Source organism: Profundibacter sp. (assembly GCF_965277155.1).
Taxonomy (GTDB): domain Bacteria; phylum Pseudomonadota; class Alphaproteobacteria; order Rhodobacterales; family Rhodobacteraceae; genus Profundibacter.
Map to the genome: position 1 here is coordinate 240,172 of NZ_CBDIBV010000013.1, position 227,575 is coordinate 467,746.

Here is a 227,575-nt window from a genome sequence, read left to right on the forward strand (position 1 = left end):
AATCCTCGATATGGATGTTTTCGGGTTTCACGCCCAGCAGCTCGGCCTTTTTGCGGGCCGGCTCCAGCTCTTCGCCCTGCCCCAGATCGGCGGTAAAGGTCACGACCTCGCAGCCGTATTCGATTTCCAGCCACTTCAAAATGATCGAAGTATCAAGGCCACCGGAATAGGCCAGCACAACTTTTTTAGGCGCAGACATTTTTTTCTCCAACATCCATCGGGTTTTATTGGCGATTATCCCCATTTCGGCCAAAGGGCAAGCCATGTGCGGTTGACCCGCTATAATTGCGGTGGGTATCAACGGGGAAGTTTGGTTTTTGAAAAGGAATGAATAATGCAGGGCTGGAAGATATTTACTCATTCCTTGGGGATGATCTTTAACAATCTGGGCGCGGCGCTCAGGATTTCAATGGTGCTGTATCTGATCAATTCCGTTGTGGGGATCTATTTTGGCAGCAAATACGGCGATGTGCTGAATGGTATGGAATCCGGCTATTTGTTTTTGGCTCCACAGGGTTTCTGGGGGGCGTGGTTTGTAACTATGCTGATCGGGGCAATCACCAGCCTGTGGGTCGCTGTCAGCTGGCATCGCTATATTCTATTAGAGGAAAACCCCGGTGCAATGTTGCCATCCTTTAATTTTGACCGGATTCTTGCCTATTTTTTCACCTCCATTCTACTTGGCCTGATTATCGCCTTTGTTGCGTTGATCGTTGGCATGATTGCCGGTGTTATTCTTGCCGGACTCGTCGGTTTACAAGAGGGACCTGTTTTGCAGCTTTTGCTTCAGATAATGGTTATGGGGCCGGTAATCTATGTTTTCTATCGTCTAAGCCTGTCTTTGCCGGCTGCCGCTTTGGGCAAACCGGTGGGTATTGGGGAATCCCTGACGCTAACAAAACCCGCTTCGGGGGCGATTATCCAGTTGATGGTTCTTGGGCTTATTGCAGCCGGAATTTTGAAACTACCCAGTTACTTCCACCCTGACCCGTCCTCGATTCTAAACCTTGTCTATACCCATGTTGTCGGCTGGTTTATCATGATGGGCAGCGTTAGTATTCTGACCACCCTTTATGGTGTCTATGTCGAAAACCGCGAGCTGTAGGATGTCACAATTCACCGAAAATGCCCGCACCGCCACCACCGCAATGCGCACCCTGTTTGATCCGACACCGTTGCAGCGCAATGATCATCTGTCTGCCCGTTATGGTGCCGACATCTGGCTAAAGCGCGAGGATCTTTCGCCGGTGCGCTCCTACAAAATCCGCGGGGCGTTGAATGCGATGCGCAAGGTGGTCGATCATCAGGACGTTTTCGTTTGCGCCAGTGCCGGAAATCATGCGCAAGGGGTGGGTTTTGTTTGCCGCCATTTCGGGGTGAAGGGGGTGATTTTTATGCCTGTCACCACACCACAGCAAAAGGTAAACAAGACCCGCATTTTTGGCGGTGATAACATCGAAATCCGCCTGGTTGGGGATTATTTCGATGACACGCTTGCTTCGGCCCGCAGTTATTGCGACGAAGTCGGCGCGCATTTCCTGCCACCGTTCGATGATGTGGATGTGATCGAGGGGCAGGCCTCGGTCGCGGTGGAAATGTTGGAGCAACTGGGCCGCGCGCCGGATATGGTGGTGCTGCCGGTTGGGGGTGGGGGGCTGTCTTCCGGCATTAAATCCTACCTGTCCGAACAGGCGCCGGATACCAAAATCCGTTATGTTGAGCCAACTGGCGGTCCAAGCCTGACAGCCGCGATTGCCGCCGGCAAACCTGTCACGCTGAACAAGGTCGACAGCTTTGTCGACGGGGCTGCTGTGGCCCGTATTGGCGAAGAAAACTTCAAGGTATTAAAAGACATCCCCGCCGATAATATCCTGCTGGCTCCAGAAGACCGGATTTGCACAACGATGGTGGAAATGCTGAATGTTGAGGGCATTGTTCTGGAACCAGCAGGCGCGCTTTCGGTAGATGCGCTGCCTACGCTGGCCGACCAGATCAAAGGTAAAACCGTGGTTTGTGTGACCTCCGGCGGCAATTTCGATTTTGAACGCCTGCCCGAGGTCAAGGAACGTGCCCAGCGCTATTTGGGTTTGAAGAAATATTTCATCCTGCGGCTGCCGCAGCGCCCCGGTGCGCTAAAGGATTTCCTGTCAATCCTTGGCCCGCATGACAATATTGCGCGTTTCGAATACATGAAGAAATCGGCGCGGAATTTTGGCTCGGTGCTGATCGGGATCGAAACCGATGACGCCAAAAACTTCGCCCGTCTGTTTGAAGAAATGGACAAGGCCGGATTTACCTTTAGCGACATCACCAATGACGAAACCGTGGCCGAGTTTGTTATCTAAGGTCCTGACCCTAGGCAGCTTTCATACAGCCGAACTTTTTACTGAAAACCGACTTCGAGGCGGCGTAAGACTCGAATACCTCATCCAGATCAACCGTTTCGGCTTGCCCGCTTGCGGCAGCCTTTTCACCTGCCTGGCATAGGTCCGAAAACTGTAAGAACCCCAGATTTAATGCACTGCTTTTCAGAAAATGCATGTCCTCCTCCAGTCGTGACAGGTCGGGTGCTGCGATCATTCGCACCATTGTATCCTCGACCTCTTCCAGAAACATTGCGACGACTTCGCGGAAATCCTCGATCCCGACTTCGTCGCGCAATTCATTTACCCGTTCCCAACTGATCAAAGTACAACTCCTAAAACCCGGCTATGCATATTGATACGGTCGTAAGGATTAACAGCGGGTAACCCGTTGCGATTCTATATCATTCAAATTTTATGAGGGGCTGACCCAGATAACCTAAAAAGAGGTTATGATGGGAAGCATGAGAAAGAGTCGCCTGAGCCACTACAAGCAAGACCGTCTTACGGAGCATTTTGTTTCGGGATCGACAGCACGAACAGCAGCCAGTTTGTGTGGTGTAAACCGCAAGACCGCAGCGTTTTATTTTCTACGCCTGCGCGAGATAATCGCCTATGAGCTGGAGGCGGAAAGCCAAGCTATGTTCGGCGGAGAAATAGAAGTGGACGAAAGCTACTTTGGCGGCAAACGCAAAGGTAAACGCGGGCGTGGTGCGGCAGGTAAAATTCCCGTTTTTGGTATATTAAAAAGGGGTGGGAAGGTTTACACCAAGATCATCCCGGACGCCAAATCCGCCACTCTGATCCCGATCATAGAGCGCAAAGTCGTGCCGGATTCCATCGTCTATTCCGATTGTTGGCGCGGTTATAATGTGCTGGATGTGTCAGACTTCCACCACTTTCGCATCCATCAACCATTCCAAGCTCTTTGCAGACCGTCACAACCACATCAATGGCATCGAGAATTTCTGGAACCAAGCCAAGCGCCACATGCGCCGATTTAACGGTGTCCCCAAGGCCCAATTTGGGCTATATTTGAAGGAATGCGAGTGGCGTTTCAACAACAGTGACCCTTCAGCTCAGTTATTGCAGCTAAGACAATGGGTTAAGCGTTACTTGAAGTAGTTATCTGGGTCAGCCCCTTTTATGATTCACTTGGCCTTAAAAGATTACTGCCACAAAACCTGTCAAGCGAAGGGATTTTCCCGCAAAAAGGCATAGGATATGGCTGATTCGGCCACGGCAAAAGATATACAACTGTTCGAGGCAGATCTTGAACAAGACGAGGCAATCAAACGGGTTTTGGTTGTTGATGACAGCCGTGTGCAACGCCGGATTCTTTCGTCATCCCTGACGCGCTGGGGCTACGAGGTGATCGAGGCGGATTCGGGCCATGCAGCGCTGGAAATCTGCAAACGCGAGCAACTGGATTTGATCCTCAGCGACTGGATGATGCCGGGGATGAACGGGCTGGAATTCTGCATCGCTTTTCGCGAATTGGCGCAGGACAATTACGGGTATTTCATCCTTCTGACCTCGAAAAGCGAAAAGGACGAAGTGGCGCATGGGCTGGACGTGGGCGCCGATGATTTCCTGACCAAACCGGTTAACGCTAGCGAACTGCGTGCCCGCATCCGCGCCGGCGAACGATTGCAACAAACGCAGCGCGAACTGACGGAAAAGAACCGATTGGTCACCGATGCACTGGCTGAAATCCAATGCCTTTACGACATAATCGACCGCGACTTGATCGAGGCCAAGAAACTGCAACAATCGCTGGTCAAGGAACGCTATCGCGATTTCGGCGCGGCCGAGGTTTCGCTATTGCTGCGCTCCAGCGGGCATGTTGGCGGTGATCTGGTCGGGTTTTTCCCGGTCAGCGATACGCAGATCGGTCTGTATTCAATTGATGTTTCCGGCCACGGGATCACCTCGGCTTTGATGACTGCGCGGCTGGCGGGGTTTTTGTCGGGGTCAACGCCGGATCAGAACCTGGCGTTGCGGCAGGATGACAGCGGTGGATACACCGCCCGTAGTCCGGCGGCCGTTACCGAACACCTGAACCGTATTGTGTTGGAGGAAATGGAGACCGAGCATTATTTCACCCTGTTGCTGGCGCATATTGATCTGACCACAGGCGTGGTGACAGCCACACAGGCGGGGCATCCGCATCCGGCCATTCAGCGGGTGAATGGCGTGGTGGAATATTGCGGCAACGGTGGTTTGCCGGTCGGGTTGATCCCGGGGGCAAGTTTCGAGGATTTCCAGATAACCCTGAACGCAGGGGACAGGTTGCTGTTGATGTCGGACGGGATCACTGAATGTCCGGATGAAACAGGCAGGATGCTGGAGGAAGAGGGCGTAACTGATTTATTAAACCGCAACGCGAATGTGCGCGGAAACCGTTTTCTCGAGGCACTGATGTGGGATTTGACCCAATACGCAGGGGATCAGGATTTTCCCGATGATATTTCGGCGGTTCTGCTAGAATTCAACGGCAACTAACTGAACAATTGTTCTACAAAATACTGGTCGCCCTCATTCGCCAGCCGATGCGCAGCCTCGTCCGGTTTCATCCAAACCGCCATATGTCCCGCCTTACTTGGTGGTCCCAATGCCCGCACAGGCCGTGCTATATAAATATGGCACAACTTTTCTGCCCACAGATCGTATTCCGGCATATAGGTAAACCGCCTAAACACCCCCAGCTTGCGCGGTGCGGCGATCCGCCAGCCGGTTTCCTCGAACACCTCGCGGTGTAGCGCCTGAATAGCCGATTCCCCCGGATCAATCCCGCCGCCGGGCAGTTGGAATTCAGGTGTCGGTTCATCCTGATGGGTCAACAACAGGTTTCGCCCCAACGGCAAAATCGCATAAGCCCCAGGCCGCATAACATAGCGTTTTCCCGCCACAACCGGATCACCAAATCGCCGGATCATCTTATCATCCACTCCCTCAATACCCATCTGTTGTGAAACCGCCAAGGCGCGGAATCAACCATAATCGCACAAACCTGTCAGGTTGCCCTGCCGGATCAGCCGCGCTATGCCAAAACAGAACGCCAAAGGACGAATAAAATGACAAAGACCCCGCAGATCGCATGGGATGACACCATCCTGCCGTTCCAACTGGACCGCGCCAATATCCGTGGCCGCGTTGCCCGTCTGGATGGGGTGCTGGAACAGGTGCTGTCGCAACATAACTACCCGCCGCAAATCGAAGCCCTGATTGCCGAGGTCGCCCTGCTGACCGCGCTGATTGGCCCGACGATAAAACTGCGCTGGAAACTGTCGATTCAGGTGCGCGGCGATGGCCCTGCGCGTATCCTTGCCGCCGATTATTACGCGCCGGAAAAAGAGGGCGCGCCCGCCCACATGCGTGCTTATGCCAGTTTTGATGCGGATCGTCTGGACGCGGAACAACCCGCATTTTCGCAAATCGGCAAAGGCTATTTTGCAATCCTGATTGATCAGGGCGAAGGCACTGAACCCTATCAGGGCGTCACGCCGCTGGACAAAAAATCACTTTCCGACTGCGCCGAAACCTATTTCGAGCAATCCGAGCAAATCCCGACCCGCTTTGAGCTGGCCTTTGGCCGCTCGCAAACCCCTGGCGAAGATGAACGCTGGCTGGCCGGTGGCATTATGCTGCAACATATGCCCAATGCCTCGCCTTTGATGGTGGGCGCCGATTACACGCCAACGTCGGGCGAGGATGATGCCGAAAACTGGGCCCGCACCAACATCCTGCTGGACACGGTCGAGGAGCTGGAGCTGATCGGCCCCTCTGTCGCCCCCACCGACCTGTTGTTGCGCCTGTTTCACGAGGAACAACCGCGCATTTTCGATCCGCTAAAGGTGGAATTCGGATGCACTTGTTCCCACGCCAAGGTCCGGCAAAGCCTTTCGATCTATTCGGCCAAGGACATCGCGCATATGACAACGGACGATGGCGTGGTAACCGCCGATTGCCAGTTCTGCGGCAAGCATTACGAGATGAACCCCAATACATTGGGGTTCGAGGCGACCGAGCCTGCCGATGATACCGAATGAAACCCGCACAAAAATAACCGCCGCGCTGGGCAGGTTGCATCAGGGGTCAAGTGATTTTGACCTGAACCCCGACGCGCAGCTTGACCCGATGCGCACACTTCGCCCCGCTGCCGTTCTGGTCGCGTTGCAACATGTGGGCGGGGAAATGCACGTTGTGCTGACCAAGCGCGCTTCGCATCTGAAACACCATGCGGGGCAGATTTCCTTTCCCGGTGGCAAGCAGGAAGAGGCGGACGACAGCCTTGAACAAACCGCCCTGCGCGAAGCTGAGGAGGAAATCGGCCTGCCACCGCAAAAAGTCGAAATTCTGGGCGCTATGCCGACCCATGAAACGGTGACCAATTTTACTGTTACCCCCATTTTGGGCCTGATTAGAGCCACATTTATCCCAACCCCCGACCATAACGAAGTGGCCGAGGTGTTCACCGCTCCCTTATCCCACGTTACCAATCCGACACGGTTTTCTGTTCAGGGCCGCCGCTGGCGCGGACAACGTCGCGCGTATTACACTGTGCCCTATGGCCCCTATTACATCTGGGGCGCCACCGCGCGGATACTGCGGGCATTGGCCGAAGGGATGAACCCATGACACAGATCACAGCCGACTGGATTACCGACCCGCACACGCAACAGGTTTGCGAAATGCTGACGGGGGCGGGGTATGAATGCTATTTCGTTGGCGGATGCGTGCGAAATGCGCTGCTGGATGTGCCGGTGAACGACATCGACATTTCCACCAACGCGCGGCCGGACCGTTTGATTGAGCTGGCCACGGCGGCGGGCTTGAAATCGGTGCCAACAGGAATTGATCATGGCACGGTGACGGTGGTTGCCGGTGGCACCCCGTATGAGATCACCACCTACCGCCGCGATGTCGAAACCGATGGCCGCCGTGCTGTGGTGGATTTTGCCGACAGCATCACCGACGATGCCCTGCGCCGTGATTTTACGATGAACGCGCTTTATGCTGATCAGGATGGCGTGGTGGTGGACCCGCTGAATGGCCTGCCCGATCTAGTGGCGCGGCGCGTGCGGTTTATCGAGGATGCGGATCGGCGGATCAAAGAAGACTATCTACGAATCTTGCGGTTTTTCCGGTTTCATGCGTGGTATGGTGATGTACATGCAGGGCTGGATGCAGAAGGATTGGCTGCATGTGCGGCGAATTTGGCAGGGTTAGAGACACTTTCTAAAGAACGCATCGGTTCCGAAGTCAAGAAGCTACTGGCCGCAGCCGATCCGGCACCCAGTACGGCGTCGATGGGGGCAAGCGGAGTTCTGAACACCATTTTGCCGGGGGCGGATGCGAAATATCTGCCGGTTCTGGTGCATCTGGAACAGCAAACCGGCACTCCACCTGATCCAATCCGCCGATTGGCCGTGTTGGGTGGAGAGGATGTAAAAACCATGCTGCGACTGTCCAACGCCGAGGCAAAACAACTGGCACAATTGCGCAAGGGGATTGGCAGTTCACAAAACCCTGCCGTGCTGGGCTATTATTTGGGGGCCGATATGGCGCGGGACGTTATCCTGTTGCGCGCGGTCCTGATGGAAGCCCCGCTGGATGAAACCGCGTTTGAACAGGCCAAAACCGGTGCCACCGCGCAGTTCCCGATCAAGGCGGCTGATCTGATGCCGGCCTGTCAGGGTGCCGCGCTGGGCAAGAAACTAAAGGATCTGGAGCGTAAATGGGTTGCCTCGGGCTTTGCTTTAGGCAAAGAGCAGTTGCTGGGCATATCAAAGGACCAAAGCACATGAGTGTTACAATCACACGTCTGGGCCATCACGGCGACGGTATTGCCGAAGGGCCGATTTTTGCCCCCCGCACCCTGCCCGGCGAAGAGGTTGACGGCGAGATTGTCGAGGGTCGGATTGCGACACCGAAAATTGTCACCCCTTCGCCTGATCGCGTTGCAGCACCCTGTCGGCATTACAAAGCCTGCGGGGGTTGCGCGTTGCAACATGCCTCGGATGATTTTGTTGCCGAATGGAAACAGGATGTGGTGCGCACGGCATTGGCGGCACAGGATATTGCCGCTGAAATGCTGCCGGTTCACACATCCCCGCCCCGCGCCCGGCGCCGCGCGGTGTTTACCGGACGGCGCACGAAAAAGGACGCGCTGGTCGGGTTTCACGCGCGGGCGTCCGATGTGATAACTGAAATCCCCGATTGCCAGTTGTTGCACCCTGACCTGCTGGCCGCTGTTCCTGCCCTGCGGGCGCTGACGGTTTTCGGGGCCTCGCGCAAGGGCGAGGTGCGCTTTACCGTAACGCGCTCGGATGCCGGTGTGGATGTGTCCGTCGAAGGGGCAAAGCCGCTGGAAGGGCAGATGTTGATGACATTGGGCGCAATGGCGGGCGAACACGGGCTGGCGCGGTTGACGTGGAACGGCGAAATGATCGCCGAGATCAGGCCGCCCTATCAAACCTTTGGCAAGGCGCGGGTGAATCCGCCAGCCGGTGCGTTCTTGCAAGCCACGCAGGAGGGTGAAAATGCCCTGCTTTTTGCCGTGTTAGAGACTGTTTTGGGTGCAAAACACATTGCTGACCTGTTTTCGGGTTGTGGCACCTTTGCCCTGCCGATGGCCGAAAACGCCGAGGTCCGCGCAGTTGAGAGCGAAGCCGATATGCTAAAGTCACTGGATCAGGGTTGGCGGATGGCAACCGGCCTGAAACGTGTCACCACCGAGGCCCGAGATCTGTTTCGCCGCCCGTTGCTGCCGGACGAATTGAAACGCTATGACGCTGTGGTGATTGACCCGCCCCGTGCCGGTGCCGAATACCAGATGATGGAAATTGCCACCGCACAGGTGCCGGTTGTTTCGGCTGTTTCCTGCAATCCGGTTACCTTTGCCCGTGATGCAAAAATTCTGATGCAGGCGGGTTATAAAATGGGGCCAGTGACGGTGGTTGATCAATTCCGCTGGTCCACCCATGTCGAAATGGCTGCTGCTTTCACCTTAAAAAGACCTCTGCATGAGGCCATGGCTTTCGGTTGAAGCAAGATTTCGGCCGCCCACCTTGCGCCCCTGCGGGTCCGGCGGACAGACGGGTGGCGGGGTTTGGGGCTATGCGATTGCGGGGGTTTGCGGGTTGAGGGTGATCCTGTTTGCGGCCTTGAGCAGGTTTTGCGCGATGGCGGCCATGACCATCTGGGCATGCACCCTGGCGCGCCCGAAATATCTCGCCCGCTGCAGGCCGAAGAGGCGTTTCATCGTGCCGAAAGTCTGCTCGATGCGGAAGCGGCGTTTCGAAATCAGCCGGTTGAAGCGTTTCTCCGATTGCCGCAGGGGGCGGCCGCGCGCTGCCTTGCGCAGGATGCCGTCGCGGTATTTGCCGCGCAGCATCTGGCGGTTGGCCTTGCTCGCATAGGCCTTGTCGGCCAGCACCCGCTGCGCCTTTGCGCCCGCGATCATGGTGGCGAATTCGGGGCTTTCGGCGGCATTGGCGGGCGTGGTGTGCACCTTGTCGATAAAGCCCTCTTCGTCGCAGCGGGCAAAGCCCTTGTAGCCGAGCGTGCTCTTGCGGCCCTTCTTGACCCAGCGGGCATCAGGGTCGGCGCTGAAATGCAGCTGTGCCCCGTCGGGTGAGACCTCGGGCGGATCATCCGGCGTCCCTTCCCTTGCCCCGTCCTCTGCCCGGTCCTGCGGGGCGTCGATATGGGTGCGCGGGCGCGCCGCCGCCGCGATCAGGGTCGCATCAATGATCGCCGCCTCAGCCTCTTTCAGCTTCAGCCCATGCGCCTCGATCTGGCGGCAGACCTCGGCCAGCAGCTCATCGTAAACGCCACCCCGGACCAGCGCATTGCGGAACCGGCAGTGGGTCGTCTCATCCGGCACCGACGCGTGCAGATCGAGCCCGCAGAACAGCATGAAATCCAGCCGCACCTTCAAGGCCCGCTCCAGCTTCGGGTCGCTCAGCCCGTGCCACTGGCCAACCAGAAGACACTTGAACAGAACAAGCGGATCATAGCCCTGAGGCCCGATCCCCGAGCGCCCCAGACCGCGCCGCAGGATCGGCAAAAACGAGTTCCAATCCATCAGCGCGTCGATCTTCGACAGAACGTCATCCGCGCCGATCCGTGCCGCCGCTTCGTGCAGGAAAAGGTCCATCTATTCACCCCAGAGATTTCCCGGCTAGCTTACCAAAACGGCCAACCCGGGGGAATCCCGATGTTATGCAGAGGTCTTTTAAAGTGACAAGAATCGGATGAAAATTTAGGTTTGCCGCGCGGCTGACTTGCTATATTGCTATCGAAAAATTCGAGCAAAGCAGGCAAAAATGCGTATTTTCAAAATTTTATTTCTAATTACAGTCGTGGCGACTTTGGGTGCCTGTGCATCAAAGTTTAAAACATATAATGGGCCTGAAGTTACCCGTGTGTTGATTTTCAAAGAACAGCGCAAACTATATTTGATGAACGGGGATAACTACTTGCGGGCATATGATATCGAGTTAGGCTTTGTACCTAGCGGCCATAAAGTTTTCGAAGGTGACGGGCGCACCCCGGAAGGTGAATACACAATTGACCGGCGCAACCCGAACAGCGCGTTCTATTTGTCGATTGGCATTTCCTACCCCAACGCAAAGGATCGTGCGGCGGCGCGGGCTTTGGGAAAATCCCCTGGCGGAGATATTTTCATCCACGGTGGCAGACGTGCTGGGGACCCGAAACGCCCCGACTGGACCGCCGGGTGCATTTCGGTTTCAAACAAACAGATGCGCGATATCTATGCGATGGTCAAAGACGGCACGCCAATTTCGATATTTCCATAAGGTTGCCGGCGGCAATTAACCACCAGTAACCATTGTCCACCAGATCTTGCCGTTTTTATCCTGATGCCAGGCGAACCCCATGTCCTTGGCGTTCGGGTCCAGAATAACGGCGCGAGTATCGGCTTTGGCCATCCATGCGCTTAGGGTTTCCAGCTCGGTTTCGTAAGTCTCCGATATGTTTTCCCCCAGCATCATGCCTGGATAACCACTGCGTTTGACCCGATCAAGCGGCGACGAGCCATCAGACCCAAAGTGCCATGGGCGGTTTTGCACCGACATATCGCGCGAATGTGTGGCGGCAGCGGCCGTCAGTTGCGCGTTTAGACTAACAGGAGGAACACCAGCAGCATCGCGCAAGGTATTAACCGCATCCACCATGCGAAGCTCGATCTTGGATTTGCTGCCGGCAGTAATCCTGTAAACGTGCGGCAAGGGTTTTCCGTCAGGGCCAAGTTTCGGGCCGGGTGTTTCGCATGCGGAAAGGGCAAACAGGGCCGTGAAGGCCAGAATTAACAGTCGGGACATAAATATAGCCATTTGTTGTTGATTGTTCAAACCGTCTGTATAGGGAACAGCGTTGCGGATCAAACGCACTTTACAGTGATCTGGCAAGTTAACGCTTGTTTGATTTGCGACTGCGACTTTATCGCCATATATAAGCCATGAAAACGCGAATTCTTTCGAGATGGAGTAGTAAATATGAGTACGAAATCAAACAACAAGCTGAATCGCCGCCTTTTTCTGGGCACTTCAGCTGCTGCGTTGGGTGCGCTTGCCACACCCGCGTTGGCGCAATCTGGATCAACCGAGATGGAATCGGCTATTTCTGGGTCCGTTACCCGGAATATTTCCAGCTTCCGTTCGTTGCAGTGGCAACCGTATTTTACAAACCTGAAAAAGGGCGCGATTCTGGTTGATACCACGTCGCGTGCACTGCATTTCTGGTCCGAGGATCAGTCAATATATAAATTGTACCCAACTAGCGTACCTATGACCGATGACCTGACCCGCCGCGGCAGAACCAGCATTATCAAAAAGGTGGTTGGCCCTGATTGGCGCCCGACCGCATCAATGCTGAAAAGAAATCCGGAATGGCCACATTACATTCCACCCGGGCCTCAAAATCCGCTGGGCACGCATGCGATGTATCTTAGCTGGCAATATTACCGCATCCACGGCACCCACGACACGCGCAAGATCGGGCGGCGGTCGTCTAATGGCTGTATCGGGTTGTATAACGAGGATATCGCCGAACTGTTCGGACTATGTCAGGTCGGCACCCAAGTGTTGCTTATTTAACCCAAGGGGCTGACCCAGATAACCTAAAAAGAGGTTATGATGGGAAGCATGAGAAAGAGTCGCCTGAGCCACTACAAGCAAGACCGTCTTACGGAGCATTTTGTTTCGGGATCGACAGCACGAACAGCAGCCAGTTTGTGTGGTGTAAACCGCAAGACCGCAGCGTTTTATTTTCTACGCCTGCGCGAGATAATCGCCTATGAGCTGGAGGCGGAAAGCCAAGCTATGTTCGGCGGAGAAATAGAAGTGGACGAAAGCTACTTTGGCGGCAAACGCAAAGGTAAACGCGGGCGTGGTGCGGCAGGTAAAATTCCCGTTTTTGGTATATTAAAAAGGGGTGGGAAGGTTTACACCAAGATCATCCCGGACGCCAAATCCGCCACTCTGATCCCGATCATAGAGCGCAAAGTCGTGCCGGATTCCATCGTCTATTCCGATTGTTGGCGCGGTTATAATGTGCTGGATGTGTCAGACTTCCACCACTTTCGCATCAACCATTCCAAGCTCTTTGCAGACCGTCACAACCACATCAATGGCATCGAGAATTTCTGGAACCAAGCCAAGCGCCACATGCGCCGATTTAACGGTGTCCCCAAGGCCCAATTTGGGCTATATTTGAAGGAATGCGAGTGGCGTTTCAACAACAGTGACCCTTCAGCTCAGTTATTGCAGCTAAGACAATGGGTTAAGCGTTACTTGAAGTAGTTATCTGGGTCAGCCCCTAACCCAATTATCAGGTTTGGAATCAGGGTAATAACCCATGGACTTGCATTCTTGTAAATTCAGGCGTTTAGGCCCCGCACGAGTTATAATCTTGGGCGCATTCCGGTGCATATTCTGTGTGCCAGAATGCTAAGACAAGTAAAAGACCTCTGCATGAGGCCATGGCTTTCGGTTGAAGCAAGATTTCGGCCGCCCACCTTGCGCCCCTGCGGGTCCGGCGGACAGACGGGTGGCGGGGTTTGGGGCTATGCGATTGCGGGGGTTTGCGGGTTGAGGGTGATCCTGTTTGCGGCCTTGAGCAGGTTTTGCGCGATGGCGGCCATGACCATCTGGGCATGCACCCTGGCGCGCCCGAAATATCTCGCCCGCTGCAGGCCGAAGAGGCGTTTCATCGTGCCGAAAGTCTGCTCGATGCGGAAGCGGCGTTTCGAAATCAGCCGGTTGAAGCGTTTCTCCGATTGCCGCAGGGGGCGGCCGCGCGCTGCCTTGCGCAGGATGCCGTCGCGGTATTTGCCGCGCAGCATCTGGCGGTTGGCCTTGCTCGCATAGGCCTTGTCGGCCAGCACCCGCTGCGCCTTTGCGCCCGCGATCATGGTGGCGAATTCGGGGCTTTCGGCGGCATTGGCGGGCGTGGTGTGCACCTTGTCGATAAAGCCCTCTTCGTCGCAGCGGGCAAAGCCCTTGTAGCCGAGCGTGCTCTTGCGGCCCTTCTTGACCCAGCGGGCATCAGGGTCGGCGCTGAAATGCAGCTGTGCCCCGTCGGGTGAGACCTCGGGCGGATCATCCGGCGTCCCTTCCCTTGCCCCGTCCTCTGCCCGGTCCTGCGGGGCGTCGATATGGGTGCGCGGGCGCGCCGCCGCCGCGATCAGGGTCGCATCAATGATCGCCGCCTCAGCCTCTTTCAGCTTCAGCCCATGCGCCTCGATCTGGCGGCAGACCTCGGCCAGCAGCTCATCGTAAACGCCACCCCGGACCAGCGCATTGCGGAACCGGCAGTGGGTCGTCTCATCCGGCACCGACGCGTGCAGATCGAGCCCGCAGAACAGCATGAAATCCAGCCGCACCTTCAAGGCCCGCTCCAGCTTCGGGTCGCTCAGCCCGTGCCACTGGCCAACCAGAAGACACTTGAACAGAACCAGCGGATCATAGCCCTGAGGCCCGATCCCCGAGCGCCCCAGACCGCGCCGCAGGATCGGCAAAAACGAGTTCCAATCCATCAGCGCGTCGATCTTCGACAGAACGTCATCCGCGCCGATCCGTGCCGCCGCTTCGTGCAGGAAAAGGTCCATCTATTCACCCCAGAGATTTCCCGGCTAGCTTACCAAAACGGCCAACCCGGGGGAATCCCGATGTTATGCAGAGGTCTTAGTAAGGAAATACACAATGAAAAAGATCACACTTGCTGCCGCACTGGCGGTCGCCGCTACAACAGCAACTGCTGGCAACCTTCAGCCGCCAGTAATGGAAGAAACTGTTGTTGTCGAAGAAACCACCGCATCTTCGGGCGGTATCGTTGTTCCGCTGATGATCCTACTGATGGCTGCTGCTGTTGCAAGCAACTAAGTAGAGCACCGAATTCTATTGGAAAGGCGGCGGGATTTCCCACCGCCTTTTTTCATGCGCTATTCCAGCCAGCCTGCCAGGTTATCCTGCACCAGCTTGGCCAATACCGCGATGTGGGCATAATCATCATTCAGGCAGGGAATATAGGTAAACACCTCGCCGCCAGCCTCTTTGAAACTATCACCGATTTCCTCGTTGATTTCTTCCAGCGTTTCGATGCAATCAGCTGAAAAGGCTGGTGCGATTACAGCGATATTTTTCTTGCCCGCTTTGGCCAGCCGCGCCACTTCTTCTACCGTATAGGGCTGCAACCATTCCTCAGGTCCGAATTGTGACTGGAAAGTCGTGACCATTTCGGTTTGATCCCATCCCAGCCGTTCCAACAACAGTTTCGAGGTCAGCTCGCAATCCTTCAGATAAGGATCGCCTTCTTCGATATACCGTTTTGGCATACCGTGATAGGATACCACCAGCAGATCGGGCCGTTTGTCCATTTTCGCATAGGCCGTTTCCACCGATTGCGCCAAGGCGTCGATATACATCGGATCACCGCAATAGGCCGGAACCAGCCGCGCCTGTGGCTGTGGTTTCGCGGCGCTCATGGCCTGAAAAAAGGCGTCATTGGCGGTGGCGGTGGTGGCACCTGCGTGTTGCGGGTAAAGCGGGAAAAACAGAATGCGATCACAGCCTGCGTCTTGCAATGCCTGCACCTTGGATTTGGTTGACGGGTTGCCGTAGCGCATACAGAAATCCACCACCACATCATCGCCATACCGCTGTGTTAGAGCCGCTTTCAGCTTGCCAACCTGCGCTTTGGTGATGGTCATCAGCGGGCTTTCTCCGGCCTCGTGATTCCAGATGGATTGATACGCTTTTCCCGATGAAAAAGGGCGTTTGGACAGGATGATCAGTTGCAACAGTGGTTGCCATTTCCATGCCGGATAATCGATCACCCGCTTATCCGACAGAAATTCGCTTAGGTACCGGCGCATGGACCAGTAGTCATACCCGTCCGGCGTGCCAAGGTTGGCAATCAGAACGCCCACTTTGTTTGTCTTGGTCATTGCTGTTTCCTGTTCATTGGTCCCACCGGCTTAGCGGTTCTGCCGTGTTTATCAAATGCGCCCCTTTGGCGCGGAGTCCGGTAGAGGTGTTTCATCCGTATTCAACGCATCCGCCAGCCGCGCGGTGGCTGAACCGGGGCGAAGGGGTTTTGGCTGGCTTTCATCCGGTGCCCAGCCCGTCAGATAGATCATTTCAAAGGTCGCTTTGACGCGCCCCTCGTCCAGTGCGAAATTGCCTGCGTATATTTGGGCAGCCTTGGCAAATAGATCATGCGGCGCGAAAACTTTGCGGCGCTGGGCCAATGCGTTGCATTCGCCCATTTTGCGCAGATCCCGCAGCAGGGCGAACATATTGCCATAGCTGACCGTGCGCAGATCGGTATCGGCCACCGGCAGGGCAAAACCGGCCCGTTGCAATAACGCCCCCAGCTCGCGAATTTCGCCCATCGGTAACACGCGCGGCGACAGGCCACCGGTCAGCGCCACTTCGGCCTCGGCCAGCGCCACGCGCAGTTCGGTCAGGGTTTCCCCGCCAAAACAGGCCCCCAGAAACAACCCGTCGGGTTTTAACGCCCGCTGGCATTGGATCAGCTGGCCAACCGGATCATTCGCCCAATGCAGCGCCATTGCGTGAATCACCAGATCATGTGCGCCCTTTTCCAGCGCCAGAACCTCGTCATCCGGCAGAATCAGGGCATTTTCGGCAAATTCTTCCCAAATTTTCGGAAAAGGCGTGACAATTGCGATCGATGTAAACGTCCTGTTAACCTGTTCCAGTCTTTCCTTGATTTCGAACAATGCCTCTTGTTGCAGGAACATCGCGGAACCTGTGGCACGCGCCCGAAACCGCAATAATGCGGCGCGGTCGGTTAGCGGCGGGGGCTTTTGCATGTGGCATATCCTTTGGATTTGCCGCGCAATGTATGAGGACTGACAGGAAATGCAATCGGCACTTCAACTGATCTACCCGTCGCAATGTATATCCTGCCGCGATCTGGTCGAAGGGGATGATGCGCTGTGTGGTCCCTGCTGGCGGGATACACCGTTCATTGGCGGGCTGGTTTGCGATAAATGCGGCACACCGCTGCCGGGCGAAGATACGGGCAGCGAAATTCTGTGCGATGACTGTATGACAATCGCGCGGCCTTGGGCGCGGGGGCGTTCGGCGCTGTTGTATAAGGATAACGGGCGCAAACTGGTGCTGGCGTTGAAACATGGTGACCGGCTGGATCTGGCCAACCCTGCCGCAACATGGCTGGCGCAGGTGGTTGCGCCGCTTTTGCAACCCGAAATGCTGATTGCACCGGTGCCCTTGCACTGGATGCGCCTTCTGAAACGCCGCTATAACCAGTCCGCACTGCTGGCGCTGGCTTTGGCAAAACAATTGCGGCTGGCCGATTGCCCCGACCTGCTGACTCGCAAAAAACGTACACGGTCGCTGGATGGTCTGGGGCGCGATGCCCGTTTTCAAATGCTGGCCGACACCATCGGGGTTAACCCCAAACGCCGCCACCGTCTGGTTGGCCGGTCCATCCTGCTGGTGGATGATGTGATGACCTCCGGTGCCACATTGGCCGCCTGCACCGAGGCCTGTTTGGCAGCCGGCGCCAAAGATGTTTACACCGTGACACTGGCGCGCGTTGCGAAGGATGTATAAATCCCTATAGTTCGGCAAAACTATAGGAACAGGACTATGCAGACAGTAGAAATCTATACATCACCCTTTTGCGGGTTTTGCACCGCTGCCAAACGGCTGCTGAAAAGCAAAGGTGTGGAATTTACCGAATATAACGTCGGGATGAGTCCGGCCAAACGTCAGGAAATGATGTCGCGGGCCAATGGCGGCCACACGGTGCCGCAGATTTTCATTGGTGATAAACATGTTGGCGGTTGTGACGAATTGCACGCGCTGGAACGCGCAGGCAAGCTTGACGCGATGTTGGCGGGGTAAGGTATGAAAGCGGCCTTGATCCAGCTGAATTCGTCTGATCTGCCATCGGAAAATATTCCGGTGGTGGTCGAATTCATGCGGCAGGCCGCAAGCGCGGGCGCGCAGTTTTTGTTAACGCCCGAGGTGACGAACTGTGTCTCCGACAGCCGCGCACATCAACAAGAGGTGCTGAGCCTTGATGCGGATGACCCGACCCTTGCCGCGCTGCGGGCCGAGGCCGGGGCGCTGGGCGTCTGGCTGCTGATCGGATCGCTGGGGCTGAAAACCGGTGATGCGGACGGGCGGTTTGCCAACCGGTCGTTTATGATTTCGCCCAAGGGTGACATCGTGGCGCGCTATGACAAAATCCACATGTTCGATGTCGAGATCAGCAAAACCGAAACCTATCGTGAATCCGATGGCTACCGGCCCGGCGACTGTGCGGTGATTGCCAATACGGATTTCGGCGCAGTGGGGATGACCATCTGCTATGATGTTCGCTTCCCGCATCTGCACCGCACGCTGGCGCAGAACGGGGCCAAAATTCTGACTGGTCCTGCCGCTTTTTCGCCGGTGTCGGGCAAGGCCCATTGGGAAACTCTGCTGCGGGCGCGTGCGATTGAAACCGGCTGCTATGTTTTCGCACCCGCCCAATGCGGCACGCATCCCGTCACCACGGGCCGTGCCCGCAGCACCTATGGTCATTCGCTGGCTGTGTCACCATGGGGTGAGGTTCTGGCGGATGGCGGTGAAAAAGCGGGTCTAACACTGGTCGATTTTGATCTGGCCGAGGTTGACGCGGCGCGGCGCAAAATCCCGTCACTGTCTCATGACCGCGCCTTCAGGGGGCCGCAATGAGCGATACAAACGATCCCCTTGCCGTTGCCCTATTTAGCGAGATTTTCATGGCCGACCAACTGGCCCGCAACCGTCTGTCCAAAGCGTTGCCCAAGGGGATGGAGCTGTCGCATTTTTCGGTGTTGAACCATCTGGCGAATGTGAACGCTGAACGATCCCCCGCGCAACTGGCCAAGGCGTTTCACGTCACCCGTGGTGCGATGACCAACACGCTGAACAAACTGGAATGGGCCGGCCATATCCACATCCGCCCCGACTGGGACGATGCGCGGCGCAAACATGTGACCATCAGCCCTTCTGGCCGTGTGGCGCGCGAAGTGGCGCTGAATGCGATCACGCCAATCATCGCCAAGGTGGTCGAGAAAATCGGCCCGGAAAAGGTGCGCGGCGCCCTGCCGGTGTTGCGCGAATTACGCGATCAGCTGGATCGGGGGGAGTAGAAAGTTTTTGGACTGCGCCCAAGTTACACTGTATAGCATGAGGCCCCGGATTGGCTCCGGGGCAGCGTGGGTATTAGCGTTTAATACTAGCCGTCACATAGTTCACCGATAAATCCCGATCCGACAGGGACCATGACCATGCAATCGGGTTGAATACAAAACCGGTGCGGTTAACAGGCTCTAACCCAGCGGTTTTGATCAATTCGACCAGTTCGTTTGGCGTGATGAATTTGCTCCATTCATGGGTGCCTTTGGGCAACCAGCGCATGATATGTTCCGCCCCGATGATCGCCACCATATAGCTTTTGGGGTTGCGATTGATGGTGGAGCACAGCATCAACCCACCCGGTTTTAGCAATTGCCGACAGGCGGTCAGATAGGCCAGCGGGTCGGCCACATGTTCGACCACTTCCATATTCAGCACCACGTCGAATTGCTCGCCTGCTTCTGCCAGCGCTTCGGCGGTGGTGTGGCGGTAATCAATGTCCAGCCCTTGTTGTTCGGCATGGATCTGCGCCACCGGAATGTTGCCTTCGGCGGCATCGGCGCCCACAACATCGGCCCCCAGCCGCGCCATTGGTTCGGATAGCAAACCGCCACCACAGCCAATATCAAGCAGACGCAAGCCCTTGAACGGTTCCGGTCCTGTTAGATCGCGGTCAAATTGTTTGGCAATCTGCTGTGTGATATAATCCAGTCGGCAGGGGTTCATCATGTGTAGCGGCTTGAATTTCCCGTTCACATCCCACCATTCCGCGGCCATTGCCTCGAATTTGGCGACTTCTGCGGGGTCAACTGTTGTCTGCGCGGCTTGCATTCTGAACTCCATGTGATCAATTAGGGGGGTCACGAACCCTATATAGGCCTTTTATGGATAGGAACGCAGGGCAAAAAAGCGCATCCCACTATCTTTTTGCGCAAATCGCACCGTTTGATACGCGGATGCTGGACGTGGGCGATGGTCATCGCGTCTATGTCGAGCAATGCGGCAATCCCGATGGCGTGCCTGTGGTGGTGTTTCATGGCGGACCCGGCGGTGGCTGTAGCCCCGCGATGCGCCGCTATTTTGACCCTGCGGTTTACCGGATCATTCTGTTTGATCAACGCGGGTGCGGGCGGTCGACCCCGCATGCGGATGTTGAAAACAATACCACATGGCATCTGCTGGCCGATATCGAGCGGATTCGCACGACGCTGGATATTGACCGCTGGCTTGTGTTCGGCGGCAGTTGGGGTGCCACGCTGGCGCTGACCTATGCCATCACCCACCCAAGCCGCGTGGCTTATCTGGTGCTGCGCGGGGTGTTTCTGATGACGCGGCGGGAACTGGACTGGTTTTATGGCGGCGGGGCCGGTGCGTTCTGGCCCGACCTGTGGCAGGATTTTGCCCAGATGGTTCCGATTGCCGAACGCAACGATCTGATCTCGGCTTACCACAAGCGTCTGTTTGGCGAGGATCGCAATACCCGGATTGCCTTTGCCCGCGCGTGGGCTGCTTGGGAAAATGCCCTTGCATCGATCATCAGCAATGGCCCCTCTGCCCAATCCCCTGCCGAATATGCGCTGGCGTTTTCACGGCTGGAAAACCACTATTTCTATAACGGTGGCTTTCTAGGGCATGACAGCTGGATCGAACAAAACCTGCATAAAATTTCACATATTCCGGCAACGATTGTTCAGGGCCGGTTTGACATGATCTGTCCGCCGCTTTCGGCGTGGACGGTTGCGCAGGCTATGCCCAAGGCCGATCTGCAAATGATTCCAATGTCCGGCCATGCCCTGTCAGAACCCGAAATCACTGCGGCACTGGTGCACACGATGAACCTGTTGCGTCGCAAACGTGATGTTTTGGGGATGTAAGCGGGTAATATTTGCCTTGTCGTGGCGGTGTCGGATGCGATACCACGGCCCATAACTTTTTCGGAGACTAGGTAATGCGTATTGCGATGATTGGCACAGGGTATGTCGGGCTGGTGTCAGGTGTTTGTTTTTCCGACTTTGGGCATGACGTGGTTTGCGTTGACAAGGATCCCGACAAAATTGCCATGCTGGAACGCGGCGAGGTGCCGATTTACGAGCCGGGTCTGGATGATCTGATGGCGAAAAACGTCCGTGACGGGCGGCTGTCCTTTACCGGTGATCTAAAGGCGGCGGTGGCTGATGCCGATGCGGTGTTCATTGCCGTTGGCACGCCGACACGTCGTGGTGATGGCCATGCCGATCTGACCTATGTCTATGCGGCGGCCGAGGAAATTGCCGATGCGCTGACCGGCTATACTGTGGTTGTCACCAAATCGACTGTGCCGCTGGGCACCAACCGGCAGGTTAAGCGGGTGATCCGCAAGACCAATCCGGATGCGGAATTCGATGTGGCCTCGAATCCTGAATTCCTGCGTGAAGGGGCGGCGATTGACGATTTCATGCGGCCGGATCGCGTGGTTGTCGGTCTGCATAGTGATCGTGCCAAAGACGTGATGGACGATATCTATCGCCCACTTTCGTTGCGGGATTTTCCGGTGGTCTATACCGATCTGGAATCAGCCGAGATGATCAAATATGCCGCCAATGCGTTTCTGGCGACCAAGATCACCTTTATCAACGAAATCGCCGCGCTGTGCGAACGCACGGGGGCCGATGTCAAAGACGTGGCCAAAGGCATGGGTATGGACGGGCGGATCGGTGATAAATTCCTGCACGCCGGTCCGGGGTATGGCGGGTCTTGTTTCCCCAAAGATACCAGCGCGCTAGCGCGGATGGGGCAGGAACACGCAGTGCCGATGCAGATTACCGAAACGGTGATCAAGGTGAATGACGAAATCAAGCGCCGGATGATCGACAAGGTGATGAACCTGTGCGACGGCAGTGTAAACGGCAAAACCGTTGCCGTTCTGGGCGTGACGTTCAAGCCGAATACCGATGATATGCGTGATGCCCCTGCATTAACCATTGTGCCCGCGCTGGTCGGTGGCGGGGCCAAGGTGCGGGCGGTTGATCCCCAAGGCCACCGCGAGGCCGAACATCTTCTGCCCGGCGTTCACTGGGTCGAGGATGCCTATAAGGCTGCGCATAACGCCGATGTGGTGGTGATCCTGACGGAATGGAATGAATTTCGCGCGCTGGATCTGAAACGCATGGCCCGCAAGATGAACACAGCCCGAATGGCCGACCTGCGCAATGTTTACAGTCCCAAAGACGCCAAGCGCGCCGGGTTTCAGGCCTATGTTTCCATTGGCCGCAAAGACATGCGCATAGACAAAGACGGCTAAAACCCCGATTATGGGGTAAGTGATTGGTTATTAAGGGCAGTTCGTGAATATCCTTGCGGTAACATCCATGCGCAACGAAGGGCCGCATTGCCTGGAATGGATCGCCCACCATCTGGCGGCGGGGGTCGGGCATTTCCTGATCTATACCAATGATTGTGACGATGGCACCGACCTGATCATGGATGCGCTGCAAAACGCCGGATTAGTGACACATATCAGGCAAACGCCGACTGGCAAACGAACCGTGCAATGGCAGGCGCTGAAACATGCGGGGGATCATCCGCTGGTGGCGGATGCGGATTGGGTTCTGATCACGGATAGCGACGAATTTATCAACCTGCGCCCGCCTTTGGCCAGTTTGCAGGATATGATTGCCAAATTACCCGAAGGCACGGATGCGGTAGCGATGCCCTGGCGGCTGTTTGGCAATGCAGGGCAGATCGAAATGCAGGATGCCATGACGATCGAAACCTTTAGGCGTGCTGCCCCCCTTGGCAACTGGTTGCCCACCACGCATTTTTTCAAATCCCTGTTTCGTCCCGCCGCGTTTCGCCAACTGGGGGTGCATCGACCCAAACGCAACAAGGATCGCGTGCCGAACTGGGTCGAGGGGGGCGGCAACCCATTGCCGGAATGGTTTGCGAAGAAGGACGCGCGAATCAATCTGTTTGGCGTCGGGGTCAGCAATGCGATGGTGCAGTTGAACCATTATTCGCTGCGCTCGGCGGAATCCTTTCTGGTGAAACGTGCGCGCGGGTTGCCCAACCGGACGGATCGTGAAATCGGCCTGGGTTATTGGATCGAGCGGAATTTCAACACGGTTGAAGATGACAGCATCCTGCAAATGTTGCCCGCTAACAAGGCAAAGCTGCAAGAGCTGATGGAGATTGAATCAGTCTCTAACCTGCATAAAGATGCTTTTTTGGCCCATCAATCGCGGTTCCAAAAGATGGTCGAGGATCAGGATAATGTCGAACTGTTTTGGCATTTGGCGATATGTGGTGACACCAAACCGCCCGCTTTCGAATTATATCGCACGCAAATTGGCCGCTATTTGAAGGCAATACAAAACGATGGCAAATAATGGCATGTTCCAGAAACGCACCCTGAATGTGCAACGCTTCGGTGATGTTACTTTGCTGGATGCTATTGCTATGCCGGATGGTGCACGGTTGTTTTTTGCTGCCAACACGCCAATGGATAAATTCAGGGCGGGAAAAGGCACCGAGATCGTTGATATGCGCAGTGTGGGTGATGCGCCGATTTTGACTTGCACTCTGACTGGGGACGTTACGGTTTCGGTTTCCGTTGGTGAGGCGGATATCGAAGTTGTGCCGGGCGCGGTGGAGACCGACCTGTTCGAAGGGCTGAACACGGGATTTGCCATACGTAATGGTGAAACGCTGGAAACCACGCTGGATTGGCTGGAATACCACGTTGAACACCACGGTATGAATGCTGCACTGATACTGGATCGTGCCCAGCCGAGAAGTGACAAACCTTTTGCGAACAAACTGAAAAACAAAGCGTCCAAGATCAAAGGGCTGAAACGGCTTGTTTTGCTGGATTCGCCCGTGCCACTGGGCAAACCCGATTTGCCGCCCGAAGCACACCCCTTCAATGTGCCCGGCGCACCGGGCAAGGACCGGATGGAGATCCCGCCCGCCGATCCGTGGACATCACCGCTGGGCGAATTGCAACTGTTCGAACTGGCCCGCCTTCGATTTCTGAATACCGCCCGTGCCGTGATGACGATCGAGATGTATGACCTGCTGGTCAAGCGCAAAGGGCCAAATGTGTTTGATCGCGCCACAAAGGCCAGTCATGGCTGTATCCAGCTGGACGGTCACCAGATTTATCCGTGGCGTGTGCGGCCGAACCAGCCGGCGCGGTTCGGCGACCACATTTGCCGCCAGTTTGATGCCAAGGGAACACGCAAACGGTGGTGCGTGGCACCTACGGTGGCCAAGGAAAACACCGTTTGGCGCCTGATCCGTGTGGTGGGCGCGCCGCCTGCTGCGGATGAAACAGCGCCGTATTTGCGGTGTATGGCCCTGCGCCATCCAACCGAAACCGTGTCAAAAATTGTGCCCAAAACCAGCCTGATCGAGGATAAGCATCTACTGGATCTGGCACAGAATATTTTCAACTATAAACCGGTCCGAACGCCCGAGGAAAACGCCGAAAAACGCAAGAAAGGCGAAACTCGCACCTGCATTGTCACGACGATGAAAAACGAAGGCCCGTTTATTCTGGAATGGCTGGCCTATCACCGTGTGATCGGGGTGCAGGATTTTCTGGTCTATACAAACGATTGCACCGACGGCACCGATACCATGCTGCAAATGTTGCAAGGTAAGGGGCTGGTGCAGCATCGCGAAAACCCGTTCCGCGAATCCGGCCTGAAACCGCAACACGCCGCATTGCAGGCAGCCGATAACGAACCTATGGTGAAAAACGCCGATTGGCTGATCTGTATGGATGTGGACGAATTTATCGACATCAAATGTGGCAATGGCACGCTGAATGCGCTGTATGGTGCGATCGGGGATGCCAATATGATCTCGCTGACATGGCGGCTGTTTGGCAACAACAATGTGCACGAGTTCAAGGATGGTCTGATCATTGAACAATACACCCGATGTGCCGAGGAATTTATCCGCAAACCGCATCAGGCATGGGGTTTCAAGACGCTGTATCACAATGTCGGGATTTTCAAGAAGATGGGTGTGCATCGGCCCAAGGGTTTGAAGCCGCAACTGTGGGAAGACATCAATTGGGTGAACGGTTCGGGCAGGCAAATGCCCAGCGAAATGTATCGCAATGGCTGGCGCTCAACCGTGACGACCTATGGTTATGATTTGGTGCAGTTGAACCATTACGCAGTGCGAAGTGCCGAAAGCTTCCTTGTTAAACGGGACCGTGGGCGGGTGAACCATGTCGATCGGGATCAGGGGCTGGTTTACTGGTTCCGGATGAACAACAACGCGATAGAAGAACGGTCAATCCAGCGGATGATACCGGCCGTTCGGGCGGAAATGGACCGGTTGATGGCCGACCCCGATATCGCTGCTGCGCATGCCTATTCGGTAGAAAAGCACAGCGCCAAGATCAGGGAGCTGAAAGCAACTGACAGCTATGCAGCGTTTTACAAGGAACTGACCGACCCGAGGCTGGAAAAACTGTCGCGGATGCATTCCCAGTTCGGGCGCAACGTGTTTTTGCAAGGGCCTAGCGTGATACCGGATGAAATTGCCGACAAAGACCCGGACGAGGATTTCTTCTTTACTGTCAAGGATGGCGAAACGGTGCATTAACAACAGTTTGGGTAAACGATGGGGGCTTTCGTTGACAAACCTCTTGCCGCAATTGATATGTTTCTCAACGTATATAGAGCAGGTAATGTAACGCAGCTACCTATTGGCTGGATGTTTTGAAGTATCGAGGAATCGTATGGCCCTCCCGACAATTGGCACACTATGGATTGGTCCTGAACTGGGCTGGATGGAACAACTCTGCCTCAAATCATTTCTGGATCACGGGCACGAGGTGCTGCTGTATACCTATGACAAGGTCGGAAACGTGCCCAAAGGGGTGCGGATGGCCGATGCCAATGATATTCTGCCGTCGGACAATATTATTCTCCATGCCAACACTGGCAGTCCCGCCTATCACGCCGATATTTTTCGCCTGCATATGTTGCAACAGACCGATAACATCTGGGCCGATACAGATGCGTTTTACTGTCAGCCTTGGGATATTAAAAGAAAAAATTGGTGTGTTATGCTTGGATTCGGATGGAAGTTTTGTCGAACCGGACCAGGCCATTCATGCCTATAAGGATGAATTGCAAAAGGCCGGCGTAGATAAATCCGCTGTTCGTCTGGTGACCAAACGCAAGATGCTGAAAACTTATGATGTCATTGCCTAGATCGGTAATTTTGGCACCCGCTATAAGATCAAGCATATCAAACCGCCCGCAAATCCATTTTGTGGGAACTGGACCATCTAACGTTTTATAAACTGCTACGCAAACGCCATGATTTTCTGCGATATCAACGGGAATTGGCAAACCTTGCACTGGACCGTGGCCGACCCGAATTGGCGCGTCGGGTCTGCCGCTATGTGCTGGCACAACGCAATGACAGGTTCTTCCGGAAAATGCTGACTAGAATTGCGAATGATTATAGTTAAATAGTACACAACCCAACCCACCTTGAGGCGCCCTTTGAAAAGGTGATATGCTGACAGGCAGTAACCAGAGCGGACCGCAGAAAATTATGCGCACAGATATCAACATCGTTTACCATCTGGGGGCGCCTTATACGGATAATGAACAGGTGACATGGTCCTTACGCAAGGATGCAGCCCTTTTGGCAGAACAGAAAGTGTATCTGCGCCGCCCAAGATTATACCGTCCCCTTATTTCGAAAATGGTTCAGGAACTACAGGGTGAAAAACCATCGGTTGCCGACCAGGAATATCTTCTGAATTCGATAATCGGAAAAGAAAAGATCAAGCGTTTGTTCATGTCAAACAGCAACTTCCTGGGGATTCCGGCATGGATGTTTTACGGTGGCAAGTTTTACGATAATGCAGGTAAGAATACAGCAGCCATCAGAAACCTTTTCCCTGACAACCCATGTGAATTTTTTCTTGGGAGTGCTAATCCTGCTGTCTTTATTCCGAATGCATTCAGGGGGCAGAAGAAAAAGAAATACCCGCAATTCATGGAAAATATTGATTTGGCAACAGTCCGCTGGTCAGATGTAATTACCAGAATTCAGGACGCAAACCCTGATTGCCCGATCACCATTTGGTGCAATGAAGACAGCCCCGTAATCTGGCCAACCATATTACACAAGATTGCTGCAATAGACCCCAAGATAATCTTAAAGGGGGAAAATGACATTGTTAACATGATCATATCAGAAGAAGGCCAAACCCTTCTGGCGAAATATCTGGCGGATCGCCCGAACCTGACCGATGCGCAGCGTCGCCGTTTACGAATTGTTTTTCTGGAACGGTTCTACCTAAGTGATGTCGTGGAAGAGGTAATCGACCTGCCCGGCTGGACGGATGAAACCGTTGAAGCACTGACAAAAATTTACGATGACGATGTAAACCGCATCAAACAAATGGATGGTGTGACGTTTCTGTCCCCATAAGACAATCGCAAGAACAAGGCCCCTATTATGCGCACAGCCCTCGTTACCGGTTCCGACGGATTTATCGGATACTTTACCAGCAAGCGGTTGCTAGAGGCCGGATTCCGCGTGATCGGTGTTGATGCGATGACCGACTATTACGATGTTTCGCTGAAAGAACGCCGTCATGAAATGCTGTTGGAATCTCCGCAGTTCACCGCGATCAATGCGCGGGTTGAAACCCCCGATATGCTGAAAAACCTGATGCGGGATGAAGGGGTGGATGTGGTTGTCCATCTGGCGGCACAGGCCGGCGTGCGTTATTCGATCGAGGATCCGAAATCCTATGTGCAGGCCAATCTGCTGGGCGCTTACGAACTGCTGGAAGCCGCCCGCGCCTGTCCGCCACAGCATTTGCTGATGGCCTCGACATCATCGGTTTACGGCGCCAATACGCAGATGCCTTATAAAGAAACCGACAAGGTGGACACACAGATGTCCTTCTACGCCGCCACCAAAAAGGCGAACGAGGCGATGGCGCATTCCTATGCCCATCTGTACGGTATCCCGACCACCATGTTCCGGTTTTTCACCGTTTACGGCCCCTGGGGCCGCCCCGACATGGCGCCGATCAAATTCGCCAGGGCGATTTATGCGGATGACGCGATAGATGTTTACAACCACGGCAAAATGAAGCGCGACTTTACCTATGTCGAGGATCTGGTTGAAGGTATTTTGCGCCTGATTGATGCGGTGCCGGTGCGCCCGGAATCTGAAGATGTGATTGAGGAAGGCGACAGCCTTAGCCCCGTTGCGCCGTTCCGGCAGGTGAATATCGGCAATGCCGAACCCGTGCCATTGATGGATTTCATCTCAGCGATGGAAGAGGCTATCGGGCGCAAGGCGAAAAAGAATTTCATGGATATCCAGCCCGGTGACGTGCCGGCCACATGGGCCGATATCTCCCTGCTGAAACGGCTGACGGGATATGCGCCGAAAACCGATGTGCGCACAGGGGCAAAGAAGTTTGTGGAGTGGTATAAGGAGTATTATAACGTCTCTTGATGTGTGGGTGTTAATCGCCCCTTGCAGACTCGCCCGCCTTCCCCTATATGCTTGACCAACAGCGGCGCGCTGGCTTCCACCCCCAACGCCCACCGGAATTCTTAACGGGCCGCGCGCCCGTTTTTTTGTGCTTTTGCAAATGCTGCAAATGTGCCGGAAAACGGCCACCACCAAAGATATAAGAACGGACCAAATGAACGACCTGATTGCAAAAGCGGCGATTGACCGCAAACTGGCAGAAATTGTCCAGCCCGTCATCGAGGGGCTGGGATATGAGCTGGTGCGTATTCGCATGATGGGCGGCAAAACCAAATCGTTGCAGATTATGGCCGAACGTCCCGAAGGCGGGATCGAGGTGGATGATTGCGCCAAGATTTCGACAGCGGTTTCTGCTATACTGGACGTCGAAGACCCGTTCGAGGACCCCTACGCGCTGGAGGTTTCCAGCCCCGGCATCGACCGCCCCCTGACCCGTTTCAAAGACTTTGACATGTGGAACGGATACGAGGCCAAGATCGAAACAGAAGAACTGGTCGATGGTCGCCGCCGCTTTAAGGGCGTGCTGGCAGGTACCAACGACGACGAGGTTATGATCACCATCGAAGAAGGCACCATCGGGCTGAAATTCGATTGGCTGTCGGACGCCAAACTGGTTCTGACGGATGAACTGATCACCGAAATGCTGCGCCAACGCAAGGCGAGCGGCGACATTAACGAAGACGATTTCGACGAGATCGAAACCACTAACCCGGACACGGAAGAGGGCTGAAAATGGCTATTACCAGTGCAAACCAACTAGAATTGCTGCAAACCGCCGAGGCGGTCGCGCGCGAAAAGATGATCGACCCCGAGTTGGTTATCGAAGCGATGGAAGAAAGCCTGGCCCGTGCCGCCAAGTCGCGTTACGGCATGGAAATGGACATCCGCGTGTCGATCGACCGTAAAACCGGCAAGGCAACCTTCAAGCGTTTCCGCACGGTTGTGGCCGAAGAAGAGCTGGAAAACTATCAGGCCGAGTTCACCGTAGAACAAGCCAAGGAATACATGGATGATCCGCAAATCGGGGATACCTTTGAAGAAGAGGTTCCGCCGGTTGAAATGGGCCGTATCGCCGCGCAATCCGCCAAGCAGGTGATCCTGCAGAAGGTGCGCGAAGCAGAACGTGATCGCCAGTACGAAGAATTCAAGGATCGCGCCGGCACCATCATCAACGGTGTGGTCAAACGCGAGGAATACGGCAATGTCATCGTGGATGTGGGCCGTGGCGAAGGCATCCTGCGCCGCAATGAAAAAATCGGCCGCGAGAGCTATCGCCCGAATGACCGCATCCGTTGCTACATCAAGGACGTGCGCCGCGAAGTTCGCGGCCCGCAGATTTTCCTGAGCCGCACCGATCCGCAGTTCATGGCGGAATTGTTCAAGATGGAAGTGCCGGAAATTTACGATGGTATCATCGAAATCAAGGCCGTTGCACGCGACCCCGGTTCGCGCGCCAAGATCGCCGTGATTTCCTATGATGGCTCGATTGATCCCGTGGGTGCCTGCGTTGGTATGCGCGGCAGCCGGGTTCAGGCCGTTGTGAACGAACTGCAGGGCGAAAAGATCGACATCATCCCGTGGAACGAAGATGCGCCAACCTTCCTGGTGAACGCCCTGCAACCCGCCGAGGTTTCCAAGGTGGTTCTGGACGAAGAAGCCGAACGGATCGAAGTTGTGGTGCCCGACGAGCAACTGTCGCTGGCGATTGGTCGCCGTGGGCAGAACGTGCGTCTGGCCAGCCAGTTGACAGGTCTGGACATCGATATCCTGACCGAGGCCGAAGAATCCGAACGCCGCCAGAAAGAATTCGCTGAACGCACCGCGCTGTTCATGGAGTCTCTTGATGTGGACGAATTCTTTGCGCAACTGCTGGTCGCCGAGGGCTTTACCTCGCTCGAGGAAGTTGCCTATGTGGAAATCGACGAACTGCTGGTGATTGACGGTGTGGATGACGATACCGCCAAAGAATTGCAGGCCCGCGCCCGTGACAAACTGGAAGCCGCCAACAAAAAGGCAATGGAGCATGCCCGTGAACTGGGTGTTGAAGACAGTCTGGTGGCCTTCGAGGGTCTGACCCCGCAAATGCTGGAAGCGCTGGGCGAGGATGGCGTGAAAACGCTGGAAGACTTCGCAACCTGCGCTGACTGGGAACTGTCGGGTGGCTGGACAACGGTCAATGGCGAACGTGTCAAAGACGAAGGCGTGCTAGAGAAATTCGACGTATCGCTGGAAGAAGCGCAAAACATGGTGATGACCGCGCGTATCCAGTTGGGCTGGGTTGATCCGGCTGATCTGGTAAGCGACGAAGAAGAAACCGAAGACGGTGAAACAACTGCGGAGGCCGAGGTCTGATTTTTCAGGCCTCAGGGTTTGAAAAATGGCACGAGGTGGTCACAAAAAGGTTCGGGACACGTCCGAACGGCGCTGTATCGTCACTGGCGAGACACAGCCCAAGGCTGGCCTGATCCGTTTTGTGGTGGGGCCGGATAATGTGATTGTGCCGGACCTGCTGGAAAAATTGCCCGGAAGGGGCATTTGGGTCACTGCTGATCGTGCAACGCTGGAAAAGGCCGTTAAAAAGGGTCTTTTTGCGCGGGGTGCGAAACAGGCGGTGACTGTGCCGGATGATCTGGTCGATGCAGTTGAAGCGGGGTTGGTAAAGCGGGTCGTTGACCTGATTTCACTGGCCCGCAAGGCCAGCCGTGCCGTGACCGGATACGAAAAGGTCAAAGGCTGGCTGATGACGGAACGTGCAAGGGTGCTGATACAGGCCGTTGACGGTTCCGGTCGGGGCAAATCCAAGCTGCGATCGCCCGAAGGAAAGGATACTTTCATCGGTATTCTAACGGCGAACGAATTGGGTTTGGCATTTGGACGGGAAAATGTGATACATGGCGCGCTTGCGGCTGGTGGACTCACACAACGTGTTGTAGAGGAAGCAGCAAAGCTGAAAGGCTTGCGCGGAAATGTTGGTGAAAGCACCGACGAGAAGGGTTTGAGGACCACATGAGTGAGAATGACGGCAAAAAGACATTGGGCATCAGCGGTGCCCGCCCCGGGAATGTAAAGCAAAGCTTTAGCCACGGGCGCACCAAGAATGTCGTGGTGGAAACCAAACGCAAGCGCGTGGTCGTGCCCAAACCGGGCATGAGCAAGCCAACTGTGGGCGGCAAGAACAAGGTTATTAAAAGCGATCCTTCCAAGCGGCCCGCCGGTATTTCCGATGTGGAAATGGACCGCCGCTTGAAGGCGCTGAAACTGGCCAAGGCGCAAGAGGTCGAAGATGCGGCCCGTCGCAAGGCCGAAGAAGAAGCCCGCGCCGCCGAGCGCGAACGCCGCAAGGCCGAGGCCGAGACCAAGGAACGTGAAGAGCAGGAACGCGAAGCCCGCGTGAAAGCCAAAGCCGAAGAAGAAGAGCGCAAGCGCACCGAGGCTGCCGAAGCCGAGACCCGCGCCAAGGTAGCAGCGGCGCAACCGCCTGCTGCTGATCCGGCTGTTGCGGCACCCCGAGGGGGTGCAGGCAAACCGTCCGCAGCGCCACGCAAACAGGATTATGACCGTGATCGCCAGAACAAGGGCGGCAAGACCCGCAATGATGGCCGCCGGTCGGGCAAGCTGACGCTGAATCAGGCGCTGTCGGGGGGTGGTGGACGCCAACGCTCGATGGCGGCAATGAAACGCAAACAGGAACGCGCCCGCCTTAAGGCAATGGGTGGTCCGGTTGAACATGAAAAAGTGATCCGCGATGTTAAAGTGCCCGAAACCATTGTGGTTTCGGAACTTGCAAACCGGATGGCCGAACGTGTGGCCGATGTGGTCAAATCACTGATGAACATGGGCATGATGGTGACGCAAAACCAATCCATCGATGCCGATACCGCAGAACTGATCATCGAGGAATTCGGCCACAAGATCAGCCGCGTATCCGACGCTGATGTCGAGGATGTGATTAAAAAGATCGAGGACAAGCCCGAAGATCTGAAACCACGTCCACCGGTCATTACAGTAATGGGCCACGTTGACCACGGGAAAACATCCCTGCTGGACGCAATCCGCCACTCCAAAGTGGTGTCTGGCGAAGCCGGCGGTATTACCCAGCATATTGGCGCCTATCAGGTGAAAACCGATGATGGCCAACTTTTGACCTTCCTTGATACACCCGGCCACGCGGCGTTTACGTCGATGCGTGCCCGCGGGGCGCAGGTCACGGATATTGTTGTGCTGGTGGTTGCGGCGGATGACGCTGTGATGCCGCAAACGATCGAGGCGATCAACCACGCCAAAGCAGCCGGTGTACCGATGATCGTGGCGATCAATAAAATTGACCGTCCGAACGCCGACCCTGACAAAGTGCGCACCGATTTGTTGCAGCACGAAGTTATCGTCGAGAAAATGTCGGGTGACGTTCTGGATGTCGAAGTATCGGCCATCAACGGAACCGGTCTGGACAAGCTGCTTGAGGCGATCAGCCTGCAAGCCGAACTGCTGGACCTGCACGCCAACCCCGATCGTGCCGCAACAGGTGCCGTGATCGAGGCCAAGCTGGACGTGGGCCGTGGCCCAGTTGCAACGGTTCTGGTGCAGAACGGCACGTTGCATCGTGGCGACATCTTTGTTGTCGGCGAGCAATACGGGCGCGTTCGTGCGCTGATCAACGATCAGGGGGAACGTGTCGAAGAAGCCGGCCCATCGGTTCCTGTCGAGGTATTGGGCCTGAACGGCACACCGGAAGCCGGTGATGTTCTGGATGTGGTCGAAACCGAGGCTCAGGCCCGTGAAATCGCTGATTTCCGCGCCCACGCTGCCAAGGAAAAACGCGCCGCAGCCGGTGCTGCCACCACGCTGGAACAATTGATGGAAAAGGCCAAGGAAGACGAAAACGTCGCCGAAATGCCAATTCTGGTGAAGGCCGATGTGCAAGGTTCCGCCGAGGCGATCGTTCAGGCGATGGCCAAGATCGGCAACGACGAAGTGCGCGTCCGGGTTCTGCACTCGGGTGTTGGCGCGATTACCGAATCCGATATCGGCCTAGCCGAAGCATCGGGTGCACCGGTGATCGGGTTTAACGTGCGTGCAAACGCATCTGCCCGTAAGGCCGCCAACCAAAAGGGGATCGAGATCCGCTATTACTCGATCATCTATGATCTGGTGGACGATGTTAAAGCCGCTGCTTCTGGTCTGCTGAGCGCCGAAATTCGCGAGAACTTCATCGGTTACGCCAAGATTCAGGAAGTGTTCAAAGTGACCGGCGTTGGCCGTGTTGCCGGTTGTATCGTAACCGAAGGCGTTGCCCGCCGTTCGGCCGGTGTACGCCTGCTGCGCGACAATGTGGTGATCCACGAAGGCACGCTGAAAACGCTGAAACGCTTCAAGGATGAAGTGGCCGAGGTTCAGTCGGGGCAGGAATGCGGTATGGCGTTCGAGGCTTATGACGATATTCGCCCGGATGATGTGATCGAGATTTTCGAGCGCGAAGAGATCGAGCGCAAACTGGACTAGATCAACATTGCGTTAAAATGACAAAAGGGAAGGCTTTGGCCTTCCCTTTTCTATTTGGTGGATGCGGTTGTTACTATGCGGTGTTTACCGGCTTGCCTTCGTAGACCTTGTTATCGACACGTACGGCAATTTTGCCGTTCGATAAGGCGCGCACAAAGACACCCTGCACAGAAACACAGCTTCCTAAAATGATTGTTCTGACCATTTCATACACCTCCCCAGGCAAATAAACCTATTAAAACAACCCTAACACGAGGAAAAATGAAGTCACCAGTAAACTGGTTAAATTGTTCCTAAAATGGAAACGGCAAACGCATGGCTTATAGCCAATCCCGCAACACCGGAATAAGGGGCACATCGGCGGGCGGCATGGGATAATTGCGCAAGTCTTTGACATTAACCCATTTTAAGGTCTGCCCCTCTTGTGGTTGCGGGGTGCCTTCCCATTTTCGGCAGGCGAAAAGCGGCATCAGCAAATGGAAATCATCATAGCTGTGACTGGCAAAAGTCAGCGGCGCCAGACAACTGGACCATGTGTTTATGCCCAGTTCTTCATCCAATTCGCGAATCAGGGCGGCTTCGGGGGTTTCGCCGGATTCAACCTTGCCTCCCGGAAATTCCCACAGGCCAGCCATGGATTTCCCCTCGGGGCGTTGGGCCAAAAGAATACGCCCGTCGCGATCAATCAGGGCAACGGCAGAAACCAACAGAGTTTTCACGAGCGATAATCCGCATTTATTTCGATATAGCCATGGGTCAGATCGCAGGTCCAGACGGTGGCCTTGCCCGCGCCGATCCCCAGATCGACGGAAATCAGCAATTCGTCGTTTTTCATGTGTTTGGCGGCGTCTGCTTCGGAATAATCTGGTGAAACCCGGCCGTTTTCAGCCACTAACACATTGCCAAAGGAAATCGACAGGCGGTCGCGGTCGGCCTGCGCACCGGATTTGCCGACGGCCATCACCACGCGGCCCCAGTTCGGGTCTTCGCCAGCGATGGCGGTTTTGACCAGCGGGGAATTGGCAATGGCCATGCCCACACGGTGCGCATCGGCATCACTATCAGCGCCGGTGATGCGGACCTCGACAAATTTGGTTGCGCCTTCGCCATCCTTGACCACCTGATGCGATAGCTCGCGCATTACGTCGTGCAGCGCGTCAAAGAAAGGGCCGTTCATGTCGGTAATTTCATCGGCAGATGATTTTCCGGTCGCTGCTAGCAACAGGCTATCCGAGGTCGATGTATCGCTGTCCACCGTGATACAGTTGAAGGTTTTATCGGTCAGTGCTGTCAGCATATCCTGCAACAAGGGCTGGGCGATTTTGGCGTCGGTAAAGATATAAACCAGCATCGTCGCCATATCGGGGGCAATCATGCCCGACCCCTTGGCGATACCGGCAATTTTGATGTCGCCGCTTTCAGTCTGCACGACCGCACTGGCCCCTTTGGCAAAGGTATCGGTTGTCATAATTGCGGCGGCGGCATCACGGATGCGGTCAGGCGACAAGCCGGTTTTCAGGTCGGCCAGTTTGGCGGTGATCCGCTCGAACGGCAGGGGTTCGCCGATCACGCCGGTTGAGGCAGAAAACACGCGGGTTTGCGGCACATCCAGTATGTCGGCCACGGCAGCGGTGATTTTTGCAACAGCATCCAGCCCGTTTTGTCCGGTAAAAGCGTTGGCATTGCCAGAATTCACCACAATCGCACCACCCTCCGATGGATCATTGCCAATTTTGGTCTGACAATCCAGCACGGGGGCCGCGCGGGTGGCGGATTTGGTAAACACGCCCGCAATAGTGGTTCCGGGGCAAAGCCGTGCCAGCATCACATCGGTGCGCCCGTTGTAACGCACGCCTGCCTCGATCGCGGCAGATTCGACGCCCTCAATGACAGGTAGATCAGGAAAGCCACCCTTGGGGGCAAGCGGCGAAACAGAGGCATGGCTCTGCCCCTGTTTCAACTGCTTTTTCAGCTTCTTGATCTTCTTCTTCAGCTTTTTGACTTTGCCCATCAAAACCGGCCTTTAGTTGTCGATCAGCTCAGGATGGCTCAGAACCGACGCCGGAACGGTTTCTTCGTCCGCGCGTGTAATTTCAGCCCCTTTGGTGGCGTCTGCCATGATCTGTTCAACCAGCTTTTGCTGAATTTCCGCTTCAAGCTCGTCTTTTACATCTTCCAGTGCCGGGGCGTCTTTCAAGCGGGTTTCATTCAGCTTCAGAACATGCCAGCCAAATTGGGTTTTGACCGGGTCGGATATCTCGCCGGCCTTCATCGTAACGACGGCGTCTTCGAACGGCTTGACCATCATGCCCTTGCCAAACCAGCCGAGGCTACCGCCGTTGGGACCGGATGGGCCGGTGGATTTTTCTTTGGCCAGTTCGGCGAAATCGGCGCCTTCGTCCAGCTGTTTCTTGATCGCTTTGGCTTCGTCTTCGGTTTCGACCAGAATGTGCGAGGCGTTATATTCCGTTTCCGGTTCCATATTGGCATAGCGTTCATCATAGGCGGCCTGAATGGCCTCGTCTGTGATGGCTGCACGCAGTTTCTGGTCCATAACGTAACCGGCACGCTGGGCGTTCAATTCATTTTCTGCAGTCAGCTTGATGCGCAAGGGCACTTCACCTTCCAGGGATTGTGATAGTGCAACTTGTTGAATCAACTGCTCAACCAGCCCGGGGAATAAAACATCATCCGGCAGGGCCTGATATTGTTCCGGCAAGCTGCCTTTGACAGCAAGAACATGGCCAACGGTGATCTTTTCACCATTCACTGTTGCGACAACAGTGTCAGCTGTGGGTTCTTCTGCCAGGGCGGGTAGGGCCAGACCCGCAACCAGTATCGCAGAAAGCCAGAATTTATTGCGTTTTAACATCTATTTCGTCCTCAGATCGGGTTACACGGGCGCGTAACATTGACACTACCTTAACAGCTGCTTACATCGCCGAAGGGTCTTTGGCGCAGGCTGCACTTAACTTCTTGTTCGTATGTAGGACGCACAAGGGGCAGGGGCAAGGGACAGTCGCTCACGATCTTTTTAAAACAGACCAAAAGGCAGAGACAAAATGCTAGGTATCGGAACCATCGCCAAGAAAATCTTTGGCACACCGAATGACCGGAAAATCAAGGCGACGCTGCCGTTGGTTGAAAAGATCAATGCGCTTGAACCCGAGTTCCAGAAACTCTCGGATGATGAAATCAAGCAAAAGACCGAAGAACTGGCCACCCGTGCACAAAAGGGTGAAAGCCTGGATGATTTGCTGCCAGAAGCCTTTGCCAATTGCCGCGAGGCCGCGCATCGCGCGTTGGGTCTGCGGGCGTTCGACGTTCAGTTGATGGGCGGGATTTTCCTGCATCAGGGCAATATCTCGGAAATGAAAACCGGCGAGGGTAAAACCCTTGTGGCGACATTTCCGGCCTATCTGAACGCGCTGACTGGCAAGGGCGTTCATATCGTTACCGTGAACGATTACCTGGCCAAACGCGATGCCGAATGGATGAGCAAGGTTTATGGTGCCCTGGGCATGACCACCGGCGTGGTTTACCCCAACATGCCTGACGGCGAAAAGAAATCCGCCTACCTGTCCGATGTGACCTATGCCACCAACAACGAGTTGGGTTTTGATTACCTGCGCGACAACATGCGTATGGACCTGTCCGAGATGATGCAGCGTGAACATAACTTTGCCATCGTGGACGAGGTGGATTCGATCCTGATCGACGAGGCCCGCACACCGCTGATCATTTCCGGCCCGTCCGATGACCGTTCCGAGCTGTATGTCACCATCGACAAACTGATTCCCGAACTGACCGATGAGCATTACGAGCTGGATGAAAAAACCCGTAACGTGACCTACACCGAAGCAGGGAACGAATTTATCGAGCAACGATTAAAGGCCGCCGGTATCCTGCCCGAGGATCAAAGCCTGTATGACCCTGAAAGCACCACAATCGTGCATCACGTCAATCAGGGCCTGAAGGCACATGTTCTGTTCCTGAAGGACCAGCATTATATTGTCCGTGACGGCGAAGTGATGCTGATTGACGAATTTACAGGCCGGATGATGCAGGGCCGCCGTTTGTCCGATGGCCTGCATCAGGCAATCGAGGCAAAAGAGGGTGTGACGATCCAGCCGGAAAACGTGACGCTGGCATCGGTGACTTTCCAGAACTATTTTCGCCTGTATGATAAACTGGCCGGCATGACCGGCACAGCCGCAACCGAGGCCGAGGAATTTCAGGAAATTTACGGTCTGGGCGTGGTCGAAGTGCCGACCAACCGCCCCATCGCACGAATTGATGACCACGATCAGGTATATCGCACCGCAAAAGAAAAATTCGAAGGTGTGGTCAAGACCATTCAAGAGGCACACGCAAAAGGCCAGCCTATGCTGGTCGGGACCACGTCGATTGAAAAATCAGAAGAGCTGTCGAACATGCTGACAGCGGCCGGTATCACGCACAATGTTCTGAATGCGCGCCACCACGAACAAGAGGCGAAAATCGTTGCCGATGCGGGTAAATTCGGGGCGGTAACAATCGCCACAAACATGGCCGGTCGTGGGACTGACATCCAACTGGGCGGCAACGTCGATATGGTTGTGATGGAGGCATTGGAAGCCGATCCCGAGGCCAACCCTGATGAGCTGCGCGCCAAGGTCGAGGCTGAACACGCCGAGGAAAAAGCCAAGGTAATCGAGGCGGGCGGTCTGTTTGTTCTGGCCACAGAACGCCACGAAAGCCGCCGGATAGATAACCAGCTGCGCGGCCGCTCCGGCCGTCAGGGTGACCCCGGGCGCTCCAGTTTCTTCCTGTCACTGGAAGATGACCTGATGCGGATTTTCGGATCCGAGAAACTGGATGTGGTCCTGTCCAAAATGGGCATGAAAGAAGGCGAGGCACTGGTTCATCCGTGGATCAACAAATCGCTGGAACGGGCGCAAGCCAAGGTCGAAGGCCGCAACTTTGACATTCGTAAACAGTTGTTGAAATTCGATGACGTGATGAATGACCAGCGCAAGGTGATCTTTGCCCAGCGCCGCGAAATCATGGAAGCGCAGGATCTGTCGGAAATCGTAAAAGATATGCGCCATCAGGTTATCGAAGATTTGGTAGATGCCCATATTCCACCAAAAAGCTATGCAGATCAATGGGATACAGAAGGCTTGTATGCCGCTGTTATGCAGCGTCTGGGCATGGACGTACCGGTAATCGCCTGGGCAAAAGAAGAAGGTGTCGACGACGAGGCCATTATTGACCGGCTGTGTGATGCATCCGACGAAATGATGGCGCAGAAGGCGGCCCAGTTCGGGCCGGATACCATGCGGTCGATTGAAAAACAGATTCTGTTGCAGACAATTGACCAGAAATGGCGCGAACATCTGTTGACGCTGGAACATTTACGCTCGGTCATCGGGTTCCGCGGTTATGCCCAGCGTGATCCGCTCAACGAATACAAAACAGAATCCTTCCAGCTGTTCGAAAGCTTGCTGGATTCCCTGCGCGAGGATGTGACCGAGCAATTGGCGCAAATTCGTCCGCTGTCCGAGGAAGAACAGCAGGCCATGATGCAGCAGGCCATGACCGAACAGCCGGAATTGGCCCAGCTTGCACCACAAGAGGAACCGACAGGCGTTGCACTTGAAGGTTTTGACGAAAATGACGAATCGACCTGGGGGAACCCGGGCCGAAACGACAAATGCCCCTGTGGTTCTGGCAAGAAATTCAAACATTGCCACGGGCGGCTGGTTTAAAGATAGTGTTGCAGTTACTGTAAAGGGGTTTTGATACGGAGGCTGCAATGTCGGGGAAACGAATTTATCCGGCGATCGGGATAGCATTACTGGCTGTCCTGATCGCCGGATATGAATTTCTAACCCGATCCGTTCCCATACCGGATACCGTTGTATCATCACGACCTGTAGCCGTTGAACCGGTTGTGACTAAGCCCAAACCCATCCCGCACGACATTGCCCGACTTGCCTTGCCAGCCGTTGGTCAGGCGCTGGCCAGGCGTGTTGGTCAGTCTGAACAAAGCTATAAGCCCCTTAAGCCCGACAACGCGCAATACAGCCTTTTGGGGTTTTCTTGTCGTGTATCGCTTGATGTAGCGCATTTGCGGGGGGATCTGGTAACACTTGAACTTGATGCCCCCTGCCAAATGGGCGTGCCGGTAATTGTCCGACATGAAGGGGTGTCGTTTACCGCTGTGACCTCGGATATCGGACGGGTTACTGTCAAAATGCCCGTGTTTAACGGGCAGGCGGTATTTAGCGTCGAGATGCCCGATGGCTCAACGATTTCCACAGAGGCACTCGTGCAAGAGGCGAATGATTACGACCATGTTGCAGTGATGTGGTCGGGGGATACGGGTTTGCAAATACACGCCTATGAACCGTTCGGTGCACATGTTTGGAGCAATGCCCCGCAGAATATTTCGATCGCCATAAAAGGGCGCGGTGGTTATGTCACCCGATTGGGCAGCACGGATTTTCCCGTGGCAATGCGGGCTGAAGTCTATAGTTTTCCTCGTCGGCAGATACGGAAAACAGGAGTTGTGCGGTTGGATCTATCGGCGGCTATAACGCCTCAAACATGCGGCAAAAACCTGTTGGCAAAAACCCTTCAGCCCGGGGTAAATGGCGGCAATACCCTGGTTGATCTGGTATTGAATATGCCCGCCTGTGATAGCGGTGTGCGCAATCTGGTGTTGAAAAATATATTCAGGGACTTAAAGATTGCGCAAAACTGAACGCCGGGGATGGTTAATGGGACTCTTGCGTGTGGCGTTTTTCGCTACACTTTTTGCAATCGGGCTGGGTTTGCCCGCCGTGTCACAGGATGTGACGCTGACCTCGCGGGATGGGGAAATCTCGATCAGCGGCAAGCTGTTGACCTATGACGGCGAATTTTTTCGCATAGATTCTGAATTTGGCGCCCTGACACTGGATGGCAGCGGGGTTACCTGTGCGGGCATTGGATGCCCTGATTTGCAGGGTTTTGTGGCCGAGTTCACCATTGCCGGATCAAAGACGATGGGTGACGTCCTGCTGCCCGCCCTGATCGAAAGCTTTGCGGTTCAAAGCGGCATGACATTGCAGCGTATCGTTACGGATGACGCGCATTTCACATATGTTTTGTCCCTGCCCGACACAGACCGCGCGGTGGCACGGATCGGGTTCCGGCTGTCGAATACGGATGGCGGGTTTGCCGATATGCTGGCGGGTCAGGCTGATATGGTTCTGGCCACGCGCGAAGTGACCAAAGCTGAAACCAATGCCGCGAAAGCCGCAGAGCTGGGCGACATGACCCAACCGGCCCGCAGCCGGATTGTAGGGTTGGACGGGGTGGTGCCGGTTGTGGCGCCGGATAATCCGGTCAGGGCCATTTCACTGGATGATCTGGCGCGGCTGTTTGCGGGGCAGATTCCTAATTGGCAGGAAATTTGCGGGCCGGATGCGCCGGTCTATTTGTATATGATGGCTTCGGACTCGGGGCTGGCGCAACAGTTTATGCGCAAGGTGATGGGGCGCAGTAATTTGCTGCTGTCCGAAAACGTAATGCGCCACGGCACAGCGGCTGAACTGGTTGATGCCGTTGCCAAGGATCCTTTTGCCATTGGCATTTCGCGGTTTTCCGAGCTGGGCAACGCCCGCAGGGTAGCGCTGCACGGGGCCTGCGGGATGGATTTCGCCGCCACGCGCCAATCCCTGAAAACCGAGGATTATCCGCTGGCGATGCCTTTGTTCCTGTATACCCCTGCCCGTCGCCTGCCCAAAACAGCCCGCGAATTCTTGGCGTTTTTGCGCTCGCCTGCCGCACAGCGGGTGGTGCGGCGTGTGGGATTCGTCGATCAACAGGTAAGCGAAGTCGGTATTGAGCGGCAGGGGCAGCGACTGGCCAATGCGATTGCCTTGGCGGGCGAGGAAACGCCGCTGGAGGAATTGCAGCGCATGGTCACTGTGTTGCGGCCGGCAAAACGGCTGACTGTGACGTTCCGGTTTGAAACCGGATCAACCCGTCTGGACGCGCAATCGCGGGGCAATGTGATATTGCTGGCGCGTCTGCTGGAAGCAGGGTATTTCGGCGGTCGCGAGTTGATGTTTGTCGGGTTCAGCGATGGCGAAGGCGACGCGGCGGTGAACCGCAAAATTGCCAAACGCCGCGCGGCAGCAGTGCGTACGGCGGTGACCAATGTGGCGACCACGTTAAAGCCATCGGAACTGTCGCTAAGCATCGAAGGATTTGGCGAGGCCCTGCCGATGGCCTGTGATGACAGCGATTGGGGCCGCGGCATCAACCGGCGGGTCGAGGTCTGGGTGAAGTAGGTTACAAATACCCTTCGGCCCGAAACGACAATTCGCGGGATTTCCCGATGATCAGGTGATCATGCAGCGTCAGGTTTAGCGCAAGGGCGGCATCCTGTATCTGGTTGGTCATCAGGATATCGGATTCCGACGGGGTGGGGTAGAGGTGGTCCCACTTTTTTGACCAGTCAGCAGCCAGTTTAAGATGGATCAGGGTTTCATTTAGGCTGCCAAACTCATTGGTTTTGTTTTTCTGTCATAGGCTTCATCCGGGGTCAATATTCCGTGGGTGGAATGCGGGCGCTCGGTGTTGTAGTAAGCCAACCATTTCCCGATCCCGGCGCGGGTCTGCGAACCCGTTTCAAATGCGTTGAGGTAAATGCATTCGTATTTCAAGGATCGCCAAAGCCGCTCGATCATCCGGTTATCGACCCAGCGACCTTTGCCATCCATCGAGATTTTCACGTCGGCTTCTTTCAGCGCCTGCGTCCATTCAAACCCGGTGAACTGGCTGCCCTGGTCGCTGTTCATGATATCGGGCTTGCCGTATTTGGCCATAGCCTCTTTCAGGGCTTCAACGCAAAAATCTGCCTCCATGCTGTTTGACAATCTCCAGCTCAAAACCTTGCGGCTGTGCCAGTCCATGATCGCGACCAAATAGAGGAACCCGCGCTGCATCGGAATGTAGGTGATATCTACGCACCACACATGGTTTGGACGATCAATCGTCAGGTCTCGCAGCAGATACGGGTAGATCTTATGCTGCGGATGTTTCTTGCTCGTGTTGGGCGTCTGGTAGATCGGAACCAACCGCATCAGCCGCATCAAACGGCGGACCCTGTGGCGACCACACTTGTAACCTTGGCGCTGCATGTGCCGGGCCATTTGCCGTGATCCATACCACGGCGTCTGCAAGAATTGCTTGTCGATTATTGTCATGAACCGCAAATTTTCAGCACTTTCGCCTTTTGGCTGGTAATACAGGTTCGAGCGCGCCAGAGAAAGTAGCCCGCATTGTCGTCGCACACTCAGATCATGCTCACGGCTCACCATTTTTTGCCTCGCTTCCCGAGCAACTGTTGCGAGGCGTTGGCTAAAAAATCCCGTTCCACGACCAGCTGACCAATCTTGGAGTGCAGCTTCTCAATCTGGGCTTCATCAACCCGATCAGGATCACGGCCCCGTCTGGAAAATGCCGTGGCCATGTTTTCAATCGCTGCTCGTTTCCATGTGCCAATCTGGGTTGGATGCACACCATACTTCTTCGACAGCTCCGCCATCGTCATTTCCTCGCGGATTGCTTCAAGCGCAACGCGGGCTTTGAATTCGGGAGAATGGTTCTTTCGTTTCGTCATTTTGAATCGTCTTTCTCATAAGTCGATCCACCTTAACAACTGGTCCGAATTTCCGCGACCACCTCTGGTCGCCCGACGGGTGGTTATGCACCAGTATCAGGGCCGAGGCATTAACCTCCAGCGCCCGTTTCACAACTTCACGCGGATAGACAGGTACATGGTCGATGGTCCCCTTGGCCTGTTCTTCGTCCGCGATCAGCACGTTTTTGCGGTCCAGATACAACACGCGGAATTGCTCGGTCTCGCGATGGGCCATTGTGGTGCGGCAGTAATCCAGTAGGGCGTCCCAGCCGGACAACACATGCCGCTGCATCACGCGGGCACGGGCAAGGCGGTGGGCGGCGGCCTCGACAATCTTCAGTTCCAGCACAACGGCGTCGCCCACACCTTTGCTTTCGATCAGGCGTTCACGCGGGGCGGAAATCACACGGTTGAAATCGCCGAAACGATCCAGCAGGCGCCATGCCAGCGGTTTGACGTCCTGCCGCGGGATGGCACGAAACAGCACCAGTTCCAGCAGTTCGTAATCGGGTAATGCCGCTGCCCCACCGGTCAGGAACCGTTCCCGCAGACGTTTGCGGTGATCGCGGATATAGGATGGCTGCGGGCCGGATTTAGGGATGCGCACCTCGTCCGCCCCGTTAAACAGGGGTAGGGGCATTTCGGAAAAATGGGGTTGCTGTGCCATGCGGCCACGCTGGACCGATATGGTGAAAATTAGGTTAACAGGCGCGGAGGTTCCGCACCTGTTTTAGCTTTTCATGCTTTCCCAAAAGGTTTTCACCTTGGAGAAAAAACTGGAGCCTTCGGGGTTATTGTCGGCACTAGTATCTTCGAATTCGCGCATGATTTCCTTTTGCCGCGCGGTCAGGTTGACCGGCGTTTCAACTGCAAGTTCGATGTACATGTCCCCTGTGGCACTGCCACGCAGGGCGGGCATGCCTTTGGACCGAAGGCGCATCTGGCGGCCCGACTGCGAGCCTGCGGGCACTTTGACGCGGCTGCGGCCACCGTCAATCGTCGGAACCTCGATGTCGCCACCAAGGGCAGCGGTGCCGATGCTGACGGGCACGCGGCAGAACAGGTTCACGCCGTCGCGCTGGAACAGGTTATGTTCCTTAACGTCGATAAAGATATAGAGATCACCGGATGGCCCGCCACGCAGACCCGCTTCGCCCTCGCCGGCCAGACGGATACGGGTGCCGGTTTCGACCCCTGCCGGAATGTTGACCGAAAGGGACCGTTCCTTTTCGACGCGGCCTGCACCACTACAGGATTTACAAGGATTGTTGACCATCTGGCCCGCGCCCTGACAGGTGGGGCAGGTGCGTTCAACGGTAAAGAACCCCTGCTGTGCCCGCACCTTGCCCATGCCGGAACATGTGGGACAGGTTACAGGCTCGGCCCCGCTTTCGGCACCGGTACCAGCACATTCGGAGCAGGGCACCGAGGTTGGCACCGAGATCGTTTTCTGAATACCGGCAAAGGCCTCTTCCAGGGTGACGCGCAGATTATAGCGCAGGTCGGAACCGCGTGTGGCACGCGGACGCCCGCCGCCACCGCGACCGCCCCCCATGAAATCACCGAACAGATCGTCAAACACATCCGAGAAGGCCGAGGCAAAATCACCCTGTCCCGGGTGTCCACCACGGCCGCCACCCATACCCCCTTCGAAAGCACCATGACCGTAACGGTCATAAGCGGCACGTTTGTCAGGGTCTTTCAATACCTCGTGGGCCTCGTTCACTTCTTTGAACTGGGTCTCGGCATCGGGGTTGTCAGAGTTTCGGTCAGGGTGAAATTCCTTGGCCTTCTTGCGATAAGCCTTTTTGATTTCTTCAGCAGTTGCAGTTCTGCTGACGCCCAATACAACATAATAATCGCGCTTTGACATTTATGTTATCCCTTGGGAACGCCAAGGCCGACCCGACATTATATCAGGCCGGCCCATGGCGTTGGTTACCGCCTTATGCGCGTTTGTCGTCGTCCAGATCTTCAAAGTCAGCATCGACGATATCGTCGTCAACACCGGATACTTCGTCTTCCGGACTTGCTTCGGTTTCCTCGCCGGATGAGGCTTGCTCGGCGTTGTAGATTGCCTCGCCCAGCTTCATCGCAGCTTCGGTTACGTTCTGGATACCCGATTTGATCTTCTCGGCATCTTCGGTTTCCAGTTGGTCCTTAAGCGCAACGATGGCCAGTTCGATCGCTTCGATGGTGGTCGGATCCACCTTGTCGGCATGTTCTTCCATCGCTTTTTCGGTCGAGTGGATCAGGCTTTCGGCCTGATTTTTCGCCTCGATCAGCTCTTTGCGCTCTTTATCGGCCTCGGCATTTTCTTCGGCCTCTTTGACCATTGCCTCGACTTCTTCATCCGACAGACCGCCAGACGCCTGAATCGTGATCTTTTGCTCTTTGCCGGTGCCTTTGTCTTTGGCGCCAACTTCGACAATGCCGTTTGCGTTGATGTCAAAAGTAACCTCGATCTGTGGCAGACCACGCGGGGCGGGCGGGATGTCTTCCAGATTGAACTGACCCAGAAGTTTATTATCGGCTGCCATTTCACGTTCACCCTGGAATACACGCAGGGTTACAGCGTTCTGGTTGTCCTCGGCTGTCGAGAACACTTGCGACTTCTTGGTCGGGATCGTGGTGTTGCGATCGATCAGACGGGTAAACACGCCACCCAGCGTTTCGATACCCAGCGACAGCGGTGTCACGTCCAGCAGAACAACGTCTTTAACGTCGCCTTGCAGAACGCCGGCCTGAATGGCGGCACCCATTGCAACCACTTCATCCGGGTTCACACCCTTGTGCGGCTCTTTGCCAAAGAATTTGGTGACTTCTTCCACCACTTTGGGCATCCGTGTCATACCACCAACCAGAACGATTTCATCGATGTCACTGGTCGAAATACCCGCATCTTTCAGCGCTTCTTTACATGGCTTCAATGAATTCTTGATCAGATCGCCAACCAGACTTTCCAGTTTTGCGCGGGTCAGCTTCATCACCATGTGCAGCGGCTGACCACCGTTCGGGTCCATGCTGATGAACGGCTGGTTGATTTCGGTCTGTGTGGCCGAGGACAGTTCGATTTTGGCTTTTTCAGCGGCTTCTTTCAGGCGCTGTAGGGCCATCTTGTCCTTGGACAGATCAACACCGGTCTCTTTTTTGAATTCGTCCGACAGGTACTTCACAATACGCATGTCAAAGTCTTCACCACCCAGGAAGGTGTCGCCGTTGGTCGACTTAACCTCGAACAACCCGTCATCGATTTCCAGAATGGTTACGTCGAAAGTACCACCACCAAGATCATAAACCGCGATGGTTTGGCTTTCTTTCTTGTCCAGACCATAGGCCAGCGCCGCGGCAGTCGGTTCGTTGATAATGCGCAGCACTTCCAGGCCGGCGATTTTACCGGCGTCTTTGGTGGCCTGACGCTGGGCGTCGTTGAAATAGGCAGGCACCGTGATAACGGCCTGCTTCACGTCCTCACCCAAATAGCTTTCGGCGGTTTCTTTCATCTTGCCCAGAATGAACGCGGATATCTGGCTGGGGCTGTATTTTTCGCCGTTTGCCTCGATCCATGCGTCGCCATTGCCACCATCGACAATTTTGTAGGGCACGTGCTTTTTATCTTTGACCACTTCCGGGTCATCAATCCGACGACCAATCAGTCGTTTGACTGCAAAGATAGTGTTTTCAGGATTGGTTACAGCCTGACGTTTTGCAGGTTGACCAACCAGACGTTCGTTGTCTGTGAACGCAACGACAGACGGCGTGGTGCGCGCGCCTTCGGCGTTTTCAATGACCCGCGGTTGCGAGCCATCCATGATGGCGACACAAGAGTTCGTTGTCCCCAGATCGATTCCAATGACTTTAGCCATGTTTTCTGTTCCTTCTCTTAGGCGATGTTGTGGCCCGCGACCCTAGATATAGGCATCAGCGCGCCGATCCCAATTTCCATCAGGGCCAAGCCCCGACAGTGCTTCACGGGGTATATAAGGAGGGTGTAACACCCCTGCAAGACGTTGAGCGGGTTATAAAGTGCGATTACACACAAAAAGTTGATTCAATTCGGTTGGTTGGTTGGTTTTCGAATAGAATTGCACAACTTCAAGCCTTTTGCACCGACCATGGAAGACGAGGTTGCGGCTTGCAAGCGGGTGGCTGATTTTCGCTCGGCGAAATATTGCGATGATCGGGGCCCCGTGAAAAGAAATCACATTTTTGGCCAGCTTTGTGCCACCAAGTCGCCATGATCTTGTTGTCAAAAGACGCAAACACAAAGCCGGAGTACAAGTGCGTGAGTAAGAAACTGATAACAATCATAGCGTTTTTGTCCGCCACCTTTCTTTTTACATTGGACGCACAAGCCTGTTCCCGCCGGGCAGTTGCGGGATCAGATAAATTGATCATGCCCGAGCGCCGTATCAACGAATCCCTTTTGGATGCGGCGGTTCGTGTCGAAGTAAACTATTATCGCTGCCGCGCGGGTTTGCGTCCCGTGCGGTCAGATTCGGGTTTGCGCAAGCTTGCCAAGGGCCATAGCAAATGGATGGCACGGGCCAGCAATATGTCACATGTCTCTAATGTTTCCGGTCGCCGGACATTTGGCGACCGGTTAAAACGTTCCGGCATCCGCTGGAAGGCTGCGGCGGAAAACATCGGTATGGTTCATCGTTTCCAGCTGGAAACCCAACGGTTTTATGGCGAAAGTGGTAGCTGCCAGTTCACCAATTCGTCTGGACATAAAATCCAACCGCATAGCTATAAGTCACTTGCGCGCTATGTTGTTAAATTATGGATGGGTTCGCCCGGGCACAGGCATAATATTATGGATCGGCGCATGACGAAAGTTGGCACTGCAATTGCGTTAGATCGCAAAGCACAGTTTTGCGGGACATATTATATCACACAGGATTTTGCCCAATAAGTCGGGATCCTATACAATAAGATTGTAATCGCTACCGTTGATCCGGATGATTATTTCGGATTGTGCATCGCCATCAACCAATGCCCAGATGATTTGCCCTGTGGGTTTGTAAATTACAAAAGCTTCGGACACGCCGGCGGCACCTGCGCCTGCCGTGTCTGCATAGTTGACCTGAAAATCACTGGCTGATGCAGTCCCGCCACCCCAGACCAGCACATCCCCCTCGGCGGCGCTGTAATCCTGAATCCAGTCTGATCCGTGATCGGCAATACCGCGGTGATAAAAACGGTCCGCCCCGCCGCCGCCGTTCAGGCGGTCATAGCCAAAGCCGCCATTGATAAAGTCATCCCCGTCACCGCCAAATACCAGGTCGGACAAGGCCGCACCGTTAATCACATCATTGCCACCCTGCCCGATCAATTCATCTGACCCAAAGCCGCCATTGATCGTATCATTACCATTTCCACCATAAACCAGATCATTGCCATATCCGGCATCAACCGTGTCATTGCCATCACCTGCATATATGACATCGCGCAAGTCGTTTTCGGTTTCGCCACCAAAGATGAAATCATCCCCCGTGCCACCATTCAGGGTATCCGCCCCGTCACCGCCATACAGCCAGTCATCGCCATCGTTGCCGCGCAATATGTCGTTGCTATCCAGCCCGCGCAACAAATCGTCATTGCCCGCGCCTTCCAGTACATCACCATTAGGGGTTCCGGTCAGCACCATGCCCGATACCGGCTGATAGGTTCCGGTTCCGCCATTGCGGATTTCATACACCCACATTCCGGTCACACCTGTATTGCCGGTTGTTGTATCCAAAGTGGCGGGGTTTGTGCCGATCTCGAGCGTTTCGGGCAATCGCAATGAGGTGATGATTGCCCGCGCCCCTGCATCATCAAGGCTGGATCCGGCCGTCCATTCAATATTTTCGTAGCGGATAACAATATCGAAATCCCCATTGCCACGGTCAATCAACTGTAGGGAACCTCTAAAAATCCCCCAAAATCCGGCCTGACGGGGTAGAATCGTCATCAGGATGAAAATGATTCGACCGACGGGGTTTTGTCATGGGTCAGATGGGATTTTTTGATCTTTCCAGCCGATACGCGGGACTGGACAAATCTGGTGATCCGCTGGTGTTGCTCAACGACATGGTGCCGTTCGAGGATTACCGGGACGAGCTGAAGGCCATATGGCGCACGCCGCCCGAACAGCGCAAATCCAACGCTGGCCGCCCGCCTTGGGATGAGGTGCTGATATTCAAGACGATGGTTTTGCAGCAGCTCTACAACCTCTCTGACGATCAGATCGAGTATCAGATCCGCGACCGCCTGTCGTTCATGCGGTTTCTCGGCCTTGGCATTGAAGACAGCGTACCTGACGCCAAGACCATCTGGGCCTACCGTGAAAGGCTGGCCGGGGCCGGGAAGATGAAGGAGCTGTTTGACAAGTTCGATGCCTTTCTGCGCGAAAAGGGCTATCTGGCGATGGGCGGGCAGATTGTTGATGCGAGCATCGTTCCGGCGCCGCGCCAGCACAACAAAAGGGACGAGAACGAGAAAATCAAGGCGGGCGAAACGCCTGAAGAGTGGGAGGAAAAACCCCACAAGAAGCGCCAGAAGGACGTGGATGCGCGCTGGACGAAGAAGCACGGCAAGAGCTATTACGGCTACAAGAACCACATCAATGTCGACCGGCGGCACAAATTCATCCGCGCTTATGATGTCACCGATGCCGCCGTGCATGACAGCCAGGCGCTTGCCGGTCTGATTGATGCGAGCAACACCTCATCGGACCTGTGGGCCGACAGCGCCTATCGCTCGCAAAAGATCGAAAGCGAGCTGGAAGAGCGGGGGCTTCACAGCCATATCCATCACAAGGGCAGGCGCGGCAAGCCGCTTGGCGAGCGCCAGCAAAAGGCCAACCGGAGGCGCTCGAAAGTGCGGGTCCGGGTCGAGCATGTATTCGCTTTTCAGGAGCGCTCCATGGGCGGCAAGCTGATCCGCTCCATCGGCCTGAAGCGGGCGCGATTTCGCATCGGGATGATGAACCTGGTCTACAACATGAAGCGCTTCGTCCAGTTCGAATGCGGCCTGGCGGCGCCGGGATAAGGGTTCATGGGGTGAGGTGTGCCTGAAATACCCAAAACCGGCTTGAAACCGGTGAAAATGGGTTTATGATCCGAAGCAATCAGGCGGGACAGGCGAAAAACCGTCCACCCCGCCGCGAAGAAGGCGAAAACGGGAATTTACAGAGGTTCCCTTTAATCAAATATGCAGGCAATCCTTGCTAGAAGACAAAGCTGTCGGTGGTCAGGTCTGCAGCGGTCAATGTGCTGCCGTCATCTGTCATGATATCCAAAGAAAACTCACCAAACTGAATGGTCGCCCCCCCGCATGCGAGGTTATGGTCAGGTCGGACGGATCGTAAACCATGCCCCAGCGGCTGAGATCAATCCGGTCCAGACCCAGTTCAAAATCACGGATCTGGTCCTGATCCGGGCCGCTATCAATGATAAAGACATCCGCCCCGGCCCCGCCATACAACTGGTCCAATCCGCTGCCGCCAAACAGGATATCGTCCCCGCCGTTGCCATGCAGGGTGTCATTCCCGGCCCCTCCATAGATCAGATCATCCAGTGCGGTGCCGGACAGCGTGTTATTGCCGCTGTCACCATTGATCGGCGTGGCCAGGGTGTCGGTCGGAATTGTAAACTGCATGATCCCCGACACCCTGCTTCCGGCGGCAAAAACCTGCACTTCGCCATCAAACACCGCAGTTTGAATGGCGGTGATGTTTTCCAGTGTCCAGCCGTTCTGATTTTCGATGCTGTCATGTTCCAGCAACTTGCCGTCGGGCATTATTTCCAGCAGGGTCAAGCCATCATCACTGCCACCGGCAACAATAAATCCACGGCCGTTTACCGTAAAACTGTCGATTGCATCGACATTGGCAAACCGGGTGCCCAATGTATCGGTGAAGACCTCTGCATGAGGCCATGGCTTTCGGTTGAAGCAAGATTTCGGCCGCCCACCTTGCGCCCCTGCGGGTCCGGCGGACAGACGGGTGGCGGGGTTTGGGGCTATGCGATTGCGGGGGTTTGCGGGTTGAGGGTGATCCTGTTTGCGGCCTTGAGCAGGTTTTGCGCGATGGCGGCCATGACCATCTGGGCATGCACCCTGGCGCGCCCGAAATATCTCGCCCGCTGCAGGCCGAAGAGGCGTTTCATCGTGCCGAAAGTCTGCTCGATGCGGAAGCGGCGTTTCGAAATCAGCCGGTTGAAGCGTTTCTCCGATTGCCGCAGGGGGCGGCCGCGCGCTGCCTTGCGCAGGATGCCGTCGCGGTATTTGCCGCGCAGCATCTGGCGGTTGGCCTTGCTCGCATAGGCCTTGTCGGCCAGCACCCGCTGCGCCTTTGCGCCCGCGATCATGGTGGCGAATTCGGGGCTTTCGGCGGCATTGGCGGGCGTGGTGTGCACCTTGTCGATAAAGCCCTCTTCGTCGCAGCGGGCAAAGCCCTTGTAGCCGAGCGTGCTCTTGCGGCCCTTCTTGACCCAGCGGGCATCAGGGTCGGCGCTGAAATGCAGCTGTGCCCCGTCGGGTGAGACCTCGGGCGGATCATCCGGCGTCCCTTCCCTTGCCCCGTCCTCTGCCCGGTCCTCTGCCCGGTCCTGCGGGGCGTCGATATGGGTGCGCGGGCGCGCCGCCGCCGCGATCAGGGTCGCATCAATGATCGCCGCCTCAGCCTCTTTCAGCTTCAGCCCATGCGCCTCGATCTGGCGGCAGACCTCGGCCAGCAGCTCATCGTAAACGCCACCCCGGACCAGCGCATTGCGGAACCGGCAGTGGGTCGTCTCATCCGGCACCGACGCGTGCAGATCGAGCCCGCAGAACAGCATGAAATCCAGCCGCACCTTCAAGGCCCGCTCCAGCTTCGGGTCGCTCAGCCCGTGCCACTGGCCAACCAGAAGACACTTGAACAGAACCAGCGGATCATAGCCCTGAGGCCCGATCCCCGAGCGCCCCAGACCGCGCCGCAGGATCGGCAAAAACGAGTTCCAATCCATCAGCGCGTCGATCTTCGACAGAACGTCATCCGCGCCGATCCGTGCCGCCGCTTCGTGCAGGAAAAGGTCCATCTATTCACCCCAGAGATTTCCCGGCTAGCTTACCAAAACGGCCAACCCGGGGGAATCCCGATGTTATGCAGAGGTCTTCGGTGATATGGTCGGTGACATACAGAACCCCCATCGGATTGATCCGAACCACAGAAAGCGAGCTGGATAGGGTCGAGGCCACGATGATATAGCTGGTGCCGTTTGCTTCGGTTGCTGTCAGACTGTCCAGACCGGACAGCCACAGCCCTTCTTTTGCGCCAATGGCATCCACCAGATGCGCATTCCCGCTGGCGTCAATTGTAAAGGTGCTGATCCCCCCGTCCGTGGTAGAGCCAGCAACCAGATAAGCAGTACCATCAACAGTGACATTGATCAGGTCGGCAATATCTCCGACGGTGACTTTGATGTGATCGGTAACCGTGTCACGGTGCACTAATGTGCCACCTTGCACCTCGTAAATATTCAGCCCTTCCGGTCCACCTGCGCCACCGCCCGTTACGACAAAGGTTGTTGCACCAACCGAAATGCTGGTGATTTGCGGAGTCAGCACGGGGGTGCCGCCGACATAGTTGGCAGGCGCCGGATTAAACAGGCTCCCGCCTGCATCAAAGCTGTAGCGCTCCAAATGGTTGCTGCCCAGCTCGGCCACCAGCAGGTCTGTTCCGATCATGGTAAAATCAGACAGGCGAAAACTGTTGCCGCCATCATCCACCAGCCAGTCGCCAATATGGCTGGCAACAGCGCCCGCTGTCAGGTCAAATCCGATGATCCCGCCATAGGATCCCGATCCGCCATACAGCCTGTATCCTCCCCCCGTGGGCACCAGTTGAAAACTGGCAACTCCGTTCAGATAGGCCCAGGCATCGCTTTGGAAAACAGCTTTGTAGTTAAATCCGGTCATGTTCCACCCCCGCTTTGGATCAATGATCACGGTGCGGGGAAAAACAGGAAAAGACAGGGCGTAAATATGGCCGACTATGGGCCTAATCAGCAGGTTTTCCAATAGTTTTATGTAGTCGGGTAATAATCGGTTAAGGGGTGCCAAACCGATAGGAGGCAAGTGATAATTTTAGTAAAAACTGTTCAGACATTGACTGCCGGTAAACCTGAAGTGGCTGCCCGAAATTGGGGGTGCCATTCAGGGTTTGCAAAAACTGGGCCAACTGGTTTTGTGACTCTTCGGATAACCTTTCAGAAGAACACTCCAGCGCCAAGGCCTGCTCCAAAAGCCACTTGCGATAGGTTCCGTCAAAAACTGCCTTCAGACGGTTTAGTTTTCTGACAATACCTTGGCCTGCCCCAAGGTAATTGCCCTTGTGTTGGCGATAGTAAACGGTGGGGGTCGGGTCAAAATCTATATTGCCACCAACCCCAGTAACAAGCTGATAAAGCCACCAGTCATGAAAATGCGGGGTACGGGCTTGTAGATCGCGGGCAGCGGATTGGGCCAACACAAGGGCCGCAGGGTTCAGCATAATGGTATTGCCCGGGGCAATGTTTTGCACCAATGCATTGGCAAAACCGGGTCCACGGCGCGGGGGTTTTGTAATGCCTTGCGGGTTCATGTCCGCATCGGTGATGATCCGGCAAGCCGTGTACAGGGCGGGATGGTTGGCGGGGATCTGCGACAGCGCATTAACAGCGCGGGCCAGTTTGTCGAGCATCCAGACATCATCCTGATCGGCAAAGGCAACATAGCCTTGCGGGGCGAGGGCCTGTAGCGCCAACATATTTTGTGCCACGCCTTTTTGCGGGCCGGTGATTACGGTGACGGGAAACGGGGCGCTATTGATAAAACGGGCCAGAATGTGTGACGTTTCGTCGGTAGACCCGTCATCGGAAATGATCAGCTGTGATGGTTGGCAGGATTGGATCGTGATGCTGTGCAATTGCTGTTCCAGATAGGCTACACCGTTGCAGGTGGCCATCAGAACGGTGATCGGATCGCCACCCATCAGCGCATCCACGGCGGAAGCTGGCCCTGCATCAGGTAATTGTGATGCTCGATCGCGCGTTCAATGCGGGCATAGAAAAAGGTGCGCCCGTTTTCCAGAACCAGCCCCGATTGGCAAATGCGCCGCAATAAATCCATGGAATGCGACACAACGATTGCCCCGCTATGTTCCAGTCGTCGGTGCAGCATTGCTTCGCTTTTGGTGCGGAACGCGGCGTCGCCGACCGAGGTTACCTCGTCAATCAGGTAGGTATCAAACGGTACAGCCATCGACACCGCAAAAGCCAGCCGGGCACGCATACCCGAAGAATAGCTCCGAAACGGCAGATGGAAATGGTCGCCTAGTTCGGCAAAATCCTGAACAAACGCCTCCATCCCGCGGGTATCAACCCCGTAAAGGCGGGCAACAAAACGGGCGTTTTCAGCGCCGCTAAGATCGGGGTGAAAGCTGCCTTGAAACCCGACTGGCCAGGAAATGCGTCCGTCCGAGATAATTTCACCGGCATCCGGGTCGATCACCCCCGCGATCATTTGCAACAGACTGGATTTACCGGCCCCGTTACGCCCCAACAGCCCCACAGCCTCGCGCTCGGGAAAGGTAAAACTGATATCATTGGCCACCACCTTGTGCACCCCTTGGGCGACAAAGGTTTTTGACAGGTTTTGCAATGCAATCATTGACCCAGCCCCCACCTACCGCCGGTCGCGCAGATTATAGAGGACCAGCACCATAACTGCCCAACCCAACCCCAGCAAAACAGCCATCACCACCAGTATCTGCGCCCGTTTCGGGTACAGCGGTTTTTCCGCCAGTGTGGGGGTAACATAAGCCGCCAGATACCGGCTTTGGCGTTGGGCGTCGGCGCGGGCGGCCTCAAGCGTTGCCAATGCGGCGACATAGGATTTCTGGGCAAATTCCAGATCGACATTCAGCCGCTCGAATTCGCCAACAAGGGCGGAATAGTCCCGCCGGCCATCCCCCCCGCCGAATTTGGCGCGCTCGCTATCGATCCGCTCGCGGATCACCTGTACCCGCAGTTCCGCCTGTTGAATCCGCACGTCTACCGTTTCGGCATTCCGCCCGCTTGGCCGTGCCAGATTGCGCGATGTGCTGCGCAGCATATCCAGCGCAATCAATTCATCTGCCAGCTTTTGCTGAAGCTGCCCCAACACCCCCATTTCACCCTGCAAATCGGCCAGCGGATCAACGATGTGGGTCTGGCTGCGAAATGCCTTCAGGGCCGACCGTGCCTTTTCCAGCCGTTCTTTGGCCAGATCGAATTCCTCGCGTGCATAACGCGTGGTGTCATCCTGTGCGATTGACGATAAACGGTTGATCATCCCGCTGCTTTCCTCCAGCACTGCCGCTGCAATATCGCGCGCTTCCTCGGGGGTAAAGGCATGTGCCTGAAGCGTGATCAACCGCGTTCCCGGATCATAGGAAACCTGCATCATGCGCCACCAGTATTTGGTCAGATCCTCGATCGTGCCATCCGGATCAAACCTGAAAACAATGTCGTTTTCCGGTCGGGACCAGATTTCGCGCAGGTTCAGGCGCTGATCAACCTTTGCCACCAACGCCTGTGACAGCAGAAATTCATACAGAATATCCGTGTCCGAAGAGCTGGTCGAAGACAGAGCCGACAGGCCGGGAATCCCCCCCAGAAGGTCCAGCCCCGACCCGGCCTTTTCAGTGCGCACAGCAAAGCCGACAGTGGAGGTATATTGATCGGCAGCGCGGGTATACAGGTACCACGCGGCCATGATCAGCGGCACTATGACCAACAGGATGAAACTGGCGTGTATCCAGCGGTGGTGGCGTTGAACGCGCGCCTGTGGCACCGGCGGGAGCAATCGATGTGCTGGCGCCATCTGGTTTTGGGAGGGCGCAGGAACGGCCTGAGCTGGTGTAACCGGAAGCCTGACAGGACTGTTCATAAAAACAGGACTGTTCATAAAAGGAATCCCTTTTGCGGTAATTGCTTCTTCACTTCTTTGGCCTAAGCCCAATTCCTGAAGAAACAGCTAACCAGCGGGGGTATGATTTGCACCGGATTGCATCTTTTCGCGCCACGGGCGCCCTGATCCTGCGTGAAATGGCAACCACCTTCGGGCGCACGCCGGGGGGGTATTTCTGGGCCGTGCTTGAACCCGTGGCGGCAGTGGCTTTGTTGACCTTTGTCTTTACCTTCGTGTTCGATCAGCCGCCGCTGGGCAAAAGTTTCGCGCTGTTTTATGCCAGCGGTTACCTGCCATTCATGCTCTATAGTGATCTGGCGCAGAAAATCGGCGTGGCCCTTCGTTTTTCGCGGCCCCTGCTGGCCTATCCGGCGGTGACGTGGTGGGATGCGTTGTTGGCACGGTTCATCCTGAATACGCTGACACATCTGCTAGTGTTTGCGCTGGTGATCGGCGGGATACTGGCGATGTCGGGCCAACCGGTTTCGCTGTCATTCCTGCCCCTGTTTGCGGGTCTGGTTCTGGCGGCTCTGCTGGGATTTGGCATCGGGGCGATGAATGCGTTTTTGTTTGAAATGTTCCCGCTGTGGGAAAGGCTTTGGTCAATCCTGAATCGCCCTTTGTTTATCCTGTCCGGCGTGTTGTTCCTACCCGAGGCTGTGCCCTCGCCATTCAGCGACTGGTTGTGGTTCAATCCGCTTGTGCATGTGATTGGACTGGTACGGGCGGGCATCTATTCGACATATCCGGCCGGGTTTTCCGAACCGTTGTATCCGTTGCTTGTCACCCTGCTGGCGCTGGTACCTGCGTTGATATTTCTGGGCCGACATGCGCGGCGATTGATTAGCGAGGGGTGATTTTAGCCGTTGCTTAACTGTCGGGGTCTAGGGTGCTGGGGAATCGGATTGAATGTCGAAGGAGGGGGCATGTCAGGTGCAAAGGTGATGCTGCGGCGTCTGCAAAAGGCTGTGCGCTTATTGGTGTTACGGCCGTCGGAATGGGCGTATCTGTGGCAGGCCAAATCAAGCGGCATGTTTGATGCAGCCTTTTATCGCGGGGCTAATCCGGCGTTACACCCGTTTTACCGGCTGTTCCCCCTGCACCACTTTATCTTGCAAGGCGAGGTTGCGGGGATGCAGCCAAATCCCGAGTTTTCACCCGAGTCCTATCTGCGCCTGAACCCCGATGTCGCCGAAAGCGGAATGCGTCCTTTTCGCCATTACCTGAGTCGCGGCCGCAAAGAGGGGCGGCCAACCCGCGCTGCGGCGGTTGACCGGTTTCCCGATTGCCCCGAACAGGTGTTGCGGTTTGACCCCGATCGCAAACGGGCCCCTTTGGCGGTGGTTGTGCATGTCTATTACCCCGACCTTTGGGCAGAGTTTGCCGCGCGGCTCAAGGCGCTCGAGATCGAGTATGATCTGTATGTTACGCTGACATGGCGTGGGGCGGAAACGGATGGTTTGGCTGCCGAAATCCGATCCGCTTTTCCCAAGGTAACCGTTGTGCCAGCGGCCAACAAGGGGCGGGATATTCTACCGTTTGTCACGCTTCTGAATGCGGGGGCATTTGATGGCTACAGGGCGGTTTGCAAAATTCATACCAAGAAATCCCCACACCGAAAAGACGGGGACAAATGGCGCCATCATCTGATTGACGGGTTTCTGCCGCCTGACGGGCTGGCCGCAAAACTGGACGGGTTTTTGGCCGACGCGGATGCGGGATTCTGGGTGGCGGACGGGCAGCATTTCAAGGGGGCGCAATGGTGGGGGTCGAACAGGGATAAAACCACCATGTTACTGCGGCGGTTGGAACTGGAGGGGGCGGATGATTTGTCGTTTCCGGCGGGGTCTATGTATTGGGTCAAGCCGCTGATGTTGGGCATGATCCGCGCGTTGCGGCTGGATTCATCAGTGTTCGAGGCGGAAACAGGTCAGGTAGATGGCACCCTTGCCCATGCATTCGAACGCGCGATTGGCGGGTTGGCGCAGGCGGCAGGTATGGCGGTTCGACAAAGCAGTGAAATCGACAGTCAGGCCGTGGCGCGACCACTTGCCAAACCGAATTACACCAGCGCATTTTACCTGCCGCAGTTTCATCCGATTGCGGAAAACGATGCGTGGTGGGGTGCGGGGTATACCGAATGGCGGGCGGCCCTTGGGGCGCGGTCGATGTACCCCGGGCATTTGCAACCGATGCTGCCGGCGGATCTGGGATATTATGACCTGCGTGCGCCCGAGGTGATGGGGCAGCAGGCCGAATTGGCGGCGCAAGCGGGGATTGATGCGTTTTGCGTCTATCACTACTGGTTTGATGGCAAACGGGTGCTGGAAACACCACTGGACAACTTGCTTAAACGGTCCGATGTGACGTTCCCTTTTTATCTATGCTGGGCGAATGAAAGCTGGCGTCGGAACTGGGACGGGTTGACGGGCGAGGTGTTGCTGGACCAAAGCTACCGCGACGGGTTCGAAGAAGGGCTGGTGCAATCCACCCTGCCCTATATGCGGGATGAACGCTATCAGCGGCCAGATGGAACGCGTCCCCGTTTTGTGATCTATCGGCCCGAAGATATGCCTGATCCGGTCCGAAACATTAAGCGGATGCGCAAGGCATGGCGGCAGGCAGGCATTGGCGAGGTTGAGCTGGGTGCAGTTTCCTTTCATGTGAAAGGCAAAAGCGAGGTTGCCGAAGATCTGTTTGATTTCTGGGTCGAGATGCCACCGCACGGGTTGGTTAAAGGCGAGGATTTCCTGTATGGCGGGCCGCTTGGCAACCGGATGGGCGGGGCCACACCGGCAGACGGGTTTGGCGGTCTGATTTACGATTACAACGCTGTGGCGCGACGGTCGGTCAAACCGGCGTATCGGCGGCAGTTACCGGACAACACCATCACAGGGATCATGCCCGGTTGGGACAACACCGCAAGGCGCGGACAAAAGGCGCATATTGCATACGGTGCCAATCCGGCCAGCTTTCGTCAATGGTTGCGAGGGGTGCAGGAACACCGGCTGATTGGGTCGTATCGGGGTGAATTGTTCATCAATGCGTGGAATGAATGGGCCGAGAAGGCGGTGCTGGAACCGAGCGAGACATTTGGCAGACTATATCTGGATGCATTGAAGGAAGCTCTGCGCGATGGCTAGACTGGTTTTACATATCGGAACCCATAAAACAGCAACGACAACCATTCAGGACACATTTCACGCCAACCGTGATTTGCTGGCGCAACACGGTGTGATCTATCCGGCGCTGGGCAAACACAGCGGGCACCACGGATTGCTAACCGACTGGATTGCGCTGCCGTTGGCCTATGATCTGCCGGATGGTGGGATCGGAACCTTGCAGGCGCTGGCGGCAGAGTATGTGGACAGCGATGTCACCCTGCTGTTGTCGAGCGAGGAATTTTCCCGCGGTGGCGGGGCGGGTGGTCAGGTGGATATGGCGGCACTGGCCGGGGTTTTTGACGGATTTGAAAGCGTCAGCCTGATTTGTTTTCTGCGGGAACAATGGCAGTTTTTGCAATCCGTCTATCTGGAAGTCGCCCGAAGTCGTGTTCCGCCCCGCCCGCCTGTTTTGATTGAACAGGCGTTTCAAACGGGAATGGTGGACGGTTTATGGTGCGATTATCTTGCCTTGTATGATCATTTGAAAAGCGGGTTTCACCCCAAGGATATCCACTTTGTCGATTTCAACACTGCCCGCGCCGCGCCCGAAGGGGTGCTGGGGGTAATGTTGTCGTTTCTGGACCTGCCATTCGGGGTCGAGGCTTTGTCTATGGTCAACAACGGGGTTTCGAACATCTCGCCCCGCGCATTGCCGACTTGGGCCGGTTTGGTGATCGCAGGTGGAAACCCTGCCGACAACAACTTGTTTTCAGCTGTGCAGGAGGCCTTTGATCTGGAGTTTGGGACAGCGGTGGAAAGCTGTCTGTTCACGCGATCCGAGATTGAGGATTTGGCCAATCATTTTCAGACAGTGAATTCCACACTTGTCAAACGCCACATGCAATATCAGCCCGGTTTTGAAATGTCCGTAACAGCCCGGCATGACACACTGCTGTATCGCGAGGATGTCACAACCCCGTTCTGGGTACGCGCTGCGCGCCGGATTTATTTATCTGGTAAAGTGGGGGCTGGATAAGCCGGGTATGTTTCAACAACCGGTACCGCGTAGCACTGTGCCGATTGTGCGCCAAAGAATGTGCAAGTCCAGCCACAGGTTTTGCCGCGTGGCATATGCCACATCCAGCTGCACCCGCTGCGCATATCGTAGGCGGTTGCGCCCCGATACCTGCCATAGCCCGGTCAGACCGGGGCGGCATTTCAAATAGGTGGGCGCATGGCCGCGGTATTTCTCTACCAGCTCTGCCATTGTTATGGGTCGAGGGCCAACCAGACTCATCTGGCCGCAGAGAATATTCCAAAGCTGGGGCACCTCGTCCAGACTGGATTTACGCAGGAAGGCACCCAGAGAAAACACACGCGGGTCATGGCGCAGTTTTTGTGTCATGCGCCATTCGCGGGCTGCATTCGGATTTTTCTGCAAGTGCTGCTGCAATCTGGCATCGGCCTGCGGCACCATTGTGCGAAACTTCCAAATGCGAAAATGTCGACCACCCTGTCCGACCCGCTGTTGGGAATAAAACACCGGCCTGCCTTGCGCCATCAGCAATCCTGCAATGACAAGCACCAGTGGCACCGAAACAGGGAGTGTTAGCAGGATCAACACGATATCCATCACCCGCTTTGTGCCCACGGGTGACGGGTGGGCCGCCACCGGTAAATCAACAGAGGTCCGAATAGCAGCGACTGGCATAGGCATCCCTTTCTTTCTTGTGCCATCCTTGGCGCAAAAAAGTTAAGGAGAAGTTTCCGAAGATATCCGCCTTAGTATTCAACCCCGATCTGGGCTTTGACGCCCGAGCGGAAGGGGTGCTTGATCAATTCCATTTCCGTTACCAGATCGGCAATCTCGATCAACGCGTCCTTGGCGTTGCGACCGGTCAGAACCACATGGGTCATTTCGGGTTTTTCGTTGCTCAGGAAATCGACAACATCCTGAATATCAAGATAATCGTAACGTAGTGCGATGTTGATTTCGTCCAGCAGCACCATCTTGTTGGCCGGATCACGGATCAATTCCTTGGCCTTTTCCCATGCGGTCTGCGCCATTTCGGTGTCGCGGGATTTGTCCTGCGTTTCCCAGGTGAACCCTTCGCCCATCGTGTGGAATTCGCAAATGTCGTTAAACTTGGCCAGAATTAGATCGCGCTCGCCGGTGGACATGCCGCCCTTGATGAACTGCACAACGGCACATTGCATGTCATGGGCGATACAACGGAAAATCATCCCGAAGGCGGCCGAGGATTTACCCTTGCCCTTGCCGGTATGCACGATGACCAACCCCTTTTGATCGGTCTTGGTCGCCATGATCTTGTCGCGCGCGGCCTTCTTCTTGGCCATTTTCATTGCGTGGCGGTCGGTGTCTTGGGTCATCTGGCGCACTCCTGTTTCCTGACCCCCAAGGTGCGGTTTTGCGGGACCGGATGCAAGGGCGGTTTCGACTATTTGCAGTCCAGTTTCGCCATCATCAACGCTGGATCGCCCTTCATCGAGTTCGGGATGACCTTGCAGCCGCTGGCGATCTCGATTGCTTTGGCGGCTTTGGGGAAGGTATCGCCGATTTTTGGCAGGCGTTCGAAATTGGTGCGGATGGCTTCGGCATATCCATCACGGATACGGATTTTGAATGTGCTGCCGTCTACCGTGACTTTCTGGACCTCGACTCGCGCGAAGCGTGGATGGGGGCTGTCACAGCCGGTTAATAGAATCACTGCCGGGATTGTTAACCAATAGAGACGCTTCATCGGGATCCTCGCTGTTTTGCAGCCAGATTCATCCCTAATGGTTAACGTGAGGTAAATTATTAATGCATAGCGCGAGAGAATCGCGGAAATTTGGCCACATGATCAAATAAACAAGGCATTTAGCACAGTTGAACGGTATGAAAGTCAGAATTAACCAGGTTGAAAAATCCTTTAGAAATCAACCTATAGGCTAGTTCTCTGAAAAATAGACTTAATCGCATCATATTTCTGACAAATTCTTAAGACAGTTGATGGTCTTGGCAATGGATTGTTGCCGGATCAAATTCAATGAGCAACCCGGGTGGGGCAACAAATGGTTTCTACGGTTAAACAGATTGACCAGATTATCGAGCAAGGTGGTGAAGACGACTTTGTTGATGAGCTGAAGCCTGGAACAGAGCTTCTTCATGGCCAGTATGTCATCGAGGAATTCCTGAACAGTGGTGGTTTTGGTATCACCTATCTTGCAAAGGATTCCCTGGATCGCCGGGTTGTGATCAAGGAATGTTTCCCCAATACCCTGTGTCGTCGCAGCTATGCGCGGGTCGGTGCGCGGTCCCGTGCACATCAGGCCGAATTCAAGTCGGTCATCGATCTGTTCGTGCAAGAAGCCAAAAGTCTGGCGAAACTGAAGCATCCGAATATTGTCGGTGTGCATCAGGTATTCGAAGACAATGATACCGCCTATATGGCGCTGGACTATATCGAAGGTTTCGATCTTCTGGAGACACTGGAAGATGGTGGTGAGAGATTGCCCCCGGCCGAAATCAACAAGATCCTGCGCAAGATCCTTGGAGCGGTTGATTATCTGCACGGACGCAACATCCTGCACCGCGATATTTCACCCGACAATATCCTGATAGACAAAAAAACAAGCGAACCGCTGTTGATTGATTTTGGCGCCGCTCGTGAAGAGGTGTCCAAAGCCAGCCGCGTGTTGTCTGCTTTGCGCGTGGTCAAAGACGGCTATTCCCCGCAGGAATTCTATGTAAACGGCAGCAAACAGGGCCCGTCGAGCGACCTGTATGCGCTGGCGGCTAGTTTTTATCACCTGATCACCGGCGAAATGCCGACGGATTCCCAAACGCGCCTTGCTGCTTTGGCGTCCGATGAGGACGATCCATATTTGCCACTGGCCGGTCGCATCGAGGGCTATGACGAGGCCTTCCTGGCTGCGATAGACAAAGCGTTGAAAGTACTGCCAAAGGATCGCATCCAGACCGCCAAGGAATGGATGGAAATGATTAGCGGCGGTGTTAGCGAGCTTCCTACAGCAAGCAAATCGGCGGCTGTTAGTGCTAAAACCAAAGAAGATGAGCCAACAAAATCCGGCTCGAAGATGCTGATGATGACGACAGCAATCCTGTTGGTTACGGCAGGCGGCGGATATGCCGTTTGGAAGGGCATGGCCCCTGCACCAGCTGAGATAGTTTCCAGTGCCACAGAAGAATCGACTGCCGCCCAAACAAGCGGCAACGAAGTGGAGTCAGCTGTTGATGCGGTTGTGTCTCGAAAGTGGTGGAAATTGATTTCAGGCACCTCCGAGCGGGTTGAGTTATGCGCCGGTCAGGCGGCTTGGTCAAGGGTTGCGTCGGCGACGGGCTGAGCGAGCGTTTCCCAGCCATCGACCTTTCGCATGACGATCTGCCCCGAGGCCATCAGAGCCCAAAGCAGCATCGGCACGGTCTCGGCGCATGGCAGCACGGTCTGGGTCTTGATGCGGCGGCGGAATTCCTCGTTCAGGCGTTCGATCGCATTTGTCGTTCTGGCCGATTTCCACTGGCCTTGTGGCAGACGCGTGAAGGTGAAAAGCTTATCTCCTGCTTCTTCCAAGCTGTCAGCGACGGCCTTGCATTTCAGCCGCCATTTTCGCAGAAATGCCTTGCGGCGGGTGGCGATTTCCTCGGGTGTTTTGGCGTAGATCATGTCGCGGTAATCTTCTGTCAACTCATCATGCATACGCTTGGGTGCCTTGGCCAGAAGGTTGCGGTGCTTGTGCACCGTGCACCTCTGGATCGGCAGATCTTCACCCCAGAGGGCAATGAGAGCGACCTCAAGTCCCGGTGCCCCGTCCACGATGACAAATTCGGGCCGTTTCAACCCGCGCGCATCCAGATCGTTGATGAACTGACGCCAGGCGGAGGTGCTTTCGCCGCCCATGTTCATCAGTGATAACAAGACCTTCTGCCCATCCCGGCGCACGCCAATCGCGGCCAGAACCGAGATATTGGTGGCCTTCCTGTCAATCCGCGTTTTGATCACGGTGCCGTCCAGGATCAGCCGCACGATGTCTTCATCCGCAAGGCTGCGGGCGCACCACGCCTGCCAGTCCACCTTCACCTTGCGCCAGGCGCGGCTCACCACATCCTTGCTGACCGCCCCCTGAAACAGGCCGAACAGGGCGCGTTTTACCCGCCGTGTGTTGGTGCCCGAAAGGTAGACAGCAGCGATCAGCGCCTCGGCCTTCTTCGTCAGCCGCTGGTAGCGGGGCAATGCCTTCGAGCGCCATTCTCTGGCCTTGCCGGCCTCGCCTGTGATCCGCGCACGCGGCACGCGCACCGTTTCGGTTCCAAATGTTCCGACCAGTTGCCGCTCGCGATGCCCGTGGCGGTATCCGGCCTTTGCCCCGCCGCTGCGGCCATACCGGCAACGGCCCAGAAACTGCTCCAGCTCCTCTTCGAAAACCGCCTCGATCGTCGCGCGGATGTTCTGGCGCAGCCGGTCTTCAATCGGGTCATAGCCTGCTTCATTGGCCAGTAGCGCGGATGTCGATGTTGCTGTATTCTTTGTCATGGCGTGATCTCCTTGGCGGTTCCAGCCGCCGGTTGGGTGGCTTCGATGCACCCGGAGATTACGCCGTCCTCGAATTTCCACCAAACTCGCGACACTACCATTCAGCTGGTGAGGCACATTGGATTTAACTGATTCCACCCACTATTGCCTTGACTTTTGTCAAGGACATTTCCTGAAAATTCACTCACATTCCCGTTACCCTCAACGACTCCGCAAAGGAGGACGCAATGCGTGAAGTCATGACCAAAAGCATGGCCCGGAACATATTTTATGGCGGGTCCCTGTTTTTCCTAGTTATCTTTTTGCTGCTTACCTATCAAAGCCGCAGATATATTGTTACCGAATCAACCAACGCCGAGACGCTGACGGCCAGCGTTGCGGCAGGCAAACGAGTGTGGGAGCGTAAAGCCTGCATTGATTGCCACACAATTCTGGGTGAAGGTGCCTATTTCGCCCCAGAACTGGGCAATGTAATGACCCGCTGGGGTGTTCAGGATGATCCTGAGGATGCCTTTGATACCCTCAAGGGCTGGATGGAATCCCAACCCTCGGGCGTCGAAGGTCGCCGCCAGATGCCACAATTCAACCTGACCGATGAAGAAATCCGCAACCTGAGCGATTTCCTGCTGTGGACCAACACCATCGACACGCAGGGCTGGCCGCCCACGGACGCAGGTTGAGGAAAGGATGAACCGATGAAATATCAAACTCAAAAAATCGCTCAGGTCTATTTCCTCGTCGCGACGGCGCTGTTTCTGGTGCAGGTCTCGATGGGGTTATTGGCAGGGTGGATCTATGTTTCGCCAAATACACTGTCGGAACTGATGCCGTTCAATATTATCCGCATGCTGCATACCAATTCACTGGTGGTGTGGCTGTTGACCGGATTTTTCGGCGCTGCCTACTTTATCATTCCGGAAGAAAGCGAAAACGAAATCTACTCGCCAAAACTGGCCTATTTGCAGCTGTTTATTCTGGTTGTCGGAACAACCGGCGTTGTGCTGACTTACACCTTCAACCTGTTTGAAGGAAACTGGCTGCTGGGCAAAGAGGGGCGCGAATTCCTTGAACAGCCGATCTGGGTCAAAGCCGGCATCGTCGTTGCGGCGCTGATCTTCTTGTTCAACGTCACCATGACAGTTCTAAAGGGCAAAAAGACCGCGATCAGCAACATCCTGTTGCTGGGCCTTTGGGCGCTGGCACTGTTGTTCCTGTTCGCTTTCTACAACCCTGAAAACCTGGCGCTGGATAAAGAATACTGGTGGTATGTGATCCACCTGTGGGTTGAAGGCGTTTGGGAACTGATCATGGCCTCGATTCTGGCCTTCCTGATGCTGAAGCTGACCGGTGTTGACCGCGAAGTGGTTGAAAAGTGGCTGTATATCATCGTCGCCACCGCGCTGTTCTCGGGCCTGCTGGGCACAGGGCATCACTACTACTGGATCGGCACACCCGGTTACTGGCAATGGATCGGCTCGATCTTCTCGTCACTGGAAATCATCCCGTTCTTTGCGATGATGAGCTTTGCTTTCATCATGGTCTGGAAAGGCCGTCGTGACCACCCGAACAAAGCCGCTTTGCTTTGGTCGCTGGGTTGTGCGGTGCTGGCGTTCTTTGGCGCCGGTGTCTGGGGCTTCCTGCACACGTTGCACGGGGTAAACTACTATACCCACGGCACACAGATCACAGCCGCCCATGGCCACCTTGCCTTCTTTGGCGCTTATGTATCGCTGAACCTTGCGATGTTCACTTATGCTATGCCGATCCTGCTGAAGCGCGATCCGTATAATCAGGTGATTAACATGGCGTCGTTCTGGCTGATGTCGGGCGGTATGGTGTTCATGACGTTCTCGCTGACCTTCGCGGGTACTGTGCAGGCGCACATGCAACGGGTCATTGGTGACTACTACATGGACGTTCAGGATACGCTGGCCGTATTCTACTGGATGCGTTTCGGTGCCGGTGTCGCCGTGGTTCTGGGCGTGATGCTGTATCTTTATGCGGTGCTTGTGCCGCGCAAGGAGATCATCAGCAGTGGTGCCGACGCCACTCCGGCGGAGTAGGCGTCGATGGATGGCACAAAAAACCTGAAGGGGGCGGCAGATGCCCCCTTCTACCAGCCCCAAGCGGACGAGTGCGAGATTTTCCGCGCCGCCCATGCCAACAGCCTGCCCCTTTTGCTGAAAGGGCCGACCGGCTGTGGCAAAACCCGTTTCGTGGCCCATATGGCCGCTGAACTGAACCGGCCGCTTTATACCGTGGCCTGTCACGATGATCTTTCCGCCGCCGATCTGATTGGCCGCTACCTGCTAAAGGGTGGCGAAACCGTCTGGGTCGATGGCCCGCTGACCCGCGCCGTGCGCGAAGGCGCGATTTGTTACCTCGACGAAGTGGTCGAGGCCCGCAAGGACGTAACCGTGGTGTTGCACCCGCTGACCGACGATCGACGCATCCTGCCGATTGACCGCACCAGCGAGGAAATCGAGGCAGCGCCCGGCTTTATGCTGGTGGCGTCCTACAACCCCGGTTACCAGAATATCCTGAAAACCCTGAAACCCTCGACCCGCCAGCGGTTCTTGTCAGTGGAATTCGATTTCCCCGCGCCCGATCTGGAAGCCGAAGTGGTGATGCGCGAAAGCGGTCTGGACAAGGACCGCGTGAAAGGGCTGGTGCGACTGGCCGGCAAGCTGCGCGCGCTAAAGGGGCAGGATCTGGAAGAAGGCGTTTCAACCCGCCTGATCGTTTACGCCGCCACGCTGATCCATCAAGGGATGCCTTTGGAACGCGCTGTTCTGGCCGCAATGATCGAACCGTTAACTGATGAAGAGGATGTGAAACGTGGGCTCCTTGACCTTGTAACTGCCGTCTTCGGGTGAGGCATGGCATGACCAAGGTCGAACTGGATCCGTGGGAACCCGAAGAGACTGTCGGGAAACTATGGCATTCCTTCGCCAGCCGTTTGGATGCACCAATTCAGCATCAAGGGGCCACGGTCAACCTCTCCGAGGTTGACGGGCGGCTGGCAATCTTTTTTCGCGGGCTGGGGGGCGATCCTTCGGTCGAAATCCGGCCTGTTGCGATTGAGGTCAGTCGCCACCGCCTGTCGTTCCGCCGCCGTCTGGGCACGGACGTTGAACGTATCGCCCACGCCACATTTGATGGCGAGGCATTACGCCTGCCCGACAGCATCGCCCATTTCCCCAGCCGCGAGGCCAATGCTGCATTGTATCTGTGGCTGACCGCCTGCGCTGCCCACGCACCGGAACGGCGTGATGACCCCGATCCGTTGCGCAATGATCTGTTGGCCATCGCCGCCGCCCGTGAAATGACACAGGCAACACTGGAACAGGCCCCCGGCCTGCACCCGCTATATTCCGCATTGTGCCAGTTTGCCCTGCGCGGCCGCAACCGCCCTAACCTGCCCGCCCGCGAGGCCGAGGTCGAAACACTGATCCGCCATCTTCTGGGCGAGGAAAACACGCCCACCCTGCTGCCTGCGCTGGACGATCCCTCAACCGTCACCGCCCCGCGCGGTTATCGCCCGTTCCACCCCGTGCCGCTGTGGCCCGCCCTGCGCGCTGTCGAATTCAGCGCCCCAAGCGAGGCCGAAACCCGCGCCACCGATGGCCGCCCGCCTGAAGAGGGCAGCGAGGTTGTGAAAAAGGCCAAGCGGCACAAGGCCGATCAGGCCGAGCGCAAAGACAGCCTGACCCTGTTCAATTTCGAAACCATCCTGTCATGGGCCGAATTCCTGAACCTGAACCGCAAGGTTGAAGACGACGAATACGACAACGCCAAAAAGGCCGCGGATGATCAGGATGAAATCGGGCTGGGGCAAATCTCCAAAGCCCCTGCAACCCGCCTGAAACTGCACCTTGATCTGGCGCCCGAGGACGTGGACCGCGAACGGCTGTCCGGCGTGTTCACCTATCCCGAATGGGAAACGCGCAGCAAATCCTACCTGCCCGACCACACCCGCGTTCTGGCCAGCCGCGCGAAAATTACCGAGGAAATCCCTTCCTTTCGCGCCGACCCGCAGGCCATGCGCCGTATCCGCGCCGTGAAACGCCAGTTCGAGGCGTTGCAACCGGGCCGGATATACCTGCACGGCCAGCCGGACGGCGAGGAACTGGATATGGACGCCGCCGTGCGTTCCTATTCCGACCTGCACGCCTATGGCGAAGGCACCGATCGCATCTGGTGCCAGTCCCGCCCGCAGAGGCGGGACCTCGCAGTCTCGATCCTGCTGGATATTTCCCGCTCCACCGAGAGTGCCGTTACCGGCCGCGCGGTGATTGATATCGAACGCGAGGCTTTGGCCGCGCTGGCATGGGGGCTGGACGCTTGCGGCGACGATTTCGCCATCCACGCCTTTTCATCCTTGAAACGCGATCGGGTTTATATGCTGTCCTGCAAAGAATTCGGCGAGCCGATGAACGGGGATGTCGAAGCGCGGATCGGCAGCTTGAAACCCGGGTTTTACACCCGCATGGGCGCCGCCATCCGCCATACTTCGGCCGATCTGGCGAAACAGGCGAAAAAGAAACGACTGTTGCTGGTTATCACTGACGGTAAGCCTAATGATCTGGACCATTACGAGGGCCGCCACGGGATCGAAGACACCGCCATGGCCATCCGCGAAGCCCGTCGCGCGGGCCATTCGGTTTACGGCATCACAGTCGAGGCCCGCGACAAAGCATGGTTCAACCGGATGTTCGGGCAAGGGGGATATGCGACCATTGCGCACCCTGACAAGCTGACGCTTGCCTTGCCGGAAATTTACCGCCATCTGGTGGGCGCATGAGCGATATTGAACAACACAGCGTCTTGGACGAACTACCCGGTGATCTGATGATCTGGGTGCTGATTGTCAGCGAGCTGCTGGTATTCGGCGCGGGGCTGGCGGCATTCATGGCTGTGCGGATCACTGACCCCGCAATGTTTGCCGAAGCGCAGGATCACCTGAACCGCGCCGCCGCCGGGGCCAACACCGCCATACTGGTTACCAGCGGCTTTCTGGCCGCCAAAGCCCTGCGCCTGCGCGAAGCGGCGCAACGGGCAAAGGCGCGGCTAATGCTGGTGATCGCCGCCGTTTTGGGCGTGGCATTCCTGTGGATCAAAGTGCTGGAATATCGCGCCGATGCCGCTGCCGGTATCAACATCGACACCAACGCCTTTTTCACCTTCTACTACCTGCTAACCGGTTTTCACGCCGCGCATGTGGTGGCAGGTATCCTGATCCTGCTGCTGGTCGCATGGCGTGATGCCCCCCGCAATATCGAGGTCGGGGCAGCATTCTGGCATATGGTCGATCTGGTCTGGGTGCTGCTGTTCCCCGTCATTTATCTGCTAAGGTGACGGGTATGCTGAAGGATAAACTATTCCGCGCATGGATTGCTTTGCTGGTGCTAAGTGCCACCAGCACCGCTGTTGCCATTTTCATTGATCGCGGAAAAACCGCAACGGGTGCTGGCTGGGTTCCAGCCGTGGCCGGTGCGGTGATCCTGTTGCTGGCGCTGATCAAAGGGCGGATCATCCTGTCGCGCTATCTGGGGCTGGAGACCACAAGGTTCTGGCGGCGCGGGTTCAACACCGCGTTAACACTATATGCGCTGGTGTTGCTGGGACTTTATTTAGCACCCATGCTTTAAACCGATTTGCGCAACCGCAATTCTTCGTCGCCCGTGGCAAAGGCATGCAGCCCTTCAACATCGGAAATCGCGGCGTGGTTCTGGCGCACCGTTACCCCCTGTTTGCGCAATTTGGCAAAGGCGCGCGACAGGCTTTCGGGCTTCATCCCCAGTCGCCCGGCTATCAGGGATTTATCATATGGCAGGGTGACCGTGCAGGCCCCTTCGCTAACAGGGCACAGCCCAACCAGAAATTCGGCAACGCGTTGTGCGCCGGAAAAGGCCTTGATCTGTTCCAGTTGCAGCACGATCGAATGTAGGTGTTGAAACGTCGAGGCCAGCATCGAAATGGCAATCTCGGGGTCGCTTTCGATCAGGCCGGTCAAAACCGACGTTGGCATGCTGATAACATGGCTGTCTGTCACGGCTTCTGCGGCCACCGGATATACCTCGTGACGCAGGGCCAGTGCCTCGCCAAAACTATGGCCCGCCGTAAAAACCCCGACAATGGCTTCGGCCCCGTTTGGCGCAATCCGGTACAGTTTCACCCAGCCTTCAATCACGATATAAATGTTGTCCGCCGGATCCCCCTGAAGGAAAATCGTTTCCCCCTGTTTGAAACATTGATCCGTGGTGTTCGACAGAATCATACTGACCGAGGTTTCCGGCAAGCTGGACAGGAACAGGGATTCCCGGGCTATCGCTTCTGTTTTCTTATCCATCTGGCCATCTGGCTCCGGCTGAAGCTGCGCGTTTCACCCTCCCCTGTATAATAACCGAGTCGTCGGGGCTTCACTAGTCTGAAAACGCACACTTCAGGGTCGGGTTACGCCCCGTAACGCGCCATGAACATCTCAACCGCACCATTTAAAACCCGTTCAATTTCCGCTTTGTCAAAACTGCTTTCCATGCCGCACAACAAGCGGGGAAAGAACGAAGCCTTGCACAATTCGGCAAACTGGTCGGCGGCCAGATCAAGATCATTGATTTTCAACTGGCCCTTGTCAATGGCCTCATGGAAATATCCGACCAGTCGTTCGCGCACCAGTTGTGGGCCGGATTCGTAAAAATGCTTGCCTAATTCAGGGAAGCGGCCGGATTCAGCGGTGCATATGCGGAACATGCTTAGACCGAAATCAGATATGAAAAATTCGATCATCCGCAAGCCTGCTTCGCGAAGAACCTGGTCTGGTGTTGAATCGCTTGTTACCACCTCAAGTGCTGTGTCGGCCTGCCGGTGGCATTCACATTTGGCAACCTCGGCAAACAACAGACGTTTGTCGGGAAAATAGCTATATAGCGTGGCTTTGGATACGCCTGCTGTTTTAGCAATGTCGTCGACACTGGCCCCTTCAAATCCGTCTTTCATGAAAACCACGCGCGCCCCTTCCAGAACCTGGTCGAATTTCCGACCCCTTCTGATTTTATGTGCTGTGGCTGTCATTCGGCTCTCCGTGGCTAGGAAGCAACTATAAACTGAACTGATCGGTTTACGCAAGAAAAGAACACTTTCTGCTTGCCTCGGACAACCCGCATGATATTTTGGAATAATTCTAAATTAAGGAGTGCCCATATGATCCCCGGTGTCAGCAACCGCCGCCGTTTTTCCGATCTGAATGAACAGGAAATTCTGGCACTCGCCATATCCTCGGAAGAAGATGACGCACAAATCTATCGCGGTTATGCCGAACGCCTGCGGGATGAATATCCGGCATCCGCCAAAGTATTCGATGGCATGGCTGCCGAAGAAGATGAACATCGTCGCCGTTTGATCGAACTACACAAGGAACGATTTGGTGATGTGATCCCCCTGATCCGGCGTGAACATGTTGCGGGGTTCTATGCCCGCCGCCCGATCTGGCTGGTTGAAAATCTGGGATTGGAGAGGATCCGCGAAGAAGCCGCCAAAATGGAGAATGACGCCGAAGCATTCTACACCAAAGCCGCCCGCGAAACCAAAGATGCGGCAACGCGTAAACTGCTGGGTGACCTCGCCGCCGAAGAGGCTGGCCATAATGCCAAAGCGTCCGCCTTGGAAGCCGAATTTCTGGACGCAGATTCCAAAGAATTCGAGGATCGCACAGCCCACCGCCAATTTGTGCTGACTTGGGTGCAACCCGGTTTGGCGGGCTTGATGGATGGGTCGGTTTCCACCCTAGCACCAATCTTTGCCACAGCCTTTGCCACGCATAACACATGGACGACTTTTCTGGTCGGCACAGCGGCGTCAATCGGCGCGGGTATTTCGATGGGCTTTACCGAGGCCGCGTCGGATGATGGTGAATTGTCGGGCCGCGGCTCGCCTTTCAAACGCGGCATTGCCTCGGGTGTGATGACCGCGCTGGGGGGCCTGGGTCATGCGTTACCTTATCTGATCACTGATTTCTGGACTGCAACCAGTATCGCCTTTGTAGTTGTGTTCTTTGAATTGTGGGCGATTGCATGGATACAAAACCGCTATATGGATACGCCGTTCATGCGGGCCGCATTTCAGGTGGTTCTGGGCGGGGCACTGGTGTTTGCCACAGGTGTATTGATTGGTGGCGGTTAGAATTATGACAGCCATTTACATTGACGCTGATGCTTGTCCGGTCAAAGACGAGGCCGAGCGTGTCGCAACACGGCGCGGTCTGAAAATGTATATCGTTTGCAACGGGGGGCTGCGCCCTTCGGCCAACCCGCTGGTGGAGATGATCTTCGTGCCGGACGGGCCGGATGTGGCCGATATGTGGATTGCCGAACACGCCGGTCGCGGGGATGTGGTGGTGACGGGTGATATTCCGCTGGCCTCGAAATGCCTTGAGGGTGGCGCCCGTGTGATCCGCCATAATGGCGAGGTGTTCACGCCTGCCAACATCGGCAACATTCTGGCCACCCGCGATTTGATGAGCGACCTTCGCGCGGCTGACCCGTTTCGTCAGGGTGGCGGCAAACCCTTTACAAAGGCCGACCGGTCGCGTTTCCTTTCCTCGCTGGATACCGAATTGCAAAAAGCGATGAAAGAATGTGCGGATGGGGCAAGTTAAGGCTGTAATCTACGACATTGGTCAGGTGCTGATCGAATGGAACCCCGAACGGTTTTACGATGGGACCATCGGATTAGACCGCCGCAAGGCACTGTTTGCGGCGGTTGATCTATACGGGGTAAACGCTCAGGTTGATCGCGGCGCCCCGTTTCGTGATTCCTTTTATGCGCTGGCCGAAAAGCACCCCGAATACGGCGCTGAAATCCGTATGTGGCATGACCGCTGGCTGGATATGGCCAGCCCCGAAATCCCGTGGTCTGTGCGCCTGTTACGCAGCATTCGGGCCAAGGGGGTTCCGGTATTCGCCCTGTCGAATTTCGGCATTGAACCGTTTGAAACCGCAATGCTGCACTATCCGTTTTTTAACGAATTCGATCAGAAATATGTGTCTGGCTATCTGCGCATGATGAAGCCAGATAACGACATTTATGCAGCATTAGAGACCGGTTGCCGCCTGCCCCCCGAAACCCTGCTGTTCACCGATGATCGGCCTGAAAACATCGAAACAGCCACTAAACGCGGCTGGCGCGTGCATCTGTTTGAAGGGCCGGATGGCTGGGCGCGGGCGTTGGTCGATCACGGGGTATTAACAAGACAAGAGGCAGAGTTATGACATTTGACATCATTGGATTTGACGAGGGTCAGGCGCTGCTGGACTGGAACGATCTGGGCGCGGCTTTGACCAAAGCACACACTCTGCCCAAAGCCGAAATAGCCGACACACTACTCTATCGCGGTAAGGATACGCTGCTTTCACGGGCCGCGTGGATTGACGGGTTGGGACTGGCGACCAAGGCCGCAACAATCTTTCCCGACAATCCAGCACAAGGAAAACCTGTGGTCAACGGCGCTGTAAACCTGTTTTCCGACGATACCGGTGAATTAGAGGCACTGGTGGATTTCCATCTTGTTACCAAATGGAAAACCGCTGGAGACAGCCTGCTTGCCGCCAAACATCTGGCCCGCCCCGACAGCCGCAACATCCTGATTATCGGGGCTGGCACCGTAGGCCGCTCCTTGCGTGAAGCCTATGGTGCGGGTTTCTCCGATGTCAGTTTTACCGTCTGGAACCGCACGCCGGAAGGGGCGCAAAAAATGGCCGCGGAATATCCTGATACCCGCGCGGTGGATGACCTTGAGGCAGCAGTCAGGGTGGCGGATATTGTCACTTCGGCCACGATGGCAACCGAGCCGCTGATTATGGGCGACTGGTTGCAGGCAGGTCAGCACATCGACCTGATCGGCGCCTACCGCCCCGATATGCGCGAGGTGGATGATGTAGCCATGCAACGGACGCGGTTGTTTGTGGACAGTCGCGATACAACGATAAACCATATCGGCGAGTTGATGATGCCGATAGCCAGCGGGGCAATATCACCCGAAGATGTGATTGCCGATTTCTATGACTTGGCAACAGGGATATTTGCGCGCAATGATGATAGCGAGATAACATTGTTCAAGAACGGCGGCGGGGCGCATCTGGACCTGATGGTCAGCCGCTATATTCTGGATGCCTGGAGGGGCCAGTGATTACAGACAAACAGATTGCCGATTTTCAGATCACAAGGCAGCGTCTTCGCGACGACTGGTTTCCGGTAATTTGGGGGCAATCATGATATTGTGGTGGATACTGTTAGCTATCTTGGCGATTTACTTTGTGCCCTTGGCGATTGCACGCCATCGCAGACACCCGATGAACAAAGCAGCACGAGCCGAGGCACCGGGCAAGTTTGCCAATTTGCCCAGCGGCAGAACCTACTATGAATGGCATGGCCCGCTGAATGGCCCGATCGCCGTGTGCATCCACGGGCTGACAACCCCCAGCTATGTCTGGCGCGCTGTGGAAAGCGGGTTGAAGATGATGGACTACCGTGTGCTGACCTATGACCTGTACGGACGCGGCTATTCCGGGCGCGCGCTAGGGCGTCAGAATGCAAAATTCTTTGTGACCCAGTTGGAAGAGCTGTTGGAAGATCAGGGCATTGATGGCGGCATCATGTTGCTGGGGTATTCGATGGGTGGTGCGATTGCGACCTGTTATACAGCCAAACACCCCGACATGCTGGAACGGCTGATCCTGATTGCACCGGCGGGATTGGGGATCAAGTCAAACAAGCTTCAGGATTTCATCATTAAAACCCCGATAATTGGCGACTGGATTATGCGGGTGTTCGGCGATCACATGATCCGCAAGGCGGTTAAAGCGGAATCTTCCATCCCTTCGGAAATCCCCGATATTTACGATCGCCAGATTGCCGAAACCTATGTAAGGGGTTTCTTGCCAGCGGTGCTGTCCAGCATGCGCAATATCCTGTCAAAACCGCTGGATGAAGAACACCGCAGGATTGCAAAAACCGGCCTGCCCATTGCCGCCATCTGGGGCGAAGAGGACAAGGTTATTCCGATAAGCGGCCTTGGAAAACTGACAAAGCTAAACCGCAATGTGCGTCAAACGATGGTCAAGGGGGCATCCCATTCTTTGGCTTACACACACCCCAAAGATGTGATCAAAGCGATTCAGGAATTCCTGCGCGAAGTTTAGTTTATGTCCGAAACCCTGCAACAGATATACGCCCGACTGGTGGCCGAAGGAAAGCTGACAGCAGATTCGGCACAACAGGCCGTGTTGCCTGTATTGCAGGATATCTGCGACCATCTGGAAGCTGCCAAAACCCGAAAACGCGGCATATTGGGCGGGCTGTTCCACAAACCTGAAGAGGTGCCGCAGGGCCTGTATATATGGGGCGGTGTCGGGCGTGGAAAATCCATGCTGATGGATTTATTTGTCGATAATCTGGCCATCACAGAAAAGCGGCGCGTGCATTTCCATGCATTCATGCAAGAGATCCACGAGGGCATGAATGCAGCCCGAAAACGCGGGGTGGATGATGCGATTGCACCCGTAGCCGAAGGGATCTCTCAGCAGGTACGTTTGCTGGCTTTTGACGAAATGCAGGTCAGCGACATTGCCGATGCGATGATCGTCAGCCGTTTGTTCGAGGCGCTGTTTGATGCAGGGGTGGTGGTGGTCACCACGTCAAACCGCCCGCCCGATGATCTGTACAAAGACGGGTTGAACCGGCAATTATTCCTACCCTTCATCGAGCTGATCAAACAGCAAATGGTGGTGCATGAACTGGCCAGCCCTGTTGATTACAGGCAGGACCGTCTGGGTGGTGTGCGCAGCTATTTCGTGCTGCACGGCCCCAAGGCGCGTGCAGCACTGGATACGGTGTGGAAAGAATTGACAGACGGGGCAAAGGGCGATCCAATGACCCTACGGGTCAAGGGGCGCGATGTGGTGTTACCACGGTTTCACAACGGAGTGGCGCGGGCACGGTTTTTCGATCTGTGCGGTGTGCCCCTTGGGGCGGCGGATTATCTGGCGATTTGTGACGTGGCACGGGTTTTGTTGCTGGATGATATCCCGTTGCTGTCGCGCAGCAATTTCAACGAGGCCAAGCGGTTCGTCACCCTGATAGATACGTTATACGAGGCCCATGTGCGGCTGATCTGCACCGCGGCGGCTTTGCCCGAGATGCTGTATGTCGAAGGGGACGGCGCATTCGAATTTGAACGTACAGCCAGCCGCCTGCGCGAAATGATGGGGGCCGAATGGGCCGAGGATTAAGCGTGGTCTAACGAATATGGAGGCCCTGCGGGCCGCTCTTTTGATTTGCGCCCATGCGGGCGCGATGCCTCCGGCGGAGGTATTTGACGCAAGAAGAAGGGGCTTGTAAAAAAAATGCCCTAAGAATAGTTCTAAGGTAGTGTTGCGAGTTTGGTGGAAATTCGAGGACGGCGTAATCTCCGGGTGCATCGAAGCCACCCAACCGGCGGCTGGAACCGCCAAGGAGATCACGCCATGACAAAGAATACAGCAACATCGACATCCGCGCTACTGGCCAATGAAGCAGGCTATGACCCGATTGAAGACCGGCTGCGCCAGAACATCCGCGCGACGATCGAGGCGGTTTTCGAAGAGGAGCTGGAGCAGTTTCTGGGCCGTTGCCGGTATGGCCGCAGCGGCGGGGCAAAGGCCGGATACCGCCACGGGCATCGCGAGCGGCAACTGGTCGGAACATTTGGAACCGAAACGGTGCGCGTGCCGCGTGCGCGGATCACAGGCGAGGCCGGCAAGGCCAGAGAATGGCGCTCGAAGGCATTGCCCCGCTACCAGCGGCTGACGAAGAAGGCCGAGGCGCTGATCGCTGCTGTCTACCTTTCGGGCACCAACACACGGCGGGTAAAACGCGCCCTGTTCGGCCTGTTTCAGGGGGCGGTCAGCAAGGATGTGGTGAGCCGCGCCTGGCGCAAGGTGAAGGTGGACTGGCAGGCGTGGTGCGCCCGCAGCCTTGCGGATGAAGACATCGTGCGGCTGATCCTGGACGGCACCGTGATCAAAACGCGGATTGACAGGAAGGCCACCAATATCTCGGTTCTGGCCGCGATTGGCGTGCGCCGGGATGGGCAGAAGGTCTTGTTATCACTGATGAACATGGGCGGCGAAAGCACCTCCGCCTGGCGTCAGTTCATCAACGATCTGGATGCGCGCGGGTTGAAACGGCCCGAATTTGTCATCGTGGACGGGGCACCGGGACTTGAGGTCGCTCTCATTGCCCTCTGGGGTGAAGATCTGCCGATCCAGAGGTGCACGGTGCACAAGCACCGCAACCTTCTGGCCAAGGCACCCAAGCGTATGCATGATGAGTTGACAGAAGATTACCGCGACATGATCTACGCCAAAACACCCGAGGAAATCGCCACCCGCCGCAAGGCATTTCTGCGAAAATGGCGGCTGAAATGCAAGGCCGTCGCTGACAGCTTGGAAGAAGCAGGAGATAAGCTTTTCACCTTCACGCGTCTGCCACAAGGCCAGTGGAAATCGGCCAGAACGACAAATGCGATCGAACGCCTGAACGAGGAATTCCGCCGCCGCATCAAGACCCAGACCGTGCTGCCATGCGCCGAGACCGTGCCGATGCTGCTTTGGGCTCTGATGGCCTCGGGGCAGATCGTCATGCGAAAGGTCGATGGCTGGGAAACGCTCGCTCAGCCCGTCGCCGACGCAACCCTTGACCAAGCCGCCTGACCGGCGCATAACTCAACCCGCTCGGAGGTGCCTGAAATCAATTTCCACCACTTTCGAGACACAACCTTTCAATATCAAGTCAAAACGCTATAGCACCACGGGAATTGACAAACTCTTGCCCCTGCCCATATCATTCGTGCGCTAACAATAAAAACCCATAGCGCCAACAGGGGGCCATTCGTGACCTATTTCGCGCCCGAGACCTTGGACGATGCGCTTGCGCATCTGGACGCCACCGCCGTGTCGATTGTGGCGGGCGGGACAGATTTTTTTCCGGCTATGGGAACTGCCCCTCAGGCGATACTGGATGTCAGCCGGATCAATGGGCTGCGTGGGATTGTGCAGGATCGTGCGGGTTGGCGCATTGGTGCAGCGACAACATGGATCGATGTTATCAATGCTGATCTGCCCGCCGTTTTTGACGGGTTGAAACAGGCCGCTTATCAGATCGGATCGCAGCAAATCCAAAACGCGGGCACGATAGCGGGCAATCTGGTCAATGCTTCGCCCGCCGCCGACGGGGTGCCGCCGCTGTTGACGCTGGAAGCACGGGTAGAACTTGCCTCGGTTAAGGGCACGCGGGTTTTGCCATTGTCCGAATTCATCACGGGTGTGCGCCAGACCGCTTTGCAGGTCTGGGAAATGGTGACGGCCATTCTTATCCCGCCGCAACCGGATCATGCGCGGGCCGCGTTCAGCAAACTGGGCAGCCGGAAATATCTGGTGATTTCAACGGTAATGGTTGCGGCCGTGATTGGCTCTGATGCGCAGGGGCAGATCAACCATGCCCGCGTGGCGGTCGGGGCCTGCTCGCCCGTGGCGCAACGCCTGACTGCGCTGGAAACGGACCTGATCAGCACCGCCCCCGAAAGCATACAAATCGCCGCCGCCCATCTAACCCCACTTGCCCCCATCTCTGACATGCGCGGCAGCGGTGAATACCGGCTGGATGCCGTTGCCGAACTGATCCGCCGCACCATTGCGGGGGCCTGCGCATGACCGATTTCACCCTGAATGGCAAACCTGTCTCCACCACCCCCGCCATCGGCGAACGCCTGTCCGAAACCCTGCGCGAAAGCCTTGGCGCGCGGGATGTGAAAATCGGCTGCAACGCGGGCGATTGTGGCGCTTGCACAGTATTGTTGGACGGCACCCCCATCTGTGCCTGCCTGACCCCAACCCAACAGGCCGAAGGGCGGCAGGTGCATACCCTGAGTGGCCTGCAAGACGATGAAATCGCCGCCCGCTTGCGCGAAAGTTTTCAGGATTATGGCGCGGCCCAATGCGGCATCTGCACCCCCGGCATGATGGTTGCCGCCGCGGCCCTGCTGCGTGAAAACCCCGACCCGACAGCGGAACAGGTGCAGGATGCCCTTGGCGGTGTACTGTGTCGCTGCACTGGCTATCGAAAGATAATCGAAGCCGTTCTGGCCGTTGCCAATCCTGCACCTGCGCTGGACGATCCTGTCGGCCACACAGGCGCCGCCATCCGCCGCCTTGACGGTCAGGCCAAGGTCGAAGGACGCGAGGCGTTTGGGGATGACATCGCCCCCGCCGGCACATTCGAAATCCTGATCATCCGCTCGCCCCATGCCCGCGCGGAATTTGTGCTGGGTGATCTGGACGGGTTCGTCGCGGTCAATGACGGGGTGGAAACGGTTCTGACTGCCGCCGACATCCCCGGCAAAAACTGCTTTGGCGTGATCCCTGATTTTGCCGATCAACCCGTGTTCGCCGTGAATGAAACCCGTTTTCGTGGCGAAGCCGTGGCCGCCATCATCGCCACCCCCGATTTCATCCGCCAATTCGACCCCGCCGATTTTCCGGTGACATGGGAACAACTGATTGATGCCCAAACCATGGATCAGGCGCTGGATGCCTCCGCCCCACAACTGCACAAAGGCCGCAAGGGCAACATCATGTGCGGCGGCTTTGTGAAATGCGGTGATCCACAGGCCGCGCTGGACAATGCCGACATCACCGTTCAGGCCGATTTCACCACCAGCTTTGTCGAACACGCCTATATCGAGCCCGAGGCCGGATTTGCGCAGATGGTCGATGGCCGCGTTGAAATCCACGCCTGCACCCAGGCGCCTGTCATGGACCGCGACGCGCTGGAACTGATCCTTGCAATGGACGCCAACCAGATCCGCATTGTGCCAACCGGCGTTGGTGGTGGCTTTGGCTCCAAGCTGGATCTGTCGGTGCAGCCCTATCTGGCGCTGGCCACCCTGAAAACCGGCAAACCGGTGCGCCTGACCTACAGCCGTACGGAATCATTGCAATCCACCACCAAACGCCACCCCGCACAGATCAGCCTGCAAATCGGAGCCAAGGCGGATGGCACCCTGTCCGGTTTCAACTTTTTCGGCCAATTCAACACTGGCGCCTATGCCAGTTGGGGGCCGACCGTGGCCAACCGCGTGCCGGTTCATGCCTCAGGCCCCTACCGAATTACCGACTATCGCGCCGAGACACAGGCGGTGCATACCCATTGCCCGCCTTCCGGTGCGTTTCGCGGCTTCGGCGTGCCGCAATCGGCGGTGGCACAGGAAACGCTGTTTGACGAACTGGCGCAAAAGCTGGGCATGGACGCACTGGAGTTCCGCCTGATAAACGCGCTGGATAACGGCATGCCCACAGTGTGCGGGCAGGTGTTTGAACAAGGTGTCGGCGTTAAACCCTGCCTTGAGGCCCTGCGTCCCGCATGGGACTCTGAGCGCGCCAAGGCCGCCGCGTTTAATGCCGAAAACGAGACCCTGAAGATGGGCGTCGGGCTTGCGGCGGGCTGGTATGGCTGCGGCAACACCTCGCTGCCCAACCCCTCGACTATCAAATCGGGCATCCGCGCCGATGGCACAGTGGTGCTGCATCAGGGCGCGATGGACATCGGCCAAGGGGCCAACACTGTGATCGCGCAAATCTTTGCCACAGCTTTGGGTGTTCCCGTGCAGCAAATCACCCTGATCGGCGCGGATACCGATGTAACGCCGGACGCTGGCAAAACCTCGGCTTCGCGCCAGACCTATGTTTCGGGCAACGCCGCGCGGCTGTCGGGGCAGGCCCTGCGCACCAGCATTCTGGCTCAGGTCAACGCAGGCGAGGCAGCGGAGCTGACGTTTGGCGACGGGGAAATCACCGTCACAGATGGCGACCAAACCCACCGGATCGACCTGCGCCAACTGCCCACCGATTCCGAAGGCTACACCTTCCGCGCCGAAGAAACCTATGACCCGCCCACCAAGCCGCTGGATAAAAACGGCCAAGGCATCCCTTATGCCCAGTTCGGCTATGCCGCGCATCTGGTGGTGGTGATGGTGGACACCGCGCTGGGACTGGTGAAGGCACAGAAATTCGTTGCCGCCCATGATGTGGGCCACGCCATCAACCCGATGCTGGTCGAAGGGCAGGTTCAGGGCGGCATTGCGCAGGGGCTGGGCATGGCCCTGATGGAAGAATACCTGCCGGGGCGTACCGAAAACCTGCATGATTACCTGATCCCTACGATGGGCGACATGCCCCCCGTGGAAACCCTGATCATCGAGGCCCCCGATGCCCACGGCCCTTACGGCGCCAAGGGGCTGGGCGAACATGTGCTGATCCCCACCGCGCCGGCCATCCTGAACGCGATCCATCACGCATGTGGTGTGCGTATCCGCCACTTGCCCGCCACACCGGCACGGGTGCGCGCGGCCATTCTGGAGGCCCGCAAATGACCGACAAACCCGAAAAAATCCGCTGCGATGCCTGCCCCGTGATGTGCTATATCGCGGACGGTAAAATCGGCGCCTGTGACCGCTATGCAAACCACGGCGGCGATCTGGTGCGGCTGGACCCGCTGACAGTGCTGGAAACCAGTCCCGACAAACTGGTGCCGTTTATGAAAGACACCGACGGGTCCGACTGGGACGGCGACCTGCTGCAATCGGAAAAGGCGTTCATCACCGCCGTTGGTGCGGGCACCACTTATCCCGATTACAAACCCGCCCCCTTTATCGTTTCGCAGGATATCGAGGGCGTGGATATGGTCACCGTTGTGACCGAGGGCATTTTTTCCTACTGTGGTGTGAAGGTGAAAATCGACACCGACCGCCATATCGGACACGAGCGCGAAGTGGTGCTGGTAGACGGCGAGCCGATCGGGCATGTGATGACGTCCGAGTATGGCTCGAAAATGCTATCGCTGGGCGGGGTCGATCACTTGACGGGCGGCAGCAAAAAGGAGGGGCGCGTGACCTGTGACGCCCTGCTGCGCCTGTGCAATCGCGAGCCGGTCGAGATGCAGATCAGCGACATTTCCCTTGTGGTGCAGGCGGGGCAACCGCCGGTGATCAATGGCGAGCCAGAGAAATTGATGCGGGTTGGCTGTGGGTCGGCCACCATCGGAATGTTTGCCAAACAATGGGTCGATCATGTGGACGAAGTGGTGGTGGTGGATGACCACATCACCGGCGTTTTGTCGGAACATCAAGCGGGCAAACTGCTGGATGTGCCGCCGACCGGGATCAAGATTTTGGGGCGGCGTTCGACCCCAGGGCGCTATTTTCGGGTGGCGGAACCGGGCACCGGCTGGGGTGGCACCGATATTGACGACCCGCTGACCATCCTTGGCCCGTTCAATGCGAAAATCGCGTGGCAAGGGCTGCGCCTGTTGATGGTTTCGACCACGGGCGAACAATACGCCTATTTCGTGTTGGACGCCGACCTGAAACCGCAACCCGCCGATATTCCGCCTGCGCTGAAACTGTCGGCAGAGCGGATCGCCGAAAACTGCGAACCCTCGCTGTGTTCGGTGCTGTTCATGGCGGGCGCTGGCGGATCCCTGCGTGCCGGCGTTACAGAAAATCCCGTGCGCCTGACCAAATCGGTAAAGGATTCGCTGACCTATGTGTCCTGTGGCGGGGCCGAGGCCTATATCTGGCCCGGTGGCGGCATCACTGTGATGGTGGACGTGATGGAAATGCCCACAGGCTCCTTCGGTTATGTCCCCACACCAGCCTTGGTCGCACCGATCGAATTCACCCTGCGCAAATCCGATTACGCAGCCCTTGGCGGCCATATGGAGGAAATCCGCAATACCGCCGATGTGCTGCACGCCGACAACCGCACCCTTAGCCACAACCAAAGCCAACCGCATCCGCATGACCACCGGCATTACCGCTGGAAGGACAAGTCATGAAGGGGGTACAGGCCACAATGCTATCCGGCAACCGGCTGCATTTGCAGCACGGGCCGATTGATCTGGTAATCGGGGCGGATGGTGATTGCAGGCTTGCCTATGCCGCCGCGCGCAACCGTTTTGAGACGATTTTGGCAGAATTAGTGACAGAATTGGACGAGCTGCGCAAACCCATACACCTCGACTCACCCGTCCCCGCCGGCACGGTTGCCAAACGGATGCACACTGCCGCCCTGCCGTTTTGCGATACCTTCCTGACCCGCATGGCCGCGGTCGCTGGTGCCGTAGCGGACGAGGTGTTGCAGGCCATGACCAACGCCACCCCCTTGCGCCGCGCATATGTGAACAACGGCGGCGATATTGCTCTGCATCTGGCCAAAGGGCAGCGATTTACCATGGCAATGGCGGGGCTGGATGGGGATGATCTGGGGCGGATCGAGATCAACCACAGTGACGGGATCGGCGGCATCGCCACCAGCGGCCAAGGCGGGCGCAGCCTGTCGTTTGGAATCGCGGAATCAGTGACTATCCTTGCCAAAAACGCCGCTATGGCCGATGTTGCCGCCACGCTGGTTGCCAATGCGATCGACCTGCCGAACCACCCTGCTATCCACCGCGCCCCTGCCCATGATCTGCGCGATGATACCGATCTGGGTGACCGGCCGGTTGTGACCCGTTGCGATCCGTTAAGCGCATCTGACATTGCGTCCGCGCTAAACAACGGTACCCGCACCGCCCGCACCATGCTTGCCAGCCAAAAAATCTACGCTGCCACCTTGTTCCTTCAGGGGCAGAACCGCACCCTTGGCCACCAATTCACCCCCCAAAACAGGACCATTGCCCATGCCTGACGTCATCCTGCGAAAAACCGTTTCCGCCGTCGATGAAATCTATCACGAAGGCGGACCTGACGCCGAAACCCCGCATAAACGTGGCTCGGTTCTGGCAATCATCCGCAACCCGTTTGCACACCGCTATGAACCCGACATTCAGGGCTTTATCGACGACCTGCGCCCGCTGGGCCTGCAAATGGCGCAAAAGCTGGTGGATCTGCTGGGTGGGCCGGACAAGATCGAAGGCTACGGCAAAGGCGCGCTGATTGGCGAAGGTGGTGAGTTAGAACACGGGGCACTTTGGCACGCCCCCGGCGGTTATGCGATGCGCGAACTGCTGCCGGTCTGTAACGCAATCGTGCCTTCGACCAAGAAAGTGGGCGGTGTGGGCGCACGGCTGGATGTGCCGATCACCCATATCAACGCCGCCTATGTGCGCAGCCATTTTGATTCGATGGAAGTGGGTTGTAACGATGCCCCGCGTGCCGACGAAATGGCGCTGGCGCTGGTGATGACAACAGGACCGCGTATCCATTCCCGCTCGGGCGGGTTGGAAGCGGCGGATATTATTGGGAAGGATGGCCTAAGATGAGTGCAAAGATACGCAAAATCGCCGTGTTTATCGAGGAAACCCACCGCGAGATGGAGCGCGAGATTTCACCCCCGACCCGCAAAGCCGTGGCTGTGGCGGTGATCGAAAACCCTTTGGCAGGTGAATACCACGAAGACCTGACCCCGCTGATGGATATCGGCGCAGAGCTGGGCGAACTGTTGGGAAACCGTTGCGTAGAAGCCTTGGGAATCAAGCCAGAGCAGGCCGAAAGCTATGGCAAATCCGCGATGGTTGGCGAGGCAGGCGAATTGGAACATGCCGCCGCAATCCTGCATCCGAAACTGGGCGCGCCCTTGCGCAAAGCGGTGGAAAAAGGGGCAGCGCTGGTGGCGTCATCCAAGAAAATGGGCAGCCCCGGTCAGGTTCTGGACGTGCCGCTGGGCCACAAGGACGCCGCCTATGTCCGCAGCCATTTCGACGGTATCGAAGTGCGCCTGAACGACGCACCGCGCGCGCGTGAAATCATGGTCGCCGTGGCCGTTACTGACAGCGGCCGACCCCTGCCGCGTGTGGGTGGGCTGAAAGCCAAGGATGCCATTGGCAAAGACGGGTTAAAATAGCGGTTTCCACCTGTCATTGTGATGCTGTGCAAAACCCTTTATTGTTGGTGTAGCATTGATTAAAGCGAGCGCATTATGGCAGACGAAACAGAAAATCGGGACGAATACAGGCTGGACAATCAGGCCGGTTACATCATGCGTTTGGCCAGCCAGCGGCACGCAGGGATATTCCAGTCACTGGCACCCGCTGGGCTGACCCCGACCCAGTTTTCCACCCTGATGCGCCTGTATGAACAGGGGGAGTGTTCGCAAAATCGTCTGGGGCGGCTGGCGTCAATGGATGTGGCAACAATCAAAGGGGTTGTGGACCGGTTGCTTCGCAAAGGGCTGGTTGTTTCCAAACCCGACCCGAATGATAAACGCCGCACGCTGATTTCCCTATCGGAAACCGGTGCGGCACTGATCCCTTCCTTACATGAAACGGGCCATGAAATAACAGCAGAAACGCTGAAGCCTCTGAGCAGTTCGGAACAGCGCAGCCTGTTGAAATTACTTCGAAAACTGACCTAAAGAATAACCTCGGGGAACCGCGTGGCCGGTGGCGTGTTGCGGCTGCGATGGCTGGTGACAACCCCGTCAATGATGGTCATTCCGATACCCGGCAGGTTGCCCAGTTCCACCGACTCCAGAATATTTTTACCCAGTGCATGTTGCGCCTGATCCATCAGCACAAAATCGGCGGCATAGCCAACTTCGATCAACCCTGTATCCAGTTCCCGCTGCCGAGATGTATTGCCGTTGGCAAAGCAAAATGCGATCTCGGCAGGCAGGTCACCAAAGCTCGACAGCATCGCCACCATACGCAGAATTCCCAGCGGTTGAACGCCCGATCCGGCGGGGCCGTCGGTGCCCAGTATGATCCGGTCCATCTGTTTCAATTCCCGCGCTGTGTTCAGTGTCAGCATCGCGGCGCGCTGATTGCCGTTGTGGACAATCTCCAGCCCTGCCTTACAACTTTCGCAAAGGCATGTGATCTGATCATCCGGCAGGGCAGAATGGCCACCGTTGATATGACCAATCACATCGGTGCCGGTTTCCAGCACCATATCGGCATCAATCAGTCCTGATCCCGGCACCGAAGGGCCGCCTGTGTGGATCGTGCTCTGGATACCGTATTTTCGCGCCCAGTCGACCATCTGACGGGCAGTTTTTCCGTCCTTGACGGTGCCAAGTCCCACCTCGCCCAGCAGTTTGACACCTGCGTCGGCCAGATCTTTGAAATCGGCCTCGACCATACCTTCCTCGAGGATCGGCGCGCCGGCCAGAACCTTCATCCCCGAGGGGCGGAAATTTTCGTACCAGCGCTGTGATGCAATTGCCAAAGCTTTTAGCCCCACCACATCCTTGGGCCGTCCAGGCAAATGCACTTCGCCCGCCGAAATCATCGTGGTAACGCCGCCGTGCAGGGTGCTGTCGATCCAATTGATCTGTTGCTGACGCGGCGTATAGTCGCCAATCACGGGGTGCACATGGCTGTCGATTAGACCGGGGGCCAACGTTACCCCATGGGCATTGATCACCGAGGTCGCGCCCTCGCCATCCATGTCCTTTTCATACCCGATAGCGCTGATTTTACCGTCAACGGCAATCAGGCAATCCGCTTCCAGAATGGGCACTTCCATTTTGCCGGACAAAAGCAGCCCGATATTCCGAATGACAAGTTTCTGTGACATGGCATCGCTCCCGCTGTTTTCGTTAGTATACGAACGGGGAAAACGATGCGTCAAGCGCGGGGTTGTAAAGCGGGTCTGTTAAGCAGCGCGAGCCAGCATACTTTCGATATCGCGCCGGACCTGCAACAATAAGGTCAGGGCATCATCCGCAACAGACTCCGACTGCTCGTGCTGCATTAAAATCAGCGTATCCTGTGCATCATAAACACCTGCGATAACATCCGACAGCGCCGGGCTTGACCCGTCTTCCAGAACGCCGGGCAGCATTGCAATGGCTTCTTCGCAAACCTGCAACGCTTGATCATCATCCCATGGCTCGGGATGGTCCAAAGATGCGACCAGATCACGCTCGTAGACAGAAAGCACTGCAAGGGCCTCTTCCAGCAAAACCTTGTCTTTGTCTGCGGATTTGTCCGTGTAAGACGGGCCGACAACTTCGAGTTTAGGTGCGGCGGCCGTGCGTGGGCGTTCCGGTTCAGCCGGGGCCTCTACAGGCGGAACCTCTGCCATATGTGGTGTAGTATTGGTCTGTTCGTGTTCTGATGTGTCTGCTTTGACAGAGATGTCTTCAGGCACCGGTTCGCTAACCTGCGACGGTGTGTCCACCACAGTTTTCGATTCCTGAAAATCACAATCGCGACAATACCGCGCCAGTATCTGTTCCGCATTGTCGGTGGTTGCCCGCTGTGCTTCTTCTATCTGCCCTTTGATCGCAGAAATCAGGCCGGTTGCACCACTGGATTTGAACAGATTCAAATTGATATTCTGACCAGTGCCGCGTGCCTCCAGGGCCAATTTGGCCGAGATCGGCAAAATACGCAAAAACTCGTCCCCGCAATTTTGTGACAAGGTGGCAAGGCGTGTGTTGATCTCGGCTTGACCCATCAGTTGATCTGTTTTGGTCAGTAATAGGAAACCGTGATCCTTCAGGCGGCCAGGTACAACATCCCAGATATCTTGCTCGTCTTCGGTAAAGTCTGTTGAACACCAGATAACGACATCAGCTTGCTTGCAAGCCCAGGAAACTGCCTTTTGTTGTTGTTCGGGAATATCCGGAGCGACAACTTCCATAACGCTGATTTTGGCCAAAGCCGGTAAGTTTGCCTGCACAGTCACAAAGGCAGGTTTAAGGCTGGCACAAGCCTCGAAATCAATACCACCGATGATTTTCTTCGATCCGTCTGGCAAAGTGCAGAGCATTTTAGGCTCGACCCCGAATTCCAGTTTAACAGACGGCATTCCATCTACCCTGTCAGGCACCATATTCTGACCCAGAAGCAAATTCAGAACGGCCGTTTTTCCAGCACCGGAAGCCCCCAGCAATACAACCCGCAGGGGCGTATCGAACCCCTTCAGGATATTTGCGGCGGGTTTCGCAACCTCCGCCGGCAAAAGGCCGGTCGAGATAGCAAGTTCAAGTTTTTCCCGGGTGGATTTCTTAGACATCTACTCCATCACTTTCCGGTATTCACGGCCCGTATTTCATCAGGCTCGTAAACGTGGCTTCCATTGCTAACATTCGCAGCCTTTGCCATTGTCTGACGGCGCACCCGTTCAGCCATCGGCGTGGCCGTTGCATCATTTACCTTGATCACACTAAAGGCGATGTTGTCCTGATCAGGATCATCAAGTTTTCCCAACTCGTTTAACAGAACTGCAGCAATTTCAGAGGCACTTTTACGGCGGTTTTTATTCAACAGCCGCTCGATCTGGGCATCTGTCAGAAATTGCAAACCATCGGAAGAACAAACAAGAATATCCCCTTCACTCAGTTCGACATGCTGTTCAGGGCAATCAATTTTAGAGATCCGTTCGCCCATCATCACTGATGTCAGGCAGTTGCGATCAGGATGATCCAGCGCGGCGTCGGCATCCAGCAGACCGGATTGCACCATCAGGTCGATCTGTGGCGCCATTGAATGGTCTTCGTTTAACTGTTTCATCTTGCCCTGCCGGAACAAATACAGCGGGGAATCCCCCACAGATAACCAATACAAACGGTTTTCCATGATAACCGGAACCACCAGTGTTGCACCCATGCCTTCAGCTTCGGGGTGGTGCGCCACATGGGTTGCGATACTTTCATTCGCCATATTAGCGATTTCACGCAAAATGGCCGGGGCCTCGGCCTCGAATGCGTCTGTATCCGCCAGCTGGAATTTCAGCTCACCGTAAACTTCGGTAAGGACAAGTTTGCTGGAAACATCACCGGCAGCATGGCCGCCCATGCCATCGGCCATCACAAGAAAACCGGTATCCGAACCGATTGGAAAGTCGATGACAATGGCATCTTCCTGATAGTCGCGTGCGCCTTTGCTTATCGCGCTGGCAACATCAAAACGCGATTCACGCGATCGCCACATCTTCGTCCCCTTCATTGGTGCTTTCCCAATTAAAATCGGGGCCACAGAATGTCTTTAGGCGCAACGTGGTTTCACCAATCAAAAATTCGTCACCATCCTTGACTTGTTCTGTGGTAAGGACAGGTTTTCCGTTCAACCGGACAATGTTGGATTTCCCGCCATGGCCCAGATAGAACAGATGTTCGGTCGGATCATAGGCAATTGCGGCATGGTTATCGCGTGAGATGGCCATATCACCAAAATCCAGTGGGATCGTCTGATCCAGACCGCGACCGATTTTCGTCATGCCGGCAAACAAAGGGAAGCTTGCACCAACCCCCGGACCGGAAATAACCACCAACCAGCCGGTTGGATTCATCGACATCATCGTTTGGGAAACAGCAACGGGTTGTTCGGCTTCGTCAAACGGGTTGGCAACCGAAGCATCCTGTGGCTGAAAGCCCAGAATCCGGGTTTTGTTGCGCGCCGGGCGGCGGGTGCGTCGTTTGGGCTCAAAAGCGGTTTCTTCTGGGGCTGCAAGCGGCACTTCCGGTGTTTCCGGGGCCTCGTCGTTGATATCCCAGATATTGACAGCCGCCACTTCTTCTTTTTCCTCGGCAGCATCAATAACAGATTGCAATTCAGGGAAATTCTCCAGCGATACAGCCATATCGCCCTCGACCTCGGATACATCTTTACCCAGATCGTCCTGCTCATTCTCCCAGGCATCGTCCTGATCCGAATGATGTTTTCCAAACAGCTTACCAAGTAGTCCCATGCTCTTTACTTTCCTTACAAAAACCAAAACGGCTTAGTTGTTGTCAGTCAGTTGAACAGGCGCGATCCATTTTTTCCCGCCACGATCAATAATGAAATTCAGTTTTGCGTCGGTTGTGTCTCGAAAGTGGTGGAAATTGATTTCAGGCACCTCCGAGCGGGTTGAGTTATGCGCCGGTCAGGCGGCTTGGTCAAGGGTTGCGTCGGCGACGGGCTGAGCGAGCGTTTCCCAGCCATCGACCTTTCGCATGACGATCTGCCCCGAGGCCATCAGAGCCCAAAGCAGCATCGGCACGGTCTCGGCGCATGGCAGCACGGTCTGGGTCTTGATGCGGCGGCGGAATTCCTCGTTCAGGCGTTCGATCGCATTTGTCGTTCTGGCCGATTTCCACTGGCCTTGTGGCAGACGCGTGAAGGTGAAAAGCTTATCTCCTGCTTCTTCCAAGCTGTCAGCGACGGCCTTGCATTTCAGCCGCCATTTTCGCAGAAATGCCTTGCGGCGGGTGGCGATTTCCTCGGGTGTTTTGGCGTAGATCATGTCGCGGTAATCTTCTGTCAACTCATCATGCATACGCTTGGGTGCCTTGGCCAGAAGGTTGCGGTGCTTGTGCACCGTGCACCTCTGGATCGGCAGATCTTCACCCCAGAGGGCAATGAGAGCGACCTCAAGTCCCGGTGCCCCGTCCACGATGACAAATTCGGGCCGTTTCAACCCGCGCGCATCCAGATCGTTGATGAACTGACGCCAGGCGGAGGTGCTTTCGCCGCCCATGTTCATCAGTGATAACAAGACCTTCTGCCCATCCCGGCGCACGCCAATCGCGGCCAGAACCGAGATATTGGTGGCCTTCCTGTCAATCCGCGTTTTGATCACGGTGCCGTCCAGGATCAGCCGCACGATGTCTTCATCCGCAAGGCTGCGGGCGCACCACGCCTGCCAGTCCACCTTCACCTTGCGCCAGGCGCGGCTCACCACATCCTTGCTGACCGCCCCCTGAAACAGGCCGAACAGGGCGCGTTTTACCCGCCGTGTGTTGGTGCCCGAAAGGTAGACAGCAGCGATCAGCGCCTCGGCCTTCTTCGTCAGCCGCTGGTAGCGGGGCAATGCCTTCGAGCGCCATTCTCTGGCCTTGCCGGCCTCGCCTGTGATCCGCGCACGCGGCACGCGCACCGTTTCGGTTCCAAATGTTCCGACCAGTTGCCGCTCGCGATGCCCGTGGCGGTATCCGGCCTTTGCCCCGCCGCTGCGGCCATACCGGCAACGGCCCAGAAACTGCTCCAGCTCCTCTTCGAAAACCGCCTCGATCGTCGCGCGGATGTTCTGGCGCAGCCGGTCTTCAATCGGGTCATAGCCTGCTTCATTGGCCAGTAGCGCGGATGTCGATGTTGCTGTATTCTTTGTCATGGCGTGATCTCCTTGGCGGTTCCAGCCGCCGGTTGGGTGGCTTCGATGCACCCGGAGATTACGCCGTCCTCGAATTTCCACCAAACTCGCGACACTACCTTTGCGTCACCCTTGTTGATCTCTCTCAACAGAAGCTCGTCCAGAGAAATATCAACCCCGATTTTTTCGCCTGTATCCAGATACGTCAGGATAACATCGCCAGCTATAATGCTGTTCTCGGCTTGCTGTGATGTGATGGCTATCGGGCGAACAGTTCCGTCAGGAATTTCCCGCATCTGCAGCTCCAGACCAGCCGGAAGCACAAGGCCCGAAACAACAGCAAGATTTGCTGATTGCGGATCTTCTGTCCCCTCAACTGTGAAAGCAGCCTGAACTGTATCCAGATCGCCCAGGTTTTCCAAACTACGCAAGGTCGGGTTGATCTGTGCAAATGAGTCAATTGGCACACCATTTATCGCTGTGATCTGCTGACCAACCTGAACCCATGCCGGTGCATCTTCACCAATCCGGGCAACAATACCAGGTTGATCCGCACTTTCCGAGAAGGGCAAGTAAGCAGATTTAACCGGCAAGAAACCCAAGGTTCCCACGCTTTCGATATTAACCGGTGCGGCAGGCTGATCTACAGCAACTTCTGTCTCGATTGATACCGGTATTATTTCAGCTACGGGCTCAATTTCGGCAGAGGATTCCAAAACGGCGACAACATCCGAAGCGGCCTCGGGTGTGTCCGCAACTGGGGTATCCTCGACAACAGCAGCAACCGCTTCGGTGCTGTCAACAATCGGGGCGTCTGCAATCACATCTGCGACTACTTCAGGTGCATCGGCCACTTCTTCGACAACAACCTCGGGAATGTCGATAACCTGAGTATCCGTTGCAACATCAATCGCAACTTCTAATGGCTCCTCGATAGGAGTATCCGCCACAACATCAGCGATAACCTCGGGGGTTACTGAAACGGGGGCATCCTGCTCAATATCAGCAACAACATCGGGGACTTCCGCAATGGGCGTATCCATTGCAACGTCAGCGACAACAACAGGTGTATCAATCGCAACATCAGGGGTAATTTCTGCGGTTTGTGCAGTGTCTGCCACAATATCTGCAGCAACCTCGGGGATGTCCACAATGGGCGCATCCACAACATCAATGGCGGCAACCTCGGGGGTGTCTATAACGGGCGTATCCACTACCTCAACGGCAGCAACCTCGGGAACATCCTCAACAATGTCAGCGACATTCTCTGGAGTGTCCAGAACGGGTGTATCTGCTGCAACGTCTTCGACGACCTCGGGGGTGTCAACAATAGCCGCATCCACCACAACATCCGTTGGAGCCTCGGGATTTTCAACAATAGGAGTATCCACGACAACGTCAGTGGTAACCTCGGGAGTGTCCGCAATTGCAACCACAGGTAGTGTCGCGAGTTTGGTGGAAATTCGAGGACGGCGTAATCTCCGGGTGCATCGAAGCCACCCAACCGGCGGCTGGAACCGCCAAGGAGATCACGCCATGACAAAGAATACAGCAACATCGACATCCGCGCTACTGGCCAATGAAGCAGGCTATGACCCGATTGAAGACCGGCTGCGCCAGAACATCCGCGCGACGATCGAGGCGGTTTTCGAAGAGGAGCTGGAGCAGTTTCTGGGCCGTTGCCGGTATGGCCGCAGCGGCGGGGCAAAGGCCGGATACCGCCACGGGCATCGCGAGCGGCAACTGGTCGGAACATTTGGAACCGAAACGGTGCGCGTGCCGCGTGCGCGGATCACAGGCGAGGCCGGCAAGGCCAGAGAATGGCGCTCGAAGGCATTGCCCCGCTACCAGCGGCTGACGAAGAAGGCCGAGGCGCTGATCGCTGCTGTCTACCTTTCGGGCACCAACACACGGCGGGTAAAACGCGCCCTGTTCGGCCTGTTTCAGGGGGCGGTCAGCAAGGATGTGGTGAGCCGCGCCTGGCGCAAGGTGAAGGTGGACTGGCAGGCGTGGTGCGCCCGCAGCCTTGCGGATGAAGACATCGTGCGGCTGATCCTGGACGGCACCGTGATCAAAACGCGGATTGACAGGAAGGCCACCAATATCTCGGTTCTGGCCGCGATTGGCGTGCGCCGGGATGGGCAGAAGGTCTTGTTATCACTGATGAACATGGGCGGCGAAAGCACCTCCGCCTGGCGTCAGTTCATCAACGATCTGGATGCGCGCGGGTTGAAACGGCCCGAATTTGTCATCGTGGACGGGGCACCGGGACTTGAGGTCGCTCTCATTGCCCTCTGGGGTGAAGATCTGCCGATCCAGAGGTGCACGGTGCACAAGCACCGCAACCTTCTGGCCAAGGCACCCAAGCGTATGCATGATGAGTTGACAGAAGATTACCGCGACATGATCTACGCCAAAACACCCGAGGAAATCGCCACCCGCCGCAAGGCATTTCTGCGAAAATGGCGGCTGAAATGCAAGGCCGTCGCTGACAGCTTGGAAGAAGCAGGAGATAAGCTTTTCACCTTCACGCGTCTGCCACAAGGCCAGTGGAAATCGGCCAGAACGACAAATGCGATCGAACGCCTGAACGAGGAATTCCGCCGCCGCATCAAGACCCAGACCGTGCTGCCATGCGCCGAGACCGTGCCGATGCTGCTTTGGGCTCTGATGGCCTCGGGGCAGATCGTCATGCGAAAGGTCGATGGCTGGGAAACGCTCGCTCAGCCCGTCGCCGACGCAACCCTTGACCAAGCCGCCTGACCGGCGCATAACTCAACCCGCTCGGAGGTGCCTGAAATCAATTTCCACCACTTTCGAGACACAACCCATTGTCGTGGCCTCCGGTAACAAAGCGCCTTGCAAGACAGAAAGAGACTCGAACGATTATACTATATCTGGCATTTTTCAGGATGATTTGAATCAAGCCTGCCTTTCTGGATCAAATCGGGGCGACTAAGTTCCCATCCATGGGCTAGACCGGCTAGAGTAACTGATATGACGATATCGACTTTGGGCCGATACTCTCCTGCTGTGCCGTCTCCTTAGAACGGCAGCTCCGTCCCGCACAGCCACTATTAGCCAAATTTACCCAAACGTCCGCTTATTGGCACAAACGATCTGACAGGCGACGGCTGGCCCTAGATCCCCGTATCGATAATCGCCTTGGCCAGCACCGGAATTGTGGCTTCGTTCAGGCCCGCGATATTCATGCGGCTGTCGCCGATCATATAGATCCCGTGTTCGGCCCGCAGGCGTTCCACCTGCTCGGGCGTCGCGCCAAGGCGCGAGAACATGCCGCGGTGCTGGGCCAGAAAGCCGAAACGGTCAGACCCCGACAGGCGTTGCAACTCGCCCGCAAGCTGGGTGCGCAGGGCCAGCATGCCAAGGCGGACATTTTCCAGTTCTTCCATCCAGTCGTCGCGCAGCACCTTGTCTTGCAGGATCATCGTCACCAGCCGCGCGCCGTGGTCCGGCGGGAAGGAAAAATTCTGTCGGTTCAGGAAGGCCAATGTGCTTTGGGCCAGCGGTTTATTTCCCGCGTCCTGCGAGACGGTCATCAGAATACCCGTGCGCTCGCGATAGATTCCGAAGTTTTTCGAGCAACTGGCGGCGATGATGGTTTCCGGCAAGCTTGAGGCCACCAGCCGCACGGCTGCGGCGTCATCCTCAAGACCATCGCCAAAGCCCTGATAGGCGATGTCGATAAACGGCACCGCGCCGGTTTTCTGCAAGCTTTCCACCACCTCGGCCCATTGGGTCATGTTCAGGTTGGCGCCGGTCGGGTTGTGGCAGCATCCGTGCAGCAGCACCACGTCACCGGCTTTCACCCCCGCCAGATCGGCCATCATGCCATCAAAATCCACACCACGGGTGGCGTCGTCAAAGTAACGGTACTCGGCCATCTTCATGCCGACGTATTTGATGATCGACGGATGGTTGGGCCATGTCGGGTTGGACAGCCAGATGGTGGCATCTGGGTTGGCCATTTTGATCAGCTCCACGCCCTGACGGATCGCGCCTGTGCCACCGAGTGTGGCGGCGGCTGCCACGCGGTCACGCGGCACGGCATCGCCCAGCACCAGATCGACCATCACGTCGCCATAGGCCGGATCACCGGCAAGGGCGGTGTATTTCTTTGTCGTCTCGACCTCCCACAGGCGTTTTTCGGCCTCTTTGATGGCGCGCATCACCGGTGTGTTGCCGCTGGCGTCCTTGTAGATACCGACGCCAAGGTCGATCTTGTCGGCACGCGGGTCTTCGCGGAATTTCTGCATCAGTTGCAGGATTTTATCGGCGGGTTGGGGGGTCAGGTTGGTTAGCATCATGCGTCTCCGGTTGCGACTTTCAGATCATTGTACATGCCCCATTCGGACCACGATCCGTCATAGACCGAATGTTTGCGGTGCCCGATCCGTTCCAGCGCAAGGCCGGTGATACAGGCGGTCACGCCGGACCCGCAGGTGTTGATCACGGGTTTGGACAGGTCGACGCCGGCGGCCTCGAATATCGCCTTTAGCTGGTCAGGGGATTTCATCGTGCCGTCCTTGTTCAGCAGGTCGGCGTAATAGACATTTTTGGAATTCGGAATGTGGCCCATTCGCAGCCCTTCGCGGGGTTCCGGTTCTTCACCACAAAACCGGCCCGGCGAGCGGGCATCGACGATTTCATAATCGCCCAGTTTGCTGGCGGCGGCGACCTGTGTCACGTCCTTGACCATCTGCGCCTGACGGCTGACCGTCATGTGGCGATCACGGATGACGGGGGGCATGTCCTCGACCGGCCGCCCCTCGGCCAGCCATTTGGGCAGGCCACCGTCCAGCACGGCGATGTCGGGTTTGCCCATCAGGCGAAACAGCCACCATACGCGGGGGGATACCAGAATACCGGCACTGTCATAGACCACCACCTGATGCCCGTCACCAACCCCCATGCTGCGCATCCGCGACATGAATTTTTCAATCGGCGGCGCCATATGCGGCAATTCGGATCGGTGATCGGCCACATCGTCAATGTCGAAATGGCGGGCATTGGGGATATGCACGGCCTGATATTCGGCAAAGGCATCGCGGTCCGGTTCATCCAGAAACCACGAAGCATCGAATATCCGCAAATCGGGGCTGTTCAGATGATCAGCCAGCCATTGTGTGGAAACCAGTGTTTTCGGATCGTCGTTCGACATGGGAACCCCTGTTAGCAATTATCCCGTATGGCCTAGCGCGAGGGGAACACGCTGGCAAGGGATTCGGGCGCCCCGTGTATCAGGACGCCCGTGATTTTGTTACTTGGCCATCATCTTTTTGACCATGCCAACAACGGCCAGCAGCACACCGCCGCCAACACCGCCCGAGGCAACCTGACCGACAATCGCACCGATATCCATGCTACCGGCAGCATCGCCAGCCATTTCGGCCATTCCGCCAGCCCCCAGCATGCCCAGAATTTTACCGCCCAGACCGCCACCGACAACACCGGCGACGGTATTGCCCAAAGTGCCAAGGCTAAGATTTTTCATCAATCCACCAGCGACATTACCGCCAACCGCGCCCGATATCAGGCTAATAATCAATTCAATCATTGGGGCTGACCCAGATAACCTAAAAAGAGGTTATGATGGGAAGCATGAGAAAGAGTCGCCTGAGCCACTACAAGCAAGACCGTCTTACGGAGCATTTTGTTTCGGGATCGACAGCACGAACAGCAGCCAGTTTGTGTGGTGTAAACCGCAAGACCGCAGCGTTTTATTTTCTACGCCTGCGCGAGATAATCGCCTATGAGCTGGAGGCGGAAAGCCAAGCTATGTTCGGCGGAGAAATAGAAGTGGACGAAAGCTACTTTGGCGGCAAACGCAAAGGTAAACGCGGGCGTGGTGCGGCAGGTAAAATTCCCGTTTTTGGTATATTAAAAAGGGGTGGGAAGGTTTACACCAAGATCATCCCGGACGCCAAATCCGCCACTCTGATCCCGATCATAGAGCGCAAAGTCGTGCCGGATTCCATCGTCTATTCCGATTGTTGGCGCGGTTATAATGTGCTGGATGTGTCAGACTTCCACCACTTTCGCATCAACCATTCCAAGCTCTTTGCAGACCGTCACAACCACATCAATGGCATCGAGAATTTCTGGAACCAAGCCAAGCGCCACATGCGCCGATTTAACGGTGTCCCCAAGGCCCAATTTGGGCTATATTTGAAGGAATGCGAGTGGCGTTTCAACAACAGTGACCCTTCAGCTCAGTTATTGCAGCTAAGACAATGGGTTAAGCGTTACTTGAAGTAGTTATCTGGGTCAGCCCCCAATCATTTACTCTTTCCTCCCAAAACGGAGCCAATCAATACATGTCTACAACGCGGCTCCGGACGCCGCAGATGCAACAAGCCTAACCGGAAATTGACAATTTTCAACAAAAGTTAACGGTTTCCGTAAAGTCAGCTGTTGCTTTGGGCTTCGGATTTTGTGGATTGTTCCTGCAGGGATTGCAGTTTTTCAGGCCATTTCGATTTGATATATGCCAAAGTTTGCCTAATTTCCTGATCCGAAAGCACATCCCCGAATCCGGGCATCCCGCTGTTGAAATCATCTATACCGGCCTTTTTCAGCGCAGCAGCACCACCCAGTTTGGTGTATTCGAACAACAACCTGTCCCCGTGATGCCATGTGTGGCCGGTTTCGTCATGGGGCGGGGCGGGCAGGATGCCGTTTTCATCCGGCGTTTTCCAATTCGCCTGCCCCTCCAGATTGGCCCCGTGGCAAGAGGCGCAGTTTTCCTGATACAATTGCTGCCCCAGCTGGACATCCCGGGATTGACGATTGGCAAGCAGAGACCACCCCCCTGCCACCAGCGCAACGACTGGCACCACAAACAATAAAACCTGCCCTATTTTCATACTTTGACCCGCACCCATGTTCGCATTCCGGCCGCTTGATGGGACAGCATGTGGCAGTGAAACAGCCACTCGCCGGGGTTTTCGCCGATAAAGGCGATTTCCTTTGTTTCATTTGGCTGCACCAGAATTGTATCCCGCAGCGGCCCTAGCGATCCGTCTTTGCGAACCTCTTGAAAATGGTTGCCGTGGATGTGCATGGCATGCGGGAAAACGGTGTCATTAACGATAGGGATGCGCAGGGTTTCGCCTTTGCCAACCACGGACAACGGTTCCTCGGGCATCCCTGCCACCCCGTTAAAGGCCCAGATTTGCCCGTTTTCAATCAATTCATTGGCGTCCATTTCCTGCCCGTTATAAACGGCCTTTCGCAACCCGCCCATCGCGCCACCCGTCATGCGCAGCTCTGCTGTGCGCGCGGTGGATACATCGGTGAGATAGGCAATCGGGTTCGGCGGGAGTGCGGCAACCAGATCACGCGGGTTGGCTGACTGTTGGGCAGTAATCGGTATTTCCGACAGTATGAAAACCTGATCCCGATCCTGAATTAGAAACTGTGCCTTTTCCCCGACATCACCCGTCACATCGACAATGAAATCCACCCGCTGCGCCGGCGCCAGCACCATCGTTTCCGCCGCCATTGGCTGTTGCAGCGGCATCCCGTCCAGCGCAACGATATGACCGGTCATCCCCCGTAGTCCGAATTGCATAATCCGGTCCGTCGCCGTGTTGACAAACCGAAGGCGCAGCCGCTGGTTTTTCTGCACCGACTGCACGTCGGGGAACAGGCGCGCATGGATATAGTTGCCCAGCCGACCGCCGTGGGACCAATCGTGTATCTGACCGAAATCCGCAGCGATTTGTGCCTGTTGGGTCAATCGCCAGTCATCCATCAGAACCACAATGTCATGATCTACTTCGGGGGCGTCCGGCTCGTCCACAATCAGCACACCATACAGCCCGCGCGCAACCTGTTCGGTTGACTGGTTGTGCGAATGGTACCAATAGGTGCCCGCATCCGGCACCGTGAAATCATAGAGGAAATCACCCCCGGGTTTCACCGCATCCTGCGTCAGCCCCGGCACACCATCCATTGCATTGTCAATCCGCAAGCCATGCCAATGCACCGCTGTATCCTGCTTTAGCGCATTCACCAACCGGCGCTGCACCCGCGCCCCTTGCCCGACGCGGATCATCGTGCCCGGCACGGCGCCGTCAAACGCCCAGACATCGGTCTGGGGGTATTCAGCGGGCGCGACCTGCACCTTTGCAGGCCCTGCCCGCAGTTCGCGAATTTCGGTGGCCCTTGCGATAGCGGGCATCAGGGCAAGCGCCGAAACGCCTGCGAAGAACTGTCGTCTTGTTATATGGGGCATTACATTGACCTTCTGATGGATGGTTGGCAGGGGAATTACAGGTCAGTTATTCCCTTCGGTATGTCCTGTATCTCCGGCCTCTTCTTCATGAACTTCGGCTTCCGGTTCCATTCCGTGATCGCCATCACCGTGCATCATTTCTTCTATGTCGTGCGGGATGTCGGCCTGCGAGAATTTCGCCTGCTCGTCCGCATCATGGACAAAGGCAATGATCGCGGCCAGCTCGTCGCCAGTCAGTTCGATTTGACCGCCCATTTCGTCTTCTTGCATGGCGATCATCGCCGGTGCGCCGCGCCACATTTTCGCGGCAAAATCAAAAGCGTTCATCGGTTCATCCATGTATTCAGCGGAAAATTCCGGCGCGTCTTCGCCGCCGATACCGTTCACCGAATGGCAAACGACACAACCCTTTGCGGCAAACAGCTTGCGCCCTTTGGCCGGATCAAAGGCCGGAATCTGGAGGCCGTTTTCCAGAACAAATCCGGATCTTGACATATGGTCGCTGATTTCTGCGTTATCTTGTGCAAACCCGGTGTGTGCAGCCATTCCGAATACGAATGCCAAGGTATAGTAATATGCTGTTTCATGCCGTTTTCCTTTAGGTCCAATAACTGGTTGTCAGGGTTCCAGAAGCCATCAACTTTCCGGCTCCGTTTTCTCGCTGCCCAAGGGCAGGGTAATTTCCACTTGCAAGCCACCTTCGGACCGGTTTGACAGTGTGATATCACCGCCGTGGGCCTGAATAACCGTGCGGGCAATCGACAGTCCCAGACCGGTGCCGCCGGTTTCCAGATTTCGCGATTTTTCCACCCGCACGAACGGGTCGAACACCCGCTCCAGATCTGCTTTGGGGATGCCGGGTCCGTGATCGGAAACGGTGATTATGACGTTGTTGTCATCCTGCGTCGCCGTGACACTGGCCCCGCCGCCGTAACGGATAGCGTTTTCGATCACATTGCGCAGCGCACGGCGCATTGCGACGGGTTTGATACGGACCGACATCGGGGTGACATCCTGCAAGGTCACATCCCCCCCCACATCGGAAATATCCGCCACCAGTTCGCTTAGGAAATCGGGCACTCCGACTGTCTGGGTTTCTTCTGCCGTGACTGTCAATGAGCATTTAAAACTGGGTAGTGTCGCGATCCAGAAGGGCGGTTGTCATCTTGGCATCCCCGAAGACCGAGACCCATTCACCGAACTCAAGGTTGGTTGTGATGATGATGCTGGTCTTCTCGTAGAGCTTGCTGATCAGATTGAAGAGCAACGCGCCACCGGATTTGGGAAACGGGATGTAGCCCAGCTCGTCGATGATGACGCAGTCCAAAGCCGAGAGCTGCCGGATGATCTTCCCTGCATTGCCGTCGGCCTGTTCCTTGATCAGGGCGTTGATCAGATCGACGGCGTTGAAGAAGCGCGCCTTCTTGCCGTTGTTGATCAGCGTCGTTCCCAGCGCGATGGCGATGTGGGTTTTGCCCGTGCCGGTTCCGCCCACCAGGATGAGGTTATGGGCCTCCTCTGTGAACTGGCCGGTGCAGAATGGTTCGATCTGGGCCTGGGTGAGGGCGGCGGCGCTGTAATCGAAGGTGGCGAAGTCCTTGTGATGGGGGAACTTCGCAACCCTCATTTGATACTGGATGGAGCGCACCCGGCGCTCTACAGTCTCGGCGTCGATCAGTTGCCTTATCGCTGTGGTCAGACTTGGCGGCTTGCGCGCGGACAGCAGATCATGGGCGCAAGCTGCCATTCCATGCAACCTGAGGGCTGTCAGTTGGTCGATCAAGGCATTCATACGGCAACCTCCTCAGCCGAGCACAGGGTCTCATAGCGTTTGCAATCGGCTTCGGGCCGCAAGGTCAGCTGCGGATAAGCGCAGGCATCGCTGAGCGGTGTGATGACCGGTTCCACCAACTGGTTGATCAGATTGATGATGGCGGGCAGCCGCAGGGTGTTTTGTGCCACCGCCAGATTGCAGGCCGTCTCGACCACCTCGATCCCGTGATCCTGTGCCAGCAGGAGCAGGTCGACGAACTCCCGATCCCCGCCTTTACCAGCCATGTAATGTTCCCTGATCCGATGCATGGCCTCGGGCAGTTCCCAGCCCACAAAGGGGGCGCCATTGCGCAGGGCACCAGGCTTGCGGTCCAGCAGGGGAACGTAATGCCAGGGCTCGAAATAGCTGATATTGCGGGTAAAATGACGCCTGTGCTCGGCAATCACATCCTGACCGGAGACCACCACGATCCGGCCGGCATAGGCGCGTAGCGACACATGATGCCCGGCAAAGCGGGAGGGCACGCTGTAGCGATTGCTGGCATATTGAACCAGGCAGGTGGAGCGGACACGGACGGTCTTTTCCACGTAGCCGTCGAAGGCCCGACCCAGGGGGCGCAGTTCGGCGCGCTCGTCTTCGAACACTTCGGTAATCGTGCGATCCTGCTGCTCGGGATGGGGACGCTCTGCCAGATCTTCGCAACGCAGACGCAGCCACGCGTTCAGCGCCTCGAGATCATCAAAGGCCGGTTCGGGAACGAACAACCGGCCCCGCAAGAACTGGACCTGGTTCTCGACCTGTCCCTTCTCCCAGCCCGCAGCGGGCGTGCAGGCCACCGGCTCCATCACATAGTGGTTCATCAAGGCCAGGAACCGGGGATGGAATATCCGCTCCTTCGAGCGCGAAACGTAGGTCACCATGGTCTTGGGGTTGTCGATGATCACCCTGCGCGGAACGCCTCCGTAAAAGGACAGCGCCTGCACGAAAGCATCCAGCACCATCTCCTGGGCTTCACCGGGATAGGCAATCACGAAAGGCTTGCGGCTGTGACACAGGCGGAAATGAGCGACCTTCACCTTCTGCTCGACACCACCCAGTACGACCCGTTCTTCGCTCCAGTCAAATTGCAGCGCGTCACCCGCCGCAAAATGCAGCGGGATAAACGCATCTCCCGAACAGGCCCCGGCGCGCTTCAACTCACGAACAAAACGCTGAACCGGCGAATAGGACCCGGTATAGCCCTCTGCCACAAGCTGCTCGTATAGCTTCTGGGCCGTCCGCCGCTCCCGGCGTGGTCGCCTCGAGTCCTGATCAAACAGTTCCTGCAGCCGAAGATCAAACCCATTGCACAGTTTGTGCCGAACTGGCGGCGCATGGCGCTGGTAGCTCGGCGGATTCTCGTCCTTCAAATACTTCTTGATCGTGTTCCGCGACAGTCCCGTCGCCCGCGCCACAGACCGGATGCTGCGCCCTTCAACCAGCACCCAGCGCCGGATCTTCGATACGCTTTCCATCAATATCACCTGCTCTTTCCTCCGCACAATTTTGCGCGGATGTTAACGAAACAGGTGGGTCAATTTTACTCGCTCATAACCCACCCAAGTGGGTCAGTTTTGCACGCCGATTCACAGCCGTGACCATGCCGCGCGCGAATGACAGGGTGGATTCGACCATTTCCTGCATTTCCTCGATGATCGCTGCCAACCGTTCGCGGGTTTCGTCATCATCCACCATTTCCGCACGCACTCGAAGCGCCGTTAGCGGCGAGCGCAGATCATGCCCAAGTGCGGCCAGCAGGCGGGTGCGTTCGGATACAAAGCGGGTCAATCTGCTTTGCATTTCGTTAAAGGCAGCGGTCAGACGGCGCAATTCTTCGGGGCCCTGCACGGGCAGTTCCGGCACCGTTTCACCACGGCCCAGACTTTCGGCAGCATTGGCCAGTTTACGCAAAGGACCTGTTAGCCGGCTAAGCGCCACCCAGACCGTTGCCATGATTATCAACGTGGCCAGCGCATAGCTGATGGTCGATATCCAGGGCCACTGGATTGGCGGGCGGTGAAACCGTGTGGATACGTTCAACCATTGGCCATCACGCAGTCCAATGGCCAGTTGCATTTCAACGGATGACAGATCAAGGCCCATCATCTGCTCATGCATGCGCATCATTTCGGGCGCTACCTGTTCCATCACGGAACTGGGACCGGTCTGATGCAGTTCCACCCTGATTTCATGGGCATCCGCATCGTCCAGAAAACTGCGGATACGCGACTGGATCACACCGCCCATATCATGGTTCAGATGATCAACCGACGGCGCATCGGACAGTGAAAACCGCACCAAAGGCGAATCCGCCGCGCGCAGGATGGCTGGTCGCAAATCCGCCGGTGCGGCCTCGATCAGGCGCACAACATTGGCGGCGCGGCCAGCGGCCTCAAGCCCAAGGGCGGCGCGAACCGCAAGGCGGCGTTCGTCAACAAACAGCCACAGATTTACGATCTGGACCACGACAAAAGTGGCAAGGATCACCAGCACCAGTTGTCCGCGCAGGGATTTGGGTAACAGCCTGCGCATCAAAGATTCTTTACATCTGTAGCAAGGCAATAACCGCCGCCCCGCACCGTGGTGATTATTTTCGGCTTGCCCGGATCGGTTTCGATTTTCCGGCGCAACCGGCTGACCTGATTGTCGATGGTGCGGTCAAACACCTGTGCGGTGCGTCCCGATGTCAGATCCAGCAACTGATCCCGCGACAATACAAAGCGCGGGCGTTCCAGTAAAACTGTCAGCAGTTTGAATTCGGCGGTGGTCAGCGCGGTTTCGCCCCCGCCATCCACCCGCGTCAGCACCCGCCGGTCCGTATCCAGCACCCAATCGCCAAACTGCACCCGATGGCCAGATAAGGCCCCCGCCGATGGCTCGGTCCGTTCGCGGCGGCGCAGGACGGCCTTGATCCGTGCCAGCAATTCACGCGGGTTAAAGGGTTTTGGCAGGTAATCATCCGCCCCGATTTCCAGCCCGATGATACGGTCGGTTTCCTCGCCCAGCGCGGTCAGCATCAGAATGGGGGTGCGCCCCTCGGCACTTAACCTGCGGCAGACGGACAAGCCGTCCTCGCCGGGCATCATCACATCCAGCACAATCAGATCAAACCGCCCGCGCGCCAGTTTGGCATCCATTTCAACCGCGTCCTGCGCAACAGTTGCGCGAAAGCCGTTCTTTTCCAGATAGCGCATAACGGCATCGCGGATTTCCCTGTGATCGTCAACAATCAGGATATGGGGCAAAATATGTGTCGTTTCATTCATGGTGTTTTCCGTTTAGCGCGGCTTTGCCCTGTTTGTCGCAGGGAAAAGTGTATCCGTTTGTAGCAGAGAATGCCTTGCGGGGTAGTGTCGCGAGTTTGGTGGAAATTCGAGGACGGCGTAATCTCCGGGTGCATCGAAGCCACCCAACCGGCGGCTGGAACCGCCAAGGAGATCACGCCATGACAAAGAATACAGCAACATCGACATCCGCGCTACTGGCCAATGAAGCAGGCTATGACCCGATTGAAGACCGGCTGCGCCAGAACATCCGCGCGACGATCGAGGCGGTTTTCGAAGAGGAGCTGGAGCAGTTTCTGGGCCGTTGCCGGTATGGCCGCAGCGGCGGGGCAAAGGCCGGATACCGCCACGGGCATCGCGAGCGGCAACTGGTCGGAACATTTGGAACCGAAACGGTGCGCGTGCCGCGTGCGCGGATCACAGGCGAGGCCGGCAAGGCCAGAGAATGGCGCTCGAAGGCATTGCCCCGCTACCAGCGGCTGACGAAGAAGGCCGAGGCGCTGATCGCTGCTGTCTACCTTTCGGGCACCAACACACGGCGGGTAAAACGCGCCCTGTTCGGCCTGTTTCAGGGGGCGGTCAGCAAGGATGTGGTGAGCCGCGCCTGGCGCAAGGTGAAGGTGGACTGGCAGGCGTGGTGCGCCCGCAGCCTTGCGGATGAAGACATCGTGCGGCTGATCCTGGACGGCACCGTGATCAAAACGCGGATTGACAGGAAGGCCACCAATATCTCGGTTCTGGCCGCGATTGGCGTGCGCCGGGATGGGCAGAAGGTCTTGTTATCACTGATGAACATGGGCGGCGAAAGCACCTCCGCCTGGCGTCAGTTCATCAACGATCTGGATGCGCGCGGGTTGAAACGGCCCGAATTTGTCATCGTGGACGGGGCACCGGGACTTGAGGTCGCTCTCATTGCCCTCTGGGGTGAAGATCTGCCGATCCAGAGGTGCACGGTGCACAAGCACCGCAACCTTCTGGCCAAGGCACCCAAGCGTATGCATGATGAGTTGACAGAAGATTACCGCGACATGATCTACGCCAAAACACCCGAGGAAATCGCCACCCGCCGCAAGGCATTTCTGCGAAAATGGCGGCTGAAATGCAAGGCCGTCGCTGACAGCTTGGAAGAAGCAGGAGATAAGCTTTTCACCTTCACGCGTCTGCCACAAGGCCAGTGGAAATCGGCCAGAACGACAAATGCGATCGAACGCCTGAACGAGGAATTCCGCCGCCGCATCAAGACCCAGACCGTGCTGCCATGCGCCGAGACCGTGCCGATGCTGCTTTGGGCTCTGATGGCCTCGGGGCAGATCGTCATGCGAAAGGTCGATGGCTGGGAAACGCTCGCTCAGCCCGTCGCCGACGCAACCCTTGACCAAGCCGCCTGACCGGCGCATAACTCAACCCGCTCGGAGGTGCCTGAAATCAATTTCCACCACTTTCGAGACACAACCGGAATAGTAATAAATCAGTTAACGGAGAGCTGACAATATGAGTATCACAGGCCAATCTTTGAAAGCATCGCTGTACAATCAAACAGGGATTAATTATGCGCCCAAACCATTTGCTTCAAATGATGTGCTTGCTGGCTACTTGACAAGTGGTGCCTGGGGTGGAGTTGGTCATGAGCGCAGCTTTAATACCGCGGCTAGCAATGTTATTACAGTAAACCTCACAGGTCTAAGTGCATCGGCACTAAAACTTGCCAGAGCGGCCCTTGAGGCGTGGTCAAATGTTGCAAATATTGTTTTCACCGAAGTCACAAGCGGCGCTAAAATTACATTTGTTAGCTCTGATACAAGTGGCGCGTATTCTTATTCCACAACTAGTGGAAACACTATAATCTCCTCGACTGTTAATATTCCTGACAACTGGGATGATGTCAGCGATGGAAAGATCGGGGGATACGGGTTTCAGACGTATATCCATGAAATAGGCCATGCTTTGGGATTGGGCCATCAGGGCGATTATAATGGTTCGGCAACTTACGGCATTGATAATGTCTATTCAAATGACAGCTGGCAGGAATCTGTCATGTCATATTTCAGTCAGACGGAAAATACGACAATTGCGGCCAGTTTTGCGTTTCTGACCACTGCGATGATGGCAGACATTATTGCCATCCAAAACCTGTATGGCGCCCCTGGTGCAAGCAGCACAACAGCTGGCGATACAGTATGGGGAACCGGTACAAACCTGACAGGTTATCTTGGCACTTTGTTCAATGCGATCGATAGCGGTTCAACAGTTGATGTTAAGACCTACTATCCACTGGCTTTGACCATCTATGATCAAGGTGGGAACGATCTGATTGATCTTACATTCAGCACAGCCAGCAACCGGCTGGATATGAATGCCGAAACATATTCAGACATAGACGGGCTGCTTGGAAACTGGGCCATTGCGCGCGGGACCGTAATTGAAAATGCCACCATGGGCAGCGGAAATGACAATGTAACCGGCAATGCTGTGGCAAATATCATAAAGGGCATGGGCGGCAATGATACGCTGAACGGGATGGGCGGCAATGACACGCTTGAAGGTGGTGTTGGGTCGGATATCCTGACGGGTGGTGCCGGTTATGATGGTTTTGTTTTCAGTTCGGGCGAAACCGGGTCGGATACAATCACCGACTACACATCGGGTGCAAGCAAAGCCACATCAGACACAATTGTCCTGAAGGGGACAATGACACTACCGAATTTGGTCGTATCGGGTAATAATGTGACAATTGATGGCTCAATAACAGTGACGAATGGTGCGCTTGATACATTATGGGTGATCAATGCTGAAACCGATCTGAATGGGCCTACCATTGTGTCCGAATATGATCTTGGAAATACGTCATCTTATACTTCAATCCACACCCACTTGAATGCATCTGGCGTGATGACAAGCAAAGATACATATTTTGATGATGGAACGGACGCGAATGTAATTTACGATTTCACTAGCGCCTATAGCTGGGTGTCCATTGAAACCCGCCACACATCAACAGGCGCCCAGTCATTTGTGCAAACGATGAATGATGACGGTACGCGGTTCGACAAGTATCTGGATGCTGCAAACGCCCAGTCATGGACGTCTATGCTGCAAGCGTACAATGCTTCTGGTCAGTTAACATATACAGATGTCACAAATGATACTGGCACACGAACAGTTGCAAATTACGATCCCGCAGCTGTTGAAGCCTGGACGACAATTGTTCAGAATTATGATACAGCGGGCCAATTGTATTATCGTAAAGTCACAAATGATGATGGAACGTCATTCGTGACAAACATTGATGCTGGTAATGCGGCTACATATACATCCATACTTCAGCAATACACAGCCACCGGTGAAGTGTATTTCCGTCGTACTATATATGATGATGGAACCAAATTCGAACTTGTTGTCGATGTGAATGATACGGCCACATGGGCATCCAGTTTGACTGGATATACAGCCACAGGCGGTGTTGATTATGTGGACACAGCCAACGATAGCGGAACACGGACGATCCGTAACTTTGATGTTGATGACACAAATAGTTGGGCGGAAATCCTGCAGAATTTTGATAGTGCCGGCCAGCTGTATTTCCGTCGCACCACCAATGATGATGGCACGCATTTTGACACCAATTTCGATGTCGATAATACCGGTAGTTGGGCCAGTGTAATGCAAGCTTACAATGCGACAGGTGGAGTGTACTTCCGCAGCACCGTGAATGATGACGGGACGCGTTGGGATACCAACTTTGACGTTGATAATACGGCTGCTTGGGACGAAATCTTGAAAGATTTTGATGCTGCCGGGAATTTGATTTCCACACGCATTACCTATGATGATGGCTCGGTGGTTTACGTTTAGGTTTAACGTGTTGCCAGCCACATCCGCGCATGGGCTGAATGGCACATTGGGAAGATGCTGAATGGTCAATTATAAACCAGTGACCGAACTGCGTTACCGGAGGTAGTGTCGCGAGTTTGGTGGAAATTCGAGGACGGCGTAATCTCCGGGTGCATCGAAGCCACCCAACCGGCGGCTGGAACCGCCAAGGAGATCACGCCATGACAAAGAATACAGCAACATCGACATCCGCGCTACTGGCCAATGAAGCAGGCTATGACCCGATTGAAGACCGGCTGCGCCAGAACATCCGCGCGACGATCGAGGCGGTTTTCGAAGAGGAGCTGGAGCAGTTTCTGGGCCGTTGCCGGTATGGCCGCAGCGGCGGGGCAAAGGCCGGATACCGCCACGGGCATCGCGAGCGGCAACTGGTCGGAACATTTGGAACCGAAACGGTGCGCGTGCCGCGTGCGCGGATCACAGGCGAGGCCGGCAAGGCCAGAGAATGGCGCTCGAAGGCATTGCCCCGCTACCAGCGGCTGACGAAGAAGGCCGAGGCGCTGATCGCTGCTGTCTACCTTTCGGGCACCAACACACGGCGGGTAAAACGCGCCCTGTTCGGCCTGTTTCAGGGGGCGGTCAGCAAGGATGTGGTGAGCCGCGCCTGGCGCAAGGTGAAGGTGGACTGGCAGGCGTGGTGCGCCCGCAGCCTTGCGGATGAAGACATCGTGCGGCTGATCCTGGACGGCACCGTGATCAAAACGCGGATTGACAGGAAGGCCACCAATATCTCGGTTCTGGCCGCGATTGGCGTGCGCCGGGATGGGCAGAAGGTCTTGTTATCACTGATGAACATGGGCGGCGAAAGCACCTCCGCCTGGCGTCAGTTCATCAACGATCTGGATGCGCGCGGGTTGAAACGGCCCGAATTTGTCATCGTGGACGGGGCACCGGGACTTGAGGTCGCTCTCATTGCCCTCTGGGGTGAAGATCTGCCGATCCAGAGGTGCACGGTGCACAAGCACCGCAACCTTCTGGCCAAGGCACCCAAGCGTATGCATGATGAGTTGACAGAAGATTACCGCGACATGATCTACGCCAAAACACCCGAGGAAATCGCCACCCGCCGCAAGGCATTTCTGCGAAAATGGCGGCTGAAATGCAAGGCCGTCGCTGACAGCTTGGAAGAAGCAGGAGATAAGCTTTTCACCTTCACGCGTCTGCCACAAGGCCAGTGGAAATCGGCCAGAACGACAAATGCGATCGAACGCCTGAACGAGGAATTCCGCCGCCGCATCAAGACCCAGACCGTGCTGCCATGCGCCGAGACCGTGCCGATGCTGCTTTGGGCTCTGATGGCCTCGGGGCAGATCGTCATGCGAAAGGTCGATGGCTGGGAAACGCTCGCTCAGCCCGTCGCCGACGCAACCCTTGACCAAGCCGCCTGACCGGCGCATAACTCAACCCGCTCGGAGGTGCCTGAAATCAATTTCCACCACTTTCGAGACACAACCGCCGTTACCGGTAAGGGCGGATACTTTGGCGGTCAGGTTGCTATTAATCATTGGATAAATGGCAACCGCAAGGCCCGACCAAAGTCTGTGGTTTTGGCATGTTTCCATGCTAGACTTGCTGGAATGGACCTGAAAACGCGCGAATTGAACTGGAAGCGACTAACCTTGCCTGGCCAATTTCTATTGGCAGGGGCTATCGTTATGATTGCCGCAATGTTGATCGTCGGCTTCTGGGTTTCATCCCGGATCGAACAAGCGGTTGTGCAGAATTCGGCCACCTCTGCGGCCCTGTTCATGGAAAGTTTCGTATCCCCACTCAGTCAGGATCTGGCCCGAAGTGATACACTGTCAGACCCTGCCGAACGTGCGTTGACCGAGATTTTCGAGGGCACATCGCTGGGTGAACGCGTGGTTTCCTATAAAATATGGAAACCGGGTGGCCTGGTTGTTCACGCATCCGATCCCGCGCTGATCGGCAAGGTTTTTGAGCCATCGGATGATTTGAAACTGGCATGGTCGGGGCGTATTGCAGCGTCTTACGAGAATCTCAATGATCTTGAGGATCAGGCCGAAGCCGCCCTTGGAATTCCGCTGCTTGAGGTTTACAGCCCGATCAGGGAGATCTGGACCGGTCAGGTGATCGCGGTGGCCGAATTTTACGAGCGCGCCGAGGTTCTGGACCGGGATATTTCCGATGCGCGTCGCAAAAGCTGGCTTGTGGTGGGTTCGACTTTCCTTGAGCTATGCCCAAAAGTTGGTGACGCAGTAATCAGGCGGCATGTTTTTCCTGCTTGATCCCGTCCTTAAATTCAACCCCTTCGATGATTTCCGGCAATCGGAATGCGCCGTCGAGTTTACGCCATTTCTTCTTTGCCGACATCATCAGGCGGAAGGTCATTGCCAAGGCGGTCTTGCGCCCGAGGCAGCCTTTGGTCTTCTTCGTTCGGTGCCGCACGGTGGCAAATATGCTTTCGATGGGGTTGGATGTGCGGATGTGTTTCCAGTGCTCGGCAGGGAAGTCGTAGAAGGTCAGCAGCACGTCCCGGTCCTTGGTCAGCTTCCCCACGGCACGCTCGTATTTCACGCCATAGGCTTCGATGAAGAAATTGAACGCGGCCTCGGCGTCCCGTTTGTTCTCGGCCATCCAGATGTCCTGTAGATGGCCCTTGGCTTTGGCTTGCAGCGACTTCGGCATGGCATTCAGGACGTTGCCGGTTTTATGCACCCAGCAGCGCTGCTCCCGGGTCTCACCGAACACCTCCCGCAAGGCGTTCCAGAAGCCGAGCGCGCCATCACCAACGGCCAGATCAGGGGCTTTTCTGAGGCCACGACGTTGCAAGTCCAGCAGCAGTTCACGCCAGCTCTGGCTGCTTTCTCGATACCCGTCCACGAGGCCCAGAACATCCTTGTTACCCCACTCGTCCGCGCCGATGATCACCAGCATGCATTGCTTGTCAGCATCCGTGCGCGGCTTGAAATAAACCCCGTCGGCCCAGAAATACACATAGCGTTTGGCCGACAGGTCACGCCGGTTCCAACGCTCGTATTCTGCCCACCACTCCGCCTTCAGGCGCGAAATCGTGCTCGATGTCAAACCACCCGCATCAGGCCCCAGAAGGGCCGCCAGTGCTTCGCCGAAATCACCCGTGGAAATACCTTTGAAAGACCTCTGCATGAGGCCATGGCTTTCGGTTGAAGCAAGATTTCGGCCGCCCACCTTGCGCCCCTGCGGGTCCGGCGGACAGACGGGTGGCGGGGTTTGGGGCTATGCGATTGCGGGGGTTTGCGGGTTGAGGGTGATCCTGTTTGCGGCCTTGAGCAGGTTTTGCGCGATGGCGGCCATGACCATCTGGGCATGCACCCTGGCGCGCCCGAAATATCTCGCCCGCTGCAGGCCGAAGAGGCGTTTCATCGTGCCGAAAGTCTGCTCGATGCGGAAGCGGCGTTTCGAAATCAGCCGGTTGAAGCGTTTCTCCGATTGCCGCAGGGGGCGGCCGCGCGCTGCCTTGCGCAGGATGCCGTCGCGGTATTTGCCGCGCAGCATCTGGCGGTTGGCCTTGCTCGCATAGGCCTTGTCGGCCAGCACCCGCTGCGCCTTTGCGCCCGCGATCATGGTGGCGAATTCGGGGCTTTCGGCGGCATTGGCGGGCGTGGTGTGCACCTTGTCGATAAAGCCCTCTTCGTCGCAGCGGGCAAAGCCCTTGTAGCCGAGCGTGCTCTTGCGGCCCTTCTTGACCCAGCGGGCATCAGGGTCGGCGCTGAAATGCAGCTGTGCCCCGTCGGGTGAGACCTCGGGCGGATCATCCGGCGTCCCTTCCCTTGCCCCGTCCTCTGCCCGGTCCTGCGGGGCGTCGATATGGGTGCGCGGGCGCGCCGCCGCCGCGATCAGGGTCGCATCAATGATCGCCGCCTCAGCCTCTTTCAGCTTCAGCCCATGCGCCTCGATCTGGCGGCAGACCTCGGCCAGCAGCTCATCGTAAACGCCACCCCGGACCAGCGCATTGCGGAACCGGCAGTGGGTCGTCTCATCCGGCACCGACGCGTGCAGATCGAGCCCGCAGAACAGCATGAAATCCAGCCGCACCTTCAAGGCCCGCTCCAGCTTCGGGTCGCTCAGCCCGTGCCACTGGCCAACCAGAAGACACTTGAACAGAACCAGCGGATCATAGCCCTGAGGCCCGATCCCCGAGCGCCCCAGACCGCGCCGCAGGATCGGCAAAAACGAGTTCCAATCCATCAGCGCGTCGATCTTCGACAGAACGTCATCCGCGCCGATCCGTGCCGCCGCTTCGTGCAGGAAAAGGTCCATCTATTCACCCCAGAGATTTCCCGGCTAGCTTACCAAAACGGCCAACCCGGGGGAATCCCGATGTTATGCAGAGGTCTTTGTTATTTGAAACCTTAGTGGTTGATGCAGCAGAAAGGCGCACCATGACTATATCTTCTTCTTTGAATGCAGGCGTTGCGGGCCTGTCGGCCAACGCAACCCGTCTGGCAACGATTTCCGACAATATCGCAAACTCGGGGACTTACGGGTATAAACGGGCCGAGGCGAATTTTGAATCGCTCGTCATTAACAACAACCCTGGTTCCGGTAGCTATTCCGCAGGCGGTGTGCGGGCCTCGACCGTGAGATTGATCGAGGAACGGGGCGCATTGGTTTCGACCCAGAATGCGATGGATATTGCGGTTGGCGGGCGCGGAATGTTACCCGTAACAGCCGAAGTTTCCTTGGGCGCAACGACAGGCGACCGGCCCTTGATGATGACAACAACGGGTTCATTTCACACTGATTCGAACGGTGTGTTGAAAACCGAATCCGAGCTTGTCCTGATGGGATGGCCTGCGGAATCCGATGGCAGTATTTCGACCTATCCACGCGATACTATCGCCGGGCTAGAACCGGTTGTTATTAACGCTAACCAGACCGCGGGTGACCCGACAACGAAAATGAATCTCGGTGTAAACCTGCCGGCAACCAATACCGCAGCCGGTGAATCCGGGGATCCACTGCCTGGTTGTGTCTCGAAAGTGGTGGAAATTGATTTCAGGCACCTCCGAGCGGGTTGAGTTATGCGCCGGTCAGGCGGCTTGGTCAAGGGTTGCGTCGGCGACGGGCTGAGCGAGCGTTTCCCAGCCATCGACCTTTCGCATGACGATCTGCCCCGAGGCCATCAGAGCCCAAAGCAGCATCGGCACGGTCTCGGCGCATGGCAGCACGGTCTGGGTCTTGATGCGGCGGCGGAATTCCTCGTTCAGGCGTTCGATCGCATTTGTCGTTCTGGCCGATTTCCACTGGCCTTGTGGCAGACGCGTGAAGGTGAAAAGCTTATCTCCTGCTTCTTCCAAGCTGTCAGCGACGGCCTTGCATTTCAGCCGCCATTTTCGCAGAAATGCCTTGCGGCGGGTGGCGATTTCCTCGGGTGTTTTGGCGTAGATCATGTCGCGGTAATCTTCTGTCAACTCATCATGCATACGCTTGGGTGCCTTGGCCAGAAGGTTGCGGTGCTTGTGCACCGTGCACCTCTGGATCGGCAGATCTTCACCCCAGAGGGCAATGAGAGCGACCTCAAGTCCCGGTGCCCCGTCCACGATGACAAATTCGGGCCGTTTCAACCCGCGCGCATCCAGATCGTTGATGAACTGACGCCAGGCGGAGGTGCTTTCGCCGCCCATGTTCATCAGTGATAACAAGACCTTCTGCCCATCCCGGCGCACGCCAATCGCGGCCAGAACCGAGATATTGGTGGCCTTCCTGTCAATCCGCGTTTTGATCACGGTGCCGTCCAGGATCAGCCGCACGATGTCTTCATCCGCAAGGCTGCGGGCGCACCACGCCTGCCAGTCCACCTTCACCTTGCGCCAGGCGCGGCTCACCACATCCTTGCTGACCGCCCCCTGAAACAGGCCGAACAGGGCGCGTTTTACCCGCCGTGTGTTGGTGCCCGAAAGGTAGACAGCAGCGATCAGCGCCTCGGCCTTCTTCGTCAGCCGCTGGTAGCGGGGCAATGCCTTCGAGCGCCATTCTCTGGCCTTGCCGGCCTCGCCTGTGATCCGCGCACGCGGCACGCGCACCGTTTCGGTTCCAAATGTTCCGACCAGTTGCCGCTCGCGATGCCCGTGGCGGTATCCGGCCTTTGCCCCGCCGCTGCGGCCATACCGGCAACGGCCCAGAAACTGCTCCAGCTCCTCTTCGAAAACCGCCTCGATCGTCGCGCGGATGTTCTGGCGCAGCCGGTCTTCAATCGGGTCATAGCCTGCTTCATTGGCCAGTAGCGCGGATGTCGATGTTGCTGTATTCTTTGTCATGGCGTGATCTCCTTGGCGGTTCCAGCCGCCGGTTGGGTGGCTTCGATGCACCCGGAGATTACGCCGTCCTCGAATTTCCACCAAACTCGCGACACTACCCTCAAAATGTGCTTCCATCAAACGAAACTCGTCGCCGGCATCGCCGGGGGCACGTGCAATCGCATTTCTGATTGCTGTTGCGGTTTCGATATCCCCGATTTCCAAAAACATCTCGGCCAGTTTTGGCCCTAGATACCGCCGCAAATGCAATGGTAATTCCGAAAAGGTTGCAATAACCCTTGGCCGGTTTACATCTGTTCCTTTAGACAATTTCGACAAAGCCAACACGGCCCAAAGCGCGACTTCTGTATCGCACGCGGTCTGCCCCCGAAGCACCCCGTTTTGCCGCGGCGACAAACCATCAATGATCAGCGCTAAATCTTTCAGGATCAGCGCTGTTTCCGGATCAAAATCAAAACTGTCAATTATTTGCAATGCTTCGGCACCAAACCCTGCGTAAATATATGCTTTTGCAAGGGCTTCGGCCGCCACAGGATTTGCTTTGTCAAATTCACCCGACAATTTACGCCGCTGTCGGGAAATCTGTTCCCAAACTGTATCTTCGTCGCCCCATTCCACAACATTAACCAGATCACTACCAATACATACCTTTCCATCCTCAGGACTCGTCCCCTTTGGCAGCAATCTTGCAAATTCACGGTCAACACTGTTCTCGATGTGAATGTTGATATGTGCTTGAGCCGCTGGCTCTTCCTGATGTGTTTCAGATGGCTCAACCATAGATTCGCCTAAACCTGTCGGCATTGGTTCATGAAATGGCTCCGGTAGATTTGCCTCTAGCAACCCCTGCGCTGCAGCGCGACCAATCTGGCGTAACATTTCCGATTGCATCAATAAGACCTCTGCATAACATCGGGATTCCCCCGGGTTGGCCGGAGCTATGCCCAAAAGTTGGTGACGCAGTAATCAGGCGGCATGTTTTTCCTGCTTGATCCCGTCCTTAAATTCAACCCCTTCGATGATTTCCGGCAATCGGAATGCGCCGTCGAGTTTACGCCATTTCTTCTTTGCCGACATCATCAGGCGGAAGGTCATTGCCAAGGCGGTCTTGCGCCCGAGGCAGCCTTTGGTCTTCTTCGTTCGGTGCCGCACGGTGGCAAATATGCTTTCGATGGGGTTGGATGTGCGGATGTGTTTCCAGTGCTCGGCAGGGAAGTCGTAGAAGGTCAGCAGCACGTCCCGGTCCTTGGTCAGCTTCCCCACGGCACGCTCGTATTTCACGCCATAGGCTTCGATGAAGAAATTGAACGCGGCCTCGGCGTCCCGTTTGTTCTCGGCCATCCAGATGTCCTGTAGATGGCCCTTGGCTTTGGCTTGCAGCGACTTCGGCATGGCATTCAGGACGTTGCCGGTTTTATGCACCCAGCAGCGCTGCTCCCGGGTCTCACCGAACACCTCCCGCAAGGCGTTCCAGAAGCCGAGCGCGCCATCACCAACGGCCAGATCAGGGGCTTTTCTGAGGCCACGACGTTGCAAGTCCAGCAGCAGTTCACGCCAGCTCTGGCTGCTTTCTCGATACCCGTCCACGAGGCCCAGAACATCCTTGTTACCCCACTCGTCCGCGCCGATGATCACCAGCATGCATTGCTTGTCAGCATCCGTGCGCGGCTTGAAATAAACCCCGTCGGCCCAGAAATACACATAGCGTTTGGCCGACAGGTCACGCCGGTTCCAACGCTCGTATTCTGCCCACCACTCCGCCTTCAGGCGCGAAATCGTGCTCGATGTCAAACCACCCGCATCAGGCCCCAGAAGGGCCGCCAGTGCTTCGCCGAAATCACCCGTGGAAATACCTTTGAGATAGAGCCAGGGCAACAACTCCTCGACCGACTTTGCCCGGCGCAGATACGGCGGCAGAAGCGTCGAGGTGAACCTGATCTTCTCCGCCCCCGTGCCACGATCACGCACCCGAGGCACATTCACCGGGACAGGGCCGATCCCCGTCATCACCTCGCGCTCCGGCAGGTATCCGTGGCGAACAAGGCGCTGGCGACCGGCCGAATCCCTCAAATGCGCGTGTTGCGCCATCAGATCACAAACCTCGGCCTCGACCGCCTGTGCCAACAGATCCCGCGCGCCTTTGCGCAAGATATCCGTCAGCGGATCAGGTGAAATTCCGGCTGGATCGGTAAACTCCAAAATAGTATCGTCTTCCATGTGGCATATCCTTTTCTCTCTGAGAATCGCGGCGCGTCAACACCGCCATGATATGCCACCCAATCACCCCATCACCAACTTTCGGGCATTACTCGGTTGGCCGTTTTGGTAAGCTAGCCGGGAAATCTCTGGGGTGAATAGATGGACCTTTTCCTGCACGAAGCGGCGGCACGGATCGGCGCGGATGACGTTCTGTCGAAGATCGACGCGCTGATGGATTGGAACTCGTTTTTGCCGATCCTGCGGCGCGGTCTGGGGCGCTCGGGGATCGGGCCTCAGGGCTATGATCCGCTTGTTCTGTTCAAGTGTCTTCTGGTTGGCCAGTGGCACGGGCTGAGCGACCCGAAGCTGGAGCGGGCCTTGAAGGTGCGGCTGGATTTCATGCTGTTCTGCGGGCTCGATCTGCACGCGTCGGTGCCGGATGAGACGACCCACTGCCGGTTCCGCAATGCGCTGGTCCGGGGTGGCGTTTACGATGAGCTGCTGGCCGAGGTCTGCCGCCAGATCGAGGCGCATGGGCTGAAGCTGAAAGAGGCTGAGGCGGCGATCATTGATGCGACCCTGATCGCGGCGGCGGCGCGCCCGCGCACCCATATCGACGCCCCGCAGGACCGGGCAGAGGACGGGGCAAGGGAAGGGACGCCGGATGATCCGCCCGAGGTCTCACCCGACGGGGCACAGCTGCATTTCAGCGCCGACCCTGATGCCCGCTGGGTCAAGAAGGGCCGCAAGAGCACGCTCGGCTACAAGGGCTTTGCCCGCTGCGACGAAGAGGGCTTTATCGACAAGGTGCACACCACGCCCGCCAATGCCGCCGAAAGCCCCGAATTCGCCACCATGATCGCGGGCGCAAAGGCGCAGCGGGTGCTGGCCGACAAGGCCTATGCGAGCAAGGCCAACCGCCAGATGCTGCGCGGCAAATACCGCGACGGCATCCTGCGCAAGGCAGCGCGCGGCCGCCCCCTGCGGCAATCGGAGAAACGCTTCAACCGGCTGATTTCGAAACGCCGCTTCCGCATCGAGCAGACTTTCGGCACGATGAAACGCCTCTTCGGCCTGCAGCGGGCGAGATATTTCGGGCGCGCCAGGGTGCATGCCCAGATGGTCATGGCCGCCATCGCGCAAAACCTGCTCAAGGCCGCAAACAGGATCACCCTCAACCCGCAAACCCCCGCAATCGCATAGCCCCAAACCCCGCCACCCGTCTGTCCGCCGGACCCGCAGGGGCGCAAGGTGGGCGGCCGATATCTTGCTTCAACCGAAAGCCATGGCCTCATGCAGAGGTCTTTCAATGTAATTCGTTCCGAATTATCAGAACCAACCTTCGGTCTAAAGGCAAGCCCGCTTGTGAACGAAGAAGGGTAAGCTGTCACAGACTGTGACGCGGGTTCAGCTTCTTGATCTATTGTAGCAACATCCTCGGTTACAACCTCGCTTACTTTACTGGTTTCATCTGTTTCATTTATTGTTTCATCCGCAATCGTCACGGCTATTTCCTCCGTTATGACTGCACCAGTTTCATCTGCGGAAAATTCTGTTTCAAAGGGACTGTTCTGCGCCGGCAAACCATCTTTAATGTCCACAACCAGCAACCCCGGCCTGAATTCAAAAGCATCCGCATGGCAAGCGCAATCTACCGTCAAAGTTATGTTGGAGTTACCCTCAGAAACGGCAATATCCTTAAGGGAACCTCTAAAAATCCCCCAAAATCCGGCCTGACGGGGTAGAATCGTCATCAGGATGAAAATGATTCGACCGACGGGGTTTTGTCATGGGTCAGATGGGATTTTTTGATCTTTCCAGCCGATACGCGGGACTGGACAAATCTGGTGATCCGCTGGTGTTGCTCAACGACATGGTGCCGTTCGAGGATTACCGGGACGAGCTGAAGGCCATATGGCGCACGCCGCCCGAACAGCGCAAATCCAACGCTGGCCGCCCGCCTTGGGATGAGGTGCTGATATTCAAGACGATGGTTTTGCAGCAGCTCTACAACCTCTCTGACGATCAGATCGAGTATCAGATCCGCGACCGCCTGTCGTTCATGCGGTTTCTCGGCCTTGGCATTGAAGACAGCGTACCTGACGCCAAGACCATCTGGGCCTACCGTGAAAGGCTGGCCGGGGCCGGGAAGATGAAGGAGCTGTTTGACAAGTTCGATGCCTTTCTGCGCGAAAAGGGCTATCTGGCGATGGGCGGGCAGATTGTTGATGCGAGCATCGTTCCGGCGCCGCGCCAGCACAACAAAAGGGACGAGAACGAGAAAATCAAGGCGGGCGAAACGCCTGAAGAGTGGGAGGAAAAACCCCACAAGAAGCGCCAGAAGGACGTGGATGCGCGCTGGACGAAGAAGCACGGCAAGAGCTATTACGGCTACAAGAACCACATCAATGTCGACCGGCGGCACAAATTCATCCGCGCTTATGATGTCACCGATGCCGCCGTGCATGACAGCCAGGCGCTTGCCGGTCTGATTGATGCGAGCAACACCTCATCGGACCTGTGGGCCGACAGCGCCTATCGCTCGCAAAAGATCGAAAGCGAGCTGGAAGAGCGGGGGCTTCACAGCCATATCCATCACAAGGGCAGGCGCGGCAAGCCGCTTGGCGAGCGCCAGCAAAAGGCCAACCGGAGGCGCTCGAAAGTGCGGGTCCGGGTCGAGCATGTATTCGCTTTTCAGGAGCGCTCCATGGGCGGCAAGCTGATCCGCTCCATCGGCCTGAAGCGGGCGCGATTTCGCATCGGGATGATGAACCTGGTCTACAACATGAAGCGCTTCGTCCAGTTCGAATGCGGCCTGGCGGCGCCGGGATAAGGGTTCATGGGGTGAGGTGTGCCTGAAATACCCAAAACCGGCTTGAAACCGGTGAAAATGGGTTTATGATCCGAAGCAATCAGGCGGGACAGGCGAAAAACCGTCCACCCCGCCGCGAAGAAGGCGAAAACGGGAATTTACAGAGGTTCCCTAAAGGATATATTCGCGCAGGAAATAGATCACGCCAGCCGTCAGGGCAAACCCCAGCCCGCCGCCCCACAGGGTGGCAGAGGCCCGAAAATCCTGATCCCCCATCGCGCCAACGCCCCAGCCAATGCCGGCTCCGGTGCCGGTAACGATGACATAAGCGGCAGCGATGCCGAAATAGACGGCCATGCGAAATAAAATGAACGGCGCGGTTTTGCGCATCAGACGCATCGACACACCAAAGGAAAAATCAGCCATAATAGGACTCCTGAAAATAAACTTTCAGGTAGAGACCTAGCAGAGTTGTGAAAATTGGAACAAGTAGGCAAAACCTGACCCTAAAGCGCTTTGCGTTTGATCTGAATCGGCATGACCGCCGAACGCCATTGCTCTGGCAATCGCTGCCTCGGCGGTCATGCCGATGCTTGTATCAAATAAAATGCAAAGCGCTGTAGATCAGCCAATCTGCCCACCGGCATCGCCCACCTGACCACGATGCAGCAACAGATGGTCCAACAATACGCAGGCCATCATCGCCTCGCCCACCGGCACGGCGCGGATGCCGACGCAGGGGTCGTGGCGGCCTTTGGTGATGATCTCGGTATCCTCGCCGGATTTGGTAATCGTCTTGCGCGGAGTCAGGATGGACGATGTGGGTTTCACCGCAAAGCGCACCACCACGTCCTGCCCTGTGGAAATGCCGCCCAGAATGCCGCCTGCATGGTTGGAATTGTAAACCGGCCCGTCCGGCCCCATGGTGATCTCGTCGGCATTTTCTTCGCCGGTCAGAACGGCGGCCCCCATGCCTTCGCCGATCTCGACGCCTTTAACGGCATTGATCGACATCATCGCTGCGGCCAGGTCTGTGTCCAGCTTGCCATAAACCGGTGCGCCCAGACCGGCGGGCAGGCCGCGTGCGACCACCTCGACCACCGCGCCAACAGAACTGCCGGATTTGCGCAAGCCGTCCAGATAGGCGGCCCATTCTTCGGCGGCCTCAGCATCCGGCACCCAGAACGGGTTGCGCGATATTTCGTCCAGATCGAGCCGCGACGGGTCAATCGCCAGTGGCCCCATTTGTACCATATAGCCGGTGATTTGTACGTTTGGTGCCAAAGTCGCCAACGCCGCGCGGGCCAATCCGCCCGCCGCCACCCGCGCCGCCGTTTCCCGCGCCGAAGACCGTCCGCCACCGCGATAATCGCGGATGCCGTATTTCTGCCAATAGGTAATATCGGCGTGGCCCGGGCGAAATTTTTCGGCAATGTCGCCGTAATCCTTTGAGCGCTGATCGGTGTTTTCGATCATCAACTGCACCGGCGTTCCGGTGGTTTTGCCCTCGAATACACCCGACAGAATCCGCACCATATCAGGCTCGCGCCGCTGGGTAGTGTACTTGTTCTGCCCCGGTTTGCGCATGTCCATCCAGTGCTGCAACATTGCCTCGTTCACCGGCACATTCGGCGGGCAGCCATCCACAGTCGCCCCCAGCGCAGGACCGTGGCTTTCGCCCCATGTGGTGACGCGAAACAGATGGCCAAATGTGTTGATGCTCATCAATGATGCTCCTTTTGTTCTTATGCGTGTAACGCCCGCGTGGCGCTGCCTCAAGGGATTTTGGCTTGTCACAGGGGAAAACGGGGCATAGATGTGGGATTACCTCGGGGGGCCTTTGTTGGCTGAGACGCAAAATTGCGGACCCGTTGAACCTGAACCGGTTAGGACCGGCGGAGGGAAGGTTTTGGAATTCTCCACCTTTGCCCCGCCCGCCTGCATAGATGGAGAATGAAAGATGAAGACATCCATAATTGCTGCGGGATTTTGCGCGATCGCCAACGTGGCCGCCGCAGAGATCCCTGTTTTGACAGTATACACCTACGACAGTTTCGTATCCGACTGGGGCCCCGGCCCGGCGGTGGAAAAAGCGTTCGAAGTCACCTGCGGCTGTGATCTTCAATTTGTCGGCTCGGGTGATGGTGCCGCCTTGCTGGCTCGCATCCGGCTGGAAGGGGCGCGCACCAAGGCCGATGTGGTGCTGGGGCTGGACACCAACCTGACAGCGACCGCCGCCCAAACCGGCCTGTTTGCGCCATCCGGCATCAGCGCGAAATACAATCTACCGGTAGCGTGGGATGATACGACATTCGTGCCATACGACTGGGGCTATTTCGCCTTTGTCTATGACAAAACCAAACTGGCCACCCCGCCTGCCGATTTCAAAGCGCTGGCGGCGTCCGACCTGAAAATTGTGATTCAGGACCCGCGGTCCTCGACCCCCGGTCTGGGGCTGTTGCTGTGGGTGAAAGACGCCTACGGGGACGAGGCGCCGATGATCTGGGAAGGGCTGTCTGACAACATCATCACTGTCACCAAAGGCTGGTCCGAAGCCTATGGCATGTTCCTTGAGGGCGAGGCCGATATGGTGCTGTCCTACACCACATCGCCCGCCTATCACCTGATCGCGGAACAGGACGATACCAAGGCTGCCGCACCCTTTGCAGAAGGACATTACATGCAGATCGAGGTCGCCGCAAAACTGGCCGGAACCGATCAGCCGGAGCTGGCGGATGCGTTCCTGAAATTCATAGTGTCGGACGCGTTCCAATCGATCATCCCGACGACCAACTGGATGTATCCGGCCATCACGCCGACAGACGGTTTGCCGGATGGTTTTGAAACCCTGATCACACCGGCAAAATCGCTGTTGGTTCCGGCCGATCAGGCGGATGCGTTGCGCGATGTGGCGCTGGCTGAATGGCTGACCGCGCTTTCAAAATAACCCCTATGATCTGGGCCGGTTTCGGGGCAGTTCTGCTCTTGCTGGCTCTGATCATTGTGCCGCTTGCGGCCCTGTTGTGGCGGGCAGAGACGCCTGCCGTACTGGGGGCTGCGGATTGGGCGGCAGTGCGGTTCACCCTGCTACAAGCCACGCTTTCGGCGGGCATCAGTGTTGGGCTGGCGGTGCCGGTGGCGCGGGCCTTGGCGCGGCGGCGGTTTGTCGGGCGGGGCCTGTTGATCACCCTGCTGGGCGCACCGTTTATCCTGCCGGTGATCGTGGCCGTTTTGGGCCTGTTGGCGGTGTTCGGGCGCAGCGGACTCCTCAGCACCCTGTTGGGCTGGGTCGGCCTGCCACCGGTGCATATTTATGGCTTGCACGGTGTGGTGCTGGCGCATGTGTTTTTCAATCTGCCACTGGCCACGCGCCTTATCCTGCAAGGATGGCTGGCGATACCGGCGGAGCGGTTCCGGCTGGCGGCGTCACTTGGATTTGGCCCGCGCGATGTGGCGCGGGTGCTGGAATTCCCGATGTTGCGCAGCACCCTTCCGGGCGCATTCATGGTGATATTCCTGATTTGCATGACCAGCTTTGCCGTGGCTCTGGCGCTGGGCGGCGGGCCAAAGGCGACCACGGTGGAACTGGCGATTTATCAGGCATTCCGGTTCGATTTTGATCTTGGCCGCGCAGCACTTTTGGCGGGGTTGCAATTCACGCTGGGGGCCATTGCCGCAGGAGTGATGTTGCGGGTTTCGGTGCCCACAATGATGGGCGGGGGGCTGGACCGGACGGTTGAACGGTGGGACGCCACTGCGGGCTGGCGGGATGCGCTGTTGCTGGCGGCGGTGGCGTTGTTTTTGGTCGTGCCGCTGGGGATGATCCTGATTGACGGGCTGCCCTATGTGTTCAACCTGCCTGCAAGTGTTTATGCGGCGGCAGGGCGGTCGCTGGGGGTGGCGCTGGTGTCAATGCTTATCAGCACCGGATTGGCGCTGTTGCTGGCGCTGCTGGTGGTGCGGTTGCGCCGCGGTGGGGTATTGGTGGAAAGCATCGGATACATCACCCTGGCCGCGTCGCCTTTGGTGATTGGCGCGGGGTTGTTCATCGTGCTGTTCCCGCTGACCGACCCGGTGGCATTGGCCCTGCCCGTCACGGCCCTTGTCAACGCGGTGATGAGCCTGCCTTTTGCCCTTCGCACCCTTGTGCCAGCGGTGCGCGAGGTCGAGGGCACCTTCGGGCGCTTGGCCGACAGTCTGGCGATGAGCGGCTGGGTGCGGATGCGGCTGGTGCTGTGGCCGCGCCTGCGTCGTCCGCTGGGGTTTTCGGCGGGGTTGGCGGCAGCGTTGTCGATGGGGGATCTGGGGGTGATCGCCTTGTTTTCCGACCCAAACGGCGCGACATTGCCGTTGCAGATGTATCGTCTGATGGCCGCTTACCGGATGGATCAGGCGGCGGGGGCGGCGGTGTTGTTGCTGGGCATGTCGCTGCTATTGTTCTGGATTTTTGATCGCGGAGGACGCGCGGATGCTGACGTTTGAGGATATGCGTTATACGCAGGGTGCGTTCAGTCTGCATGCGGATTTCACGGTGCGGAATGGCGAGATGCTGGCGGTGATTGGCCCTTCTGGCGGGGGGAAATCAACGCTGCTGAATGTGGTTGCCGGGTTTCTGGAGCCGACATCGGGGCGGGTTTTGTGGGATGGGCAGGACTTGGCCGGAACGATGCCCGGAAAGCGGCCTGTCAGTATTCTGTTTCAGGATAACAACCTGTTTCCGCATATGACTGTGACGCAGAATGTGGGGCTGGGGTTGCGGCCGGATTTGCGGCTGTCGGTGCAGCAAAAAACGCAGGTCGAAGCGGCGCTTGCGCGGGTAGGGTTGGACGGATACGGCGCGCGCAAACCGGCGGCGTTGTCAGGCGGGCAGGCAAGTCGTGTTGCACTGGCGCGGATGTTGTTGCGGGGCAATCCGCTGGTGTTGCTGGATGAACCTTTTGCAGCGCTGGGTCCTGCATTAAAGGTGGAAATGCTGGATCTGGTGCGCGAGTTGATGGGCGAAACGGGGGCTACGTTAATGATGGTCAGCCATGACCCCGGGGATGCGAAACGGATTGCGCAGCGGACTGTTCTGGTGGCGGGTGGCGAGGCACGGGCACCGGTTGAAACAGGCCTGTTGTTTTCCGATCCGCCAGAGGCGTTGCAACGCTATCTGGGTTAGGGAACCCATGAAAAAACCCCGCCGGATCAGGGCAGGGTTTCTTTTTCTTATTGTTTTGAAAATCAGCTTTCGCCCGATGTTTCATCCTTGGCGCGCTGCTTGACCGGTGCCCAGAGGCGTTTGTTGGTTGCATAAAGCAGAACCGACAACATGGTCAGCAGAAAAACAGCGATGAAACCGGACTTTTTGCGGTCCATCATCTTGGGTTCGGCTGTCCACATCAGGAAGGCCGCAACGTCGATCGCTTCTTTCTCCAACTCGTTGCTGGAGCCATCGGCAAACTCGACATCCTCGCCAGCGAGCGGTGGGGGCATGGCGATCCAGCCGCCCGGGAAGGCATGGTTTTCATAGAATGTTGTGCCTGCCTCTTCCTTTTCCTCGCCGGTATAACCGTTCAGGATAGACACGATATGCTCGGGTCCACCGATGCCGCGGAACAGCTGGTTCATGCCGGTACCGTAAGGACCTTCATAGCCTTTGCGGGCCTTGGCCATCAGCGATAGGTCAGGGGCGCCATCATAGGTGCCTTCCGGGAAAAAATCCGACGGTTTGCGTGGGACCATTTCATCCTTTTCGGCATCATAGATTTCGAACTGCTTGGCATAGGCACGCACCTGATCAGCGGGCAGGTTCGGCCCGCCTTCGTCGCCCAAAGTGCGAATGGGTACGAATTTCATACCATGGCAGGATGAGCAAACCTCGGTGTAGACCTGAAGGCCGCGTTGCAGCTGGTTCTGGTCATAGGTGCCGAATGGCCCTTCGAACGAGAAGTCCACGCTTTCGGTGTGGATCTTTTCACTGGCCGCGACACCCCCAACCGAAAGGGTCAGGGCGGTGACTGCGGTGATCGCAAGTTTCATAAACATTGTCCCGTTTCCTTTCTTAATGGTTGCCGTAGTGGGCATTGAAATCGTCTTCGATCGTGGCCGGCGGTGTCGTCGGTTTCTCGATCACGCCAAGCAGTGGCAGGATGATCAGGAAGTAGCCGAACCAATAGGCCGAGGCGATCAACGAGATGGTCGGGTAGATGCCCGTTGTCGGACGCGAACCACCCCACATCAGCACGAGGAAATCGATGACCAACAACATATACCACCACTTGAACATCGGGCGGAACCGGCCCGAGCGCATGGAAGATGTATCCAGCCAAGGCACCAGGAACATAACCGCAATCGCCCCGAACATCGCAATCACACCAAAGAATTTGGCGTCGATGATGCCGAAGGATACCCAGTTGGCCAGTTGCACGACCCAGACATCCGCCGTAAAGGCGCGCAGGATGGCGTAGAAGGGCAGGAAATACCATTCGGGCACAATGTGTGCCGGTGTCGCCAGCGGGTTGGCCTCGATGTAATTGTCTGGTTCACCCAGATAGTTGGGCATGAAGCCGACGATGGCAAAGAAGATCAGCAGCACGATGGCCAGCGCGAACAAATCCTTGATCACAAAGTAGGGCCAGAAGGGCAATGTATCTTTTTCGGCTTCTTCCTTTGACCCGCGGCGCACTTCGACGCCGGTCGGGTTGCCGTTTCCTGTGGTATGGAAGGCCCAGATGTGAATAGCAACAAGTGCCGCCAGCACAAAAGGCAGCAGGTAATGCAGCGAGAAGAAGCGGTTCAGCGTGGCGTTATCCACGGCAGGTCCGCCCAGCAGCCATGCCTGAATGCTTTCGCCGACGAACGGGATCGCACCAAACAGGCCGGTGATCACGGTCGCACCCCAGAAGGACATTTGCCCCCAAGGCAGAACGTAACCCATGAAAGCTGTTGCCATCATGGCCAGATAGATCAGCATACCGATGATCCATGTCACTTCGCGCGGGGCCTTGTAAGAGCCGTAGTAAAGACCGCGAAAGATGTGGATATAAACAGCAATGAAGAACAGCGAGGCCCCATTGGCGTGCAGATAGCGCAGCATATAGCCGCCGTTCACATCGCGCATGATGTGTTCAACCGAGGCAAAGGCCAGATCGACATGCGGAGTGTAATGCATTGCCAGCACAATGCCGGTGACGATTTGCAGCACCAGACAGAACGCCAGGACGATGCCCCAGATCCACATCCAGTTCAGGTTTTTGGGGGTGGGGATCATGATTGTATCGTAAATCAGCCCGACAATGGGCAGGCGGCTGTGCAGCCATTTTTCAAAGCCCGTCTTGGGCTCGTAATGATCGTGAGGAATACCGGACATTACTAACTCCCTTTAACCGAGCTTGATTGTTGTGTCGTCGTGCCACGCGGAAATAGGAACATCCAGGTTCCGTGGCGCGGGGCCTTTGCGGATACGGCCGGCACTATCGTAGTGCGAGCCATGACAAGGGCAGAACCAGCCGTGGAAATCACCGGAGGCACCCCCCAGAGGCACACAGCCAAGGTGGGTGCAAACGCCCATCATCACCAGCCATTCGCCATTTTCGTCCAGCGTGCGGTTTTGGTCGGAGGCGTCGGTGTCGGGTTTGTTTTTGTTCCGGCTTTCCTGATCGCGCAAATCTTCCAGTGGGGTTTCGCGCGCCAGTTTGATATCTGTTTCGTCACGGCGACGGATGAACACGGGCTTGCCGCGCCATTTCACTGTGATCTGTGTGCCGGTTTCGACATCGGCAACATCAACAAGGATTGACGAAAGCGCGCGGACATCCGCACTGGCGTTCATCTGGTTTACAAGCGGCCATACGGCTGCGCCGGTGGCAACGATGCCGGTACCTGCGGTAGCGTAATACAGGAAATCCCTGCGGCTGCCTGAGTGATCATCTGTGTGGGACACTGGAATCCCTCCTCTCTCTGCATATTTATCTGCAATTAAGCCACGCCCGTAGAATTGGCCGCGGCTGTTAACAGCGCTCCTTGGCGCGGTGTTTAGCTCTGGAATCAGGGCGCGTCCAGCATTACAATGCAAAGAGGACATTTAAGCGCAGTTAATTTGGTAGTTTTTCCTTTGAAATTGCGTCAAGGCAACAATCAGGTGGCGACAGGGCGCGTCGCCTTCATCGCAGGGCGTTCGTCAAAGGCGGCGAACCAGTCATCCAGTGCATCGCGTCCGTGACGCCAGTTGCGATCATCATGGCGGAAGTCCAGATACCCCAGTGCGCAACCAATGGCGATGTGGCTCATGTCCAGCGGGCCGGCAAGGTGGCTCATCCAGCGGGTGGTCAGCGCGTCCAGCGCGCGGCTGATCTTGTCCCATTGCCCGTTCACCCAGTCGGCGGATTGCAGGTTTTCGGGGCGGCAGCGCCCCTCGTAAACCATCAGCACGGCGGCGTCCATGATGCCATCGGCCGTGGCTTCGAGTGTCAGGGTTTCCCAAATGGTGCGGTCGGGATACAGCCCCGCATCCGCGCGGGCATCCAGATAGCGGCAGATCACCCGGCTGTCGTAAATCGCTGGGCCATCGGGGCGGGTCAGGGCTGGCAGTTTGCCCAGGGGATTGTGGGCGGTGGGCATGTCGGTTGCATCCAGCGGGGTGCCGGTGGCGGTCAGCAGTTCCACGTCATCCAGTTGGCCGGTTTCATGCAGGGTGACCATAACCTTGCGGGCAAAGGGCGAGGCGGAAGCGTAGTATAACTGCATGATTTCAGAGTTTCCTGATTGAAAAGCGCCCAAGCGCCGAAATATCGATTTCCACACCGGGGCCGTTTTCGCCCAGCCGGATCGTGCGGTGGAATTTGGCGGTCGTGTTGGTCTGGCCGGGTTCACGGCGCACCGACAGGCCTTCGTCCAGATCATCCATCGCGTCCTCGGCCCGCTGGTCACGGCGGCCGATGGCAACCTTGCGGGTCATGGCGTAAGTGGCCAGTGCCACGGTGCCATAGCGCAACGCAATACCTGCGATTGGGGCAAGCGGTAGGGGCATTTCATGTCCTCCCTGACAGTGCATCTGCCTTATATGTAGGTATTTGCGGGGATTTTGTCCAATTTTTCGGGCGAAAATGGGCTATTCGGTATCGGGGGCCATCATCAGGGCGGCCAGCAGGGCGGTTTCGGAGCCGATGCCGTAGGCCTGAACATTCTGCGCGGCGGATAGGCGGGCGGGCTTTGGTTTGTTCTGGCCCAGTTTCCATGTGCCATCCACGGTTTCGATGTCAAAGCGGAACGGTGTGATCATGCGCATCATTTTGGCCAATGCCCCGGACGGCATTTTGGCGTTGCTCCAAGGGGGTTTGGGCAACAGGCGGTTTTCGAATTGGGCGGCGAGGGTATCAAGACTGGCGCGCAGGTCTTCTGGCGGTAGCTGGGTCAGGGTGCCGCGCAGGTGGATGGCGGTATAGTTCCATGTGGGGACCTGATCATCAATGCCATACCAGTCGGGCGAGATATAGCTGTCTGGGCCGGAAATGGCGATCACGGCGGGCATCGCTCCGGTGCAGGTCCGTGCGATCGGGTTGGAGCGCACAAGATGCAGATCGGCGGTTTTGCCGTCTTCGGACAGGGCAAAGGGGATATGGGCGATAAGCGGGGCTGGGTCGCCATTGATCGACAAGATACCAAAGCCGCGCTCACGGGCGAATTCGAGGTTGGTTTCTGGGGGCGTTTTGCGAAAGGCGGGGTTGGGGTGCATATTGGTGTCCTTGCTGCTTGCCTGTCAGGATGGAATCAAGCGGCAGGGAAAGGCAAGCCTCAAACCACGCTATACAGTTCCGATGGCATCAGGATCAGGCCCAGCGCGATTTTGATGCAGATCGCCAGCACCATTAGCGCCAACAGGATGCGCAACTGTTCGGCCTTCATTTTCAGCCCCAGTTTGGTGCCGATCTGCGCGCCGATCACACCGCTGATCAACAGGCAAACGGCCAGCACTACGTCAACTGTCTGGCTTTCAATCGCGTGCATCATGGTTGCAAAGGCCGCGACAAAGATGATCTGGAACAGCGAGGTTCCGACCACCACTTTGGTCGGCATCCCCAGAATATAGATCATCGCGGGCACCATAATGAATCCGCCGCCAACACCCATGATTGCCGACAAAACCCCGACGATCAGGCCGGTGGCGATGGGGGGGATCACGCTGATATAAAGGCGCGAGGTGCGAAAACGGGTTTTGAACGGCAGTTCCTGCAGGCGCGAATGGCGGCGCTTGACCTTGCGGGGTTTGTCGCTTTTGGCGCGGCGCATGGTATTCAGGCTTTCTACCAGCATCAAACCACCGATCAGGCCCAAAAACAACACATAGCAAAGGTTCACCATCAATTCGACCTGACCAAGGCTTTTCAACCAGGTGAACACCTGTACCCCCAGCGCGGCCCCTACAAGACCGCCTGCAAGAAGGATCAGCCCCATTTTCAGATCAACTGTTTTACGTTTGAAATGCGCCAGCACACTGGACAGCGACGAGGCGACGATCTGGTTTGCACCGGTAGCCACGGCCACTGCGGGCGGGATGCCGATGAAGAACAGGAAAGGCGTCAGGATAAACCCGCCGCCCACGCCGAACATGCCGGACAGGATGCCGACCATGCCGCCAAGACCCAGCAAAAGGTATAGGTTTACCGAAACTTCGGCTATAGGAAGATAGATTTGCATTTTGATCGTCCGAGGGGAGTTTGGAATCGCGCTTTACGCCTGTTTGGCGGGAAAGGCCAGAGAAAATACATTCGTGTTAGTGAATGTTACCATCGGGGAACAAAGTGATTGCGTCACCTGCCAGCCATTTCGGGTATTTCTGCATGATGACGGCAAAGCGGGCGGAGGTGATGAAGGTTTGCAGCCAGCATGCCAGGTTTGGCCAGTCCTGCGCATCGAACCACGGCTTGTCGACAAAAGCGAACTGGCGCACGAAGGTGACAGTGGCCATATCGGCCAATCTAGGCGTAGCGCCGAACAGGTTGGGGGACAGCTGGGCATCCAGTTCCTGCAAAAAGGCAGCGGCGCGGGTGCGCGCGGTTTCATCACCCTTGTATTTATAGGCGTCAAGGTCCGGTTTGAATTCGCTGTCCATTCGGGTGATCAGGCTGTGGCCACTGTCGGGCATGTCCAGCCAGCCTTCGGGGTCATTGCGATTTAGCGCCCAGAGCATGATGTCGAGGCTTTCGTCAATCACCGCCGTTTCGGTGACAAGCACAGGAACGGTGCCTTTGGAGGAGGCCTGCAGCAATTCCGGTGCCTTGTCGCGCAGCAGGATCTCGCGCAACTCGCAAATGATACCCGCGCTGGCCAGTGCAAGACGGGCACGCATGGCATAGGGGCAGCGGCGAAAGGAATAGAGGATGGGACGGGTCAAAGAGATTTCAGGCCTCCGGCGGGGGTATTGATAGAACAAAGATAAGAGGGTTATTCGTTGCGTTTACGTAGGGTTTCAAGGTGTTCTTTGTTTATCTTGGCCTTTTTGGCTTTCATGATCTCGTTATAATCCAGTTTCGCCTGCTCGATCACATTTTGTGCGTTCAGATACCAGACAAGAGCGGCAAGGGCCGACAGGGCAAAGCTGATAAATATCCACATTGGTAAACCAAAACCCATGAATAACAGGATCGGGTCGGACAGGATCAGGGCGATGGACAGAAAGCTGCCAAACAGTGCCCAGACCAGCGTGGCCTCGTTTCCGGCGTTGCGTCTGGCGGTGCGAGCGAGCTTTTTTTCATCCTCGCGCATATGTCCCCCTAGGTTGGGCGGGCGATCAGATGATTTCCTTCGTGCCCGGTGATCAATGCGCTTACAATATGCCCTTCCGGCTGCTCTGAGTCAAAAACCACCTCGGCGAACTGTTCGGTGCGGCCCATATGGGGGTTTTCCATCAGCACATTGTGGGTCTGGCCGATCTGTGCGGCAAGGTGTTTGGCGACCTGTTTTTCCCCCTCTTTACGCAGGGCGGCGGCGCGGGCTTTGATGATGTTGCCGTTGACCGGCGGGATGCGGGCGGCAGGGGTGCCGGCGCGGGGGGAATATGGGAAGATGTGTAGCCATGTCAGTTGGCAATCCTCCACCAGTTTCAGCGAGTTTTCAAACATTGCATCGGTTTCGGTAGGAAAGCCCGCGATGATGTCGGCGCCGAAGGTCATGTCGGGGCGCAAGGCAAGCGCCTGCTGGGTAAAGGCAATCGCATCGTCGCGGTTATGGCGGCGTTTCATGCGTTTCAGGATCATGTTGTCGCCCGCCTGTAGCGACAGATGCAGGTGCGGCATCAGGCGGGGCTGGGTGGCGATGGCCTCCATCAAAGCATCATCCACCTCGATGCTGTCGATCGAGGAAATCCGCAGACGCGGCAGGTCCGGCACCAGTTTCAGGATGCGCATCACCAGATCGCCAAGGCGGGGTTCGGCAGGCAGATCGGCGCCCCAGCTGGTCAGGTCAACACCGGTCAGCACCACCTCGTTATAGCCTTTGTCGACCAGCCGCTTTATCTGCTCCACCACCACACCGGCAGGCACGGAACGGGAATTGCCACGGCCATAGGGGATTATGCAAAAGGTGCAGCGATGATCGCAACCGTTTTGCACCTGCACATAGGCCCGCGCGCGGGTGCCGAACCCGTCGATCAGATGGCCGGCGGTCTGGGTGACGGACATGATGTCGTCCACCTGCACACGCTCGGTTTCACCAATAAAATCCGGCGACAGGCCTGCCCATGTATCGGGTTGCATTTTCTCGGTGTTGCCGACGACCAGATCGACCTCGGACATATTGGCAAAGGTGTCAGGCTCGGTTTGCGCGGCACATCCGGTGACGATCAGTTTCGCGTCGGGGTGGGTGCGGCGCAGTTTGCGGATTTCCTGACGGGCCTTGCGAACGGCCTCGCCTGTTACGGCACAGGTGTTGACCACCACGGCGTTTTCTACACCAGCGCGGGCGGCCAGATCCTTCATCGCCTCGGTCTCATAGGAATTCAGGCGACAGCCAAGGGTCGCGAATACGGGCGGTTTGGCGGACATGTCAAAGCCCCTTCAGGAAGTCGGCAGTGAACACGCCGTCAAACACATGCATCGTTGCGCCGGTCATCCAGACGCCATCGTCACGCCAGTCAATCCACAGGGTGCCGCCATCCAGATCAACCTGCACCTTGCGCCTGGTCAGACCCCGCCGCGCCGCCGCGACGGCAGTGGCGCAAGAGGACGAGCCAGAGGCCAGCGTGATCCCCACGCCGCGTTCCCACACCCGCATGCGGATGTGATCGGGGCCAATGATACTGGCCACCTGCACATTGGTGCGTTCTGGGTAAAGCGGATGGTGTTCATGCACGGTGCCAAAGGTGGGCAGGTCCACGGCTTCAGCATTGTCCACGAAAAAGGTGCAATGCGGGTTGCCCATGCCGGTGGCGGTGGGCGCACCGTCAATCGGCAGTTCCAGCGTGTCCATTTCACGGGCCAGCGGGATGTCCTGCCAGTCCAGTTGTGGCGGACCCATGTTGACGGATGTCAGACCATCGCCGGCATCCATGGCATACAGATCACCCCGCGCGGAGGTCAGGTGCAGTTCGGCCTTGCCGGTTTCATTCATCAGATAACGGGCCACACAGCGGGTGGCGTTGCCACAGGCACCCGCGGTTGATCCGTCGGAATTGTAAAACACAAGATGTGCATCGCCAGGGCCGTCCAGAACAACCGCCAACTGGTCAAATCCGACGCCGGTATGCCGATCCCCCACAGCGCGGGCCAGTTCCGGCGTGACGCAATCCTTCTGCCCTCGTGAATCAATGACCACAAAGTCGTTGCCCAGACCGTGCATCTTCATGAACGGCAGGGAGGTATGAGGATTCCTCGTCTGCATAAGCGCCGTATAACGGGGCTGCGCGATGAATTCCAGTTAGAGATTGGGATTGTTTCGGGGCGGGAAGATACTTGGCCGCTTAAATGAGAAACGGGCGCAGCATGAAAAACGTGGCAGGGCGATAATCCTGAGCTGCTGGCTTAAGACTCTGGTAATAGATAATACTTCGTGCAGGCCATGTTGGAAAAGCCGAGTTTATCCGCTTAGGAAAGAAAAACTAAGGGGAACCTCTGTAAATTCCCGTTTTCGCCTTCTTCGCGGCGGGGTGGACGGTTTTTCGCCTGTCCCGCCTGATTGCTTCGGATCATAAACCCATTTTCACCGGTTTCAAGCCGGTTTTGGGTATTTCAGGCACACCTCACCCCATGAACCCTTATCCCGGCGCCGCCAGGCCGCATTCGAACTGGACGAAGCGCTTCATGTTGTAGACCAGGTTCATCATCCCGATGCGAAATCGCGCCCGCTTCAGGCCGATGGAGCGGATCAGCTTGCCGCCCATGGAGCGCTCCTGAAAAGCGAATACATGCTCGACCCGGACCCGCACTTTCGAGCGCCTCCGGTTGGCCTTTTGCTGGCGCTCGCCAAGCGGCTTGCCGCGCCTGCCCTTGTGATGGATATGGCTGTGAAGCCCCCGCTCTTCCAGCTCGCTTTCGATCTTTTGCGAGCGATAGGCGCTGTCGGCCCACAGGTCCGATGAGGTGTTGCTCGCATCAATCAGACCGGCAAGCGCCTGGCTGTCATGCACGGCGGCATCGGTGACATCATAAGCGCGGATGAATTTGTGCCGCCGGTCGACATTGATGTGGTTCTTGTAGCCGTAATAGCTCTTGCCGTGCTTCTTCGTCCAGCGCGCATCCACGTCCTTCTGGCGCTTCTTGTGGGGTTTTTCCTCCCACTCTTCAGGCGTTTCGCCCGCCTTGATTTTCTCGTTCTCGTCCCTTTTGTTGTGCTGGCGCGGCGCCGGAACGATGCTCGCATCAACAATCTGCCCGCCCATCGCCAGATAGCCCTTTTCGCGCAGAAAGGCATCGAACTTGTCAAACAGCTCCTTCATCTTCCCGGCCCCGGCCAGCCTTTCACGGTAGGCCCAGATGGTCTTGGCGTCAGGTACGCTGTCTTCAATGCCAAGGCCGAGAAACCGCATGAACGACAGGCGGTCGCGGATCTGATACTCGATCTGATCGTCAGAGAGGTTGTAGAGCTGCTGCAAAACCATCGTCTTGAATATCAGCACCTCATCCCAAGGCGGGCGGCCAGCGTTGGATTTGCGCTGTTCGGGCGGCGTGCGCCATATGGCCTTCAGCTCGTCCCGGTAATCCTCGAACGGCACCATGTCGTTGAGCAACACCAGCGGATCACCAGATTTGTCCAGTCCCGCGTATCGGCTGGAAAGATCAAAAAATCCCATCTGACCCATGACAAAACCCCGTCGGTCGAATCATTTTCATCCTGATGACGATTCTACCCCGTCAGGCCGGATTTTGGGGGATTTTTAGAGGTTCCCTAAGGGTCATGCCTAGCTGAGCGGGTTTTCTCTGAGGTAGCTTAGCAGTATCTTGTACTTGTTCAAGTTGCGATGATTATAGCGCCATTCTGTTTCCTTGAGATGCAAATGGAAGGTGTGTTTGGGAAGGCCCTTGAACTTGGCAAGGCGTAGTTTGGCCAATCCCCAGAAGCCTTCGATGCCGTTGATGTGCACGCGGCCACGCGCGAATTCATCCTTGGAATGGTCGACACGGAAGTGCCCGTATCCCAAATCCACCAAACCGTTATAGCCGCGCCAGCCGTCTGTGTTGATCACGGATGCCGGATCAACCCGACCGCGGATAATCCCTTGCAGGGTTGGCTTTGAGCAGTCCGGTACGATCTCGGTGTAGACCTTTCCGTCACGCTCGAAGACGCCAAACACGGTCGTCTTCCCATAAGCCCCGCGTCCGCGCTTGCCTTTCACACGTCGCGCGCCAAAGAAGCTTTCGTCCACTTCTATGATGCCGAACATCGGACGCTGTGCCTCGCAGGCCAAAAGGATACGCTCGCGCAAAGCGCGGTAAAACCGATTGACGGTATTGCGGTTGAGACCCGAGAGCTGGGTAGCCTGGGTGGCCGTCAGATCAGCGGCAAAATACCGAACAATCTCGCGGAATTTCTTCTCTGAAACGCGGGAACCGTGTGCGTATCTATTCTTCATGCCTTTTCATAGCCTTATGACAATTTATTGTCACTCAGCTAGGCATGACCCAAAACTAATCCTGCTTACGTCAGAAATATCATCCATATTTGCTTCGACGGTTCATTGATTGAAATATATCCCTTCCTATTTTGGCACATATCGTAGGGGCTGAAACTCGATTTCTTGCCGGCAAGCATCAGCATACGTGATTGCGCGCAGGGAGTTATTAAAATGGCATCAATATTATATTGAGAAATACAACCTAAAGATAGGAAGCTATTGAAATATTAGACCAAATACGGCAAATCTTTCTATCAGAAAGGCAATTGCCATGATCATTTACAAAATCAGAATTACTGAAGGATACGAGTTTGCAAACCCATCCAATCAAGAAACGAGAAGTGTATTCCGCGGATTTAGTGGAAAAACACAGCGGGTAAACTGGAGGCCTCGGTAGTGTCGCGAGTTTGGTGGAAATTCGAGGACGGCGTAATCTCCGGGTGCATCGAAGCCACCCAACCGGCGGCTGGAACCGCCAAGGAGATCACGCCATGACAAAGAATACAGCAACATCGACATCCGCGCTACTGGCCAATGAAGCAGGCTATGACCCGATTGAAGACCGGCTGCGCCAGAACATCCGCGCGACGATCGAGGCGGTTTTCGAAGAGGAGCTGGAGCAGTTTCTGGGCCGTTGCCGGTATGGCCGCAGCGGCGGGGCAAAGGCCGGATACCGCCACGGGCATCGCGAGCGGCAACTGGTCGGAACATTTGGAACCGAAACGGTGCGCGTGCCGCGTGCGCGGATCACAGGCGAGGCCGGCAAGGCCAGAGAATGGCGCTCGAAGGCATTGCCCCGCTACCAGCGGCTGACGAAGAAGGCCGAGGCGCTGATCGCTGCTGTCTACCTTTCGGGCACCAACACACGGCGGGTAAAACGCGCCCTGTTCGGCCTGTTTCAGGGGGCGGTCAGCAAGGATGTGGTGAGCCGCGCCTGGCGCAAGGTGAAGGTGGACTGGCAGGCGTGGTGCGCCCGCAGCCTTGCGGATGAAGACATCGTGCGGCTGATCCTGGACGGCACCGTGATCAAAACGCGGATTGACAGGAAGGCCACCAATATCTCGGTTCTGGCCGCGATTGGCGTGCGCCGGGATGGGCAGAAGGTCTTGTTATCACTGATGAACATGGGCGGCGAAAGCACCTCCGCCTGGCGTCAGTTCATCAACGATCTGGATGCGCGCGGGTTGAAACGGCCCGAATTTGTCATCGTGGACGGGGCACCGGGACTTGAGGTCGCTCTCATTGCCCTCTGGGGTGAAGATCTGCCGATCCAGAGGTGCACGGTGCACAAGCACCGCAACCTTCTGGCCAAGGCACCCAAGCGTATGCATGATGAGTTGACAGAAGATTACCGCGACATGATCTACGCCAAAACACCCGAGGAAATCGCCACCCGCCGCAAGGCATTTCTGCGAAAATGGCGGCTGAAATGCAAGGCCGTCGCTGACAGCTTGGAAGAAGCAGGAGATAAGCTTTTCACCTTCACGCGTCTGCCACAAGGCCAGTGGAAATCGGCCAGAACGACAAATGCGATCGAACGCCTGAACGAGGAATTCCGCCGCCGCATCAAGACCCAGACCGTGCTGCCATGCGCCGAGACCGTGCCGATGCTGCTTTGGGCTCTGATGGCCTCGGGGCAGATCGTCATGCGAAAGGTCGATGGCTGGGAAACGCTCGCTCAGCCCGTCGCCGACGCAACCCTTGACCAAGCCGCCTGACCGGCGCATAACTCAACCCGCTCGGAGGTGCCTGAAATCAATTTCCACCACTTTCGAGACACAACCTGCCCGTCTGGGCGCAATACATTGGCGAACTGTTTCCCTTGACCCATTTCCTGCGAATAATACGCGCGGTGATGCTTAAGGGGGCCAGTCTGGAAGCGGTCAGCGCACCCATGGCTGCAATGCTGCTGTTCACATTTGGTTTCGGCCTGTTGGCGCTTTTACGATTCCGCCGAACACTGGATTAAAGGATCAAATAGCGGCCCGACACCGTGCTGGCGCAACTCGCTACCTGCACGCTCCAGTATCAGGCAATCAACCCCGTGCTTTCGGGCAAATGCACGTCCATCGGACAACCCCAAAACCAGAATGGCGGTGGCCATCGCATCCGCCGTCATCCCGTCTGACGCTACCACAGTGACACCGGCAATGCCAGGCTGTGCGGGGCCACCCATGCGGCGGTCCATCGTGTGGGAAAACCGGGTTTGGCTAACTTCGACCCAGTGGCGGTAATCGCCTGATGTGGCCACGGCCGCGTCCTGCAATTCCAGCATCGATAGCGGCAGGCGGACATCATAGGCGGGTTTTTCGATTACCACACTCCAAGGGGTGCTGTCTGGTTGCACACCTTTGGCGCGCAGCTCCCCGTCCAGTGCCACAAGGGCCGAAGGGATGTTGAAATCATCGCAAGCCTGCATCATCCGGTCCACACCGTATCCTTTGGCGATGCCGGACAGATCCAGCGCCAGCGGGGCCAACTTGCGGGCGCGAATGCCCTGTTCGTCCAGTTCCAGAAGCTCGTGTGTAGGGCGTCGCGGTTGGCCCAGATTGGCGCGGATCGCGATTTCGTCGGCATTATCGGCCCCAAAACCCCAGGCATTGACCAGATCACCCAGCCCGATGTCGAATGCCCCGTCCGAGGCCTGACCAATTTCCAGCCCGCGCACCAGCACCTGCATCAGTTCGGGCGGGGTTTCCACCCACTCCCCGACCGGTGCCGCGTTCAGGCGCATCAGGTCACTGTCCGCTTTCCAAGTGGACATCTGCGCATCCACCTGCGCCACCGCATCGGCCAGCGCGGTTTCAACGGCTGCGGGATCAATCCCGTCAGGCAGGCCCAGATCGGCGGTCCAGCGGGTGCCCATGACAGGGCCGCCCATTTTGATATGGGTCAGTTCAATAGACATCTTCGGCGTATCTTCCTTGCTCTTTCAGTTCGATCGGGCACAGCCCGTGCGGGGCAAGCACATCGTTCAGGGCTTGCGTCACACCGGCGGCCATTTCACGCCCACCACAGACCAGAATTTGCGCACCATCCTCGATCAGGGCGGCAATTTTGGCGGCGTCACGGCGCAGGATGTCCTGCACATAGGCGCGTTGTTCGGTACGCGAGGCGGCAATGTTCACGGTTTCCAGATGGCCGCCGTCCTGCCATGCGGGCATTTCTTCGCCATAGAACAGGTCGGAGGCTTCGTGGCGGATGCCGAAATACAGATGCATCGGGCGCTGTTTGGTGTTGGCGCGGGCAAAGCCGGCCAGCGGGCCGATACCGGTGCCAGCCCCGATCAGGATCACCGGCTTTTTGTTGCGGGCGGGGCGGAAATCGGGGTTGGGGCGGATGAAGGCGGTGATGCTGTCGCCGATTTGCAGATCCAGCAACTGACCAGAACACAGCCCATGTGTATGTTTCTTGACGCAAATCTCGACAAAACCGTCACGGGTGCCGCTGGCCAGCGAATAAAGCCGCGCGATGTCCGAGCCATGGGGCAGAATGCCCAGCAGATCACCGGCTTTGAACCGTTTCCAGCCACGGCCGCGTAGACGCTCCAGCAGGGACGTGCGAGGCAAAGCAAAGCGCAGGATCGCGGTGGGGGCCTGTACCTCCTGGCCATAGTCGCGGCGGGAAATCAGGGTCAACTGGCGGGTTTTGGGCTGTGCGGGCTCATGCACCAGTTCCAGTTCATGGCCCAGCGTCTGACCCAGCGCCATGCCCCAGCGGGCAAAATCTTGTGGCGATTGCTGATCAACCGTATCCATCGGAATTAGTTGATCCCAGCCTTTTTCCTCTGCCTGCTCAACCACTTGCTGCGCAAAGGCGCAATAGGCGGGGAACTGGCGATCACCAAAGCCCAGAACGGCCAGTTTTGCGGCGGGGGCAGTTTTCAGGGCAATCAGCCGATCCATAAACCTTTTGGCCGAGGACGGGGCCGCACCATCCCCATAGGTGGCGGCCAGCAGAATGATCTGTTTGGCGGATGTGTATTTTTCCGGATCAAACCGCGACATCGGGGCGGCGTGGACCGAATGGCCCTGTGCCATTAGCGCGTCTTGCAGCGTGGCGGCAAAGCCCCATGTGCTGCCCCCTTCGGAACCGACAAGGATGACCGTATCGGCCTGCTTGGCCGCCGCACCTTTGGGCATTATCGGACGGGCACGACGGGCGGCCCACCACATGATCACACCGGTTGTCGCCATAACAGGCACACCCAGAACCATCAGGCCCATAATCAGCCCCAGCCACCACGCACCCTGACCGGTGTGCAGCATATAGATGAATTCGAACACTTGCTGCCACGCACCAAGAGGTTGCCATGCCAGCATCAAACCGGTGCCCTGATCGACATAGCCTTCGCCACTGTCCGTGCTGATGGTGTAAACATCGGTCGGATCATCGGCATAGGGAAAGGTCAGATCGCGCATCTGGCTGACGGGGATGGTTGCAAGGGCAGGCATCTCGGCCGGATTCAGGCCCATTTCACCGCTGACTTCGGCCGGGAAATCGGGGGTGGTGTTTTCCTGTGGCAAAACCTCGAATGTATTGGCGACCATGTAAAGCGAGGTCACCGAAGCCATAATCAGACCCACCGCAACGATACGGCCAATTTCCACATGTAAACGACCGACCAGCGGGCCACGGGTGCGGGCAAAGAACTGCCGCCAGCCCCCCATGCGCTGTGCCACCAGAAACAGACCCGAGATTGACAAGAACAGCATGGCCAACGCGCCGATTGCCGCGGTAAGACGGCCACCATCCCCCAGCAACAGCGAACGGTGCAGGCTGGTCAGCCATTGCACAACCGGCGAGGTGTCATAATCGGCAACACCTTTGCCGGTGGCGGGATCAACCACCACCGCACCGGCCACATCACCTTCAAAATAATAGGCGGTGATGCGGCCCGAAGGTGCGCGTTTGATCTGCTCGACCCCCGGATAATTTGTGGATACCCGCGCCGCCAGATCAGCCACGCTCAGGCTGGATTCGATCATGGCCGGGGCCTGAATTTTGTTCCATGCGGGAATAACCGAAAGGGTTATACCGCTGATGGCCAAAACCAGCACCAGAACGGTAGCAAACAGACCGGCGTATTTATGCAGAGAACGCAGCATCACGGGTATCCTTATCACGGGGGGCTGGGTTTACTCGAAGCTAAAGCTGCTGATGAAATGCTTGCCGCGTGCCGGTTTGCCAGCATTGGCGCTGTTCAGCGGTATTACCACGTCCGAAGGGCTCTCGCGATAATCCTCGACAGCAGCGTCCACATGCATCGTGTAGCCCGCATCAAACAGCGCATCCGACAGATCAAGGGTGATTTTCAGCGTGCGCCCCGCGCCAACGCTGGCGCCCGTGATGCCGCGCACCTGCCCACGGTCGCCGCGTGTGGCGCGCTGCCAGCCCAAAAGATGCTTGTAATATTTCGACTTGCCACCAGCCATCCACAGGGTGCCTTTGTAAGCGCCGCTTTTGTCGGCGACATAGATCGCCAAATAGGCGCCGGAGCCGCGATAGTTTTTCATCTGCGCGGTAATGGTAACCGGTTTGGCGGCAACGGCGACCGGGGTGGCAATTGCTGTCGTCAGAGCCAGTATAGATATTAGAGTTTTCATTTCAGAGTCTCCAGATTTCGTTTTCTTGCATTCGTTTTGACGCCCCCGCCTGACCCTTACCTGACGTTTTGCAAGAAACTGCTTCAGGTTGCTGTCAGCTTTGGAAATTCGGGTTTGCCTGAAAAGTGGCCCCGCTCTTGCGGACAAGAAACGGGGCCTGGGGACGTTCTGTGAGTGAACGTGAGACCGTCAGGAAATATCATCATGTTCTGGGGCACGTTTTTTGCCGGTAACCATTGCGCGTGCCAGATTTTCTTTGTGGTGTCTGCCGGCATAGATCACACCGGATACATGAAGAAAGATCAATAATAATAACAGGTTGGCAAAGAGTTCGTGAATATCCTTTAGCACTTTCTCATCTCCCTCGCCATATTCGCGCTCCTCATCGGAATCGGCATAGGCCGGTGTGACAAAGGCAGGCATTTCGGGCAGCATTGACATGCGCTCCGGTTCCACCATCAGCCAGCCGGTGACACCTGTGGCTGCCGTGGTCGCCAACAGGGCAACCACCATTATAGCCCCCAAGGGATTATGCCCGATGTAACGCTTTTCGCGTTTTCCCAGAATATCCCTGGTATATGTGATCACCTCTTTCGGGCCACAAATGAACTGGGTAAAACGGGCATAATGCGGGCCAATCAAACCCCAAACCAGACGAAAAGCAATCAGGCCAAGGGCGGCGTAACCGGCCCATTCGTGCAAGGCTTCGCCATCTTCACTGGTCAGCCATGCTATTGCGATACTGGCAACAAGGCTCCAGTGGAACAGCCGCAGAAGAGGATCCCAGACTTTGATCATTGGATAATCACCTTCGGCTTGCCACCCGGCGCGAACAATCCATTATCGGGGGGATTGGCGGGCGTTATCGGGGCCACATTGCCACCATTGCTGCTGCGAGTACCGTTATCATCAGCGTCGTCTTCTTCATCCTCTTCACGGTACTTTCGACCCTCATACTCCATTTCGATAACAGCCAGAGTCGCCGGATCAATCTTGGCTTCAATTTTCCGCCCCGAGGCGTCATAGCCTTTGACTTCGTAACAACCATCATTAATCTTGATGCGGCGCACGTTCCAACCCTGTGCCTCGGCCATGTTGCGCACAGCTTCGCGCGATTGCCAATTCGACATCGGCACATAGCAATCTCCATCATCGGCATAGGCAAGGGTGCCCACCGACATGGCGGCCAGAACACTGGCGAGCATTAGCGATATTTTCATTTCCATCTCCCGTTTCGGGTAAAGCTGCCTGTTTTATGCGCGCGATTCCTGACCCCAACCTGAAGGATTTATTCTTTTCTGCTTCAGGTGGCTGTCAGCTTTGTGCAAGATAGAGGGGCGCAGAGTATTCATGGCAGGACAACAGATGCGGGTTTTATTGATCGAGGATGATACGGTGCTGGACGCAGGTGTGCGCGACCAGATCAATGCCGAGGGCCATTCGGTCGATTGGGTCACCCGACTGGACGAAGCTGGCGACTATCTGGCCAGTGCGGCCTATGATCTGGTATTGCTGGATCTGATGTTGCCTGACGGGCGCGGCCTGCCGTTTCTGCGCAACTTGCGCGGGCGGGGCGATGTCACGCCGGTGATTATTCTGACTGCATTGGACCAGATCAGCGACCGGATCGAGGGGCTGAATGCGGGCGCGGATGACTATATGGTCAAACCGTTCGATCTGTCTGAACTTTCGGCACGTCTGGCCGCCGTTGCACGCCGCTATTCCGGCAATCCCAACCCTCTGATAAAAATTGCAAACCTGGAAATCGATCTGGCTGCCAAATCGGTGCGCCGCGACGGTAAGCCGGTCAGGCTGACCGCGCGCGAATGGGTGCTGTTCGAGGCCTTCGTTCAGCGTCCGGGGCAGATATTGTCCAAGGCCCAGCTCGAGGAAAGGCTCTATGCCTTTGGGAACCTCTAAAAATCCCCCAAAATCCGGCCTGACGGGGTAGAATCGTCATCAGGATGAAAATGATTCGACCGACGGGGTTTTGTCATGGGTCAGATGGGATTTTTTGATCTTTCCAGCCGATACGCGGGACTGGACAAATCTGGTGATCCGCTGGTGTTGCTCAACGACATGGTGCCGTTCGAGGATTACCGGGACGAGCTGAAGGCCATATGGCGCACGCCGCCCGAACAGCGCAAATCCAACGCTGGCCGCCCGCCTTGGGATGAGGTGCTGATATTCAAGACGATGGTTTTGCAGCAGCTCTACAACCTCTCTGACGATCAGATCGAGTATCAGATCCGCGACCGCCTGTCGTTCATGCGGTTTCTCGGCCTTGGCATTGAAGACAGCGTACCTGACGCCAAGACCATCTGGGCCTACCGTGAAAGGCTGGCCGGGGCCGGGAAGATGAAGGAGCTGTTTGACAAGTTCGATGCCTTTCTGCGCGAAAAGGGCTATCTGGCGATGGGCGGGCAGATTGTTGATGCGAGCATCGTTCCGGCGCCGCGCCAGCACAACAAAAGGGACGAGAACGAGAAAATCAAGGCGGGCGAAACGCCTGAAGAGTGGGAGGAAAAACCCCACAAGAAGCGCCAGAAGGACGTGGATGCGCGCTGGACGAAGAAGCACGGCAAGAGCTATTACGGCTACAAGAACCACATCAATGTCGACCGGCGGCACAAATTCATCCGCGCTTATGATGTCACCGATGCCGCCGTGCATGACAGCCAGGCGCTTGCCGGTCTGATTGATGCGAGCAACACCTCATCGGACCTGTGGGCCGACAGCGCCTATCGCTCGCAAAAGATCGAAAGCGAGCTGGAAGAGCGGGGGCTTCACAGCCATATCCATCACAAGGGCAGGCGCGGCAAGCCGCTTGGCGAGCGCCAGCAAAAGGCCAACCGGAGGCGCTCGAAAGTGCGGGTCCGGGTCGAGCATGTATTCGCTTTTCAGGAGCGCTCCATGGGCGGCAAGCTGATCCGCTCCATCGGCCTGAAGCGGGCGCGATTTCGCATCGGGATGATGAACCTGGTCTACAACATGAAGCGCTTCGTCCAGTTCGAATGCGGCCTGGCGGCGCCGGGATAAGGGTTCATGGGGTGAGGTGTGCCTGAAATACCCAAAACCGGCTTGAAACCGGTGAAAATGGGTTTATGATCCGAAGCAATCAGGCGGGACAGGCGAAAAACCGTCCACCCCGCCGCGAAGAAGGCGAAAACGGGAATTTACAGAGGTTCCCCTTTGATACCGAGGTCGAGAGCAACACGATCGAAGTGCATGTCAGCCGCCTACGCAAGAAGCTGGACAAAGGCACCATCGAAACCGTGCGTGGCATGGGGTATAGGCTGGGAGGAGCAGCATGAGGCTGCCATCCTCCCTCCAGGCACGGCTGGCGCTGGCGATCGGGCTGGGGGTGGCGGTTTTGTGGATTGCGACTTCGCTAATCACCGCAGCCACCATTCGCAGCGAAATCGATGAAGTTTTTGACAGCGCCCTTCAGGAAACCGCACAACGCATCCTGCCTTTGGCCGTTCAGGACGTGTTCGAACGCGAGGATGACGGCACCGAACAACTGATCACCACACTGCGTGAACATGACGAATTCCTGACCTATGTGGTGCGCAACAAGGCAGGACGGGTGCTGTTGCGTTCGCATGACGCCGATATTCGCGATTTCCCGCCCTATTCCGACATCGGCTTTGTCCAAACAGCCACCCACCGGCTGTATTACGACGCGGCCCTTAGCGGGGAATTCAACATTGCCATTGCCGAACCGCTGGACCACCGCGCCGAAGTGTCACGCGAAACCCTGATGGCGCTGGGCCTGCCGTTGTTTATCCTGCTGCCGCTGACATTGGGCGGGATCTGGTATCTGGTGCGCCTGATGCTGCGCCCCTTGCGCGGGTTTCGTGCCGGGGTGGCCAGCCGTGATGGCAATGACCTGACGCCGGTTGATACTGGCGGTTTACCAGATGAAATCACCCCCGTGGCCGAAGCGGTCAATGCCCTGCTGGCCCGTCTGCAACGCACGCTGGCGGCCGAACGCAGCTTTGCTGCCAACGCCGCCCATGAACTGCGCACACCTGTGGCAGCGGCATTGGCCCAGACGCAGCGGCTGAGCGCGGAAACCGGCGAGGACAGCACCCGCAAGCGGGCAGACGACATCGAGGCATCGCTGAAACGGCTGAACCGTCTGTCGGAAAAGCTGATGCAGATGGCGCGGGCCGAAGGGGCCAATCTGCTAAGCGATACGCCGCATGATCTGGCGATGGTGCTGCGGATGGTGGTGGATGATCTGGCGCATACCGACAATGGCAACCGGCTGATGCTGGATCTGCCACCGAAACCGGTGATGTCGCGGGTTGATGCAGATGCATTTGCCATTGCCACCCGCAACCTGCTGGAAAACGCCCTGCGCCACGGCGATGGAAATTTGCCTGTCAACGTCACATTGATACAGGATGGCACATTGACTGTGGTTAATGCCGGTCCAGTGGTTCCACCCGAGGTTCTGGGTGTATTGACGCAGCGGTTTGCCCGCGGCGATAGCAGCGCCAAAGGCAGTGGGTTGGGATTGGCAATTGTGAATACTATTGCCAATGGCATTGGCGGAAAATTGGATATTTCATCGCCTGCAACAGGACGTAACGACGGGGTTCAGGTTATACTGCATCTGCCACAGATCACGTTCAGCGATCAAGAATCTGACACCAGTGGATCATCCTGGGAAAATGGGCATTAAGCGACGGCTCTTCGATGGCCTCGATCGCTGTCCAGTATGCTGCGGTGTGGCGCGTCAAAGCGATCATTGATACTGACAAGGGCTGCTAGACGGACTTTGCCGGCATATATTAATATGTTGCTACAGCCCTCCGCTACCTCAAATCTTTTTTTAACCAGTCAACAAGCGTTAAGACCAATGGTCTTTCCAAAACTTCTTTCAATGCAACAGCATAATAGGCAAATGCGGTCGGCCAAGCAGAATCCAGCGCGCGGACCAGATGTCCTGACGCCAGGCTTTCTTTAACATAGATGTCGTTCAATAATGCTAACCCCTGCCCTTCGACAGCCGCTTTGACGGTCAGAAAATCGTTCCCGTATTGCGTACCATAAGCCGCTTGGCTTGCATCAATGCCTTGTGCCTCGAACCAGATTGACCAATCCTTGCCTGTTGAATCCGGTAGTAATTTGTAGCGAAGACAATCAGTTGGGTGATCGAGTGTTCCGTATTTTTCAAGAAGAGTTGGGCTGGCGACCAAAATCAACACTGGTGAACAAAGCCATTCTGATACCAAACCCGCATAATTTCCCAACCCATGGCGAATAGCGAGGTCAACTGGTTCTGATTTGAGATCAACCAAACGATCTTCTGTTTCTACAGATATCTTTGTTGTTGGGTGTAGGTCTGAAAACCTACCCAAACTAGAAACGAGCGCTGAGTGAGCGAAGGTCGCGGATACACTGATCCGTATTGCACCATGGCGGTTTGTAATGTGTTTGTCGTGGGCAGTTTCGATCACTGCAAAGGCCGCGCTGACCTCTGATTTAAGGGCTTGCCCTGCAACGGTCAACGCAATGCCATTCTTGCTGCGTGTAAACAAGCGCTGACCATGACGCTCCTCAATTGCGCGGATGCGCTGGCTTATTGCACCGGGCGTGACGCCAAGTTCATGTGCAGCGTCCTGCATCGCGCCGCAACGCGCGACGACATGGAATGTATAATAATCCTGTATTCGAATAGCCATGCATCACTTTAGATCAGCTAAAGTCAATTGGCCAGTTTCTCGTTAGGCAGTGGGCAAGAGTTTATGGCACTTAGCGTATAGTAAGGAGGCGCCAATGCCGGAAACCACCCCCACACGACTTCGTCAAAACTGGACAGTTGTTGTCTTTGGCTTTCTCGCGCTGTCATTGGCATTTTCCAGCCGTGCAGCCCTTGGACTTATTATGCCGGTTTGGCAGGCCGAATTTGGCTGGACCAGCAGTTATATATCAAGTGTCGGCGCGGCCGCACTGGTTGTTATGGCCATGGTTGCCCCCTTTGCTGGCCGTTTGGTGGATCGTCGTGGATCACAGTTCACTCTCAATCTTGGTATGGGTCTATTGGGCATTGGCTGCGGCTGTGTAGCTTTGATGAATGGCAAGCTAATGTTTGTCATTGGCTTTTCCGGATTTTGCGCAATCGGATTTGGCATCGTCGCTACGCATGTTGTTGCCACCGCCGTCACCCGCAGCTTTTCTGCCAATCAGGGATTGGCAACGGGAATCGGCACCTCTGGGGCGACGGGTGGGCAGTTTCTGATCGTCCCGTTGATTGCAGCGTTACTGACATTCGCCAGTTGGCGTTGGAGTTTTGGCGCATTGGCATTTGCCAGCCTCGCCCTGATCCCCTGCATTCGCATGAGCATGCGATCCGATATTGTTCCAGATGAAAAGATCGTATTGGATGAACCGCCCACAAGCATGTGGCAGGACTTTACCGTGATCGTACAGCGGCCAGCATTCCATCTGTTATTCTGGAGCTTTCTGATTTGTGGCTTCACCACGACAGGCGTGATCGAAACCCATCTTCTTCCGTTTGCGTCGTTTTGTGGATTCCCGCCAATCCCAAGCGCCACCGCTTACGGCCTGCTTTCGCTCGTCAACCTCGTCGGTATGATCGCCGCGGGATGGCTTACAGATCGCGTAAATCGCCCAATGCTTTTAGCAGCAATCTATATCCTCAGGGCGCTGACGTTCATCTTGCTGTCTGACGTCAGCACTCGTGGGACAGATTTAAGGTTTAGCTAACGGAGGATTTCTGGTTCATCGTAACCGTCAAGGAGTGAAGATGAACAAGAAATCCGGAACGAGTAAAGCAGCGGCAGATAAGCTGGTAAAGAATATCCGCCGCAAACCCAGACAAACCTATTCTGCCGAGGAGAAGATCCGCATTGTCTTAGCGGGCCTTCGAGGAGAGGAAAGCATATCCGCGCTGTGCCGTCGTGAGGGCATTGCGGAAAGCCTGTATTATAGCTGGTCCAAAGAATTCCTCGAAGCAGGCAAGCGGCGACTTTCTGGCGACACTGCTCGTCAGGCGACATCACCAGAAGTCAAAGAGTTGCGTTCGGAATCTATGGCCCTGAAAGAATGCGTAGCCGATCTGACCATTGAAAACCGCCTGCTCAAAAAAAGCATGACAGGGGCTGGGGGGTACGAGGAATGAGATATCCTGCATCTGAGAAATTGTCGATTATCGACACCGTTGAAAAATCACATCTGCCTGTGAAGCAAACCCTCGACATGCTGGGTATTGCGCGCACCACATTTTACCGTTGGTATGATGCTTATGTCGAAGGTGGTCTTGATGCGTTGGCGGATCGCTCACCCCGGCCCAAGTCTGTCTGGAACCGCATCCAGAGGTGGTCGCGGAAATTCGGACCAGTTGTTAAGGTGGATCGACTTATGAGAAAGACGATTCAAAATGACGAAACGAAAGAACCATTCTCCCGAATTCAAAGCCCGCGTTGCGCTTGAAGCAATCCGCGAGGAAATGACGATGGCGGAGCTGTCGAAGAAGTATGGTGTGCATCCAACCCAGATTGGCACATGGAAACGAGCAGCGATTGAAAACATGGCCACGGCATTTTCCAGACGGGGCCGTGATCCTGATCGGGTTGATGAAGCCCAGATTGAGAAGCTGCACTCCAAGATTGGTCAGCTGGTCGTGGAACGGGATTTTTTAGCCAACGCCTCGCAACAGTTGCTCGGGAAGCGAGGCAAAAAATGGTGAGCCGTGAGCATGATCTGAGTGTGCGACGACAATGCGGGCTACTTTCTCTGGCGCGCTCGAACCTGTATTACCAGCCAAAAGGCGAAAGTGCTGAAAATTTGCGGTTCATGACAATAATCGACAAGCAATTCTTGCAGACGCCGTGGTATGGATCACGGCAAATGGCCCGGCACATGCAGCGCCAAGGTTACAAGTGTGGTCGCCACAGGGTCCGCCGTTTGATGCGGCTGATGCGGTTGGTTCCGATCTACCAGACGCCCAACACGAGCAAGAAACATCCGCAGCATAAGATCTACCCGTATCTGCTGCGAGACCTGACGATTGATCGTCCAAACCATGTGTGGTGCGTAGATATCACCTACATTCCGATGCAGCGCGGGTTCCTCTATTTGGTCGCGATCATGGACTGGCACAGCCGCAAGGTTTTGAGCTGGAGATTGTCAAACAGCATGGAGGCAGATTTTTGCGTTGAAGCCCTGAAAGAGGCTATGGCCAAATACGGCAAGCCCGATATCATGAACAGCGACCAGGGCAGCCAGTTCACCGGGTTTGAATGGACGCAGGCGCTGAAAGAAGCCGACGTGAAAATCTCGATGGATGGCAAAGGTCGCTGGGTCGATAACCGGATGATCGAGCGGCTTTGGCGATCCTTGAAATACGAATGCATTTACCTCAACGCATTTGAAACGGGTTCGCAGACCCGCGCCGGGATCGGGAAATGGTTGGCTTACTACAACACCGAGCGCCCGCATTCCACCCACGGAATATTGACCCCGGATGAAGCCTATGACAGAAAAACAAAACCAATGAGTTTGGCAGCCTAAATGAAACCCTGATCCATCTTAAACTGGCTGCTGACTGGTCAAAAAAGTGGGACCACCTCTGTGGCAGACCGACTTCACCTACTTCAAGATCATCGGTTGGGGCTGGTATTATCTCAGCACGATCCTGGATGATTACAGCCGCTATATCATCTCGTGGAAGCTCTGCACCAACATGCGGGCCGAGGATGTGACTGATACGATTGAGCTGGCTCTGGCAGCGTCAGGATGCGACCAGGCGGTTGTGCGGCACATGCCACGCCTGCTCAGTGACAATGGGTCCTGTTACATCTCGGGTGATCTGGCCGACTGGCTGGATGATCATAAAATGGGTCACGTTCGCGGAGCCCCGTTCCATCCACAAACTCAAGGCAAAATCGAGCGCTGGCACCAGACCATGAAGAACCGGGTCTTACTGGAAAACTACTACCTGCCCGGCGATCTGGAACGCCAGATTGAGGCCTTCGTCGAATTCTACAATAACGAACGGTACCACGAGAGCCTAAACAACGTCACGCCCGCCGACGTCTATTTTGAGCGTGACAAAACCATCATCAGAGAAAGGGAAAAGATCAAGAAACAGACAATCCAACAACGCCGCTTGCAACATCAAAAACAAGCTGCATAATCAATCACACAAACGAACCAGAGCCTCCAAATCTCAAACCGCTCTGATGTCCCATTTTATATGACGACGGACAATCTTGCTCGGCCGTCTTCCGGGGACTTCTATCGAGATGCTGTTTGTGTTTGCCCTCATATTTGGAACCGTAGATTATGCCACCGTGCCGGTGACCGCCAGTTTGGTCGCAAGCCATATTGGAGTTAAGATGATGGGCCTCGCGATGGGCCTGATTTCAGCTGGCCATGCCCTAGGCGGGGCAATGGGCGCATTTATTGGAGGTTACATTGTTACAGTCACTGCCAATTATGATTTAGTTTGGATCGTTTCAGTTTGGCTGGCCGTTGGAGCAGGCCTATTGGTCCTGTTCCTTAAGGCGGAGACACCAAGCACCACAATGGCATTGTAAATATCTTTTTGCTGCATTGCAGAAAGTGTTTGGCTGGGACGGTAGGATTCGAACCTACGATCTGCGCTACCAAAAAGCGTTGCCCTACCACTAGGCCACGTCCCAACTTGTCGGGTAAATACGATGGACCGCGAGACTCTTCAAGCCCCGAAATGAGAAAAATTCACTCGCTCGAATTATTCTTCCATCGCATCCCTGTTTAGCAGGTCCCCTGCTTTGGTTTCGCCGCGTTCAGACGCGATCATGCGCTCCAGTTCTTCGGTTTCTGCGGTGCCCACATTTTCAACCGACTCTTTTTCGGCCTTTCGTTTCGCACTTGCTGCAGGTTTTTTCGCAGCTTCCAACAATGCATCCCGCACTTTTCGTATGGCCTCACCCCGGGCCAGCGACACGTCTGATTCACGCTGATCCACCCAACCTGAGACACGCAATACGGCTTTGTCGCCATCGGCGGATTCAATCCATACATTCGGGGACGGGGTTTCCAGCACGAAGGGCAAAGCCTTTATCGCATCCAGAACCACACGGCGCTGTTGTTTCAGCCCTTTGCTGGCGTCTACTGTCTGATCAAAGGTAAACCGGCGCGATTTGTTGCGGGTATAGTTGATGATCCGGCTTTTGAACACAGTGGCGTTGGGGATGCGAATGTGATTGCCATCCAGCGACAACAGAATCGTTGCCCGCGATGTCAGGCGGATGACCTTGCCCATATCGCCGCCGATTTCGATCAGGTCATTGGGGCGAAACGGCTGGCGCATGGACAGCAGGATCGACGCGATAAAGTTTTCCACAGTGTCGCGCACCGCAAAACCGATGGCCAAGCCGATGATCCCGGCCGCCCCGAGGATGGTTGACAGCAACGCCGTTGCACCAACAATATCCAGCGCCACCACGACTGCGGCAATGATCGTGGCAACCCGTATGATCTGTCGATAGATATCGGCAATAAAGGCATTCGGGGCCAACCCGTCCCATAGTTGTTTGCGACGGGCAAGGGCGAAGCCGGCAAAAACGATCAGTGCAAAAACAACCAGCGCCACCAACGCCAGCGGAATAAATGCGACGGCCTGTTTGATGCGGGTGACGAAACGCTCGATCGCCGGGTTCAGGCGCTGGACAACGTCGGTGGTTTCTGTGACTTCATTTTCAATGGTAACAACACCATCCACGCGGCTGACCAACTCGCCCAGTCGCGTGATGGCCTCGCCATCCAGTGCCGTGCCCCGCAGCGACACAATACCCGAGGAAACGGTGACGGTTACATCGTCATAGCCTTCAAGTTCGCTCAGGATGTCGCGCAGACGCACGGCAATCGCGGCGTCCTGCTGGGCGCTGTCCTCGACCTCGATCGTGCCGGTGGGCTGGGCGGCACTGTCCTGTGCGCTGACAGGAAAGGACAACAGAAGAAGTATAAGCAGGCTTTTGATCAGGTGCATTGCGGCAATCCGTTTGTTTATAATCTGGCGCGACCTTAGCCGCGCCGGATTTGCAATGCCAGTCAGATAATCCTGACCTTTTAAAAGGTAGTGTCGCGAGTTTGGTGGAAATTCGAGGACGGCGTAATCTCCGGGTGCATCGAAGCCACCCAACCGGCGGCTGGAACCGCCAAGGAGATCACGCCATGACAAAGAATACAGCAACATCGACATCCGCGCTACTGGCCAATGAAGCAGGCTATGACCCGATTGAAGACCGGCTGCGCCAGAACATCCGCGCGACGATCGAGGCGGTTTTCGAAGAGGAGCTGGAGCAGTTTCTGGGCCGTTGCCGGTATGGCCGCAGCGGCGGGGCAAAGGCCGGATACCGCCACGGGCATCGCGAGCGGCAACTGGTCGGAACATTTGGAACCGAAACGGTGCGCGTGCCGCGTGCGCGGATCACAGGCGAGGCCGGCAAGGCCAGAGAATGGCGCTCGAAGGCATTGCCCCGCTACCAGCGGCTGACGAAGAAGGCCGAGGCGCTGATCGCTGCTGTCTACCTTTCGGGCACCAACACACGGCGGGTAAAACGCGCCCTGTTCGGCCTGTTTCAGGGGGCGGTCAGCAAGGATGTGGTGAGCCGCGCCTGGCGCAAGGTGAAGGTGGACTGGCAGGCGTGGTGCGCCCGCAGCCTTGCGGATGAAGACATCGTGCGGCTGATCCTGGACGGCACCGTGATCAAAACGCGGATTGACAGGAAGGCCACCAATATCTCGGTTCTGGCCGCGATTGGCGTGCGCCGGGATGGGCAGAAGGTCTTGTTATCACTGATGAACATGGGCGGCGAAAGCACCTCCGCCTGGCGTCAGTTCATCAACGATCTGGATGCGCGCGGGTTGAAACGGCCCGAATTTGTCATCGTGGACGGGGCACCGGGACTTGAGGTCGCTCTCATTGCCCTCTGGGGTGAAGATCTGCCGATCCAGAGGTGCACGGTGCACAAGCACCGCAACCTTCTGGCCAAGGCACCCAAGCGTATGCATGATGAGTTGACAGAAGATTACCGCGACATGATCTACGCCAAAACACCCGAGGAAATCGCCACCCGCCGCAAGGCATTTCTGCGAAAATGGCGGCTGAAATGCAAGGCCGTCGCTGACAGCTTGGAAGAAGCAGGAGATAAGCTTTTCACCTTCACGCGTCTGCCACAAGGCCAGTGGAAATCGGCCAGAACGACAAATGCGATCGAACGCCTGAACGAGGAATTCCGCCGCCGCATCAAGACCCAGACCGTGCTGCCATGCGCCGAGACCGTGCCGATGCTGCTTTGGGCTCTGATGGCCTCGGGGCAGATCGTCATGCGAAAGGTCGATGGCTGGGAAACGCTCGCTCAGCCCGTCGCCGACGCAACCCTTGACCAAGCCGCCTGACCGGCGCATAACTCAACCCGCTCGGAGGTGCCTGAAATCAATTTCCACCACTTTCGAGACACAACCGCGAACTTGCCTGACCCATTACTGTTCTATAAATATCCGCGCCGCAGGCATAGAATCTCTTTCTCGCCCCGCGCCAATCCACTACTGTCCCTGCAAACCGGACACAAACCATATCGGAGCGAACACCCATGACCCAACGCCTGCACCTCGTCTTTGGCGGCGAATTGATCGACCCCACCAAGAACGCCTTCAAAGACGTGAACGATATCCATATCGTCGGCATGTTCCCGAACTATGAAACCGCCTGGAAGGCCGAGGCCCACCGCACGGTCGATAATGCCCACATGCGCTATTTCATCGCCCATATCCACCGCCTTCGGGACGAAAAGGTCGAAGCCTCGCCCACCGAAGAGCTGGACGGCTGATAGGCAGGGAATGTCCCGATGTCCCTTGGCCTGAAAATCTATCTTGCGAATGCACGGCGTGCGGGTGCGCGGGCCTTGCAGGACCAACAGGCCCACGGCAATACCGCACAAAAACGCCTTGCCCGCCCTGCCGGACAATTAATCTGGTTACATGCCTCCAACGCCGAAGAAACCTCGCCGGTGCAGGAACTGATCCGTGCGCTGGCAAGCGAGCGTGACGATATTTCCTTTCTGGTAACAACGCCGGAAAACACGCCGGTTGATTTACGGTTTCAGGATAGTTGTGAGCAGCCATGTATACACCTGACTGCCCCACCTGACACACCACAACAAGTGGCCGAATTCTTGGGGCACTGGAACCCGACAATTTCCGTTTGGGCCGGATCCACTCTGCGACCGGCTTTGCTGGTTGAAACACACGACCGCAACATTCCGATGGTGATGGTCGATGCCCGATGCCGCGCGCAAATCGAAGGACGGAAACGTTGGAAAACCGGAATGATCTTCGCCCTGTTGGCCCTGTTCGACCGTATCCTTGTCGGCAAACCCGAAGTTGTCCTGCGATTGATCCGACAGGGCGCGAATCCCGACAAGACCGAGGTCTGCGGCCTGCTCGAGGAAGGTGCGACCACCCTGTATTGCGATGACAAGGATCGCGACGAAATGGCGGCCCGTTTGGCGGCAAGGCCCATCTGGCTGGCCATGAAAACTGTAGATGGTGAAGAGTCCATCACTGCCGCCGCACATCGCGCCGTCAGCCGTCTGTCGCACCGCCTGATGCTGGTTATCTCGCCGATGGAAAGTACCTGCGGGGATGCATTGGCAGAAAGCCTGACCAATGACGGCTGGCTGGTCGCCCAGCGCTCCAAAGGGCAGGACCCGGACGAACATATCCAGATATTTATCGCCGATACACCGGATGAACTGGGCCTGTGGCTACGGCTTGCGCCGGTTTGTTTCATCGGCAATTCACTGATCAAAGGAGGCAAGGGCTGTTCCCCGTTCGAGGCTTCGGCGCTGGGTTCCGCCATTCTGCATGGCCCGTTTGTCGAATCCTACCGAACGGGATATGCCCGTCTTGATATCGCCGGTGCCGCCCGCGAAGTGCGCGATGCCGCCGATCTGGCCACCAATCTGCAGGAATTGCTGGCCCCCGACATTGCCGCCGCGATGGCCCATGCAGGCTGGGCCAAATCCACCAGCGGTGCCGAGGCCGTCGACCATACAGTCGGGCTGATACTGGAAACCCTTGCCAAAGCCGAGGACATATAATGCAACCTCCCCGCTTCTGGTTCACCCCTGCCGACCGCCCCGCGCTGATGGCCCGCCTGCTGTCGCCCCTTGGGGCGATCTATGCCAAAGCCACCGCCAAACGCGTGGCCCAACCGGCACAATACCATGCATCCGTGCCCGTGATTTGTGTTGGCAATATCAATGCAGGTGGCACCGGCAAAACTCCCACCGCCATCGCCATCGTGCAACGCCTGCAGGCCGCAGGGCATACGCCGCATGTTGTAACGCGCGGGTATGGCGGATCATTGCAAGGCCCGGTTCAGGTGGACGAAACCCGCCACAGTGCGGCTGAAACCGGCGACGAACCTTTGCTGCTGGCCGCCTTTGCCACCACATGGGTCGCCAAAGACCGCGCAGCAGGGGCCAAAGCCGCTGTAAACGCAGGGGCCGACATCATTGTGCTGGACGACGGGTTCCAGAACCCCGCATTGCACAAAGATATTTCCGTGGTGGTGGTGGATGCCGCCATCGGCTTTGGCAATGGCCGTGTGCTGCCTGCCGGTCCCTTGCGCGAACCCGTGGCCACAGGGTTGGCCCGCGCTGATCTGCTGATATCCATTGGCGGCGAATCCCAGCAAGCGATGTTTCAACAGGCGTGGGGTGACAATATCAACCTTCCACATCTGACCAGCCGTTTGGCCCCGCTGCAAACAGGTATCGAATGGCAGGATCAACCTGTGTTTGCCTTTGCCGGCATCGGCCATCCCGCTAAATTCTTTGCCACCCTGCGTGGCCTCGGGGCCGATCTGCTGCACACCGAAGCCCTAAGTGATCACCAACCCCTGACTGCCGCTTTGATGAAACGTCTGGCGTTCGAGGCCAAAGCACTGGGCGCGATCATGGTCACCACTGAAAAAGATGCCGTGCGCCTGCCTGCCGCTTTTCGCGCCGAGGTGGTAACATTGCCGGTTCGTCTGGAAATAGCCGACTGGAGCGCATTTGATACCGCGCTCGCAGCCGTTACAAAATAGGTCTACTCGGCTTCGGCCAGTTTCTTGTCCAGAGCCGCCGAGAAATCCTCATAGCTCATGTTGGAATACTTCTCGCCCTGAATCAGGAAAGACGGGGTCGAATCCATGTTGTCACGGGTTAAATTCTGCTGATACCACGCCACAAGCGTTTTGACATTGTCCTCGTCACTGAAACAGGTGTCCAGCTGTTCGTTGGTCATGCCCGCCGTCAGACCGATCTTGCGCAGGTTATCGACCACGGTGGCTGGATCGCCTTCACCCAACCATGCGTGCTGATCCGCCATCAGGATATCCATGATCCCGAAATAGCGCATTTCGCCACCGCAACGTGCCATGATGCTGGCCCAGAGACCGTATTTGTCGAAATAGGCCTCGCGGAAAATGAAACGGATTTTGCCGGTATCGATATAATTCTTTTTGATTTCCGGCAAAACTGTCTGGTGGAAACGTGCGCAATGCGGGCAGGTCGGGGACGCATATTCCACAACCGTTACCGGCGCATCCATATCCCCCATTGCCATCTCGACAACGCCGGATGTATCAATCTCGTCCGTGGTTTCGGCCATGGCCGCACCAAATCCGGCATTGGCTGTTGTGCCCGGTAGCGCATTGTTGGCATTCAGCCAATACGCCCCGCCTCCGGCCAAAGCCAATGCACCTGTTCCGATGAATACCCTGCGTTTCATAGACAATCCTCTTTCAGTGTTTCCTACGGGATATAATGTTTGCACCCAGCGCTGCAAGGGCATCACGCAAACCATCATCCGCGATCGGTTCTGCCACCTTGCGGGCGGCCCGTTTGATTTCGGGGGTCGGCTGGGCCGGTTTTGCCTTGGGCGCAGGGGTAAATTGCGCCTGTCCTTCAGCGAATCCGACCGGCGCCGTCTGGGTGATGCGCACCTTGGCAATTGCACTATAACCATAGCAGGCATTCACCCGCTCGCGCAGTTGTTCCTTTTGCATTTCCAGCATCGGGGCCTGTGCGCCCGTGGTCAGAATGGTCAACGTCGCCCCCAGACTATCACGGCCATATTTTACATGCACAGGGCGGGCCATATGGGCAATATCCTCGCCCACAATTTCGGGCCAGTGCGTCAACAGGCGGCTAACCGCAAACCCCCGCGATTCGCCGGCGGTGCGGATACGCTCGCGCAGCAGGCTCGAGGTGCGTTGAAACCCCTTGCCGCCATATCTGCGCTGTTTATATCCGGTCGTTTGCTTCACGTCGTCTTTCCGTTGCTTGCCTGCTATTCTAAACAGGTTGGGGCGGGGTGCCAGAACAATAGCACAAAAGGACGGATAAAGTTTGCGTGAGATGGAATTAAGCGATGCTTTGCTGGGTTGGTATGACAGCCACGCCCGCATCCTGCCGTGGCGGGTGCCGCCAATGGAGTCGCGCGTTGGCGTATTGCCCGATCCCTATCATATCTGGCTGTCCGAGGTGATGTTGCAGCAAACCACCGTTGCCGCAGTCGTTAAATACTTCTATGCCTTCACCACCCGCTGGCCCACGGTTCACGATCTGGCGGCGGCGGGGGATGCCGAGGTGATGGGCGAATGGGCCGGTCTGGGATATTACGCCCGCGCCCGCAACCTGTTGAAATGCGCCCGCATGGTGGTGGCCGATCATGGCGGGGTCTTCCCTGATACCCGCGATGCACTGCTGTCCCTGCCCGGCATCGGCCCCTACACCGCCGCCGCCATCGCCGCAATTGCCTATGGTCACAGCGAAACCGTGGTGGATGGCAATATCGAACGGGTGTTGGCGCGATTGCATGACATCCACACGCCCCTGCCTGCGGCTAAACCGGAACTGACGGCCCTTGCTGCCACCCTGACCCCGCAGGATCGTGCCGGGGATTACGCGCAGGCCGTGATGGACCTTGGCGCCACCATCTGCACCTCGAAATCCCCCGCTTGCGGGATTTGCCCGTGGACTGCTGCCTGCACCGCCCGCACCAAAGGCACCGCCGCCGATCTACCCAAACGCACCCCGAAAACCCGAAAACCCACCCGCTATGGCATCGCATATATTGCGCGGCGGGATGATGGCGCGTGGCTGCTGGAACGCCGACCCGACAAGGGGCTATTGGGCGGGATGCTGGGCTGGCCCGGTGCGGAGTGGGGCGCAAAACCTGTCGCGCAACCGCCGCTAGAGGTCGACTGGCAAACCCTGCCCGCCGAGGTGCGACACACCTTCACCCACTTTCACCTGCGGCTGACTGTTCAGGTGGCCACCGTTACGGATGAAGCCCCCGACACTGGCCATTTCCTGCCCGCCGATCAATTCAGCCCCGATGACCTGCCGACCGTCATGCGCAAAGCCTATGATCTGGCCAAGGATCGCCTGATAGCGGATTGAGTTCCCCGCCAACCTGTGCCTAGATACGCCAAACGCGCCAGAGTGATGGAGACAAGTATGACCAGTATCAGTCAGGTCGCAAAACCCGCATCCGCATTGCCGTTCTGGATATCATTGGGCGCTGTGCCACTAGCCCTAGTCGGCGCGATCTATGGCGGCTGGTGGACCATCCTGCTGGCGTTTTACGGCTGGACGGCGGCCTCGGTTCTGGACGCGATACTGGGCCTGAACGAAAACAACCCCGACACCGAAACAGACGAGGCCGACCTATTCTGGTACCGGCTTGTCACGCTGATCTGGTTCCCGATCCAGTTCGCGCTGATCTTTGGCATGATCTGGTGGACCTCCAGCACCACCCACCTGTCCCTGCTGGAAAAGATCGTTCTGTTCTATGGTGTTGGCGCGGTTTCGGGCAGCACCGGCATTGTCTATGCGCATGAATTGATGCACCAGAAAACCCGTCTGGAACGCTGGCTGGCCGATCTGCTGCTGGCCACGGTTCTTTACAGCCATTTTCGCACCGAACACCTGTTGGTGCATCACATCTATGTCGGCACCCCGCGCGACGCGGTGACGGCCCGCTATAACGAGGGGTTTCATCAGTATTTCCCGCGTGTGCTGCGTGAATGTCCTGCCTCGGCATGGCAGGCCGAAAGCAAAATGCTGGCCCGCAAGGGGCTGGGGCCGTTCCACCGGTCCAACCCGTTCTGGCGATATGCTGCGCTGCAAGCAGCAGCCCTGTTTCTTGCATGGTATCTGGGCGGCTGGACCGGTATCGGGTTCTTCCTGTTTCAGGCGTTCATTGCCATCTGGTATCTAGAGCTGACAAATTACGTCGAACACTACGGCCTGACCCGCAAACATCTGGGCGACGGGCAGTATGAGCACGTCAAGCCGCACCATTCATGGAATGCGGCGCAAACCGCTTCCAACTGGTTGCTGATCAACCTGCAACGCCATTCCGACCACCACTATAAACCGGCCCGCCGGTTTCCGCTGTTGCAAACCTATTCCGAGGCCGACGCCCCGCAACTGCCGCGCGGCTATCCCCTGATGACGGCACTGGCGATGATGCCCCACCTGTGGCGTCGCCGCATGAACCCGCGCGTGCGCCAGTGGCGGGCGATGTATTACCCGGAAATCACAGATTGGGAGCCTTACAAGAAAGGCACCACACCCCTGCCGCGCTAACCGCTCATCGCTTCCTGACGGGCGCTTTTCGCAGGCGAGGAAAGCCGTCAGGCTTGAGGAGCCCCCTTTCAGACACCCCCGAGTTGCCGCCCCGACGTCAGGCCGTTCACCTTTTCCACAATCGCCGCAGCGTCGATGCCGTAGTGGTGATAGAGATCGCCAATCGTGCCGGTCTGGCCGAAATGTTCGACCCCCAGCGGGATCGTCTGATGCCCCTGCACCGCCCCCAGCCACGCCAAAGTGGCCGGATGCCCGTCGATCACCGTGACGATTTTGCAATGCGGCGGCAGATCGGCCATCAGGGTTTCGATATGCCCTCGCGCACCCGCCTGCCCGCGCGACCGCGCCCGTTGCGCCGCCGTCCAGCCTGCATTCAGCCGGTCCGCCGATGTCACCGCCAACACCCCGACATCTCGCCGCCCGCCACCGATGATACCGGCGGCCTTGATCGCTTCGGGCGCGACAACCCCCTGATAGGCAATCACAACTTCGCAATTCGGCCCCGGTTTACGCAGCCAGTAAGCCCCGTCAATCGCCCCCTGCCTGAAATCCCGATCTACCCGCTTGCCCGGCTGTTCCAGCGGGTTGGTGGACAGGCGCAGATAGACCGACCCGCCGGTTTCATCGCGCAGCCATGTGCGCTCGTCCGGGTCCGGATCACCGTCTTTTTGCATGTATTCAAAGGCCCATTGCATGATCGCCGCCAGTTCATCGACAAAGGCAGGCTCGAACGCGGCAAGGCCATCCTGCGACATGCCGATCAGTGGCGTGCCCACCGACTGATGCGCACCGCCTTCATAGGACAGGGTGATCCCCGACGGGGTGCCCACCACCATGAAACGGGCGTCCTGATAACAGGCATAGTTCAGTGCATCCAGACCACGGCAAACGAAGGGATCATACAGCGTGCCAACCGGCAGCAGGCGTTTGCCAAACAGGCTGTGCGACAGCCCCGCCGCACCCAGCAGCAAAAACAGGTTCATCTCGGCAATGCCCAATTCGATATGCTGACCCTCGGGCGCAAAATCCCATTTCGCGGTGGAGGGGATGTTTTCGGCGCGGAATGTATCCTCGAGCGGCTGGCGGGCAAACAGTTTGCGCCGGTTCACCCAGGGGCCAAGGTTGGTCGTGCCCGTCACATCGGGCGACGCAGTGACGATCCGTTGCGCCAGTTTGCTATCCCCGCGCGCCAGATCATCGAGGATCTTACCGAACGCCATCTGCGTCGACATCTCGCGCCCCGTGGCCAGCGCAATATCGGGCACCGGCACTGTGTCATCATGAAACCGCCGCCGTCCCTTGGCAAAAAACGGCACCTGATCCAGAAAGCCCTGCAAGGCAGGCACGTCCGAAACCGTGGCGAATGGCTCCCACTCCTGTCCCTTGGGCACCCCCATATGTTCTTGCCAATCCGCCATCTGCGCATTGGTCATCAGCCCGCCGTGGTTGTCCTTGTGTCCGGCAATCGGTGTGCCCCAGCCCTTGACCGTATAGGCCAGAAAACAAACGGGCCGGTCGTGGCTAATACTGGCGAAAACCTCGCTCATAGTTTCCACACAGTTGCCGCCCAGGTTCTCCATCAACGCGGCCAACTCGTCATCGCTGCGCGATTCAATCAGCGCCGTGACATCCCCTTGATCGCCCAAATCATCCAGCAACCGCTGCCGCCACACAGCCCCGCCCATATAGGTCAGCGCCGAATACATCTGGTTGGGACAATTATCGATCCAGCCGCGCAATGCCTCGCCGCCCTTTTCACGGAATGCCGCCCGTTGCAAACTGCCGTATTTCACCCGCACCACATCCCAGCCAAAGGCATCGAATATCTTTTCGATCCGCGAAAACAGCCCCTCGCGCACGATCCCGTCCAGTGACTGGCGGTTATAATCAATCACCCATCAGACATTGCGCAGATCGTTTTTCCATCCCTCCTGCAAGGCCTCGTAAACATTGCCCTCGTCCAGTTCGGCATCCCCGACCAGCGCCACCATCCGGCCCATCGGTAAATCACGGCCCCAATCCTTGGCCTTGATGTAATCCTGAATGATCGAAGCAAAGGACGTGATCGCCACACCCAGTCCGACCGAGCCGGTGGAGAAATCCACATCATCCACATCCTTGGTGCGGCTGGGATAGCTTTGCACGCCGCCAAAGCCGCGGAAATTCTGCATCTTTTCCAGCGGCAGATTGCCCATCAGATATTGCATCGCATGAAAAATCGGCGAGGCATGGGGTTTCACCGCAACCCTGTCCTGTGGCCGTAGCGCGCTGAAATACAGTGCTGTCATGATCGATACCATCGACGCCGAAGAGGCCTGATGCCCGCCCAGCTTGATCGCGTCCTCTTTCGGGCGGATGTGGTTGGCGTGGTGGATCATCCAGTGCGACAGCCAAAGAAGGCGCTGTTCGATGGTTTTCAGAGGGGGTGTGGTCATTTGATCGGCATCCGGCATTTGACAGGGGTTGCCGTATTCTAGCCAAGGGGCCGATGGTGTGTCCTTGCTATTTTAGCCCCTAAATGAGTAGTGTTTAGGTTATTCCACTAATATAGGAAGGTTTCATAGTGATCACACCCAGTATTGACGAATTTGACGTGAAAATCCTTAGGGCCTTGCAGCAGGATGGGCGCATGTCCGTGCAGGAACTGGCCCAAACTGTCGGCCTAAGTGCCACGCCTGTTTCGCGGCGGGTGAAAAAGCTGGAAGACGCGGGCGTGATCCACGGCTACAGCGCCCTGATCGACGAAACCTTGCTGGGGTTCGGGGTGTCAGTGTTTGTCTCGGTCCAACTGGACAAACAGGTGGACGAAGCGCTGGCGGTGTTCGAAGCCACCATCAAGGAATTCCCCGAAGTTGTGGATTGCTGGCTGATGACCGGTAACCGCGATTACCTGCTGCGCATCGCCACGCGCGGGCTGGCAGATTTCGAGCAATTCATGACCGGCAGGTTAACCAAAATCCCCGGCGTTGCCTCGCTTGAATCCTCGATCCCGCTGCGGCGGGTCAAATCCGGCCTGGCGCGCACTCCTTAATCGTCCCACCCCGAAATCTTTCAAGATTTCGTCCGTTTTCTTTCAAAGAAAATGGCTACAGCATCGCCGGAACCACCTGATCCGGCGGACGGTGACCATCGGCAAAGGTCTTGATGTTGATGATCACCTTCTCGCCCATCTCGGCGCGCCCCTCGACCGTGGCCGACCCCATATGCGGTAGCAAAACCACGTTTTTTAACGCCTGCAAACGCGGGTTGATGTCGGCCCCGCCTTCAAACACATCCAGCCCCGCACCGGCTATTTCGCCGGCCCGCAGCATCCGCGTCAGGGCGTTTTCGTCGATCACTTCCCCGCGCGAGGTATTGACGATCACCGCATCCTTTTTCATCAGTTTCAAACGCCGCGCGTTCATCAGATGAAAGGTGCTGGGCGTATGCGGGCAGTTGATCGAAATGATGTCCATCCGTGCGACCATCTGGTCCAGACTTTCCCAATAGGTCGCTTCCAGTTCGGATTCGATATCGGCATGTAAACGGTGGCGATTGTGGTAATGCACCTGCATCCCGAAGGCCGCCGCGCGCCGCGCCACGGCCTGCCCGATCCGGCCCATGCCCAGAATGCCCAGCCGACGGCCACCCAAACGCCCGCCCAGCATCGCGGTCGGCGCCCAGCCTTGCCAATCACCGGCTTGCATCAGGGAACCTCTGTAAATTCCCGTTTTCGCCTTCTTCGCGGCGGGGTGGACGGTTTTTCGCCTGTCCCGCCTGATTGCTTCGGATCATAAACCCATTTTCACCGGTTTCAAGCCGGTTTTGGGTATTTCAGGCACACCTCACCCCATGAACCCTTATCCCGGCGCCGCCAGGCCGCATTCGAACTGGACGAAGCGCTTCATGTTGTAGACCAGGTTCATCATCCCGATGCGAAATCGCGCCCGCTTCAGGCCGATGGAGCGGATCAGCTTGCCGCCCATGGAGCGCTCCTGAAAAGCGAATACATGCTCGACCCGGACCCGCACTTTCGAGCGCCTCCGGTTGGCCTTTTGCTGGCGCTCGCCAAGCGGCTTGCCGCGCCTGCCCTTGTGATGGATATGGCTGTGAAGCCCCCGCTCTTCCAGCTCGCTTTCGATCTTTTGCGAGCGATAGGCGCTGTCGGCCCACAGGTCCGATGAGGTGTTGCTCGCATCAATCAGACCGGCAAGCGCCTGGCTGTCATGCACGGCGGCATCGGTGACATCATAAGCGCGGATGAATTTGTGCCGCCGGTCGACATTGATGTGGTTCTTGTAGCCGTAATAGCTCTTGCCGTGCTTCTTCGTCCAGCGCGCATCCACGTCCTTCTGGCGCTTCTTGTGGGGTTTTTCCTCCCACTCTTCAGGCGTTTCGCCCGCCTTGATTTTCTCGTTCTCGTCCCTTTTGTTGTGCTGGCGCGGCGCCGGAACGATGCTCGCATCAACAATCTGCCCGCCCATCGCCAGATAGCCCTTTTCGCGCAGAAAGGCATCGAACTTGTCAAACAGCTCCTTCATCTTCCCGGCCCCGGCCAGCCTTTCACGGTAGGCCCAGATGGTCTTGGCGTCAGGTACGCTGTCTTCAATGCCAAGGCCGAGAAACCGCATGAACGACAGGCGGTCGCGGATCTGATACTCGATCTGATCGTCAGAGAGGTTGTAGAGCTGCTGCAAAACCATCGTCTTGAATATCAGCACCTCATCCCAAGGCGGGCGGCCAGCGTTGGATTTGCGCTGTTCGGGCGGCGTGCGCCATATGGCCTTCAGCTCGTCCCGGTAATCCTCGAACGGCACCATGTCGTTGAGCAACACCAGCGGATCACCAGATTTGTCCAGTCCCGCGTATCGGCTGGAAAGATCAAAAAATCCCATCTGACCCATGACAAAACCCCGTCGGTCGAATCATTTTCATCCTGATGACGATTCTACCCCGTCAGGCCGGATTTTGGGGGATTTTTAGAGGTTCCCAAGAGGTTCCCATCAGGGCCAGTCCCTCGGGAATGCGCCGCGTCACCGCCAGTATCAGCGCCATCGTCATATCGGCGGTGTCTTCGGTCACCACACCGGGCGTGTTGGACACCAGCACCCCGCGCTGTCGGGCTGTTTGCACGTCGATATGATCAATTCCCGCGCCGTAGTTGGCGATCAGGCGCAGTTTGTCCCCCGCCTGTGACAGCATCGCCGCATCCACTGTGTCGGTCAGGGTGGGTACCAGAACATCGGCCCGCTTCATCGCCGCCACGATTTCATCGCGGCTCATCGGGGTGTCGGATTCGCGCAATTCGACGTCGAACAATTCCTTCATTCGGGTTTCAACAACCTCGGGCAACCGTCGCGTTACAACAACACTCAATCGTTCAGCGGGCATGATGCACTCCCATATATCTTTCTTTGGCGCAGCTTTGGTCGTAGAGTGGCGCAACAATCGACGGGGCACAAGAACCCCGCGAGGGTCAAAGGCAAAAAAGGCAAGGTATCGGGTAAAGATGGGCAGGATTTTCCCTTTGCGCATGGTCGCAATCATCATCGCAATTGTTTTCACCAACGGATTGGCGGGTATTGGCCATGCCGATACCGTCAAAACAGGTGGCGAACGCGGCCCTGTCACCAACCTGCCGATCCCGCGCTTTGTGTCGCTCAAGGCGGCCGAAGGCAATGTGCGCCGCGGCCCCAGCCTGACCCACCGCATCGACTGGGTATTCAAACGCCGTGGCATGCCACTGGAAATAATCGCCGAATACAGCAATTGGCGCCGGGTTCGGGACCGTGACGGTCAAGGCGGCTGGATGCATTATTCGCTTCTGTCCGGCGTGCGCACCGTGATTGTCGAGGAGGACTTGCTGACGCTTTACGCCCGCCCTGATCCCAAATCACAGGAAAATGCCCGTCTGGAAATGGGAGTGATCGCGCGGCTTGGAAAATGCACGATCGACTGGTGCCGTCTAAGTGTGGACGGCCAACGTGGCTGGGCGCTGAAATCTGCGCTTTGGGGTGTAAAGCCGGACGAGATCAGGGAATAAGCCCGCGCCCTTTCAGCAGTGCCTTCACCCCCGGCATCCGCCCGCGAAACGCCAGATACAGTTCTTTCGGGTCTTTTGACCCGCCCGCCGACAGGATGTGTTTTTCCAGCCGTTTCGCCATGTCGGGATCAAACGCGCCGCCCGCTTCCTCGAACGCCTCGAACGCATCCGCGTCCATCACTTCGCTCCACATATAGCTGTAGTAGGCGCTGGAATAGCCGTCGCCGGAAAACACATGCGCGAATTGCGGTGTGGCGTGGCGCATGCGGATGGCGTGGGGCATGCCGATGTTTTCCAGCACCTCGGACTGTTTCGCCATCGGATCAGTCGGGGCCACGCCGTTGTGGAACTCCAGATCAACCAGCGCCGAGGCCACATATTCCACGGTCGAGAATCCCATGTCATAAGTCCCTGCCGCCAACAGCCGTTTCAACAAATCCTCCGGCATCGGCGCGCCCGTTTCCGCGTGGGTGGCGAATTTTTGCAATACCTCGGGCACTTCCAGCCAATGCTCGTTCAACTGGCTGGGCAGCTCCACAAAATCCCGTGCAACGGATGTTCCGGAAACGGACTCATAGGTCACATCCGACAACATCTGGTGCAGCGCATGGCCGAATTCATGGAACAGGGTGCGGGCATCATCAAACGACAAAAGCGCCGGATCGCCCTTGGTGAAATTACAGACATTCACCACGATCGGGCGCACATCCCCACCCAGTTTGCGCTGGCTGCGCATCGCCGAACACCACGCCCCCGAACGTTTGGACCCGCGGGCGAAATAATCACCAATGAACACCGCGATATGCTTGCCGCCGCGCGTCACTTCCCACGCGCGGGCGTCTTCATGATACAGCGGTACATCCAGCGGGGTGAATTCCAGCCCGAACAGGCGGGTGGCACTGTCAAAAGCGGCCTCGACCATCCGGTCCAGTTGCAGGTAGGGTTTGATCTCGGCCTCGTCCAGATCATGCTCGGACTTGCGGCGTTTTTCCGAATAATAACGCCAGTCCCAGGCTTCCAACTCGCCATTGATACCGTCGGCGTGCATCATCTCGGCCAGAATTTCCGCATCACGGTTGGCCGCTGCCTTGGCCGGTTCCCAGACCTGCATCAGCAGATCGCGCACCGCTTCGGGTGTCTTGGCCATCTCGGTTTCCAGCTTGTAGGATGAGAAATCCTGATACCCCAGCAATTCCGCCAGTTCCTGCCGCAGCGCCAGCGTTTCGGCGGCAATTGCGCGGTTATCGGTCTCGTCGCCATTGGCCCCACGCGCAACGAAGGCTTCATAGGCCTTCTTCCTCAGATCGCGACGGGTCGAGAACTGTAGAAACGGCGTGATCAGGGAACGTGACAGGGTGATGACATGGCCGCCCACATCTTTTTCCGTTGCTGCCCCTTTGGCGGCATCCAGCAGGAAATCGGGCAGGCCGTCCAGATCATCCGGCCCCAGTTCCATGAACCAGTCCCGTTCATCCGCCAACAGGTTCTGGCTGAACTGCGTGCCCAGCACCGCCAGCCGTTCCAGCACCTCTTTTAAACGATCCCGCGCAGCCCCTTGCAACTGTGCCCCGGCCCGCACAAACCCGCGCCGGTGCAGCATCAGAACCCGCGCCTGCTCATCCGTCAGATCCAGATCGTCGCGTTTCTGCCACAGGGTTTCAACCCGCTGAAACAGTGTCTCGTTCATGCTGATCTCGGATGAATAAGCCGCCAGTTTTGGTGAAAAACCTCTCTGCAATTCTTCGCGCTTTTCGGTGCTGTCCGCGCCCGCCAGATTATAGAACACCGACAGAACACGCCCCAGAGATTCCTCGGCCAGTTCCAGCGCCTCGATGGTATTTGCAAATGTTGGAGCATCGGGTTTATCGGCAATCGCTGCAATATTCGCCCGTGCCTCGCCCATCGCCGCATCAAACGCTGGGGCAAAATCATCATCCGAAATATCGGCAAAAGGGGGCAGTTGGAACGGCGTGTCCCAGTTGGACAAAAGCGGGTTGGTCATGGGGGAATCTCCTTTGCCCGCCACGCTAGGGCTACGGCAAAGCAAGGTCCAGCCCTTACGGGTATTTCGACCGCATCCTGCGTTCCAGCCGCCGCAGCAGCAGGGACAGGGAAACCGTCATGATCAGATAGAGCAAAGCCACCACATTATAGGTTTCAAAGTACCGGAAATTACCCGAGGCCGTTACCTTGCCCAGCTGAGCAATATCCGAAACCCCCAGCACCGACACCAGCGATGAATCCTTGATCATTGCGATAAAATCATTGCCCAGCGGCGGCATAATGGTGCGGAATGCCTGCGGGAATACGATGTGCCGAAAGCGATGCCAACCACCTAGCCCCAGTGCCTTGGCCGCCTCGATCTGACCTTCGTCCACTGACAACAGGCCTGCGCGAAACACCTCGGCGATAAAGGCGGAATAACCGATCATCAGCGCAATGATCGCCCGCCACATCAGCGAAAAATCCCGCGTGCGGATCGGGTCAAAGCCCAGTCCCTCGGCAATCCAGTTCCAGAAATGCACCAGTGCGGGGCCAAATACAAAGGCCACATACAACAGCAGCACGATCATCGGGATGCCGCGGATAATTTCGATATAGAACCGCGCCAACTGCCGGAAAACGATGAACCGCGACATGGTGCCAACCGCCAGCAGCAGCCCGAAAAACGACGCCATGGTAAAGGCCACCAAGGTGACGAAAATCGTCATGCCAATGCCGCGACAGGGTGTTCAACACCTGCGCATACAGATCATCCGCCACCACGCGATACATCAGATAGGCGCCCAACCCACCAGCCAGAACCAGCCAATAGGGGAAATCTTTGTCTTGGGAAGGGGGTGTAATCATTAATCAAAAAGCCCCGGCACATCCGGCCGGGGCAATCCTTTTTATATCAGGCGTTTAGCCGCCCATTTTGTAATCAAGGAACCATTTCTTGTTCAGCGCATCAATGGTGCCGTCGGCCTTCATATCGGCAATCGCGGCATTGATCGGCCCCACCAGATCCGAGCCTTTGGGGAAGATGAACCCGAAATCTTCGGTGCCCAGTTTATCCCCAATAATCTTCAACCCGCCATCAGACGCCGCCACATATCCGGCGCCCGCCGTGCCATCGGTCAGCACCAGATCGACATCACCGGTTTTCAGCGCCTGAACGGTTGCCCCGAAAGTTTCGAACAGCTTGATACGCGGGTTGGATTCATTGCCGTCCAGCACCTCGTAAACGCCGACATATAACGGCGTGGTGCCGGGCTGTGCGGCCATCAGCAGATCGTCATTGGCGGCAAAACTTTTGGCATCGGTGAACCTGTCTTCGTCCCCCTTCACCATCATCACCATTTCGCTGCGCATGTAGGGGTCGGAAAAATCCACCTTTTCCTTACGGTCATCACGGATGGTAATTCCGGTCATACCCAGATCAAACTGCGCTTCCGACACCGCCGGAATCATCGCATCCCAACTGATGTTTTCATAAGTCACCTTGATGTTGATCCGCTTGGCAATCTCGGCCATCGCATCATATTCCCAGCCGATCGCCTCGCCCGAGGCCGGATCGACAAATTGCAGCGGTGGATAGGCGTTTTCAGTAACAACAACCACCTCTTTGCCACCCAGATCGGGCAGGTCGGCAGCGATGGCCATTGTTGTAAAAGCAACCGTAGCAACGGCCGCAATGGAAGCAAACAGTTTCATAAAAGAATCCCCCGATTTTGGTTATATGTTGATCGCGAGTATGGTTAATCCACCGCCCAAGGCAAGGAAATTAAACCGGTTTTCCGCCGCAAACCGGGCAATCAGGGCGCGGTTTTGCGCGTATCTTGCGGGTTTCCGCAAAGAGCGCATCATAAATCAGCATCTCGCCTTTCAAACCTGCACCCGCGCCGGTAATCTCTTTCACCGCTTCAACCGCCATCATCGTGCCGATCACCCCGGGCAGCGGGCCAACCACGCCTGCTTCGGCACAACTGGGTGCCAGTCCGGCGGCAGGGGCCTCGGGGAATACGCATTGATAACAGGGCGCGCCCTTGGCCGGATGATAAACGCTGATCTGCCCTTCCCACTGGGTGATCGCGCCAGCAATCAGCGGCAGGCCCAGCGCCACACAGGTCCGGTTCACCAGATAGCGGGTATCGAAATTGTCGGTCCCGTCCAGCACCAGATCATAACCGGAAAACAGATCGGCCGCGTTGTCCTGATCCAGCCGCCGGTGATAGGGGTGCACTTCGATCTTGGGGTTCTGTGCCCTCATCGCCGCTTCGGCGGAAAACACCTTGGGCATGCCGATATCGGCATCGCGATGGATCACCTGACGCTGCAGGTTGGAATTGTCCACAGCGTCATCATCCACCACGCCAATCGTCCCCACACCCGCTGCTGCCAGATACAGCAGCACGGGCGAGCCAAGTCCACCGGCCCCGATCACCAGCACACGGGCGTTTTTCAACTTTTTCTGCCCCGCACCGCCAATTTCGCGCAGCATGATGTGGCGGGCGTAACGGTCCAGCTCGACATTGGAAAATGTGGGCTTGGGGGTGGTTTCAGTCATCTCGGCAACTCTGTCTTGGGCTTTGACGCGAAGCTGACGCAGAACGGCGCGATACGCAACCACTACGGCAAGGATTCCGGCCAAAATCAGCCACGGGCGCACTGATCCACCTGTCGCTATGCGCAAAAGCGCCCCGTCAGGCAATACAAGATGCGCCAAAACGACTGCCAGATATACCAGCCCGATCAGGAACCATCGCCTTGCGGGGGCCACCTTCATCACCGCGCCCAGTCCCCAAAGGCCCACCATCAACCCCAGAACAACAACCACTAATCGCGCCCCGTTGACCCAAAGCCACCTTCGCCGCGCACAGTTTCGCCCAGCTCCGACACCAGTTCAAACCGTGCCTGCACCACAGGGGCCACCACCATTTGCGCAATCCTGTCCCCGTGGTTCACGGCAAAGGGCTGATCCCCCGCGTTCAGCAGGATCACCCCCAACGGCCCGCGATAATCGCTATCAATCGTGCCCAGACTGTTGGGCAATGTAATCCCGTGTTTCAACGCCAGCCCCGATCGCGGCCTGATCTGCACCTCAAACCCTTGCGGTATTTCCAGCCTTAATCCTGTCGGCACCAGCACCCGCGCACCTGCCTCGATCACCAGTCCGCTACGCTCGCCCTCGGGGAAATTCGCCCGCAAGTCCGCACCCGCCGCCCCCGCCGTTTCATAAGACGGCAAGCCAAGCGCCTGATCCGCCCCTTCAAGCCATGCAAAGCTCACAGTTACCACGCCATCACCCCATTATTGTTCCGTAAATATCCCCGCCGGAGGCATGGAATCTCTTATTCCAGCGCCTTTGCAATCGCCGCCGCCAGCCGCCTTGCCACCTGATCCTTTCCCATACGCGGCCAAACATCTGCCCCACCGTCCGAAATCACCACCACCGCGTTTTCATCCCCGCCCATGATCCCCGTTTCCGGCGACACATCATTGGCAACGATCCAGTCACAGCCCTTGCGCTTGCGCTTGGCTGTCGCGTTTTCCACCACGTCATCGGTTTCCGCTGCAAAGCCCACCACCAGCGCAGGCCGCCCCTTTTTCATCCGGCTGACCGTGGCCAGAATATCGGGATTCTCGGCAAACTCCAGTTTCGGCAGGCTGCCCTTGCCGTCCTTCTTCATCTTGGACCCTGACGCATTCTTCACCCGCCAGTCCGCCACCGCCGCCGCAAACACCGCCGCATCTGCTGGCAAGGCCCCCTGCACCGCCTCCAGCATTTCCTGCGCTGTCTGCACCTCGATCACCCGCACCCCTTCGGGCCGCACCACATCCGCCGGGCCGGTGACAAAGGTCACCTCGCCCCCCAGCGCCGCCAGCGCCCGCGCAATCGCTGTGCCTTGCGCCCCGCTGGACCGGTTTGCGATATAACGCACCGGATCAATCGGCTCGTGCGTCGGGCCTGATGTGACCAGCACATGTTTGCCACGCAGCGGCCCGTCTGCAATCGCGGCTTCCACCGCCGCAACGATCTCAAGCGGTTCGGCCATGCGTCCGGGGCCGAATTCGCCACAGGCCATTGTGCCCTCGTTCGGCCCGACAAACAGCACCCCGTCGCCCTGCAATGTTGTGATATTCCTTTGCGTTGCCGGATGCTCCCACATCCGCACATTCATCGCCGGTGCGATCAGCACCCGCTTGTCGGTGGCCATCAACAGGGTCGAGGCCAGATCATTCGCCAGCCCCGCCGCCATTTTGCCCATCAGATCGGCCGTGGCCGGGGCCACCACCACCAGATCGGCATCACGGGACAATTCGATATGCCCCATCTCGGCCTCGTCCGTCAGATCGAACAGATCGCGATACACCTTCTGCGCCGCCAGTGCCGAGGTGGACAGCGGCGTGACAAATTCCTCACCCGCCCGCGTCAGCACCGGCACCACAGTCGCCCCGCGCTCGCGCAACCGCCGGATCAGATCCAGCGACTTGAACGCGGCAATCCCGCCGCCGATGATCAACAGTACACGTTTCCCAGCAAGCATATGCAGCCCTTTCAAACAGTTGCCCCCGTTGTAGGCCGCAAAGGCAACAAACTCAACCAACCGCATCTCGAGCCTGACGGCTCTCCTCGCGAAGAGCGCCCGCAAGGAAGCGATGAGCGCCAGCCGCTATTTGAATGCCAGACACGGGTCTTCGCGTTCGGCCGGTTTTGTCACCACCCAATAATCAAAAGGCTCCTCGGCTTCGGCCGGCTCTTCCACAAAGCCGACCACAAGCACCTTGACCCCTTCCAGCATCGAAGGCACCCCCCAATCCTTGCGCGCATGTCCATTTCCGGTGATCAGCACCACCGGCCCGCCCGTATCGCGATAGGCCTGCATCACCGTATCGGCAAAGGCCGCGTCACGAAACCGCTGCGCCTCGACCATGCCGCCCATCAATTCCAGCGGCATCGCCTCGCAATGATCGGCGAACTGTTCCTGCTTGCGTTGCTCAAGTTGCGCTTTTGGCAAAGGCTGATCCAGCCCGTATCCCGCCCCGAACACAGCCGCCGCCCCTTCCTTGAACGCACGGCGAGCCTCGGACCGTGGCCTTGCCGCGCCATAAACTCTTGCCTGCCCCAACGCGGCAAACACCGGCCAGTAGATCGCGAAATCGGGCCAGCCTGATTGTTCCCATTCCAGCGCAGCCTGATCCTGCAACAGGTCCGGCGTGATCCTTGCCGCCTGTTCGGGGGATAGCATCTCGAACACCACCGCCTTGGGCTTAACCGCCCGAATTGCCCGCGCCTGCCCAAGATGGTGCAGCGGATTGTCATGCACCTCGCCCAAAACATAGACATCGGCAGGCGGCAGGGAATCCAATCCATCCACCGAAATTTCCCCGGCATCGGCACAAACCGCAACCAGCGCGGCAATCGCAAAGATAAAATGTTTCATTCTCTTACTCTGCCGATGTTCGGCAAAAATGCCAATGGGTCAAATCCGGACACAACAAAAGGGCAGCGCCCGACCCTGGGTGGGCGCACCAAGGGGAATTTGATGCATGCCGGTATTACAATCACCCGCATTGATACTGACTGCAATGCTGCAAAGCGCCCTCCCGTGGGGAGGGTCGGGCGCTGCCTGGGCAAGCCGGGCGGAACAATGCATATCCCCTCTGGCCATCGACACCGCCCCTTGCTAGTCATTGGCAACACCTTAAAAGGATACCCCGCATGTTGCCCAAGCTGACCCTGATCATCGGTGCCGCTGCTTCCGGCAAATCCGCCTTTGCCGAAAGGCTTGTCACATCCTCCATGCGCGCTCGTTCCTATATCGCCACCGCACAGGCTTTTGACGATGAAATGCGTGCCAAAATCGCCCGCCACAAGGACATGCGCGGCAGCGGCTGGACGACGATCGAGGCCCCGCTGGATATTCCCGCCGCCCTGCAACAGGTTCCGGCTGACCATGCGGTGCTGATCGACTGTGCCACGTTGTGGCTGACCAACCATATGCTGGCGAAAACCGATCTGGAGCAGGCCGAGTCCGACCTATTGAAAGCCCTCGAAAACTGTCCCGTCCCCGTGGTGATCGTCAGCAACGAAGTCGGCGCCGGAGTAGTTCCCGACAACGCCCTGTCGCGCAAATTCCGCGAGGCCCAAGGGCGCCTGAACCAACACCTTGCCGCACAAGCAGACCTTGCCGTCACCGTCATCGCGGGTCTGCCGATGGTGCTGAAAGGCACCCTGCCCCAGGCGCTGGAATGACAACCTGGTGGTGGGTGCGTCACGGGCCAACGCATGAAAAATCCTTTGTCGGCTGGCGCGATGTGCCCGCCGATCTGTCCGACACCGCGCGAATCGCCCGTCTGAATGCCCACCTGCCCGAGGATGCGTTGCTGGTCTCCTCGGACCTGTCCCGCAGCATTGCGACAGCCGATGCCATTGCGGGCAATCGCACCCGTCTGCCTCATGCACCTGCCTTGCGGGAACTCGATTTCGGTGACTGGGACGGCCTGACCTTTGATCAGGTCACCGCCCGTGATCCAGCCCTAAGCCGCGCCTATTGGGAAACACCGGGCGATGTTGCCCCGCCCAACGGTGAAAGCTGGAACATGGCCGCCGCCCGCATCACCCCCTTTGTCGATGAAATGGCCCGCCAATATCAGGGCCGCCATATCATCGCTGTGGCCCATTTCGGTGTAATCCTGACACAGGTGCAGCGGGCGCTGGGGATTTCTGCCTATCAGGCGGTCTCGCATAAAATCGACAACCTGTCGGTTACCCGCCTGCGGTGGGATGGTGACAAATGGCAGGCAGGTGAAATAAACCGCATTCCCTGACGCAACCTGGCATGTGGCCATAGCAACTCTGAACCAACGCGCAAATGGCGGTGCCCGGCCTGGAGGGCGCATGGTGCAATTTGCTCCGCTTGTCAGAAGGCCTGCGCAAACCCAGACATATCGACCCTTTGCAACCTTGCAAAGCGCCATCCGTGGGGAGGTCGGGCGCTGTTATTTTTACAAAATGACGGGTGCGAAAGGTTAGGGGAAGCGTTTCACAGAGACCTGAACAAAGGGCACAACAGGGTCTTGCCCCTGCCCCGTCAATACCCGAAAAACAGCGTCCGCCAGCGGTCCATCACCTCCATCGGTGTGCCGTTGCCGCTGATCACGTCGTAAAACAGGTCCACCGCAAACATCGTCTGTTTCAATGTGGTCCCGTCGGGACTGCTGCAAGGCACCAGTGCAATCGCATCATAAATCGCCCGTGCATTTCGCTGCATCAACGGGTTTGGCCAGCGGGTGCCGCGCAACTCGTTCAGAAAGGACACATCACAACCGCAGTTATATTCACCCTGCGCGGCCACGCAGTAATCATGCCGCATACAGGCCGCATCCAGCATATCCACCGGCGGCCCCGCGCGCGACATGTCCACCGGATGGTTCGGCCCGCACCAGCGGCCATAAACCGGCGCATACACCTGCAGATTGCTTTGCGCCGCAGCCCCGCCAACGATTGCCAAAACCAGCAAAGCCCCGATCAAAATCCGTTTCATCAATCCAAATCCCATGCCGTTCTTTACACCACCCGCGCGCGCTCTGGCAAATCCGTGCCATCAAATTTCGTGATGCCCCCGTCACAAATCTAAATTAGGCAAAGCCGCCACGCCGCGCTAACCTATCGCAATGACCTACGATCTTTATATCGGCGACCGCACATTTTCCAGCTGGTCGCTGCGTGGCTGGCTGATGTTCGAGAAGTTCAACATCCCCTACCGCACCCATATGGCCGGTCTGTATTCCGGCACCCTGAAGCAGGATCTGGCCGAACTGGCTCCGGCCCGATATGTCCCCGCGATGCGCACGCCTGACGGCATTGCCGTTGGCGATACCTTGGCGATGGCCGAAACTCTGGCTGAACGTCATCCCGACGCAGGCCTCTGGCCAACCGATCCTGCCGCCCGTGCCTTAGCGCGGTGGCTGGTGGCGGAAATGCATTCGGGCTTCATGACCCTGCGCAGCGAATGCCCGATGCAACTGCTGCACCAATATGACGGCTTTGCCGTATCCGATGCGGTGCAGGCCGACCTGACCCGTTTGCAGGAAATCTGGGCGCTGGCCCGCAGCCGCCACGGTGCGGATGGACCATGGCTGTTCGGGGAATATTCGCTGGCCGATGTGTTCTATGCCCCTGTTGCCGCCCGCATTACCGGATACGCCCTGCCGGTTGATGAAACATCCGCAGCCTATGTCACCACCCATCTGCAAGACACTGCTTTCCGGCAATGGCGTGTCGAAGGGCTAAAGGTGTCCTACGATCCGGTTCCTTATGCGCTGGACCTGCCCACCCGCGATTGGCCGCAATCCTTAACCTGATTTCGGCCCTGTTTACCCTTTGTAAACCATTCCCGCGTTAACCATGACCCAATGGTTAATAGCGGGAGCGGTTAAATGGTAGCACACGCCTATACGGTGGCGTTCGAAGGGATCGAGGCCCGCATGGTCGAGGTGCAATGCGCCATCACTGCGGGCCTGCCGTCCTTTGCCATCGTCGGCCTGCCGGACAAGGCGGTTTCCGAAGCCCGCGAACGGGTGCGCGCCGCGATGACCGCGATGTCGATCGCGCTGCCCTCGAAACGGATCACCATAAACCTGTCCCCGGCCGATGTGCTAAAGGTGGGGTCGCATTTCGACCTGCCAATCGCATTGGCCCTGCTGGCGGCGCTGGAAATCATTCCCTCCGAGGACGTCGAAAACACCGTGGCTCTTGGGGAATTGTCGCTTGATGGCTCGCTCATTCAGGTGATCGGCGCCCTGCCCGCCGCGATGGCCGCCGCCGAACATGATCGCGCACTTTTGTGCCCCAAGGCCTGCGGAGCCGAGGCCGCATGGGTCGGCGCAACCCAAGTGCTGGCGGCTAATTCACTGGCCGACGTGGTGCGCCACTATACCGGTCAATCGCCACTATCCCCCGCCGTGGCGGGCGAAGTGCAGCGTGAAAACCACAGCCGCGACATGCGCGATGTCAAAGGGCAGGAACGCGCCAAACGGGCCTTGGAAATTGCCGCCGCAGGACGTCACCATGTACTGATGACCGGCTCACCCGGCTCGGGAAAATCCATGCTCGCAGCTCGCCTGCCCGGTATCCTGCCACCGCTTAGTGCGGCCGAGGCGCTTGAAACCTCGATGATCCATTCCCTGTCCGGCCTGCTGGACGAAGGCGGAATTTCGCGCGAACGCCCCTTTCGCGAACCGCACCACACCGCGTCCATGGCGGCCATCGTCGGTGGCGGGCGCGGGGCGAAACCGGGGGAAATATCACTGGCTCACAACGGGGTTTTGTTCATGGACGAATTCCCCGAATATAACCGCGCCGTGCTGGAAACCCTGCGCCAGCCGATTGAAACCGGCGAAGTGGTGGTGGCACGCGCCAATGCCCATATCCGCTACCCCTGCCGGTTCATGCTGGTGGCCGCAGCCAACCCCTGCAAATGCGGCTACCTGACCGATCCCACCCGCGCCTGCGCCCGCGTGCCGATTTGCGGTGAGGAATATCTGGGCCGCATTTCCGGCCCGCTGATGGACCGTTTCGATCTGCGAATCGATGTGCCGCCGGTGGCGTTTTCCGATCTGAACCTGCCCGAAACCGGCGACAGTTCCGCCGACATGGCCGCACGGATTGCAGGTGCCCGCGCCCTGCAAGAGGCCCGCTTTGAGGGGCACGGCGACATGCGGGTAAACGCCGATGCAGAGGGCGCAATGCTGGAAGAAATCGCCACGCCCGATGAGGAGGGCCGCGCGCTATTGCTGAAGGTTGCCGAGCGGTTCGGCCTATCGGCCCGTGGCTATCACCGCGTGCTGCGCGTGGCCCGCACCATCGCCGATCTGGAAGGCGAAGCAGACGTGCGCAAACCGCATGTGGCCGAGGCCGTCAGCTTTCGCCTTAGCGCGACAAAAGAGGTTTGACCTGCACTGCCCGGACCTGATCGGGGCCTGTCCGATCTGAATGACAGCAGGTTCCGGATCAGGTCCGGAACCGTGCCTTGATGAACTGTGCCACCTGCAAAAGCGCCAGATCCGCATCGGGCAGCCAGCCGTGGAATATCTGCCAGACGTGGGGCAGGCCGGACCAGATATAAGTTTCCACCTCCACACCCTGTGCCTTGAGAACCGCCTCCATACGGCATGTATCGTCCAGCAAAATCTCGCTGTCTGACGCCTGCATCAGCACCGGCGGGCAGTCGGGAAAATCCGCAAACAAGGGCGAGGCACGAAGGTCCGCCGGATCGGCCCCTTGCAGATACATATCGCGCAGTTCATCTATCCGCTCGACCGGCAACATCGCTTCGGTTTTCGCATTTGAACGCAGGCTCTCTCCGCTTAACGTCAAATCCGTCCACGGTGACAGGGCAAAGGCAGCACGCGGTGCAATCCCGCGTTTGCACAGCTCTGACAGCAGCACCAACGCCGCCCCGCCACCGGCACTATCGCCGCCGATGATAATATTTTCCGGCGCATAACCACGATCCAGCAGGGCCATATACCCCGCCAGAGCATCGTCAACCGCCGACGGAAATGCGTGCTCCGGAGCAAGGCGGTAATCAATCAGGCAGGCCTGTATTCCACTAAGCCGCGACAGGGCCGCCAGCATATTTTTATGGGTTTCAGGGCTACCGACAATATAACCGCCGCCGTGGATATAATAGAGGGAACCTCTGTAAATTCCCGTTTTCGCCTTCTTCGCGGCGGGGTGGACGGTTTTTCGCCTGTCCCGCCTGATTGCTTCGGATCATAAACCCATTTTCACCGGTTTCAAGCCGGTTTTGGGTATTTCAGGCACACCTCACCCCATGAACCCTTATCCCGGCGCCGCCAGGCCGCATTCGAACTGGACGAAGCGCTTCATGTTGTAGACCAGGTTCATCATCCCGATGCGAAATCGCGCCCGCTTCAGGCCGATGGAGCGGATCAGCTTGCCGCCCATGGAGCGCTCCTGAAAAGCGAATACATGCTCGACCCGGACCCGCACTTTCGAGCGCCTCCGGTTGGCCTTTTGCTGGCGCTCGCCAAGCGGCTTGCCGCGCCTGCCCTTGTGATGGATATGGCTGTGAAGCCCCCGCTCTTCCAGCTCGCTTTCGATCTTTTGCGAGCGATAGGCGCTGTCGGCCCACAGGTCCGATGAGGTGTTGCTCGCATCAATCAGACCGGCAAGCGCCTGGCTGTCATGCACGGCGGCATCGGTGACATCATAAGCGCGGATGAATTTGTGCCGCCGGTCGACATTGATGTGGTTCTTGTAGCCGTAATAGCTCTTGCCGTGCTTCTTCGTCCAGCGCGCATCCACGTCCTTCTGGCGCTTCTTGTGGGGTTTTTCCTCCCACTCTTCAGGCGTTTCGCCCGCCTTGATTTTCTCGTTCTCGTCCCTTTTGTTGTGCTGGCGCGGCGCCGGAACGATGCTCGCATCAACAATCTGCCCGCCCATCGCCAGATAGCCCTTTTCGCGCAGAAAGGCATCGAACTTGTCAAACAGCTCCTTCATCTTCCCGGCCCCGGCCAGCCTTTCACGGTAGGCCCAGATGGTCTTGGCGTCAGGTACGCTGTCTTCAATGCCAAGGCCGAGAAACCGCATGAACGACAGGCGGTCGCGGATCTGATACTCGATCTGATCGTCAGAGAGGTTGTAGAGCTGCTGCAAAACCATCGTCTTGAATATCAGCACCTCATCCCAAGGCGGGCGGCCAGCGTTGGATTTGCGCTGTTCGGGCGGCGTGCGCCATATGGCCTTCAGCTCGTCCCGGTAATCCTCGAACGGCACCATGTCGTTGAGCAACACCAGCGGATCACCAGATTTGTCCAGTCCCGCGTATCGGCTGGAAAGATCAAAAAATCCCATCTGACCCATGACAAAACCCCGTCGGTCGAATCATTTTCATCCTGATGACGATTCTACCCCGTCAGGCCGGATTTTGGGGGATTTTTAGAGGTTCCCAAGATTCAGCTTATCCGATTACGGTTAACCATAGGGAACCTCTGTAAATTCCCGTTTTCGCCTTCTTCGCGGCGGGGTGGACGGTTTTTCGCCTGTCCCGCCTGATTGCTTCGGATCATAAACCCATTTTCACCGGTTTCAAGCCGGTTTTGGGTATTTCAGGCACACCTCACCCCATGAACCCTTATCCCGGCGCCGCCAGGCCGCATTCGAACTGGACGAAGCGCTTCATGTTGTAGACCAGGTTCATCATCCCGATGCGAAATCGCGCCCGCTTCAGGCCGATGGAGCGGATCAGCTTGCCGCCCATGGAGCGCTCCTGAAAAGCGAATACATGCTCGACCCGGACCCGCACTTTCGAGCGCCTCCGGTTGGCCTTTTGCTGGCGCTCGCCAAGCGGCTTGCCGCGCCTGCCCTTGTGATGGATATGGCTGTGAAGCCCCCGCTCTTCCAGCTCGCTTTCGATCTTTTGCGAGCGATAGGCGCTGTCGGCCCACAGGTCCGATGAGGTGTTGCTCGCATCAATCAGACCGGCAAGCGCCTGGCTGTCATGCACGGCGGCATCGGTGACATCATAAGCGCGGATGAATTTGTGCCGCCGGTCGACATTGATGTGGTTCTTGTAGCCGTAATAGCTCTTGCCGTGCTTCTTCGTCCAGCGCGCATCCACGTCCTTCTGGCGCTTCTTGTGGGGTTTTTCCTCCCACTCTTCAGGCGTTTCGCCCGCCTTGATTTTCTCGTTCTCGTCCCTTTTGTTGTGCTGGCGCGGCGCCGGAACGATGCTCGCATCAACAATCTGCCCGCCCATCGCCAGATAGCCCTTTTCGCGCAGAAAGGCATCGAACTTGTCAAACAGCTCCTTCATCTTCCCGGCCCCGGCCAGCCTTTCACGGTAGGCCCAGATGGTCTTGGCGTCAGGTACGCTGTCTTCAATGCCAAGGCCGAGAAACCGCATGAACGACAGGCGGTCGCGGATCTGATACTCGATCTGATCGTCAGAGAGGTTGTAGAGCTGCTGCAAAACCATCGTCTTGAATATCAGCACCTCATCCCAAGGCGGGCGGCCAGCGTTGGATTTGCGCTGTTCGGGCGGCGTGCGCCATATGGCCTTCAGCTCGTCCCGGTAATCCTCGAACGGCACCATGTCGTTGAGCAACACCAGCGGATCACCAGATTTGTCCAGTCCCGCGTATCGGCTGGAAAGATCAAAAAATCCCATCTGACCCATGACAAAACCCCGTCGGTCGAATCATTTTCATCCTGATGACGATTCTACCCCGTCAGGCCGGATTTTGGGGGATTTTTAGAGGTTCCCATAAGTCGTGCTAGGTTTCCCTTAATTCTTTTTGGGGCTGACCCAGATAACCTAAAAAGAGGTTATGATGGGAAGCATGAGAAAGAGTCGCCTGAGCCACTACAAGCAAGACCGTCTTACGGAGCATTTTGTTTCGGGATCGACAGCACGAACAGCAGCCAGTTTGTGTGGTGTAAACCGCAAGACCGCAGCGTTTTATTTTCTACGCCTGCGCGAGATAATCGCCTATGAGCTGGAGGCGGAAAGCCAAGCTATGTTCGGCGGAGAAATAGAAGTGGACGAAAGCTACTTTGGCGGCAAACGCAAAGGTAAACGCGGGCGTGGTGCGGCAGGTAAAATTCCCGTTTTTGGTATATTAAAAAGGGGTGGGAAGGTTTACACCAAGATCATCCCGGACGCCAAATCCGCCACTCTGATCCCGATCATAGAGCGCAAAGTCGTGCCGGATTCCATCGTCTATTCCGATTGTTGGCGCGGTTATAATGTGCTGGATGTGTCAGACTTCCACCACTTTCGCATCAACCATTCCAAGCTCTTTGCAGACCGTCACAACCACATCAATGGCATCGAGAATTTCTGGAACCAAGCCAAGCGCCACATGCGCCGATTTAACGGTGTCCCCAAGGCCCAATTTGGGCTATATTTGAAGGAATGCGAGTGGCGTTTCAACAACAGTGACCCTTCAGCTCAGTTATTGCAGCTAAGACAATGGGTTAAGCGTTACTTGAAGTAGTTATCTGGGTCAGCCCCCAGATTATATTCGGCATAGAGTCCGCGATGCACCAGTTGGGTGTCTTTGTCCGCCTCGGTCCATGGTGCGTTGCGGCGCTTTTCGGTGACGGGCAAAAACGCCATCAAAAATGCCAGCCCGACATCCTGAATAAAGGCAAAATCGGCGTCCCAATCACCTGTGTTGTGATCATCCAGAAAAATACCACCCACCCCGCGGGCGCGATTGCGATGCGGGATATAGAAATACTCGTCCGCCCATGCCTTGAAACGGGGATAATAGTCCGGATCATGCTTGTCGCACTGCTGCTTTTGCACCGCATGAAAGGCGGCCGTATCCTCGGCATATTCAATGCAGGGGTTCAGGTCCGACCCGCCGCCGAACCACCAGCCATGCGGGGTCCAGAACATGCGGGTGTTCATGTGAACAGCAGGCGAGTGCGGGTTTTGCATATGCGCCACCAGTGAAATACCCGAGGCCCAGAACCTCGGGTCGTCTTTCATCCCGTCCAGCCCTTTTCGCCCCGCCATCGCCGCCACAGCCCGTTCGCCCAGCGTGCCGTAGACGGTGGAAATATTCACCCCCACCTTTTCAAATACACGCCCGCCGCGCATCACCGACATCAGGCCGCCACCGGCGTCAGACCCATCCGCCGCATCACGCTTTGTGTCAGATATTTCAAAACGACCGGCAGGTTGATCGGAAAACGGCCCCTCGCCTTGCGTGTCCTCCAGCGCCTCGAATGCGGCGCAAATCTGGTCGCGTAAATCGCGAAACCACGTTGCTGCTTTGGCTTTCTGGTCTTTCATGTCGTCCATTGTTCGGGCCTCCTGTTTCCATCCGGCCTAGCGGATTTTCGCCGGACAGGCCAGCCCAACCGCTGCAAATGAAGAACTGGTTTTGCCAGAGGGGGCGATCTGTCTATACTGGCCTGACAGATAAACCAGAGCAGGGCAATGAAACGGTATCTACTGGCACTACTGCTTCCACTGGCAGGGTGCAGCACAGCATTGGAACAATGTGTCAACCGCAGCACAAAAAACCTGCAGGCTGTCGATGACCTTATTGCAACCACGCAGGCCAATATTGATCGAGGATATGCATTGGACAGCCGGCCACAAGTCAGTATCGGCCTTCAACTGTGTACCAGCCCCAGCGCCAATTTCCATTTCTGCACAGGAACTCAAACCAGCCCGAAACAAGCCCCTGTTGCAATTGATGTGGCCGCTGAGCGCCGCAAGCTGGCCGAGTTAAAATCCCGCCGTGCCGTTCTGAAACGACAATCGGATTTGGTGGTCAGGGCCTGCGTTGCCAAGAACCAGGGCTGACCACCCCGAAATCTTTAAAAGATTTCGTTTGTTTTCTTTGTAAGAAAACAGCCGCAGTTTAATGTGCCGGCGCGGCAACTGAATCAAGCAACGTGCGCCCGCCATCAACGATCATTATCTGCCCGGTGATGAAACCCGCACCTTCCGAGGCCAGAAACTGCACCGCCTCGGCCACTTCCTCGGCTTTTGCAATCCGTCCCAGTGGCGTATGCGCCACAACATCGGCGCGGCATTCTTCATTCCCCTTCAGGGTATTTTTCAAACTGGCGCTCATCACCGAACCGAAAGCCACCGCGTTCACCCGTATCCGTTCTGGCGCCAGCGCCACGGCCAGGGATCGTGTCATCTGGTTCAGCGCCGCTGTCGACACCGAATAGGCCAGCAGTTTCGGGTGCGCCCGCTGCGCTGCAATCGACGACAGATTGACGATCGCCCCCACCGGCCCTTCTTCGTTTTCCTCGCGCTCGGCCTGACAAATCATCCGTTTTGCCACCGCCTGACTAAGCCGCAGGCTGGTCATCAGGTTTTGTTCCAGCAGCTCTTCCATTTCGTCTGCCTCGGGGTCCAGCGGATCGGACACGGCCACCTGTCGCGAGGCATTGATCAGAATATCCACTCGGTCAAAGGCATCAATCGTGGCGGACAGCAGGTTGGCGATGGTCAGTTTCTGTCGTAAATCACCGGCGAAAAACTGTATGTTTTCTTCTTTTTCGGCCCTGTCACCCAGTTCTGCAACCAGGCGGTCCTCGTCCATATCGGCAAACATCACATTTGCGCCCGCATCAGCAAACCGCAACCCGATAGCCAGGCCAACGCCGTTGGCCGCCCCCGTCACGATTACGGATTTTCCGGCAATTGAAAAAGACATCTTGTTGCTCCTGGTTCAGTCCCGCAGGCGTTTGCCGCGCAGCGGCTTGGTGGCCCGAAGGATTTTGAAGGAATTGTCACCGGCGATTTCATCGACAAAGCGAAATGTCCCGGCCAGTGTGCGTTCATAGGGCAGGTGCCGGTTTGCCACCAGCCACATCTGTCCCGAAGGTGTTAACATTCCCGCTGCCGCATGGATAAAGGCGCGTCCGATTTCGGGGTCGGCCTTGCGGCTGGTGTGAAAGGGCGGGTTGCTGATGATACCGTCAAACGGCCTTTCAGGGGTAAACCGCGTGGCATCGGCCCAATGGAAATGCGCGCGCTCATCCGTGACATTCACACGGGCACATTCCAGCGCGTTGAAATCGGCCTCGACCAGATGCAGTTCGCGCACCTTTTCGCGCATTAATATGTGGCGCGACAGGAACCCCCATCCGGCCCCCAGATCAGCCAGCCGTTTGGGCAGCTTTGCGGGCAACGCATCCACCAAGGCCTGCGACCCTCGATCAATCTTTTCCGCCGAAAACACCCCGGGCACGGTTTGAAACCCGCTGGGCAGCTTGATCGGACCCTTGTCGGCCCAGTCGTCAAACGCCGGTTTGGCTGTGAACCAGAACAGTTTGCCATGCGCCTTGGAAAACGCCTGACTGACTTCAACCCGCTTGCGGCATTCCTTGTAAAACCCGTCGGCCCCGTCGGTTTTCATCCCGTCGACAATGATCAGCCCGCCGGGTGTTTTCGCCACGGCCTCGGCCAGCATCATCCGCGTTTGCACCTTGGAGCGGGCCAGCTTCACCACCGACGCCGCATAAGGCCCCGTGGCTGCCACCGACACTTTGAACCCGCGCGCGATTAGGGCATCATAGTCGGGCTTGAACCCCTGAATAACCTCGCAGCGCTCCTTGGGCAGAGCTGACAAATCATCCTCGGCCCCCGCGCCATAAACGGCGATGTCGCCATCATCGGGCAATTGCAACGCACCGCTATCAAGGATCAGATTTAATCGGGAATGTTTCATGACAGATCAGGCCAAAGCGAGCCTATTCCTTTTCCATCGTGCATTGCAGCGGATGCTGGTTGCGCCGCGCAAGGTCCATCACCTGCGCCACCTTGGTTTCGGCCACCTCGTGCGAAAAGACACCGACCACCGCCAGCCCCTTTTTATGCACCGTCAGCATGATTTCGACCGCTTGCGCGCCACTTAGCCCGAAAATCCGTTCCAGAACATAGGTGACAAATTCCATCGGCGTGTAATCGTCATTCAGCATCAGCACCTTATACATAGGTGGCCGCGCTGTTTTGGGGCGGGTTTTCAGGGCAACGCCGGTGTCGCCATCTTCATCCCCGTCCTTGTCGGACATCATCTGCAAAGGATATGTTTTGGCCAAGGTCAAAATGGTGCTTCCATCATCGGTTCCGAAGGCAATATATAAACGCTCTGACGGGCAGGATAAAGGGGTTGTGTCTCGAAAGTGGTGGAAATTGATTTCAGGCACCTCCGAGCGGGTTGAGTTATGCGCCGGTCAGGCGGCTTGGTCAAGGGTTGCGTCGGCGACGGGCTGAGCGAGCGTTTCCCAGCCATCGACCTTTCGCATGACGATCTGCCCCGAGGCCATCAGAGCCCAAAGCAGCATCGGCACGGTCTCGGCGCATGGCAGCACGGTCTGGGTCTTGATGCGGCGGCGGAATTCCTCGTTCAGGCGTTCGATCGCATTTGTCGTTCTGGCCGATTTCCACTGGCCTTGTGGCAGACGCGTGAAGGTGAAAAGCTTATCTCCTGCTTCTTCCAAGCTGTCAGCGACGGCCTTGCATTTCAGCCGCCATTTTCGCAGAAATGCCTTGCGGCGGGTGGCGATTTCCTCGGGTGTTTTGGCGTAGATCATGTCGCGGTAATCTTCTGTCAACTCATCATGCATACGCTTGGGTGCCTTGGCCAGAAGGTTGCGGTGCTTGTGCACCGTGCACCTCTGGATCGGCAGATCTTCACCCCAGAGGGCAATGAGAGCGACCTCAAGTCCCGGTGCCCCGTCCACGATGACAAATTCGGGCCGTTTCAACCCGCGCGCATCCAGATCGTTGATGAACTGACGCCAGGCGGAGGTGCTTTCGCCGCCCATGTTCATCAGTGATAACAAGACCTTCTGCCCATCCCGGCGCACGCCAATCGCGGCCAGAACCGAGATATTGGTGGCCTTCCTGTCAATCCGCGTTTTGATCACGGTGCCGTCCAGGATCAGCCGCACGATGTCTTCATCCGCAAGGCTGCGGGCGCACCACGCCTGCCAGTCCACCTTCACCTTGCGCCAGGCGCGGCTCACCACATCCTTGCTGACCGCCCCCTGAAACAGGCCGAACAGGGCGCGTTTTACCCGCCGTGTGTTGGTGCCCGAAAGGTAGACAGCAGCGATCAGCGCCTCGGCCTTCTTCGTCAGCCGCTGGTAGCGGGGCAATGCCTTCGAGCGCCATTCTCTGGCCTTGCCGGCCTCGCCTGTGATCCGCGCACGCGGCACGCGCACCGTTTCGGTTCCAAATGTTCCGACCAGTTGCCGCTCGCGATGCCCGTGGCGGTATCCGGCCTTTGCCCCGCCGCTGCGGCCATACCGGCAACGGCCCAGAAACTGCTCCAGCTCCTCTTCGAAAACCGCCTCGATCGTCGCGCGGATGTTCTGGCGCAGCCGGTCTTCAATCGGGTCATAGCCTGCTTCATTGGCCAGTAGCGCGGATGTCGATGTTGCTGTATTCTTTGTCATGGCGTGATCTCCTTGGCGGTTCCAGCCGCCGGTTGGGTGGCTTCGATGCACCCGGAGATTACGCCGTCCTCGAATTTCCACCAAACTCGCGACACTACCGATAAAGGGGCAATTCCCGATCCGGCCCAATAGCCCGCCGTGATTTGCACCCTCGACTCAAAAGCCACAGTCCAAAGATTTTTGCAAATCACAAACGGCAAACATCTTGCGGTCGCAACACCGCCTCCCACAACATCTGGCCATTTCACCGGAACAACACCTGAAAACTATTTGAAAATAAGATGTTTTCTAGGAATCCACCCTGTGCTAGAGTGCCTGCAATAATAACAAGTTGACCGGAAAAATCCGGCGACATGAGGCAGAGTATGGTAAGTGACGTAAGACTACGTCTGGGGCAGTACGTCCGCGATGGGCTATTCCTGACAGTAATGCTGTGTGCGATGGTGCTTGCGCCGCTCACAGGTATGGCCGCACCCTATGCGGCCTTTGTGATTGATGCCCGCACTGGCGAAGTGCTGCATTCGCGCAATGCAGATACGCGCCTGCATCCGGCATCGCTGACCAAAATGATGACGCTTTACATCGCTTTCGAGGCAATCGAGCATGGTGAAATCTCGCTTGATACCAAGGTGCGCATTTCCAAGCATGCCGCCTCAATGCCGCCATCCAAACTGGGCCTTAGGGCGGGGCAGCGCATCAAACTGCGTTACCTGATCCGTGCCGCCGCTGTGAAATCGGCCAATGATGCCGCAACCGCGATTGGTGAAGCCATTTCAGGGTCCGAAGCGGCCTTTGCCCGCCGGATGAACCGCACCGCCAAAGCCTTGGGGATGAGCCGCACAACCTTCAAGAACATGAACGGGCTGACCACCTCTGGCCACCTGTCCACGGCCCGCGACATGACCACGCTGGGGCGGCATGTGTTCTATGATTACCCACAATATTACAACCTGTTTTCGCGCATTACTACCGATGCGGGGATTAAGCAGGTCTATAATACCAACCGCCGCCTGCTGGGCGCTTATCGCGGCGCCGACGGGATCAAAACCGGCTATACCCGCGCGGCTGGCTTTAACCTTGTGGCCTCGGCCCGTCGTGGCAATGAACGTATCATCGCAACCGTTTTCGGTGGTCGCTCAACCGCGACCCGCAACGCCAAAGTCGCTGAATTGCTGGATCTGGGTTTCCGCCGTGCGCCGACCAATGTGCGCGTGCGCAAGCCTGCGCGCCCTCCCTATATGGGCAACCGTGGCATTGGGAAGCCATCTACACCGGCACCTACCCCCGTCGCCCCGTCAACCGGTGGTTACACCGCTGGCGTCGCTGGCAAAACCATTCGTCTGGTCACTGCGGTTAGCAAAAGCATGCGCCCACCGCAGCGCCCAACCATCGCCCCGCCCGAAGAATTGCTGGTGGCTATGAAAAGCGACATCGAAAGCGCATTGGCAGAAGCACAACAAACCGTTGTTGCCGAAGCTGCCATCGAGCCGCCAAAACCCGAGCCGAAACCCGAAGTGGCGAAAACAGTCGTGACCGAAACCGTCGTTGCCGAAGCACCCAAAGCGCCGGCAGAACCTGTAGTGACCGCCGCAGTCGCCACTGCAACCGCTGCGGCCCATGTTGTTACCTCGGCGCCGTTGCCGCGTCCCGCCAAGGTTATTCTGGCCTCGGCTTTGGCGACACAGCCGGCAACACAGCCCGAACCCGTTGTGGTCACCCGTATTTCCACATCCGGCGGGCGGCTTTGGGGAATCAACATCGGGCGCTTTAACTCGCAATACAAGGCCGAGCGCGTTCTGTTGAAAACCGCACTCAAGGAAATGACCACATTGGACGGAGCTTTGCGCAAAGTCGTGCGTCGCAGCACCGGATTTGATGCCAATTTCGTTGGCATGACCCGCGAAACCGCCGAACTGGCCTGCCGCCGCCTGCAAGCGCGCAATATCACGTGCTCGACAATGGAGCCATCCTGACAGGTGCCCGGCAATGGTTGAATTCGCCCTACCCGCCCCCGCGACCCCGAGCATTGCGATAGCCGACAGTGAAATGCGCTTTCCCGTGCGCCGCATCTTTTGCGTGGGCCGCAACTATGCCGAACACGCCCGCGAGATGGGGCATGACCCGAACCGCGAGCCGCCGTTCTTTTTCACCAAACCCGCCGATGCGGTGGTGGATGACGCTGCAACTCTGCCCTACCCGCCGCACACCAAAAACCTGCATCACGAGGCCGAGCTGGTTGTCGCGATTGGCACGGGTGGAGCGGATATTAATGTGGCGGATGCCCTAAGCCACGTCTGGGGCTATGGCGTTGGCAACGACCTGACCCGCCGCGACATGCAGGCCAAAGCCAAGGAAATGCGCCGCCCGTGGGACATGGCCAAGGGGTTTGACAATTCCGCAGTTTGCGGCCCGCTGCACCCCGTTTCCAGCATTGGTCACCCGACCAAAGGGCGCATCACCGCACATGTGGACGGGCAACCACGTCAGGACGGGGATATTGCCGATATGATCTGGCCCGTGGCCGATGTGATCGCCTTTTTGTCAGGCTTGGTCACGCTGGCCGCCGGTGATCTGATCTATACCGGCACGCCCGCAGGTGTTGGCCCGATTACCCGTGGCCAAAGCTGCACAATCACGATTGAGGGTTTGGGCAGCGTCACCAGCACCCACGTTTAGGGACGGGGTTTATCATCCCATTCGTCGCTTAGAATCCGGTGGGCATCGCCATCCGGATCGTCATATTGTTTCGACTTCAAAGTCCAGAAAAAAGCCAACAGACCCAGCCCGCCCAGAAACAGCGAAATCGGGATCAGATACAGAACAATTCCCATGTTGGTTCTCCTACCGCAACCGCAGTGCGTTTAGCGATACTGTAATCGATGACGCCGACATCGCCAAGGCCGCCATCAACGGGGTGGCAAAACCGAACAGCGCAATCGGCACCGCAATCGCGTTATAGCCCGCCGCGATGGCAAAGTTTTCCTTGATCCGGCGGGTTGCCTTGCGGGCAATCACCGTGGCCTCGGCCAATGGGGACATATCGCTGCCCAATAGCACAATATCGGAGGCCACCCGCGCCGCATCCAGCGCAGACGCCGGCGAGATCGACACATGCGCCGCCGCCAGCGCCGCTGTGTCGTTCAGCCCGTCACCCACCATCAAAACCCGCGCGCCATCTTGGGACAAGGCATTGATCCTTTTGGCTTTATCTTCGGGCAGGGCTTCGGCAACCCATTCATCAAACCCCAATCTTTCGGCCAGTTTTTCAACCGCGACCGGCGCGTCGCCCGAGATCAGCAACAGCTTCATGCCCTGCTCTTTCAACGCCGCCACAGCTTTACCTGCACCTTCACGCAAATGATCGGCAAAGGTGAATTCCAGCGGCTCTGCCGTGCCGATCTGCAAATATGTCGCCGTCTGTGCCCCCGCCGTAGCCCCGACCCACGCCGCACGTCCCAGACGCACGGTTTTGCCATTCCATGTGGCCTCGACCCCATAGCCCGGAACCTCGTGCAGGTTAGTTAATTCAGCAGGTTCAACCCCTACCCCGCTGACCGCCGCGGCAAGGGACACCGCCAGCGGGTGCGCGGATGCCTGCGCCAGCGCCAGCGCCACATGCAGGTCACGGGACTTGAATTCATCCAGATTAATCAATTCCGGCGCGCCTTCGGTCAGAGTGCCGGTTTTGTCGAAAACCACAGTATCAACTTCTGCCAACCGCTCCAGTGCAGTGGCATCCTTGATCAACATTCCCTGCCGGAACAGCCGCCCCGAAGCCGCAGTTGTCACCGCTGGAACCGCAAGCCCAAGGGCACAGGGGCAGGTGATAATCAGCACCGCAACGGCGATGTTCAATGACAGGCGCACGTCGCCACCCGTGGCTACCATCCAGCCGACAAAGGCCAGAAATGACAACAGATGCACCCCCGGTGCATAGATGCCTGCCGCTTTGTCCGCAAGCGAGGTGTAGCGGTTTTTCGAGCTTTCAGCCATCGCCACCAGATCGGCCATGCGGTGTAGCGATGTATCCTCGCCCGCCGCTGTGACGCGCACGGTCAGGGGGCCGGTCAGGTTAACTTCACCTGCGCTGACCACGCTTTGGGGACCGGCATAAACCGGTACGGTTTCGCCTGTCAGCAAGGAGCGGTCCAATTCGCTTTGGCCATCCGTCACCACCCCATCCACCGGCATCCGTCCGCCCGGTTTTACCCGCACCAGATCGCCCACCACCAGTTCCGCTATCGGCACTGCGACCAGTTCATCGCCATCAATGCGTTCCGCGCGCGGCACTTCCAATGCGGCCAGTTCTTCGGCCGCCGAACGGGCGATAGCGCGGGTGCGGTGGTCCAGATAGTGGCCAGCCAACAGGAAAAACGTCAGCGACAGCGCGGCATCGAAATAGGCGTTTTCGCCATGCTGGGTGATTTCATACAAGGACAGGGCGCTTGCCAGCAGGATCGCCAGTGAAATCGGCACATCCATGTTCAGGCGACGCACCTGCAAAACCGACCAGGCGCTGCGGAAAAACGGCTGCGCGGAAAAGGCGATTGCCGGTAGGGCGATGATGGCGGAAATCCAGTGGAACAGATCGCGGGTTGCGGCCTCGGCCCCCGCCCAGACCGAGATCGACAGCAGCATCACGTTCATCATTGCAAAGCCAGCCACAGCCAGCCGCATCAGCAATTCGCGCCCGCGTTTGTCGGTTTGGGTGGCGCGCAATGTGCCTGCATCCAGTTCGTGCGCCTCGTATCCGATGCCCGTCAGCAGGTCGACCATATCATCGGCAGTGACGTCCGGATCGGCCTCGATGCTGACCCGTTTCAGGGTCAGGTTTACCCGCGCCGAATGCACGCCATTGGCGCGTTCCAATTCGCGTTCAACCGCCGTGATACAGGCCGCGCAATGTATCGTGGGCAAGGACAACATGATCCGCGCCTCGACCACCTCGTTCATCTTGGCAAGCTCTTCTGCCGAAGGGGCGACCGAGCAGGCAGGACAAGCAGCGATTTGCGCGCACATGGCTTAGCCTTTCACCTCGAAATCCAGACGCTGGTGGAATTTGGTGCCGTCAAGCGCGGTGGCCTTCAGGCGCAGGTTCCATTTGCCTTTACCTAATGTCAGCGGTGCGCGGAATTTACCGCCGCGTTGCTGGAATTGCGGCGTCTGGTCATCCCGCACATGGGTCGGGCGGCCAACGATGGCATTCAGCAGCGCGACATCCGCCGGTCGGCCGGATTTATCGACCACCTCGACCACCAGTTCGCCCGGCTCATAGGTCACCGAAACAGTCCACCCCAACGCCTGTTGCGCGGCGCGTTCAGTGTCAAAATTCTGGCTGGCCACATAGCTGTTTTTCACATCCAAGCCGGGGAAGGTGCTTAGGGCCGAGTAAGCCATGAAAAGGTTCACCCCGATGATCACACCAAAGGCCCCAACAAACATAGCCAGAACCTTGCGTCCGGTAAACGGTGCCATTTATTGTGCCTTCCCGTTAAAGACGGTGCTGGTATGCACCTGTTCCTCGCCAACCTTATCCTCGACAGACAAGGTAATTTCCGTGCGATCCGATTTGGCAGGCGCGCTGCCAGCCGGTGCCGTTACATAGACACGCTGCAACAAGGTTTCGTTTGCAGGTACGACAACACTATTGCCCTCACGCCCTTCCAGCGAAATAGCGAGACTGGGATCACCACTCACCGAAATGTCGAACTTGCGATCGTCGCCGTGCTTGTTACGCAGCCGCACATCATAGGTGTTACGGATCGTTCCGTCCGACAGTGTAACATAAATCGGGTTCCGCACAGGTGCAACGGTCATGTCAATGTCCGGTCGAATGACCAGCGCCACCAGCAGGCCAAGACCAACCAGCGACCACAGCGTGATATACACAATGGTCCGAGGACGGAAAATATGCCGCCAGATTGGCTTGGGGGGCGCGCCATGTTTTTCTGCTTCTTCATCGGACAGGGCCAGATAGTCGATCAATCCGCGCGGTTTGCCGATTTTTTCCATCACGTCATCACAGGCATCAATGCACAGAGCACAGGTGATACATTCCAGTTGCTGTCCGTCGCGAATGTCGATCCCCATCGGGCAGACATTCACGCAGGCATTGCAATCGATACAATCCCCCAAGCCCTCGGCATCGCCCCCTTTGCGCCGCTTGCCACGCGGTTCTCCCCGCCAGCTGCGATAGCCGACGGTCAGGGTGTCCTCATCCATCATTGCAGCCTGAATGCGTGGCCAGGGGCACATGTAAATACATATCTGTTCACGGGCGAAACCGCCAAATCCGACCGTTGTCAGAGTCATGACAGCGATGGTGATATAGGCGATAGGATGAGCATGCCCCGTCACAAGGTTCTTCAACAGCGTCGGTGCATCAGCAAAATAGAACACCCAGGCCCCACCCGTCGCAACACCAATCAAAAGCCAGTCAAACCATTTGGTCAGCCGCAAACGCCATTTTTTGGCATCCCATTTGGATTTCCAAAGGCGGACGCGGGCATTTCTATCCCCTTCGATCCAGCGTTCCGTCAGGATGAACAGATCGGTCCAGATGGTTTGCGGGCAAGTATAGCCGCACCAGACACGCCCGGCTGCCGCTGTAAACAGGAACAATCCCAACCCCGCCATGATCAGCAGGCCCGCAATGAAATAGAATTCATGCGGCCAGATTTCGATCATGAAAAAGTAGAAACGCCGCCCGGCAAGGTCGATTAGCACCGCCTGATCGGGCAAGTTCGGGCCGCGATCCCAGCGAATCCACGGCGTCAGGTAATAGACAACCATCGCAATGCCCAGCAGCCACCACTTCAGGGTGCGGAACTTGCCTTTTACCTTGCGCGGGAATACCGGTTCGCGGGCAGCGTATAGTTGCGGGGCTTTGTTTTCAGTATTGCTCAAGGGATCAACTCCAACCGTCGATTGCTTTCGCTGCATATAGCAGGTCTCTATCTCGACTCGCAAAGATAGCTCTAGCAGTGGAAATAATAGTATATTCGCCAATGCCCATGCGACGAAGCGTAACATGCCCTGCGGCATAAGGCGACAAAGCCCTTGTTAGAATCCGTCTAATGGGGTTAAGGTGGCACCGACCCCCAAGGAAACGCGCGAACAGGACGGGCGTCGGTGCCTTTTACCGAGGGCTGGAGACCCTCGGAAGCTTTATCTTTTACTCACCACCACCAAGCTGGTGGACGTAAGTGGCAACGGCGCGAATATCAGACTCGGACAAACGAGCCGCCCATGTGGGCATTACGCCGAAGCGGGCGAAAGTCACGGTCTCGCGAATCGTATCTTTATCGCCGCCATACAGCCAGATAGCATCAGTCAGATTAGGCGCGCCTTGATCTCGATCACCTTTTCCGTCTTCTCCGTGACAAGATGAGCAATTATCTTCAAAAATAACGGCTCCGGCCTTCGCCAATTCGGGGTCTGCCTGATCTGCCTGGCCCGAAATCGTCAGAACGTGGTTTACAACCTGTTCAATTTCTTCCTTGCTCAGCAGTTCATCTGCGCCGAATTTAGGCATTTCCGAGAAACGCGCATCGTCGTCATCCTCGTTCCGCACACCATGTGTCACGGTATAGTGGATGTCTTCGATGGTGCCGCCCCACAGCCAGTCATCATCCAGCAAACTGGGGAACCCTTTGTTCCCTTGCGCACCGGAACCATGACACTGTGCACACCATGTCTGGAACACGGCGTGGCCAGCGTTGATGGCATAGCCCTTTAGTTCGGGATCGGCGGCAATTTCCGTCAATTCAACCGAGGCCAGTTTGCTTTCAATCGCTGCATTGGCTTCGTCAACTGCTTTGATTTCAGCCGCCACATCCGCACGGGTGGACCATTTCATCAGACCGGGTGTTGCACCCTCTTTGGAAATCGGCCAAGCCGGATAGGCGATGGTATAGCCAATGGCCCAAATGATGGTGGCATATAGTGTCCACAACCACCAGCGCGGCAGAGGATTGTTGTATTCTTCAATCCCGTCCCATGAATGGCCGGTTGTTTCGACACCACCTTCGTTCTGTTCTGTTTTCTTTTTACTCATGACCGCGCCTCCTTGGACCCAGCAGGTTTGTCTTCATTGCGGAAAGGGATGTTGGCGATATCGTCGTGCACCTTGCGGCTGCCTGGGCGAAATGCCCAGAAAACCACAAAGATAAACACGGCGAAAATGCCCAGCATGCCCCAGCTATCTGCGAAATGCCGCATAAGGGAATAAGTATCCATCATCCCCTCCTAGCGGCTTGCGTCAGGTGTGAAGGTTGAAAAATCAACCAGCGTGCCCAACATTTGCAGATACGCAATCAGCGCGTCCATTTCCGAAATACCCGGCTTGCCATCAAAGTTGCGCACTTGCGCTTTGGGATAGCGGGCCAGCAACCCGTCGTAATCGCTGTCCGGATCGGCCTGTGCGACAAAGTCGGCCTTGGCGTTTGCGATCATCTCGTCCGTGTAAGGCACACCGACCATGCGGTGCGTCTTCAGCAGATCTTCGATGTAGGTCGGCTCGATCATCCGGTTCGACAAGAAGCCGTACTTGGGCATGATCGACACCGGCACAACCGATTGCGGGTTGGTCAGGTGGTCAACATGCCAGGCATCCGAATAACGACCGCCAACACGGGCCAGATCGGGACCTGTCCGTTTGGACCCCCACTGTGCCGGATGGTCATATTGCGATTCAGCCGCCAGTGAATAGTGGCCATAACGCTCGACCTCGTCACGCAGCGGACGGATCATCTGGCTGTGACATACGTAACAGCCCTCGCGCACAAAGATATCCCGGCCGGTCAACTCGAGCGGGGAGTAGGGGCGCATACCCTCTACATCCTCGATCGTATTTTCCAGCCAGAACAGTGGCGCAATTTCAACGGCACCACCAATGGTGACAACCAGCAGCGCAAGAACCATCAAGATAGTTGCATTTTTCTCGACGACTTTATGTTTATCAAGGAAAGCCATTTTACCGTTCCCTCCTTATTCTGCTGGAACGGCTGCGGTGGCATCGGCTTTCACCGGACGCTTCGCAACTGTTGCCCAAAGATTATACGCCATGATGATGCCACCGGTCAGGTACAAGAACCCGCCAATTGCGCGCACAACGTTCATTGGCCATTTGGCTTCTACGGTGTCGGCGAACGAATTCACAAGGAAACCGTTGGGGTCAACTTCGCGCCACATCAGACCTTCCATGATACCCGATACCCACATCGAGGACGCGTACAGAACGATCCCGATTGTGGCCAGCCAGAAATGGTAGCTTACCAGCTTCAGCGAATACAGGCCTTCGCGGTTCCACAGACGTGGCACCAGGAAGTACAGCGCACCAAAGGTGATCATGCCATTCCAGCCCAGAGCGCCAGAGTGAACGTGACCAATGGTCCAGTCGGTGTAGTGCGACAGCGAGTTCACAGCGCGGATCGACATCATCGGACCCTCGAATGTGGACATGCCGTAGAAACCGATCGACACAACCATCATGCGGATAACCGGATCGGTGCGCAGTTTGTCCCACGCGCCAGACAGCGTCATCAGACCGTTGATCATACCACCCCATGAAGGCATCCACAGGATGATCGACATAACCATACCCAATGTGCCGGCCCAGTCAGGCAGCGCGGTATAGTGCAGGTGGTGCGGACCAGCCCAGATATAAAGGAAGATCAGCGCCCAGAAGTGGATGATCGACAGTTTATACGAAAATACAGGGCGTTCGGCCTGCTTGGGCACGAAATAGTACATCATGCCAAGGAAACCGGCCGTCAGGAAGAAGCCCACAGCATTATGGCCATACCACCACTGAACCATCATATCCTGAACACCCGAGAACACCTGAACCGATTTCGAGCCAAACAGCGACACGGGGATCGACAGGTTGTTAACGATGTGTAGCATCGCGATGGTGATGATGAACGACAGGTAGAACCAGTTGGCCACATAGATGTGCTTTTCTTTACGCTTGTAAAGTGTGCCCATGAATACGGCCAGATAGGCGACCCATACAACAGTCAGCCACCAGTCGGTCAGCCATTCCGGCTCGGCATATTCTTTGGACTGTGTTGCGCCCAGAATGTAGCCCGTTGCGGCCAGAACGATGAACAGGTTGTACCCCCAGAACACAAACCATGCGAGGTTGCCGCCCCAGAGGCGTGCAGCGGATGTGCGCTGGACAACATAGAAAGACGTGGCAATCAGGCCATTCCCGCCAAAGGCAAAGATAACAGCCGATGTATGCAAGGGACGCAAGCGGCCAAAGTTCAGATAACCTTGGGCCCACTCAAAGTTCAGGTTCGGAAAGGCCAACATTGTGGCAATCCAGTCACCGGCCAGAAACCCGGTAATCCCCCAACCAACCGTGGCAATCACGCCCGCGCGGACTACGCCATCAAGGTATCCTTCTGCCTTTGGTTTTTCATCCCCAAGCCCACGCACTGTCCATATGAACAGAATAAGCGCAGCAACCATGATAATGATCGCATGCACCGTATAGGCCAGATCTCTTGAGTAATTGGCGGCGATGGCGGCTAAAACCACCACTGCGCCAACTACAATCAGTTTAATGTAGTCCCACATTGCACGTCCCTTCGTCTTTTTCTCCCGGCGCGACTCACACTTCGCCCGGCTACTTTGCGACTAGATGCGGTATGCCGCGCCCAGACACAACCCACCTTGATCTATATCAATTTTTGCATGTGTCTCTTTTGATCGACATCAAGGCTTTTTCGTCTCGTTCGGTTATTCTTGTATATATAGACATTCCTTAAGGAGACCTCTCCAATGGCCTATAAAACGCTACTCACTGTTATCACAGATCCGGCAATCGCAAAACCCGCCCTTGATCGGGCTGTCGCAATAGCCCGCGCAGAAGAGGCACATCTGGATGTGCTTTGCATCGGTGTGGATCGCACCCAGACTGGCTATTACTATGCCGGGGCCAGCGCGGTTTTCCAGCAGGAAGTCATTGAAAAGGCAAAAGAAGAAGCCGTCGCCGCCGAAACCTATGCGAACAAACACCTCGCCAACGAGGGCATACCCTTCGCGGTAGACAAAGCGGTTGCCCAACTGGCCGGACTGGGCCGGTTGGTTGCGCATCGGGCCCGTTTCAGTGATCTTGTGGTGCTGCCCCGGCCCTATGGCAAAGGGTGCGGCCAAGAACAGGAAACCATTGTCGAGTCGACCCTGTTTGAAGGCCAGGTGCCCACTCTGGTGGTGCCGCCAAAAACCAAGGCAAATGTAGAAGCAAAACGCATTATTATTGCCTGGAACGAAAGCAGCGAGGCAATGGCAGCCGTTCGTGCGGCTTTGCCCGCCCTGATTGCGGCCGATTCCGTAAACATCACAGTGATTGACCCGCCCCAACACGGACCGGACCGTTCAGACCCCGGCGGGGCATTGTCGCAAATGCTGGTGCGTCACGGGGTCAAAGCGGAAATCACCGTTCTGGCCAAAACCATGCCGCGGGTTTCGGATGTCCTGTTACGCCATGCGCGCGATATGAACGCCGATATGATCGTCATGGGCGCTTATGGCCATTCGCGATTCCGCGAGGCAATTCTGGGCGGTGCCACCCGCAACATGCTGGAAAACACGAAAATTCCGGTGCTGATGGCGCATTGATTTCAATATCCGGCCCAGACGGCAATCATGTCGGCATAGTCCTTTACACTAACCTCCCGGACATCCGGGAGGGGTTCCAGTAACGCCTTTTGGAAACCGGCAACAAGCATCGGCCCCTTTTCGACATTGTGATACACATAGTCCAGTGCATCGGCCAAAGCGCGGTCCCGCACGTCTTTCTCGCCGCATTGGGCGGCCGCGTTGAACAACACTTCCATGATAACCCCCAGCGCTTCACGCTCGGATATTTCTTCACTCCAGGCGCCGCCAAAGGCGACGTTGGCAAGATGTTTGTTGCGTTCGACCATGAGAACAAAGTAGCAACATTTAACAGCCATTCGCAAGGACGATTCGACAGACATGACCCCGCTACGCACCCTTTACATTGATATGAATAGCTTTTTTGCCAGCGTCGAACAGCAAGAGGATCCTTCTTTGCGGGGCCACCCCGTTGCGATCACAGCCATATCCGCAGAATCGGGCGCCGTGGTCGCGGCAAGCTATGAGGCAAAAGCCTTTGGAATCGGTGTGGGCACCCGCATTTACGAAGCCCGCCGCAAATGCCCAGGCATTATTTTCCGCCCCAGCCGCCATCGCCTTTATGTTCGGGTGAACCAGAAAATCGCGGCGGTTCTGGATGAGTTGGGGGAACTGGAGCGGGTCAGGTCCATTGACGAATTTCAGGTCGCCCTTGGCGGTAGCACCGGCACCCTGACAGGGGCAATGGAACTGGCCAACCGAATGAAAGCCGCCATCCGTGACAGGGTTGGTTCCCAATTACGATGTTCCATCGGTCTTGGGCCAAACCATCTGCTGGCAAAGATCGCCGGAAAACTGGAAAAGCCGGACGGGCTGCAATGGCTGGCACCGGAAAACATGCCCGACCGCATAGCGCACCTGCAACTTGACGATCTGCCCGGGATATCCGGCGGCATCAAACGGCGGCTGCATCATGCAATGATATGGGATGTTCAGGCGCTATACGCTCTGGATCCCCGACATGCCCGCCAGATATGGCGCTCGGCCGAAGGTGAACGGTTTGTTCGCGGATTGCAGGGTGAAAACATCCCCCTCATGGAAACACAGAGAAACGGGTTTGGAAATTCAAAGGTTCTGGCCCCTGAATACCGGCCACCGGAACAGGCCGTTCTGGTGGGGCGCTGGCTGGTGGAAAAAGCAGTTGAGCGGATGCGGCGCAATGAATACTGCGCCAGACGCATTAGTATTCACGCAAGGTTCCTGCCCCGTGGCGGCTGGGCCGGATCAAAAACCCTTACCCCTTCACAGGATACGCGGGCTTTTCTGGATATTTACAAAACCCTCTGGCGCAAACTGTTACTTCGAAACCCGCGCATTATCGGATCGCTCAGCATTCAGTTGGGTGATATAATTCCGCTATCCCAACGCCCCGGGGAACTGTTCCTGCCATTGGAACCGGCCCGTCAGAGCCGGAATGAAAAACTATCCGCTGTAATTGACAGGATAAACCACCGGTACAAATCCCGCGTGATCACCTACGGGGTGCATCAGGATCATCCGGGCTTTTTCGAAAAAGGTTAGATGCCAGGGGCTGCCCCCTAGTTCAGCATCCCGCCATCGGCATCATCACCGGATTCATTCAATAGCTGCTGGAAATCCGGAATTGTGACGTGGCGTTTGCCTTCCAGTTGAATGATCCCTTCGTTGCGCAGGGCAGAAATCTGGCGGCTGACCGTCTCCAGTGTCAGTCCCAGATAATCCGACATGGCCACACGGGTCAGCGGCAGGTCGAACACCAGCGGGCCATCGCCCCCCTTCAATTGCAAGGTCGCATCGCGCCGCGCAATAATGGCAATCAGGCTGGCAATCTTCTCGCGCGCGGTTTTGCGCCCCAGAAGAAGCATCCATTCCCGCGCCGCATCCAGTTCGTCCAGCGTCATCTCCAGCAACCGCTGCGCGATATGCGGGGTTTCCGCCATCATCGCTTCAAACGGTTTCTTGCGAAAACAACACATCACCAGATCGGTTGTGGCGACGACATCATAGGGGGCGAATTCACGCCCCGGGCGACCGACAAAATCGCTGGGCAACAACAGGCCCACCATCTGCGTGCGCCCGTCCTCCATGGTTTGGGTCAACGACGCGATTCCCGAAACAACCGAGCCGACAAAATCCATCCGGTCGCCGGACCAGACCACAGTCTGCCCCGCTTCATAGCTGCGGTAATACTTCATCGTATCCAGCACCTTCTGCTCGTCTTCATCACATCGCGCACAAACGGCACGGTGGCGGATCGGACATTCCCCGCATACTCGGTCAGATAGGTCGGCTAGATTCATAAATCGTTCGCGCTTTTCTTCGTCTTGATCTCGATCAAAGAGATTCATCCCGTTCACGGGTAACTCTACTTGAATGACAGGACAATCGCAACTTGCACGGCTTGGATTATTTGACGCACGGGTGCCACGCTATACCAGCTACCCGACGGCGCCGCATTTCGGTGCGGATGTTAACCAAAGCCACTTCACCAACTGGGTTCGCGCGATCCCGGAGGGCTCATCCATTTCGCTTTACCTTCATGTGCCGTTTTGTCGGCATTTATGCTGGTTTTGCGCCTGTCGCACGCAGGGCACCCAATCCGAGGAACCCGTGCGCGCCTATCTGGAAACCCTGAAATCCGAACTGGCCCTGCTAAAGAAAATCCTGCCCGCAGACCTGACCCTGTCGCGGTTGCACTGGGGCGGCGGCACGCCAACCCTGATGACCGCCGACATGATTTCCGAACTGGCAGGCACGGTTCTGGACATGATTCCCATGGCAAAGGGCGGCGAATTTTCCGTCGAAATCGACCCCAACGAAATAGATGAATCCCGCATCAAGGCACTGGCCGAGGCCGGTATGAACCGCGCATCAATCGGGGTGCAGGATTTTGACGAGGAAATTCAAAAGGTCATTGGCCGCATTCAAAGCTACGAGCTGACCAAAGAAGCCGCCGACATGATCCGCGCCCACGGCATCGACAGCCTGAACGCCGATATCCTCTATGGCCTGCCGCACCAGACCGATACGCGCATTGCCGAATCCGTGCTGAAACTGCTGACCCTGAACCCCAGCCGCGTGGCCCTATACGGTTACGCCCATGTGCCGTGGATGGCCAAACGCCAGCAGTTGATCCCGACCGACGCCCTGCCCGCCCCCGAAGAACGCCTTGGCCTGTTCGATGTGGCCCGCAAACTGTTCATGGCCGACGGGTACAAGGAAATCGGCATCGACCATTTCGCCCTGCCCGACGACGGGCTGGCGGTGAAGCAGCGCGAAGGGCATCTGAAACGTAATTTTCAGGGCTATACCGACGACACCTCGGATGTGCTGATCGGGCTTGGCGCCTCCTCAATCTCGAAATTTCCGCAAGGCTTTGCGCAGCACGCCTCGGGCACCTCGCAATATACCACCGCAGTGCGGGACGGTAAATTCGCCACGGTGCGCGGCCACGTCTTTACCGAAGACGATCTTTTGCGCGCCCGCATGATCGAAGCGCTAATGTGCGATTTTCGCATCAACAGCGCCGAGATTCTGGACAAGTTCGACATCACCCGTACCCAGTTGGAAGCGATGTACAAAAAGGCGTCGGACGATTTCGAAGGCCTGCCGCAAATCACGGCAGAAGGCTTCTACCTCCCCCCCGAAGCCCGCCCCCTGACCCGCATGGTCGCCCGCAGCTTTGATGCCTATGATCTGTCCAAGGCGGGGCATAGTTCGGCGGTTTAGCGGGAGGCTAAGTATTTTGATCTTTCATTCGGTCGATTACAGGCCATAATAAAGTAAAGGGAACCTCTAAAAATCCCCCAAAATCCGGCCTGACGGGGTAGAATCGTCATCAGGATGAAAATGATTCGACCGACGGGGTTTTGTCATGGGTCAGATGGGATTTTTTGATCTTTCCAGCCGATACGCGGGACTGGACAAATCTGGTGATCCGCTGGTGTTGCTCAACGACATGGTGCCGTTCGAGGATTACCGGGACGAGCTGAAGGCCATATGGCGCACGCCGCCCGAACAGCGCAAATCCAACGCTGGCCGCCCGCCTTGGGATGAGGTGCTGATATTCAAGACGATGGTTTTGCAGCAGCTCTACAACCTCTCTGACGATCAGATCGAGTATCAGATCCGCGACCGCCTGTCGTTCATGCGGTTTCTCGGCCTTGGCATTGAAGACAGCGTACCTGACGCCAAGACCATCTGGGCCTACCGTGAAAGGCTGGCCGGGGCCGGGAAGATGAAGGAGCTGTTTGACAAGTTCGATGCCTTTCTGCGCGAAAAGGGCTATCTGGCGATGGGCGGGCAGATTGTTGATGCGAGCATCGTTCCGGCGCCGCGCCAGCACAACAAAAGGGACGAGAACGAGAAAATCAAGGCGGGCGAAACGCCTGAAGAGTGGGAGGAAAAACCCCACAAGAAGCGCCAGAAGGACGTGGATGCGCGCTGGACGAAGAAGCACGGCAAGAGCTATTACGGCTACAAGAACCACATCAATGTCGACCGGCGGCACAAATTCATCCGCGCTTATGATGTCACCGATGCCGCCGTGCATGACAGCCAGGCGCTTGCCGGTCTGATTGATGCGAGCAACACCTCATCGGACCTGTGGGCCGACAGCGCCTATCGCTCGCAAAAGATCGAAAGCGAGCTGGAAGAGCGGGGGCTTCACAGCCATATCCATCACAAGGGCAGGCGCGGCAAGCCGCTTGGCGAGCGCCAGCAAAAGGCCAACCGGAGGCGCTCGAAAGTGCGGGTCCGGGTCGAGCATGTATTCGCTTTTCAGGAGCGCTCCATGGGCGGCAAGCTGATCCGCTCCATCGGCCTGAAGCGGGCGCGATTTCGCATCGGGATGATGAACCTGGTCTACAACATGAAGCGCTTCGTCCAGTTCGAATGCGGCCTGGCGGCGCCGGGATAAGGGTTCATGGGGTGAGGTGTGCCTGAAATACCCAAAACCGGCTTGAAACCGGTGAAAATGGGTTTATGATCCGAAGCAATCAGGCGGGACAGGCGAAAAACCGTCCACCCCGCCGCGAAGAAGGCGAAAACGGGAATTTACAGAGGTTCCCTAAAGCTGCCGCAAGATGGTTTATTGTCGTTTCCAGAAAGTTCCCGACTGACCACACCGACAATACGCCCTGAAGCATTAAATACGGGACCGCCACTCATTCCGCTGGGCCAATCACTTTCGACGAAAGCGATTGGTGATCGCTCATAATACCCTCGTCCGTCTAGTTTGATGTCCGTGATCTGTGCGAATGAAAGCGCCATTCCTTCATTCTGCATAAAACCTCTGGCATTTGTTTCACTGATTAGCTTGATGTCTGGAAATCCCACCGCACAAACCCATTCACCAATTTCAGGAGATTTAATAGAAACTCTTGGTAACCAGTTTTCAGGCGGCAGAGGCGCATCGGATTGGAATTTGAGCAAAAGTATGTCTGAAAGTCGCTCAACCCTCATTTTTCCTTTCATCTCAGCAATAGGGTCATCTTTCACTGCAACGTCAAAAACAAACTGTTGAACCGGTTGCGAATACACCTTTGGTATGTAAACTGTTCCCATAATAACGCTTCTTGATGGAATAATCGTACTTAAACCATACTTCAGACTACTTAAGTCTAGCTCCCTCTCTCCATCTGCGCTGATCGAGGGGAACTCAATGCTCCCAATATCCAGCAAATGCTCGGCAGTTATACCAAAGGGAATTCCTCTAACAAAAAAACCTGTTCCACAACCTTTTGTCTCAATACCATCCGTTGCGAAAACTGGGCATACACAACGCCCCCAACCTCCTGGATCGTAGCATGAGTACTTACCTAAGATCTTTGGGCGGTTCTCGAATTCCTTTGCAAACATCTCACAAAAGCTAAACATGTTTCTAATGGGTCTCCGCTTGGTTCGCTTATTAGTTGCCAGATATAGGCCATGTCCAAGTACATTTATTGTTCACAAACAACATGGTTCGGAATCGGCTATTTCAACCATTAGGGTGTTACACTTTATATTGTTTTACCTCCCACCCTTCACCTTCAAATCAAACGCCGCCGCCATCAGCGCCTTAGTGTACTCCGTCTGCGGCGCGTCAAACACGTCCGCCGCGTCCCCCGTTTCCACCACGTCGCCCTGTTTCATGACCATCACCTTGTGCGCCATCGCCCGCACCACCCGCAGGTCGTGGGAAATGAACAGATAGGCCAGCCCGTGTTTGCGCTGCAACTCGCGCAGCAGATCGACGATCTGCACCTGCACCGTCATATCCAGTGCCGAGGTTGGCTCGTCCAGCACCAGCAGTTTGGGCCGCAGGATCATCGCCCGCGCAATGGCGATGCGCTGGCGTTGGCCACCGGAAAATTCATGCGGGTAGCGGTCCATCAGGGCGGGGTCCAGCCCCACCTCTTGCATGATCTCGGCCACCATTTCGCGTTCGTCCCGCCCCGGGTCCAGACCATGCACGCTTAGCCCCTCGGCGATGATCTGTTCAATCGACATGCGCGGGGAAAGGGATCCGAAGGGATCCTGAAACACAATTTGCATATCACGGCGCAGCGGGCGCATCTGGCCGGGTTTCCATCCGGCAATATCCTGCCCCGTGAACACAATTTGACCTTCCGAGCCAATCAACCGCATGATCGCCAGCGCCAGCGTGGTTTTGCCCGAACCGGATTCCCCGACAATTCCCAGCGTTTCACCGCGCCGCACCGAAATCGAGGCCTCATTCACCGCTTTCACATAGCCCGACACCCGCCGCAGCAAGCCGCGATAGATCGGGAACCAGATACGCAGCCCTTTGGTGCGCACCACTTCCTCGGCGCCTTCGGGCACCGGCGTGGGCTGACCCACCGCTTCGGCCTCAAGCAGCATTTGCGTATAGGGATGTTGCGGATTATCGAAAATTTCAGCCGTCGCCCCTTGTTCGACAATTTCGCCATCCTTCATCACATAGACCCGATCCGCGATTTTGCGCACGATGCCAAGGTCATGGGTGATGAACAACATGCTCATCTGTTCGGCGCGTTTCAGATCGGCCAGCAGTTCCAGTATCTGCGCCTGAATGGTCACATCCAGCGCCGTGGTGGGTTCGTCCGCGATCAGCAGTTCCGGTTTATTGGCCAGCGCCATAGCGATCATCACCCGCTGGCGCTGCCCGCCGGACAGTTGGTGCGGATAGGCCCCCAGACGGCTTTCGGCATCACGGATACCCACCTTGCGCAGCAGTTCCAGAATACGGTCTTGTGCAGGTGTGCCGTGCAGGCCCTGATGCAGTGACAGGCTTTCGGCCAGTTGTTTTTCGATGGTGTGCAGCGGGTTCAGGGATGTCATCGGCTCCTGAAAGATAAAACTGATGTCGTTGCCACGCACACGGCGCAACTCGGCATCATTCGCGCCAACCATTTCCGCGCCGTCATAGGTGATGCTGCCGGTGATATTCGCACTGTCGGGCAGTAGCGAAACGGTGGACAGTGCCGTCACCGATTTGCCCGACCCACTTTCCCCCACAATCGCCACGGTTTCCCCGCGCCCCACAGTCAGCGACACGCCCTTGACCGCACGGGTTTCCTTGCCGTCCTGCCGGAATGTGACAGACAGGTTTTGAATGTTCAGGATATCGCTCATTCAAAGGTCTTTCTGGGGTCGAACGCATCGCGCACCCCTTCGAATATAAATACCAGCAGCGACAGCAGGATCGCGAATACGAAAAAGGCGGTGAAGCCCAGCCATGGCGCCTGAATGTTCTGTTTCGCCTGCAGGGTCAGTTCACCCAGTGATGGCAATGATGACGGCAGGCCAAAGCCCAGAAAATCCAGCGTGGCCAGTGTGGCGATCGAGCCGGTGACGATGAACGGCAGGAAGGTTAGCGTGGCAACCATCGCGTTGGGCAGCATGTGACGGAACATGATCACACGGTTCGAAACGCCCAGTGCCTTGGCCGCGCGCACATATTCGAAATTGCGCGCCCGCAGGAATTCGGCCCGCACCACGCCCACCAAGGCGGGCCAACCGAACAGCACGGTGATAAACACCAGCAACCAGAAACTGCGCCCCAGTATGGCGGACAGGATGATGATGACATAAATCGACGGGGTCGAGGACCAGATTTCCAGCAACCGCTGGAATGTCAGGTCGATCCAGCCGCCAAAATAGCCCTGTACCGCCCCCGCAACGATCCCGATAACCGAGCCAATGCTGGACACCAGCAAGGTAAAGATCACCGACAGGCGGAACCCGTAGATTACCCGCGCCAGCACATCGCGTTTGGTGTCATCCGTGCCCAGCAGGTTGTGCCGGTCCGGCGGCGACGGGGCCACGCCGGGGATGTCGACGATGGTGTTGAAGGAATAGGGGATAGGCGGCCATAACAACCAGCCCTTTTCGATCTTTTCGCCTGCGATTTCACCATCCTGTGCGTCTTCGATCAGGGCCTCGGGTTCGTCAAAACAATCCTCGATCCCGCCGGTGGTGATCAGGCATTTCACCTCGATATCGCGGTAAACCGCTTCGGTTTTGAAATCACCGCCGAATTCGGTTTCGGGGTAGAAATTGAACACCGGCATGTAGTATTCGCCGCGATAGTTGATCAAAATCGGTTTGTCATTGGCGATAAATTCGGCAAACAGCGACAGACCGAACAGAATGCTGAAAATAATCAGCGACCAGTAGGCGCGTTTGTTCTTGCGGAAATTGCGCCAGCGGCGCTGGTTCATGGCCGATAGTGCCATTATTCGCCCCTCCCCTCGAAATCAATACGCGGGTCGATGAACACATACATCATATCCGACAGGATACCGACAATCAGTGCCAGCAGGCCGAAGGAGTAAAGCGTGCCTAACATCACGGGGTAATCGCGATTCACCACGGCCTCGTACCCCAGTCGCCCCAAACCGTCCAGCGAGAACAGTGTTTCAATGATCAGTGACCCGCCAAAGAACACCCCGACAAACAGCGCCGGAAAGCTGGCAATCACGATCAGCATGGCGTTGCGAAACACATGACCGTAAAGCACACTGCGTTCAGTCAGGCCCTTGGCCTTGGCGGTGACGACATATTGCTTTTTGATTTCATCCAGAAACGAGTTTTTGGTCAGCAGCGTCAGCGTGGCAAAGGACGCGATGGTCGAGGCCAGCACCGGCAGGGTGATGTGCCAGAGGTAATCCAGCACCTTGCCCATCATCGACAATTCGTCAAAATTATTCGAGGTCAGCCCGCGCAGGGGGAAGATTTTCCAGTATGATCCGCCCGCAAACAGCACCAGCAGCAGGATGGCGAACAGGAAACCGGGGATGGCATAGGCAACGATAATCGCGCCCGATGTCCATGTATCGAACCGGCTGCCGTCACGCACCGCCTTGCGTATCCCCAGCGGGATCGAGATCATATAGGCAATCAGGGTAGACCACAGACCCAGCGTAATCGAAACCGGCATCTTTTCGATCACCAGATCAATCACGCTTACGCTTCTAAAATAGCTTTCGCCAAAATCAAAGCGCATGTAGTTCCACATCATATTCAGGAAACGTTCCAGCGGCGGTTTGTCAAAGCCGAACTGCTTTTCCAGATCGGCAATAAATTCGGGCGGCAGGCCCCGTGCGCCCTGATAGCGTTCATCCCCGCCAACGCTGCCGCCACCGGCATCACCGCCACCGGCGATGGTCTGGAACGCATCGCCCTCGCCTTCCAGATTGGCAAGGATTTGTTCAATCGGGCCACCCGGCACAAACTGGATCAAGGCAAAGTTGACGATCATGATCCCAATCAGTGTCGGAATGATCAGCAGCAGTCGCCGAAGTAGATATGCACCCATTTACCTGTTGCCTGCTCTTGTTATTGAAATGCCCCTGCGGCCTTTAGGGCCGCGGCTTTTTCGGGGTTATACCACCAGATCGACAATTCCCCCAAGCTGGTTTTTGGCGGGGTGTCTTTGTAGGGGCGCTCGAACATGTTGTAATAGGCGATGTTGTGCTTGGCTTTGTACCACTGCGGCACCCAGATATGCATCGCCCGCAAAACGCGATCCAGCGCTTTGACCGCAGTTGTCAGCTCCTCGCGCGATTTGGCGCCTTCGATGGTTTTGATCAGGGAATCCACAGCAGGGTTTTTTACCCCCGAAATATTGTTCGATCCCTTCAGGTCCGCTGTGCTGGTGCCGAACATCCCGCGCAATTCGATCCCCAGTGTTTCCGACATGGAATAGCGCCGCGTCACCACATCGAAATCGAAATTCTTTTGCCGATCCTGCGCCTGTGCGGCATCCACACGGGTATAAACCGCGTTCACCCCCAGACGTTTCAGGTTTTCAACAAATGGGTTGATGATCCGTTCAAACGATGGCCCGTCATTCAGGATTTCAATGGTCAGCTTTTGCCCCTCGGCATTGTATCGCAGCCCGTCACTGCCCACGGTCCAGCCCGCCTGATCCAGCAGCTTGCCAGCACGTCGCAGCAGTTTGCGATCACTTACCTTGTCAGCCTTGGACACGGCCGGCACAAAGGCCGGTTCCGTGAAAACACTTTCAGGGATATCGGCGCGCAGGGGTTCCAGCAGAGCCAGTTCCTCGGGTGAAGGCATCCCCTCGGCCTGCATATCCGAGTTTTCCCAGAAACTGTCGGTGCGATCATAGAGACCGTAAAACAGGCTTTTGTTCGACCATTCAAAATTGAACGCCATAGAAATGGCCTGACGCACCAGCGGATCCTGCAATTGCGGGCGGCGCAGATTGAACCAGAACCCCTGTGTGCCTGCCGGGTTGCCGTCGGGCAGTTCTTCCTTGATCACCCAGCCCTTTTCAATCGCCGGAAAATCATAGCCCGTGGCCCAAAGCTTGGACAAAAACTCCTCGCGGAACCCATATGCACCGCCTTTGAACGCCTCGAAAGCCGCTGTGTAATCGGCGAAATATTCCACCTTGATCACATCGAAATTGTTTTGCCCCACATTCACCGGCAAATCCTTGGCCCAGTAATCGTCGCGCCGTTTATAGGCAACCGAGCGCCCCGCATCGACCGAGAGTAATTCATAGGCCCCCGACCCCAGCGGTGGCTCCAGCGTGGATTCCGCGAAGTCGCGAGTGGCATAGTAAGCCTTGGAGAAGATCGGAATGCCCGCCGCCGTCATCGGCAGTTCTCGTTTGATGGCATCGGCTGCAAAAGTGAATTTCACCGTCAGATCATCCAGCGCCTCGACCTTCTCAAAATCCTTGAAAAGGACTTTGTAAGTGGGGGCGCCTTTGTCCCTTAACGCCTCGAATGAAAACACCACATCTTCGGCCCGCACCGGTGTTCCGTCGGAAAACTTTGCCTCGGGGCGCATGTGGAAGATCGCCCATGACCGGTCCTCGGGGTATTCGATGGTTTCGGCCACCAGACCATACATCGCATCCGGTTCGTCCAGATTGCCGGTCATCAATGTATCGAAAAACGCAGTCGAAAGCGTCGCGGCGTTCCCTTTCAGGATATAGGGCGTCAGGCTGTCAAAGGTGCCAAAACCCCATGTCGAAAACTCGCCGCCCTTGGGGGCGTCGGGATTTACATAGTCGAAATAGGGGAAATCGGCGGGGTATTTCAATTCGCCAAAGGTGGAAATGCCGTGGGATTTGATGATCTTTTGCTCGGCCCGCACCGGGGTGACCCATAACACCGCCAAAGCCAACGCCACCATTGCCGTAAAGAATATCCACAAAGCCTGCGGCTTATGTTCGCTTCTGGATTTTGCAATGGCCCCGTTTTGGCGTGCTGGCATATTGTGCCCTCCGGTCAGTTCCGTTTGGTATTTCTGACCCTTAGCTAATGATGCACAGGCCAAACATTCAAGGCCCGAATGAAGCCACTGACGCCAAATTGACCAATCCAGTTGGCCAACCACAAAAAAAACCCGCCCGAAAGCATCGGGCGGGTTATAAAGGTCATGTTGGGCGGATCAACCGCCGATCGTTGCCAGATAGGCAATAACATTGGCGCGGTCTGTCGCTTTTTTCAGCCCGGAGAAGCCCATCTTGGTGCCGGGAACAGCATCTTTGGGCTTGGTTAAAAATTCGCTCATCCGTTCAGGTGTCCATTGGCCACCATGCTCTTGCATGGCGCTGGAATAGCTGAACCCTTCGGCTGTTGCGACGTCACGCCCGACAACACCGAACAGATACGGGCCGGTTGCATTTGCGCCCTTTTCCAGTTTGTGGCAGGCCTTGCATTTGCCAAACGTCTTTTCACCTTTGGCAACATCGGCTGCTGCCAGCAGATCGGCAAAGGTGGGTTCGTCCGACGCGGCTTCCTCCTCGGCGGGGGCTGCAGCGCCTTCTACTTCGACCGCATAGGCTTGGGTGTATTCATCGCCATGGCCGCCGCCGGTTGCGAAAAGCGCATCTGCTGCCCAGTTGCCAAAAAGGAAAAGCAACAGTGGGGCACCGATGCCGCCGACGACTTTTACGAGTGTCATTGTGTTGAACATGTCTCTATCCATCCCGTTGAACATTTGGGGGTTATCTATCCGCTTCCCCTACCTTATCGCAAGGTGTAGTTAACGCGGCATTACGCCTTTTTTTATTTTTTGTGGCGGGGGAGCATAAAAATGACCGGAAAAATTGCCTTTCAGGGTGAATTGGGGGCCTATTCGCATCAGGCCTGCATTGAAGCGCGGCCCGATCTGGAACCCGTGCCGTGCCGCACATTCGAGGACGCAATTGAAAGCGTGCGCAAAAACGAAGCGGATCTAGCCATGTTGCCGGTCGAAAATTCGACCTATGGGCGCGTGGCGGACATCCACCAACTGCTGCCGGCATCCGGCCTGCATATCGTGGACGAAGCCTTTGTGCGGGTGCATATCAATCTGCTGGCCCCAAAAGGCGCAAAACTGGAACAGGTCAAAATGGCGATGAGCCATACAGTTCTGTTGGGACAGTGCCGCGAATTTCTGGCCGAATACGGCATTCACCGCATCACTGGCGCCGATACAGCCGGATCCGCCCAACATGTGGCCGAGGAAAACAACCCCGAGCTGGCCGCGCTGGCATCCGAACTGGCGGGGGATATTTACGGGCTGGACATCCTTGCCCGCCATATCGAAGATCACGACCAGAATACCACGCGCTTCCTGCTCATGTCGCGCGAACCGGACCTGAAGCGGCGCGGGCGGTCGGGTATGATGACGTCCTTTGTGTTTCGTGTGCGCAATATTCCCGCAGCCCTGTACAAGGCGATGGGCGGTTTTGCCACCAACGGGGTAAATATGACAAAGCTGGAAAGCTATATGGTGGACGGCTCATTCTCCGCCACGCAGTTCTATGCCGAAATCGAAGGCCACCCCGATGACAAAAGCGTGCAATTGGCGATGGAAGAGCTGGACTATTTCACCGATGTGATAACGCTACTGGGTGTCTATCCGGCCGATCCGCAACGCCGTTAGCCAGATTTTCCGTCTTTGTAGCGGTCTTCAATATCACCAGCGAAACGCGCCACGCGCATCCGGTAGCGCGCTTTCAGCTTGTTTTTTGTAAGGCGCATTGATTGAACCATCACCCGCGTAGTCAGATTCTTGGGCTTTATATCCAATGCCACAATCATCCGCGTCCGCCCCCGCGACAAGGCAACGAGTTCAATAACAACCTCGCCGCCCAACCCACCGGATGTCGATCTTACCTCGACTCGATTAGGTGGATCACATTCGGTCAGCTCTGCGCGCATATTGCGGTTGCGCCCCCGGAATGGAAAAGAAATCTCCCATGTTATCAACGTGTCGGGATAGGATTTTTCGTCGGTCCTGTGCACCTGTGCCCCGCGCCGCAAAGCCGCGCGTTCAAAAACAGCAAAATCCGTCACCTCGCGGAAAACCACATCAATCGGGGCTTCTATGTCTTCTTTGGTCGAGAACTTCATTTTACGATCCGGCACTTTTCACATTTGCCGCTGTTTGCCCTTAATCCAGCCGGTCCGCAAGCCAATGCTGCACAAGGAAATGTGCAATTGCCCCGACGCGTGCGGGTTTTATCACAGGGTGGGTGCCCGCATGGACATCCAGCATCTCTTCGCGGGTTACCCACAAGGCATCTTCGATTTCTACCGGATCAATGGTGATATCGCGGCTTAACGCCTGCCCCTTGCAGCCAAACATCAGGCTGGACGGATAGGGCCACGGCTGGCTGGCCAGATAGTCAACAGTCCCCACCTTGATCCCTGCTTCCTCGAACACTTCGCGCCGAACAGCCCCTTCTATGGTTTCACCCGGTTCGACAAATCCGGCCAGCAGGGAATACATCCCTTCGGGCCAATGCGGGCTGCGGCCCATCAGAACGCTGTTGCCGTGGGTGATCAGCATAATCACCACCGGATCGGTGCGCGGGAAATGCTTGCGCTCGCACGACGGGCAATCGCGCTGCCAGCCCGCCATTGTCATTTCGCTTTCCACCCCGCAAGCTGAACAAAAACGGTGCGTGCGGTGCCAGTCAAACAGCGATTTCGCGCTGGCAATCAATTCCGCGTCGCGCGGGGACAGTTGCGCCATCACGCTGCGCAACTCGACAAACACCTGACCGGCGGGCAATGCTGGATGCTGCTGTTGGCTGGGATCAATGAATTGCGCCATTTCGGCCTGATCCAGCCCGTCAGGCTCCCAACCGAAAATATCCCGCGCGAACACTGGCGCACCCTGATCCATACCCAGAAACAACTGCCCCGCCGACGCACCCGCAAAACCCGCGTGATCCACTGGCAGGCGCACCATTGCCGCCCCGTCAACCAGCACCTTGCCCCGCCAAAGCACCAGAACCCGCGCGCCCTTGTCCGCCCAGAGTGCGGCAAGTTTCGCATCATTCCCACGCAACTCTGCCGCCCGATCCAGACCGGATCCGCCAAATGTAACCGACTCGGAATTTCGCATGTTGTCCCCTTCTTTGCCGACTATGTGACACAGCTTTGTGGACAATGACAATTCACAGGTTTGATTGTCTGCGCAAACCCAACCAATAGAGGAATTTATTTTGTCAAATCTTCTTTAAGGGTATTGGCAAGAGGGAACCTCTGTAAATTCCCGTTTTCGCCTTCTTCGCGGCGGGGTGGACGGTTTTTCGCCTGTCCCGCCTGATTGCTTCGGATCATAAACCCATTTTCACCGGTTTCAAGCCGGTTTTGGGTATTTCAGGCACACCTCACCCCATGAACCCTTATCCCGGCGCCGCCAGGCCGCATTCGAACTGGACGAAGCGCTTCATGTTGTAGACCAGGTTCATCATCCCGATGCGAAATCGCGCCCGCTTCAGGCCGATGGAGCGGATCAGCTTGCCGCCCATGGAGCGCTCCTGAAAAGCGAATACATGCTCGACCCGGACCCGCACTTTCGAGCGCCTCCGGTTGGCCTTTTGCTGGCGCTCGCCAAGCGGCTTGCCGCGCCTGCCCTTGTGATGGATATGGCTGTGAAGCCCCCGCTCTTCCAGCTCGCTTTCGATCTTTTGCGAGCGATAGGCGCTGTCGGCCCACAGGTCCGATGAGGTGTTGCTCGCATCAATCAGACCGGCAAGCGCCTGGCTGTCATGCACGGCGGCATCGGTGACATCATAAGCGCGGATGAATTTGTGCCGCCGGTCGACATTGATGTGGTTCTTGTAGCCGTAATAGCTCTTGCCGTGCTTCTTCGTCCAGCGCGCATCCACGTCCTTCTGGCGCTTCTTGTGGGGTTTTTCCTCCCACTCTTCAGGCGTTTCGCCCGCCTTGATTTTCTCGTTCTCGTCCCTTTTGTTGTGCTGGCGCGGCGCCGGAACGATGCTCGCATCAACAATCTGCCCGCCCATCGCCAGATAGCCCTTTTCGCGCAGAAAGGCATCGAACTTGTCAAACAGCTCCTTCATCTTCCCGGCCCCGGCCAGCCTTTCACGGTAGGCCCAGATGGTCTTGGCGTCAGGTACGCTGTCTTCAATGCCAAGGCCGAGAAACCGCATGAACGACAGGCGGTCGCGGATCTGATACTCGATCTGATCGTCAGAGAGGTTGTAGAGCTGCTGCAAAACCATCGTCTTGAATATCAGCACCTCATCCAGAGGTGGTCGCGGAAATTCGGACCAGTTGTTAAGGTGGATCGACTTATGAGAAAGACGATTCAAAATGACGAAACGAAAGAACCATTCTCCCGAATTCAAAGCCCGCGTTGCGCTTGAAGCAATCCGCGAGGAAATGACGATGGCGGAGCTGTCGAAGAAGTATGGTGTGCATCCAACCCAGATTGGCACATGGAAACGAGCAGCGATTGAAAACATGGCCACGGCATTTTCCAGACGGGGCCGTGATCCTGATCGGGTTGATGAAGCCCAGATTGAGAAGCTGCACTCCAAGATTGGTCAGCTGGTCGTGGAACGGGATTTTTTAGCCAACGCCTCGCAACAGTTGCTCGGGAAGCGAGGCAAAAAATGGTGAGCCGTGAGCATGATCTGAGTGTGCGACGACAATGCGGGCTACTTTCTCTGGCGCGCTCGAACCTGTATTACCAGCCAAAAGGCGAAAGTGCTGAAAATTTGCGGTTCATGACAATAATCGACAAGCAATTCTTGCAGACGCCGTGGTATGGATCACGGCAAATGGCCCGGCACATGCAGCGCCAAGGTTACAAGTGTGGTCGCCACAGGGTCCGCCGTTTGATGCGGCTGATGCGGTTGGTTCCGATCTACCAGACGCCCAACACGAGCAAGAAACATCCGCAGCATAAGATCTACCCGTATCTGCTGCGAGACCTGACGATTGATCGTCCAAACCATGTGTGGTGCGTAGATATCACCTACATTCCGATGCAGCGCGGGTTCCTCTATTTGGTCGCGATCATGGACTGGCACAGCCGCAAGGTTTTGAGCTGGAGATTGTCAAACAGCATGGAGGCAGATTTTTGCGTTGAAGCCCTGAAAGAGGCTATGGCCAAATACGGCAAGCCCGATATCATGAACAGCGACCAGGGCAGCCAGTTCACCGGGTTTGAATGGACGCAGGCGCTGAAAGAAGCCGACGTGAAAATCTCGATGGATGGCAAAGGTCGCTGGGTCGATAACCGGATGATCGAGCGGCTTTGGCGATCCTTGAAATACGAATGCATTTACCTCAACGCATTTGAAACGGGTTCGCAGACCCGCGCCGGGATCGGGAAATGGTTGGCTTACTACAACACCGAGCGCCCGCATTCCACCCACGGAATATTGACCCCGGATGAAGCCTATGACAGAAAAACAAAACCAATGAGTTTGGCAGCCTAAATGAAACCCTGATCCATCTTAAACTGGCTGCTGACTGGTCAAAAAAGTGGGACCACCTCTTCCCAAGGCGGGCGGCCAGCGTTGGATTTGCGCTGTTCGGGCGGCGTGCGCCATATGGCCTTCAGCTCGTCCCGGTAATCCTCGAACGGCACCATGTCGTTGAGCAACACCAGCGGATCACCAGATTTGTCCAGTCCCGCGTATCGGCTGGAAAGATCAAAAAATCCCATCTGACCCATGACAAAACCCCGTCGGTCGAATCATTTTCATCCTGATGACGATTCTACCCCGTCAGGCCGGATTTTGGGGGATTTTTAGAGGTTCCCAAGATTCAGCTTATCCGATTACGGTTAACCATAAGTCGTGCTAGGTTTCCCTTAATTCTTTTTGATGGAATCATAATGGAGGCTCCCATGACCTACGCAACAAAAACAACAATGACCCGCCGGAAATTTCTGGCCGGAACCGTAGCAGGAACGTCCTTGATCACACTCCACCCTTTTTCCGCCTATGCTGCCGCCAATCAGGCCCATTTGCGCATCATGGAAACCACTGATCTGCATGTGCATATCTACCCCTATGACTATTACGCCGACAAACCGCGCGATACCGTCGGACTGGCCCGCACCGCAAGCCTGATCAAGGGCATCCGTGACGAGGCAACCAATTCCCTGCTGCTGGACAACGGCGATCTGCTGCAAGGCAATCCGATGGGCGATTACATCGCGTATGAGCGCGGCATGAAAGAGGGCGACCTGCATCCGATCATCGCCGCGATGAACACCATCGGCTTTGATGCTTCGACCCTTGGCAATCTCGAATTCAACTATGGCCTTGATTTTCTGATGAAATCCCTTGCCGGTGCTGAATTCCCCGTGGTGTCGGCCAATATCGCCACGCAAATGGGCGCCACCCCCCGGGACGACAAAACGCTGGTCAAACCCTATATCCTGCTGGACCGCACCCTGACCGATGGTGCCGGTGAAACCCACCCGATCCGCATCGGGTTGATTGGTTTTGTGCCGCCACAAATCATGAACTGGGACCGTCGCCATCTGGAAGGCAACGTAACGACCCGCGACATCGTCGCCACCGCCCGCGCCTATGTCCCCGAGATAAAAGAGGCAGGCGCCGACATCATCATCGCCCTGTCCCATTCCGGAATCGAAGCTTAGTCCAGCGACGAGGGGCTGGAAAACGCCTCCTTGCAATTGGCAATGGTTGACGGAATCGACGCGATCATGTCCGGCCACCAGCACCTTGTTTTCCCCGGGCCTAAATTTGAAGGACTGAACGGGGTGGACATAGCCAAAGGCACCCTGCATGGCAAACCCGCCGTGATGGGTGGCTTCTGGGGCAGTCACCTTGGGGTTGTGGACCTGATGCTGGAACGGTCGGGCAATGAATGGAAAATCGCCAGCCATGCATCGGAAACCCGCCCCATATCCAAACGCAACGAGGACCGCAGCGTCACCGCATTGGTTGACAGCCAGCCGGATGTGCTGGCGTCTGTGGCAAAAGAGCACGAGGAAACCCTTAAATACATCCGCCGCGCGGTTGGCAAAACATCGGCCCCGCTGCACAGCTATTTCGCGCTGGTGGCGGATGACCCGTCGGTGCAACTGGTTTCAACCGCACAACTTTGGTATATCGGCGAGATGTTGAAAGGCAGCGAATATGCTGCCCTGCCGTTGCTGTCCGCTGCCGCGCCGTTCAAGGCTGGTGGCCGTGGCGGGCCCGAGTATTACACAGACGTGCCGGTGGGCGATATCGCCATCAAAAACGTGGCCGACCTGTATCTCTATCCCAACACCGTGCGGGCCGTGAAGGTCACAGGCGCGCAATTGAAAGGCTGGCTGGAACGTTCGGCCGGTATGTTCAATCAGGTCGAAACGGGCCAGGCCGATCAGGTTTTGTTGAACCCCGATTTCCCCAGTTACAACTTCGATGTGATCGACGGGGTAACCTATGAAATCGACATCAGCCAGCCATCGCGGTTCGACGCCAAAGGCGGCGAGTTGAACCCCGATGCCAGCCGTATCACCAACCTGCAATATAACGGAGCACCGGTAACGGACGATATGGAATTCATCATTGCCACCAACAATTACCGCGCCTCGGGCGGTGGCGATTTCCCGGGGGCCAAAGGCGACACCATCGTTTACGAGGCCCCCGACACCAACCGCGACGTGATCGTGCGTTATATTGTCGAACAGGGCACAGTGAACCCGCAGGCCGACGACAACTGGCGCTTCAAATCCCTGCCCGACACAACGGTTCTGTTTGATACAGGACCAAAGGCGGCGGATCATATCGGCGATGTAAAAGGCATGGTGATCGAACCTGCAGGCGATGGCCCCGACGGCTTTGCCCGCTTCCGTATCACGCTGTAGGCGTATTTGGCGAGGCATCTTTGCCCCGCCAGTTTTGACGAGGGCCGATGAAGTATTTGTTCCCCCTGCTGTTCGTTTCAGCCTGCCAGACCATACCCGTAGAAGCACCCCAAGGCCCAGCCAAATTGTTGTTCTCCTCCGGCTTCGAGGGGGTAACACTGGGACCACTGAAAGACGGCAATCAAAACATCACCGGCACAGATTCCGTGACCGGTTCTCACTGGCCGATTGCCGTTCTTGGCGCCACACACAGCGGGTTACACATGATCAGCCATGACAACCAGCAGGCTCTGCGCAACGAAATCCGGACGGTCAAGGGCCACGATGGCCGCCCCAGCCACGCGCTCTATAGTGTCGAGAATTACGAACACCGCGATGATACCCAAAGCCCTTATGAAATTCTGGACATCACCGACGGGCGGCGTGATCTGTATATCCGCTACTGGATCAAACTGGACCGCAGCAGCCTGACCCAACCCGACAAATGGCGCACCTTCTTTGAATGGAAAACCAAAGGCTATGCCAATGGCAGCGGCTTTCGTCTGATCTCGTTCATCTATACCGATGATGACGGCAAACCCTATTGGCACTGGCAAGGCGACCGTGACCCGGAACACCCCGTCTGGGAAATCGACAACCGCGATATTCCGGTGCCAATGGGGGAATGGTTTTTGACCGAATTTTACTGGCACTGGAGCGAAGGCAAAGACGGGCGGGCCTTATGGAAAATAAACGGGCAGGTTGTGGGCGACCATTTCGGCCGCACAACCCGCAACCACAAACCGATTGATTTCATCATGCTGACGCAGATTTACGGCAACGCCAATCCGAAACACCAATGGGTAGATGATATTGAAATCTGGGATGGATTGCCAAACTAGGCCCTATTCATACGCGATATCCTCGATCACCACCCATCCGTGTTTCCTGTCTGCCCCGAATTCGACCAGCATCAGTGAATAGGTGTCTTCGGTCTCTAACAGCCCCAAAGGTGTCCCGCCTTTCAGCCTTGCAATTTCGGTCTGAATATCGTCGGGATTATAGACAGCCACACCTTCATCTGTAACCGCAGCCTTGGCAACAACCGGACCAGCGCCGGCGCGTATATCCTTGGTATAGGGAACGATAGAGCGCGAGATTATTTTCCCCTGCGCGTCATAATCAACCCTTTGGAACACATGGTCATCAACTACGGTTCTGCTGGTTTTGACATAGGGAATGCCGTCTTTGCCTATCGCCCAGACTTCATCCGTTCCGCGCGGGCCGGACCGATACCAGCCGGTGAATCCGGGTTCCGTGCAGGAAAACGCCGGGTTTGATACCTCGACATTCTGGTTCCATTGCCCGTCCGGTTGCGAAATCAGCGCCTGATAATAATTGTTCACCATCCCCTGCCCGACACCGATGAACAAATCCTTAATGCCATCGTCGTTCACATCCACGACAAGAATTTGAGGGAACCTCTGTAAATTCCCGTTTTCGCCTTCTTCGCGGCGGGGTGGACGGTTTTTCGCCTGTCCCGCCTGATTGCTTCGGATCATAAACCCATTTTCACCGGTTTCAAGCCGGTTTTGGGTATTTCAGGCACACCTCACCCCATGAACCCTTATCCCGGCGCCGCCAGGCCGCATTCGAACTGGACGAAGCGCTTCATGTTGTAGACCAGGTTCATCATCCCGATGCGAAATCGCGCCCGCTTCAGGCCGATGGAGCGGATCAGCTTGCCGCCCATGGAGCGCTCCTGAAAAGCGAATACATGCTCGACCCGGACCCGCACTTTCGAGCGCCTCCGGTTGGCCTTTTGCTGGCGCTCGCCAAGCGGCTTGCCGCGCCTGCCCTTGTGATGGATATGGCTGTGAAGCCCCCGCTCTTCCAGCTCGCTTTCGATCTTTTGCGAGCGATAGGCGCTGTCGGCCCACAGGTCCGATGAGGTGTTGCTCGCATCAATCAGACCGGCAAGCGCCTGGCTGTCATGCACGGCGGCATCGGTGACATCATAAGCGCGGATGAATTTGTGCCGCCGGTCGACATTGATGTGGTTCTTGTAGCCGTAATAGCTCTTGCCGTGCTTCTTCGTCCAGCGCGCATCCACGTCCTTCTGGCGCTTCTTGTGGGGTTTTTCCTCCCACTCTTCAGGCGTTTCGCCCGCCTTGATTTTCTCGTTCTCGTCCCTTTTGTTGTGCTGGCGCGGCGCCGGAACGATGCTCGCATCAACAATCTGCCCGCCCATCGCCAGATAGCCCTTTTCGCGCAGAAAGGCATCGAACTTGTCAAACAGCTCCTTCATCTTCCCGGCCCCGGCCAGCCTTTCACGGTAGGCCCAGATGGTCTTGGCGTCAGGTACGCTGTCTTCAATGCCAAGGCCGAGAAACCGCATGAACGACAGGCGGTCGCGGATCTGATACTCGATCTGATCGTCAGAGAGGTTGTAGAGCTGCTGCAAAACCATCGTCTTGAATATCAGCACCTCATCCCAAGGCGGGCGGCCAGCGTTGGATTTGCGCTGTTCGGGCGGCGTGCGCCATATGGCCTTCAGCTCGTCCCGGTAATCCTCGAACGGCACCATGTCGTTGAGCAACACCAGCGGATCACCAGATTTGTCCAGTCCCGCGTATCGGCTGGAAAGATCAAAAAATCCCATCTGACCCATGACAAAACCCCGTCGGTCGAATCATTTTCATCCTGATGACGATTCTACCCCGTCAGGCCGGATTTTGGGGGATTTTTAGAGGTTCCCTTGAGGCATTCCGGTTTCGGGGTCTGCGTTCCAGTCAACTTCTCCAAAATCGCCTGCAAACGTCAGTTCGCCATTTTCGGTAATATGGACCAGATCGTTTCCCGCGAGTCTGGACAATGACGCTTTAACAGTCGGGGACAGGGAAAAGGTCAGGTGATCCGGATCATCAAAACTGCGCTCCAGAACATCGCATCCGGCAAAGGCAGCCCCGGCGCCAGCAATGGTCACAATAGAAACCAGAATACCGGGCCAGGCGGCACCTCTGGCTTTTGCCGATATATCCATCATTTCACCCCTTACAAAATTACCCGCCATATGTCGCTAAACTATCCGGCACCCCGTCAATTTGATCAACAGCAAAAGGTAGATATTGCGAATCTGCCACAGCGCACCTATATACCCCCCTGAGAGGTTGGTGCGGGCGAGCGCCTCGCCAACCCGGTCAGGTCCGGAAGGAAGCAGCCGTAACGAGTTTTCGTTCGGGTCGTGTCCAGCCTCTCACCTACTCCCTCCGTCTTTTACGCGATCAAATCCCGCCATATAGTAGCGTTTTGCGGCTGGAATACCCCGATATGGCCAATCTTCTTGGCACCATAATCCGCAGGCCGCACCGTCAGTTGCGATTTGCGGGCCTCGGGGAAATTCTGCATATGTCGCCAAACCGTGGTGGGTGGCACCAGGTCATCATCCGCAATCGCCACCAGTTTCATATCCCCCGTAAACGCCCGCCAGTCCGGCACAGGCAACACCCGTCCGACATCGCCCAGATAGAACCCCTTGGTCGTGCACCAGCGCCGCCATTGCCAATAGACATCCGCCGGCAGGTCCCGCCCGGTGCCAAAGGCCTTGGCCGGAAGATAGCCCAGCAATTTGGCTGCCAATGGCCCCGGCCCATACCAGAACGCCGCCGCGACCGCGCGGTAAGGCCACGGGTGTTCGCCCAGATGCACCAACCCGCTGGCGATGGTGATCAGGCGGTCAATCCGCCCTGCCCCTTCGTGAAACGGTACCATTAACCCGCCCAGCGAATGGCCGATCACCCATAGCGGCGTTTCCGGACAAGCCTCTTCCAGAAACCGCTGCGCTGCCGCCTGATCCTGCACGCCCCATTCGGCCATTGTCGCGCTGGAACGGCGCACATGCCCCTCGGCCGAGGCGGCAAAATCGCGGTAATCATAGGTCAGGCAGGCATAGCCCTGCCCCGCCAGCCACTGGGCAAAATGCCGGTAAAATCGGTGCGGTACGCCGGTTGCCCCGTGCAACACAATCGCCGCTTTGGGCGCACCCTTAGGGCGGTGTAATGTACCGGACAACTGCGCACGGTACGCGCGAAAGCGAACAGATTCAATCCTTTCAGGCAGCGGAACAATCCGCAAATCGGGGGCTGTCATGTTATGTTCCCTTTTACTGGACCGTTCGGTCTAATAGCACGGCTGGACCAATCGGTCTAGTCTGATATACAGGTCCTATGCAAAAACCCGCCACAAAAACCCGTGACCGCCTGATCGAAACCGCCGCCACGCTGTTTCGCCAAAAAGGCTATCACGGCACCGGCCTGACCGAAGTGCTAACGGCCAGCCACGCCCCCAAAGGCTCGCTTTACCACCACTTTCCCGATGGCAAATCCGATCTGGCAATGGCGGCGGCCAGTTGGGTTTCCAAGGGGATGTTGCAGATCATTGACGATTCATTCGCGCAGGCAGACAGCTTTGCCGATGGGGCCACCACCTTTTGTTTCAAGCTGGCCAAACTGTTTGATACCGCCGACCATTGGCGCAGCTGCCCGATTTCCACCATGCTGTTTGACGGGCCGGACAATGACGCCTTTCGCCAGCACGCCGACCACATCCTGACCAGTTGGAGCACACGCACCGCCGAACACGGAGTGCGGCTGGGCATGTCCAAGGCCCAGGCCGAAGCCGCCGCCGAGCTGCTGCTGATGACCATTCAGGGCGCCTGGACCCTTGCCCGCGCCCGAAATTCCGCTGATGTCATTCGCCGCATTCCAAAACATCTATATGACTGATAGGGTCTGCGGGCGAAACAAAAGGAAACACCCGTGAAACATTTGATCCCGCTTGCTATTGCCCTAACGGCAACCACCGCCCAAGCCGATATTCTGAACGTCGTCAACGTAGCCCCCGACACATACGCCATCGTCGGCCCGCTTACACAACGCAATCCCGAAAATCTGGGAAACAACGCCACCTTCGGGCTGGTCGTAACAGTTGACGGCGCGGTACTGATGGACCCCGGCGGCAGCTACAAGGGGGCCGAAATGCTACATCAGGTGATCAAGGGGATCACCGATCAGCCGGTGAAATATGTGATCGACACAGGCGGGCAGGATCACCGCTGGATGGGCAACGGGTACTGGCAGAAGCAAGGCGCGCAGGTGATTGCCTCGGACGATGCCGAGGCCGACCATCAGGACCGCGCTTCGATGCAGTTGACCGGCCTTAGCACGCTGATTGGCAAAGATATGCTGGCCGGCACTGAACCCGCCCCTGCCGACATCACATTTGGCACGGATTACACGCTGGAACTGGGCGGCGTGACGCTGCAACTGCACCACGAAGGGGCGGCGCATACGCCGGGGGACAGCACCGTCTGGCTGGCCGATCGTTCCACCCTGTTTGCGGGTGATATTGTCTATGTCGAACGCATCCTTGGCATCGGGCCGCAATCCAATACGCAGGAATGGGTCGCCAGTTTCGAAGCGCTGGCCGCGCTAAAGCCCGAACACATCGTCCCCGGCCATGGCAACCCGACCGATCTGGCCACGGCCACCCGCGACACTTACGATTACCTGATCAACATCCGCACAAAGATGGCCGATTACATTGATGGTGGCGGCGAAATCATTGATTCCGTCAATGTGGACCAATCCGCCTTTTCCTACCTGAAGAATTTCGAAGGATTGGCTGGGCGCAATGCGCAAGAGGTGTTCACCCAGATGGAATGGGAATAGCCCCTATAGCGTTTCCAGTTTATCTTGAAACAGGAGTATCGCTTTTTGCGTTCAAGCCAAAGGCTTGAGGCAGCGAAAGGTTGTGTCTCGAAAGTGGTGGAAATTGATTTCAGGCACCTCCGAGCGGGTTGAGTTATGCGCCGGTCAGGCGGCTTGGTCAAGGGTTGCGTCGGCGACGGGCTGAGCGAGCGTTTCCCAGCCATCGACCTTTCGCATGACGATCTGCCCCGAGGCCATCAGAGCCCAAAGCAGCATCGGCACGGTCTCGGCGCATGGCAGCACGGTCTGGGTCTTGATGCGGCGGCGGAATTCCTCGTTCAGGCGTTCGATCGCATTTGTCGTTCTGGCCGATTTCCACTGGCCTTGTGGCAGACGCGTGAAGGTGAAAAGCTTATCTCCTGCTTCTTCCAAGCTGTCAGCGACGGCCTTGCATTTCAGCCGCCATTTTCGCAGAAATGCCTTGCGGCGGGTGGCGATTTCCTCGGGTGTTTTGGCGTAGATCATGTCGCGGTAATCTTCTGTCAACTCATCATGCATACGCTTGGGTGCCTTGGCCAGAAGGTTGCGGTGCTTGTGCACCGTGCACCTCTGGATCGGCAGATCTTCACCCCAGAGGGCAATGAGAGCGACCTCAAGTCCCGGTGCCCCGTCCACGATGACAAATTCGGGCCGTTTCAACCCGCGCGCATCCAGATCGTTGATGAACTGACGCCAGGCGGAGGTGCTTTCGCCGCCCATGTTCATCAGTGATAACAAGACCTTCTGCCCATCCCGGCGCACGCCAATCGCGGCCAGAACCGAGATATTGGTGGCCTTCCTGTCAATCCGCGTTTTGATCACGGTGCCGTCCAGGATCAGCCGCACGATGTCTTCATCCGCAAGGCTGCGGGCGCACCACGCCTGCCAGTCCACCTTCACCTTGCGCCAGGCGCGGCTCACCACATCCTTGCTGACCGCCCCCTGAAACAGGCCGAACAGGGCGCGTTTTACCCGCCGTGTGTTGGTGCCCGAAAGGTAGACAGCAGCGATCAGCGCCTCGGCCTTCTTCGTCAGCCGCTGGTAGCGGGGCAATGCCTTCGAGCGCCATTCTCTGGCCTTGCCGGCCTCGCCTGTGATCCGCGCACGCGGCACGCGCACCGTTTCGGTTCCAAATGTTCCGACCAGTTGCCGCTCGCGATGCCCGTGGCGGTATCCGGCCTTTGCCCCGCCGCTGCGGCCATACCGGCAACGGCCCAGAAACTGCTCCAGCTCCTCTTCGAAAACCGCCTCGATCGTCGCGCGGATGTTCTGGCGCAGCCGGTCTTCAATCGGGTCATAGCCTGCTTCATTGGCCAGTAGCGCGGATGTCGATGTTGCTGTATTCTTTGTCATGGCGTGATCTCCTTGGCGGTTCCAGCCGCCGGTTGGGTGGCTTCGATGCACCCGGAGATTACGCCGTCCTCGAATTTCCACCAAACTCGCGACACTACCCAGCGAAAAGCGATTCAACACTAACTGGAAGCGCTTTATTTCACCGTCATAACCACATCCAGCGGCTTTTTTATGGTCGAGGCCGCCGGTATCGTCGCCCCCTCTGCCGCCTGCCCGACCACCAGTATCATCACCGGCTTTTCCGAGGCAGGCCGCCCCAGCAGTCCGTTCAGAAACTTCATCGGGTTGGGGGTGTGCGTCAGGCAGGATAGGCCCGCATGATGCAGGGCGGCAATCAGAAAACCGGTAGCAATGCCCACGCTTTCAGGCACGTAATAGTTTTTGTAACGCGTTCCGTCCTCGAATTCGCCATAGCGCTGGGCGAAAACCACGATCAGCCACGGCGCATCGGTCAGATGCTGTTTTTCCACACCGGTGCCCAATGGCTCCAGCGCCTTGATCCATTCATCCCCGCCACCACCGGCGTAAAAGGCTTCTTCCTCTTTCTCGGCGGCCTCGCGAATCTGCGCCTTCAGGTTGGGCGATTTTACGGCAACGAAATGCCACGGCTGATGGTTCGCCCCGCTGGGCGCGCGGCCTGCGGTGGCGATGCAATGTTCGATCACCTCTTGCGGTACATCGGTTTTGGCAAAGTCGCGGGTTGAATGGCGGGTTTTCATCTTGCCGAAAAACGCCAATGCGCGGGATTTCATATCTTCGGGCGATAACGCCTCTTGCGCGGGCAATTCGATCGCCTGAAACTGCAATTTGTCCTTGGAAAACATCGGTGCCCCTTTCCTGATTTGCCCACACTATGTCCTGTCGTGGATACACGCGCAATCCTTGCCTTCACACTT

215 protein-coding genes, 1 tRNA gene, 1 other RNA gene, 12 pseudogenes and 1 riboswitch (1 of these 230 cut by a window edge) are annotated in these 227,575 nt (G+C 56.8%); of the genes and pseudogenes, 105 read left to right on the forward strand and 124 right to left on the reverse strand.

The window, feature by feature from the left end:
- Window positions 1-199: the 5' portion of an argininosuccinate synthase gene (locus tag ACQY4M_RS16380; protein ID WP_428546299.1), read on the reverse strand. It extends 1,028 nt beyond the left edge of the window; the window shows 199 of its 1,227 coding nt (coding positions 1-199); the start codon lies at window positions 197-199; its stop codon lies beyond the left edge, outside the window.
- Between the two features lie 135 nt (window positions 200-334).
- Between ACQY4M_RS16380 and ACQY4M_RS16385 the strand changes: the two genes are divergently transcribed.
- Window positions 335-1,105 carry a hypothetical protein gene (locus ACQY4M_RS16385; RefSeq protein ID WP_428546302.1) on the forward strand — a complete coding sequence of 257 codons (771 nt, stop codon included), beginning with the start codon at window positions 335-337 and terminating at the stop codon, window positions 1,103-1,105.
- A gap of 1 nt (window position 1,106) precedes the next feature.
- Window positions 1,107-2,345 carry a threonine ammonia-lyase IlvA gene (gene ilvA / locus ACQY4M_RS16390; RefSeq protein WP_428546305.1) on the forward strand — a complete coding sequence of 413 codons (1,239 nt, stop codon included), beginning with the start codon at window positions 1,107-1,109 and terminating at the stop codon, window positions 2,343-2,345.
- A gap of 10 nt (window positions 2,346-2,355) precedes the next feature.
- On the opposite strand, the gene ACQY4M_RS16395 is transcribed toward ilvA, so the two are convergent.
- Window positions 2,356-2,688, reverse strand: coding sequence for an Hpt domain-containing protein (locus ACQY4M_RS16395; protein ID WP_428546308.1), 333 nt, complete (start codon window positions 2,686-2,688; stop codon window positions 2,356-2,358).
- 139 nt (window positions 2,689-2,827) lie between these two features.
- Between ACQY4M_RS16395 and ACQY4M_RS16400 the strand changes: the two are divergent.
- Window positions 2,828-3,488 (forward strand): annotated as a pseudogene (locus tag ACQY4M_RS16400) (IS1595 family transposase).
- 99 nt (window positions 3,489-3,587) lie between these two features.
- Window positions 3,588-4,868, forward strand: a complete 1,281-nt coding sequence (locus tag ACQY4M_RS16405; RefSeq protein WP_428546311.1) for a PP2C family protein-serine/threonine phosphatase — start codon at window positions 3,588-3,590, stop codon at window positions 4,866-4,868.
- Here the strand turns inward: ACQY4M_RS16405 and ACQY4M_RS16410 are convergent.
- On the reverse strand, window positions 4,865-5,302 hold the full coding sequence (locus ACQY4M_RS16410; RefSeq protein WP_428548223.1) for an NUDIX hydrolase: 438 nt from the start codon (window positions 5,300-5,302) through the stop codon (window positions 4,865-4,867). The genes ACQY4M_RS16405 and ACQY4M_RS16410 overlap by 4 nt on opposite strands.
- Window positions 5,303-5,440: 138 nt before the next feature.
- Between ACQY4M_RS16410 and ACQY4M_RS16415 the strand changes: the two genes are divergently transcribed.
- From ACQY4M_RS16415 to ACQY4M_RS16430, 4 genes are read left to right on the forward strand one after another with little or no spacing between them, the layout of a single operon-like run.
- A complete protein-coding gene (locus ACQY4M_RS16415; RefSeq protein WP_428546314.1) occupies window positions 5,441-6,415 on the forward strand; it encodes an Hsp33 family molecular chaperone HslO in 975 nt (324 codons plus the stop codon).
- The gene (locus tag ACQY4M_RS16420; RefSeq protein ID WP_428546317.1) at window positions 6,402-7,004 is read left to right on the forward strand and encodes a CoA pyrophosphatase; all 603 of its coding nucleotides are present in this window, start codon (window positions 6,402-6,404) and stop codon (window positions 7,002-7,004) included. The genes ACQY4M_RS16415 and ACQY4M_RS16420 overlap by 14 nt, the downstream gene beginning before the upstream one ends.
- Complete coding sequence (locus tag ACQY4M_RS16425) at window positions 7,001-8,173, forward strand: CCA tRNA nucleotidyltransferase (RefSeq protein WP_428546320.1); 1,173 nt, start codon at window positions 7,001-7,003, stop codon at window positions 8,171-8,173. Before ACQY4M_RS16420 ends, ACQY4M_RS16425 begins: the two co-directional genes overlap by 4 nt.
- Window positions 8,170-9,414 carry a class I SAM-dependent RNA methyltransferase gene (locus ACQY4M_RS16430; protein WP_428546323.1) on the forward strand — a complete coding sequence of 415 codons (1,245 nt, stop codon included), beginning with the start codon at window positions 8,170-8,172 and terminating at the stop codon, window positions 9,412-9,414. The genes ACQY4M_RS16425 and ACQY4M_RS16430 overlap by 4 nt, the downstream gene beginning before the upstream one ends.
- A gap of 69 nt (window positions 9,415-9,483) precedes the next feature.
- Here ACQY4M_RS16430 and ACQY4M_RS16435 read toward each other — a convergent pair whose 3' ends face one another.
- Window positions 9,484-10,527 (reverse strand): IS5 family transposase, encoded by a 1,044-nt coding sequence (locus ACQY4M_RS16435; RefSeq protein WP_428539221.1) that lies wholly within the window; start codon window positions 10,525-10,527, stop codon window positions 9,484-9,486.
- A 169-nt stretch (window positions 10,528-10,696) separates the two neighbouring features.
- On the opposite strand from ACQY4M_RS16435, the gene ACQY4M_RS16440 reads away from it, so the two are divergent.
- Window positions 10,697-11,191: a L,D-transpeptidase family protein gene (locus tag ACQY4M_RS16440; protein ID WP_428546326.1), complete on the forward strand. Its 495-nt coding sequence runs from the start codon at window positions 10,697-10,699 to the stop codon at window positions 11,189-11,191.
- A 15-nt stretch (window positions 11,192-11,206) separates the two neighbouring features.
- On the opposite strand, the gene ACQY4M_RS16445 is transcribed toward ACQY4M_RS16440, so the two are convergent.
- Window positions 11,207-11,716 (reverse strand): CAP domain-containing protein, encoded by a 510-nt coding sequence (locus ACQY4M_RS16445; RefSeq protein WP_428548225.1) that lies wholly within the window; start codon window positions 11,714-11,716, stop codon window positions 11,207-11,209.
- A 174-nt stretch (window positions 11,717-11,890) separates the two neighbouring features.
- Here ACQY4M_RS16445 and ACQY4M_RS16450 point away from each other — a divergent pair, with 174 nt between their 5' ends.
- Window positions 11,891-12,490: a L,D-transpeptidase family protein gene (locus ACQY4M_RS16450; RefSeq protein WP_428546329.1), complete on the forward strand. Its 600-nt coding sequence runs from the start codon at window positions 11,891-11,893 to the stop codon at window positions 12,488-12,490.
- A gap of 48 nt (window positions 12,491-12,538) precedes the next feature.
- Complete coding sequence (locus ACQY4M_RS16455; RefSeq protein WP_428539609.1) at window positions 12,539-13,195, forward strand: IS1595 family transposase; 657 nt, start codon at window positions 12,539-12,541, stop codon at window positions 13,193-13,195.
- Between the two features lie 263 nt (window positions 13,196-13,458).
- On the opposite strand, the gene ACQY4M_RS16460 is transcribed toward ACQY4M_RS16455, so the two are convergent.
- Window positions 13,459-14,502 carry an IS5 family transposase gene (locus tag ACQY4M_RS16460; RefSeq protein WP_428539221.1) on the reverse strand — a complete coding sequence of 348 codons (1,044 nt, stop codon included), beginning with the start codon at window positions 14,500-14,502 and terminating at the stop codon, window positions 13,459-13,461.
- A gap of 94 nt (window positions 14,503-14,596) precedes the next feature.
- Between ACQY4M_RS16460 and ACQY4M_RS16465 the strand changes: the two genes are divergently transcribed.
- On the forward strand, window positions 14,597-14,776 hold the full coding sequence (locus tag ACQY4M_RS16465; protein WP_428546332.1) for a hypothetical protein: 180 nt from the start codon (window positions 14,597-14,599) through the stop codon (window positions 14,774-14,776).
- Between the two features lie 59 nt (window positions 14,777-14,835).
- On the opposite strand, the gene hemH is transcribed toward ACQY4M_RS16465, so the two are convergent.
- Both hemH and ACQY4M_RS16475 read right to left on the reverse strand, forming a co-directional pair.
- Window positions 14,836-15,840, reverse strand: coding sequence for a ferrochelatase (gene hemH, locus ACQY4M_RS16470; RefSeq protein ID WP_428546335.1), 1,005 nt, complete (start codon window positions 15,838-15,840; stop codon window positions 14,836-14,838).
- Window positions 15,841-15,891: 51 nt separating this feature from the next.
- Entirely contained in the window at window positions 15,892-16,731 is an 840-nt protein-coding gene (locus ACQY4M_RS16475; protein WP_428546338.1) for a methyltransferase domain-containing protein, read from the reverse strand.
- A gap of 49 nt (window positions 16,732-16,780) precedes the next feature.
- On the opposite strand from ACQY4M_RS16475, the gene ACQY4M_RS16480 reads away from it, so the two are divergent.
- From ACQY4M_RS16480 to ACQY4M_RS16495, 4 genes are read left to right on the forward strand one after another with little or no spacing between them, the layout of a single operon-like run.
- Window positions 16,781-17,497, forward strand: a complete 717-nt coding sequence (locus ACQY4M_RS16480; RefSeq protein ID WP_428546341.1) for a ComF family protein — start codon at window positions 16,781-16,783, stop codon at window positions 17,495-17,497.
- Window positions 17,498-17,533: 36 nt separating this feature from the next.
- Window positions 17,534-17,791, forward strand: a complete 258-nt coding sequence (gene grxC / locus ACQY4M_RS16485) for a glutaredoxin 3 (protein WP_428546344.1) — start codon at window positions 17,534-17,536, stop codon at window positions 17,789-17,791.
- Window positions 17,792-17,794: 3 nt separating this feature from the next.
- Window positions 17,795-18,628 (forward strand): carbon-nitrogen hydrolase family protein, encoded by an 834-nt coding sequence (locus ACQY4M_RS16490; RefSeq protein WP_428546347.1) that lies wholly within the window; start codon window positions 17,795-17,797, stop codon window positions 18,626-18,628.
- Window positions 18,625-19,068, forward strand: a complete 444-nt coding sequence (locus tag ACQY4M_RS16495; protein ID WP_428546350.1) for a MarR family winged helix-turn-helix transcriptional regulator — start codon at window positions 18,625-18,627, stop codon at window positions 19,066-19,068. Before ACQY4M_RS16490 ends, ACQY4M_RS16495 begins: the two co-directional genes overlap by 4 nt.
- Before the next feature lie 73 nt (window positions 19,069-19,141).
- Here ACQY4M_RS16495 and ubiG read toward each other — a convergent pair whose 3' ends face one another.
- Window positions 19,142-19,885 carry a bifunctional 2-polyprenyl-6-hydroxyphenol methylase/3-demethylubiquinol 3-O-methyltransferase UbiG gene (ubiG, locus tag ACQY4M_RS16500; RefSeq protein WP_428546353.1) on the reverse strand — a complete coding sequence of 248 codons (744 nt, stop codon included), beginning with the start codon at window positions 19,883-19,885 and terminating at the stop codon, window positions 19,142-19,144.
- A 53-nt stretch (window positions 19,886-19,938) separates the two neighbouring features.
- On the opposite strand from ubiG, the gene pip reads away from it, so the two are divergent.
- The 11 genes from pip to infB all read left to right on the forward strand — a co-directional run bounded on the left by pip (window position 19,939) and on the right by infB (window position 34,084).
- Window positions 19,939-20,928: a prolyl aminopeptidase gene (gene pip / locus ACQY4M_RS16505; RefSeq protein ID WP_428546356.1), complete on the forward strand. Its 990-nt coding sequence runs from the start codon at window positions 19,939-19,941 to the stop codon at window positions 20,926-20,928.
- A gap of 74 nt (window positions 20,929-21,002) precedes the next feature.
- Window positions 21,003-22,334, forward strand: coding sequence for a UDP-glucose dehydrogenase family protein (locus ACQY4M_RS16510; protein ID WP_428546359.1), 1,332 nt, complete (start codon window positions 21,003-21,005; stop codon window positions 22,332-22,334).
- A 43-nt stretch (window positions 22,335-22,377) separates the two neighbouring features.
- Window positions 22,378-23,418 carry a glycosyltransferase family 2 protein gene (locus tag ACQY4M_RS16515; RefSeq protein ID WP_428546362.1) on the forward strand — a complete coding sequence of 347 codons (1,041 nt, stop codon included), beginning with the start codon at window positions 22,378-22,380 and terminating at the stop codon, window positions 23,416-23,418.
- A gap of 4 nt (window positions 23,419-23,422) precedes the next feature.
- A complete protein-coding gene (locus ACQY4M_RS16520) occupies window positions 23,423-25,651 on the forward strand; it encodes a glycosyltransferase family 2 protein (protein WP_428546365.1) in 2,229 nt (742 codons plus the stop codon).
- A gap of 136 nt (window positions 25,652-25,787) precedes the next feature.
- Window positions 25,788-26,174, forward strand: coding sequence for a hypothetical protein (locus ACQY4M_RS16525; RefSeq protein WP_428546368.1), 387 nt, complete (start codon window positions 25,788-25,790; stop codon window positions 26,172-26,174).
- 401 nt (window positions 26,175-26,575) lie between these two features.
- The gene (locus ACQY4M_RS16530; RefSeq protein WP_428546371.1) at window positions 26,576-27,502 is read left to right on the forward strand and encodes a hypothetical protein; all 927 of its coding nucleotides are present in this window, start codon (window positions 26,576-26,578) and stop codon (window positions 27,500-27,502) included.
- A gap of 27 nt (window positions 27,503-27,529) precedes the next feature.
- The gene (locus tag ACQY4M_RS16535) at window positions 27,530-28,546 is read left to right on the forward strand and encodes an SDR family NAD(P)-dependent oxidoreductase (RefSeq protein ID WP_428546374.1); all 1,017 of its coding nucleotides are present in this window, start codon (window positions 27,530-27,532) and stop codon (window positions 28,544-28,546) included.
- Between the two features lie 193 nt (window positions 28,547-28,739).
- Complete coding sequence (rimP, locus tag ACQY4M_RS16540; protein ID WP_428546377.1) at window positions 28,740-29,315, forward strand: ribosome maturation factor RimP; 576 nt, start codon at window positions 28,740-28,742, stop codon at window positions 29,313-29,315.
- 2 nt (window positions 29,316-29,317) lie between these two features.
- The gene (gene nusA, locus ACQY4M_RS16545; protein WP_428546380.1) at window positions 29,318-30,937 is read left to right on the forward strand and encodes a transcription termination factor NusA; all 1,620 of its coding nucleotides are present in this window, start codon (window positions 29,318-29,320) and stop codon (window positions 30,935-30,937) included.
- Window positions 30,938-30,962: 25 nt separating this feature from the next.
- Window positions 30,963-31,595: an RNA-binding protein gene (locus ACQY4M_RS16550; RefSeq protein WP_428546383.1), complete on the forward strand. Its 633-nt coding sequence runs from the start codon at window positions 30,963-30,965 to the stop codon at window positions 31,593-31,595.
- Window positions 31,592-34,084 carry a translation initiation factor IF-2 gene (infB, locus tag ACQY4M_RS16555; protein ID WP_428546386.1) on the forward strand — a complete coding sequence of 831 codons (2,493 nt, stop codon included), beginning with the start codon at window positions 31,592-31,594 and terminating at the stop codon, window positions 34,082-34,084. Before ACQY4M_RS16550 ends, infB begins: the two co-directional genes overlap by 4 nt.
- A gap of 320 nt (window positions 34,085-34,404) precedes the next feature.
- Here the strand turns inward: infB and mutT are convergent, their stop codons facing one another.
- From mutT to ACQY4M_RS16570, 3 genes are read right to left on the reverse strand one after another with little or no spacing between them, the layout of a single operon-like run.
- Window positions 34,405-34,803, reverse strand: coding sequence for an 8-oxo-dGTP diphosphatase MutT (gene mutT / locus ACQY4M_RS16560; RefSeq protein WP_428546389.1), 399 nt, complete (start codon window positions 34,801-34,803; stop codon window positions 34,405-34,407).
- Window positions 34,800-36,095, reverse strand: a complete 1,296-nt coding sequence (gene argJ, locus ACQY4M_RS16565) for a bifunctional glutamate N-acetyltransferase/amino-acid acetyltransferase ArgJ (RefSeq protein WP_428546392.1) — start codon at window positions 36,093-36,095, stop codon at window positions 34,800-34,802. The genes mutT and argJ overlap by 4 nt, the downstream gene beginning before the upstream one ends.
- A gap of 12 nt (window positions 36,096-36,107) precedes the next feature.
- Entirely contained in the window at window positions 36,108-36,956 is an 849-nt protein-coding gene (locus ACQY4M_RS16570) for a peptidylprolyl isomerase (RefSeq protein WP_428546395.1), read from the reverse strand.
- 190 nt (window positions 36,957-37,146) lie between these two features.
- On the opposite strand from ACQY4M_RS16570, the gene secA reads away from it, so the two are divergent.
- The 3 genes from secA to ACQY4M_RS16585 are packed head-to-tail and all read left to right on the forward strand — an operon-like array spanning window position 37,147 to window position 42,408.
- On the forward strand, window positions 37,147-39,834 hold the full coding sequence (secA, locus tag ACQY4M_RS16575; protein ID WP_428546398.1) for a preprotein translocase subunit SecA: 2,688 nt from the start codon (window positions 37,147-37,149) through the stop codon (window positions 39,832-39,834).
- A gap of 47 nt (window positions 39,835-39,881) precedes the next feature.
- Entirely contained in the window at window positions 39,882-40,832 is a 951-nt protein-coding gene (locus ACQY4M_RS16580; protein ID WP_428546401.1) for a hypothetical protein, read from the forward strand.
- Between the two features lie 16 nt (window positions 40,833-40,848).
- Window positions 40,849-42,408 (forward strand): phosphate ABC transporter substrate-binding/OmpA family protein, encoded by a 1,560-nt coding sequence (locus ACQY4M_RS16585; protein ID WP_428546404.1) that lies wholly within the window; start codon window positions 40,849-40,851, stop codon window positions 42,406-42,408.
- Between the two features lies 1 nt (window position 42,409).
- Here the strand turns inward: ACQY4M_RS16585 and ACQY4M_RS16590 are convergent.
- The 5 genes and pseudogenes from ACQY4M_RS16590 to dnaK form a co-directional block, all read right to left on the reverse strand.
- Window positions 42,410-42,547 (reverse strand): annotated as a pseudogene (locus ACQY4M_RS16590) (JAB domain-containing protein); the annotation flags it as partial.
- 62 nt (window positions 42,548-42,609) lie between these two features.
- Window positions 42,610-43,742 (reverse strand): IS3 family transposase gene (locus ACQY4M_RS16595; RefSeq protein ID WP_428539245.1). Its coding sequence is split into 2 segments (ribosomal slippage): window positions 42,610-43,490 and window positions 43,490-43,742, totalling 1,134 coding nucleotides; the frame shifts between segments, so codons are not numbered across the junction.
- Window positions 43,690-44,430, reverse strand: a complete 741-nt coding sequence (locus ACQY4M_RS16600; protein WP_428546407.1) for a JAB domain-containing protein — start codon at window positions 44,428-44,430, stop codon at window positions 43,690-43,692. Before ACQY4M_RS16600 ends, ACQY4M_RS16595 begins: the two co-directional genes overlap by 53 nt.
- 63 nt (window positions 44,431-44,493) lie before the next feature.
- Complete coding sequence (gene dnaJ, locus ACQY4M_RS16605) at window positions 44,494-45,636, reverse strand: molecular chaperone DnaJ (RefSeq protein WP_428546410.1); 1,143 nt, start codon at window positions 45,634-45,636, stop codon at window positions 44,494-44,496.
- Window positions 45,637-45,709: 73 nt separating this feature from the next.
- Complete coding sequence (dnaK, locus tag ACQY4M_RS16610; protein WP_428546413.1) at window positions 45,710-47,629, reverse strand: molecular chaperone DnaK; 1,920 nt, start codon at window positions 47,627-47,629, stop codon at window positions 45,710-45,712.
- Between the two features lie 419 nt (window positions 47,630-48,048).
- Here dnaK and ACQY4M_RS16615 point away from each other — a divergent pair, with 419 nt between their 5' ends.
- Complete coding sequence (locus ACQY4M_RS16615) at window positions 48,049-48,678, forward strand: CAP domain-containing protein (protein ID WP_428546416.1); 630 nt, start codon at window positions 48,049-48,051, stop codon at window positions 48,676-48,678.
- A 9-nt stretch (window positions 48,679-48,687) separates the two neighbouring features.
- Here ACQY4M_RS16615 and ACQY4M_RS16620 read toward each other — a convergent pair whose 3' ends face one another.
- A complete protein-coding gene (locus tag ACQY4M_RS16620; protein WP_428546419.1) occupies window positions 48,688-49,719 on the reverse strand; it encodes a calcium-binding protein in 1,032 nt (343 codons plus the stop codon).
- Window positions 49,720-49,754: 35 nt separating this feature from the next.
- On the opposite strand from ACQY4M_RS16620, the gene ACQY4M_RS16625 reads away from it, so the two are divergent.
- Window positions 49,755-50,798, forward strand: a complete 1,044-nt coding sequence (locus ACQY4M_RS16625; RefSeq protein WP_428539227.1) for an IS5 family transposase — start codon at window positions 49,755-49,757, stop codon at window positions 50,796-50,798.
- 237 nt (window positions 50,799-51,035) lie between these two features.
- Here ACQY4M_RS16625 and ACQY4M_RS16630 read toward each other — a convergent pair whose 3' ends face one another.
- The 6 genes from ACQY4M_RS16630 to ACQY4M_RS16655 form a co-directional block, all read right to left on the reverse strand.
- Window positions 51,036-51,656, reverse strand: a complete 621-nt coding sequence (locus ACQY4M_RS16630; protein ID WP_428546422.1) for a calcium-binding protein — start codon at window positions 51,654-51,656, stop codon at window positions 51,036-51,038.
- A 113-nt stretch (window positions 51,657-51,769) separates the two neighbouring features.
- Window positions 51,770-52,825, reverse strand: a complete 1,056-nt coding sequence (locus ACQY4M_RS16635) for an IS5 family transposase (protein WP_428542130.1) — start codon at window positions 52,823-52,825, stop codon at window positions 51,770-51,772.
- A 4-nt stretch (window positions 52,826-52,829) separates the two neighbouring features.
- Complete coding sequence (locus ACQY4M_RS16640; RefSeq protein WP_428546425.1) at window positions 52,830-53,705, reverse strand: hypothetical protein; 876 nt, start codon at window positions 53,703-53,705, stop codon at window positions 52,830-52,832.
- Window positions 53,706-53,835: 130 nt separating this feature from the next.
- Window positions 53,836-54,771: a glycosyltransferase gene (locus tag ACQY4M_RS16645; protein WP_428546428.1), complete on the reverse strand. Its 936-nt coding sequence runs from the start codon at window positions 54,769-54,771 to the stop codon at window positions 53,836-53,838.
- Window positions 54,759-55,436: an ABC transporter ATP-binding protein gene (locus tag ACQY4M_RS16650; protein WP_428546431.1), complete on the reverse strand. Its 678-nt coding sequence runs from the start codon at window positions 55,434-55,436 to the stop codon at window positions 54,759-54,761. Before ACQY4M_RS16650 ends, ACQY4M_RS16645 begins: the two co-directional genes overlap by 13 nt.
- 15 nt (window positions 55,437-55,451) lie before the next feature.
- Window positions 55,452-56,630: a sugar transporter gene (locus ACQY4M_RS16655; RefSeq protein WP_428546434.1), complete on the reverse strand. Its 1,179-nt coding sequence runs from the start codon at window positions 56,628-56,630 to the stop codon at window positions 55,452-55,454.
- Between the two features lie 173 nt (window positions 56,631-56,803).
- On the opposite strand from ACQY4M_RS16655, the gene ACQY4M_RS16660 reads away from it, so the two are divergent.
- The 3 genes from ACQY4M_RS16660 (at window position 56,804) to ACQY4M_RS16670 (ending at window position 60,857) form a co-directional block, all read left to right on the forward strand.
- Window positions 56,804-57,574, forward strand: coding sequence for an ABC transporter permease (locus ACQY4M_RS16660; protein WP_428546437.1), 771 nt, complete (start codon window positions 56,804-56,806; stop codon window positions 57,572-57,574).
- Window positions 57,575-57,643: 69 nt separating this feature from the next.
- Window positions 57,644-59,860 (forward strand): glycoside hydrolase family 99-like domain-containing protein, encoded by a 2,217-nt coding sequence (locus ACQY4M_RS16665; RefSeq protein ID WP_428546440.1) that lies wholly within the window; start codon window positions 57,644-57,646, stop codon window positions 59,858-59,860.
- Window positions 59,853-60,857, forward strand: coding sequence for a hypothetical protein (locus tag ACQY4M_RS16670; protein WP_428546443.1), 1,005 nt, complete (start codon window positions 59,853-59,855; stop codon window positions 60,855-60,857). The genes ACQY4M_RS16665 and ACQY4M_RS16670 overlap by 8 nt, the downstream gene beginning before the upstream one ends.
- A gap of 12 nt (window positions 60,858-60,869) precedes the next feature.
- Here the strand turns inward: ACQY4M_RS16670 and ACQY4M_RS16675 are convergent, their stop codons facing one another.
- The 3 genes from ACQY4M_RS16675 to ACQY4M_RS16685 form a co-directional block, all read right to left on the reverse strand.
- Window positions 60,870-61,532, reverse strand: coding sequence for a sugar transferase (locus ACQY4M_RS16675; RefSeq protein ID WP_428546446.1), 663 nt, complete (start codon window positions 61,530-61,532; stop codon window positions 60,870-60,872).
- Between the two features lie 71 nt (window positions 61,533-61,603).
- Window positions 61,604-62,212 (reverse strand): cob(I)yrinic acid a,c-diamide adenosyltransferase, encoded by a 609-nt coding sequence (gene cobO / locus ACQY4M_RS16680; RefSeq protein WP_428548228.1) that lies wholly within the window; start codon window positions 62,210-62,212, stop codon window positions 61,604-61,606.
- 68 nt (window positions 62,213-62,280) lie between these two features.
- Window positions 62,281-62,550 (reverse strand): hypothetical protein, encoded by a 270-nt coding sequence (locus tag ACQY4M_RS16685; protein ID WP_428546449.1) that lies wholly within the window; start codon window positions 62,548-62,550, stop codon window positions 62,281-62,283.
- Window positions 62,551-62,896: 346 nt separating this feature from the next.
- Between ACQY4M_RS16685 and ACQY4M_RS16690 the strand changes: the two genes are divergently transcribed.
- Window positions 62,897-64,189: a serine/threonine protein kinase gene (locus ACQY4M_RS16690; RefSeq protein WP_428546452.1), complete on the forward strand. Its 1,293-nt coding sequence runs from the start codon at window positions 62,897-62,899 to the stop codon at window positions 64,187-64,189.
- Here ACQY4M_RS16690 and ACQY4M_RS16695 read toward each other — a convergent pair.
- Complete coding sequence (locus ACQY4M_RS16695) at window positions 64,150-65,376, reverse strand: IS256 family transposase (protein WP_428539582.1); 1,227 nt, start codon at window positions 65,374-65,376, stop codon at window positions 64,150-64,152. The genes ACQY4M_RS16690 and ACQY4M_RS16695 overlap by 40 nt on opposite strands.
- A gap of 227 nt (window positions 65,377-65,603) precedes the next feature.
- Here ACQY4M_RS16695 and ACQY4M_RS16700 point away from each other — a divergent pair, with 227 nt between their 5' ends.
- From ACQY4M_RS16700 to ACQY4M_RS16725, 6 genes are read left to right on the forward strand one after another with little or no spacing between them, the layout of a single operon-like run.
- A complete protein-coding gene (locus tag ACQY4M_RS16700) occupies window positions 65,604-66,056 on the forward strand; it encodes a c-type cytochrome (protein WP_428546455.1) in 453 nt (150 codons plus the stop codon).
- A 15-nt stretch (window positions 66,057-66,071) separates the two neighbouring features.
- Window positions 66,072-67,439 carry a cbb3-type cytochrome c oxidase subunit I gene (locus ACQY4M_RS16705; protein ID WP_428546458.1) on the forward strand — a complete coding sequence of 456 codons (1,368 nt, stop codon included), beginning with the start codon at window positions 66,072-66,074 and terminating at the stop codon, window positions 67,437-67,439.
- Between the two features lie 6 nt (window positions 67,440-67,445).
- Entirely contained in the window at window positions 67,446-68,252 is an 807-nt protein-coding gene (locus tag ACQY4M_RS16710; protein WP_428546461.1) for a CbbQ/NirQ/NorQ/GpvN family protein, read from the forward strand.
- A gap of 8 nt (window positions 68,253-68,260) precedes the next feature.
- Entirely contained in the window at window positions 68,261-70,180 is a 1,920-nt protein-coding gene (locus ACQY4M_RS16715) for a nitric oxide reductase activation protein NorD (protein ID WP_428546464.1), read from the forward strand.
- The gene (locus tag ACQY4M_RS16720; protein WP_428546467.1) at window positions 70,177-70,734 is read left to right on the forward strand and encodes a cytochrome c oxidase subunit 3; all 558 of its coding nucleotides are present in this window, start codon (window positions 70,177-70,179) and stop codon (window positions 70,732-70,734) included. Before ACQY4M_RS16715 ends, ACQY4M_RS16720 begins: the two co-directional genes overlap by 4 nt.
- Window positions 70,735-70,739: 5 nt before the next feature.
- Complete coding sequence (locus ACQY4M_RS16725) at window positions 70,740-71,027, forward strand: nitric oxide reductase F protein (protein WP_428546470.1); 288 nt, start codon at window positions 70,740-70,742, stop codon at window positions 71,025-71,027.
- Here the strand turns inward: ACQY4M_RS16725 and ACQY4M_RS16730 are convergent.
- Window positions 71,024-71,728: a Crp/Fnr family transcriptional regulator gene (locus tag ACQY4M_RS16730; protein WP_428546473.1), complete on the reverse strand. Its 705-nt coding sequence runs from the start codon at window positions 71,726-71,728 to the stop codon at window positions 71,024-71,026. The genes ACQY4M_RS16725 and ACQY4M_RS16730 overlap by 4 nt on opposite strands.
- Window positions 71,729-71,832: 104 nt before the next feature.
- Window positions 71,833-72,450: a TetR/AcrR family transcriptional regulator gene (locus ACQY4M_RS16735; protein ID WP_428546476.1), complete on the reverse strand. Its 618-nt coding sequence runs from the start codon at window positions 72,448-72,450 to the stop codon at window positions 71,833-71,835.
- 129 nt (window positions 72,451-72,579) lie between these two features.
- Between ACQY4M_RS16735 and mbfA the strand changes: the two genes are divergently transcribed.
- The 14 genes from mbfA to ACQY4M_RS16805 all read left to right on the forward strand — a co-directional run bounded on the left by mbfA (window position 72,580) and on the right by ACQY4M_RS16805 (window position 86,819).
- Window positions 72,580-73,557 (forward strand): iron exporter MbfA, encoded by a 978-nt coding sequence (mbfA, locus tag ACQY4M_RS16740; protein ID WP_428546479.1) that lies wholly within the window; start codon window positions 72,580-72,582, stop codon window positions 73,555-73,557.
- A 4-nt stretch (window positions 73,558-73,561) separates the two neighbouring features.
- Window positions 73,562-74,032 (forward strand): YaiI/YqxD family protein, encoded by a 471-nt coding sequence (locus ACQY4M_RS16745; RefSeq protein WP_428546482.1) that lies wholly within the window; start codon window positions 73,562-73,564, stop codon window positions 74,030-74,032.
- Window positions 74,019-74,645: an HAD family hydrolase gene (locus tag ACQY4M_RS16750; protein WP_428546485.1), complete on the forward strand. Its 627-nt coding sequence runs from the start codon at window positions 74,019-74,021 to the stop codon at window positions 74,643-74,645. The genes ACQY4M_RS16745 and ACQY4M_RS16750 overlap by 14 nt, the downstream gene beginning before the upstream one ends.
- Window positions 74,642-75,562, forward strand: a complete 921-nt coding sequence (locus ACQY4M_RS16755; RefSeq protein ID WP_428546488.1) for an ornithine cyclodeaminase family protein — start codon at window positions 74,642-74,644, stop codon at window positions 75,560-75,562. Before ACQY4M_RS16750 ends, ACQY4M_RS16755 begins: the two co-directional genes overlap by 4 nt.
- Window positions 75,563-75,725: 163 nt before the next feature.
- Window positions 75,726-76,574, forward strand: coding sequence for an alpha/beta fold hydrolase (locus ACQY4M_RS16760; RefSeq protein ID WP_428546491.1), 849 nt, complete (start codon window positions 75,726-75,728; stop codon window positions 76,572-76,574).
- Window positions 76,575-76,577: 3 nt separating this feature from the next.
- Window positions 76,578-77,663, forward strand: coding sequence for a cell division protein ZapE (gene zapE, locus ACQY4M_RS16765; RefSeq protein ID WP_428546494.1), 1,086 nt, complete (start codon window positions 76,578-76,580; stop codon window positions 77,661-77,663).
- A 234-nt stretch (window positions 77,664-77,897) separates the two neighbouring features.
- Window positions 77,898-79,124, forward strand: a complete 1,227-nt coding sequence (locus ACQY4M_RS16770) for an IS256 family transposase (protein WP_428539582.1) — start codon at window positions 77,898-77,900, stop codon at window positions 79,122-79,124.
- A 180-nt stretch (window positions 79,125-79,304) separates the two neighbouring features.
- The gene (locus ACQY4M_RS16775; protein WP_428546497.1) at window positions 79,305-80,123 is read left to right on the forward strand and encodes an FAD binding domain-containing protein; all 819 of its coding nucleotides are present in this window, start codon (window positions 79,305-79,307) and stop codon (window positions 80,121-80,123) included.
- Window positions 80,120-82,840, forward strand: coding sequence for a molybdopterin-dependent oxidoreductase (locus ACQY4M_RS16780; RefSeq protein ID WP_428546500.1), 2,721 nt, complete (start codon window positions 80,120-80,122; stop codon window positions 82,838-82,840). Before ACQY4M_RS16775 ends, ACQY4M_RS16780 begins: the two co-directional genes overlap by 4 nt.
- Window positions 82,837-84,303: a 6-hydroxynicotinate reductase gene (locus tag ACQY4M_RS16785; RefSeq protein WP_428546503.1), complete on the forward strand. Its 1,467-nt coding sequence runs from the start codon at window positions 82,837-82,839 to the stop codon at window positions 84,301-84,303. The genes ACQY4M_RS16780 and ACQY4M_RS16785 overlap by 4 nt, the downstream gene beginning before the upstream one ends.
- A complete protein-coding gene (locus ACQY4M_RS16790; protein WP_428546506.1) occupies window positions 84,300-85,154 on the forward strand; it encodes a UPF0280 family protein in 855 nt (284 codons plus the stop codon). The genes ACQY4M_RS16785 and ACQY4M_RS16790 overlap by 4 nt, the downstream gene beginning before the upstream one ends.
- Entirely contained in the window at window positions 85,147-85,728 is a 582-nt protein-coding gene (locus tag ACQY4M_RS16795) for an amino acid synthesis family protein (protein WP_428546509.1), read from the forward strand. The genes ACQY4M_RS16790 and ACQY4M_RS16795 overlap by 8 nt, the downstream gene beginning before the upstream one ends.
- Window positions 85,725-86,309, forward strand: coding sequence for an amino acid synthesis family protein (locus ACQY4M_RS16800; RefSeq protein ID WP_428546512.1), 585 nt, complete (start codon window positions 85,725-85,727; stop codon window positions 86,307-86,309). Before ACQY4M_RS16795 ends, ACQY4M_RS16800 begins: the two co-directional genes overlap by 4 nt.
- 75 nt (window positions 86,310-86,384) lie before the next feature.
- A complete protein-coding gene (locus ACQY4M_RS16805) occupies window positions 86,385-86,819 on the forward strand; it encodes a MarR family transcriptional regulator (protein ID WP_428546515.1) in 435 nt (144 codons plus the stop codon).
- Here ACQY4M_RS16805 and ACQY4M_RS16810 read toward each other — a convergent pair.
- The 6 genes from ACQY4M_RS16810 to ACQY4M_RS16835 form a co-directional block, all read right to left on the reverse strand.
- On the reverse strand, window positions 86,816-87,982 hold the full coding sequence (locus ACQY4M_RS16810) for an amidohydrolase family protein (protein WP_428546518.1): 1,167 nt from the start codon (window positions 87,980-87,982) through the stop codon (window positions 86,816-86,818). The two genes, ACQY4M_RS16805 and ACQY4M_RS16810, sit on opposite strands and share 4 nt — an antisense overlap.
- Window positions 87,983-88,060: 78 nt before the next feature.
- Window positions 88,061-89,428, reverse strand: a complete 1,368-nt coding sequence (locus tag ACQY4M_RS16815; RefSeq protein WP_428546521.1) for a hypothetical protein — start codon at window positions 89,426-89,428, stop codon at window positions 88,061-88,063.
- 8 nt (window positions 89,429-89,436) lie between these two features.
- Window positions 89,437-90,345 (reverse strand): PP2C family protein-serine/threonine phosphatase, encoded by a 909-nt coding sequence (locus ACQY4M_RS16820; protein ID WP_428546524.1) that lies wholly within the window; start codon window positions 90,343-90,345, stop codon window positions 89,437-89,439.
- On the reverse strand, window positions 90,329-91,102 hold the full coding sequence (locus ACQY4M_RS16825; RefSeq protein WP_428546527.1) for an FHA domain-containing protein: 774 nt from the start codon (window positions 91,100-91,102) through the stop codon (window positions 90,329-90,331). The genes ACQY4M_RS16820 and ACQY4M_RS16825 overlap by 17 nt, the downstream gene beginning before the upstream one ends.
- 177 nt (window positions 91,103-91,279) lie before the next feature.
- Window positions 91,280-92,506, reverse strand: coding sequence for an IS256 family transposase (locus ACQY4M_RS16830; RefSeq protein WP_428539582.1), 1,227 nt, complete (start codon window positions 92,504-92,506; stop codon window positions 91,280-91,282).
- Window positions 92,503-93,876 (reverse strand): hypothetical protein, encoded by a 1,374-nt coding sequence (locus tag ACQY4M_RS16835; protein WP_428546530.1) that lies wholly within the window; start codon window positions 93,874-93,876, stop codon window positions 92,503-92,505. Before ACQY4M_RS16835 ends, ACQY4M_RS16830 begins: the two co-directional genes overlap by 4 nt.
- Before the next feature lie 145 nt (window positions 93,877-94,021).
- Here ACQY4M_RS16835 and ACQY4M_RS16840 point away from each other — a divergent pair, with 145 nt between their 5' ends.
- Window positions 94,022-95,248, forward strand: a complete 1,227-nt coding sequence (locus ACQY4M_RS16840) for an IS256 family transposase (protein WP_428539582.1) — start codon at window positions 94,022-94,024, stop codon at window positions 95,246-95,248.
- A 377-nt stretch (window positions 95,249-95,625) separates the two neighbouring features.
- Here ACQY4M_RS16840 and ACQY4M_RS16845 read toward each other — a convergent pair whose 3' ends face one another.
- The 3 genes from ACQY4M_RS16845 to ACQY4M_RS16855 form a co-directional block, all read right to left on the reverse strand.
- On the reverse strand, window positions 95,626-96,810 hold the full coding sequence (locus ACQY4M_RS16845) for an aromatic amino acid transaminase (RefSeq protein ID WP_428546533.1): 1,185 nt from the start codon (window positions 96,808-96,810) through the stop codon (window positions 95,626-95,628).
- A complete protein-coding gene (sseA, locus tag ACQY4M_RS16850; protein ID WP_428546536.1) occupies window positions 96,810-97,667 on the reverse strand; it encodes a 3-mercaptopyruvate sulfurtransferase in 858 nt (285 codons plus the stop codon). Before sseA ends, ACQY4M_RS16845 begins: the two co-directional genes overlap by 1 nt.
- A 99-nt stretch (window positions 97,668-97,766) precedes the next feature.
- Window positions 97,767-98,063, reverse strand: coding sequence for a hypothetical protein (locus ACQY4M_RS16855; RefSeq protein ID WP_428546539.1), 297 nt, complete (start codon window positions 98,061-98,063; stop codon window positions 97,767-97,769).
- Between the two features lie 44 nt (window positions 98,064-98,107).
- Here ACQY4M_RS16855 and ACQY4M_RS16860 point away from each other — a divergent pair, with 44 nt between their 5' ends.
- Window positions 98,108-98,764 (forward strand): IS1595 family transposase, encoded by a 657-nt coding sequence (locus ACQY4M_RS16860; protein ID WP_428539609.1) that lies wholly within the window; start codon window positions 98,108-98,110, stop codon window positions 98,762-98,764.
- 149 nt (window positions 98,765-98,913) lie between these two features.
- On the opposite strand, the gene ACQY4M_RS16865 is transcribed toward ACQY4M_RS16860, so the two are convergent.
- The 8 genes from ACQY4M_RS16865 to ACQY4M_RS16900 form a co-directional block, all read right to left on the reverse strand.
- Window positions 98,914-99,372, reverse strand: coding sequence for a c-type cytochrome (locus ACQY4M_RS16865; protein ID WP_428546542.1), 459 nt, complete (start codon window positions 99,370-99,372; stop codon window positions 98,914-98,916).
- Entirely contained in the window at window positions 99,369-100,745 is a 1,377-nt protein-coding gene (locus tag ACQY4M_RS16870) for a multicopper oxidase family protein (protein WP_428546545.1), read from the reverse strand. Before ACQY4M_RS16870 ends, ACQY4M_RS16865 begins: the two co-directional genes overlap by 4 nt.
- A 42-nt stretch (window positions 100,746-100,787) precedes the next feature.
- A complete protein-coding gene (locus ACQY4M_RS16875; RefSeq protein ID WP_428546548.1) occupies window positions 100,788-101,240 on the reverse strand; it encodes a c-type cytochrome in 453 nt (150 codons plus the stop codon).
- Window positions 101,241-101,381: 141 nt separating this feature from the next.
- Window positions 101,382-101,825, reverse strand: coding sequence for a sensor histidine kinase (locus ACQY4M_RS16880; RefSeq protein WP_428546551.1), 444 nt, complete (start codon window positions 101,823-101,825; stop codon window positions 101,382-101,384).
- Window positions 101,826-101,868: 43 nt separating this feature from the next.
- Window positions 101,869-102,537, reverse strand: a complete 669-nt coding sequence (gene istB, locus ACQY4M_RS16885; protein WP_428546554.1) for an IS21-like element helper ATPase IstB — start codon at window positions 102,535-102,537, stop codon at window positions 101,869-101,871.
- Window positions 102,534-104,033 carry an IS21 family transposase gene (gene istA, locus ACQY4M_RS16890; RefSeq protein ID WP_428539289.1) on the reverse strand — a complete coding sequence of 500 codons (1,500 nt, stop codon included), beginning with the start codon at window positions 104,031-104,033 and terminating at the stop codon, window positions 102,534-102,536. Before istA ends, istB begins: the two co-directional genes overlap by 4 nt.
- Before the next feature lie 73 nt (window positions 104,034-104,106).
- Window positions 104,107-105,090, reverse strand: coding sequence for a HAMP domain-containing protein (locus tag ACQY4M_RS16895; protein ID WP_428546557.1), 984 nt, complete (start codon window positions 105,088-105,090; stop codon window positions 104,107-104,109).
- On the reverse strand, window positions 105,090-105,824 hold the full coding sequence (locus tag ACQY4M_RS16900; protein ID WP_428546560.1) for a response regulator: 735 nt from the start codon (window positions 105,822-105,824) through the stop codon (window positions 105,090-105,092). The genes ACQY4M_RS16895 and ACQY4M_RS16900 overlap by 1 nt, the downstream gene beginning before the upstream one ends.
- A gap of 179 nt (window positions 105,825-106,003) precedes the next feature.
- On the opposite strand from ACQY4M_RS16900, the gene ACQY4M_RS16905 reads away from it, so the two are divergent.
- The 4 genes from ACQY4M_RS16905 to ACQY4M_RS16920 all read left to right on the forward strand — a co-directional run bounded on the left by ACQY4M_RS16905 (window position 106,004) and on the right by ACQY4M_RS16920 (window position 111,982).
- Entirely contained in the window at window positions 106,004-107,230 is a 1,227-nt protein-coding gene (locus ACQY4M_RS16905; RefSeq protein WP_428539582.1) for an IS256 family transposase, read from the forward strand.
- A 103-nt stretch (window positions 107,231-107,333) separates the two neighbouring features.
- Window positions 107,334-109,694, forward strand: a complete 2,361-nt coding sequence (locus ACQY4M_RS16910) for a M10 family metallopeptidase C-terminal domain-containing protein (RefSeq protein ID WP_428541140.1) — start codon at window positions 107,334-107,336, stop codon at window positions 109,692-109,694.
- A gap of 200 nt (window positions 109,695-109,894) precedes the next feature.
- Complete coding sequence (locus ACQY4M_RS16915) at window positions 109,895-111,121, forward strand: IS256 family transposase (protein WP_428539582.1); 1,227 nt, start codon at window positions 109,895-109,897, stop codon at window positions 111,119-111,121.
- A 189-nt stretch (window positions 111,122-111,310) separates the two neighbouring features.
- The gene (locus tag ACQY4M_RS16920) at window positions 111,311-111,982 is read left to right on the forward strand and encodes a hypothetical protein (protein ID WP_428546563.1); all 672 of its coding nucleotides are present in this window, start codon (window positions 111,311-111,313) and stop codon (window positions 111,980-111,982) included.
- Here the strand turns inward: ACQY4M_RS16920 and ACQY4M_RS16925 are convergent.
- Entirely contained in the window at window positions 111,957-112,862 is a 906-nt protein-coding gene (locus ACQY4M_RS16925) for an IS256 family transposase (RefSeq protein WP_428546566.1), read from the reverse strand. The two genes, ACQY4M_RS16920 and ACQY4M_RS16925, sit on opposite strands and share 26 nt — an antisense overlap.
- 90 nt (window positions 112,863-112,952) lie before the next feature.
- Window positions 112,953-113,996 carry an IS5 family transposase gene (locus ACQY4M_RS16930; protein WP_428539221.1) on the reverse strand — a complete coding sequence of 348 codons (1,044 nt, stop codon included), beginning with the start codon at window positions 113,994-113,996 and terminating at the stop codon, window positions 112,953-112,955.
- Window positions 113,997-114,118: 122 nt separating this feature from the next.
- On the opposite strand from ACQY4M_RS16930, the pseudogene ACQY4M_RS16935 reads away from it, so the two are divergent.
- Window positions 114,119-114,691 (forward strand): annotated as a pseudogene (locus ACQY4M_RS16935) (flagellar hook-basal body complex protein); the annotation flags it as partial.
- A 78-nt stretch (window positions 114,692-114,769) separates the two neighbouring features.
- Here the strand turns inward: ACQY4M_RS16935 and ACQY4M_RS16940 are convergent.
- Window positions 114,770-115,996 (reverse strand): IS256 family transposase, encoded by a 1,227-nt coding sequence (locus tag ACQY4M_RS16940; RefSeq protein ID WP_428539582.1) that lies wholly within the window; start codon window positions 115,994-115,996, stop codon window positions 114,770-114,772.
- Window positions 115,997-116,962: 966 nt separating this feature from the next.
- Window positions 116,963-118,213, reverse strand: coding sequence for an IS256 family transposase (locus tag ACQY4M_RS16945; protein WP_428539230.1), 1,251 nt, complete (start codon window positions 118,211-118,213; stop codon window positions 116,963-116,965).
- A 141-nt stretch (window positions 118,214-118,354) separates the two neighbouring features.
- Between ACQY4M_RS16945 and ACQY4M_RS16950 the strand changes: the two genes are divergently transcribed.
- Together ACQY4M_RS16950 and ACQY4M_RS16955 are read left to right on the forward strand one after the other, a co-directional pair.
- Window positions 118,355-119,398, forward strand: a complete 1,044-nt coding sequence (locus ACQY4M_RS16950) for an IS5 family transposase (RefSeq protein ID WP_428539221.1) — start codon at window positions 118,355-118,357, stop codon at window positions 119,396-119,398.
- Between the two features lie 586 nt (window positions 119,399-119,984).
- A complete protein-coding gene (locus ACQY4M_RS16955; protein ID WP_428539227.1) occupies window positions 119,985-121,028 on the forward strand; it encodes an IS5 family transposase in 1,044 nt (347 codons plus the stop codon).
- Window positions 121,029-121,178: 150 nt separating this feature from the next.
- Here the strand turns inward: ACQY4M_RS16955 and ACQY4M_RS16960 are convergent, their stop codons facing one another.
- On the reverse strand, window positions 121,179-121,433 hold the full coding sequence (locus ACQY4M_RS16960) for a hypothetical protein (RefSeq protein WP_428546569.1): 255 nt from the start codon (window positions 121,431-121,433) through the stop codon (window positions 121,179-121,181).
- A gap of 198 nt (window positions 121,434-121,631) precedes the next feature.
- Complete coding sequence (gene aroC / locus ACQY4M_RS16965; protein WP_428546572.1) at window positions 121,632-122,732, reverse strand: chorismate synthase; 1,101 nt, start codon at window positions 122,730-122,732, stop codon at window positions 121,632-121,634.
- Window positions 122,733-122,827: 95 nt separating this feature from the next.
- Window positions 122,828-122,928, forward strand: a riboswitch (TPP riboswitch).
- Between the two features lie 39 nt (window positions 122,929-122,967).
- Here aroC and thiB point away from each other — a divergent pair.
- From thiB to thiQ, 3 genes are read left to right on the forward strand one after another with little or no spacing between them, the layout of a single operon-like run.
- Entirely contained in the window at window positions 122,968-123,954 is a 987-nt protein-coding gene (gene thiB / locus ACQY4M_RS16970) for a thiamine ABC transporter substrate binding subunit (protein ID WP_428546575.1), read from the forward strand.
- Complete coding sequence (locus tag ACQY4M_RS16975; RefSeq protein WP_428546578.1) at window positions 123,930-125,489, forward strand: thiamine/thiamine pyrophosphate ABC transporter permease ThiP; 1,560 nt, start codon at window positions 123,930-123,932, stop codon at window positions 125,487-125,489. Before thiB ends, ACQY4M_RS16975 begins: the two co-directional genes overlap by 25 nt.
- Window positions 125,476-126,168, forward strand: coding sequence for a thiamine ABC transporter ATP-binding protein (thiQ, locus tag ACQY4M_RS16980; RefSeq protein WP_428546581.1), 693 nt, complete (start codon window positions 125,476-125,478; stop codon window positions 126,166-126,168). The genes ACQY4M_RS16975 and thiQ overlap by 14 nt, the downstream gene beginning before the upstream one ends.
- A 62-nt stretch (window positions 126,169-126,230) precedes the next feature.
- On the opposite strand, the gene ACQY4M_RS16985 is transcribed toward thiQ, so the two are convergent.
- From ACQY4M_RS16985 to ACQY4M_RS17045, 13 genes are all read right to left on the reverse strand, one after another.
- Window positions 126,231-127,034, reverse strand: coding sequence for a cytochrome c1 (locus ACQY4M_RS16985; protein WP_428546584.1), 804 nt, complete (start codon window positions 127,032-127,034; stop codon window positions 126,231-126,233).
- A 16-nt stretch (window positions 127,035-127,050) separates the two neighbouring features.
- A complete protein-coding gene (gene petB / locus ACQY4M_RS16990; RefSeq protein ID WP_428546587.1) occupies window positions 127,051-128,358 on the reverse strand; it encodes a cytochrome b in 1,308 nt (435 codons plus the stop codon).
- 12 nt (window positions 128,359-128,370) lie between these two features.
- Entirely contained in the window at window positions 128,371-128,931 is a 561-nt protein-coding gene (gene petA / locus ACQY4M_RS16995; protein WP_428548231.1) for a ubiquinol-cytochrome c reductase iron-sulfur subunit, read from the reverse strand.
- A gap of 194 nt (window positions 128,932-129,125) precedes the next feature.
- Window positions 129,126-129,734 carry a glutathione S-transferase gene (locus ACQY4M_RS17000; protein WP_428546590.1) on the reverse strand — a complete coding sequence of 203 codons (609 nt, stop codon included), beginning with the start codon at window positions 129,732-129,734 and terminating at the stop codon, window positions 129,126-129,128.
- 4 nt (window positions 129,735-129,738) lie between these two features.
- Complete coding sequence (locus ACQY4M_RS17005) at window positions 129,739-130,017, reverse strand: hypothetical protein (protein WP_428546593.1); 279 nt, start codon at window positions 130,015-130,017, stop codon at window positions 129,739-129,741.
- 81 nt (window positions 130,018-130,098) lie between these two features.
- Window positions 130,099-130,722: an FMN-binding negative transcriptional regulator gene (locus tag ACQY4M_RS17010; RefSeq protein ID WP_428546596.1), complete on the reverse strand. Its 624-nt coding sequence runs from the start codon at window positions 130,720-130,722 to the stop codon at window positions 130,099-130,101.
- 59 nt (window positions 130,723-130,781) lie between these two features.
- Window positions 130,782-131,684 (reverse strand): sulfite exporter TauE/SafE family protein, encoded by a 903-nt coding sequence (locus ACQY4M_RS17015; RefSeq protein ID WP_428546599.1) that lies wholly within the window; start codon window positions 131,682-131,684, stop codon window positions 130,782-130,784.
- Between the two features lie 76 nt (window positions 131,685-131,760).
- Window positions 131,761-132,381, reverse strand: coding sequence for a glutathione S-transferase (locus ACQY4M_RS17020; RefSeq protein WP_428546602.1), 621 nt, complete (start codon window positions 132,379-132,381; stop codon window positions 131,761-131,763).
- Between the two features lie 50 nt (window positions 132,382-132,431).
- A complete protein-coding gene (locus ACQY4M_RS17025; protein ID WP_428546605.1) occupies window positions 132,432-132,752 on the reverse strand; it encodes a hypothetical protein in 321 nt (106 codons plus the stop codon).
- An 8-nt stretch (window positions 132,753-132,760) separates the two neighbouring features.
- Window positions 132,761-134,029 (reverse strand): tRNA (N(6)-L-threonylcarbamoyladenosine(37)-C(2))-methylthiotransferase MtaB, encoded by a 1,269-nt coding sequence (gene mtaB, locus ACQY4M_RS17030; protein WP_428546608.1) that lies wholly within the window; start codon window positions 134,027-134,029, stop codon window positions 132,761-132,763.
- Window position 134,030: 1 nt separating this feature from the next.
- A complete protein-coding gene (gene dapF / locus ACQY4M_RS17035; RefSeq protein WP_428548234.1) occupies window positions 134,031-134,828 on the reverse strand; it encodes a diaminopimelate epimerase in 798 nt (265 codons plus the stop codon).
- Between the two features lie 409 nt (window positions 134,829-135,237).
- A complete protein-coding gene (locus ACQY4M_RS17040) occupies window positions 135,238-136,281 on the reverse strand; it encodes an IS5 family transposase (RefSeq protein WP_428539227.1) in 1,044 nt (347 codons plus the stop codon).
- A gap of 99 nt (window positions 136,282-136,380) precedes the next feature.
- The gene (locus ACQY4M_RS17045) at window positions 136,381-137,052 is read right to left on the reverse strand and encodes an IS1595 family transposase (RefSeq protein ID WP_428546611.1); all 672 of its coding nucleotides are present in this window, start codon (window positions 137,050-137,052) and stop codon (window positions 136,381-136,383) included.
- A 533-nt stretch (window positions 137,053-137,585) separates the two neighbouring features.
- Between ACQY4M_RS17045 and ACQY4M_RS17050 the strand changes: the two genes are divergently transcribed.
- On the forward strand, window positions 137,586-138,812 hold the full coding sequence (locus tag ACQY4M_RS17050) for an IS256 family transposase (protein ID WP_428539582.1): 1,227 nt from the start codon (window positions 137,586-137,588) through the stop codon (window positions 138,810-138,812).
- Between the two features lie 224 nt (window positions 138,813-139,036).
- Here the strand turns inward: ACQY4M_RS17050 and ACQY4M_RS17055 are convergent, their stop codons facing one another.
- The 5 genes from ACQY4M_RS17055 to ACQY4M_RS17075 form a co-directional block, all read right to left on the reverse strand.
- The gene (locus ACQY4M_RS17055; protein ID WP_428546614.1) at window positions 139,037-140,002 is read right to left on the reverse strand and encodes an FAD:protein FMN transferase; all 966 of its coding nucleotides are present in this window, start codon (window positions 140,000-140,002) and stop codon (window positions 139,037-139,039) included.
- Window positions 139,992-142,202: a PepSY domain-containing protein gene (locus tag ACQY4M_RS17060; protein ID WP_428546617.1), complete on the reverse strand. Its 2,211-nt coding sequence runs from the start codon at window positions 142,200-142,202 to the stop codon at window positions 139,992-139,994. Before ACQY4M_RS17060 ends, ACQY4M_RS17055 begins: the two co-directional genes overlap by 11 nt.
- A 30-nt stretch (window positions 142,203-142,232) precedes the next feature.
- A complete protein-coding gene (locus ACQY4M_RS17065; protein WP_428546620.1) occupies window positions 142,233-142,700 on the reverse strand; it encodes a DUF2271 domain-containing protein in 468 nt (155 codons plus the stop codon).
- 189 nt (window positions 142,701-142,889) lie between these two features.
- Entirely contained in the window at window positions 142,890-143,498 is a 609-nt protein-coding gene (locus ACQY4M_RS17070; RefSeq protein ID WP_428546623.1) for a cytochrome b/b6 domain-containing protein, read from the reverse strand.
- Window positions 143,495-143,920 (reverse strand): PepSY domain-containing protein, encoded by a 426-nt coding sequence (locus tag ACQY4M_RS17075; RefSeq protein ID WP_428546627.1) that lies wholly within the window; start codon window positions 143,918-143,920, stop codon window positions 143,495-143,497. The genes ACQY4M_RS17070 and ACQY4M_RS17075 overlap by 4 nt, the downstream gene beginning before the upstream one ends.
- Window positions 143,921-144,065: 145 nt before the next feature.
- On the opposite strand from ACQY4M_RS17075, the gene ACQY4M_RS17080 reads away from it, so the two are divergent.
- The 4 genes and pseudogenes from ACQY4M_RS17080 (at window position 144,066) to ACQY4M_RS17095 (ending at window position 147,393) form a co-directional block, all read left to right on the forward strand.
- Complete coding sequence (locus tag ACQY4M_RS17080; protein ID WP_428546630.1) at window positions 144,066-144,620, forward strand: response regulator transcription factor; 555 nt, start codon at window positions 144,066-144,068, stop codon at window positions 144,618-144,620.
- A 75-nt stretch (window positions 144,621-144,695) separates the two neighbouring features.
- Window positions 144,696-145,739: an IS5 family transposase gene (locus ACQY4M_RS17085; protein WP_428539227.1), complete on the forward strand. Its 1,044-nt coding sequence runs from the start codon at window positions 144,696-144,698 to the stop codon at window positions 145,737-145,739.
- Window positions 145,740-145,885: 146 nt separating this feature from the next.
- Window positions 145,886-146,014, forward strand: a pseudogene (locus ACQY4M_RS17090) (winged helix-turn-helix domain-containing protein); the annotation flags it as partial.
- A complete protein-coding gene (locus ACQY4M_RS17095; RefSeq protein WP_428546633.1) occupies window positions 146,011-147,393 on the forward strand; it encodes an ATP-binding protein in 1,383 nt (460 codons plus the stop codon). The pseudogene ACQY4M_RS17090 and the gene ACQY4M_RS17095, both read left to right, overlap by 4 nt.
- 133 nt (window positions 147,394-147,526) lie before the next feature.
- On the opposite strand, the gene ACQY4M_RS17100 is transcribed toward ACQY4M_RS17095, so the two are convergent.
- Window positions 147,527-148,396: a LysR substrate-binding domain-containing protein gene (locus ACQY4M_RS17100; protein ID WP_428546636.1), complete on the reverse strand. Its 870-nt coding sequence runs from the start codon at window positions 148,394-148,396 to the stop codon at window positions 147,527-147,529.
- Between the two features lie 94 nt (window positions 148,397-148,490).
- Here ACQY4M_RS17100 and ACQY4M_RS17105 point away from each other — a divergent pair, with 94 nt between their 5' ends.
- The 5 genes and pseudogenes from ACQY4M_RS17105 (at window position 148,491) to ACQY4M_RS17125 (ending at window position 152,275) form a co-directional block, all read left to right on the forward strand.
- Window positions 148,491-149,441: an MFS transporter gene (locus ACQY4M_RS17105; protein WP_428546639.1), complete on the forward strand. Its 951-nt coding sequence runs from the start codon at window positions 148,491-148,493 to the stop codon at window positions 149,439-149,441.
- A gap of 40 nt (window positions 149,442-149,481) precedes the next feature.
- Window positions 149,482-150,047: pseudogene (locus ACQY4M_RS17110) on the forward strand (helix-turn-helix domain-containing protein); the annotation flags it as partial.
- A 67-nt stretch (window positions 150,048-150,114) separates the two neighbouring features.
- Window positions 150,115-151,247, forward strand: a protein-coding gene (locus ACQY4M_RS17115) for an IS3 family transposase (protein WP_428539245.1) whose coding sequence is annotated in 2 segments (ribosomal slippage) — window positions 150,115-150,367 and window positions 150,367-151,247 — 1,134 coding nt in all. Because the reading frame shifts where the segments join, the coding sequence is not laid out codon by codon here.
- 58 nt (window positions 151,248-151,305) lie between these two features.
- Window positions 151,306-151,872, forward strand: a pseudogene (locus tag ACQY4M_RS17120) (transposase); the annotation flags it as partial.
- A 76-nt stretch (window positions 151,873-151,948) separates the two neighbouring features.
- Window positions 151,949-152,275, forward strand: coding sequence for a hypothetical protein (locus ACQY4M_RS17125; RefSeq protein WP_428546642.1), 327 nt, complete (start codon window positions 151,949-151,951; stop codon window positions 152,273-152,275).
- A 30-nt stretch (window positions 152,276-152,305) separates the two neighbouring features.
- On the opposite strand, the gene ACQY4M_RS17130 is transcribed toward ACQY4M_RS17125, so the two are convergent.
- Both ACQY4M_RS17130 and ACQY4M_RS17135 read right to left on the reverse strand, forming a co-directional pair.
- A tRNA-Gln gene (locus ACQY4M_RS17130) sits at window positions 152,306-152,380 on the reverse strand.
- Window positions 152,381-152,451: 71 nt separating this feature from the next.
- Window positions 152,452-153,711, reverse strand: coding sequence for a mechanosensitive ion channel domain-containing protein (locus tag ACQY4M_RS17135; RefSeq protein ID WP_428546645.1), 1,260 nt, complete (start codon window positions 153,709-153,711; stop codon window positions 152,452-152,454).
- A gap of 185 nt (window positions 153,712-153,896) precedes the next feature.
- Between ACQY4M_RS17135 and ACQY4M_RS17140 the strand changes: the two genes are divergently transcribed.
- The 4 genes from ACQY4M_RS17140 (at window position 153,897) to lpxK (ending at window position 157,818) form a co-directional block, all read left to right on the forward strand.
- A complete protein-coding gene (locus ACQY4M_RS17140; RefSeq protein ID WP_428539582.1) occupies window positions 153,897-155,123 on the forward strand; it encodes an IS256 family transposase in 1,227 nt (408 codons plus the stop codon).
- Window positions 155,124-155,317: 194 nt separating this feature from the next.
- Window positions 155,318-155,554 carry a DUF4170 domain-containing protein gene (locus tag ACQY4M_RS17145; RefSeq protein ID WP_428546648.1) on the forward strand — a complete coding sequence of 79 codons (237 nt, stop codon included), beginning with the start codon at window positions 155,318-155,320 and terminating at the stop codon, window positions 155,552-155,554.
- Between the two features lie 18 nt (window positions 155,555-155,572).
- The gene (locus ACQY4M_RS17150; protein WP_428546651.1) at window positions 155,573-156,826 is read left to right on the forward strand and encodes a 3-deoxy-D-manno-octulosonic acid transferase; all 1,254 of its coding nucleotides are present in this window, start codon (window positions 155,573-155,575) and stop codon (window positions 156,824-156,826) included.
- Window positions 156,826-157,818 (forward strand): tetraacyldisaccharide 4'-kinase, encoded by a 993-nt coding sequence (gene lpxK, locus ACQY4M_RS17155; RefSeq protein WP_428546654.1) that lies wholly within the window; start codon window positions 156,826-156,828, stop codon window positions 157,816-157,818. Before ACQY4M_RS17150 ends, lpxK begins: the two co-directional genes overlap by 1 nt.
- A gap of 2 nt (window positions 157,819-157,820) precedes the next feature.
- Here the strand turns inward: lpxK and ACQY4M_RS17160 are convergent, their stop codons facing one another.
- Together ACQY4M_RS17160 and ACQY4M_RS17165 are read right to left on the reverse strand one after the other, a co-directional pair.
- Window positions 157,821-158,504, reverse strand: coding sequence for a DsbA family protein (locus tag ACQY4M_RS17160; RefSeq protein ID WP_428546657.1), 684 nt, complete (start codon window positions 158,502-158,504; stop codon window positions 157,821-157,823).
- A 13-nt stretch (window positions 158,505-158,517) separates the two neighbouring features.
- Window positions 158,518-159,042, reverse strand: a complete 525-nt coding sequence (locus ACQY4M_RS17165) for a DUF721 domain-containing protein (RefSeq protein WP_428546660.1) — start codon at window positions 159,040-159,042, stop codon at window positions 158,518-158,520.
- 82 nt (window positions 159,043-159,124) lie between these two features.
- Between ACQY4M_RS17165 and mutY the strand changes: the two genes are divergently transcribed.
- Together mutY and ACQY4M_RS17175 are read left to right on the forward strand one after the other, a co-directional pair.
- Window positions 159,125-160,180, forward strand: coding sequence for an A/G-specific adenine glycosylase (gene mutY, locus ACQY4M_RS17170; protein ID WP_428546663.1), 1,056 nt, complete (start codon window positions 159,125-159,127; stop codon window positions 160,178-160,180).
- Between the two features lie 57 nt (window positions 160,181-160,237).
- Entirely contained in the window at window positions 160,238-161,371 is a 1,134-nt protein-coding gene (locus ACQY4M_RS17175) for an alkane 1-monooxygenase (RefSeq protein ID WP_428546666.1), read from the forward strand.
- 68 nt (window positions 161,372-161,439) lie between these two features.
- Here ACQY4M_RS17175 and ACQY4M_RS17180 read toward each other — a convergent pair.
- Window positions 161,440-163,806, reverse strand: a pseudogene (locus ACQY4M_RS17180) (1-deoxy-D-xylulose-5-phosphate synthase N-terminal domain-containing protein).
- 131 nt (window positions 163,807-163,937) lie between these two features.
- On the opposite strand from ACQY4M_RS17180, the gene ACQY4M_RS17185 reads away from it, so the two are divergent.
- A complete protein-coding gene (locus ACQY4M_RS17185; RefSeq protein WP_428548237.1) occupies window positions 163,938-164,402 on the forward strand; it encodes an Lrp/AsnC family transcriptional regulator in 465 nt (154 codons plus the stop codon).
- Between the two features lie 55 nt (window positions 164,403-164,457).
- Here ACQY4M_RS17185 and ACQY4M_RS17190 read toward each other — a convergent pair.
- The 3 genes and pseudogenes from ACQY4M_RS17190 to ACQY4M_RS17200 all read right to left on the reverse strand — a co-directional run.
- A pseudogene (locus tag ACQY4M_RS17190) lies at window positions 164,458-165,060 on the reverse strand (2-hydroxyacid dehydrogenase); the annotation flags it as partial.
- 150 nt (window positions 165,061-165,210) lie between these two features.
- The gene (locus tag ACQY4M_RS17195; RefSeq protein ID WP_428539227.1) at window positions 165,211-166,254 is read right to left on the reverse strand and encodes an IS5 family transposase; all 1,044 of its coding nucleotides are present in this window, start codon (window positions 166,252-166,254) and stop codon (window positions 165,211-165,213) included.
- A gap of 97 nt (window positions 166,255-166,351) precedes the next feature.
- Window positions 166,352-166,741 (reverse strand): annotated as a pseudogene (locus ACQY4M_RS17200) (D-glycerate dehydrogenase); the annotation flags it as partial.
- 142 nt (window positions 166,742-166,883) lie between these two features.
- Between ACQY4M_RS17200 and ACQY4M_RS17205 the strand changes: the two are divergent.
- Window positions 166,884-167,393, forward strand: coding sequence for an SH3 domain-containing protein (locus tag ACQY4M_RS17205; RefSeq protein WP_428548240.1), 510 nt, complete (start codon window positions 166,884-166,886; stop codon window positions 167,391-167,393).
- Here the strand turns inward: ACQY4M_RS17205 and ACQY4M_RS17210 are convergent.
- From ACQY4M_RS17210 to ACQY4M_RS17240, 7 genes and pseudogenes are all read right to left on the reverse strand, one after another.
- Entirely contained in the window at window positions 167,383-169,395 is a 2,013-nt protein-coding gene (locus tag ACQY4M_RS17210; RefSeq protein ID WP_428546669.1) for a M3 family metallopeptidase, read from the reverse strand. The genes ACQY4M_RS17205 and ACQY4M_RS17210 overlap by 11 nt on opposite strands.
- 55 nt (window positions 169,396-169,450) lie before the next feature.
- A pseudogene (locus ACQY4M_RS17215) lies at window positions 169,451-170,243 on the reverse strand (amino acid ABC transporter permease).
- Window positions 170,244-170,297: 54 nt separating this feature from the next.
- Window positions 170,298-171,089 carry a transporter substrate-binding domain-containing protein gene (locus ACQY4M_RS17220; protein ID WP_428546672.1) on the reverse strand — a complete coding sequence of 264 codons (792 nt, stop codon included), beginning with the start codon at window positions 171,087-171,089 and terminating at the stop codon, window positions 170,298-170,300.
- Window positions 171,090-171,159: 70 nt separating this feature from the next.
- A complete protein-coding gene (locus ACQY4M_RS17225) occupies window positions 171,160-172,212 on the reverse strand; it encodes a HesA/MoeB/ThiF family protein (protein ID WP_428546675.1) in 1,053 nt (350 codons plus the stop codon).
- Window positions 172,212-172,673 (reverse strand): dUTP diphosphatase, encoded by a 462-nt coding sequence (gene dut / locus ACQY4M_RS17230; RefSeq protein ID WP_428546678.1) that lies wholly within the window; start codon window positions 172,671-172,673, stop codon window positions 172,212-172,214. The genes ACQY4M_RS17225 and dut overlap by 1 nt, the downstream gene beginning before the upstream one ends.
- Window positions 172,674-172,726: 53 nt before the next feature.
- The gene (gene coaBC / locus ACQY4M_RS17235; protein WP_428546681.1) at window positions 172,727-173,923 is read right to left on the reverse strand and encodes a bifunctional phosphopantothenoylcysteine decarboxylase/phosphopantothenate--cysteine ligase CoaBC; all 1,197 of its coding nucleotides are present in this window, start codon (window positions 173,921-173,923) and stop codon (window positions 172,727-172,729) included.
- Between the two features lie 126 nt (window positions 173,924-174,049).
- Window positions 174,050-174,820, reverse strand: a complete 771-nt coding sequence (locus tag ACQY4M_RS17240; protein WP_428546684.1) for a ChaN family lipoprotein — start codon at window positions 174,818-174,820, stop codon at window positions 174,050-174,052.
- A gap of 278 nt (window positions 174,821-175,098) precedes the next feature.
- Here ACQY4M_RS17240 and cobU point away from each other — a divergent pair, with 278 nt between their 5' ends.
- Together cobU and ACQY4M_RS17250 are read left to right on the forward strand one after the other, a co-directional pair.
- Window positions 175,099-175,632 carry a bifunctional adenosylcobinamide kinase/adenosylcobinamide-phosphate guanylyltransferase gene (gene cobU / locus ACQY4M_RS17245; RefSeq protein WP_428546687.1) on the forward strand — a complete coding sequence of 178 codons (534 nt, stop codon included), beginning with the start codon at window positions 175,099-175,101 and terminating at the stop codon, window positions 175,630-175,632.
- Complete coding sequence (locus tag ACQY4M_RS17250) at window positions 175,629-176,207, forward strand: histidine phosphatase family protein (RefSeq protein WP_428546690.1); 579 nt, start codon at window positions 175,629-175,631, stop codon at window positions 176,205-176,207. The genes cobU and ACQY4M_RS17250 overlap by 4 nt, the downstream gene beginning before the upstream one ends.
- A gap of 263 nt (window positions 176,208-176,470) precedes the next feature.
- On the opposite strand, the gene ACQY4M_RS17255 is transcribed toward ACQY4M_RS17250, so the two are convergent.
- Complete coding sequence (locus ACQY4M_RS17255) at window positions 176,471-176,923, reverse strand: hypothetical protein (protein WP_428546693.1); 453 nt, start codon at window positions 176,921-176,923, stop codon at window positions 176,471-176,473.
- A gap of 130 nt (window positions 176,924-177,053) precedes the next feature.
- Here ACQY4M_RS17255 and ACQY4M_RS17260 point away from each other — a divergent pair, with 130 nt between their 5' ends.
- The gene (locus ACQY4M_RS17260) at window positions 177,054-177,743 is read left to right on the forward strand and encodes a glutathione S-transferase (RefSeq protein WP_428546696.1); all 690 of its coding nucleotides are present in this window, start codon (window positions 177,054-177,056) and stop codon (window positions 177,741-177,743) included.
- A gap of 75 nt (window positions 177,744-177,818) precedes the next feature.
- Window positions 177,819-179,333 (forward strand): YifB family Mg chelatase-like AAA ATPase, encoded by a 1,515-nt coding sequence (locus ACQY4M_RS17265; protein ID WP_428546699.1) that lies wholly within the window; start codon window positions 177,819-177,821, stop codon window positions 179,331-179,333.
- 58 nt (window positions 179,334-179,391) lie between these two features.
- On the opposite strand, the gene ACQY4M_RS17270 is transcribed toward ACQY4M_RS17265, so the two are convergent.
- From ACQY4M_RS17270 to ACQY4M_RS17285, 4 genes are all read right to left on the reverse strand, one after another.
- Complete coding sequence (locus ACQY4M_RS17270; RefSeq protein ID WP_428546702.1) at window positions 179,392-180,018, reverse strand: alpha/beta hydrolase fold domain-containing protein; 627 nt, start codon at window positions 180,016-180,018, stop codon at window positions 179,392-179,394.
- A 19-nt stretch (window positions 180,019-180,037) separates the two neighbouring features.
- A complete protein-coding gene (locus ACQY4M_RS17275; RefSeq protein ID WP_428546705.1) occupies window positions 180,038-180,160 on the reverse strand; it encodes a hypothetical protein in 123 nt (40 codons plus the stop codon).
- Window positions 180,161-180,225: 65 nt separating this feature from the next.
- Entirely contained in the window at window positions 180,226-181,269 is a 1,044-nt protein-coding gene (locus tag ACQY4M_RS17280; protein WP_428539227.1) for an IS5 family transposase, read from the reverse strand.
- Between the two features lie 271 nt (window positions 181,270-181,540).
- Entirely contained in the window at window positions 181,541-182,584 is a 1,044-nt protein-coding gene (locus ACQY4M_RS17285; RefSeq protein WP_428539227.1) for an IS5 family transposase, read from the reverse strand.
- Window positions 182,585-182,747: 163 nt separating this feature from the next.
- Here ACQY4M_RS17285 and ACQY4M_RS17290 point away from each other — a divergent pair, with 163 nt between their 5' ends.
- The gene (locus ACQY4M_RS17290) at window positions 182,748-183,404 is read left to right on the forward strand and encodes an IS1595 family transposase (protein ID WP_428539609.1); all 657 of its coding nucleotides are present in this window, start codon (window positions 182,748-182,750) and stop codon (window positions 183,402-183,404) included.
- Here the strand turns inward: ACQY4M_RS17290 and hemF are convergent.
- Window positions 183,392-184,219 (reverse strand): oxygen-dependent coproporphyrinogen oxidase, encoded by an 828-nt coding sequence (gene hemF / locus ACQY4M_RS17295; protein WP_428546708.1) that lies wholly within the window; start codon window positions 184,217-184,219, stop codon window positions 183,392-183,394. The two genes, ACQY4M_RS17290 and hemF, sit on opposite strands and share 13 nt — an antisense overlap.
- A gap of 138 nt (window positions 184,220-184,357) precedes the next feature.
- On the opposite strand from hemF, the gene ACQY4M_RS17300 reads away from it, so the two are divergent.
- Window positions 184,358-184,729: a hypothetical protein gene (locus tag ACQY4M_RS17300; RefSeq protein WP_428546711.1), complete on the forward strand. Its 372-nt coding sequence runs from the start codon at window positions 184,358-184,360 to the stop codon at window positions 184,727-184,729.
- Between the two features lie 58 nt (window positions 184,730-184,787).
- On the opposite strand, the gene ACQY4M_RS17305 is transcribed toward ACQY4M_RS17300, so the two are convergent.
- From ACQY4M_RS17305 to ACQY4M_RS17320, 4 genes are all read right to left on the reverse strand, one after another.
- The gene (locus tag ACQY4M_RS17305) at window positions 184,788-185,597 is read right to left on the reverse strand and encodes an SDR family NAD(P)-dependent oxidoreductase (protein ID WP_428546714.1); all 810 of its coding nucleotides are present in this window, start codon (window positions 185,595-185,597) and stop codon (window positions 184,788-184,790) included.
- 15 nt (window positions 185,598-185,612) lie between these two features.
- Window positions 185,613-186,614 (reverse strand): class I SAM-dependent methyltransferase, encoded by a 1,002-nt coding sequence (locus ACQY4M_RS17310; protein WP_428546717.1) that lies wholly within the window; start codon window positions 186,612-186,614, stop codon window positions 185,613-185,615.
- A 22-nt stretch (window positions 186,615-186,636) separates the two neighbouring features.
- Complete coding sequence (gene clpS / locus ACQY4M_RS17315; protein WP_118944493.1) at window positions 186,637-186,957, reverse strand: ATP-dependent Clp protease adapter ClpS; 321 nt, start codon at window positions 186,955-186,957, stop codon at window positions 186,637-186,639.
- 162 nt (window positions 186,958-187,119) lie between these two features.
- Window positions 187,120-188,346, reverse strand: a complete 1,227-nt coding sequence (locus ACQY4M_RS17320) for an IS256 family transposase (protein ID WP_428539582.1) — start codon at window positions 188,344-188,346, stop codon at window positions 187,120-187,122.
- Between the two features lie 365 nt (window positions 188,347-188,711).
- Here ACQY4M_RS17320 and ACQY4M_RS17325 point away from each other — a divergent pair, with 365 nt between their 5' ends.
- Entirely contained in the window at window positions 188,712-190,319 is a 1,608-nt protein-coding gene (locus ACQY4M_RS17325) for a D-alanyl-D-alanine carboxypeptidase family protein (RefSeq protein WP_428546720.1), read from the forward strand.
- Window positions 190,320-190,332: 13 nt separating this feature from the next.
- The gene (locus tag ACQY4M_RS17330) at window positions 190,333-191,022 is read left to right on the forward strand and encodes a fumarylacetoacetate hydrolase family protein (RefSeq protein ID WP_428546723.1); all 690 of its coding nucleotides are present in this window, start codon (window positions 190,333-190,335) and stop codon (window positions 191,020-191,022) included.
- Here the strand turns inward: ACQY4M_RS17330 and ccoS are convergent.
- The 8 genes from ccoS to ccoN form a co-directional block, all read right to left on the reverse strand.
- Entirely contained in the window at window positions 191,019-191,177 is a 159-nt protein-coding gene (gene ccoS, locus ACQY4M_RS17335; protein WP_428546726.1) for a cbb3-type cytochrome oxidase assembly protein CcoS, read from the reverse strand. The two genes, ACQY4M_RS17330 and ccoS, sit on opposite strands and share 4 nt — an antisense overlap.
- 10 nt (window positions 191,178-191,187) lie before the next feature.
- Window positions 191,188-193,365: a heavy metal translocating P-type ATPase gene (locus tag ACQY4M_RS17340; protein ID WP_428546729.1), complete on the reverse strand. Its 2,178-nt coding sequence runs from the start codon at window positions 193,363-193,365 to the stop codon at window positions 191,188-191,190.
- A gap of 3 nt (window positions 193,366-193,368) precedes the next feature.
- Complete coding sequence (locus ACQY4M_RS17345) at window positions 193,369-193,821, reverse strand: FixH family protein (protein ID WP_428546733.1); 453 nt, start codon at window positions 193,819-193,821, stop codon at window positions 193,369-193,371.
- A complete protein-coding gene (ccoG, locus tag ACQY4M_RS17350; RefSeq protein ID WP_428548243.1) occupies window positions 193,822-195,288 on the reverse strand; it encodes a cytochrome c oxidase accessory protein CcoG in 1,467 nt (488 codons plus the stop codon). It abuts the gene before it with no gap.
- A gap of 232 nt (window positions 195,289-195,520) precedes the next feature.
- Window positions 195,521-196,402, reverse strand: coding sequence for a cytochrome-c oxidase, cbb3-type subunit III (gene ccoP, locus ACQY4M_RS17355; RefSeq protein WP_428546736.1), 882 nt, complete (start codon window positions 196,400-196,402; stop codon window positions 195,521-195,523).
- Entirely contained in the window at window positions 196,399-196,584 is a 186-nt protein-coding gene (locus ACQY4M_RS17360) for a cbb3-type cytochrome c oxidase subunit 3 (RefSeq protein WP_428546739.1), read from the reverse strand. Before ACQY4M_RS17360 ends, ccoP begins: the two co-directional genes overlap by 4 nt.
- Before the next feature lie 9 nt (window positions 196,585-196,593).
- A complete protein-coding gene (ccoO, locus tag ACQY4M_RS17365) occupies window positions 196,594-197,319 on the reverse strand; it encodes a cytochrome-c oxidase, cbb3-type subunit II (protein WP_428546742.1) in 726 nt (241 codons plus the stop codon).
- 15 nt (window positions 197,320-197,334) lie between these two features.
- Window positions 197,335-198,930 (reverse strand): cytochrome-c oxidase, cbb3-type subunit I, encoded by a 1,596-nt coding sequence (gene ccoN / locus ACQY4M_RS17370; RefSeq protein ID WP_428546745.1) that lies wholly within the window; start codon window positions 198,928-198,930, stop codon window positions 197,335-197,337.
- 204 nt (window positions 198,931-199,134) lie between these two features.
- Here ccoN and ACQY4M_RS17375 point away from each other — a divergent pair, with 204 nt between their 5' ends.
- Window positions 199,135-199,974 (forward strand): universal stress protein, encoded by an 840-nt coding sequence (locus tag ACQY4M_RS17375; RefSeq protein WP_428546748.1) that lies wholly within the window; start codon window positions 199,135-199,137, stop codon window positions 199,972-199,974.
- A 2-nt stretch (window positions 199,975-199,976) separates the two neighbouring features.
- Here the strand turns inward: ACQY4M_RS17375 and ACQY4M_RS17380 are convergent, their stop codons facing one another.
- A complete protein-coding gene (locus tag ACQY4M_RS17380; protein WP_428546751.1) occupies window positions 199,977-200,336 on the reverse strand; it encodes a hypothetical protein in 360 nt (119 codons plus the stop codon).
- On the opposite strand from ACQY4M_RS17380, the gene ACQY4M_RS17385 reads away from it, so the two are divergent.
- Window positions 200,335-201,534 (forward strand): DNA polymerase Y family protein, encoded by a 1,200-nt coding sequence (locus tag ACQY4M_RS17385; protein ID WP_428546754.1) that lies wholly within the window; start codon window positions 200,335-200,337, stop codon window positions 201,532-201,534. The genes ACQY4M_RS17380 and ACQY4M_RS17385 overlap by 2 nt on opposite strands.
- 17 nt (window positions 201,535-201,551) lie before the next feature.
- Here ACQY4M_RS17385 and fnrL read toward each other — a convergent pair whose 3' ends face one another.
- Window positions 201,552-202,292 carry a transcriptional regulator FnrL gene (fnrL, locus tag ACQY4M_RS17390; protein WP_428546757.1) on the reverse strand — a complete coding sequence of 247 codons (741 nt, stop codon included), beginning with the start codon at window positions 202,290-202,292 and terminating at the stop codon, window positions 201,552-201,554.
- A gap of 73 nt (window positions 202,293-202,365) precedes the next feature.
- Between fnrL and hemN the strand changes: the two genes are divergently transcribed.
- Complete coding sequence (hemN, locus tag ACQY4M_RS17395) at window positions 202,366-203,721, forward strand: oxygen-independent coproporphyrinogen III oxidase (RefSeq protein ID WP_428546760.1); 1,356 nt, start codon at window positions 202,366-202,368, stop codon at window positions 203,719-203,721.
- A gap of 145 nt (window positions 203,722-203,866) precedes the next feature.
- Window positions 203,867-204,910 (forward strand): IS5 family transposase, encoded by a 1,044-nt coding sequence (locus tag ACQY4M_RS17400; protein WP_428539227.1) that lies wholly within the window; start codon window positions 203,867-203,869, stop codon window positions 204,908-204,910.
- 137 nt (window positions 204,911-205,047) lie between these two features.
- Here ACQY4M_RS17400 and ACQY4M_RS17405 read toward each other — a convergent pair whose 3' ends face one another.
- The 6 genes from ACQY4M_RS17405 to ACQY4M_RS17430 all read right to left on the reverse strand — a co-directional run bounded on the left by ACQY4M_RS17405 (window position 205,048) and on the right by ACQY4M_RS17430 (window position 212,457).
- Complete coding sequence (locus ACQY4M_RS17405; RefSeq protein ID WP_428546763.1) at window positions 205,048-205,869, reverse strand: S1 family peptidase; 822 nt, start codon at window positions 205,867-205,869, stop codon at window positions 205,048-205,050.
- A 135-nt stretch (window positions 205,870-206,004) separates the two neighbouring features.
- On the reverse strand, window positions 206,005-207,609 hold the full coding sequence (locus ACQY4M_RS17410) for an ABC transporter ATP-binding protein (RefSeq protein ID WP_428546766.1): 1,605 nt from the start codon (window positions 207,607-207,609) through the stop codon (window positions 206,005-206,007).
- Window positions 207,606-208,712, reverse strand: a complete 1,107-nt coding sequence (locus tag ACQY4M_RS17415; protein ID WP_428546769.1) for an ABC transporter permease — start codon at window positions 208,710-208,712, stop codon at window positions 207,606-207,608. Before ACQY4M_RS17415 ends, ACQY4M_RS17410 begins: the two co-directional genes overlap by 4 nt.
- Complete coding sequence (locus ACQY4M_RS17420; RefSeq protein ID WP_428546772.1) at window positions 208,712-209,794, reverse strand: microcin C ABC transporter permease YejB; 1,083 nt, start codon at window positions 209,792-209,794, stop codon at window positions 208,712-208,714. Before ACQY4M_RS17420 ends, ACQY4M_RS17415 begins: the two co-directional genes overlap by 1 nt.
- A 20-nt stretch (window positions 209,795-209,814) precedes the next feature.
- Window positions 209,815-211,728, reverse strand: coding sequence for an extracellular solute-binding protein (locus ACQY4M_RS17425; RefSeq protein WP_428546775.1), 1,914 nt, complete (start codon window positions 211,726-211,728; stop codon window positions 209,815-209,817).
- A 177-nt stretch (window positions 211,729-211,905) separates the two neighbouring features.
- Window positions 211,906-212,457 carry a c-type cytochrome gene (locus tag ACQY4M_RS17430; RefSeq protein WP_428546778.1) on the reverse strand — a complete coding sequence of 184 codons (552 nt, stop codon included), beginning with the start codon at window positions 212,455-212,457 and terminating at the stop codon, window positions 211,906-211,908.
- A gap of 96 nt (window positions 212,458-212,553) precedes the next feature.
- On the opposite strand from ACQY4M_RS17430, the gene ACQY4M_RS17435 reads away from it, so the two are divergent.
- Entirely contained in the window at window positions 212,554-213,387 is an 834-nt protein-coding gene (locus ACQY4M_RS17435; protein WP_428546781.1) for a prephenate dehydratase, read from the forward strand.
- Here the strand turns inward: ACQY4M_RS17435 and ACQY4M_RS17440 are convergent.
- The 4 genes and pseudogenes from ACQY4M_RS17440 to ACQY4M_RS17455 all read right to left on the reverse strand — a co-directional run.
- Window positions 213,384-213,857, reverse strand: coding sequence for an SRPBCC family protein (locus tag ACQY4M_RS17440; protein WP_428546784.1), 474 nt, complete (start codon window positions 213,855-213,857; stop codon window positions 213,384-213,386). The two genes, ACQY4M_RS17435 and ACQY4M_RS17440, sit on opposite strands and share 4 nt — an antisense overlap.
- A gap of 40 nt (window positions 213,858-213,897) precedes the next feature.
- Entirely contained in the window at window positions 213,898-214,857 is a 960-nt protein-coding gene (nudC, locus tag ACQY4M_RS17445; RefSeq protein WP_428546787.1) for an NAD(+) diphosphatase, read from the reverse strand.
- A gap of 95 nt (window positions 214,858-214,952) precedes the next feature.
- Entirely contained in the window at window positions 214,953-215,075 is a 123-nt protein-coding gene (locus tag ACQY4M_RS17450) for a hypothetical protein (protein ID WP_428546790.1), read from the reverse strand.
- 65 nt (window positions 215,076-215,140) lie between these two features.
- A pseudogene (locus tag ACQY4M_RS17455) lies at window positions 215,141-216,019 on the reverse strand (IS5 family transposase); the annotation flags it as partial.
- A 55-nt stretch (window positions 216,020-216,074) separates the two neighbouring features.
- Between ACQY4M_RS17455 and ACQY4M_RS17460 the strand changes: the two are divergent.
- Window positions 216,075-217,207, forward strand: a protein-coding gene (locus ACQY4M_RS17460) for an IS3 family transposase (protein ID WP_428539245.1) whose coding sequence is annotated in 2 segments (ribosomal slippage) — window positions 216,075-216,327 and window positions 216,327-217,207 — 1,134 coding nt in all. Because the reading frame shifts where the segments join, the coding sequence is not laid out codon by codon here.
- 38 nt (window positions 217,208-217,245) lie between these two features.
- Here the strand turns inward: ACQY4M_RS17460 and ACQY4M_RS17465 are convergent.
- Window positions 217,246-217,446: a hypothetical protein gene (locus tag ACQY4M_RS17465; RefSeq protein ID WP_428546792.1), complete on the reverse strand. Its 201-nt coding sequence runs from the start codon at window positions 217,444-217,446 to the stop codon at window positions 217,246-217,248.
- A gap of 174 nt (window positions 217,447-217,620) precedes the next feature.
- Here ACQY4M_RS17465 and ACQY4M_RS17470 point away from each other — a divergent pair.
- Both ACQY4M_RS17470 and ACQY4M_RS17475 read left to right on the forward strand, forming a co-directional pair.
- Window positions 217,621-219,600, forward strand: a pseudogene (locus ACQY4M_RS17470) (bifunctional 2',3'-cyclic-nucleotide 2'-phosphodiesterase/3'-nucleotidase).
- A gap of 263 nt (window positions 219,601-219,863) precedes the next feature.
- Window positions 219,864-220,481: a hypothetical protein gene (locus ACQY4M_RS17475; RefSeq protein WP_428546795.1), complete on the forward strand. Its 618-nt coding sequence runs from the start codon at window positions 219,864-219,866 to the stop codon at window positions 220,479-220,481.
- Between the two features lie 3 nt (window positions 220,482-220,484).
- Here ACQY4M_RS17475 and ACQY4M_RS17480 read toward each other — a convergent pair whose 3' ends face one another.
- The 3 genes from ACQY4M_RS17480 to ACQY4M_RS17490 form a co-directional block, all read right to left on the reverse strand.
- The gene (locus ACQY4M_RS17480; protein WP_428546798.1) at window positions 220,485-221,141 is read right to left on the reverse strand and encodes a hypothetical protein; all 657 of its coding nucleotides are present in this window, start codon (window positions 221,139-221,141) and stop codon (window positions 220,485-220,487) included.
- 65 nt (window positions 221,142-221,206) lie between these two features.
- The gene (locus tag ACQY4M_RS17485; RefSeq protein ID WP_428539227.1) at window positions 221,207-222,250 is read right to left on the reverse strand and encodes an IS5 family transposase; all 1,044 of its coding nucleotides are present in this window, start codon (window positions 222,248-222,250) and stop codon (window positions 221,207-221,209) included.
- Window positions 222,251-222,325: 75 nt separating this feature from the next.
- Window positions 222,326-222,652, reverse strand: coding sequence for a hypothetical protein (locus tag ACQY4M_RS17490; RefSeq protein ID WP_428546801.1), 327 nt, complete (start codon window positions 222,650-222,652; stop codon window positions 222,326-222,328).
- A 90-nt stretch (window positions 222,653-222,742) separates the two neighbouring features.
- Between ACQY4M_RS17490 and ffs the strand changes: the two genes are divergently transcribed.
- An RNA gene (ffs, locus tag ACQY4M_RS17495) (signal recognition particle sRNA small type) lies at window positions 222,743-222,841 on the forward strand.
- Between the two features lie 14 nt (window positions 222,842-222,855).
- Here ffs and ACQY4M_RS17500 read toward each other — a convergent pair.
- Window positions 222,856-223,650 carry an alpha/beta hydrolase family protein gene (locus ACQY4M_RS17500; RefSeq protein WP_428546804.1) on the reverse strand — a complete coding sequence of 265 codons (795 nt, stop codon included), beginning with the start codon at window positions 223,648-223,650 and terminating at the stop codon, window positions 222,856-222,858.
- Window positions 223,651-223,805: 155 nt separating this feature from the next.
- Here ACQY4M_RS17500 and ACQY4M_RS17505 point away from each other — a divergent pair, with 155 nt between their 5' ends.
- Window positions 223,806-224,363, forward strand: a complete 558-nt coding sequence (locus ACQY4M_RS17505) for a TetR/AcrR family transcriptional regulator (protein WP_428546807.1) — start codon at window positions 223,806-223,808, stop codon at window positions 224,361-224,363.
- Between the two features lie 33 nt (window positions 224,364-224,396).
- Complete coding sequence (locus ACQY4M_RS17510) at window positions 224,397-225,308, forward strand: MBL fold metallo-hydrolase (RefSeq protein ID WP_428546810.1); 912 nt, start codon at window positions 224,397-224,399, stop codon at window positions 225,306-225,308.
- A gap of 144 nt (window positions 225,309-225,452) precedes the next feature.
- Here ACQY4M_RS17510 and ACQY4M_RS17515 read toward each other — a convergent pair whose 3' ends face one another.
- Together ACQY4M_RS17515 and ACQY4M_RS17520 are read right to left on the reverse strand one after the other, a co-directional pair.
- Window positions 225,453-226,679 (reverse strand): IS256 family transposase, encoded by a 1,227-nt coding sequence (locus ACQY4M_RS17515; protein ID WP_428539582.1) that lies wholly within the window; start codon window positions 226,677-226,679, stop codon window positions 225,453-225,455.
- 134 nt (window positions 226,680-226,813) lie between these two features.
- On the reverse strand, window positions 226,814-227,503 hold the full coding sequence (locus tag ACQY4M_RS17520; RefSeq protein WP_428546813.1) for a nitroreductase family protein: 690 nt from the start codon (window positions 227,501-227,503) through the stop codon (window positions 226,814-226,816).
- Between the last annotated feature and the right edge of the window lie 72 nt (window positions 227,504-227,575).

Excerpts from the sequence above, each read along its gene's own strand:
- ACQY4M_RS16950 (WP_428539221.1), top strand. The coding sequence starts at position 118,355 with ATGGACCTTTTCCTGCACGAAGCGGCGGCACGGATCGGCGCGGATGAC.
- ACQY4M_RS16825 (WP_428546527.1), bottom strand. The coding sequence starts at position 91,102 with ATGGGACTACTTGGTAAGCTGTTTGGAAAACATCATTCGGATCAGGAC.
- ACQY4M_RS16800 (WP_428546512.1), top strand. The coding sequence starts at position 85,725 with ATGAGTGCAAAGATACGCAAAATCGCCGTGTTTATCGAGGAAACCCAC.
- ACQY4M_RS16900 (WP_428546560.1), bottom strand. The coding sequence starts at position 105,824 with ATGAATGAAACGACACATATTTTGCCCCATATCCTGATTGTTGACGAT.
- ACQY4M_RS16480 (WP_428546341.1), top strand. The coding sequence starts at position 16,781 with ATGCAATCGGCACTTCAACTGATCTACCCGTCGCAATGTATATCCTGC.
- ACQY4M_RS17490 (WP_428546801.1), bottom strand. The coding sequence starts at position 222,652 with ATGGCGGGTAATTTTGTAAGGGGTGAAATGATGGATATATCGGCAAAA.
- ACQY4M_RS16750 (WP_428546485.1), top strand. The coding sequence starts at position 74,019 with ATGGGGCAAGTTAAGGCTGTAATCTACGACATTGGTCAGGTGCTGATC.
- ACQY4M_RS17010 (WP_428546596.1), bottom strand. The coding sequence starts at position 130,722 with ATGCACCCCAACCCCGCCTTTCGCAAAACGCCCCCAGAAACCAACCTC.
- nudC (WP_428546787.1), bottom strand. The coding sequence starts at position 214,857 with ATGCGAAATTCCGAGTCGGTTACATTTGGCGGATCCGGTCTGGATCGG.
- ACQY4M_RS16530 (WP_428546371.1), top strand. The coding sequence starts at position 26,576 with ATGCTGACAGGCAGTAACCAGAGCGGACCGCAGAAAATTATGCGCACA.
- ACQY4M_RS16455 (WP_428539609.1), top strand. The coding sequence starts at position 12,539 with ATGAGAAAGAGTCGCCTGAGCCACTACAAGCAAGACCGTCTTACGGAG.
- ACQY4M_RS16405 (WP_428546311.1), top strand. The coding sequence starts at position 3,588 with ATGGCTGATTCGGCCACGGCAAAAGATATACAACTGTTCGAGGCAGAT.
- ACQY4M_RS16895 (WP_428546557.1), bottom strand. The coding sequence starts at position 105,090 with ATGCGCAGGCTGTTACCCAAATCCCTGCGCGGACAACTGGTGCTGGTG.
- ACQY4M_RS16865 (WP_428546542.1), bottom strand. The coding sequence starts at position 99,372 with ATGAAAATAGGGCAGGTTTTATTGTTTGTGGTGCCAGTCGTTGCGCTG.
- ACQY4M_RS16700 (WP_428546455.1), top strand. The coding sequence starts at position 65,604 with ATGCGTGAAGTCATGACCAAAAGCATGGCCCGGAACATATTTTATGGC.
- ilvA (WP_428546305.1), top strand. The coding sequence starts at position 1,107 with ATGTCACAATTCACCGAAAATGCCCGCACCGCCACCACCGCAATGCGC.
- ACQY4M_RS17300 (WP_428546711.1), top strand. The coding sequence starts at position 184,358 with ATGAAACGGTATCTACTGGCACTACTGCTTCCACTGGCAGGGTGCAGC.
- ACQY4M_RS16620 (WP_428546419.1), bottom strand. The coding sequence starts at position 49,719 with ATGACGATTCTACCCCGTCAGGCCGGATTTTGGGGGATTTTTAGAGGT.
- ACQY4M_RS16730 (WP_428546473.1), bottom strand. The coding sequence starts at position 71,728 with ATGGATAAGAAAACAGAAGCGATAGCCCGGGAATCCCTGTTCCTGTCC.
- clpS (WP_118944493.1), bottom strand. The coding sequence starts at position 186,957 with ATGTCCGACAAGGACGGGGATGAAGATGGCGACACCGGCGTTGCCCTG.
- petB (WP_428546587.1), bottom strand. The coding sequence starts at position 128,358 with ATGTCCGGTATTCCTCACGATCATTACGAGCCCAAGACGGGCTTTGAA.
- ACQY4M_RS17085 (WP_428539227.1), top strand. The coding sequence starts at position 144,696 with ATGGGTCAGATGGGATTTTTTGATCTTTCCAGCCGATACGCGGGACTG.
- ACQY4M_RS16640 (WP_428546425.1), bottom strand. The coding sequence starts at position 53,705 with ATGACCGGATTTAACTACAAAGCTGTTTTCCAAAGCGATGCCTGGGCC.
- ACQY4M_RS16875 (WP_428546548.1), bottom strand. The coding sequence starts at position 101,240 with ATGTCAAGATCCGGATTTGTTCTGGAAAACGGCCTCCAGATTCCGGCC.
- ACQY4M_RS16785 (WP_428546503.1), top strand. The coding sequence starts at position 82,837 with ATGACCGACAAACCCGAAAAAATCCGCTGCGATGCCTGCCCCGTGATG.
- ACQY4M_RS17065 (WP_428546620.1), bottom strand. The coding sequence starts at position 142,700 with ATGAAAACTCTAATATCTATACTGGCTCTGACGACAGCAATTGCCACC.
- ACQY4M_RS17095 (WP_428546633.1), top strand. The coding sequence starts at position 146,011 with ATGAGGCTGCCATCCTCCCTCCAGGCACGGCTGGCGCTGGCGATCGGG.
- ACQY4M_RS16420 (WP_428546317.1), top strand. The coding sequence starts at position 6,402 with ATGATACCGAATGAAACCCGCACAAAAATAACCGCCGCGCTGGGCAGG.
- secA (WP_428546398.1), top strand. The coding sequence starts at position 37,147 with ATGCTAGGTATCGGAACCATCGCCAAGAAAATCTTTGGCACACCGAAT.
- ACQY4M_RS17135 (WP_428546645.1), bottom strand. The coding sequence starts at position 153,711 with ATGCACCTGATCAAAAGCCTGCTTATACTTCTTCTGTTGTCCTTTCCT.
- ccoO (WP_428546742.1), bottom strand. The coding sequence starts at position 197,319 with ATGGCTTTCCTTGATAAACATAAAGTCGTCGAGAAAAATGCAACTATC.
- ACQY4M_RS16600 (WP_428546407.1), bottom strand. The coding sequence starts at position 44,430 with ATGGCACAGCAACCCCATTTTTCCGAAATGCCCCTACCCCTGTTTAAC.
- ACQY4M_RS16725 (WP_428546470.1), top strand. The coding sequence starts at position 70,740 with ATGCTGAAGGATAAACTATTCCGCGCATGGATTGCTTTGCTGGTGCTA.
- ACQY4M_RS16860 (WP_428539609.1), top strand. The coding sequence starts at position 98,108 with ATGAGAAAGAGTCGCCTGAGCCACTACAAGCAAGACCGTCTTACGGAG.
- ACQY4M_RS16385 (WP_428546302.1), top strand. The coding sequence starts at position 335 with ATGCAGGGCTGGAAGATATTTACTCATTCCTTGGGGATGATCTTTAAC.
- ACQY4M_RS17475 (WP_428546795.1), top strand. The coding sequence starts at position 219,864 with ATGATCAGCCATGACAACCAGCAGGCTCTGCGCAACGAAATCCGGACG.
- ACQY4M_RS17000 (WP_428546590.1), bottom strand. The coding sequence starts at position 129,734 with ATGCAGTTATACTACGCTTCCGCCTCGCCCTTTGCCCGCAAGGTTATG.
- ACQY4M_RS17195 (WP_428539227.1), bottom strand. The coding sequence starts at position 166,254 with ATGGGTCAGATGGGATTTTTTGATCTTTCCAGCCGATACGCGGGACTG.
- ACQY4M_RS16720 (WP_428546467.1), top strand. The coding sequence starts at position 70,177 with ATGAGCGATATTGAACAACACAGCGTCTTGGACGAACTACCCGGTGAT.
- hemH (WP_428546335.1), bottom strand. The coding sequence starts at position 15,840 with ATGACCAAGACAAACAAAGTGGGCGTTCTGATTGCCAACCTTGGCACG.
- ACQY4M_RS17150 (WP_428546651.1), top strand. The coding sequence starts at position 155,573 with ATGTCCCTTGGCCTGAAAATCTATCTTGCGAATGCACGGCGTGCGGGT.
- ACQY4M_RS16460 (WP_428539221.1), bottom strand. The coding sequence starts at position 14,502 with ATGGACCTTTTCCTGCACGAAGCGGCGGCACGGATCGGCGCGGATGAC.
- ACQY4M_RS17360 (WP_428546739.1), bottom strand. The coding sequence starts at position 196,584 with ATGGATACTTATTCCCTTATGCGGCATTTCGCAGATAGCTGGGGCATG.
- ACQY4M_RS16510 (WP_428546359.1), top strand. The coding sequence starts at position 21,003 with ATGCGTATTGCGATGATTGGCACAGGGTATGTCGGGCTGGTGTCAGGT.
- thiQ (WP_428546581.1), top strand. The coding sequence starts at position 125,476 with ATGCTGACGTTTGAGGATATGCGTTATACGCAGGGTGCGTTCAGTCTG.
- ACQY4M_RS17075 (WP_428546627.1), bottom strand. The coding sequence starts at position 143,920 with ATGAAAATATCGCTAATGCTCGCCAGTGTTCTGGCCGCCATGTCGGTG.
- ACQY4M_RS16430 (WP_428546323.1), top strand. The coding sequence starts at position 8,170 with ATGAGTGTTACAATCACACGTCTGGGCCATCACGGCGACGGTATTGCC.
- ACQY4M_RS16910 (WP_428541140.1), top strand. The coding sequence starts at position 107,334 with ATGAGTATCACAGGCCAATCTTTGAAAGCATCGCTGTACAATCAAACA.
- ACQY4M_RS17485 (WP_428539227.1), bottom strand. The coding sequence starts at position 222,250 with ATGGGTCAGATGGGATTTTTTGATCTTTCCAGCCGATACGCGGGACTG.
- ACQY4M_RS16960 (WP_428546569.1), bottom strand. The coding sequence starts at position 121,433 with ATGGCTGATTTTTCCTTTGGTGTGTCGATGCGTCTGATGCGCAAAACC.
- ACQY4M_RS17440 (WP_428546784.1), bottom strand. The coding sequence starts at position 213,857 with ATGAAGTTCTCGACCAAAGAAGACATAGAAGCCCCGATTGATGTGGTT.
- dnaJ (WP_428546410.1), bottom strand. The coding sequence starts at position 45,636 with ATGTCAAAGCGCGATTATTATGTTGTATTGGGCGTCAGCAGAACTGCA.
- ACQY4M_RS16755 (WP_428546488.1), top strand. The coding sequence starts at position 74,642 with ATGACATTTGACATCATTGGATTTGACGAGGGTCAGGCGCTGCTGGAC.
- ACQY4M_RS16710 (WP_428546461.1), top strand. The coding sequence starts at position 67,446 with ATGGATGGCACAAAAAACCTGAAGGGGGCGGCAGATGCCCCCTTCTAC.
- ACQY4M_RS17265 (WP_428546699.1), top strand. The coding sequence starts at position 177,819 with ATGGTAGCACACGCCTATACGGTGGCGTTCGAAGGGATCGAGGCCCGC.
- aroC (WP_428546572.1), bottom strand. The coding sequence starts at position 122,732 with ATGAGCATCAACACATTTGGCCATCTGTTTCGCGTCACCACATGGGGC.
- istA (WP_428539289.1), bottom strand. The coding sequence starts at position 104,033 with ATGGAAAGCGTATCGAAGATCCGGCGCTGGGTGCTGGTTGAAGGGCGC.
- ACQY4M_RS16805 (WP_428546515.1), top strand. The coding sequence starts at position 86,385 with ATGGCAGACGAAACAGAAAATCGGGACGAATACAGGCTGGACAATCAG.
- ACQY4M_RS16675 (WP_428546446.1), bottom strand. The coding sequence starts at position 61,532 with ATGCCAGTCGCTGCTATTCGGACCTCTGTTGATTTACCGGTGGCGGCC.
- ACQY4M_RS16490 (WP_428546347.1), top strand. The coding sequence starts at position 17,795 with ATGAAAGCGGCCTTGATCCAGCTGAATTCGTCTGATCTGCCATCGGAA.
- ACQY4M_RS16525 (WP_428546368.1), top strand. The coding sequence starts at position 25,788 with ATGGCCCTCCCGACAATTGGCACACTATGGATTGGTCCTGAACTGGGC.
- ACQY4M_RS16985 (WP_428546584.1), bottom strand. The coding sequence starts at position 127,034 with ATGTTTATGAAACTTGCGATCACCGCAGTCACCGCCCTGACCCTTTCG.
- ACQY4M_RS16435 (WP_428539221.1), bottom strand. The coding sequence starts at position 10,527 with ATGGACCTTTTCCTGCACGAAGCGGCGGCACGGATCGGCGCGGATGAC.
- ACQY4M_RS16940 (WP_428539582.1), bottom strand. The coding sequence starts at position 115,996 with ATGACAAAGAATACAGCAACATCGACATCCGCGCTACTGGCCAATGAA.
- ACQY4M_RS17430 (WP_428546778.1), bottom strand. The coding sequence starts at position 212,457 with ATGTTCAACGGGATGGATAGAGACATGTTCAACACAATGACACTCGTA.
- coaBC (WP_428546681.1), bottom strand. The coding sequence starts at position 173,923 with ATGCTTGCTGGGAAACGTGTACTGTTGATCATCGGCGGCGGGATTGCC.
- ACQY4M_RS17140 (WP_428539582.1), top strand. The coding sequence starts at position 153,897 with ATGACAAAGAATACAGCAACATCGACATCCGCGCTACTGGCCAATGAA.
- ACQY4M_RS16475 (WP_428546338.1), bottom strand. The coding sequence starts at position 16,731 with ATGCAAAAGCCCCCGCCGCTAACCGACCGCGCCGCATTATTGCGGTTT.
- ACQY4M_RS17345 (WP_428546733.1), bottom strand. The coding sequence starts at position 193,821 with ATGGCACCGTTTACCGGACGCAAGGTTCTGGCTATGTTTGTTGGGGCC.
- ACQY4M_RS17015 (WP_428546599.1), bottom strand. The coding sequence starts at position 131,684 with ATGCAAATCTATCTTCCTATAGCCGAAGTTTCGGTAAACCTATACCTT.
- argJ (WP_428546392.1), bottom strand. The coding sequence starts at position 36,095 with ATGGGCAAAGTCAAAAAGCTGAAGAAGAAGATCAAGAAGCTGAAAAAG.
- ACQY4M_RS16445 (WP_428548225.1), bottom strand. The coding sequence starts at position 11,716 with ATGTCCCGACTGTTAATTCTGGCCTTCACGGCCCTGTTTGCCCTTTCC.
- dnaK (WP_428546413.1), bottom strand. The coding sequence starts at position 47,629 with ATGGCTAAAGTCATTGGAATCGATCTGGGGACAACGAACTCTTGTGTC.
- ACQY4M_RS16695 (WP_428539582.1), bottom strand. The coding sequence starts at position 65,376 with ATGACAAAGAATACAGCAACATCGACATCCGCGCTACTGGCCAATGAA.
- thiB (WP_428546575.1), top strand. The coding sequence starts at position 122,968 with ATGAAGACATCCATAATTGCTGCGGGATTTTGCGCGATCGCCAACGTG.
- ACQY4M_RS17305 (WP_428546714.1), bottom strand. The coding sequence starts at position 185,597 with ATGTCTTTTTCAATTGCCGGAAAATCCGTAATCGTGACGGGGGCGGCC.
- ACQY4M_RS17105 (WP_428546639.1), top strand. The coding sequence starts at position 148,491 with ATGCCGGAAACCACCCCCACACGACTTCGTCAAAACTGGACAGTTGTT.
- hemF (WP_428546708.1), bottom strand. The coding sequence starts at position 184,219 with ATGGACGACATGAAAGACCAGAAAGCCAAAGCAGCAACGTGGTTTCGC.
- ACQY4M_RS16815 (WP_428546521.1), bottom strand. The coding sequence starts at position 89,428 with ATGTCTAAGAAATCCACCCGGGAAAAACTTGAACTTGCTATCTCGACC.
- ACQY4M_RS17275 (WP_428546705.1), bottom strand. The coding sequence starts at position 180,160 with ATGATCCGAAGCAATCAGGCGGGACAGGCGAAAAACCGTCCACCCCGC.
- ACQY4M_RS17280 (WP_428539227.1), bottom strand. The coding sequence starts at position 181,269 with ATGGGTCAGATGGGATTTTTTGATCTTTCCAGCCGATACGCGGGACTG.
- ACQY4M_RS17060 (WP_428546617.1), bottom strand. The coding sequence starts at position 142,202 with ATGCTGCGTTCTCTGCATAAATACGCCGGTCTGTTTGCTACCGTTCTG.
- ACQY4M_RS16635 (WP_428542130.1), bottom strand. The coding sequence starts at position 52,825 with ATGGACCTTTTCCTGCACGAAGCGGCGGCACGGATCGGCGCGGATGAC.
- zapE (WP_428546494.1), top strand. The coding sequence starts at position 76,578 with ATGTCCGAAACCCTGCAACAGATATACGCCCGACTGGTGGCCGAAGGA.
- ccoN (WP_428546745.1), bottom strand. The coding sequence starts at position 198,930 with ATGTGGGACTACATTAAACTGATTGTAGTTGGCGCAGTGGTGGTTTTA.
- ACQY4M_RS17425 (WP_428546775.1), bottom strand. The coding sequence starts at position 211,728 with ATGCCAGCACGCCAAAACGGGGCCATTGCAAAATCCAGAAGCGAACAT.
- istB (WP_428546554.1), bottom strand. The coding sequence starts at position 102,537 with ATGAATGCCTTGATCGACCAACTGACAGCCCTCAGGTTGCATGGAATG.
- ACQY4M_RS17340 (WP_428546729.1), bottom strand. The coding sequence starts at position 193,365 with ATGTGCGCGCAAATCGCTGCTTGTCCTGCCTGCTCGGTCGCCCCTTCG.
- ACQY4M_RS17205 (WP_428548240.1), top strand. The coding sequence starts at position 166,884 with ATGGTCGCAATCATCATCGCAATTGTTTTCACCAACGGATTGGCGGGT.
- ACQY4M_RS17520 (WP_428546813.1), bottom strand. The coding sequence starts at position 227,503 with ATGTTTTCCAAGGACAAATTGCAGTTTCAGGCGATCGAATTGCCCGCG.
- ACQY4M_RS16810 (WP_428546518.1), bottom strand. The coding sequence starts at position 87,982 with ATGTCACAGAAACTTGTCATTCGGAATATCGGGCTGCTTTTGTCCGGC.
- ACQY4M_RS16690 (WP_428546452.1), top strand. The coding sequence starts at position 62,897 with ATGGTTTCTACGGTTAAACAGATTGACCAGATTATCGAGCAAGGTGGT.
- cobO (WP_428548228.1), bottom strand. The coding sequence starts at position 62,212 with ATGACCCAAGACACCGACCGCCACGCAATGAAAATGGCCAAGAAGAAG.
- ACQY4M_RS16925 (WP_428546566.1), bottom strand. The coding sequence starts at position 112,862 with ATGCAGAGGTCTTTCAAAGGTATTTCCACGGGTGATTTCGGCGAAGCA.
- ACQY4M_RS17050 (WP_428539582.1), top strand. The coding sequence starts at position 137,586 with ATGACAAAGAATACAGCAACATCGACATCCGCGCTACTGGCCAATGAA.
- ACQY4M_RS17210 (WP_428546669.1), bottom strand. The coding sequence starts at position 169,395 with ATGACCAACCCGCTTTTGTCCAACTGGGACACGCCGTTCCAACTGCCC.
- ACQY4M_RS17415 (WP_428546769.1), bottom strand. The coding sequence starts at position 208,712 with ATGGCACTATCGGCCATGAACCAGCGCCGCTGGCGCAATTTCCGCAAG.
- ACQY4M_RS16580 (WP_428546401.1), top strand. The coding sequence starts at position 39,882 with ATGTCGGGGAAACGAATTTATCCGGCGATCGGGATAGCATTACTGGCT.
- ACQY4M_RS17505 (WP_428546807.1), top strand. The coding sequence starts at position 223,806 with ATGCAAAAACCCGCCACAAAAACCCGTGACCGCCTGATCGAAACCGCC.
- ACQY4M_RS16670 (WP_428546443.1), top strand. The coding sequence starts at position 59,853 with ATGGCTAGACTGGTTTTACATATCGGAACCCATAAAACAGCAACGACA.
- ACQY4M_RS17270 (WP_428546702.1), bottom strand. The coding sequence starts at position 180,018 with ATGCTGGCGGCCCTGTCGCGGCTTAGTGGAATACAGGCCTGCCTGATT.
- ACQY4M_RS17405 (WP_428546763.1), bottom strand. The coding sequence starts at position 205,869 with ATGTTTAGCTTTTGTGAGATGTTTGCAAAGGAATTCGAGAACCGCCCA.
- ACQY4M_RS17330 (WP_428546723.1), top strand. The coding sequence starts at position 190,333 with ATGGTTGAATTCGCCCTACCCGCCCCCGCGACCCCGAGCATTGCGATA.
- ccoG (WP_428548243.1), bottom strand. The coding sequence starts at position 195,288 with ATGCAGCGAAAGCAATCGACGGTTGGAGTTGATCCCTTGAGCAATACT.
- ACQY4M_RS17400 (WP_428539227.1), top strand. The coding sequence starts at position 203,867 with ATGGGTCAGATGGGATTTTTTGATCTTTCCAGCCGATACGCGGGACTG.
- ACQY4M_RS17025 (WP_428546605.1), bottom strand. The coding sequence starts at position 132,752 with ATGCGCGAGGATGAAAAAAAGCTCGCTCGCACCGCCAGACGCAACGCC.
- ACQY4M_RS17480 (WP_428546798.1), bottom strand. The coding sequence starts at position 221,141 with ATGATCCGAAGCAATCAGGCGGGACAGGCGAAAAACCGTCCACCCCGC.
- ACQY4M_RS17515 (WP_428539582.1), bottom strand. The coding sequence starts at position 226,679 with ATGACAAAGAATACAGCAACATCGACATCCGCGCTACTGGCCAATGAA.
- ACQY4M_RS16975 (WP_428546578.1), top strand. The coding sequence starts at position 123,930 with ATGGCTGACCGCGCTTTCAAAATAACCCCTATGATCTGGGCCGGTTTC.
- ACQY4M_RS16440 (WP_428546326.1), top strand. The coding sequence starts at position 10,697 with ATGCGTATTTTCAAAATTTTATTTCTAATTACAGTCGTGGCGACTTTG.
- ACQY4M_RS16655 (WP_428546434.1), bottom strand. The coding sequence starts at position 56,630 with ATGGCGCCAGCACATCGATTGCTCCCGCCGGTGCCACAGGCGCGCGTT.
- ACQY4M_RS17160 (WP_428546657.1), bottom strand. The coding sequence starts at position 158,504 with ATGAAACGCAGGGTATTCATCGGAACAGGTGCATTGGCTTTGGCCGGA.
- lpxK (WP_428546654.1), top strand. The coding sequence starts at position 156,826 with ATGCAACCTCCCCGCTTCTGGTTCACCCCTGCCGACCGCCCCGCGCTG.
- ACQY4M_RS16425 (WP_428546320.1), top strand. The coding sequence starts at position 7,001 with ATGACACAGATCACAGCCGACTGGATTACCGACCCGCACACGCAACAG.
- ACQY4M_RS16830 (WP_428539582.1), bottom strand. The coding sequence starts at position 92,506 with ATGACAAAGAATACAGCAACATCGACATCCGCGCTACTGGCCAATGAA.
- dapF (WP_428548234.1), bottom strand. The coding sequence starts at position 134,828 with ATGAAGATGCACGGTCTGGGCAACGACTTTGTGGTCATTGATTCACGA.
- ACQY4M_RS17070 (WP_428546623.1), bottom strand. The coding sequence starts at position 143,498 with ATGATCAAAGTCTGGGATCCTCTTCTGCGGCTGTTCCACTGGAGCCTT.
- rimP (WP_428546377.1), top strand. The coding sequence starts at position 28,740 with ATGAACGACCTGATTGCAAAAGCGGCGATTGACCGCAAACTGGCAGAA.
- ACQY4M_RS17310 (WP_428546717.1), bottom strand. The coding sequence starts at position 186,614 with ATGAAACATTCCCGATTAAATCTGATCCTTGATAGCGGTGCGTTGCAA.
- ACQY4M_RS17055 (WP_428546614.1), bottom strand. The coding sequence starts at position 140,002 with ATGTCTATTGAACTGACCCATATCAAAATGGGCGGCCCTGTCATGGGC.
- fnrL (WP_428546757.1), bottom strand. The coding sequence starts at position 202,292 with ATGAATCTAGCCGACCTATCTGACCGAGTATGCGGGGAATGTCCGATC.
- ACQY4M_RS16780 (WP_428546500.1), top strand. The coding sequence starts at position 80,120 with ATGACCGATTTCACCCTGAATGGCAAACCTGTCTCCACCACCCCCGCC.
- ACQY4M_RS17255 (WP_428546693.1), bottom strand. The coding sequence starts at position 176,923 with ATGAAACGGATTTTGATCGGGGCTTTGCTGGTTTTGGCAATCGTTGGC.
- ACQY4M_RS17145 (WP_428546648.1), top strand. The coding sequence starts at position 155,318 with ATGACCCAACGCCTGCACCTCGTCTTTGGCGGCGAATTGATCGACCCC.
- ACQY4M_RS17260 (WP_428546696.1), top strand. The coding sequence starts at position 177,054 with ATGACCTACGATCTTTATATCGGCGACCGCACATTTTCCAGCTGGTCG.
- ccoP (WP_428546736.1), bottom strand. The coding sequence starts at position 196,402 with ATGAGTAAAAAGAAAACAGAACAGAACGAAGGTGGTGTCGAAACAACC.
- ACQY4M_RS16585 (WP_428546404.1), top strand. The coding sequence starts at position 40,849 with ATGGGACTCTTGCGTGTGGCGTTTTTCGCTACACTTTTTGCAATCGGG.
- ACQY4M_RS16955 (WP_428539227.1), top strand. The coding sequence starts at position 119,985 with ATGGGTCAGATGGGATTTTTTGATCTTTCCAGCCGATACGCGGGACTG.
- ACQY4M_RS16410 (WP_428548223.1), bottom strand. The coding sequence starts at position 5,302 with ATGATCCGGCGATTTGGTGATCCGGTTGTGGCGGGAAAACGCTATGTT.
- ACQY4M_RS16945 (WP_428539230.1), bottom strand. The coding sequence starts at position 118,213 with ATGGAAGACGATACTATTTTGGAGTTTACCGATCCAGCCGGAATTTCA.
- ACQY4M_RS16550 (WP_428546383.1), top strand. The coding sequence starts at position 30,963 with ATGGCACGAGGTGGTCACAAAAAGGTTCGGGACACGTCCGAACGGCGC.
- ACQY4M_RS16905 (WP_428539582.1), top strand. The coding sequence starts at position 106,004 with ATGACAAAGAATACAGCAACATCGACATCCGCGCTACTGGCCAATGAA.
- pip (WP_428546356.1), top strand. The coding sequence starts at position 19,939 with ATGGATAGGAACGCAGGGCAAAAAAGCGCATCCCACTATCTTTTTGCG.
- ACQY4M_RS16845 (WP_428546533.1), bottom strand. The coding sequence starts at position 96,810 with ATGCTAACCAACCTGACCCCCCAACCCGCCGATAAAATCCTGCAACTG.
- ACQY4M_RS16915 (WP_428539582.1), top strand. The coding sequence starts at position 109,895 with ATGACAAAGAATACAGCAACATCGACATCCGCGCTACTGGCCAATGAA.
- ACQY4M_RS16625 (WP_428539227.1), top strand. The coding sequence starts at position 49,755 with ATGGGTCAGATGGGATTTTTTGATCTTTCCAGCCGATACGCGGGACTG.
- ACQY4M_RS16450 (WP_428546329.1), top strand. The coding sequence starts at position 11,891 with ATGAGTACGAAATCAAACAACAAGCTGAATCGCCGCCTTTTTCTGGGC.
- ACQY4M_RS16495 (WP_428546350.1), top strand. The coding sequence starts at position 18,625 with ATGAGCGATACAAACGATCCCCTTGCCGTTGCCCTATTTAGCGAGATT.
- ACQY4M_RS17435 (WP_428546781.1), top strand. The coding sequence starts at position 212,554 with ATGACCGGAAAAATTGCCTTTCAGGGTGAATTGGGGGCCTATTCGCAT.
- ACQY4M_RS17320 (WP_428539582.1), bottom strand. The coding sequence starts at position 188,346 with ATGACAAAGAATACAGCAACATCGACATCCGCGCTACTGGCCAATGAA.
- ACQY4M_RS17100 (WP_428546636.1), bottom strand. The coding sequence starts at position 148,396 with ATGGCTATTCGAATACAGGATTATTATACATTCCATGTCGTCGCGCGT.
- ACQY4M_RS16705 (WP_428546458.1), top strand. The coding sequence starts at position 66,072 with ATGAAATATCAAACTCAAAAAATCGCTCAGGTCTATTTCCTCGTCGCG.
- ACQY4M_RS16760 (WP_428546491.1), top strand. The coding sequence starts at position 75,726 with ATGAACAAAGCAGCACGAGCCGAGGCACCGGGCAAGTTTGCCAATTTG.
- ACQY4M_RS17240 (WP_428546684.1), bottom strand. The coding sequence starts at position 174,820 with ATGAAACATTTTATCTTTGCGATTGCCGCGCTGGTTGCGGTTTGTGCC.
- mbfA (WP_428546479.1), top strand. The coding sequence starts at position 72,580 with ATGATCCCCGGTGTCAGCAACCGCCGCCGTTTTTCCGATCTGAATGAA.
- nusA (WP_428546380.1), top strand. The coding sequence starts at position 29,318 with ATGGCTATTACCAGTGCAAACCAACTAGAATTGCTGCAAACCGCCGAG.
- ACQY4M_RS17465 (WP_428546792.1), bottom strand. The coding sequence starts at position 217,446 with ATGGGTCAGATGGGATTTTTTGATCTTTCCAGCCGATACGCGGGACTG.
- ACQY4M_RS17290 (WP_428539609.1), top strand. The coding sequence starts at position 182,748 with ATGAGAAAGAGTCGCCTGAGCCACTACAAGCAAGACCGTCTTACGGAG.
- ccoS (WP_428546726.1), bottom strand. The coding sequence starts at position 191,177 with ATGGGAATTGTTCTGTATCTGATCCCGATTTCGCTGTTTCTGGGCGGG.
- ACQY4M_RS16930 (WP_428539221.1), bottom strand. The coding sequence starts at position 113,996 with ATGGACCTTTTCCTGCACGAAGCGGCGGCACGGATCGGCGCGGATGAC.
- ACQY4M_RS17045 (WP_428546611.1), bottom strand. The coding sequence starts at position 137,052 with ATGAAGAATAGATACGCACACGGTTCCCGCGTTTCAGAGAAGAAATTC.
- ACQY4M_RS16820 (WP_428546524.1), bottom strand. The coding sequence starts at position 90,345 with ATGTGGCGATCGCGTGAATCGCGTTTTGATGTTGCCAGCGCGATAAGC.
- ACQY4M_RS17175 (WP_428546666.1), top strand. The coding sequence starts at position 160,238 with ATGACCAGTATCAGTCAGGTCGCAAAACCCGCATCCGCATTGCCGTTC.
- ACQY4M_RS16665 (WP_428546440.1), top strand. The coding sequence starts at position 57,644 with ATGTCAGGTGCAAAGGTGATGCTGCGGCGTCTGCAAAAGGCTGTGCGC.
- ACQY4M_RS17040 (WP_428539227.1), bottom strand. The coding sequence starts at position 136,281 with ATGGGTCAGATGGGATTTTTTGATCTTTCCAGCCGATACGCGGGACTG.
- ACQY4M_RS16840 (WP_428539582.1), top strand. The coding sequence starts at position 94,022 with ATGACAAAGAATACAGCAACATCGACATCCGCGCTACTGGCCAATGAA.
- ACQY4M_RS16535 (WP_428546374.1), top strand. The coding sequence starts at position 27,530 with ATGCGCACAGCCCTCGTTACCGGTTCCGACGGATTTATCGGATACTTT.
- ACQY4M_RS16745 (WP_428546482.1), top strand. The coding sequence starts at position 73,562 with ATGACAGCCATTTACATTGACGCTGATGCTTGTCCGGTCAAAGACGAG.
- ACQY4M_RS17220 (WP_428546672.1), bottom strand. The coding sequence starts at position 171,089 with ATGAAACTGTTTGCTTCCATTGCGGCCGTTGCTACGGTTGCTTTTACA.
- infB (WP_428546386.1), top strand. The coding sequence starts at position 31,592 with ATGAGTGAGAATGACGGCAAAAAGACATTGGGCATCAGCGGTGCCCGC.
- ACQY4M_RS17385 (WP_428546754.1), top strand. The coding sequence starts at position 200,335 with ATGACCCCGCTACGCACCCTTTACATTGATATGAATAGCTTTTTTGCC.
- ACQY4M_RS16920 (WP_428546563.1), top strand. The coding sequence starts at position 111,311 with ATGGACCTGAAAACGCGCGAATTGAACTGGAAGCGACTAACCTTGCCT.
- ACQY4M_RS17420 (WP_428546772.1), bottom strand. The coding sequence starts at position 209,794 with ATGGGTGCATATCTACTTCGGCGACTGCTGCTGATCATTCCGACACTG.
- ACQY4M_RS17375 (WP_428546748.1), top strand. The coding sequence starts at position 199,135 with ATGGCCTATAAAACGCTACTCACTGTTATCACAGATCCGGCAATCGCA.
- cobU (WP_428546687.1), top strand. The coding sequence starts at position 175,099 with ATGTTGCCCAAGCTGACCCTGATCATCGGTGCCGCTGCTTCCGGCAAA.
- ACQY4M_RS17250 (WP_428546690.1), top strand. The coding sequence starts at position 175,629 with ATGACAACCTGGTGGTGGGTGCGTCACGGGCCAACGCATGAAAAATCC.
- ACQY4M_RS16870 (WP_428546545.1), bottom strand. The coding sequence starts at position 100,745 with ATGCCCCATATAACAAGACGACAGTTCTTCGCAGGCGTTTCGGCGCTT.
- ACQY4M_RS16650 (WP_428546431.1), bottom strand. The coding sequence starts at position 55,436 with ATGATTGCATTGCAAAACCTGTCAAAAACCTTTGTCGCCCAAGGGGTG.
- grxC (WP_428546344.1), top strand. The coding sequence starts at position 17,534 with ATGCAGACAGTAGAAATCTATACATCACCCTTTTGCGGGTTTTGCACC.
- ACQY4M_RS16520 (WP_428546365.1), top strand. The coding sequence starts at position 23,423 with ATGTTCCAGAAACGCACCCTGAATGTGCAACGCTTCGGTGATGTTACT.
- ACQY4M_RS16790 (WP_428546506.1), top strand. The coding sequence starts at position 84,300 with ATGAAGGGGGTACAGGCCACAATGCTATCCGGCAACCGGCTGCATTTG.
- ACQY4M_RS16415 (WP_428546314.1), top strand. The coding sequence starts at position 5,441 with ATGACAAAGACCCCGCAGATCGCATGGGATGACACCATCCTGCCGTTC.
- ACQY4M_RS17285 (WP_428539227.1), bottom strand. The coding sequence starts at position 182,584 with ATGGGTCAGATGGGATTTTTTGATCTTTCCAGCCGATACGCGGGACTG.
- ACQY4M_RS16570 (WP_428546395.1), bottom strand. The coding sequence starts at position 36,956 with ATGTTAAAACGCAATAAATTCTGGCTTTCTGCGATACTGGTTGCGGGT.
- ubiG (WP_428546353.1), bottom strand. The coding sequence starts at position 19,885 with ATGCAAGCCGCGCAGACAACAGTTGACCCCGCAGAAGTCGCCAAATTC.
- ACQY4M_RS16715 (WP_428546464.1), top strand. The coding sequence starts at position 68,261 with ATGACCAAGGTCGAACTGGATCCGTGGGAACCCGAAGAGACTGTCGGG.
- ACQY4M_RS16770 (WP_428539582.1), top strand. The coding sequence starts at position 77,898 with ATGACAAAGAATACAGCAACATCGACATCCGCGCTACTGGCCAATGAA.
- hemN (WP_428546760.1), top strand. The coding sequence starts at position 202,366 with ATGACAGGACAATCGCAACTTGCACGGCTTGGATTATTTGACGCACGG.
- mtaB (WP_428546608.1), bottom strand. The coding sequence starts at position 134,029 with ATGTCCGCCAAACCGCCCGTATTCGCGACCCTTGGCTGTCGCCTGAAT.
- ACQY4M_RS17380 (WP_428546751.1), bottom strand. The coding sequence starts at position 200,336 with ATGTCTGTCGAATCGTCCTTGCGAATGGCTGTTAAATGTTGCTACTTT.
- ACQY4M_RS17450 (WP_428546790.1), bottom strand. The coding sequence starts at position 215,075 with ATGATCCGAAGCAATCAGGCGGGACAGGCGAAAAACCGTCCACCCCGC.
- ACQY4M_RS16735 (WP_428546476.1), bottom strand. The coding sequence starts at position 72,450 with ATGACAGCCACAGCACATAAAATCAGAAGGGGTCGGAAATTCGACCAG.
- ACQY4M_RS16465 (WP_428546332.1), top strand. The coding sequence starts at position 14,597 with ATGAAAAAGATCACACTTGCTGCCGCACTGGCGGTCGCCGCTACAACA.
- ACQY4M_RS17325 (WP_428546720.1), top strand. The coding sequence starts at position 188,712 with ATGGTAAGTGACGTAAGACTACGTCTGGGGCAGTACGTCCGCGATGGG.
- ACQY4M_RS16795 (WP_428546509.1), top strand. The coding sequence starts at position 85,147 with ATGCCTGACGTCATCCTGCGAAAAACCGTTTCCGCCGTCGATGAAATC.
- ACQY4M_RS17005 (WP_428546593.1), bottom strand. The coding sequence starts at position 130,017 with ATGCCCCTACCGCTTGCCCCAATCGCAGGTATTGCGTTGCGCTATGGC.
- ACQY4M_RS17410 (WP_428546766.1), bottom strand. The coding sequence starts at position 207,609 with ATGAGCGATATCCTGAACATTCAAAACCTGTCTGTCACATTCCGGCAG.
- ACQY4M_RS16855 (WP_428546539.1), bottom strand. The coding sequence starts at position 98,063 with ATGATTGAATTGATTATTAGCCTGATATCGGGCGCGGTTGGCGGTAAT.
- sseA (WP_428546536.1), bottom strand. The coding sequence starts at position 97,667 with ATGTCGAACGACGATCCGAAAACACTGGTTTCCACACAATGGCTGGCT.
- ACQY4M_RS17080 (WP_428546630.1), top strand. The coding sequence starts at position 144,066 with ATGCGGGTTTTATTGATCGAGGATGATACGGTGCTGGACGCAGGTGTG.